Source organism: Algoriphagus sp. 4150, from assembly GCF_031457395.1.
GTDB lineage: Bacteria > Bacteroidota > Bacteroidia > Cytophagales > Cyclobacteriaceae > Algoriphagus.
Genome location: NZ_JAVDWS010000002.1, coordinates 1 through 230686, shown reverse-complemented (window position 1 = coordinate 230686; position 230686 = coordinate 1). Strand labels below are relative to the sequence as shown.

Annotated in this window: 192 protein-coding genes, 2 tRNA genes and 1 riboswitch (1 of these 195 cut by a window edge); of the genes, 99 read left to right on the top strand and 95 right to left on the bottom strand. The window is 42.5% G+C overall.

Annotated elements, in window-relative coordinates:
* From J2X69_RS04315 to J2X69_RS04305, 3 genes are all read right to left on the bottom strand, one after another.
* Positions 1–1185, bottom strand: the beginning of a protein-coding gene (locus J2X69_RS04315; RefSeq protein WP_310098979.1) for a TonB-dependent receptor. The gene continues 1965 nt to the left of window position 1, outside the view; the window shows 1185 of its 3150 coding nt (coding positions 1–1185); it begins with the start codon at positions 1183–1185; the stop codon falls past the left edge of the window.
* A gap of 82 nt (positions 1186–1267) precedes the next feature.
* Positions 1268–1699, bottom strand: coding sequence for an MFS transporter (locus J2X69_RS04310; RefSeq protein WP_310098976.1), 432 nt, complete (start codon positions 1697–1699; stop codon positions 1268–1270).
* Positions 1700–1891: 192 nt separating this feature from the next.
* Positions 1892–4648 carry a substrate-binding domain-containing protein gene (locus J2X69_RS04305; protein ID WP_310098973.1) on the bottom strand — a complete coding sequence of 919 codons (2757 nt, stop codon included), beginning with the start codon at positions 4646–4648 and terminating at the stop codon, positions 1892–1894.
* A 304-nt stretch (positions 4649–4952) separates the two neighbouring features.
* Here J2X69_RS04305 and J2X69_RS04300 point away from each other — a divergent pair, with 304 nt between their 5' ends.
* From J2X69_RS04300 to J2X69_RS04275, 6 genes are all read left to right on the top strand, one after another.
* Positions 4953–7484 (top strand): M14 family metallopeptidase, encoded by a 2532-nt coding sequence (locus J2X69_RS04300; RefSeq protein WP_310098970.1) that lies wholly within the window; start codon positions 4953–4955, stop codon positions 7482–7484.
* A 244-nt stretch (positions 7485–7728) separates the two neighbouring features.
* Positions 7729–9390: a carboxylesterase family protein gene (locus tag J2X69_RS04295; protein ID WP_310098967.1), complete on the top strand. Its 1662-nt coding sequence runs from the start codon at positions 7729–7731 to the stop codon at positions 9388–9390.
* Between the two features lie 136 nt (positions 9391–9526).
* Positions 9527–10717: an AAA family ATPase gene (locus J2X69_RS04290; RefSeq protein ID WP_310098964.1), complete on the top strand. Its 1191-nt coding sequence runs from the start codon at positions 9527–9529 to the stop codon at positions 10715–10717.
* A 110-nt stretch (positions 10718–10827) separates the two neighbouring features.
* The gene (glgP, locus tag J2X69_RS04285; RefSeq protein WP_310098961.1) at positions 10828–12486 is read left to right on the top strand and encodes an alpha-glucan family phosphorylase; all 1659 of its coding nucleotides are present in this window, start codon (positions 10828–10830) and stop codon (positions 12484–12486) included.
* 295 nt (positions 12487–12781) lie between these two features.
* Positions 12782–14581 (top strand): M14 family metallopeptidase, encoded by a 1800-nt coding sequence (locus tag J2X69_RS04280; protein ID WP_310098958.1) that lies wholly within the window; start codon positions 12782–12784, stop codon positions 14579–14581.
* Positions 14582–14591: 10 nt separating this feature from the next.
* Entirely contained in the window at positions 14592–14978 is a 387-nt protein-coding gene (locus J2X69_RS04275; protein ID WP_310098955.1) for a VOC family protein, read from the top strand.
* A 244-nt stretch (positions 14979–15222) separates the two neighbouring features.
* On the opposite strand, the gene J2X69_RS04270 is transcribed toward J2X69_RS04275, so the two are convergent.
* From J2X69_RS04270 to J2X69_RS04260, 3 genes are all read right to left on the bottom strand, one after another.
* On the bottom strand, positions 15223–15816 hold the full coding sequence (locus J2X69_RS04270; protein WP_310098952.1) for a hypothetical protein: 594 nt from the start codon (positions 15814–15816) through the stop codon (positions 15223–15225).
* A gap of 61 nt (positions 15817–15877) precedes the next feature.
* Entirely contained in the window at positions 15878–17140 is a 1263-nt protein-coding gene (locus J2X69_RS04265) for a hypothetical protein (protein WP_310098949.1), read from the bottom strand.
* 99 nt (positions 17141–17239) lie between these two features.
* The gene (locus J2X69_RS04260) at positions 17240–17818 is read right to left on the bottom strand and encodes a YceI family protein (RefSeq protein WP_310098945.1); all 579 of its coding nucleotides are present in this window, start codon (positions 17816–17818) and stop codon (positions 17240–17242) included.
* A 275-nt stretch (positions 17819–18093) separates the two neighbouring features.
* Between J2X69_RS04260 and J2X69_RS04255 the strand changes: the two genes are divergently transcribed.
* From J2X69_RS04255 to J2X69_RS04235, 5 genes are all read left to right on the top strand, one after another.
* The gene (locus J2X69_RS04255) at positions 18094–20253 is read left to right on the top strand and encodes a TonB-dependent receptor (protein ID WP_310098942.1); all 2160 of its coding nucleotides are present in this window, start codon (positions 18094–18096) and stop codon (positions 20251–20253) included.
* A gap of 11 nt (positions 20254–20264) precedes the next feature.
* A complete protein-coding gene (locus J2X69_RS04250; protein ID WP_310098940.1) occupies positions 20265–20909 on the top strand; it encodes a hypothetical protein in 645 nt (214 codons plus the stop codon).
* A 76-nt stretch (positions 20910–20985) separates the two neighbouring features.
* A complete protein-coding gene (locus J2X69_RS04245; protein WP_310098938.1) occupies positions 20986–22059 on the top strand; it encodes a histidine kinase in 1074 nt (357 codons plus the stop codon).
* Positions 22056–22808: a LytTR family DNA-binding domain-containing protein gene (locus tag J2X69_RS04240; protein WP_310098935.1), complete on the top strand. Its 753-nt coding sequence runs from the start codon at positions 22056–22058 to the stop codon at positions 22806–22808. Before J2X69_RS04245 ends, J2X69_RS04240 begins: the two co-directional genes overlap by 4 nt.
* A gap of 396 nt (positions 22809–23204) precedes the next feature.
* A complete protein-coding gene (locus J2X69_RS04235) occupies positions 23205–24236 on the top strand; it encodes a DUF4221 family protein (RefSeq protein WP_310098932.1) in 1032 nt (343 codons plus the stop codon).
* A 120-nt stretch (positions 24237–24356) separates the two neighbouring features.
* Here J2X69_RS04235 and J2X69_RS04230 read toward each other — a convergent pair whose 3' ends face one another.
* From J2X69_RS04230 to J2X69_RS04220, 3 genes are all read right to left on the bottom strand, one after another.
* Positions 24357–25928 carry an Rne/Rng family ribonuclease gene (locus tag J2X69_RS04230; protein WP_310098929.1) on the bottom strand — a complete coding sequence of 524 codons (1572 nt, stop codon included), beginning with the start codon at positions 25926–25928 and terminating at the stop codon, positions 24357–24359.
* 178 nt (positions 25929–26106) lie between these two features.
* Positions 26107–26934 (bottom strand): tetratricopeptide repeat protein, encoded by an 828-nt coding sequence (locus J2X69_RS04225; RefSeq protein WP_310098926.1) that lies wholly within the window; start codon positions 26932–26934, stop codon positions 26107–26109.
* An 18-nt stretch (positions 26935–26952) separates the two neighbouring features.
* Entirely contained in the window at positions 26953–27261 is a 309-nt protein-coding gene (locus J2X69_RS04220; RefSeq protein ID WP_310098922.1) for an HU family DNA-binding protein, read from the bottom strand.
* Between the two features lie 145 nt (positions 27262–27406).
* On the opposite strand from J2X69_RS04220, the gene mutY reads away from it, so the two are divergent.
* The 5 genes from mutY (at position 27407) to J2X69_RS04195 (ending at position 36768) form a co-directional block, all read left to right on the top strand.
* Positions 27407–28480, top strand: a complete 1074-nt coding sequence (mutY, locus tag J2X69_RS04215; protein ID WP_310098920.1) for an A/G-specific adenine glycosylase — start codon at positions 27407–27409, stop codon at positions 28478–28480.
* Positions 28481–28525: 45 nt separating this feature from the next.
* Entirely contained in the window at positions 28526–28987 is a 462-nt protein-coding gene (locus tag J2X69_RS04210; protein ID WP_310098917.1) for a single-stranded DNA-binding protein, read from the top strand.
* Between the two features lie 70 nt (positions 28988–29057).
* Positions 29058–30407, top strand: coding sequence for a gliding motility-associated protein GldE (gene gldE, locus J2X69_RS04205; protein ID WP_310098914.1), 1350 nt, complete (start codon positions 29058–29060; stop codon positions 30405–30407).
* A gap of 393 nt (positions 30408–30800) precedes the next feature.
* A complete protein-coding gene (gene gltB, locus J2X69_RS04200) occupies positions 30801–35291 on the top strand; it encodes a glutamate synthase large subunit (RefSeq protein WP_310098911.1) in 4491 nt (1496 codons plus the stop codon).
* Position 35292: 1 nt separating this feature from the next.
* Positions 35293–36768, top strand: coding sequence for a glutamate synthase subunit beta (locus J2X69_RS04195; RefSeq protein ID WP_310098908.1), 1476 nt, complete (start codon positions 35293–35295; stop codon positions 36766–36768).
* 56 nt (positions 36769–36824) lie between these two features.
* Here J2X69_RS04195 and J2X69_RS04190 read toward each other — a convergent pair whose 3' ends face one another.
* Positions 36825–37241, bottom strand: coding sequence for a DUF4890 domain-containing protein (locus J2X69_RS04190; protein ID WP_310098905.1), 417 nt, complete (start codon positions 37239–37241; stop codon positions 36825–36827).
* A gap of 90 nt (positions 37242–37331) precedes the next feature.
* Positions 37332–38663 (bottom strand): NAD(P)/FAD-dependent oxidoreductase, encoded by a 1332-nt coding sequence (locus J2X69_RS04185; RefSeq protein ID WP_310098902.1) that lies wholly within the window; start codon positions 38661–38663, stop codon positions 37332–37334.
* A gap of 146 nt (positions 38664–38809) precedes the next feature.
* Here J2X69_RS04185 and J2X69_RS04180 point away from each other — a divergent pair, with 146 nt between their 5' ends.
* Together J2X69_RS04180 and yjjX are read left to right on the top strand one after the other, a co-directional pair.
* Positions 38810–39517 carry a YebC/PmpR family DNA-binding transcriptional regulator gene (locus J2X69_RS04180; RefSeq protein ID WP_310098899.1) on the top strand — a complete coding sequence of 236 codons (708 nt, stop codon included), beginning with the start codon at positions 38810–38812 and terminating at the stop codon, positions 39515–39517.
* A gap of 25 nt (positions 39518–39542) precedes the next feature.
* A complete protein-coding gene (gene yjjX / locus J2X69_RS04175; RefSeq protein ID WP_310098896.1) occupies positions 39543–40109 on the top strand; it encodes an inosine/xanthosine triphosphatase in 567 nt (188 codons plus the stop codon).
* 201 nt (positions 40110–40310) lie between these two features.
* Here the strand turns inward: yjjX and J2X69_RS04170 are convergent, their stop codons facing one another.
* Complete coding sequence (locus tag J2X69_RS04170; RefSeq protein WP_310098894.1) at positions 40311–41291, bottom strand: NTPase; 981 nt, start codon at positions 41289–41291, stop codon at positions 40311–40313.
* A 69-nt stretch (positions 41292–41360) separates the two neighbouring features.
* Between J2X69_RS04170 and J2X69_RS04165 the strand changes: the two genes are divergently transcribed.
* The gene (locus J2X69_RS04165) at positions 41361–42290 is read left to right on the top strand and encodes a M28 family peptidase (RefSeq protein WP_310098891.1); all 930 of its coding nucleotides are present in this window, start codon (positions 41361–41363) and stop codon (positions 42288–42290) included.
* Positions 42291–42410: 120 nt separating this feature from the next.
* Positions 42411–44138, top strand: a complete 1728-nt coding sequence (locus tag J2X69_RS04160) for a chloride channel protein (protein WP_310098889.1) — start codon at positions 42411–42413, stop codon at positions 44136–44138.
* 439 nt (positions 44139–44577) lie between these two features.
* Here the strand turns inward: J2X69_RS04160 and mtgA are convergent, their stop codons facing one another.
* The 4 genes from mtgA to J2X69_RS04140 form a co-directional block, all read right to left on the bottom strand.
* Positions 44578–45273: a monofunctional biosynthetic peptidoglycan transglycosylase gene (gene mtgA / locus J2X69_RS04155; RefSeq protein WP_310098886.1), complete on the bottom strand. Its 696-nt coding sequence runs from the start codon at positions 45271–45273 to the stop codon at positions 44578–44580.
* A gap of 155 nt (positions 45274–45428) precedes the next feature.
* Complete coding sequence (locus J2X69_RS04150) at positions 45429–47348, bottom strand: DUF3857 domain-containing protein (RefSeq protein WP_310098883.1); 1920 nt, start codon at positions 47346–47348, stop codon at positions 45429–45431.
* Positions 47345–49273 (bottom strand): DUF3857 domain-containing protein, encoded by a 1929-nt coding sequence (locus tag J2X69_RS04145; protein ID WP_310098880.1) that lies wholly within the window; start codon positions 49271–49273, stop codon positions 47345–47347. Before J2X69_RS04145 ends, J2X69_RS04150 begins: the two co-directional genes overlap by 4 nt.
* A complete protein-coding gene (locus J2X69_RS04140; RefSeq protein ID WP_310098877.1) occupies positions 49266–51014 on the bottom strand; it encodes a DUF3857 domain-containing protein in 1749 nt (582 codons plus the stop codon). Before J2X69_RS04140 ends, J2X69_RS04145 begins: the two co-directional genes overlap by 8 nt.
* 300 nt (positions 51015–51314) lie before the next feature.
* Here J2X69_RS04140 and J2X69_RS04135 point away from each other — a divergent pair, with 300 nt between their 5' ends.
* Positions 51315–51779: a MaoC family dehydratase gene (locus J2X69_RS04135; RefSeq protein ID WP_310098874.1), complete on the top strand. Its 465-nt coding sequence runs from the start codon at positions 51315–51317 to the stop codon at positions 51777–51779.
* A gap of 48 nt (positions 51780–51827) precedes the next feature.
* Here J2X69_RS04135 and J2X69_RS04130 read toward each other — a convergent pair whose 3' ends face one another.
* The 4 genes from J2X69_RS04130 to J2X69_RS04115 all read right to left on the bottom strand — a co-directional run bounded on the left by J2X69_RS04130 (position 51828) and on the right by J2X69_RS04115 (position 56770).
* A complete protein-coding gene (locus J2X69_RS04130) occupies positions 51828–54260 on the bottom strand; it encodes an outer membrane beta-barrel protein (protein ID WP_310098871.1) in 2433 nt (810 codons plus the stop codon).
* Positions 54261–54467: 207 nt separating this feature from the next.
* The gene (locus J2X69_RS04125) at positions 54468–55079 is read right to left on the bottom strand and encodes a superoxide dismutase (protein WP_310098869.1); all 612 of its coding nucleotides are present in this window, start codon (positions 55077–55079) and stop codon (positions 54468–54470) included.
* Positions 55080–55184: 105 nt separating this feature from the next.
* Positions 55185–55628, bottom strand: a complete 444-nt coding sequence (locus tag J2X69_RS04120; RefSeq protein WP_310100080.1) for a nucleoside deaminase — start codon at positions 55626–55628, stop codon at positions 55185–55187.
* Between the two features lie 11 nt (positions 55629–55639).
* Positions 55640–56770: a hypothetical protein gene (locus tag J2X69_RS04115; RefSeq protein ID WP_310098866.1), complete on the bottom strand. Its 1131-nt coding sequence runs from the start codon at positions 56768–56770 to the stop codon at positions 55640–55642.
* 246 nt (positions 56771–57016) lie between these two features.
* On the opposite strand from J2X69_RS04115, the gene J2X69_RS04110 reads away from it, so the two are divergent.
* Complete coding sequence (locus J2X69_RS04110) at positions 57017–58126, top strand: Na/Pi symporter (protein ID WP_310098862.1); 1110 nt, start codon at positions 57017–57019, stop codon at positions 58124–58126.
* On the opposite strand, the gene deoC is transcribed toward J2X69_RS04110, so the two are convergent.
* Both deoC and J2X69_RS04100 read right to left on the bottom strand, forming a co-directional pair.
* Positions 58108–58782, bottom strand: coding sequence for a deoxyribose-phosphate aldolase (gene deoC, locus J2X69_RS04105; RefSeq protein WP_310098860.1), 675 nt, complete (start codon positions 58780–58782; stop codon positions 58108–58110). The genes J2X69_RS04110 and deoC overlap by 19 nt on opposite strands.
* Positions 58775–59983 (bottom strand): NAD(P)-dependent oxidoreductase, encoded by a 1209-nt coding sequence (locus tag J2X69_RS04100; protein WP_310098859.1) that lies wholly within the window; start codon positions 59981–59983, stop codon positions 58775–58777. The genes deoC and J2X69_RS04100 overlap by 8 nt, the downstream gene beginning before the upstream one ends.
* A gap of 36 nt (positions 59984–60019) precedes the next feature.
* Here J2X69_RS04100 and J2X69_RS04095 point away from each other — a divergent pair, with 36 nt between their 5' ends.
* Positions 60020–60598: an isoprenylcysteine carboxylmethyltransferase family protein gene (locus J2X69_RS04095; protein WP_310098856.1), complete on the top strand. Its 579-nt coding sequence runs from the start codon at positions 60020–60022 to the stop codon at positions 60596–60598.
* 28 nt (positions 60599–60626) lie between these two features.
* On the opposite strand, the gene J2X69_RS04090 is transcribed toward J2X69_RS04095, so the two are convergent.
* The 3 genes from J2X69_RS04090 to J2X69_RS04080 all read right to left on the bottom strand — a co-directional run bounded on the left by J2X69_RS04090 (position 60627) and on the right by J2X69_RS04080 (position 62843).
* Positions 60627–61229 (bottom strand): trimeric intracellular cation channel family protein, encoded by a 603-nt coding sequence (locus J2X69_RS04090; protein ID WP_310098854.1) that lies wholly within the window; start codon positions 61227–61229, stop codon positions 60627–60629.
* Positions 61230–61336: 107 nt separating this feature from the next.
* Positions 61337–61954, bottom strand: coding sequence for a class I SAM-dependent methyltransferase (locus J2X69_RS04085; protein WP_310098852.1), 618 nt, complete (start codon positions 61952–61954; stop codon positions 61337–61339).
* Positions 61932–62843 (bottom strand): patatin-like phospholipase family protein, encoded by a 912-nt coding sequence (locus J2X69_RS04080; RefSeq protein ID WP_310098849.1) that lies wholly within the window; start codon positions 62841–62843, stop codon positions 61932–61934. Before J2X69_RS04080 ends, J2X69_RS04085 begins: the two co-directional genes overlap by 23 nt.
* Before the next feature lie 61 nt (positions 62844–62904).
* On the opposite strand from J2X69_RS04080, the gene J2X69_RS04075 reads away from it, so the two are divergent.
* The 7 genes from J2X69_RS04075 (at position 62905) to J2X69_RS04045 (ending at position 68690) form a co-directional block, all read left to right on the top strand.
* Positions 62905–63327 carry a VOC family protein gene (locus J2X69_RS04075; protein ID WP_310098846.1) on the top strand — a complete coding sequence of 141 codons (423 nt, stop codon included), beginning with the start codon at positions 62905–62907 and terminating at the stop codon, positions 63325–63327.
* Between the two features lie 11 nt (positions 63328–63338).
* On the top strand, positions 63339–64394 hold the full coding sequence (locus J2X69_RS04070) for an aminotransferase class I/II-fold pyridoxal phosphate-dependent enzyme (RefSeq protein WP_310098843.1): 1056 nt from the start codon (positions 63339–63341) through the stop codon (positions 64392–64394).
* A 63-nt stretch (positions 64395–64457) separates the two neighbouring features.
* Positions 64458–65693: a serine hydrolase gene (locus J2X69_RS04065; protein ID WP_310098840.1), complete on the top strand. Its 1236-nt coding sequence runs from the start codon at positions 64458–64460 to the stop codon at positions 65691–65693.
* Between the two features lie 41 nt (positions 65694–65734).
* Complete coding sequence (locus J2X69_RS04060) at positions 65735–65980, top strand: hypothetical protein (RefSeq protein WP_310098837.1); 246 nt, start codon at positions 65735–65737, stop codon at positions 65978–65980.
* A 30-nt stretch (positions 65981–66010) separates the two neighbouring features.
* A complete protein-coding gene (locus J2X69_RS04055; RefSeq protein WP_310098834.1) occupies positions 66011–66277 on the top strand; it encodes a hypothetical protein in 267 nt (88 codons plus the stop codon).
* A gap of 59 nt (positions 66278–66336) precedes the next feature.
* Entirely contained in the window at positions 66337–67269 is a 933-nt protein-coding gene (locus tag J2X69_RS04050) for a polysaccharide deacetylase family protein (protein WP_310098831.1), read from the top strand.
* Positions 67270–67331: 62 nt separating this feature from the next.
* Positions 67332–68690: a hypothetical protein gene (locus J2X69_RS04045; protein WP_310098828.1), complete on the top strand. Its 1359-nt coding sequence runs from the start codon at positions 67332–67334 to the stop codon at positions 68688–68690.
* A gap of 4 nt (positions 68691–68694) precedes the next feature.
* Here the strand turns inward: J2X69_RS04045 and J2X69_RS04040 are convergent, their stop codons facing one another.
* From J2X69_RS04040 to J2X69_RS04030, 3 genes are all read right to left on the bottom strand, one after another.
* The gene (locus J2X69_RS04040) at positions 68695–69126 is read right to left on the bottom strand and encodes a secondary thiamine-phosphate synthase enzyme YjbQ (RefSeq protein WP_310098825.1); all 432 of its coding nucleotides are present in this window, start codon (positions 69124–69126) and stop codon (positions 68695–68697) included.
* 210 nt (positions 69127–69336) lie between these two features.
* A complete protein-coding gene (locus tag J2X69_RS04035) occupies positions 69337–69690 on the bottom strand; it encodes a TfoX/Sxy family protein (protein WP_310098822.1) in 354 nt (117 codons plus the stop codon).
* 12 nt (positions 69691–69702) lie between these two features.
* Positions 69703–70548 carry a fumarylacetoacetate hydrolase family protein gene (locus tag J2X69_RS04030; RefSeq protein ID WP_310098819.1) on the bottom strand — a complete coding sequence of 282 codons (846 nt, stop codon included), beginning with the start codon at positions 70546–70548 and terminating at the stop codon, positions 69703–69705.
* 150 nt (positions 70549–70698) lie between these two features.
* Positions 70699–70795, top strand: a riboswitch (TPP riboswitch).
* A gap of 136 nt (positions 70796–70931) precedes the next feature.
* Between J2X69_RS04030 and J2X69_RS04025 the strand changes: the two genes are divergently transcribed.
* Positions 70932–73319 carry a TonB-dependent receptor gene (locus J2X69_RS04025; RefSeq protein WP_310098816.1) on the top strand — a complete coding sequence of 796 codons (2388 nt, stop codon included), beginning with the start codon at positions 70932–70934 and terminating at the stop codon, positions 73317–73319.
* A gap of 243 nt (positions 73320–73562) precedes the next feature.
* On the opposite strand, the gene J2X69_RS04020 is transcribed toward J2X69_RS04025, so the two are convergent.
* The 6 genes from J2X69_RS04020 to J2X69_RS03995 form a co-directional block, all read right to left on the bottom strand.
* On the bottom strand, positions 73563–74048 hold the full coding sequence (locus tag J2X69_RS04020; RefSeq protein ID WP_310098813.1) for a hypothetical protein: 486 nt from the start codon (positions 74046–74048) through the stop codon (positions 73563–73565).
* Positions 74049–74092: 44 nt separating this feature from the next.
* Complete coding sequence (locus J2X69_RS04015) at positions 74093–74731, bottom strand: YceI family protein (RefSeq protein WP_310098811.1); 639 nt, start codon at positions 74729–74731, stop codon at positions 74093–74095.
* A complete protein-coding gene (locus tag J2X69_RS04010; RefSeq protein WP_310098807.1) occupies positions 74724–75359 on the bottom strand; it encodes an intradiol ring-cleavage dioxygenase in 636 nt (211 codons plus the stop codon). Before J2X69_RS04010 ends, J2X69_RS04015 begins: the two co-directional genes overlap by 8 nt.
* Positions 75360–75436: 77 nt before the next feature.
* Positions 75437–76258, bottom strand: a complete 822-nt coding sequence (locus tag J2X69_RS04005; protein ID WP_310098804.1) for a LytTR family DNA-binding domain-containing protein — start codon at positions 76256–76258, stop codon at positions 75437–75439.
* A gap of 387 nt (positions 76259–76645) precedes the next feature.
* On the bottom strand, positions 76646–77692 hold the full coding sequence (locus J2X69_RS04000) for an amidohydrolase family protein (RefSeq protein ID WP_310098802.1): 1047 nt from the start codon (positions 77690–77692) through the stop codon (positions 76646–76648).
* Positions 77693–77880: 188 nt separating this feature from the next.
* Entirely contained in the window at positions 77881–80436 is a 2556-nt protein-coding gene (locus tag J2X69_RS03995) for a M14 family zinc carboxypeptidase (protein WP_310098799.1), read from the bottom strand.
* 271 nt (positions 80437–80707) lie between these two features.
* Here J2X69_RS03995 and J2X69_RS03990 point away from each other — a divergent pair, with 271 nt between their 5' ends.
* The 3 genes from J2X69_RS03990 to J2X69_RS03980 all read left to right on the top strand — a co-directional run bounded on the left by J2X69_RS03990 (position 80708) and on the right by J2X69_RS03980 (position 81492).
* Positions 80708–80881: a PLDc N-terminal domain-containing protein gene (locus tag J2X69_RS03990; protein WP_310098795.1), complete on the top strand. Its 174-nt coding sequence runs from the start codon at positions 80708–80710 to the stop codon at positions 80879–80881.
* Positions 80882–80969: 88 nt separating this feature from the next.
* Positions 80970–81134 carry a hypothetical protein gene (locus tag J2X69_RS03985; protein ID WP_310098792.1) on the top strand — a complete coding sequence of 55 codons (165 nt, stop codon included), beginning with the start codon at positions 80970–80972 and terminating at the stop codon, positions 81132–81134.
* Positions 81121–81492, top strand: a complete 372-nt coding sequence (locus tag J2X69_RS03980) for a type II toxin-antitoxin system VapC family toxin (RefSeq protein WP_310098790.1) — start codon at positions 81121–81123, stop codon at positions 81490–81492. The genes J2X69_RS03985 and J2X69_RS03980 overlap by 14 nt, the downstream gene beginning before the upstream one ends.
* Before the next feature lie 207 nt (positions 81493–81699).
* Here J2X69_RS03980 and J2X69_RS03975 read toward each other — a convergent pair whose 3' ends face one another.
* Entirely contained in the window at positions 81700–82590 is an 891-nt protein-coding gene (locus J2X69_RS03975; protein ID WP_310098788.1) for a TIGR01777 family oxidoreductase, read from the bottom strand.
* 135 nt (positions 82591–82725) lie between these two features.
* Between J2X69_RS03975 and J2X69_RS03970 the strand changes: the two genes are divergently transcribed.
* The 3 genes from J2X69_RS03970 to J2X69_RS03960 all read left to right on the top strand — a co-directional run bounded on the left by J2X69_RS03970 (position 82726) and on the right by J2X69_RS03960 (position 86723).
* The gene (locus J2X69_RS03970) at positions 82726–83991 is read left to right on the top strand and encodes a voltage-gated chloride channel family protein (RefSeq protein WP_409014387.1); all 1266 of its coding nucleotides are present in this window, start codon (positions 82726–82728) and stop codon (positions 83989–83991) included.
* Between the two features lie 27 nt (positions 83992–84018).
* Positions 84019–85833 (top strand): potassium transporter TrkG, encoded by a 1815-nt coding sequence (locus J2X69_RS03965; RefSeq protein ID WP_310098786.1) that lies wholly within the window; start codon positions 84019–84021, stop codon positions 85831–85833.
* 200 nt (positions 85834–86033) lie between these two features.
* The gene (locus tag J2X69_RS03960) at positions 86034–86723 is read left to right on the top strand and encodes a TrkA family potassium uptake protein (protein WP_310098784.1); all 690 of its coding nucleotides are present in this window, start codon (positions 86034–86036) and stop codon (positions 86721–86723) included.
* Here the strand turns inward: J2X69_RS03960 and J2X69_RS03955 are convergent.
* The 4 genes from J2X69_RS03955 to J2X69_RS03940 all read right to left on the bottom strand — a co-directional run bounded on the left by J2X69_RS03955 (position 86720) and on the right by J2X69_RS03940 (position 91937).
* On the bottom strand, positions 86720–87529 hold the full coding sequence (locus J2X69_RS03955) for an ion transporter (RefSeq protein ID WP_310098782.1): 810 nt from the start codon (positions 87527–87529) through the stop codon (positions 86720–86722). The genes J2X69_RS03960 and J2X69_RS03955 overlap by 4 nt on opposite strands.
* A 36-nt stretch (positions 87530–87565) precedes the next feature.
* Positions 87566–90028, bottom strand: coding sequence for a bifunctional UDP-N-acetylmuramoyl-tripeptide:D-alanyl-D-alanine ligase/alanine racemase (locus tag J2X69_RS03950; RefSeq protein ID WP_310098780.1), 2463 nt, complete (start codon positions 90026–90028; stop codon positions 87566–87568).
* Positions 90012–91094, bottom strand: coding sequence for a lysylphosphatidylglycerol synthase transmembrane domain-containing protein (locus J2X69_RS03945; protein ID WP_310098777.1), 1083 nt, complete (start codon positions 91092–91094; stop codon positions 90012–90014). The genes J2X69_RS03950 and J2X69_RS03945 overlap by 17 nt, the downstream gene beginning before the upstream one ends.
* Positions 91095–91187: 93 nt before the next feature.
* The gene (locus J2X69_RS03940; RefSeq protein ID WP_310098775.1) at positions 91188–91937 is read right to left on the bottom strand and encodes a segregation/condensation protein A; all 750 of its coding nucleotides are present in this window, start codon (positions 91935–91937) and stop codon (positions 91188–91190) included.
* 178 nt (positions 91938–92115) lie between these two features.
* Between J2X69_RS03940 and dxs the strand changes: the two genes are divergently transcribed.
* Both dxs and J2X69_RS03930 read left to right on the top strand, forming a co-directional pair.
* Positions 92116–94032, top strand: a complete 1917-nt coding sequence (dxs, locus tag J2X69_RS03935; protein WP_310098772.1) for a 1-deoxy-D-xylulose-5-phosphate synthase — start codon at positions 92116–92118, stop codon at positions 94030–94032.
* A 3-nt stretch (positions 94033–94035) separates the two neighbouring features.
* Complete coding sequence (locus J2X69_RS03930) at positions 94036–94809, top strand: alpha/beta hydrolase (RefSeq protein WP_310098770.1); 774 nt, start codon at positions 94036–94038, stop codon at positions 94807–94809.
* A 380-nt stretch (positions 94810–95189) separates the two neighbouring features.
* Here the strand turns inward: J2X69_RS03930 and J2X69_RS03925 are convergent, their stop codons facing one another.
* From J2X69_RS03925 to J2X69_RS03910, 4 genes are all read right to left on the bottom strand, one after another.
* Positions 95190–95672 (bottom strand): GAF domain-containing protein, encoded by a 483-nt coding sequence (locus tag J2X69_RS03925; RefSeq protein ID WP_310098767.1) that lies wholly within the window; start codon positions 95670–95672, stop codon positions 95190–95192.
* On the bottom strand, positions 95665–96669 hold the full coding sequence (gene ribD, locus J2X69_RS03920) for a bifunctional diaminohydroxyphosphoribosylaminopyrimidine deaminase/5-amino-6-(5-phosphoribosylamino)uracil reductase RibD (protein ID WP_310098764.1): 1005 nt from the start codon (positions 96667–96669) through the stop codon (positions 95665–95667). Before ribD ends, J2X69_RS03925 begins: the two co-directional genes overlap by 8 nt.
* A 20-nt stretch (positions 96670–96689) precedes the next feature.
* Positions 96690–97487 (bottom strand): DUF4382 domain-containing protein, encoded by a 798-nt coding sequence (locus tag J2X69_RS03915; protein WP_310098761.1) that lies wholly within the window; start codon positions 97485–97487, stop codon positions 96690–96692.
* A 90-nt stretch (positions 97488–97577) separates the two neighbouring features.
* Positions 97578–98402, bottom strand: coding sequence for a DUF4382 domain-containing protein (locus J2X69_RS03910; RefSeq protein WP_310098758.1), 825 nt, complete (start codon positions 98400–98402; stop codon positions 97578–97580).
* A 104-nt stretch (positions 98403–98506) separates the two neighbouring features.
* Between J2X69_RS03910 and dgt the strand changes: the two genes are divergently transcribed.
* Entirely contained in the window at positions 98507–99853 is a 1347-nt protein-coding gene (dgt, locus tag J2X69_RS03905; RefSeq protein WP_310100075.1) for a dGTP triphosphohydrolase, read from the top strand.
* Here the strand turns inward: dgt and J2X69_RS03900 are convergent.
* Positions 99850–100233, bottom strand: a complete 384-nt coding sequence (locus J2X69_RS03900; protein WP_310098755.1) for a VOC family protein — start codon at positions 100231–100233, stop codon at positions 99850–99852. The genes dgt and J2X69_RS03900 overlap by 4 nt on opposite strands.
* 330 nt (positions 100234–100563) lie before the next feature.
* Here J2X69_RS03900 and J2X69_RS03895 point away from each other — a divergent pair, with 330 nt between their 5' ends.
* Positions 100564–103572: an AsmA-like C-terminal region-containing protein gene (locus J2X69_RS03895; RefSeq protein ID WP_310098753.1), complete on the top strand. Its 3009-nt coding sequence runs from the start codon at positions 100564–100566 to the stop codon at positions 103570–103572.
* Positions 103573–103652: 80 nt separating this feature from the next.
* On the opposite strand, the gene J2X69_RS03890 is transcribed toward J2X69_RS03895, so the two are convergent.
* Entirely contained in the window at positions 103653–106061 is a 2409-nt protein-coding gene (locus J2X69_RS03890; RefSeq protein ID WP_310098750.1) for a chlorophyllase/cutinase-like alpha/beta fold protein, read from the bottom strand.
* Between the two features lie 181 nt (positions 106062–106242).
* Here J2X69_RS03890 and J2X69_RS03885 point away from each other — a divergent pair, with 181 nt between their 5' ends.
* The gene (locus tag J2X69_RS03885) at positions 106243–106416 is read left to right on the top strand and encodes a hypothetical protein (RefSeq protein WP_310098747.1); all 174 of its coding nucleotides are present in this window, start codon (positions 106243–106245) and stop codon (positions 106414–106416) included.
* A 621-nt stretch (positions 106417–107037) separates the two neighbouring features.
* Here J2X69_RS03885 and J2X69_RS03880 read toward each other — a convergent pair.
* The 14 genes from J2X69_RS03880 to J2X69_RS03815 all read right to left on the bottom strand — a co-directional run bounded on the left by J2X69_RS03880 (position 107038) and on the right by J2X69_RS03815 (position 122881).
* Positions 107038–108831 carry an acyl-CoA dehydrogenase family protein gene (locus tag J2X69_RS03880; RefSeq protein WP_310098745.1) on the bottom strand — a complete coding sequence of 598 codons (1794 nt, stop codon included), beginning with the start codon at positions 108829–108831 and terminating at the stop codon, positions 107038–107040.
* A gap of 156 nt (positions 108832–108987) precedes the next feature.
* On the bottom strand, positions 108988–110163 hold the full coding sequence (locus J2X69_RS03875) for an acetyl-CoA C-acyltransferase (protein ID WP_310098743.1): 1176 nt from the start codon (positions 110161–110163) through the stop codon (positions 108988–108990).
* Between the two features lie 61 nt (positions 110164–110224).
* Positions 110225–110584, bottom strand: a complete 360-nt coding sequence (locus J2X69_RS03870; protein ID WP_310098741.1) for a four helix bundle protein — start codon at positions 110582–110584, stop codon at positions 110225–110227.
* Between the two features lie 72 nt (positions 110585–110656).
* Positions 110657–113062, bottom strand: coding sequence for a 3-hydroxyacyl-CoA dehydrogenase/enoyl-CoA hydratase family protein (locus J2X69_RS03865; RefSeq protein WP_310098739.1), 2406 nt, complete (start codon positions 113060–113062; stop codon positions 110657–110659).
* 35 nt (positions 113063–113097) lie between these two features.
* On the bottom strand, positions 113098–113568 hold the full coding sequence (locus J2X69_RS03860; RefSeq protein WP_310100069.1) for a MarR family winged helix-turn-helix transcriptional regulator: 471 nt from the start codon (positions 113566–113568) through the stop codon (positions 113098–113100).
* Positions 113569–113814: 246 nt separating this feature from the next.
* A complete protein-coding gene (locus tag J2X69_RS03855) occupies positions 113815–115563 on the bottom strand; it encodes a long-chain fatty acid--CoA ligase (RefSeq protein ID WP_310098737.1) in 1749 nt (582 codons plus the stop codon).
* Positions 115564–116026: 463 nt separating this feature from the next.
* On the bottom strand, positions 116027–117625 hold the full coding sequence (locus J2X69_RS03850; protein WP_310098735.1) for an Ig-like domain-containing domain: 1599 nt from the start codon (positions 117623–117625) through the stop codon (positions 116027–116029).
* Positions 117626–117696: 71 nt separating this feature from the next.
* Positions 117697–118608 (bottom strand): class I SAM-dependent methyltransferase, encoded by a 912-nt coding sequence (locus J2X69_RS03845; protein WP_310098733.1) that lies wholly within the window; start codon positions 118606–118608, stop codon positions 117697–117699.
* A complete protein-coding gene (mnmG, locus tag J2X69_RS03840) occupies positions 118598–120463 on the bottom strand; it encodes a tRNA uridine-5-carboxymethylaminomethyl(34) synthesis enzyme MnmG (RefSeq protein ID WP_310098731.1) in 1866 nt (621 codons plus the stop codon). The genes J2X69_RS03845 and mnmG overlap by 11 nt, the downstream gene beginning before the upstream one ends.
* Positions 120464–120543: 80 nt before the next feature.
* Positions 120544–120969, bottom strand: a complete 426-nt coding sequence (gene ybeY / locus J2X69_RS03835; RefSeq protein WP_310098729.1) for an rRNA maturation RNase YbeY — start codon at positions 120967–120969, stop codon at positions 120544–120546.
* A 3-nt stretch (positions 120970–120972) separates the two neighbouring features.
* A complete protein-coding gene (locus J2X69_RS03830; protein WP_310100068.1) occupies positions 120973–121374 on the bottom strand; it encodes an ATP-binding protein in 402 nt (133 codons plus the stop codon).
* A gap of 31 nt (positions 121375–121405) precedes the next feature.
* Complete coding sequence (locus J2X69_RS03825; protein WP_310098728.1) at positions 121406–122167, bottom strand: exodeoxyribonuclease III; 762 nt, start codon at positions 122165–122167, stop codon at positions 121406–121408.
* Between the two features lie 3 nt (positions 122168–122170).
* A complete protein-coding gene (locus J2X69_RS03820) occupies positions 122171–122533 on the bottom strand; it encodes a hypothetical protein (RefSeq protein ID WP_310098726.1) in 363 nt (120 codons plus the stop codon).
* A 6-nt stretch (positions 122534–122539) separates the two neighbouring features.
* Positions 122540–122881, bottom strand: a complete 342-nt coding sequence (locus J2X69_RS03815; protein WP_310098724.1) for a carboxymuconolactone decarboxylase family protein — start codon at positions 122879–122881, stop codon at positions 122540–122542.
* An 81-nt stretch (positions 122882–122962) separates the two neighbouring features.
* On the opposite strand from J2X69_RS03815, the gene J2X69_RS03810 reads away from it, so the two are divergent.
* The 5 genes from J2X69_RS03810 to J2X69_RS03790 all read left to right on the top strand — a co-directional run bounded on the left by J2X69_RS03810 (position 122963) and on the right by J2X69_RS03790 (position 126002).
* The gene (locus J2X69_RS03810) at positions 122963–123655 is read left to right on the top strand and encodes a ComF family protein (RefSeq protein ID WP_310098722.1); all 693 of its coding nucleotides are present in this window, start codon (positions 122963–122965) and stop codon (positions 123653–123655) included.
* 4 nt (positions 123656–123659) lie between these two features.
* The gene (locus tag J2X69_RS03805; RefSeq protein ID WP_310098720.1) at positions 123660–124193 is read left to right on the top strand and encodes a YfiT family bacillithiol transferase; all 534 of its coding nucleotides are present in this window, start codon (positions 123660–123662) and stop codon (positions 124191–124193) included.
* Between the two features lie 222 nt (positions 124194–124415).
* Complete coding sequence (locus J2X69_RS03800; protein WP_310098718.1) at positions 124416–125009, top strand: hypothetical protein; 594 nt, start codon at positions 124416–124418, stop codon at positions 125007–125009.
* A gap of 4 nt (positions 125010–125013) precedes the next feature.
* The gene (locus tag J2X69_RS03795; protein ID WP_310098715.1) at positions 125014–125469 is read left to right on the top strand and encodes a PaaI family thioesterase; all 456 of its coding nucleotides are present in this window, start codon (positions 125014–125016) and stop codon (positions 125467–125469) included.
* 119 nt (positions 125470–125588) lie between these two features.
* Positions 125589–126002: a hypothetical protein gene (locus J2X69_RS03790; RefSeq protein WP_310098713.1), complete on the top strand. Its 414-nt coding sequence runs from the start codon at positions 125589–125591 to the stop codon at positions 126000–126002.
* Here the strand turns inward: J2X69_RS03790 and J2X69_RS03785 are convergent.
* The gene (locus tag J2X69_RS03785) at positions 125999–126532 is read right to left on the bottom strand and encodes an RNA methyltransferase (protein WP_310098711.1); all 534 of its coding nucleotides are present in this window, start codon (positions 126530–126532) and stop codon (positions 125999–126001) included. The genes J2X69_RS03790 and J2X69_RS03785 overlap by 4 nt on opposite strands.
* Before the next feature lie 89 nt (positions 126533–126621).
* Between J2X69_RS03785 and mutS the strand changes: the two genes are divergently transcribed.
* The 4 genes from mutS to J2X69_RS03765 all read left to right on the top strand — a co-directional run bounded on the left by mutS (position 126622) and on the right by J2X69_RS03765 (position 130440).
* A complete protein-coding gene (mutS, locus tag J2X69_RS03780; RefSeq protein WP_310098707.1) occupies positions 126622–129228 on the top strand; it encodes a DNA mismatch repair protein MutS in 2607 nt (868 codons plus the stop codon).
* Between the two features lie 51 nt (positions 129229–129279).
* A complete protein-coding gene (locus tag J2X69_RS03775; RefSeq protein ID WP_310098705.1) occupies positions 129280–130080 on the top strand; it encodes a LuxR C-terminal-related transcriptional regulator in 801 nt (266 codons plus the stop codon).
* A gap of 136 nt (positions 130081–130216) precedes the next feature.
* A tRNA-Gly gene (locus tag J2X69_RS03770) sits at positions 130217–130289 on the top strand.
* A gap of 67 nt (positions 130290–130356) precedes the next feature.
* Positions 130357–130440 (top strand) — tRNA-Leu (locus tag J2X69_RS03765).
* 178 nt (positions 130441–130618) lie between these two features.
* Here the strand turns inward: J2X69_RS03765 and J2X69_RS03760 are convergent.
* Positions 130619–131851 carry a type II toxin-antitoxin system HipA family toxin gene (locus J2X69_RS03760; protein WP_310098703.1) on the bottom strand — a complete coding sequence of 411 codons (1233 nt, stop codon included), beginning with the start codon at positions 131849–131851 and terminating at the stop codon, positions 130619–130621.
* Positions 131848–132156 carry a helix-turn-helix transcriptional regulator gene (locus J2X69_RS03755; RefSeq protein WP_310098700.1) on the bottom strand — a complete coding sequence of 103 codons (309 nt, stop codon included), beginning with the start codon at positions 132154–132156 and terminating at the stop codon, positions 131848–131850. Before J2X69_RS03755 ends, J2X69_RS03760 begins: the two co-directional genes overlap by 4 nt.
* Before the next feature lie 39 nt (positions 132157–132195).
* On the opposite strand from J2X69_RS03755, the gene J2X69_RS03750 reads away from it, so the two are divergent.
* Positions 132196–132348, top strand: a complete 153-nt coding sequence (locus tag J2X69_RS03750; RefSeq protein WP_310098698.1) for a hypothetical protein — start codon at positions 132196–132198, stop codon at positions 132346–132348.
* Positions 132349–132422: 74 nt separating this feature from the next.
* Here the strand turns inward: J2X69_RS03750 and J2X69_RS03745 are convergent, their stop codons facing one another.
* Both J2X69_RS03745 and J2X69_RS03740 read right to left on the bottom strand, forming a co-directional pair.
* The gene (locus J2X69_RS03745) at positions 132423–132890 is read right to left on the bottom strand and encodes a nucleoside triphosphate pyrophosphohydrolase family protein (protein ID WP_310098696.1); all 468 of its coding nucleotides are present in this window, start codon (positions 132888–132890) and stop codon (positions 132423–132425) included.
* An 81-nt stretch (positions 132891–132971) separates the two neighbouring features.
* The gene (locus J2X69_RS03740) at positions 132972–133730 is read right to left on the bottom strand and encodes a superoxide dismutase (protein ID WP_310098694.1); all 759 of its coding nucleotides are present in this window, start codon (positions 133728–133730) and stop codon (positions 132972–132974) included.
* Positions 133731–133909: 179 nt separating this feature from the next.
* Here J2X69_RS03740 and dapF point away from each other — a divergent pair, with 179 nt between their 5' ends.
* The 5 genes from dapF to J2X69_RS03715 all read left to right on the top strand — a co-directional run bounded on the left by dapF (position 133910) and on the right by J2X69_RS03715 (position 140804).
* Complete coding sequence (gene dapF, locus J2X69_RS03735) at positions 133910–134683, top strand: diaminopimelate epimerase (RefSeq protein WP_310098692.1); 774 nt, start codon at positions 133910–133912, stop codon at positions 134681–134683.
* 100 nt (positions 134684–134783) lie between these two features.
* Entirely contained in the window at positions 134784–138164 is a 3381-nt protein-coding gene (gene secA / locus J2X69_RS03730; protein ID WP_310098691.1) for a preprotein translocase subunit SecA, read from the top strand.
* Positions 138165–138171: 7 nt separating this feature from the next.
* On the top strand, positions 138172–138717 hold the full coding sequence (locus J2X69_RS03725) for a hypothetical protein (protein ID WP_310098689.1): 546 nt from the start codon (positions 138172–138174) through the stop codon (positions 138715–138717).
* On the top strand, positions 138698–139888 hold the full coding sequence (locus J2X69_RS03720) for a M20 family metallopeptidase (protein ID WP_310098687.1): 1191 nt from the start codon (positions 138698–138700) through the stop codon (positions 139886–139888). The genes J2X69_RS03725 and J2X69_RS03720 overlap by 20 nt, the downstream gene beginning before the upstream one ends.
* Before the next feature lie 148 nt (positions 139889–140036).
* Positions 140037–140804, top strand: a complete 768-nt coding sequence (locus J2X69_RS03715; protein WP_310098685.1) for a S1/P1 nuclease — start codon at positions 140037–140039, stop codon at positions 140802–140804.
* A 320-nt stretch (positions 140805–141124) separates the two neighbouring features.
* Here J2X69_RS03715 and J2X69_RS03710 read toward each other — a convergent pair whose 3' ends face one another.
* A complete protein-coding gene (locus J2X69_RS03710) occupies positions 141125–141361 on the bottom strand; it encodes a hypothetical protein (protein ID WP_310098683.1) in 237 nt (78 codons plus the stop codon).
* Positions 141362–141436: 75 nt separating this feature from the next.
* Entirely contained in the window at positions 141437–142471 is a 1035-nt protein-coding gene (gene ruvB, locus J2X69_RS03705; RefSeq protein ID WP_310098681.1) for a Holliday junction branch migration DNA helicase RuvB, read from the bottom strand.
* A 121-nt stretch (positions 142472–142592) separates the two neighbouring features.
* Between ruvB and J2X69_RS03700 the strand changes: the two genes are divergently transcribed.
* The 5 genes from J2X69_RS03700 (at position 142593) to acs (ending at position 148605) form a co-directional block, all read left to right on the top strand.
* Positions 142593–143657: an FAD:protein FMN transferase gene (locus J2X69_RS03700; RefSeq protein WP_310098679.1), complete on the top strand. Its 1065-nt coding sequence runs from the start codon at positions 142593–142595 to the stop codon at positions 143655–143657.
* Between the two features lie 97 nt (positions 143658–143754).
* A complete protein-coding gene (locus J2X69_RS03695; protein WP_310098677.1) occupies positions 143755–144510 on the top strand; it encodes a zinc permease in 756 nt (251 codons plus the stop codon).
* Positions 144511–144695: 185 nt separating this feature from the next.
* The gene (locus J2X69_RS03690) at positions 144696–144959 is read left to right on the top strand and encodes a DUF4212 domain-containing protein (RefSeq protein ID WP_310098674.1); all 264 of its coding nucleotides are present in this window, start codon (positions 144696–144698) and stop codon (positions 144957–144959) included.
* A 19-nt stretch (positions 144960–144978) separates the two neighbouring features.
* Positions 144979–146664: a sodium:solute symporter family protein gene (locus tag J2X69_RS03685; RefSeq protein WP_310098672.1), complete on the top strand. Its 1686-nt coding sequence runs from the start codon at positions 144979–144981 to the stop codon at positions 146662–146664.
* 48 nt (positions 146665–146712) lie between these two features.
* On the top strand, positions 146713–148605 hold the full coding sequence (gene acs / locus J2X69_RS03680) for an acetate--CoA ligase (RefSeq protein ID WP_310098670.1): 1893 nt from the start codon (positions 146713–146715) through the stop codon (positions 148603–148605).
* A 59-nt stretch (positions 148606–148664) separates the two neighbouring features.
* On the opposite strand, the gene J2X69_RS03675 is transcribed toward acs, so the two are convergent.
* Positions 148665–148838 carry a hypothetical protein gene (locus J2X69_RS03675; protein ID WP_310098668.1) on the bottom strand — a complete coding sequence of 58 codons (174 nt, stop codon included), beginning with the start codon at positions 148836–148838 and terminating at the stop codon, positions 148665–148667.
* A 294-nt stretch (positions 148839–149132) separates the two neighbouring features.
* Between J2X69_RS03675 and J2X69_RS03670 the strand changes: the two genes are divergently transcribed.
* The 5 genes from J2X69_RS03670 to J2X69_RS03650 all read left to right on the top strand — a co-directional run bounded on the left by J2X69_RS03670 (position 149133) and on the right by J2X69_RS03650 (position 154162).
* Positions 149133–149657 (top strand): GNAT family N-acetyltransferase, encoded by a 525-nt coding sequence (locus J2X69_RS03670; RefSeq protein WP_310098666.1) that lies wholly within the window; start codon positions 149133–149135, stop codon positions 149655–149657.
* Positions 149658–149672: 15 nt separating this feature from the next.
* The gene (locus tag J2X69_RS03665; protein WP_310098664.1) at positions 149673–151619 is read left to right on the top strand and encodes a DUF294 nucleotidyltransferase-like domain-containing protein; all 1947 of its coding nucleotides are present in this window, start codon (positions 149673–149675) and stop codon (positions 151617–151619) included.
* A 29-nt stretch (positions 151620–151648) separates the two neighbouring features.
* Positions 151649–152287 (top strand): 3'-5' exonuclease, encoded by a 639-nt coding sequence (locus J2X69_RS03660; protein ID WP_310098662.1) that lies wholly within the window; start codon positions 151649–151651, stop codon positions 152285–152287.
* Between the two features lie 129 nt (positions 152288–152416).
* Positions 152417–153661, top strand: a complete 1245-nt coding sequence (locus J2X69_RS03655; protein WP_310098660.1) for a hypothetical protein — start codon at positions 152417–152419, stop codon at positions 153659–153661.
* Between the two features lie 12 nt (positions 153662–153673).
* Positions 153674–154162 (top strand): hypothetical protein, encoded by a 489-nt coding sequence (locus tag J2X69_RS03650; protein WP_310098658.1) that lies wholly within the window; start codon positions 153674–153676, stop codon positions 154160–154162.
* 208 nt (positions 154163–154370) lie between these two features.
* Here the strand turns inward: J2X69_RS03650 and J2X69_RS03645 are convergent, their stop codons facing one another.
* Entirely contained in the window at positions 154371–155774 is a 1404-nt protein-coding gene (locus tag J2X69_RS03645; protein WP_310098656.1) for a DUF4403 family protein, read from the bottom strand.
* A 71-nt stretch (positions 155775–155845) separates the two neighbouring features.
* On the opposite strand from J2X69_RS03645, the gene ytxJ reads away from it, so the two are divergent.
* From ytxJ to pheS, 4 genes are all read left to right on the top strand, one after another.
* Complete coding sequence (gene ytxJ, locus J2X69_RS03640) at positions 155846–156181, top strand: bacillithiol system redox-active protein YtxJ (protein ID WP_310098654.1); 336 nt, start codon at positions 155846–155848, stop codon at positions 156179–156181.
* A gap of 125 nt (positions 156182–156306) precedes the next feature.
* Positions 156307–159165, top strand: coding sequence for a TonB-dependent receptor (locus J2X69_RS03635; RefSeq protein WP_310098651.1), 2859 nt, complete (start codon positions 156307–156309; stop codon positions 159163–159165).
* 125 nt (positions 159166–159290) lie between these two features.
* A complete protein-coding gene (locus tag J2X69_RS03630) occupies positions 159291–159548 on the top strand; it encodes a hypothetical protein (protein WP_310098650.1) in 258 nt (85 codons plus the stop codon).
* A 195-nt stretch (positions 159549–159743) separates the two neighbouring features.
* Complete coding sequence (gene pheS / locus J2X69_RS03625) at positions 159744–160772, top strand: phenylalanine--tRNA ligase subunit alpha (protein ID WP_310098647.1); 1029 nt, start codon at positions 159744–159746, stop codon at positions 160770–160772.
* 285 nt (positions 160773–161057) lie between these two features.
* On the opposite strand, the gene J2X69_RS03620 is transcribed toward pheS, so the two are convergent.
* From J2X69_RS03620 to J2X69_RS03610, 3 genes are all read right to left on the bottom strand, one after another.
* Positions 161058–162410 (bottom strand): NAD(P)/FAD-dependent oxidoreductase, encoded by a 1353-nt coding sequence (locus J2X69_RS03620; protein WP_310098644.1) that lies wholly within the window; start codon positions 162408–162410, stop codon positions 161058–161060.
* A 25-nt stretch (positions 162411–162435) separates the two neighbouring features.
* Entirely contained in the window at positions 162436–163713 is a 1278-nt protein-coding gene (gene kynU / locus J2X69_RS03615) for a kynureninase (protein WP_310098641.1), read from the bottom strand.
* Positions 163714–163883: 170 nt separating this feature from the next.
* A complete protein-coding gene (locus tag J2X69_RS03610; protein ID WP_310098637.1) occupies positions 163884–164396 on the bottom strand; it encodes a 3-hydroxyanthranilate 3,4-dioxygenase in 513 nt (170 codons plus the stop codon).
* A gap of 207 nt (positions 164397–164603) precedes the next feature.
* Here J2X69_RS03610 and J2X69_RS03605 point away from each other — a divergent pair, with 207 nt between their 5' ends.
* Entirely contained in the window at positions 164604–165593 is a 990-nt protein-coding gene (locus J2X69_RS03605) for a membrane dipeptidase (protein WP_310098634.1), read from the top strand.
* Positions 165593–166207, top strand: a complete 615-nt coding sequence (locus J2X69_RS03600; RefSeq protein WP_310098631.1) for a thiamine pyrophosphokinase — start codon at positions 165593–165595, stop codon at positions 166205–166207. The genes J2X69_RS03605 and J2X69_RS03600 overlap by 1 nt, the downstream gene beginning before the upstream one ends.
* Before the next feature lie 336 nt (positions 166208–166543).
* On the opposite strand, the gene J2X69_RS03595 is transcribed toward J2X69_RS03600, so the two are convergent.
* Together J2X69_RS03595 and prmC are read right to left on the bottom strand one after the other, a co-directional pair.
* Entirely contained in the window at positions 166544–166828 is a 285-nt protein-coding gene (locus tag J2X69_RS03595; protein WP_310098629.1) for a hypothetical protein, read from the bottom strand.
* Between the two features lie 67 nt (positions 166829–166895).
* Positions 166896–167729, bottom strand: coding sequence for a peptide chain release factor N(5)-glutamine methyltransferase (gene prmC, locus J2X69_RS03590; RefSeq protein WP_310098627.1), 834 nt, complete (start codon positions 167727–167729; stop codon positions 166896–166898).
* 164 nt (positions 167730–167893) lie between these two features.
* On the opposite strand from prmC, the gene J2X69_RS03585 reads away from it, so the two are divergent.
* Together J2X69_RS03585 and guaB are read left to right on the top strand one after the other, a co-directional pair.
* A complete protein-coding gene (locus J2X69_RS03585; protein ID WP_310098623.1) occupies positions 167894–169081 on the top strand; it encodes a class I SAM-dependent methyltransferase in 1188 nt (395 codons plus the stop codon).
* 346 nt (positions 169082–169427) lie between these two features.
* Positions 169428–170906 (top strand): IMP dehydrogenase, encoded by a 1479-nt coding sequence (gene guaB, locus J2X69_RS03580; protein ID WP_310098620.1) that lies wholly within the window; start codon positions 169428–169430, stop codon positions 170904–170906.
* A gap of 91 nt (positions 170907–170997) precedes the next feature.
* On the opposite strand, the gene J2X69_RS03575 is transcribed toward guaB, so the two are convergent.
* The 3 genes from J2X69_RS03575 to J2X69_RS03565 form a co-directional block, all read right to left on the bottom strand.
* Positions 170998–171456 carry an RES family NAD+ phosphorylase gene (locus J2X69_RS03575; protein WP_310098617.1) on the bottom strand — a complete coding sequence of 153 codons (459 nt, stop codon included), beginning with the start codon at positions 171454–171456 and terminating at the stop codon, positions 170998–171000.
* Between the two features lie 3 nt (positions 171457–171459).
* A complete protein-coding gene (locus J2X69_RS03570) occupies positions 171460–171927 on the bottom strand; it encodes an antitoxin Xre/MbcA/ParS toxin-binding domain-containing protein (protein ID WP_310098614.1) in 468 nt (155 codons plus the stop codon).
* A gap of 86 nt (positions 171928–172013) precedes the next feature.
* Entirely contained in the window at positions 172014–172490 is a 477-nt protein-coding gene (locus J2X69_RS03565; protein WP_310098611.1) for a GNAT family N-acetyltransferase, read from the bottom strand.
* Positions 172491–172551: 61 nt separating this feature from the next.
* Between J2X69_RS03565 and J2X69_RS03560 the strand changes: the two genes are divergently transcribed.
* Positions 172552–173322: a type III pantothenate kinase gene (locus J2X69_RS03560; protein ID WP_310098608.1), complete on the top strand. Its 771-nt coding sequence runs from the start codon at positions 172552–172554 to the stop codon at positions 173320–173322.
* On the opposite strand, the gene J2X69_RS03555 is transcribed toward J2X69_RS03560, so the two are convergent.
* Positions 173319–173987, bottom strand: coding sequence for a peptidoglycan DD-metalloendopeptidase family protein (locus tag J2X69_RS03555; protein ID WP_310098605.1), 669 nt, complete (start codon positions 173985–173987; stop codon positions 173319–173321). The two genes, J2X69_RS03560 and J2X69_RS03555, sit on opposite strands and share 4 nt — an antisense overlap.
* 68 nt (positions 173988–174055) lie before the next feature.
* Between J2X69_RS03555 and J2X69_RS03550 the strand changes: the two genes are divergently transcribed.
* A complete protein-coding gene (locus J2X69_RS03550) occupies positions 174056–175006 on the top strand; it encodes a pyridoxal-phosphate dependent enzyme (RefSeq protein ID WP_310098602.1) in 951 nt (316 codons plus the stop codon).
* Between the two features lie 6 nt (positions 175007–175012).
* Here J2X69_RS03550 and J2X69_RS03545 read toward each other — a convergent pair whose 3' ends face one another.
* A complete protein-coding gene (locus tag J2X69_RS03545; RefSeq protein ID WP_310098600.1) occupies positions 175013–177973 on the bottom strand; it encodes a glycoside hydrolase family 3 N-terminal domain-containing protein in 2961 nt (986 codons plus the stop codon).
* Between the two features lie 481 nt (positions 177974–178454).
* Here J2X69_RS03545 and J2X69_RS03540 point away from each other — a divergent pair, with 481 nt between their 5' ends.
* From J2X69_RS03540 to J2X69_RS03525, 4 genes are read left to right on the top strand one after another with little or no spacing between them, the layout of a single operon-like run.
* Entirely contained in the window at positions 178455–178871 is a 417-nt protein-coding gene (locus J2X69_RS03540; RefSeq protein ID WP_310098597.1) for a hypothetical protein, read from the top strand.
* A complete protein-coding gene (mutL, locus tag J2X69_RS03535) occupies positions 178864–180711 on the top strand; it encodes a DNA mismatch repair endonuclease MutL (protein WP_310098594.1) in 1848 nt (615 codons plus the stop codon). Before J2X69_RS03540 ends, mutL begins: the two co-directional genes overlap by 8 nt.
* 1 nt (position 180712) lies before the next feature.
* The gene (locus tag J2X69_RS03530; RefSeq protein ID WP_310098591.1) at positions 180713–181516 is read left to right on the top strand and encodes a rhomboid family intramembrane serine protease; all 804 of its coding nucleotides are present in this window, start codon (positions 180713–180715) and stop codon (positions 181514–181516) included.
* A 2-nt stretch (positions 181517–181518) separates the two neighbouring features.
* Complete coding sequence (locus J2X69_RS03525; protein ID WP_310098585.1) at positions 181519–182457, top strand: rhomboid family intramembrane serine protease; 939 nt, start codon at positions 181519–181521, stop codon at positions 182455–182457.
* A 406-nt stretch (positions 182458–182863) separates the two neighbouring features.
* On the opposite strand, the gene J2X69_RS03520 is transcribed toward J2X69_RS03525, so the two are convergent.
* Together J2X69_RS03520 and rlmN are read right to left on the bottom strand one after the other, a co-directional pair.
* Positions 182864–183340: a hypothetical protein gene (locus J2X69_RS03520; RefSeq protein ID WP_310098582.1), complete on the bottom strand. Its 477-nt coding sequence runs from the start codon at positions 183338–183340 to the stop codon at positions 182864–182866.
* Between the two features lie 59 nt (positions 183341–183399).
* Positions 183400–184467 carry a 23S rRNA (adenine(2503)-C(2))-methyltransferase RlmN gene (rlmN, locus tag J2X69_RS03515; RefSeq protein WP_310098580.1) on the bottom strand — a complete coding sequence of 356 codons (1068 nt, stop codon included), beginning with the start codon at positions 184465–184467 and terminating at the stop codon, positions 183400–183402.
* 338 nt (positions 184468–184805) lie between these two features.
* Here rlmN and J2X69_RS03510 point away from each other — a divergent pair, with 338 nt between their 5' ends.
* The gene (locus J2X69_RS03510) at positions 184806–186722 is read left to right on the top strand and encodes an ABC-F family ATP-binding cassette domain-containing protein (RefSeq protein WP_310098577.1); all 1917 of its coding nucleotides are present in this window, start codon (positions 184806–184808) and stop codon (positions 186720–186722) included.
* Between the two features lie 719 nt (positions 186723–187441).
* On the opposite strand, the gene J2X69_RS03505 is transcribed toward J2X69_RS03510, so the two are convergent.
* Positions 187442–189685, bottom strand: coding sequence for a TonB-dependent receptor domain-containing protein (locus J2X69_RS03505; protein WP_310098573.1), 2244 nt, complete (start codon positions 189683–189685; stop codon positions 187442–187444).
* Between the two features lie 133 nt (positions 189686–189818).
* Here J2X69_RS03505 and J2X69_RS03500 point away from each other — a divergent pair, with 133 nt between their 5' ends.
* From J2X69_RS03500 to J2X69_RS03475, 6 genes are all read left to right on the top strand, one after another.
* On the top strand, positions 189819–191867 hold the full coding sequence (locus J2X69_RS03500) for an alpha-L-fucosidase (protein WP_310098570.1): 2049 nt from the start codon (positions 189819–189821) through the stop codon (positions 191865–191867).
* Between the two features lie 91 nt (positions 191868–191958).
* Complete coding sequence (locus tag J2X69_RS03495; protein ID WP_310098566.1) at positions 191959–192531, top strand: gluconate 2-dehydrogenase subunit 3 family protein; 573 nt, start codon at positions 191959–191961, stop codon at positions 192529–192531.
* Positions 192524–194239: a GMC family oxidoreductase gene (locus tag J2X69_RS03490; RefSeq protein ID WP_310098563.1), complete on the top strand. Its 1716-nt coding sequence runs from the start codon at positions 192524–192526 to the stop codon at positions 194237–194239. The genes J2X69_RS03495 and J2X69_RS03490 overlap by 8 nt, the downstream gene beginning before the upstream one ends.
* Positions 194240–194636: 397 nt before the next feature.
* Positions 194637–195773, top strand: coding sequence for an N-acetyl-alpha-D-glucosaminyl L-malate synthase BshA (bshA, locus tag J2X69_RS03485; RefSeq protein WP_310098560.1), 1137 nt, complete (start codon positions 194637–194639; stop codon positions 195771–195773).
* 116 nt (positions 195774–195889) lie between these two features.
* Positions 195890–196516: a sterol desaturase family protein gene (locus J2X69_RS03480; RefSeq protein WP_310098557.1), complete on the top strand. Its 627-nt coding sequence runs from the start codon at positions 195890–195892 to the stop codon at positions 196514–196516.
* Between the two features lie 178 nt (positions 196517–196694).
* Positions 196695–197513, top strand: coding sequence for an NAD-dependent epimerase/dehydratase family protein (locus J2X69_RS03475; RefSeq protein WP_310098554.1), 819 nt, complete (start codon positions 196695–196697; stop codon positions 197511–197513).
* 137 nt (positions 197514–197650) lie between these two features.
* On the opposite strand, the gene J2X69_RS03470 is transcribed toward J2X69_RS03475, so the two are convergent.
* Entirely contained in the window at positions 197651–197989 is a 339-nt protein-coding gene (locus J2X69_RS03470) for a tRNA-binding protein (protein WP_310098551.1), read from the bottom strand.
* A gap of 74 nt (positions 197990–198063) precedes the next feature.
* Between J2X69_RS03470 and J2X69_RS03465 the strand changes: the two genes are divergently transcribed.
* Positions 198064–198396, top strand: a complete 333-nt coding sequence (locus J2X69_RS03465; RefSeq protein ID WP_310098548.1) for a hypothetical protein — start codon at positions 198064–198066, stop codon at positions 198394–198396.
* On the opposite strand, the gene J2X69_RS03460 is transcribed toward J2X69_RS03465, so the two are convergent.
* The 9 genes from J2X69_RS03460 to J2X69_RS03420 form a co-directional block, all read right to left on the bottom strand.
* Positions 198397–199131: a 1-(5-phosphoribosyl)-5-[(5-phosphoribosylamino)methylideneamino] imidazole-4-carboxamide isomerase gene (locus tag J2X69_RS03460; protein WP_310098545.1), complete on the bottom strand. Its 735-nt coding sequence runs from the start codon at positions 199129–199131 to the stop codon at positions 198397–198399.
* A gap of 316 nt (positions 199132–199447) precedes the next feature.
* Entirely contained in the window at positions 199448–200482 is a 1035-nt protein-coding gene (locus J2X69_RS03455; protein WP_310098542.1) for a YCF48-related protein, read from the bottom strand.
* 13 nt (positions 200483–200495) lie between these two features.
* On the bottom strand, positions 200496–201407 hold the full coding sequence (locus tag J2X69_RS03450; RefSeq protein WP_310098538.1) for a TIM barrel protein: 912 nt from the start codon (positions 201405–201407) through the stop codon (positions 200496–200498).
* A gap of 2 nt (positions 201408–201409) precedes the next feature.
* Positions 201410–202720, bottom strand: a complete 1311-nt coding sequence (locus tag J2X69_RS03445; RefSeq protein WP_310098535.1) for a Gfo/Idh/MocA family oxidoreductase — start codon at positions 202718–202720, stop codon at positions 201410–201412.
* Between the two features lie 17 nt (positions 202721–202737).
* Entirely contained in the window at positions 202738–203703 is a 966-nt protein-coding gene (locus J2X69_RS03440) for a formylglycine-generating enzyme family protein (protein ID WP_409014385.1), read from the bottom strand.
* A gap of 51 nt (positions 203704–203754) precedes the next feature.
* Entirely contained in the window at positions 203755–207105 is a 3351-nt protein-coding gene (locus J2X69_RS03435; RefSeq protein ID WP_310098533.1) for a VCBS repeat-containing protein, read from the bottom strand.
* Between the two features lie 65 nt (positions 207106–207170).
* On the bottom strand, positions 207171–209039 hold the full coding sequence (locus J2X69_RS03430; RefSeq protein WP_310098530.1) for a RagB/SusD family nutrient uptake outer membrane protein: 1869 nt from the start codon (positions 209037–209039) through the stop codon (positions 207171–207173).
* Positions 209040–209052: 13 nt separating this feature from the next.
* The gene (locus J2X69_RS03425) at positions 209053–212241 is read right to left on the bottom strand and encodes a SusC/RagA family TonB-linked outer membrane protein (RefSeq protein WP_409014383.1); all 3189 of its coding nucleotides are present in this window, start codon (positions 212239–212241) and stop codon (positions 209053–209055) included.
* Positions 212242–212483: 242 nt separating this feature from the next.
* Positions 212484–213137 (bottom strand): DUF3365 domain-containing protein, encoded by a 654-nt coding sequence (locus tag J2X69_RS03420; RefSeq protein ID WP_310098527.1) that lies wholly within the window; start codon positions 213135–213137, stop codon positions 212484–212486.
* Positions 213138–213757: 620 nt separating this feature from the next.
* On the opposite strand from J2X69_RS03420, the gene J2X69_RS03415 reads away from it, so the two are divergent.
* Together J2X69_RS03415 and J2X69_RS03410 are read left to right on the top strand one after the other, a co-directional pair.
* Positions 213758–214222: a hypothetical protein gene (locus tag J2X69_RS03415; protein WP_310098524.1), complete on the top strand. Its 465-nt coding sequence runs from the start codon at positions 213758–213760 to the stop codon at positions 214220–214222.
* Between the two features lie 134 nt (positions 214223–214356).
* On the top strand, positions 214357–215277 hold the full coding sequence (locus J2X69_RS03410; RefSeq protein ID WP_310098521.1) for a mechanosensitive ion channel domain-containing protein: 921 nt from the start codon (positions 214357–214359) through the stop codon (positions 215275–215277).
* A 1-nt stretch (position 215278) separates the two neighbouring features.
* On the opposite strand, the gene J2X69_RS03405 is transcribed toward J2X69_RS03410, so the two are convergent.
* The 3 genes from J2X69_RS03405 to lysA all read right to left on the bottom strand — a co-directional run bounded on the left by J2X69_RS03405 (position 215279) and on the right by lysA (position 219379).
* Positions 215279–216247, bottom strand: a complete 969-nt coding sequence (locus J2X69_RS03405) for a PKD domain-containing protein (protein ID WP_310098518.1) — start codon at positions 216245–216247, stop codon at positions 215279–215281.
* A 632-nt stretch (positions 216248–216879) separates the two neighbouring features.
* The gene (locus J2X69_RS03400; protein WP_310098514.1) at positions 216880–217923 is read right to left on the bottom strand and encodes a type IX secretion system membrane protein PorP/SprF; all 1044 of its coding nucleotides are present in this window, start codon (positions 217921–217923) and stop codon (positions 216880–216882) included.
* Between the two features lie 223 nt (positions 217924–218146).
* The gene (gene lysA, locus J2X69_RS03395) at positions 218147–219379 is read right to left on the bottom strand and encodes a diaminopimelate decarboxylase (protein ID WP_310098511.1); all 1233 of its coding nucleotides are present in this window, start codon (positions 219377–219379) and stop codon (positions 218147–218149) included.
* Positions 219380–219592: 213 nt separating this feature from the next.
* On the opposite strand from lysA, the gene J2X69_RS03390 reads away from it, so the two are divergent.
* The 8 genes from J2X69_RS03390 (at position 219593) to J2X69_RS03355 (ending at position 228865) form a co-directional block, all read left to right on the top strand.
* Positions 219593–221317: a HAMP domain-containing sensor histidine kinase gene (locus tag J2X69_RS03390; protein ID WP_310098508.1), complete on the top strand. Its 1725-nt coding sequence runs from the start codon at positions 219593–219595 to the stop codon at positions 221315–221317.
* The gene (locus J2X69_RS03385; RefSeq protein WP_310098505.1) at positions 221314–222009 is read left to right on the top strand and encodes a response regulator transcription factor; all 696 of its coding nucleotides are present in this window, start codon (positions 221314–221316) and stop codon (positions 222007–222009) included. The genes J2X69_RS03390 and J2X69_RS03385 overlap by 4 nt, the downstream gene beginning before the upstream one ends.
* Before the next feature lie 366 nt (positions 222010–222375).
* Entirely contained in the window at positions 222376–224073 is a 1698-nt protein-coding gene (gene ggt, locus J2X69_RS03380) for a gamma-glutamyltransferase (RefSeq protein ID WP_310098502.1), read from the top strand.
* 191 nt (positions 224074–224264) lie between these two features.
* Positions 224265–225662 (top strand): ATP-binding protein, encoded by a 1398-nt coding sequence (locus J2X69_RS03375; protein ID WP_310098499.1) that lies wholly within the window; start codon positions 224265–224267, stop codon positions 225660–225662.
* Positions 225663–225740: 78 nt separating this feature from the next.
* On the top strand, positions 225741–226124 hold the full coding sequence (locus tag J2X69_RS03370; RefSeq protein ID WP_310098497.1) for a response regulator: 384 nt from the start codon (positions 225741–225743) through the stop codon (positions 226122–226124).
* A gap of 11 nt (positions 226125–226135) precedes the next feature.
* Positions 226136–227176 (top strand): adenylate/guanylate cyclase domain-containing protein, encoded by a 1041-nt coding sequence (locus tag J2X69_RS03365; protein ID WP_310098492.1) that lies wholly within the window; start codon positions 226136–226138, stop codon positions 227174–227176.
* Positions 227177–227221: 45 nt separating this feature from the next.
* Positions 227222–228226, top strand: a complete 1005-nt coding sequence (locus tag J2X69_RS03360; protein WP_310098487.1) for a radical SAM/SPASM domain-containing protein — start codon at positions 227222–227224, stop codon at positions 228224–228226.
* 225 nt (positions 228227–228451) lie between these two features.
* Complete coding sequence (locus J2X69_RS03355; RefSeq protein ID WP_192347326.1) at positions 228452–228865, top strand: OsmC family protein; 414 nt, start codon at positions 228452–228454, stop codon at positions 228863–228865.
* Between the two features lie 489 nt (positions 228866–229354).
* Here J2X69_RS03355 and rlmF read toward each other — a convergent pair whose 3' ends face one another.
* Positions 229355–230305, bottom strand: a complete 951-nt coding sequence (rlmF, locus tag J2X69_RS03350; protein WP_310098480.1) for a 23S rRNA (adenine(1618)-N(6))-methyltransferase RlmF — start codon at positions 230303–230305, stop codon at positions 229355–229357.
* Between the last annotated feature and the right edge of the window lie 381 nt (positions 230306–230686).

Genomic DNA, 230686 nt, shown 5'->3' with positions numbered 1-230686 from the left:
ATTAGTAGCCTGCATATTGATTCCGAATCTCAACTTATCATCAAACAGATAGGTGTTCGCATTGATCCTTGCACTGAACCTTTCAAAACCTGTGTGCTTCATGATACCTGTATTCTTCAAATGCCCCAGATTGATCATCAGCGATGATTTTTCAGTATTGGTAGATACGGTAACTTCATTATTGAACAAATACCCTAATTGATATATCTCATCTTGCCAATTCGTATCTCCTACAGGGACATTCGGATTACCTCCCACAAATGGTCTTTCTGATACTGCATTCAATACCGGGTTATCAAAATCGCCGTTCCAATCAAAATTGTAAATCTCTCCATAGCCGGTATTGGGATCTGCTCCATCATTCACCATCGCCCTCCAAAGTGCCTCGCCCCTTTGTCTTGAATTCAGCATTTTGTAGCGCTGTTGCTTTTCTGATTGAATGGAAAAATTGGAATTGACAGTCACGCTTAGGCTCTCTCCACCTGATGCTCTATTTTTGGTGGTCACCACAATCACTCCATTTGCTGCTCTAGATCCATATATCGACGATGCAGAAGCATCCTTCAACACCTGAATGGATTCGATGGCCTCTGGATTGAGACTTGCAAATACTTCCGGTCTTTTGGTAGGTACACCATCGATCACATACAGCGGATCATTGTTTCCCAGTGTAGAAACACCCCTGATCAGGACTCTAGAACTGGCCCCGGAAGGATCTCCTGATTTCTCCACCATCAAGCCCGCTACCCGTCCCTGCAATGCTTGCATGGCATTACCGGAACTCATACTTTGTCCTAAAACCGGTCCTAAATCAACCGATACGATTGACCCTGTCACATCAGCTTTTCTCTGACTGCCATAGCCCACTACAACCACCCCATCTAAATCAGAAATGTTCTCTTCAAGAGCCACATCGATAATACTTCTATTGCCTACTGTCTCCGTCACTGAAGTATATCCTACAAACGAAAACATCAAAGATTCTTCACCGGAAGCAGACAAGCTATATCTCCCATCAATATCCGTCACAACTCCTCTTGAAGTCCCTTTTACAGAAACCGTCACTCCCGGGATCGCGTCCCCAAAGGTTTTGTCAGTTACCGTTCCCGTCACCTCTCTTTGTTGAGCCAAAAGAGGTGAGGCAAACAGAAATGCCAGAAAGATTAGTAAAACTTGTTTTTTCATAGAATTAAGGGGTTTATTGTTGAATTAATCACTTTTAAAAGCAGACACGGGGATCCGCTTTAGATTTATAAATAGGTTGAGTTTAAGTCGCCATAAATTCTGTCTGAATGCATTCGAGTGGCCTGACTTTGGTCTCCGGCATGAGGAAAAGCACACACAGTAGTTGTAAAACCATGAAGGATAAAAAAATGGGAAAACCCTCCCAGCACCCTATAGAAGAGAAATGTGGGTAGGTAGCCATCGCCGTACAGACAGCTGAAACAAAGAATAATAAGGCAGTCCGGAAAAGAGTGTTCTTCCTGCCAAACTTATCACAGGAGATACTTCCCAATACAACTCCCAATAGTGTCCCCCAAAGGGCTACACTCATGATAAAAAAACCGTGAAACCAATCAGACGTTTTCCACAGTGCCTTTATAGGGAGATTTGCTCCAGAAATGACCACAGTATCAAATCCAAAGAGAAGCCCGCTCAGCGGCACTATTAAAGCATAATATATTGTTATTCTATTCATTGGGCGTATTGTTGCAACCAATGTAGAGTCATCACAAAATAAAACACTTTGAATGTGTGCCTATAACTTACAAATTTGATTCACTGTACTTTTTCACATCAAAAAATGGCCTGTAGACCTCATGCAATCGATTTCGGAGTCTCAAATCAAAATCCAAGGATTTCAAATTTGTTCCAAAATTTCAATTTTGTTTCATTTATGACCTTGGCTTTCCCTGAATTCACTCGGAGTATAGTCAAATGCATTCTTGAAAACGGTAGAAAAATAAGCTGAAGTTTTGAACCCTGTTTTAAATGCGACCTCAGCAATGCCGCAGGTGTCATTGATCAATAAATACTTTGCCTTCTTTAATCTGATTTTGACGATGTAATCATTGACACTATAGCCTAGGGTAGATTTCACTTTTCTGTATAGCTGCCCCCGTGACAAGCCCATTTCCTTGCCGATCTCGTTTACACCAAAATTGGGGTCACCAATATTCTGTTCTATCAACGAGGTAAAGACATTGACAAATTTTCTTTCTGACCTGTCCACTTGAGCCGTAGGATCAGACGCCGGCAATTCATGGAGATAATGTGCTTTGATTTTTGACCTATTTGAAAGTATGGTTTTGATGCGCTCTTTGACAAATGCCATGTTAAACGGCTTGGTAATATAATCGTCTATACCTGTCTTGACTCCTTTCAGTTGATCCTCATGGGAGGTTTTGGCAGAGATCACAATAATCGGTATCGGGGATGTCTTAGGGTCAGCTTTCAGCTTTTTTATTAAATCGAGCCCATCTTCATTTTTCAGCATTAGGTCACAGGTAATCAGATCCGGCACTACGTCCAGTGCAATCGAAAGTGCGGATCTACAATCCTCAGCCTCCAAAACCCTATATTCACCCGAAAGTCTTTTTTTGAGATAATTTCTGATCTCCGGATCATCCTCTACAATCAAGATTGTCTGCGCCAGATCGGGTTGTCTTTCCTCTTCCTGCAAATCATCGTATTCAGAGATATAGGATTCATGGTCCAGAACTTGGCCGAGAGGGGAACCTTCTGACAATTCGCCCGAATTGAAATGCCCATTTCCCATCTTCAACCTAATTTCAAAGACAGTATTTTCTCCCTTGAAGCTCTTGGCAACGATCTTACCGTGCTGTAGTTCTACCAACTCTTTGGCCAAGGCCAACCCCAAACCAGTCCCTACCTTCCTCACTCCCGAACTCCCCTGATAAAATCTGTCAAACACATGCAAAACTTCCTCATGGTTCATTCCTTCTCCATTGTCTACGACCTCTATGACGACTTCATACCTTGGCATATCCCGGGAAACCTTCACATAGACAAATCCCTTTCGCGGCGTAAACTTAAAAGAGTTTGACAGTAAATTAAAGATCACCTTATCCATCATCGCGGGGTCAAACCAAAGCTTGATATGAGGCTCCTCACACATCAATTTGAAGCGGATTTGGTTGTCCTTGGCAGTTTTGCCAAATACGGACATGATGTCTTCCAAAAAAGGAATCAGGGCTTGTTGGGAGGCGTTTATGGCCATTTTATCCCCATCTATTTTCCTGAAATCCATCAACTGATTCACCAATCTGAGCAATCTGTAGGTGTTTTTCCTAATCAAAAACAAGTCGCTTTTGAACATTGAGGCATCCTTATTCTGGAGCATTTCTTCTATAGGCCCTTGGATCAGGGTTAGCGGAGTCCTAAACTCGTGTGAAATATTGGTGAAAAATTCAAGCTTTTGCTGAGTAGCCTCCTCTGCCTGCTTAGAATAGTCCATGATTTTTTGTTGCTGCTCTAAGACTTCGTCATTTTTATTTTGAAGCTCTTTATTGATTTCCTGTTTGTCTTTGAGTGACTTGAAAACATAGGCCAAGGAGACTATGGCTATGAAAAGGGTGATCCCAAACACAATCAACAGTCCCTTTTGGCTTTGGTAAATTTCAATTTGATTGGCAATCATTTCACTTTGTCTGGAAATATTTGCCTGCTGATTGATAATTCTGTCAGTCTGTTGCTTCATGATCCTCACATTGGAAGAGTCCACCGCAGCTGTTTGTAATAGATTCTCTTTCTGAAAGCTTTCTCTTTGTAAGATCTTCCACGCTACTTCTATCGCTTTATCACCCCCCGTTGGGTAAAAAAACGTTGCATTAAGAACTCCGTCAGTTACGGCTTGCAAGCCCGCATATGGCCCCGGTAAGGCATCAATCCCGATTACTTTTTTACCCCTTATCCCAAGTTCATCACAAACTTCTCTGGCTGAAATCGCCATCACATCGTTGTGGGCAAATATCATGTCAAAGCCATGGTTTGTTTGGTCTGACAGGTAGGTACGCAGTCTCTCTTTTGCTATGCTCTTCTCCCACTCCCCTTCAAGCTGGTCCACTAGTACATACGCCGAACTACCTAAAGCATCTATCAGACCCTGATGCCTATCCCTGGCAGGAGAACTTCCCCTGAGACCCCATATTTCCAGTATTTTAACCTCTTTGTCAAAAATATTTCGGACATATTGTCCTACCGTGTAGCCAATCTCATAATTATTACCCCCGATGTAGGCTGAATATTGATTTGAATTAATCTTTCTATCCACCACGATAACGGGAATGCCTGATCTAAAAATCTCCTCTACTATAGGAGTGATCGGCTCAGATTCATTAGGAGACACTATCAACAGGTCAACCCCTTGTTTTTCAAATTCCCGGATTTGCGCTATCTGTAAATCACTGTTTCCGTTAGCATCCTTTATTTCCAAGCTGAGATTCGGATAGAAAGACAACTCCCTAAACATCTCCTCGTGCATAGCATCTCTCCATGCATCGTTGGCAACACATTGGGAAAACCCTATTACAAATTTCTCCTCCCTGTGCTCTTCACAAGAAAGAAACAGTAGAGCTATAGTAGAAAATACCAGTGCACTTAATGTCGAATAGAGCAAGCTCTTCATAAATAGTTTAAGACTTGTAAAGCAAGTAAAGATAAAAAAGAATAAAGTGGGAGCCTTTTAACTATTTCATATTTGAAGTGCCCCTAACAGTCTCAACCATTGTACTCATTAAAACAAGTTGTGGACACACAATTTTGCTTTTGCTCCAACGGAAGTAATGTATATCAATTGTGATAGTTGGTCTTCCAAGAGTATCGCCTTCATTAAGATTAAGATATTTCCATTTTAAGGCTTTTATCTGATCGGCTATTTCGCTTCTTCTTTTTTCAGCTAAATTGGAACACCCAAATAAAAATTATACTCAATGAAAAAACTCTTACTCCTTGCCTTTTTCTTTTGTACCATTATCTGGACCATCCAAGCCCAGACCAAAAGCCCTGAGCAGTTTTTGGGCTATAAGCCAGGTGACAGATTCACTCCACATCACCGCATGGTGGATTATTTTGAGCACGTAGCCGCCAATAATCCAAATGTACAAATCATCCATTACGGCCAAACAAACGAACAACGACCTTTATTTATCGCTGTACTATCCAGTACCGAAAACATGGCCCGGATCGAGCAAATCCGTGAGGACAATCTGAAAAGGGCCGGGATTTTGGATGGTGACCCTTCCACTTCCGTCCCGATCAACTGGATGTCTTTCAATGTACACGGAAATGAGTCCGTGGGAATGGAAGCTGCCATCGCATCATTTTATACACTGACAGATCCCACCAATGAGAAATCCCAAGAATGGCTGAAAAACCAGGTGATCATCATAGATCCATGCATCAATCCAGATGGCCGTGACCGCTACGCGATGTGGTACAATCAGAAAATGAACATCACCTTACAGCCAGACTTGCAATCTGTGGAGCACAGCGAACCTTGGCCAGGAGGACGTGCCAACCACTACCTATTTGATCTGAACCGGGATTGGGCTTGGCAGGTACAAGTAGAGTCTCAGGCCAGAATGAAACTTTACAATCAATGGTTGCCACAATTGCACCTTGACTTCCATGAGCAAGGCATCAACAACCCATTCTATATGGCTCCTGCCGCGGAGCCTTTGCATGAGCAACTTACGTCTTGGCAACATGAATTCCAGGATATATATGGTAGAAATACGGCGAAATACTTTGATGAAGCCGGGCGCTTCTACTTCACCAAAGAGCGTTTTGATCTGTTGTATCCTTCCTACGGAGATTCCTACCCCATGTTTAATGGAGCTATAGGCATGACTATAGAGCAAGGAGGAAGCGGTTTGGCAGGACTAGGGGGGTATAATGCTGTGGGTGACACCGTGACGTTAAGCTCCAGAATTGAAGGCCATTACACTGCAGCCATGTCGGCTGCGGAAGTTACCAGCCAGAATGCAGAAAAATTAATTACTGAGTTTACTAAGTTTTACAAAGACAACTCCACCAATCCAAAAGGAAAATATAAAGCATTTGTCATCAAAGGGCAGAGTAACCCGGCTCAAACAGCTAAATTATTGGAATTACTGGACAAAAACGGTATACGCTATGGGAAAGCAGGTTCAAAATCAGGACTAAAAGGCTTTTCCTATGGCACTGGCAAAAACGAATCGTTTTCAACTTCTGATCAGGACATTGTTATCAGTGCTTTCCAACCGAAGTCTGTATTGGCCCAGGTGCTTTTTGAACCAAATCCTGCCCTACATGACAGCATCACCTATGATATCACGAGCTGGGCTATGCCTTATGCTTATGGACTGGAAGCTTTCGCAGTAGAAACAAGACTTGATGCTTCTTCTGCCTATGAGAAAAAGCCATTTACCGCAAACCAGGTGGACAAAACACCGGTTGCATACCTTGCTGCCTGGCAAGGTACCCGAGATGCCGCTTTCTTATCTGCATTGCTTCAAGAAGGAATTCGGGTAAAATTCAATGAGTTTGATTTCGAAGTAGAAGGAAAAAGCTTCCCGGCAGGATCACTGATGATCACCAAAGGCGGAAATGAATATGTGCCAAATTTCGACCAAAAAGTCATCGATATTGCCAATAGATTTCAGGTGACATTAGCCACTACCATGAGCGGCTATGTGGACAAAGGAAAAGATTTTGGCTCACCAAACATCCGTGTGGTCAAGGCGCCAAAAGTAGCCCTAGTCGGTGGAGAAGGAACTAATTCCCTGAATTACGGAGCTATATGGCACTTCTTCGAAAAGGAACTGAATTATCCCCTCGTGAATCTGGAGCTGGATAAAATGGCTCGCTATGACCTGAGCAAATATACCTTACTTATCATGCCATCCATGCGTGGAGGAGGACTAAGTGAACAAGCCCATAAAAATTTGATGGAATGGGTTCGCGCCGGCGGAAAGCTGATCGCAATCGAAGGCGCGTTGAATTTATTTGCAAATCAAGAGGGATTTGGTTTGAAAACTTTTGATTCGGATGATGACAAAAATGCTGCAAAAAAAGTAGCAGACTCCTTGGCGAAGGCGGAACGGCTTGCTCCTTATCAAGAAGGCGAGCGTGTGGCGATTTCAGGAGGTGCCTCAGGAGCAATTTATGAAATCACCATGGACGAAACGCATCCCTTGGGCTATGGAACCAGCGGAAAATATTATACACTCAAAAATAATTCGAACAGATTTGCTTACCTCAGTAACGGTGCAAATGCAGGAATAATCGCAAACAACGATGCTTACCGAACCGGTTACATCGGTTTTAAAATCAAATCAACGATGGGCGAATCCATGGCAATAGGTGTAGAAAACGCAGGGCGCGGAGAAATCGTCTATTTCGTAGATGACCCGATTTTTAGAGGTTTCTGGGAATCAGGAAAACTGATTTTGAGCAATGCGATTTTTATGGTGGGACAATAAAGTAGAATCAAGAGATTAGATTCGAGAACCAAGAAAATAGATTTTAGTATCAAGATATGAGAATCAAGACCGGCTGCTGAAAAGTAGCCGGTTTTTTTGTACTCTAAATCTATTTTTTCATTTTGAAACAATATTTGTCCACTCAAATAATACTGTGCAGAGAATTACCTCCGGATTGCCATACTTAACGAATACTGAAGTATATTTTATTTACTATCAAACAATTAGCATTAAACCCAACACTATGAAAACAAATAGACGCGAATTCTTCAAGAAAGTCGGTGTAGGTACTGCGGGGCTCGGTCTAGCCGCTGCGGTTCCTTTTTCCTCCAAAGGAAATACCACAGCCAGACCAGATGCCGATCGAGGTCAATTCCTGCAAATCGGTGATGACATTGCCATTGCAAACACAGATTCCGGAAAAGTCAGAGGCTACATCCTCAATGATATTTATACATTTTTGGGTATTCCTTATGGAGCAGACACTTCGGGCAAAAACAGATTTATGCCTCCAAAAAAGCCAGCTCCCTGGACTGAAGTAAAGCCAACCATCTGGTGGGGAAATACTGCTCCCCAAATCATGGATAATCGCTATGCCAGTCCTGATTACTCTTTCGCTGATCACTGGAACTATGACGATCTAAGTGAAGATTGTCTCAAATTAAATGTCTGGACTCCGGCTTTGAACAGCAAGAAAAGACCTGTACTGGTCTGGTTGCATGGTGGGGGATTCACCAATGGAAACGGCATAGAACAAGACGGGTATCATGGCGAAAATCTCAGTAAAAAAGGAGATATGGTGTTTGTCTCCATCAATCATCGCCTTGGCCCAATTGGCTTTACGGATCTGTCAGGAGTCGGAGGATCCAAATATGCCGATTCCGGCAATGTAAGTCAGCTGGACATCATCGCTTCCCTGGAATGGGTACGGGACAATATCGCAAATTTCGGCGGTGATCCGGGAAATGTCACCATCATGGGTCAGTCTGGAGGAGGAGCCAAAGTCACAGCAACTATGGCGATGCCTGCGGCAAAAGGCTTGGTGCACAAAGGTGTAGCACTAAGTGGATCTATGCTTCAGGCATCAGATCAGGATTATTCACAGACCTTAGGAGAATATGTGATGAAGGAAGCCGGCTTGACTCCCGATACAGTGGACAAGTTGCAGGAACTTACTTGGCGTGAATACCTGGATGTAGCAAATACGGCTTTGGTAAAAATGCGAAAGGATCATCCGCTGCCCGGTTTTCGAGGCGGATTTAGCCCGGTAGCGGATGGGAAAAATATTCCGAAGGGAGAGTTTTTTTCCGAAGGAAGCGGATTGGCTTCAGATATTCCATTTCTGATTTGCACTACATTCCACGAGTGGAACCCTACACGGACTTCCCCGGAATTGGAGAAAATTGACTGGGCGGGAGTAGCAGAGAAATTGAATCCTAACTTTGGTGATGCCACTGAAGAAATCATAACAGCCTATCGCAAAGATTTCCCTGAGGCTTCTCCGGCTGATCTTTGGGCGATGATCTTGTCCAATAGAAAAGGGGCAATCAGCGCTGCCAATGCGAAATCGAAGCAAAAATCCCCCGTTTACTTAGCTTGGTTTGGCTGGGAGCCTGCCTTGTATTCTGGTAGAATGAAAGCATTTCACTGCATAGATATCTGTTTTTGGTTTGATAATACCGACCGCATGTACACACATACCGGAGGTGGAGATCGACCTAGAAAACTTTCGGAGAAAATGTCTGCTTCTCTCCTTGCTTTCATGAAAACAGGCGATCCAAATGTCGGAGTCCTTCCGGAGTGGCCGCCATATTCTCCCGAAAACGGGGAGACAATGATTTTAAATGATACGGCAGTTGTGAAAAGCAAACCGGATGCAAATGGGCTGGCAACTTTGCCGACTTAATTATCCGCTATTTGAATCAAAAGCGCAGAGTTGATAGAGTTCTGCACTTTATTTTGCACAAATAAATATGCTAATTTTACCGATAACGCATATTTATTTGTGCATTATTTATTATTTTTGCACAAATGATTGTGCAATGGAAGAATTACTGGATATTTCAAATTTACTGATTGACAGTACAAGAATTGATTTCAAGCGGTATCTGTATGAAAAAATAGATTGGGGGGAAAGACTCATAGGCATTAAAGGTGCGAGAGGAACGGGAAAGACGACCTTAGTATTTCAATACCTTAAAGAGAAAAAACTGGCAGGAGTTCAGGTTTCCTATTTCTCATTGGACGAGCTATTTTTTCTCTCCAATAGCCTACTTGACACGATCAAGAGATTTTACCAATCCGGAGGAAAAATCGTTGCATTGGATGAAGTCCACAAATACCCCACATGGTCTAGAGAAATCAAAAATCTTTACGATAGGTATCCCGACCTGCAGATCGTTTTTACAGGATCATCGATCGTGGATATAAGCAAAGAAGAAGGAGATTTAAGCAGAAGAGCCGTAATGTATGAACTGCACGGTTTATCTTATCGGGAATTTCTAAAGTTATACCACAATCAAGATTTGCCCATAATCACTCTAGACCAAATCCTTGATCCTGTCTTAAATATCAGGACATTGCTCCCTAAAGAATTCAAACCGCTCCGGTATTTTCCTGACTATCTCAAAACAGGCTACTATCCTTTCTCCAGCACAAATGAAGAGATGTATTTCAAAAAACTGCGACAACTCATCCGCACGATAGTAGAATATGACATGGCCGAGATACGCGGTTTTGATATCAGAAATGGCAAGAAATTACTCCAACTTCTCTATATCATAGCTCAGCAGGTTCCTTTCAAACCCAATATTTCGGCATTGGCAGAGAAAACACAAATCCACCGTAACTCTATGGGCAGCTACATGCTATATCTGGCAGAGGCACGGCTCATCGATTTGCAATATCCGGCAGGGATCAGCGTAGCTACGCTCCAAAAACCTGAAAAAGTATTCTTGAACAACACCAATTATCTCTATGCTCTGAGTGAAATCAAACCTGAAATCGGCACGGTAAGAGAAACCTTTTTCAATAGCATCATTAAAGTAGACCATAGAGTCAATTTCTCCAAAACAGTAGACTTTCTAGTTGATAATCAATTTAATTTCGAGATCGGAGGAAAAGGAAAATCGACTAAGCAAGCCACAGCAAATAGCACTTGGATCGTCAAAGATGATATAGAGTTCCCTACAGGGCAAAGTTTACCAATATGGATCTTTGGATTATTGTATTGACACCTTAGATTTTTTAATGAATTGATCGCCTATATTCTTTACAGTTCACCACCCTAATTTTGTGGCCAGTCTTTTGATTTCAACTAAATTGAAAAAATTAACCACACGCAATGACTGATTTCAGAAATTACAGTATCCCTTATGAGCTCTCCCCTGAGTTCTCCAAAAAGACGGCCTATTTTTCCATGGAATTTGCTGTACACCAGCCACTCAAAATCTATAGTGGCGGGCTGGGCTTTTTGTCCGGTTCGCATCTGCGCAGTGCCTACGAACTCAAACAAAACCTGATCGGAATAGGCATTCTCTGGAAATACGGATATTACGATCAGGGCAGGAATCAGGATCAGACCATGAAAGCGGAGTGGTATGAGAAAACTTATAGTTTTCTCGAAGACACCGGAATCAAATATCAAATCTCAATACACGGAAATCCGGTCTGGGTTAAGGCCTACTATTTAGCACCTGAAACATTCGAAAGCGCACCTTTATTTTTGTTGAGTACGGATTTGCCTGAGAACGATTACCTAAGTCAGACAATCACTCACCGATTATATGATTCTGATACTGCGGCAAAAATTGCCCAATTTATTATGTTGGGAATAGGTGGGGCGAGGTTACTGGACGAACTGAATTTCAATCCGGAAGTATATCACCTCAATGAAGCCCATGGTGTAAGCTCAGTTTTTCATCTGATGCGGAAATTCGGCTCCAAAGAAGAAGTGAAAAAACGCTTGGTTTTCACCACCCACACTCCCGAAGAAGCCGGAAACGAAAAACATGACATCTACCTATGCGAGCAAATGGGCTACTTCAACGGATATTCCCTGGATAAAGTCAGAGAATTAACCGGTATGGAGGGTGATCTGTTTAATCACAGTTTAGCGGCATTTCGATTTGCCAGAAAAGCCAACGGTGTCAGTAAACTTCACGGAGAAGTGAGTAGGGAAATGTGGAGCAAGTATCCGGATATTCCTGAAATTACATCTATCACAAATTCCCAAAACTATAGCTACTGGGCAGATAAGCAGCTTTACAACTACATGGATGAAAGTGATTCGAAGAAGTTTGATGAGCGAAAATATTTTCTAAAAAAGCAGGCGTTTGAGATCGTTGCTGATCAGACGGGGCAATTGCTTGATCCAAATGTATTGACGATTGTATGGGCTAGACGCTTTGCCGGCTACAAAAGAGCGGATTTAATCACTAGGGATCTTCAGCGATTTGAAGAACTCATCACTAACTCTGAACATCCGATCCAGATAATCTGGGCAGGAAAACCTTATCCATCCGATTATGGGTCAATTTCTATTTTCAACCAGCTGGTACATCTAAGCAAAAAACATTCGAATATAGCAATGTGCGTGGGTTATGAACTGACATTGAGTATGCAACTAAAGCAAGCGGCTGACATCTGGCTAAACAACCCCCGAGTTCCCCGTGAAGCCAGCGGAACTTCAGGTATGACTGCTGCGATGAACGGAGCAGTGAATTTCAGCACTTTTGACGGTTGGATATGTGAATTTGCAGAGCATGGCAAAAACAGTTTTATAGTGCCTACAGCTGATTACCAAAATTTGAGCATTCCAGATCAGGATAATTTTGATCTTCAAAACATTTATAATGTCCTGGAAAAGGAAATTATACCCGCTTACTATAGTGATAAAATTGCCTGGAACACCATTGTGCAACAAGGAATGAAAGATGTATTAGCCGGATTTGAAAGTAATCGTATGGCCACAGAATATTATGAAATCATGTATAAGGCTTAAAATCACATTTTAAAGTTTGTGATTATCCGCAATGATGCCAGTAGCCATATTTCCCTTGTTTTCCTGGACGGAAGACAGGTGACCGAAGTGGCCGCTCCGCTAGTGTTTGCCGGATATTAAGACTCCTTTCTTCCATTACTGGTAGAAAGCGGATAATCATATTAAAGTTTATCCAAAGCCCAGATTTGCCATCAAACTGGGCTTTTTTGCATTCAAATGATGTTTCAGCAGTTTAACCCAAAATTGCACACTGCTATCAAAGTACTTCCGATATTTAAGTAAACAATCCTTACTAATGAAATCAATCCTTTCACTCTACCTTGCTATGTTTTTCATGAGCTTGTCCTCTATGGCAATCGCTCAGGACATAATGCCTCCTCTACTTCCTTGGAATGGGCAAAGCAAAGAATTACTTGTGGATAATTCCGATAAGTGGGTTACCTCATTCGAACTTTCTGACGGACTGGAATCCCCAACCTATGCAGAAACGATGGCTTGGATGGAGAAATTGGCAGAAAATTCCAGCTACCTTCGGCTTGTTTCAATTGGACGCAGTGAGCAAGGTAGGCAGATAAATATGGTCATAGCTTCGAAAGATCAAGACTTTACCGCGGATGAGTTATCCACATCCGAAAAACCCTTAATCCTATTCCAAGCGGGAATTCATGCAGGGGAAATCGATGGGAAGGATGCGGGAATGATGCTGCTCAGAGATATAAGCCAAGGAAGCAAATTAGCCCTTTTAGATAATGCCAATCTACTCTTTATCCCAATCCTCAATGTAGATGGTCATGAAAGAAGAAGCGAATACGCCAGGGTAAACCAGCGGGGACCAAAGGAAATGGGCTGGAGAACGAATGCATTAAACCTGAATCTGAATCGCGATTACACCAAATTGGAGACTGCCGGCATCAATGCCATTGCCAAAGTTATCAACAGTTACGATCCTGATCTGTACATAGACATTCACGTGACAGACGGGGCAGATTATCAATACGACATCACGTATGGATTCGTAGCGACGGGAGGGTATTCTCCGGAAATATCTAAGTGGCTATCCGGCTATTTCCAACCGGAAGTAGATCAGGCTTTGAAAGATCAAGGCCATATTCCCGGTCCTTTGCTTTTTGCGGCGAACAACGAAGACTTTACTGAAGGAAATATTGCTTTTTCATTCAGCCCGCGTTTTTCCCATACTTATGGAGATATTCGCCACTTACCTTCAATTTTGGTGGAAAACCATTCTTTAAAACCATTTGAACAACGGGTGCTTGGGACATATGTATTTCTAGAGCAAGTAATCAAAACTATGGGAGCACACTATTCCGAGCTTCAAGCTGCGGTGGAATCAGACAAGAATCAGAAGAAAGAATCCGTGATCGTGAAATATCAGTTCCATGATACACCTGCAGATTCTGTGGAATTCTTAGGTATTGCCTCCAAAAAAATCACCTCTGAAATCACCGGGAAGGAATATGTAGTTTGGGAAGGAAAGGCTATCACACAGCGTATACCAAATATCCTGATGGATAAGCCCGCGGCTTCTGTTCCGGTACCTAAGGCTTATTGGATTCCTGCAGAATGGTCTGAGATCATCGATAAACTGACGGTCCATGGTTTTGAAATGGAAACTTTGGAAGATGCGAAGGCGGTGAATATGGAGCTATCAACACTATCGGAATACAAACTCAGCAATCAACCACTGGAAGGCAGGTTCCGGTTTCAGTCTTTTGAATTGGAAAAAGAAAATAGTACAGTAATGCTTAATCCCGGATCTGTACGTGTGAAAACGGATCAGCCTTTAGGGGAATTATTGGTTATTTTGATGGAGCCGGAATCGGTGGATAGTTTTTTCCAATGGGGATACTTCCACTCCATTCTTTCTCAAACAGAATACATGGAAACGTATATCATGGAGCCTTTGATCTCCAACATGCTATCTGAAGATGCAGATTTGAAAAAGAGGTTTGAAGAAGAAAAAACTATCAACCCTGATTTTGCCAAATCTCCCCGCGAAATCTACCGCTGGTTTTATGAGCAAACACCTTATTTTGACCAAAATTGGAAAGTAATTCCTATTGGTAGGGAGTGGTAAAAATAAACACATGAAAATAGAACATCTTGCCATTTGGGTTGATGACCTAGACAAAATGAAGGACTGGTATTGCCAATCCTTCGCTATGACATCAGGCGAAAAATATGAAAATCCTGCAAAGGGATTCAGTTCGTACTTTTTAAGTTTTGATTCAGGCAGTAGGATCGAACTCATGAGAAGAAGTGATGTACAAGACTCTCCACAACCCCGCGGGATGGTTTCGGGGTTGGCTCATTTTGCAATTTCTGTAGGATCAAAAGAGAAAGTCCTATTGAAGACGGAGGAATTTCGTAAACAGGGGTCTAAAATCATCGGTGAACCACGGACTACCGGAGATGGATATTTCGAAAGTGTGATTGAAGATCCGGAGGGCAATTGGATAGAAATCACGATTTAGCAACTAATCAAAGGGATTTAATACTTACAACCTGAGTTCGATTTAAAACCGTCACTGCGAGGCTTAGCCGGGGATTTGTGGGGAGGAAGCCGCGGCAGTCTTCGTATAGCAAGATTGCCGCGCCCTTTCCAACACACAATCTCCCTCTAAAGGGCTACCGATGACGTTATAACCACTTTCGATTGAATTGCATAAATCGAACTGAGGCATACAAGGTGGATCCAGTGTAAAAAACGACAATTCCTCACATCAGCTTTTCCAGTACCAATCCAAAACTAACTTCTATCGAATCCCTCACTTTAATCGTTCCCAATAGCTTTACGGGAGGATCTATTTCAAAATCTGTAAACGCCAACTTTCGTTCTCCTGTCAGTAATGCTTTTTCCCCATTTTTAGCTAGGAAAACGCAAGAAATCGGATAGATTTTAGAGACTCCGGCCAGGGTGATTTCTACTTCTCCCCTCAGATTTTCTTGATTTATGTTTTCTGATTCTTTGGTCATCTTCAGAAAGCGTACTCCAATAGTGGGATGTTTCTCCATCTGAAGTGTCTCTCTAAAATCTATGGTCATCAATGCATTGAAGCAATCAAAATTGACAGTTTTCAGGGTGATCTCACCACTCCATTCAGACATATCACGAGAAGGAAAATAAGTTTCCGTAAGAATATCCCCTCCTTGATACTCCTTTGATTCACATCGAAAACTCGAGATGTTAGTACTCCCCGAGATTTCTATGACACTACCGGAATCTATTTTCCAGGTCTTTACCTCGAAGGCTTCAGATGTAGTGCTCGGTGAAGACCAGTAGGTAATAATAAGTAGAAGTAAAATCTGCATGATTTTAAATGGAAAAGCCCAGTCAGATTATAAAAAGAATCCAACTGGGCAATGACAGTGTTTAAAAGCTGATAGCTGCTTCTAGATTAACCCCATTGAATTTTGCATCATTATAGATGGAGGTTGCTCCAAATCCGTTTTTATATTCTTGGTTCATATACTCCAATTTGACAATCACATTTTTTGTCATAAACCATCCTCCACCTACATTCAACCGGCTAATTTCAATTTCAGAGGGATCTGAATCATTGTTTTTACCCTTCACGGTATTGTATCTACCGCCAAGATAAAATTGCTCCGTACCTCCAAAACGGTATAGAAGCTCGCCTGACAGCTGGGTAAAATTACCGTTCCCTTGCTCCTCAGAATTACCTACAGACTCCACGATCCCGAAAAACTCTAATCCTTTATACTTTATAAATGGGTTTAGTTGGAATGCGGTCATTTGTCTGAAGCGAGGATTAAACCTTCCTTCAAAATCATTTGCCGCTCCTTCTAAAGGTTGTAAAATGCCATAATATCTCCCCCCTGCTCTGTCACCGCCATATAGCCAAGATCCGGTGGTAGTGCCGTTATTCATATACCATGAACCGGTAAGTCTGAATCTGAAATCATCATTAAGTTGCTTATCCACACCAAGTTTCCCATAAAATGACACCTTGTTATCCGTATTGTCATTCACAATTACATTTTGGTTGAGCTTGCCATTACTGAGACCAAGCACAGCGATCAGCCCATCTTTTTGCACAGTCACTTCACCAAAAGCTTCAGTTGAAAATGAATCCATGATATAGTTTCCTATAAACGGATTAAAGATTACCCGGGCATTGTCGGATCTCCTGAAATGCGCATCACCATAATTGAACTCATCCAAACCAAAGGTGACCGTGGTATAATCCATGATCCCGTCCAGGAAACCCTCTTTTATAAATCCCAATCGGTCAATTTGAACATAACCGCCTTTCACCCACGATTCATTATGATGCTTGGATGACAGGTAAGTTCTTAAGTGTAATCTCAGCCCGTCCGCGAGTTGCGTATTGATGTTTAGATTGGCGGTAGGCAAGTTGAAGTTTGATCCGAGTTGCACTAGATTATTCAGCGAATTGGAATGATCGATAGCTTGAAATTGCAAAGCAAAATCCCCTCCCACAAACACACGGACTTTATCAAAATCGCCCCCCTTTTCTTTAGGACTTTCAAAAACATTCAATCCCTCCTTACTGTTTTGGCGAAAATACTGAAGTTCCGTTTTTTCTTGAGCAAGGGAGACACCCGATAGCAGCATCGCACAGGTTCCCAAGGTTAATGTAGATAGTTTCATCTTCTTATAGTTTGCAGTTCAAAGGTTAGACCTCACTACCGTCAGGCTATGGAATCCCTGCCTGCGGCAGGCTCGATTTCCTGTTGGCTTAATTTTAAATTAATTTTTTGGTGAAAATCCGGCTTCAAATGCCAGCACCAGTTCATTCCCTGTCTTAATTGTCCCGAGTACTGCCGTAGGGGCATCTACCTCAAAATCACTAAATGAAATAGTATAAGTTCCCTTGAATTTGACAGCATTTCCCGAGAGAGAATACGTCACCTCAAGCGGAATAATTTGTGACTTTCCTGCAATTGTCAATTTGCCTTTGGCCTTGATCTTAGTTCCGGTAATACCCAAGAATTCAGTCATTTCAAATTTGATAAAAGGGTATTTTGCGGCATTAAGTGCTTCATAAGCATTTTTATCCATAGACCCTTTCCCGCTTTTTAGACTTTTCACAGGCATTTCTATTGTAAGAGAGGATACTTTAGAAAGTTTACCGTTTTCTAAACTAAGCTCGGAGGATCCCGTGCTCCCCTCCTTGGCCATCATCTCCCAGTCATGTATGGTAGAAGTTCCGGCTACAGTGAACCGCTGATCATCGGACATCTTGTAGGATTGCTGCGCAAAGCCCGGAAACCACGGCAGCAACATCATGGCCAGGATTATAGTCGGGGTAATAAGACGCCTTTTCATTTCGGAGTATTTAGTTGGTCTGTTATCACTGGTGCAAAAGTAGGTAGTACAGTAGATGGAGACAGTGAGAAAAAAGCTAAAAGAAGATGATTTAAATCATCGTTTACCCACTCATTGGTTCGTATCTTAAGTGCATTTAAATCGAAAAATTAATATGCCACCCAATACATCTGAGGGCTGTTTTTTACACTTCAGTGACTGAATACTACACTTCAGTCAGTTTTAATTTTTTGAGGTGGATATGACTGACACTTTTGATTCAAATCTGAATCGAAATGAATCCAAGACTTCTTCTTTTTTTCACTTGTATACTAGTGCAAACACACGCTTTTGCACAAGCAATCGTCCACGGAAAAGTGGTGGACGAAAAAGGCTTACCTCTACCCGGAGCAAACATACAGATCAAAGGAAGTTACGATGGGGCTACAAGCGATAAAGACGGGAATTACCGGTTCGAAACCTCAGCAACCGGTGCTCAAGTATTGGTTTTCAAGTTTCTGGGGTTCAAAAGCCAGGAACTTAATATAAACCCTACCTCAGGAGCTTACGAAATCCAACCGGTCAAAATGATCGAAGCAATCACCGAAATGAATGCTGTGACGATTTCCGCAGGAGCCATGGAGGCCTCTGATGAGAAGAAAGCTGTAGTGCTACGGCCATTGGATATTGTCACCACATCCGGAGCAATGGGTGATATAGTCGGAGCTTTACAAACTTTGCCCGGAACCGGCACGGTAGGAAATGACGGACGCCTATTTGTTCGCGGCGGTGACGCAAGTGAGGTGGGAATCTACATCGATGGACTTCGTGTAGGAAATGCTTATGGTAGCTCCACATCAAATGTACCTACCCGAACCCGCTTTAATCCGAATATTTTCAAAGGGACTTTTTTCAGCACAGGAGGATATTCAGCGGAATATGGGCAGGCACTTTCTTCGGCATTGTCACTGAATACCAAAGACCTCTCTATGAGGACTCAAGGTGATCTCTCCATTATGTCTGTGGGGGGAGGATATGCACAAACACTTGCAAATGAAACCCAAAGCATTTCTCTTACAACCAACTATTTTGACCTCAAGCCCTATCAGAAACTCATCAAACAGGATTTTGACTGGGAAAGAGCTCCTTACGGCTGGGATATAGAATTGTCTGCACAGCAAAAACTAAAAAATGGAGGCTTAGTGAAAGTACTCGCAAGAACAGAGGAAGGCGGAATGGAGCTTTGGCAAGCACAGCCTGGACTGGACGGTAGAGGAATCTTCGTCAACTTAAACAACAAGTACTCTTATGCACAGAGCAACTGGAGGAATTCCTACGAAAATGGTTGGTCCCTAGTAGGGGGAGTTTCAGTTTCTTCCAATAAAGATGACCTGCTCATTGATTCCAGTCCAATTGAAAGAAAAAACCTGCTTTCACATGCAAAATTCACAGCAATCAAAGATTTCTCAGATCGCATTTCCATGAAAACAGGGATAGAATATTTTATACATAATTACTCAGAGAAACTACGGATTGAAAACCGGAAACGAAATTTTGCAGAAAGAGAAAGTTATCTTTTCACCGAGTGGGACTGGTACCTAAGCAAAAAACTGGTGCTAAGAGGAGGTATTCGCGCAGGAAATAGCCGGCTGACTAGCCAGACTTGGCTGGATCCAAGATTTTCATTGGCCTATCAAGTTTCAGAACATGGCCAAGTCTCTATTGCCTCTGGCAGGTTTCATCAATTGCCCATCGAAAATCTCCGGGTAGTAGACCCTTCTATAAAAAACGCCGTGTCAAAGCATCTGATCCTAAACTATCAGTATCAAAAAGAAGGGGTTATGTTTAGGGCAGAGACTTTTTATAAAACTTATGATGACTTAGTCCGATTCGAAGGAAATTTCAATAACCCCAGTCAGCTTCGAAACGCAGGTGCAGGATATGCCCGAGGGATGGATTTCTTCCTGAGAGATCGCAAAAGCATCAAAAATACGGATTACTGGATTTCTTACAGTTTCGTAGACAGTAAGCGCTCTTATAATCAGTATGAGACGAAAGTTCAACCAGATTTTGCCCCAAAGCACAATTTCTCACTGGTCGTGAAGCACTTCATCGCAGCACTGAACTCCCAGCTCGGAACCTCCTTCTCTATCAACGATGGATACACTTATACCAATCCGAATGAGCCTGCAGAAATGAATTCCAAAACGAAAAGCTACCAAAACTTAAGCCTTTCATGGAGCTATCTGCCAAAACCAAATCTCATCATTCATGCTGCAGTCCAGAATGTACTCGGTAGAGAAAATGTGTTTGGCTACTCCTATACTGAAAATCCAAACGATCAGGGAGTATTCGACTCTCTCGCAATAGGTCAACCAGCACCGAGATTTCTATTCTTGGGAATTTTCCTGACGCTATCAAAAGACAAAACAGCAAATAATTTAAACAACCTATAATCGACTAAACTATGAAAAAGTCAATCTTGAGCTTCGCTTTCACTTTAATCATCATCGCATTTGCGCAAGCAAGTGACCCCACCTTTATTGCTGCTATGCAAAAACAACTGGCTGCAAAAAATACAATCGAAACCTATGAGCAATCGCAAACTATCACAAACGGCTTTTTGAGAATTGCAGATGCAACGGAATCCGAATGGCTTCCCTACTATTATGCCGCATTACTGAAAACCGAAGCGGCTTTTCGCTTCGAAATAGATAAGGACAAAAGTCTGGATGAAGCACTTGAGCTAGTGCAAAAGGCGGATAAAATGGCTCCCGGAAATTCTGAAATCACCGCGCTGCACGGCTACATCCTGATGGGAAAAATCAGCCTTGATCCCGCGGGGCGAGGACAGACGATGAGTCCACAGGCAATGCAGCTTTTCGGAAAAGCAATCAACCTCGATCGCGAAAACCCAAGAGCAGTTTCCCTGATGTCTCAAATGGAGCTGGGAATGTCCCAATTCTTCGGTACCGGACCTGAAAAAGCCTGTGGAATGGCAAGAATGAGCCTTGAACTATTTAAAAAAGAAGAAGCAAAAATCAGCGATGAGTATATTTTACCAACTTGGGGAAAGACTCAAGCTGATCAGGTCGCTTCGAAGTGTAAATGATATGTAACGCCCAATAGAAATTCCTTTCTTTCCATCGGGGAGAAAGGAATTGTTCCTTTTTACTTAATTTCCTGCTATGCCCGAAAAAAGAAATCCAGCCATTTGTAAAACAGAAAAAGGGATCTGGAACACACTCCCAAGTTTTCTGATTATCAACTTTGGGATAGTCATGGTACTTATGCTATACTTCTGCCCCACGTGCTTCATAAGCTGGGAAGGTGCTAAAAGTATGATTCCACATTTCATTTTTTCTTTTGCGATTACCGTAGCTATGAGCTTTGGTGGAAATGCCGTGGAAACATTTTACGACAAACGCATTTCGTGGATTCATCATCCAGTGAAACGTCTCTTACTGACTAGCATTACCTACTTGAGTTATGCTTTTATTGTATCTTATATCCTTGTTTTCCTTTATTCGTGGGCTAGAGGAAATATCGATTTGACCGATATCCCTTATAGCTCATTGTTTCAATACTCACTTATGCCGATGGGTATTGCATTAATTTTTATGGCATTGTTCACCACACGCTCCTGGTTGCTGGAATGGAGAAAGTCAGCCTTGGAGGCGGAAATACTTCGCAACGAAAAACTGGCAAGTCAATATCAGTCTTTAAAAGATCAGCTTAACCCTCATTTCCTATTCAACTCTTTAAATGTACTATCAGGATTAGTCTATGAAAGCGCCGATCGATCCGCCGCCTTTATTCAGAAGTTATCACGCATATACCGCTATGTTTTAGAAGCCCAAAAAGAAGAATTAATTGAGGTGGAAAAGGAGGCGGATTTCGCAGTAAATTTTCTGGCACTTCAAAAAATCAGATTCGAGGGCAGTTTGAAATTTCTAATGGAAATCGATGACAAAAAAGGGTTCATTCCACCGCTTTCCCTTCAACTCCTCCTTGAAAATGCCATTAAACACAATATAGTAAGTGAAGAAAAGCCTCTATTTATCCACATTTACAGAAAAGAAAATATGTTATGGATAAGCAACACTTTTCAGCCAAAATCAAGTCAAACCGAACCTTCAACCAGTGTAGGATTAAGCAATATTAAAATGAGATATCAACTGATTTCCAGCCAAACTATTGAAGTAATAAAGACTGAGAAAGAGTTTTTGGTCAAGCTGCCAATTTTAGAATTATACACATGAATATACTAATTATAGAAGATGAAAATCTTGCAGCCAATTTGCTCAAAACACAAATAAAGAAACATTTTCCGAATGCTGAAATATTCGGAAATTTGGATAGTATCTCAAATTCTATTTCTTGGTTTCAACGAAATCCACAGCCTGATTTGATATTTTGTGACATACAATTGGCAGATGGTATAAGTTTTGAGATTTTTGAAAAAGTACACTTATCCACACCGATTATCTTCACCACAGCTTTTGACCAATATGCGATAAAAGCGTTCAAAGTAAATGCAATCGACTATCTTTTGAAGCCTATTGATCCTGAAGATCTAGCAAGAGCTGTGGATAAGTATAAGACTAATCAGATTCGATCTACTATAGATTTAGCAGTGCTGAAATCTCTGTTAGCACCTACAAACTCCACCTTCAAATCAAGGTTTTTGGTGAAGTATGGAGACAAAATTCAGAGCATTCCTACAGTAGAAATCTCCTTTTTTAGCAGTGAGGAAAGAGTCACTTTTCTGCAAACCAAAGAAGGGAAAAAGTATGTGCTCGAAAGTACCTTGGAGCAAACCGAAGCCCAGGTAGATCCGGCGATTTTCTTTCGGCTCAACAGAAAATACCTCAGCAGTATGGAGGCAATAGATGGAATTTTTTCCTACTCAAACAGTCGGCTAAAAGTGACTTTAAAAAAATGCGCAGATCAGGATATTTTGATCAGCCGCGAAAAAGTAGGTGATTTCAAAAATTGGCTAGACCGGTGAGAAATTTAACCACAGTGGACACTGAGGTTTTCGCAGAGGTCGCAGTTTAGAAATAATTTTCTGTCTAGGCCCAAGTTTGTCGGACTGAGTAAGAAAAACTTAAGCGTTACAAAAGAGTAATGACTGGAAGATATTAAGGAACAAAGTTGGGGTCACCCTGACACAACGTTTGCACACTTAATAGCTTTATCTGTCACCTTTTTCATGCGGTATATGATAATCACTAACTTGACTGAATGCCAATCTTCAGATCACATGCTTATATCGGAATAAAATCCAGACACCTTTAAGAATCCATCTGTCATGCGAAATTTTACTTTATTGCTTTTTTTAACCGTAAGTATTTTAAGCATTTCTTGCACCCCAAAGTCAGAAAAGTCAATACCTATTTTCGACTTGAAAGATTTAATTGTGGATACCTTGTTTTTGGAAAAAGACACGCTTACCAAAAATCTCGGATTCAATTTCTACTATTACGAAACTGATTCTGGAGAAGTACTAGCTACATTTATAAACCATCAGTTCCTAGTTTATAGTTACCCCGATGGATCACTCCTAAGAAAGCAGCGGTATGAAAAAGAGGGGCCAAATGGTATAGGATCATTTATCACTGGTAATTTTATAGATGATAAAAGCATCTATTTCCTATCACAGCAGAAAGAATTAATCCAATGCGACTATTATGGAAAAGTGGTCGCTAGATGGGACTTGCCAGAAGTAGATAGCGGGAGGAAGTACGCAAATTACTCCAGCCATCTATACAATAACCTGTATAAGTCTGGAAGTGAGCTATATTTTGTAGATATCCCGTTTGTTTTCCAAGAAGGTTTTGAGAATTATGACAAATGGGGAATGATTTTCAATACAGAATCACATAGTTTTTCGAATTACCGCTTCCTCTATCCTGAAAATATACTGGATTATACTCAAGATGATCAATTAGGCCTCTTTAGTCATGCATATAATTCAAATACACAAGAACACCTAATAGGTTTTTCCATTTCTGACTCAATTGCTGTTGTAAAAAACGGTGAGCAAACCTGGAAATGGGCTGGTTCATCAGAATCCCTTAACTTTAAAAAGGGAACTACTGTCCCAAGCGGAGAATACACCGTCTTCCAACCAAATCATGAAAGTAGCAAGTACATCGGCCTTGATTTTGATACCCAGACTGAAAAAATCTTGAGATGGGTACGAATAAAAGGGCCAACACAAGATAATCCTGATCAGCAGAAGCATCGTCTTTTGGTTTTTGATAAGGAATTCCAGTCAGAAGCTGAATTTGATTTTAGCACAGACGAATTTGGCTTGTATGGATTTAATACACCGGCCGGTTATACCCTTAGTCTCCATACCCAAACAACCGATGATATAGTAGGATTCGCAGTGTTAGATTTCTCAAAAATCAATGGCCTTCAGGAAAAATAAAACTAGACGAGTTGCGGTGGTTATATGGTTAAAGACTAATCCAGCCTCGCTGCGTCCTCTACGAAAACCTTGTGACCTCTGAGGTTAAAACCTTTCATTAAGCCCATAAAAAAAGCGAGACTATTCAGTCTCGCTTTTTACTAGTAGTTCGATTTCCTCTCCAGATTCATCTAAGAATCTGTATTCCGTCACGGGTAGGGAAGAATCTTTGATCAGTTTTATCCACTTATTATACTTGAAAAACCACTTTACTCTTCGGCTGATTATGCCTGTAGTGAAGTATGCGTGCAGATAGGGATGCAACCCGATTTGTATTTTACTCACATTCTGGATAGTAGCAATATGATCTACGTCTTTCTCCAGCTTATCGGCTATCAATATTGAAGCCTGGATTTTGCCGGTTCCGTTGCATGCAGGGCAGGTTTCTTTGGTCACAATATTGACCTCTGGCCTTACCCGCTGTCTGGTGATCTGCATGAGCCCAAATTTGCTCAGCGGTAAAACAGTATGCTTGGACCTGTCAAACTTAAGCTCGTTGTTCATCGCTTCGTAGATGGCCTTCTTATTCTCGGCCTTCTTCATGTCGATAAAATCGACCACGATGATCCCTCCCATATCCCGGAGGCGGAGCTGTCTGCCAATTTCTTTAGCGGCGACCAGATTGGTTTTCAATGCCGTTGATTCCTGGTCACTTTCCTGGTTGGACTTATTGCCACTGTTCACATCAATGACGTGCAGGGCCTCTGTGTGCTCGATGATCACATACCCTCCTTGCGGAAGGCTGACCGTCTGTCCAAACAGGCTTTTGATCTGCTTTTCTATTCCAAAACTTTCAAATAGTTTGGCTTTACCGTTGTAAAGCTTGACAATTTTTTCTTTTTCAGGAGCTATATTCCTGATGTAGGATCTGATCTGATCGTAAGTAGATTCTTCTTCTACGGTGATTGCGTCGAATGATTCGTTGAGCAGGTCTCTCACAAGTGAGGAAGCCATGCTCATCTCTCCGATAATTTTGTCGCGACTCTTGGCTTTCATCAATTTAGCCATGCCTTCTTCCCAGTTATTGAGAAGATTGCGAAGGTCTTTGTCTAAGTCACTAACGGACTGACCTTCTGCCACAGTACGGATGATTACTCCGAAATTGGCCGGCTTGATAGAATTGATGAGTCTCAGGAGACGTCTTCTTTCCTCGTTGCTTCTGATCTTCTTGGATACGTTTACCGAATCCGAGAAAGGCACCAGTACAAGGTAGCGACCTGGCAGAGAGAGCTCACAGGATAGTCGGGGCCCCTTCGTAGAGATGGGTTCTTTGACGACCTGAACTAAAATCTGTTGATTTTTCGACAGTGGATTGGAGATTTTTCCAATCTTGTCGATTTCAGGTTCGTTTTCAAAACCCTTCAAATTGTAATTGCCGTAGTTGTTGTTGCGCACCATTTTGGTGAACTTGGTCAGGCTGTTGAAATTTGCCCCGAGGTCCTGGTAATGAAGAAAGGCGTCTTTCTCATACCCTACGTCTATGAAAGCTGCATTGAGCCCATTGACGATTTTGCGGACCGTACCGAGATAAATATCCCCAACTTTAAACTGATTGTCCATTCCTTCGGAATGCAACTCAACCAGACTCTTGTCTTGAAGGAGGGCAATTCGACTTCCGTTTTGAGCAGAATCGATTAACAATTCCGTACTCAAAATCTCGTCTTATTATGTAAATGAACGTGTACTCAAATGACAATAAGAAGAAGTGTATTACTTCTTCTTATGTCTGTTTTTTCTTAGTCTCTTCTTACGCTTGTGCGTAGCGATCTTATGTCTCTTTCTTTTCTTTCCGCAAGGCATAGTCTTTGGATTTAGTAGTGATATGAATAAATTATAGCTTGTCGAGATAGCTTTCGACGCTTCCAAGAATCATCTCATCCTTGGTCATCATCTTTACTTTCTCAAACTGAGCTTTCGCTTTGTTGTTTTGTTTGGCTTCAAAATAGCTCACGCCCAAGTAAAACTGCCCCTGAAGATTGTCCGGATGATATTGGATCAATTCTTCAAATCGCTCAGTAGCTCGCTTGTACTGGCCTGATTGCATAGATAGTACGCCCATGTTGAACAGCCCGTCCTCATTTTGCGGATCCTGCTCCAAGATTTCTCTTAGCATTGTGATCCCTTGCATTGGGTTGGACGAGGACACATAAGTCATCGCTATCTTGGTTTTCAAATCCAATCGGGTGGGATCATTATCCAACACCTGTGTTAAATACTTTCGGGTCTGTTCGGCAGTGTAAGTTACTTTCTCCGGATCCAGCGCAAAGCTGAATGCCTCATAGTAGGCAATGCCCGCTTTTTCGGCCAACTCCGTGTCTGACTGCTGGTCGGCCGCCAAACTTAAATAATATCCCGCACTATCGTACTTCCCAAGTTCCTGATAGATCGCAGCAATCTCTTCGCTAGAAGATTTCAGCTCTTCCGTAGAAGAGTTTTCTGCGATCTGAAGCTTCAGCGTATTTATCTGTAGCCTCTGATCAGTACTTAGCTCAGCCTCATGCATCGCTATGGGATCAGCAGACGAAGTAGAAGCGGATGGATTTTCCTGAGAAACTCCATCCGCCTTACTGTCATTGTCTACGACCACACTAGGAAGGACATACAATCCACCGATTGCGATGACTCCTATTGCGATAAGTATGAGTTGAGATCTTTTCATGTCAAAAACCCTTCAGACTTAGTCCTGATGAGCTAGTTCCTTGATTTTTTTGCTGTTTTTAATCTTCTCTACGAACACTTTAGATGGCTTGAAAGCCGGAATATAGTGCTCGTCGATAACGATCGCTGTGTTTTTGGAGATGTTTCGGGCGATTTTTTTAGCTCTCTTCTTATTGATGAAGCTACCAAATCCTCTCACGTAGATATTGTCTCCTTCAGCCATTGAATCCTTCACTACTTTGAAGAACGCCTCAATGGCTTGTGTAACATCATCCTTTTGGATACCTGTTTTGTCCGAGATCTTAGTGATTACTTCTGCTTTAGTCACTGTAATATTAATTTAGAAATTACGAAATAAGCTTAACAACCTATTAACCAAGTGTTTTTGGGACTGCAAATGTAAGAGAACCATTGCAATTAAAAAACATATTCGCAAAAATTAGCTTGATTTGTATGATAGATTATAATTGACTATGGGTTATAAAACCACTGAATATCAGGCTTTTTCGCATCAAATACTAACTTGGTACAGAGAAAATCCAAGAGATTTACCATGGAGAGGAACCATTGATCCATACAAAATTTGGCTCTCAGAAATCATTCTTCAGCAGACGCGGGTAGCTCAGGGGTTACCATATTATTACGCTTTTGTGGAGACTTACCCCACCGTGAAGGATTTGGCTTTGGCACCGGAAGAGGAGGTCCTCAGACTATGGCAGGGTCTGGGATATTATAGTAGAGCAAGGAATCTTCATGCTTGCGCAAAAAGTATCTGGCATGATATGAACGGTGTGTTTCCAAAAACATACGATGAACTGCTGAAATTAAAAGGAGTTGGAAGCTACACCGCATCGGCAATAGCAAGCTTCGCCTATAATGAGCCCAAAGCCGTAGTGGACGGCAATGTGTTCCGGGTACTGGCAAGATACTTCGGTATTGAAACCGATATAGCGAGTTCCAAAGCAAAGAAAGAATTCGAGACCTTGGCCAATCAGCTTATCCCTAAAGACAATCCGGGAGAATTCAATCAAGCGATGATGGATTTTGGTGCCAGACTGTGCACTCCCAAAAAACCCGACTGCTCCTCGTGTCCATTGAAAGACTCCTGTTTTGCTCTTCTATATAATATGGTGTCGGATCTGCCCGTGAAAATCAATAAAGTAAAAATCAAAGAGCGTCATTTCCATTATTATGTCATTAAGTGCGGTAAGAGGTGGGTATGGAAAAAGCGAACTTCAGGCGATATCTGGGAGGGTCTTTTCGACTTTCCTCAGATAGAATCAAGCAGTGAGCTACTGCCTTCTGTAATGGACATCCCCTTAACCTCTGAGGAGGAAACCCGGCGTTTTCCTAAAAAATACAGACACATTTTGTCACATCAACGATTAAATGCCGTTTTCTCTGAAGTGGAAATAAAAGAAGAAAATTCCGAAGTACTTGAAAATTGGTGTGAAAATGAAGGATTTATGCTGGTGGCAGAAGACAAGATCGAATACTTGGCAAAGCCAAAGTTAATTGTGAACTTTTTGAACGATCAAGGGATTTGACTAACTTCAAGTATTCGACTTTTTCAATCTTAAATTAAACTAGTTATGGCAGGAGTAAATAAAGTAATCCTAGTAGGAAATCTCGGCGCAGATCCGGAAGTAAAGTATCTGGAAGGCGACAATGCGGTGGCAAATGTAAGTTTGGCAACCACAGAGGCATACAAAAACCGAAACGGTGAAAGAGTAGAGCAAACTGAATGGCACGATCTGGAAATGTGGGGAGCACAGGCTAAAATAGCTGAGCAATACCTCAAAAAAGGTAGTCAGATTTACGTAGAAGGTAAAATCAAAACTGACAAATGGCAGGATGAGCAAGGGCAAAATCGCTATAGAACCAGAATCAGGGTGCTAAGCTTTACTATGCTTGGCAGCAAACCCGACGGCGCGGGAAGCTCAGCCCCTTCTCCGCAATCCACCCAACAAAGACCTGCATCGGTGGCGCCTACTTCAGCGCCTAAAACACAAGAAATGGTTTCAGATACAGAAGATGACGATCTCCCATTTTAATATTCTATTCCCCTGGAAGCTATTTTCGGGGGAATGTTTTAATTTTGCATTAACCACTGCGGTTTAATACATGGACGATCCCTATCCGAGTTACCATTTACTCGCTCAGATTAACGCACCTTCGGCAAGTTATCTGATTATAAATGGATTGCTTTTTATACTTCTATTAATAGGCTCTGCCCTAGTTTCCGGCTCAGAGGTAGCTTTTTTTTCCCTTACAAATGAAGATTTGGGAAATATCGAAGAAGAAAATAGCCCCCGCGGCAAAAAAGTCATCAATCTGGTAGAAGCTCCCAAAAACCTGCTCAGCACTATTCTCATTCTCAATAACCTCATCAATATTGGGATAGTGACACTAACAACCTTTGTGGCATGGTCCATTTTTGGAAAAACTGCTACGGGGATAATAATAATCTTAGTCCAAACGATCGGCGTGACATTCGCTATCGTGTTTTTTGGAGAGATCGTCCCAAAGGTCTATGCAAATAAAGCAAAGGTGGAATTCAGTCTTATCATGGCACCCAGTATTACCTTCTTTTCCACCATTCTAAGGCCCTTTTCCATGTTTTTGATGGCCTTCAGCAACCTGCTGGAAAAGCGGATCGAAAAGAGGGGCTATTCGCTTTCGGTCAATGAGCTGAACCAGGCGCTTGAATTGACTACAGAGGATGCCCCGAATGAGGAAAGAGAAATTCTTCGCGGGATAGTAAACTTCGGTACACTCACGGTGAAGCAAGTCATGCAAAGCCGTATGGATATTACTGCCGTTGATACCGACATTGATTTCCATGAGCTGATGGACAAAATCAACAAGAGCGGTTATTCCCGAATTCCTGTGTACGAAGAGACCATTGACAACATTAAGGGCATACTCTACATCAAAGACCTGCTTCCTTTTATAGAAAGGGATGAGGATTTCGCTTGGAATGAGCTGATCCGGAAGAGTTTCTTTGTGCCTGAAAACAAAAAAGTAGACACCTTATTAAAAGACTTCCAATTAAAAAGAGTCCACATGGCTATCGTGGTGGATGAATATGGGGGAACTTCAGGACTGGTCACTCTTGAAGACCTAATCGAGGAAATAATCGGTGAAATCAATGACGAATTTGACGACCATGACGACATCTTCTTCCAAGAGATTGACCCAGCTACTTTTATATTTGAAGGTAAAGTTTCCCTGAATGATTTCTGCAAAAAGCTGGACCTGGACAACCAGATATTTGAAGACGTGAAAGGAGAAAGTGAATCTCTTGGCGGCTTGCTTCTTGAGCTTAATTCTAAATTGCCTAAAAATGGCACCAAGATCAAATTTGGAGATTTCGTATTCACCATACTGGCAGTAGATGCCCGAAAAATCAAAAAAATAAAGGTTCATATCAATTCTCTGGACAAGGATGTCCTAGGCCCTCATACTGACTGAGCAACAGTCAACTACAATATTTTTAGTTTTTCCAATTATTCAGAATAATATTCTTTTCACTGTAACCTCCCCAGCGAATCGAAGAGTTGGCAACAAAAATTTCGAAAAATAATTTTATTTTTTTTAGCTCTATTTTTTCGAATCCTAAAAATAGAATTTTCACATATTTTTTTCTGGTTTTGGGCAAAAAAACACCCTATTTCTCTCAATTTTGCCATAAATTTTATTGGGTCGTTCTGTTTTATACACCAAAAAGTTAATTGCCAAAAAATCAAAAAAGTCAAAATCCATAAAAAATAAGGCACTAAAGCAGCCGTTTTGTTGCCGTAATTTTAATAGGACAAATTTTTTCTGTAATTTTTGGAAATTTTGAACCTAATAAATTCTATAAAAATGCAAGAAGGTTTGTATCGATCGGAGTTTGAGCATGACTCCTGCGGTATAGGTGCGGTTGTTGATCTGAGCGCAGTTCCCTCACATGAGACGATTAGCGATGCCTTATATATGCTAAGCAACATGGAGCACCGTGGCGGTCGTGGATCTGATCCTAAGACCGGCGATGGTGCCGGCATATTAATACAGGTACCGCATCAGTTTCTAAAGGATATTACTGCGCGTACAGAGGTCTCGCTTCCCGAAGCCGGATCTTATGGGGTGGGCATGACCTTTTTCCCAAAGAATAAGCAGTTATTTCACCGGTCAAAAGAACTCCTTAATCAATTGATCGAGGAGTTGGATTTTGAATTGATCGGTTATAGATCTGTGCCTGTGGATGAAACAGTACCCGGATCCGGAGCACTGGAAGTAATGCCTAATATTGAGCAACTTTTTGTCAGGCACAAAAAGGGGCTTACCGGAATTGAACTGGAGCGTAAGCTATATGTACTTAGAAACTATTCTACTTCAGAGATAAACACCAAAATTCCAGGTGTTAATCAGTCCTTCTATTTTGCGAGTTTGAGTAGTCAGACACTTATATATAAGGGACAGCTACGAACTGATCAGGTTTTGGCTTTTTACAAAGACCTTCAGAACTCCAAAATCGAATCTGCTTTTGCCATAGTTCACTCGCGATTCTCCACCAACACCTTTCCTAACTGGAGACTGGCTCAGCCATTCCGTTTCCTTTCCCACAATGGTGAGATCAATACGATCAAAGGGAATCTGAACAAGATGAAATCTAAGGAGAACCTCATGAAATCTAAGTATTTCACTGATGAGGAGCTTTCCAGATTGATGCCTATTACTGACAAGCAAAAGTCAGATTCCGCAAATCTCGATGCAATGGTGGAACTGCTGACTCTGAGTGGCAGATCACTCCCTCATGCCATGATGATGCTGGTACCGGAGGCATGGCAGGATAATGAGGTCATGGATCGGGACAGAAAATCCTTCTACAAATTCCACGCATCTCTTGTTGAGCCTTGGGATGGCCCTGCAGCTTTGCTGTTTACCGATGGAAAATCCGTAGGAGCTACGCTAGACAGAAATGGCTTACGCCCATTAAGATATTTCATCACAAAAGATAAGCGCCTTATCCTTTCGTCAGAAGCCGGAGCTTTACCTATTCGTGAGGCTACCATTATCGAAAAAGGACGGATTAGCCCAGGGAGAATGATTTGGGCGGATTTGGAAAAAGGCCGCGTAGTATTTGACGAGGAAGTAAAAGGAGAAGTGTGCAGCAAGCAGCCCTATGAGAAATGGGTAGCTGATCAGCGTATCAAACTTCGTTTGGAAGATGCTCCTGGCACATTGACTCATCCTTATTCCACCGAGAATATCAAGAAACACCAAACTATATTTGGATATACTTCTGAGGAACTCAAAGTAGTGCTGAGCCCTATGGGAGATACTGCCTATGAAGCAATCGGCTCCATGGGAGCTGATACTCCTCTGGCTGTGCTATCCAAAGAGAGTCAGCATATTTCGAATTACTTTAAGCAGCTGTTTGCCCAAGTAAGTAATCCGCCGATTGACCCTATCCGTGAGCGTTTGGTCATGTCGCTTTTCACCCGACTGGGTGTGGGACAGAATATTTTGGAAGAAAGCCCAAAACATACCCGTCAAATCCACATCTCCCAGCCGGTGCTTTTAAATGAGGATCTGGAAAAGATTCAAAAGATGGAAGGACAGGGTTATAGATGTGCTACTCTTTCGAGTCATTTCCTTGCAGATCATAAACCCGGAAGACTACTGGAAGCTCTCAACAAGCTATGTGATGAAGCAGAAAAAGCGATCAGCGAAGGGAAAAATATCATTATCATCTCTGACCGTAACAGCACCGAAGAATGTGCACCGATCCCGTCACTATTGGCGATCGGAGCTGTACATCACCACTTAGTGAAGAAGAAGATCAGAACCAGTGCAGGATTGGTCTTAGAATCAGGAGATATACGGGAAACACATCATTTCGCCACTGCCATAGGCTACGGAGCTTCTGCCATCAATCCATACATGGCACTGGAATCACTTCTGGACATGTTTGAAAAAGGCGAACTGCCAAATGCCAAAAGCCAGAAGAAACTGTTCTCAAACTATCAGGCTGCGATAGGAAAAGGGCTCTTGAAAGTTCTTTCCAAAATGGGAATCAGTACCCTTCAATCGTACCAAAGCGCACAGATATTCGAAGCAATAGGACTGGGACCCGAAGTGATCGACAGATGTTTTAAAGGAACGATATCGAGAATCTCCGGTATTTCCTTTGATGAGTTGGCAGAGGAAGTCCTAATCCGCCACAGAGCGGCTTACGAAACAGAATCTCCAATTCTAGAACAGGGGGGTGTATACCAGTGGAAGAGAAGAGGTGAAAAACACTTGTTCAATCCTGAAACAATCCACCTCCTTCAAAAATCAACTCGCTTAAATGACTTTGGTCTGTACAAGAAATTTGCAGCCAAAATCAATGAGCAAAGCAAAGATGCCTTGACCTTGAGAGGCCTGTTTGAGTTCAAAAAACGAATCACTGTTCCGATAGACGAAGTAGAACCGGCATCTTCCATCATGAGAAGGTTTGCTACAGGTGCTATGTCCTTTGGTTCGATTTCTCACGAAGCCCATTCTACACTGGCTATAGCTATGAATAGAATTGGTGCCAAGAGCAACTCCGGAGAAGGAGGAGAAGATGAGATCCGTTTTGCCAAAAAAGAGAATGGAGACTGGGAGCGCTCTGCAATCAAGCAGGTAGCATCAGGTAGATTCGGCGTTACGAGTAATTACCTCACCAATGCCGCTGAGCTTCAAATCAAAATGGCACAGGGAGCCAAGCCGGGAGAAGGCGGTCAGCTTCCCGGACATAAAGTAGATGACTGGATAGGTAGAGTAAGACACTCCACTCCGGGAGTAGGATTGATCTCTCCTCCACCTCACCACGATATTTACTCCATTGAGGATCTGGCCCAGCTGATCTTCGATCTGAAAAATGCAAATAGAAAAGCAAGAATCAACGTTAAGCTAGTTTCTCAAGCCGGTGTAGGTACTGTAGCGGCAGGTGTGGCAAAAGCCATGGCTGATGTGATCCTAATCTCAGGTGCGGACGGGGGAACCGGAGCTTCTCCGTTGAGTTCGATCCGACATGCAGGATTGCCTTGGGAACTTGGACTTTCGGAAGCTCACCAAACTTTGGTAAAAAACAACTTACGTAGCCGCGTAGTGCTTCAAACCGATGGTCAACTCAGAACCGGTCGTGATCTTGCTATTGCGACACTTTTGGGAGCTGAAGAATGGGGAATCTCTACCGCAGCACTTGTAGTAGAGGGATGTATTATGATGAGAAAATGCCATCTGAACACCTGTCCTGTAGGTATTGCAACCCAAAATCCGGATTTGAGAAAACTTTTCACAGGTGATCCCGATCACGTAGTGAATTACTTCCAATTCCTAGTACAGGATCTTAGAGAGATCATGGCATCCTTAGGATTCCGTACAATAGATGAAATGGTGGGGCAAAGTAATGTCCTTCAATCTACCGGACATCTCAATCACTGGAAGTGGGACAAAGTTGACCTGAGCCCTATTTTCCATAAAGTGGAAGTTCCGGATCATGTAGGTATACACAAGCAAATTGATCAGGAATTCGAACTGAAAAGAGTGCTCGACCGTCAGTTGATTAAAGCCGCCCATCCTTCTCTTGAGCAGGCGATGGCTTCATCCGGCAGCTTCCAGATCAAGAATATTGACAGATCTGTAGGAGCGATGCTTTCCAATGAGATTTCCAAAATATACGGAAGTCCGGGATTGCCGGAGGACACGATCAATTTCAAATTTACCGGTTCTGCAGGCCAGACTTTCGGAGGATTCCTTACCAAAGGAGTCAATTTCGAACTGGAAGGAGAGGCCAATGATTACTTTGGCAAAGGCCTTTCCGGTGGTAAATTGATCGTCTACCCAAGTAGAAATGCCAAATTCACTCCAGAGGAAAATATCATCATCGGTAACGTAGCGTTCTATGGCGCTACTTCCGGAGAAGCATATATCAATGGAAAAGGGGGAGAGCGATTCTGTGTAAGAAACTCCGGCGTACAAACTGTAGTGGAAGGAATAGGCGATCATGGATGCGAATACATGACTGGAGGATTAGTGGTAAACCTTGGAGAAATCGGAAGGAACTTTGCTGCAGGAATGAGCGGTGGAATCGCTTATATTCTCAAAGAATACATCACGGAGATCAATCCTGAATTGGTAGATATAGATATTCTGGAAGAGGAGGATTTCACCACGATCAAGACATTCCTCAAAAGACACGTGAAACTGACCAAGTCAGGCCTAGGCACTAAATTTCTTGAAGATTGGGACAAATCCAAAGAGAAATTCATCAAGGTAATTCCTAGAGATTACAAGGCAGTTTTAGAGAAAAGAGCATTAGAACAATCAAAATCGTTGGCGTAATATGGGAGCGAAAGAAGGATTTATTCAATTCAAAAGAGAAACCCCTGTTAGTCGTGACGCGAAAGCGAGATTAAGTGACTACAAGGAAATATATGAGCCTTTCTCGGGCGAAAAGTTAAATAATCAGGCAGCGCGATGCATGGATTGTGGTGTACCGTTTTGTCACAGTGGCTGCCCACTCGGAAATGTCATTCCGGATTTCAATGATGCGGTTTACAAAAACGAGTGGGAGCAAGCGATCAAAATACTAAGGAGCACAAACAATTTTCCCGAATTCACCGGGAGAATCTGTCCTGCTCCATGTGAAGCTAGCTGTGTATTGGGAATCAATAAAGATCCGGTAGCAATCGAATTGATAGAGAAGAACATTGCAGAGAAAGCCTATGAGCTAGGCCTAATCAAAGCAAATCCTCCGAAAACAAGAACAGGAAAAACTGTCGCTGTAATCGGCTCCGGACCTGCAGGATTAGCCGCAGCAGATCAGCTGAATCAGGCTGGACATGAAGTGACGCTTTTCGAAAAAGATTCCAAACCGGGAGGTTTACTTCGATTTGGTATCCCGGATTTCAAGTTGGAAAAATGGGTAATTGATCGCCGTATCGAATTTATGAAGCAGGAAGGAGTAATATTCTCCTGCGACACCGAGATAGGTTTCAATATCAAAGCAGATAATATTCTTAAAAATTTCGATGCTGTAGTGCTTTCTACAGGTGCAGGACAGCCTCGAGGTCTGAACATTAAAGGTGCGCAAGCCAAAGGTGTCCATTTTGCAATGGAATTTCTAGGTCAGCAAAACAAGGTAGTCTCCGGCGAGATCAGTGAAAATCCTATTTCGGCAAAAGGCAAACATGTGATCGTAATCGGTGGCGGGGATACAGGAAGTGACTGTATAGGCACTTCGAATAGACATGGAGCTGCATCGATTATGCAGCTTGAGTTGCTGCCTAAACCTCCTCAGCAGAGAAACACCCTTAATCCATGGCCGGAATGGCCTATGACCTTGAGAACTTCCAGCTCCCATGAAGAAGGGGCTGAGCGGGTGTTCTCCATTCTCACTAAAGAGTTTGTAGTGAATGGGGAAGGTCAAGTAACAGGCTTGAGTCTGGTCGATCTGGAATGGGTGCACAAAGATGGCAGGATGGTATTTGAAGAAATCGCAGGAACTGAAAGAACTGTTCCATGTGACTTGGCATTCTTGGCTATTGGCTATACAGGTCCTGCCCAGAATGGATTGCTGGAAGCATTCGGAGTAGAATCCATGGAGAATACGCTTCCAAAATCTAAAAATTACCAAAGCACAAATTCTAAAGTCTTCTTGGCCGGTGATATGCGTAGAGGCCAATCCTTGGTCGTCTGGGCAATATCCGAAGGCAGAGAGGCTGCTGTGAAAGTGGATGAATACCTCATGGGAGAATCTGCCCTTCCTCAGAAAGACGAATCTTTCTTTCAGGTCGAAGCCGAAATCGGTATAAACTAAGATCATTTACCTTAGAAAACAGAAAGCCATCCACTTAATTGGGATGGCTTTTTGTATTAATTGCCGCCTGATTTCTTTCGCGGATCCCTATCTATTTGTGCATTTGGTCTGCCTCGCCTGCGATCATTCATTTTCTCAGCTTTAATTTCAGTCCACTTCGCTTTTTGTTCCTCTGTCAGTACGGATTGAATTTTAGCATCTTGCTCTTTCAACTCTGCTCTTTTCGCTTCCATCTCTACCTTACGGGCTTCCGTTTCAACTTTTCTTTCAGCCTCATTCTTTTTGGCAAATTCCAAATTGATAGCCAAGATTTGTTCCTGTTGAGCATCTGTCAGGGAGAGTGACTCCGCCATACGTTCCGTGCTTTTTTTAGCTCTATCTTCTGCACTGGGTCTTTCTTCACTTTTTCTCTGCGCCATTGTGCTAAGGCTGATCATTACCATCAGTCCTGTAGCGAAAATCCATTTGTTCATGTGTCCGTTGTTTAGTTACATGAGTTAGACCGAGCCGGGCTTTATCAGTTTAATCTGACCCTAAAGAGTTTTTGTTAACAAATCTTAAACCTACCTCTCCTCAGTCATTGCCTTCTCCTCACTAGGCCGCACCGCCTTTGGTTTTATCAGTAGCCTGAGGCTTGGATCAAAGCTCAGATAGTTCCAGGACCAATCGAGGAATATGAACAGCTTATTTTTAACACCGAGAATAGCCATTAGATGGACAAATAACCAGGTAAACCAAGCTAATATTCCCTGAAACTTGATAAAAGGAAGATCAACCACTGCCAACTTTCTTCCTACTGTTGCCATGGATCCCAGGTCTTTATACTTAAAAACCTTCTTCTCCTTCCCTTCCTCTATTTTGTGTAGATTATGGGCCAAACAGACTGCCTGCTGAATTGCTACCTGCGCGACCTGCGGATGCCCTTTGGGATAAGTTTCCTGAGTCATTAAGCTGATATCCCCCAACGCATACACCCCCGGACATCCCTTTACTTCTGAGAAATCATCTACGAAAATTCTTCCATTCGGGGCATAATTATCTTCTTCCAGGCCCCCTATTCTGTTAGGCTTTATTCCTGCAGCCCAAAGCAATGTCTGAGTTTGGATAGCCTCTTTATCAGCAAGTTTTACTTCCTTGCCATCATAATCCTTCACCATGGTGTTCAGCATCACCTCTACCCCCAGATGCCGGAGGTACTTTAAAGCACTTTCCTTGGACTCTTTGGACATGGGCCCCAGCAATTCGGGACCGGCTTCTATGAGCACAATTTTCATGTTGCGGAAGTTCAACTCAGGGTAATCCTTTGGCAGCACACTATTCCTCAGATCTGCCATAGCACCGGCAAGTTCCACCCCTGTAGGCCCTCCACCTACGATCACCACGTTCATAAGGGACTTACGGTCTTCCTCTTTCTCAATATTAATAGCCCGCTCGTAATTGGAAATTATCTTGTTTCGAATGTAAAGTGCCTCAGACACAGTTTTCATGGGAGAGGAAGTTTCCTCTATACTTTTGGATCCAAAATAGTTTGTATCTGCACCCATAGCCATCACCAGATAGGAATAATCCAAGTAACCCATATCCGTATAGAGCCGCTTGATTTTTGGGTCAAAATGATCAGCCTGCGCCATGCGGAATGTCACATTCTTGGATCCATGAAAAACCTTGCGAAGCGGAAATGAAATAGCGCTGGGCTCCAGTCCCGCAGTGGCAACCTGATAGAACAATGGCTGAAACTGATGATAATTATGTTTGTCCAATAAAATCACCTGAAATTGCTTATTCATCAACTTCATGGCTAGCTTTAGCCCACCAAAACCGGCTCCTATGATTACTACTTTTGGAAGATCCGATTTGGGAATATTTGGAAGAGGGTGGGATAGAAAATCCGACATATTAAAAGTGTTTTTTAGTACTTACGGTTTACGGTCTATTTTGGGCAGATTTCTTGGGGGAAATTACCAAAACTTTACTTGGAACCTTTCATTTTTCACCCTAAACGAAAAGATTTACTAATTTTACTACCCAAATAATACTAACCATGGGAAGAGCATTTGAATTCAGAAAAGAGAGGAAATTCAAGCGTTGGGACAAAATGTCCAAAGTTTTTACGCGTCTGGGAAAAGAAATTGTAATGGCGGTGAAATCGGGAGGACCCGAACCCGCTTCAAACCCCAGGCTTCGTACAATAATCCAAAATGCCAAGGGAGCTCAAATGCCCAAGGACAGAATAGAGGCAGCGATCAAGCGTGCTTCTAACAAGGACGAGAAAGACTACGAAGAAGTAGTTTACGAAGGATACGGTCCTTTTGGAATTGCGGTAGTGGTGGAAACGTCTACAGACAACATCAATAGAACTGTAGCGAACATAAGAAGCTACTTCTCCAAAGCAGGTGGCTCCTTGGGAACCTCTGGCTCCGTGGTATTTATGTTTGACAGAAAAGCTGTATTCCGCTTTACTAAAGGAGAATTCGACTTAGAAGAACTGGAATTTGAGCTAATTGATTTCGGACTGGTTGATATCGATGAAAATGAAGGGGAAATCTTCGTTTACACCGAGTTTGAGGATTTCGGAACCATGCAGAAAGCACTTGAAGAAAAAAATATAGAAGTGATCAGCGCAGATTTCCAGCGCTTCCCATCTACACTTACCGAGCTCGATGAAGAGCAGGAAGAGATTATCAATAAGATGATTGAAAAGATGGAAGAAGATGACGATGTAAACCAAATTTTCACAAACATGGCCTAGGCATCCGCCTAGGTTTTTTTATTCTATGAATTTCCCAAAAAGAGAAAACTTTCAAGCTTCAGAAAAGCCTTTAGTAATAGTAGGAAGCAAAAATATAGTGAAGGTAGCCTGCACCGAATCGGCTTTTACCGAAGCATTTTCCGCAGGGTTCACTGTGAATGGAATCAATGCCGCCTCGCAGGTATCTGATCAACCCGTAGGCAATGAAGAGACATACCTAGGTGCCAGAAATCGCGTGATCAATTCCAAAAAAGCTTTCCCAGAGGCTGATTATTGGGTAGGAATAGAAGGAGGCATAGAAAGCGACGAGCGGGGTATGTTCGCCTTTGCCTGGATTTATATCGAACACAAATCCGGTCTTCACGGCAAAGCAAAAACAGGGACATTTTATCTCCCTGAAGCAATCGCCAACTTAATTCACTCAGGACTGGAACTTGGCGAAGCCGATGATCAATTCTTCGCTCAGGAAAATTCCAAGCAAAACGGTGGAGCCGTCGGAATTCTTACTCGCGGGGCGATAACCAGACAAACCTATTATACTCAGGCTATTGTGCTGGCTTTAATTCCATTTCTAAATAAAGAGCTATTTTAAAGAAGCTGATTTTTATAATTTTTTTGTCTAAGTTCCATTTATTCGGAAAATTTTTGACTATTATTGAATTATTGAAATTTAAAACTTTGATTTATCCAAAAGGTACGGAATATTACAAACGTGCCTTGATAATCAACGGAAGTAAAAGTTGCTTAAATCACCCCTAACATTAAGTAGCTATAGACCTCTCTTATGAGAGGTCTATTTTTTTAAGTTTACCAGAAAATTTTTCAAAGCAACTCTCCAATCCGGATCAGCATCCCATTCAGGGCCTATATAGAGCTCATTTCGGACTAATAGTTTGATGTAATACTTAACTACAATCCGGGAAGCATCTGATGTGGGAACAAGCCCCATACTTCTCATCAAATCCGCCTCTCTGCCTTCTACTTTGACCAATAGAAATTGTATTTTTTCGCGAATTAACTCCTGCTCGGATTTCGCTTCTGTCAGCCACTCTACCTGATACGGATATTCCTGCTTCAGTACCTGCTCAATCCCCGATTTCTGAGCTGCCTGAGCTGCCAAAATCGCTTCTTGCGACTTTCCGTACATATCATACCTGAAATAACTCAGCAGGCCCGTCTCCGCAGAGGATCCTTCTATAATAATTCCCAGCTTGAAGACATCCAGATTAAGGGGGTTCTTGGCTAAAAATTTCTGACTAGATGAAGCTTCAGAAGTACTGATTGCCAAGTATTCAGGTACATCCAATACCAGAAGATTATGTGAGGACTGATTTTCTCCTACCTTACCAAACTGGGCCGTAGCAATTCCAATATTCTCACCGGTCACACCAAATAGGGTCGTTGAGGGTATTATTTGTCCGTTTCCGGTAAATGGCGCAACATGAATACTCATTTGATTTTTCTGTCGCGTGACCAGAACAATATTTTTCACAAGGCGCTGCTGAAAAGACTTAGCATAATCAAGCTGAACAGCTTCCGAGAGGGCAATTTTCTCCAACTCAAAATAGGCCACAGGATCCCCCCCTGCTTGTACCAATGAATTGTGAACACTATCAGCCACTTCTTTCCATGTCATCAGCGGCCTGCTGCCGGGATCAGTGGAGACCAAAACCACAGATTTTCCATCAAAAAAGGACTTCGGAAGACCTCCTTGAGCTGAGACAAACCGGAGATTCGCCAAAAGAATAAAAATAAGTAAGGCATTATATTTCATGAATTCAGAGGCGTGATCCACTAAGCTTATTAATTTTACCAATATACATAACGCAAAATACTTTCCCTGATGCATCCCACAATCAAAAACGCCCTAAATTGTTTACTCTTTCTGGTATTTCTCCAAGCAAACGGGCAAAGTATCGACGATAAAAGCCTGATCGAAACTATTAAATTTTTGTCAACAGATGAATTGAAAGGTCGAAAAACAGGTAGTGAAGGCAACGCCGAGGCTCGTGATTTTATCCTTGGACAATTCAAAAATATCGGGCTTGAAACTCACTACCCTGATTATCAGCAGCGGTTTTCTTTTGATAATAGACGAGAAAACACGACTTATGAAAATGCGGTAAACGTCGTGGGATTTGTTGCCGGCAGTTCTTCCAAAAAACTAATTGTAATCACTGCGCATTACGATCACATAGGCATTGGCAAACCTGATGCAGCAGGTGATTCTATCTATAACGGAGCGGATGACAATGCTTCGGGAACCGCCGCTTTGATTGAATTAGCAAAATATTTCAATAAAAATCGTCCTGAGCACTCCATGATTTTTGCCGCATTGGACGGTGAAGAAATGGGGCTACAGGGAGCAAAGGCTTTAGTAAAAGACTTCCCTTTTCCAATGGATCAAATCGTTCTGAATATCAATATGGATATGATCTCAAGAAATGAAAAAGGGGAACTATATGCTTCAGGTACGTATTACAATCCAAGTTTAAAAACAATACTCGAAAGTATCGCTGCAGAATCTACTCCTAAATTACTTTTTGGTCACGATGAGCCCAACACCGGGCCTGATAATTGGACACAATCTTCAGATCATGGCCCCTTTTTCAATGCCAATGTTCCGCACATTTATTTTGGTGTAGAAGATCATGACGATTATCATCAGCCAAGTGATTCATTCGAAAATATTGATCAGCGATTTTACATCAATGCAGTCAATCTTATATTGAAGTGTACCTTAGCACTTGATGCAGCACTGCCCAAAGAGTAGTTCCTCCTCTTTTTATTGATAGGTATCTTACTTAAATTAGATTTTAAAGCACGCTACTAACGCGAAATTTTGGCCAAAACAGACTTTATCACCAAGCTTTTGATATGGAGGCTCAGGCATATGAGCAATCAAACTTTTATCCTGATTCTCAGCGGGATAATCGGTGTTCTTTCCGGCCTTGCTGCAGTTATTCTAAAACAGGGCGTGCACTCTATCCAGCATTTTCTTACCGAGGGATTTTATAAGGAGTATGCTAATTTCCTCTACATTATATATCCGCTTGTAGGCATTTCGGCAGCATATCTGCTTGGTAAGTTCATATTCAAAGATACCGGCGGTCACGGGATTCCGGATATACTGTTTACTATTTCAAAGAAACAAAGCATCATTGCCAGAGTAAAGACCTATAGCCGTGTTTTTACTTCAGCGATAACGGTAGGTTTTGGTGGATCGGTTGGTCTTGAAGCCCCCATGCTCGTCACAGGTTCTGCCATAGGCTCCAATGTGGGCACTCTGGTTCACCTGAACGCAAAAAAACGTACGCTATTGATCGGCTGTGGTGCTGCCGCAGCGATTTCTTCCATATTCGGAGCACCTATTGGCGGAGTAATTTTCGCTATTGAGGTGATTTTGATGGAAATCAGCACTACAAGCTTTATTCCCCTACTGATTGCCTCGGTCACGGGTTCTCTTACATCCATGGTTCTCATTGGAAAAGATTCTGTATTCAATTTCAAATTGACAGAAAATTTCCAAGCTTCCCATATGCCCTATTACCTGCTTTTGGGGATTGCATGTGGGCTGGTTTCCCTGTATTTCAGCCAAGCAGTGAGGAAAACAGAATCCCTTATGGAGGGACTGGACAACCAAGCATTACGGATATTGTATGGAGGGGCCATTTTAGGAATAATGGTTTTTTTCCTACCACCCATTTATGGTGAAGGGTATGATACACTTAACACGCTGATAGACGGAAATTCGAAGCAATTACTCGAAAAAAGTCCTTTTTTCTCTATCATCGAGAATCCTTACCTGATCATTATTTTCCTTGGATTTATTATTCTGGTGAAGCCTGTTGCCGCAGCGGTAACTCTTGGCGCAGGTGGCAGTGGGGGTATTTTTGCACCATCTCTTTATGTAGGAGGCATACTGGGCTTCCTCTTCGCTTACTCAAGTAATCTTTTTTATTTTACGATTCCTCTTCCGCTGGCTCATTTTACCCTCGTGGCTATGTGCGGCGTGATGGCAGGGACTCAGCATGCCCCTCTATCAGCCATATTCCTAATAGCTGAAATCACCGGAGGATATGAACTGTTCGTTCCTTTGATGTTTGTTTCCGCAATCTCCTATGTGACTAAAACAGCCTATCAGAAAGACAGTATCTACATGAAGCAGCTGAAGGAAAAAGGAAGACATCTACCTGAGTCCAAAGATCAGGAATTATTGGAACTCATTACTATCACCCATGTGATCGAGCGGGACTTGCTACCAATCCATCCTGATGCAAAATTGAAAGATCTGATCAGCTTGGTAAAAATCTCTAAGAGAAATATTTTCCCGGTAGTAGACGAACACAAAGCTTTGAGAGGCATAGTTACTCTGGATGATATCCGGGATATTATGTTTGACAGGGAAAAGCAGGAGGAGACTCTGATACGGGAGCTAATGCATAGTCCTCCGGAAATCCTATTGGTTACTGAGAATATGCAAAAAGCAATGGAAAAATTTGAACTTTCCGGCGCTTGGAATCTCCCTGTAATCGAGGATGGTAAATACTTGGGCTTTGTTTCTAAATCCAGAATCTTCAATGCATATCGAAAACGTCTGATTAAGCAAAAGCAGGATTAATCAATTTTAGAATAATATTTGGAAGAGGTATTTATCCACTTTTTCGCACAGTCATTTTTACGCTATTTTCAAAGTTAGGCTTCTTTATCCACAAAATTACCTTTAAAAAAAGCCATGTAAATCACTTATTATCTGAGCATTAGATATTAAATGTTTATAAGTGTGGATAAATTATCGAAAATGTGGATAAAAAACACTTGCATATTTTAAACCGTGAATAGAGCCCGTGAACTAGGATTTGCAAGTTTTCGTTCGAAATAATCGGCTAAAATAAACACGATTTTAAATTGCCCGAAATCGGCCAACTCTAAAAGAAAATTCTGCAATTCCACTTTCTTTGTACTAAAGTATTAAAAGCACTAAATCGGAAAGGTCTTCACATATGCCATTTTATGCTGTAACACAAAAAAATCCAATTTTCACAGTGTAAATACAAGCCTTATATTCCCATTCCAATTGGAGGAAGATTATTCATCTGCCTTAGAATCCAGCCTTGACGGCCGATGATATAGGAAGAGGGTTTCGCAGGAGACCAGCGCCGAGGATTGGGAAGAACTGCTGCGATCAGAGCCGCTTGATCCCGACTAAGCTTCGAGGCGGGTTTACCAAAATATACTTGGGAAGCGGCTTCAATTCCATAGATCCCATCCCCCATTTCTATCACATTCAGATACACTTCCATGATCCGCTCCTTGGACCAGATTAATTCAACCAAAACAGTGAAATAGGCCTCAAGCCCCTTTCTTAAATAGCTCCTAGATGGCCACAAAAAAACATTCTTGACTGTCTGTTGGGTAATAGTGCTCGCCCCTTTCACACGCCTTCCCTTCTTATTGTTTTCCCAGGCCTTTTCCATAGCTTCAAAATCAAATCCACGGTGTTCAAGAAATTTCTGATCTTCTGAGGCATAAACAGCCTGTGGAGCATTCTTCGAAATCGAACTGAATGACACCCAATCCTTCTGCAGCCGAACTTCTTTGTCCGCATCAAATGCCTGCTCAAAGACTCTAATCACCATCAGCGGAGTGATAGGTACCGGCACAAAACGATAGATCACCGTCAAACCCACGGAGACAATCAAAAACCACAGGGTAGTCTTCCAAATCAATCGCCATAGCCTCTTTACAATCTTCATAAGATTCATTTATACTGTAGCACTTACCTGTACAAAATGATAAAAAAGAACGGCATTCAGATCATCTGGAATAAACCCGTGTAAGTATGCTGTCATCTGACTTTGTTTTCAAACCTAACAAAGATACCAAAGGATTCTACCGGTAATATAGAAGATCAATCCGCTTTTTTCAGAACTATAGGTGAATTCAAGAGCTCAGAAACTTCCAAAGCAAAACTCCGGAGATCATTATATCTCGATACAGGTATGTCTGCTTGATTGATTAAGATATTGCTTTGAAAATTGAAACCACTGTCCGATTTAGTTACTGTAAATGTGAACTCCAATTCATTTCTGTTCATCGAAATAGATTTTGACTCTGGATATTCATCCAATTCATAACCTTCGGGGACGATTAATTGAAAGTTGATTCGTTCGAAAAAACCATATTCAAACTCTACAGGGTATTTTCTTTCTTCTAGTGTAAAGAGGTTCTCATAGAAAATGGACTGCTCAAATGGAGTCAAAAACAGTAGCTTTCCTTTAGATGAATGAATAGGCAATTTATACTTTGAGCGTACAAATCCTTCTTGAAGGTAATTATCTTCAAAAGTCAGGTCGAAGGCTTCTGACTGCTCGCTATCTGAAGGATCCTGATTTAATTGGGCATCTTTTAGACTTTGGAAACTCAGTCCAAGTACTTTTGCGGTATGCTGGTAAACTAGATTATTTAATGAATCTCTATCTAACTCAACGGTAAAATCAAATCCAGAATGATGCGCCAGACTTATCGGGATCAAACCGGAATTAGCCCCATTGATCAGAAATCCCTCAGGCATAAGCTTTTTAGGAGAGATCAATCCAAAAGGGATATCCTTGGCTGTTCCATCTAACCAATATAATTGCCCATCTATTATAACTCTCACTAAAGAGGAGGAAAATTGATCCAAATAGGGACTGGGTATTAACTTAGTCCGATTTTCACCTTTTTGATTGATCAGGATCAGATTTGCTTCTAGCCCATAATTTTGAAGCACCGTCAGTAAAAATAAATTTATATCTAGGTGATTTCCTCTTTTGGACTTGATAAGGGAATTAAAATCCTGGGTAGGAAGCGGATAAACAGTAGGGATTACTTCATTTTGTGTCGTGACAAAAGAATAAATATTCTTAGCTGTTTCAAGCGGATCAGAGCCTTCCAGATCGTCAATAAGACCTAGCTTTTTAACTGCTTTTTTCTTGAAAAAGGATTCAAATTCCTTCATAGACTGGATTTGCAATCCAAGCTCCTTCCAGGTAGAGTAGACAATGGGATTTAACCGGGTAAGGTCATTGGATAAAAAACCCTCTACACGATCCAAATAGTCTAAAGGATTAATCATATAGGGTTCTAGCTGAAAAGAACGGACACTATCCAACTCCCAAACAAAAGTATCCCTCTCCTTTGAAACCTGCATCTCCTTATGCACTTGCCCACCTTGCACCACCAGTTGATATTTGAGGAAATCCGGAACTTGAAGTGAAAATGTTGTCTTCATTTTTGGTATTGTGCCTTGAAAAGCCCAGCCCTCAAGGGAATAGTAGACCCTGTCCACTTTAAAGTATGTCCATTCCAAGATAGAACCCTTAGTTATATTAGGGAATATCAACCTATACTCTGATGTACCCTCATCCAGCTGTACTAACTTGATATCATCCTCTGATAACTTTTTTACTTCTCTTCTGCCGTTTTCAACATAACTGACTTGAGCTTTCAAATCCATGATTTGCTCGATCTTTAAATCTCCGGCAAGTAGAAATGGGATTCTTATATCTCCAAAGTTCATCACATTGTCCTGGAGTATTTTGTATCGGTAATGATACTGGGTAACCACTCCAAAAACATCTAATCTTCCTGCCCTATTATCTACTATAGGGCTGCAAACTCCCGATTCAAACAGCGATACAATTTTGGCCTCCGGCTCAAAGGGAACAGATTCAAGAGCCAATTCTTCCTCGGAGTATGTACCAAAAACTACCTGTGCATAGGAAAAACACGGAAGAATTAAGCTGAAGATGGCGAGAAAAAACAGTTTCTCGAACGCACACCTTCTCACGGGGTAGGCTTCTTTTTTAAGATCACCGGTTCGGAAAGCTTAGATGCCACACTTTCCATAAAATACTTGAGATTTTCATATTCACTTGCCGGAATAAGTGGAGTGTTCACCATGAGTTTAGCTGAGATTTTAAGGTCGTCGTTGATTAGTGTAGGCGAGTATACAAAAACAACATATTCTCCATTTATGGTATAACCCGCTTCCAGGGGATAGTCATCTATTTCATACCCTTCCGGCACAGTCACTACAGTATTATATGTTTCTGTAAACGCATACCCAAAATCCACAGGAAACATCCGATATTCTTGGGTAAAAGGATTTTTGGAAAAAGACGAAAATTTAAGTGGGCTAAAAAGAATCATCTCCTGGTCAATAATGTCAGAAAACTTCATTTCAAAATTTAATGTGACAAAGTTCTTTTCCATAAGCAAATCATCAACCTTGAAATTTCCGAAATTTACACCCTCCTCTTTTTCAAACAATTTATCCAAGGTTTCATTTCTCTTTTGTATTCCCTCTATCCGCTGAGCCATCCCCAGGCCTCTATAGTGGTAGTTTCTGTGAGAATTCTCCATTATCAATTCTCCCGATTCGTTCATTTTGATCTGTCCAAAATAAACAGAGCTGGAATTATGCTTAATATCAATAGGCACTAGCTTGCTTTTGTCCTTCTTCAGGCTTAGACCTGCTACCACATGCTTGTCAAGGTCCAAGTAGCCAAATGGCGCATTTGATTGGGACAAGTCCAGAAATCGAGACTCGCCATCCAATTCCGCGAGTAATAATATTTCATCAAATTGATTAAGAAATGGAAAGGGGACCAAGTCGCTGCGTCCATAACCTTTGCTACCGATCAAGACAGGTTCACAAGTGATACCTACGGACTTTAATACTCCCATAAGCGCCAGCATAAGCTCAGCCGGGCTGCCAACCCTAGACTTAAGCAACTGGTTAAGATTTTGCTTGGGGTAAATCCAATCCTCCCCTTCAATCCTAAAGTTATCTCTCAAATAGTAATACGCTTTTTGGGCGGTCTCCAATTGTGTTTGCCCTTTCAAATCAACATCCAGAAATTCTCTCCCGATCTGGTTACTTCTGTAATATCCCTTTTGAGTGTAAATGGAGATCACATCATTGCCGAGTACTTCCCATGTATTCAATACGTCCTTCCACACCGCCCCAAAATCTGTTGATGCGTGATATCGTGCCAATTGAAATTCAATACGATCAATGTAATCGCGATAATTTTTCATGTAGGGCTCTTCTTTAAGTGACCGCAGATCCCGCAGCGTCCAACTATAATTATTATTATAGTCATTGGTCTTTTCCACTTTGGTAGCATAATTCACCCCTTGACCTATTGTATTATATTCAAAAGACGGACTCATATTGATTTCATACTTGCTAAAAAGTGTAGGCAAGTAGTTTTGGAATGTCCAACCATCGATAAACGTTCGGTTTTTATCCGTTTTTTTGTACTGGTATTCGATGATGGATCCTACTTGTACATTTGGAAAAGAAATCCTCATCTCCTTGTAGCCGTTATTAATATCCACGTCAAAAATCCCCTCTTTTGACACCTTGGTGGTTTCGGCTTTTCCATTGATGAAATTTGTTGTTTGTGCCTTAATTCCATTTATATTTTCAATGTTGTCATCTCCTTTATAATAACGAACTCGAACATCAGCAAACTCCTTCCCTGCTTCGGAGAGGATCTTCAAGCGGACAAAATAGGTGGTCTCCAGTAATCCTGATAAGAACCTGGAATTTCCCTGGGATACTAATATCACAGCAGGAGCATCCGGCTCATAGGGCACTTCTGACATGGAAATTTCATTTTCCTCAAACTGCCCCAGTTTATTGGATTGGGAAAAAACAAACGGGGTAAAGAGCAGAAAAGTAAAGGTTAGTATAGCTTTAGTCATGTCTCAGTGCTGAAGTGTTTTTGATAAAATAGAAGTTAGAAGCGCCTAGGGCGTTAATTCGTTTCAATAGTTCTGTCTTGGCATCCTCAGTAATATCCTCGCTCAGCGAAAGATTTATTTCCCTATTCACACGTAGGGTTTTCCCCTCCAAGGACGCTTTCAAAGACATTCTCACTCCCTCTTCCTCCAGTGTCGTAATTTCTGATAAATTCTCTGCATCCATCACCTCCGGAAGTTCTATCAGATATTCATCAATCTGATTGAGCGTGTTATTGACTAGCATTTCATCAGTTACCTTTCCAAGGAATGACTTTAGAATCATTCGCTTGGCAGTGTTTTGCACAAACTTCTGAATAAACCCATCGTAGGTAAGATCTGCCAATAAGAGAGAATCTTTACGGTCTACGTTCAACTCGTATTGGTTGATAATCAAGCCTCCCACAGGAGAATTGCGGTTGAAATAATCCCGCTGCTGTCTGGTATCAAGGTCTTGTTTTACCATCAACATGCTTTCGACAAAATTGCCGTCAACTTTGATCCTCGTTGCAATCGTGGCATTTCCCGCCTCGTCTATTTTAACCTCATTTTTACTATGAATTACATTCCAATCAAAAGAATTATAAGATGGAGTTTTGGTTAAGTATCCTCCTTGGCCATCAATTACCAGCACATGCCGATTCTTCGTGAAGTCTCCGAGAAAACCCGCAGGAAGGGAAGGGGAAGTACATTCTAGCCAAACCGGACTTTTACCATCCTTCATGGGTACCTGCAAGATCACATGATTGAATTGGATGGAAGGAAGGTCGGTTTCTATATCATCTGCATCCTTACCCGCATAGACTAGCGTATAATTGGAGTCGACTCCCACGGTCTTCAGCATGGACTGCATCAAATTTGTCAATCCCTTACAATCCCCATAAGCATATTTCACCACATCCATAGCCTGCATGGATTGCCATCCGCCAATTCCCAACTGAATGCTGACGTATCGGTAATTCTTCTGTAGATATTCATACAGGATTTGAATCTTCTCATAGTCACTCCCTGCATTATCCACCATCCCCTTAATTTTCGTCTCAAAATCCGGCGAAAGGCTTTTTCTCCCCTCATTAAGCTTGTATTGCCATGCAGCAAGTCCGGACCAATCTTCCATCTTACCTACATAATTTCCTACTGCAAAATTTACAGGGGCCAATATTAATTTGTGATCATCTTCCTTTTTCAATTCAGGTGTCTGGACTGGCAGATCAGTTTCTACCCAAGTGATTTCGATGCTGCTTCCCGTAGTCTTTTCAGATTTCTCCCCCAGCAGATTCAAGGCTTTGTAGCGCAAACCGATATTCTCCGGATAAACTACCGTAAGTGTGGACTTCGCTACTTTCTGATTATAACGGTGCACCGGAATCCAGCTGCTTAATTGAAAATTAGTGGAAGACTTAGTCTCAATTTTGACATTGACTTGAACGGGGAATTTGCTGCTTTTTACTTCAAAATATTTATGTCTATTGTCATCAAAGATGCTGCTGCGGGAATAGATTGCCGCATCAGTCATATCTTTTGTCTTGGCTTTCTGAAGAGTTTTGCCACTGACAGGATCCGTAATCTCTATTTCCACAGTTTTAATTTCATTCAGCTTGTTGTAGAAGACAGAGGTATGGGCATGTGCCAATCCCTCGGGAGAAAGGATCGTAAATTGGCGCTCTATCTTGTGGACTACTTCGTATGAATCAGAAATTTCCATTCGCTGATTTTCCGAAAGAAGAGAATAAATAGGGACTGGTTCTTTCTTAAAAATGGAGTCAATTGGAGTTTGAAATCCAACAAAGAAGAGGGAAGCTAAAAGAAATATAAACATATAGAAATCAAGTATAAATGCTACAAAATAGACGGTTTTTTTCGCTAAAACTATCTTTTCTTTAAAAAAATACGGCTTGTTAACAATAAAAAAACACTTAAATCGTCACACTTCTTCCCCAACTATTTCCCTTGTAATTTCCGCCAAAACTTCTCTAATTTGGCCTTTTATAAAATAAAATAGCCCATGTCTCCAGTAATCATTGGTAGTTTTGAAGAGTTTGAGCAACACAACGGACAGTGTTTAGGTATGTCTGAATATTTCCGTATCACTCAGGAGCAAATTAATATTTTCGCAAAAGCAACCCACGACCACCAGTGGATTCACACAGATCCTGAGCGGGCAAAGGCCGAGGGAGCATTTGGAAACACAATTGCACATGGGTATCTCACACTGAGCATTGTGCCACATCTTTGGGAGCAGATCGTGGATGTGAGAAATCTGAAAATGATGATCAATTACGGGATCGAATCCCTGAGATTTGCCAATCCTGTTCTGGTAGACAGCGAGGTACGCTTAGTGGCAACCCTAAAAAATGTAGCTAACCTCAGAGGAACTGTTAAAGCTGAGGTGGAAGTAAAACTTGAAATCAAGGATCAAAAGAAACCGGCCTTTACCGGTGTCTTGATCTTCTTATATCACTTTCAGTAAACCAAATAGAAAAATGCCTTCTCCAAAGTTTGGAGAAGGCATTTTTGTTTAATCCAATCTATTTCGCTCTTCTGAGCTTCCCGAGTTGCTTTTCACACGGAAGCTTTCTCCTTTGGAGAAGTTATACTTCAATGTAAACCTGACTCCTTGGTTGCTGCGATACTGACGGAAACTTGTATCAATATCGGCAAAGTCAATACGTGCCTTGATGACCTGGGTACGGAATAGATCAGTTCCATTTACCGATAAGGTGATTTTATCCTTCATGATTGACTTGGTGACTCCGGCATCTACCCAGCCAAATCCTTTGATCTCTCCTTGTCCCCATATCTGTGGCCCAAGATAAATCCCCATAACTTCTGCTTTAAAGCCCAACGGTAGAGTTAAGTTATGTTGCGAACGTACCATAAAGGAGGTGTTGGAGTTGTCAAGAAAATCATCGCCGATCTGGGATTTATTTCTGTTATAGTTCACCTGTGCCATATTGGAAACAGCCCACCACTCTTTGATATCTACAGGAATGATTGCTCTGAAGTTTGCATTGTGGGTTTTATCAAAGTTGTCCGTGAAAGTGGTAGTCGTACGTTCCTCCTCATTCTGCAGAAATACCTGCATAAATGCATCTTCAGTCTCACTATAGCCCATAGTGAATTGATAAACTCCTTTCACCACATGGTTCATCTCGAAGTTGTTTGAATACTGAGGCTTCAGACCCGGATTGCCCGTTTCTGTAGTCAGTGGATCAATGTAATACACAAATGGATTCAGCAATCTATAATTTGGCCTGGTGATTCTGCGGTTTACATTATACACAACCTGGTAGCTGTCACTGACTTTATGCTGTAGGAAAGCACTTGGAAACAAGTTGAAATAACTCTGTTTGTTCACTTGGTTCAGGGTGACAGAATTTCCTGTAATATCTGAATGCTCACCTCTCAACCCTACTTGATAACTTAGCTTCTCTGAGAACTTCCCCTTGTATGACATGTATGCAGCCAGCACGTTCTCATTGTAGATAAAACTGTTACTGCTCGGATCCGGTACAAAAGGCCCATCCTCTTCTGATCTGCTCAGGTAAAGGTTGTTGTCCGATTTTACCCAGCTTCCCTTCAGCCCAACTTCGATGGTATTGCCTTTGCCCACAGGTTTTACGAAATCAGTTTTGGCCGTAAATATGTTGTAGTACATATCGTTAAGTGTCAGAATATTATAATCAAAGGTATTATTCATCTCTTCGCCGGTCCACTGCATATTGGTAAGCATAGACTCACTGTCCGAATTCATCCTTGTAAAATCCACATCAGCGCTGATCTTGGTACCTAGGGTATCTAATTTTGCATCGTAGTGAAGGTTGGCGAAAATTCTCTCACCATTCCCATCAGAATTATTCCTTGAGTCCAAATAGCTGAGATCTGTGACTCCCGGAGTTTTGATTGTAGTCATGGAATTACTTTTATTGCTATCATTTGAACCGGAAACCTGCACATTCAGCGCAAGATTTTGATTTTCATTGATTTCGTAATTCGTCGCACCGTTGAAGAACAAGTTCTTGTTTCTACTTGTTATTCTCGAATCTTGGAAGAAATTCGATACTCCTTCAGGCAAGGTGAAATTTCGGTTTATCTCCAAGTCATTGAAATTTCCCCAGTGGTTATAATTCAAATTGGCATTGGTACTCCACTTTCCTTTCTTCACGTTCAATGAAACTCCGGTAGTCGGTAGCCATTGACCATTGTACAATGAGCCCACCTGAATGTTCCCAAACATCCCATCTACGGTGTTTTTCTTCAGCTTTATATTGATTACACCTGCAGAACCTTCCGCATCAAATCGTGCAGATGGATTATTGATCACCTCTATGCTCTTGATATTTTCGGCAGGCATAGCACGAAGGAAGTTTGCCAGATCATTGGCACTCATGTAAGTCAATCGATCATTGATCATGACTGTGGCACCTGTCCGTCCATTCAGGTTGATGATCCCATCCTGATCTACGTAGATACCCGGAGATCTACCGATCACGTCCAAGGCATTCGATCCTTCAGCCATTACAGTTCCTTCCACGTTGATGGTGGTTTTATCAGGTTCTATGATGATTTCGGGACGCGATGATTTCACTGTGACCTCGTCCAATCCTGTCATTTCATCCTGTATAGCTACTGCGGCAAAATCTTTAATCAATCCCGGCGCGAGTTGAAAAACCTCTGATTCAAATTGAGAGAAACCAATGGACGAAACCACAAGCTTCACCTTCGCGGTCTTGGTCGATTCTATCAGAAAGTCTCCATTTTCATCAGAGACAGCTCCATCCACAAGATTTCCGCTGTTGGTGTCAATCAATGCCACATTGGCATAAGGCACCGGTTGTTCATTTTGATCGGTGATTTTACCGAAAATTCGGCTGACATCTTTGGCTGCAAGGGTACTTACTCCCAGTAGATAGATCAAAAATGTCAAAAAAAGCAAGTTGGTAGTTTTCATTTCAATAGTACTTTGTGTGTCGTTCTGTGCCACCTATTGAAAAACAAATGCCAAGGCTGGAAATCCTCCCAAATTAGCCCTACGGGTCGCTTTTGACTAGCCAACAAAAAAAGACTGTATCGAAACCGTACAGTTGAATTTCAGCTTTGGACATAAAAAAATCCCCGAACACACTGTCCGGGGATCTAATTAATATTCTTACGAAGCTTATTTTTTCAATGCTTCGGCATAGTTTGCATTTGCCTGATCCCAATTGATCACATTCCAAAACGCTGCAATGTAACTAGGACGCAAATTCTGATAATTCAAATAATATGCATGCTCCCATACATCAAGTCCGATGATTGGAGTTCCTTTCACCTCAACTACGTCCATCAGTGGATTATCCTGATTTGCAGTGGATACTACCTCAAGTGTACCTGCCGCAGTCAAAATCAGCCAAGCCCAGCCAGAACCGAATCTGGTAGCTGCTGCCTTATCAAAAACTTCTTTGAATGCTTCGAAACTGCCAAACTTATCATTGATGGCATTTGCCAAATCGCCCGTGGGTGCTCCGCCACCGTTCGGTGACATGATTTTCCAGAATAGGCTGTGGTTATAGTGGCCGCCGCCATTGTTTCTTACTGCTGTATTAGATCCTGCCAGTTGAAGCAATTCTCCAAGAGATTTGCTTTCCAGATCAGTTCCTGCGATTGCATTGTTCAGGTTTGTTACATATCCATTGTGGTGCTTGCCATGGTGGATTTCCATTGTTTTTGCATCAATGTGAGGTTCCAAAGCCGTAGTGGCGTAAGGTAAAGATGGAAGTTCGAAAGCCATTGTGTTTAAATTTTAAGGTTAAAAGATTGATTATAAAGTCATACAAATAATCTGCCTTAGCAACCAAGACTACCTGAAAAAGGTTCTCATGAAATCAATTTCCTTCTATTTTCTCAGTTTTTGGAAAAATTCCAATAAAAGCTTTTCTGATTCTAAGCCAAGACTCCCAGAAAAGACTTTTGTCTTAGGGTGTAATATCCCCGGATTGCTTTGCAAATACCCTCTTTTAGGATCAGATGCTCCATAATGAATTTCGCCGATCTGGGACCAAAAAAGTGCTCCTCCGCACATCACACAGGGCTCCAAGGTCACATATAGTCTGCAATCATTCAGGTACTTTGCTCCCATATAATTAGCTGCTGAAGTAATCGCAAGCATTTCGGCATGAGCGGTTACGTCATTGAGCTTCTCTGTCTGGTTATAGGCTTTGGCAATAATCCTATTCTTGGACACGATCACTGCGCCTACAGGAATCTCTCCTTCTTCGAAAGCTTGCTTAGCCTGCTTCATGGCTTCATTCATGAAGTACTCGTGACTGTATAGTTCTATTTCCAAAATATCTAGAAAAAATTCATGATCTCGTTTCTCACCCCATCATTGATGATAAAGGCAAGAATCAAAGATACCACCAAACCTATAAATGCTTTGGATACATCCTTTCTTGCCAGCCTGAAGGCTCTGAAGAGCCATGCATTTCTTTTCTCGGTTTTGGCATGCTTTCCAAGCGCAATGGCTATTTCCCTCCCTCCAAGCAAACCTATAAACACCCAAGTAGTACTCATAGGTACATTACTGTACATCTTGAAGTAGAACAGTATGATTGCATAGACAAAATCAACGATAGTGGCAGCACGTACATCTGTTACGCTTGTTTTCTCATTGACAATCCCCTGGATCTTATCCCCCTTCATGTAGAAAAGGAATCCCAATCCTATAAATACAAATCCTGTATAGACGGAGAATTCCAACACACTCAATTGTCTGGGAAGGAATACCGCAATATTGGCCGCATCCTGCATAATCCACACTGCCCACAGGGTTCCTGAGGTAATCCATTGTAAATAAATCCAGTAAGGTGCAGGTTTTCCTTTAAGGTAATTTTTGACAAATCGCTCCAGTACAAACCAAACTCCCATAGCAATGGAAAAAGCCAATAGGTACCCCACAAAGCTCTTAAACATGACATCTACTATGGTTCCAGCTTTATAGGTGAAGACGTTCAATAAAAGAAAAGTAGTCGAGACCGGCATCCGCAGTCTTGTCATAATAAGCAACACAATCGGAGCTGCAAGCTGTAAGAAGACAAAGCTTGTTGGCGCCCTGTCCAGTCCCGGTACGCTCAAGCGCTGATAACTCACATCACCATTGAAAGTGACCCAACTGAAGGTAACGGTCCCCACAAAAATCAACCCCATAAAGAGCCATAACCAGTACCACTTCTTGCTATAGTTAGAAGCGATAAATGTCCCGATTGTCTGGATACTGTCATTTGCAATGGCAGAATAAGCGGCCAGCGCAAATCCAAACCACATGGCAGCATAGGTGTAGGGAGTTAGTAATCCTGCGATAGAAATCAGGACACAGATGACTACCAGGAAAGACTTCTCTTTTTTGGTAAAATCAAAGAGCGAATATGCTCCTTTGGAGAGCTTATCCTGATTAATGTTTTGGTCTATTTTTTTCTTGGCCATGATTTGGCTTTTGTTCGGTCGCGCAAAATTAAAGAAGATAAACTTCTATCCATGTTATCAAATTGTTAAGTAAGTACAATTCCTCTTCTAAAAGATAGTTTTACCTTGTTTTTCGCAAAAAAATTTCAACTTTTGCCCAATATTTTATTAAAAATTTGGAGTCTCGGATTAAACCCATTACCAATTGTAAACCATAAATCCTGAGATAAACCATTCTTATTGCAGGAAAAATTCTAAATCTGTTAGATGGAGAGCTTGGAGCAGGAAAAAGACACAGTAAATAAAACGAAAAGCTATCTGATGATGCTCTTAGCGCTTCTGCTATTCATCTTCGCGATAGATCTGCTTACTGTAGCGATGAGCAATCTGAACAATGAGGTAGCGGAAAACATCCTTTTGGCCACTCGAAATCCCTTTGTCAGCCTTTTCATCGGACTGCTGATGACAGCGCTGATCCAAAGTAGCTCCACCGTGACGGCAAGTATAGTCGCTGTAGTGGCATCCGGCCATCTTACACTGGAACAAGCGGCACCCATGGTGATGGGCGCCAATATCGGCACTACGCTGACTTCTACTCTGGTCTCTCTCTCATATATCATGGACAAGAGAGAGTTCAAGAGAGCACTGTCCGCCGGGATGCTTCATGATATTTTTAATATTTCCACTGTTATTATTTTGTTGCCATTGGAAGTTTATTTTGGTTTTCTGTCAAAGATATCCATCAAAATCGCTCATTTTTTTGCACCGGACGAATCCTACTCCGCACCAATAATTTATAATAAAGTCTTTACCAGACCCATCTCAGAATGGATAGCAGCAACTATAGATATTCCGTTCCTAACGATGATTCTTTCGGTTTTCTTGGTGTTTGCCGCCATTAAGATCCTGTCCACTTCGGTCTATAAAGCATTTGTAATCAATAGTTTTCAGAATATCAGCAAGCTGATTTTCAAAAATCCCTACATGGCGTTCATCTATGGAACCTTCTTTACAGCTGCCGTCCAATCGAGCACTGTCACTACTTCTTTGGTGGTGCCGCTGGTAGCCAATAAAAAAGTGTCGGTAAAAAAGGCATTCCCTTTTATCATCGGAGCCAATATAGGAACCACAATTACAGCGGCGATTGCAGCTATTTACAAATCTGAGGCGGCCATAGCACTGGCCATTGTTCACTTCCTCTTCAATTTTATAGGTGCTCTGATCTTCCTGCCATTTCCTACATTGAGAAATATCCCCGTGCTATTGGCCATGTATATGGGTAAAAAATCAGTTAAAAGCAGATTTTTAGGCTTTGTCTATATTCTATTGACCTTCTTTATCATTCCTTTTTTGCTGATCTACTTCAGTAACGATTGAGAATTCCTCCAGGAATCCATCAATGCTTTGGCAGAACTGGTTCCTATTCTATCTGCCCCTGCTCTAATCAACTCAAGGGCGAAATCAAGTGTTTTTATCCCTCCACTTGCCTTGATACCCACCGAAGAGGACAACGTCTCCCGCATCAATAAAATGTCATCTACTTTCGCACCAACCGAGGCATACCCCGTGGATGTTTTCACAAAATCCACGCCTGCATCCTGACAGATCTGGCAAGCTTCTACGAGTTGCTCTTCATCCAGATTGGCAGTTTCAATTATAACTTTCAGGATTCTCTCTTCTTCATGACAAATCTTTGCGATTTGGGCGATTTCGACCTTTGGCCAGTTCATCCCCGAATGGTAAGCCGTCTGAGACCAAACCAAATCCAGTTCATCCGCACCTTGCCGAATAGCTTCCCTAGTTTCGAAAACCTTAGTAGCCGTGTCAGAATAGCCAAATGGAAATCCGATTACCGTAACCAATTGAACATTCTCTTCGCCTATGTCCCTTCTCACTTTTTTCAACCAAAACGGAGGCACGCATACTCCTACAAATTGCTCCTCAATGGCCTCACGGACTAAAATATCCACATCCTCACCCGTCATGGTTGCCTTCAACAGTGTGGATTCCAGAAATCGATTTAGGTTATTCATATTGATTTACAAAGTCTGACAGGTACATAAATTCAATAGTCAGATCTCCGTCACGGGCGATGGTTGCCCGTTCGAGAATACCCGAATTCTCTTCCAAAAGAGCCGGAATTACCCATTTCATAAGCTGAATTCCAAACTCCCGGCTTGCCTCCCGTGGAAGTTCACAGGGCAAATTATCGATTGCCATCACCGAAATACTCGTTTGGCTCCCAAAAGCCTGAATTTTCTCACCTGTTTGCCGGTCTACATCATACACAGGGTCAGCTATCGTGGTGGTGGTAATTGTGGTGGGAATAGGTCCACCTACATCACAGCTTACGTCTGCGATGACCGAAAGCTGGAAGTCTTCCCCTCCAATATCCTTCAATTCAAATAACCGGGGAGCTCCCCATTCCCAAAAAGCCCCCGAAATAAGCAACTCCCCTGCTTCTGCGTACTTCTGAAAGTGGCTTTCATAGCGTTCGGGGAAAGTATAGAATTCCTGTTTATCAAACCCTCCATCCAACTTCCTCCTATTGTAATCTGCAGATCCTAATTTCACATACACAGGCTCGTCAAAATACAGATGTAAGAAGTCATGTGCCGAAACCTCACGAATCTTGAGGGAGTTCAAAACCTCCATTGCCCCTTTTCCTACACGGCCTGTACCCGTAAGGATTATTTTGACCGGTGGTAGCTGCACCTTGGCCAGTTCACTGTGAAGTTCTTGAAGGTCTTCGCATTCATAGGCACGCTTAAGATCAAAAAGGGCCGTTTTCTTCCCATACGTCCAAAAAGCATTGTATGCTCCGACGATTCCTGCCCATCGCCCAAAGGCAACAACCCTCCTTCCCTCCTCATCTTTTAGCGCCTCATAATCAATGAGTTTAATCCTTTTTTCCAAGATTGTCCGTAGGAGCTTTCTATTAGTGGGTTGTTTTTTGATCGTATGGGAAAAGAATAAGTACGTCTTACCCTCCACCAACTGGCCAATAGGCACTTCTTTCACTCCGAATAACACGTCGCAATCAGAAATATCTTCCACCACTTCAATTCCTGCATCGAGATATTCCTGATCGGAAAATGAACGTAATGGGCTGGATTGGACCTGAAACTTAAGCTTACCTGCATGCTCATGCTGAATAACTTTCAGCTGATCAGGGGTGAAAGGAACTCGTTTGTCAGGAGGGTTTTTTCCTTCGCGGATTATTCCGATTTTCATAAAAATTTTAGTTACTCTGGAAATTACTATACGCAAATGAATTATGTGCTGCTAGGGCTGAGTTGGGCCGTATTCTATTCACTTCATTCTTTTCTGGCTGCAACCAAGTTAAAAAGAATTCTGCAGGGAAAATTGGGAAATGCCTATAAATGGTATAGGCTGGTTTACACCTTGATATCTATTTTCTTAATCTTAGGCATCACAATCCAAGCGCTGGTAATTCCCAAAACCGTTCTACTATCCAAAAATGTCTTTACCGATTATCTGGGCTACATGCTGGCAGGATTTGGTACTATCATCGCCACAAAATCCGGTAAGAATTATTCATTGAAGCGATTTCTGGGTCTTGCTCCTTCGGAAATACATGAGGAAACCTTAATCACCACCGGTCTTTATTCCAAAATCCGCCATCCACTATATGCCGGACTGATCCTGATTTTTCTGGGCTATTTTCTGTTTGCAGGCACGTTAAGCTCAGCCATTCACCTAGGCTGCTTACTCCTCTATTTGCCGGTTGGGATATATTTTGAGGAAAAAAATCTTATTGCGCAATTTGGCGAAGCCTATCAAAAATACAAGTCTGCCGTTCCTCCAATCATTCCAAGATTCGGGTGAAGCACATCTGACTTACAGAGATCATTTTCTAATCAAGCCTTGGAAGGCTCAGCTTATATTTCATAGAAAGCAACCTGATCGCAATAATCACTGCAATAGAAACCAACAAGTTGACGTCCCTCGAAACCTCAAAAGAATTCAGAACCAGGTAGAATATTGCTCCCGCGAGACATGCCGAAGCATAAATTTCCTTTCTGAACAAAATAGGTATTTCGTTGGTCAGGGTGTCGCGTATTACGCCGCCCATGACTGCAGAAAACATACCCATGATCGCAGCAATCTCAGGTCTTACACCTAGGCTCAAAGCCTTTTCTACTCCCAAGACAGTAAAAAAAGCTATCCCAAGTGTATCAAAAAGAAAGAATGTCTTACGGAGCTTACTAAGGAAATTCGGAAAAATAAATGCCGTCAAGATTCCCACCAAAATCGCATAGAGAAAATTCACGTCACCAATCCAAACGAGCGGATAACTGTCAAGCAAAATATCCCGGAGTGTTCCACCGCCTATAGCGGTGATAAAGCCTGTGAATCCAGCCCCAAACATATCGTGCTCACGCTCTCTGATTGCCAAAACACCGGAGATCGCAAATACAAAAGTCCCAATCAGCTCAAGTCTGTATTGTAAATCCATTCAAGAATTTATGTTTTCAATTTCTATAAACATCATATAGCCGATGTTTTTGTCTCACAAACATCCAAATTTATTTCGGTTCGCGCGACACGAACCGAGGCGAGAGTTCAAACTCTCTTTTCCATCACAAAAACTCCCATGGCACGCTGACCATGTACCAAAACAGATTTTGGATGCTCCAAAAATTTCATGCCCAATTCTTCCAATTTATCCAAATGATGCTGAGTCAGCAAAAACCTTTCGGATCTATCGGGAAGCAGGTATTTTCCTCCCCCGACTGATTGGCTTTGTTCCAAAATACCGCCAAAAGCAGTGGTCATCCGAAGCCATAAAAAACCGCCCGGCTTTAGCACACGCAGCATTTCACCGATCATCTGCCATAAATTGGCTCCATCTTCTGCGAAATGAAGCACTGCAGAGCAAATTACCGCATCAAAGGCCTCCCGATGAAAAGGGATTTCTTCCAATCCACCCACTTGAAACCGATGGGCATCATAGTTCTTGTCCAGACTCTTTGCCATATACCTACAGTACTGAATAGCCGTTTCGCTCCTATCAATTCCAAATATCTGATATCCTCCATTGATGAAATATACCGCATTTCTACCTTCTCCACAGCCTGCGTCAAGGATCTTCATGTCTGTCGAAAATCTCCCTTTCAGAATCTGATCCAGCAGGTAGATATCGATATTTCCAAGTAATTTATTCAGTTCGGAGATTTTCATTTTCCCAGTTGTCTAAGGCTTGAATAGCTTTTTCCCGACCGATTTCTATCAGCTCCTCCGCGCGGTAAAACTCCAACGTTCCCGCTTGGTTTCTTGCCACCTGCACAGTAACATCTACCTGATATTTCTCAATCAATAAAGCAGAAAACCGATCCTGAAGTAGATCAAATGAGCGCGTCATAAGACCAATCGAACTGAGTGAAGTAGGTTTTTCTATTTTCTCTTGCTCAGGAAAGTATTGCCGCATTTTATTTCTGTACTCAATCATCCAAGTTGGCATAGAAATGTATTTCTTGCCTGTGGAGTCTTTCTTAGGAGGAGTTACCAATTCCGAATCACCCCCGTTTAGCCCCACCACTACAATCATATTTTCCTCAGCCTGCTGCAAAAGTGAAAGCGGTACCGGATTCAATACTCCTCCATCTACCAATTCATAACGATGATACCGAGCCGGTTGGAAAACGGTAGGAATACTTCCGGAAGCCCGGATAGCGGCATACAAACTCCCTTCCCTAAAAACCACTTCTTTCCCGCTTATATAGTCAACAGCATTGCAGTAAAATGGAGTGCTAAGATCTTCAATTTGACAGTCTTCAATCACTTTTTTCAAGGCATTGTACACCTTATCGCCTTTGATGAATCCACGGGTAGAAAATGTGAAATCCATCAAAGAAAAGACATCCAGCCTATCCAAATGGCAAATCCAATCCTTAAATTCATCCATTTTGCCTGCCGCATACATGCCTCCGACGAGGGCTCCTGCTGAGCAGCCGGCGATTTCAGCAATATGATATCCTCTCTTCTCCAGCTCCTCGATCACTCCTACGTGCGCTAATCCCCGCGCTCCGCCGCTGCTCAAAACCAATGATACCGATTTGCCTTTCTCCATAATAGTTAGGGAATAAACAACTAAATTGAAGCCGAAAAACCCTCAACGAAAGTACACATTTATGAGCCAATTTAAACCCTTTCATCTGGCTTTCCCGATCAGGGATATTGCAGAAACCAAAGCGTTCTATGGGGAACTTCTTGGTTGTGAGATCGGAAGAAGTACCGACAAATGGATAGATTTCAACTTCTTTGGGCATCAACTTTCGGCACATGTCAAACCTGAGGAATTGACATTGGCCCACAGCAATACCGTGGATGGTAAATATGTCCCTGTTCGTCATTTTGGTGCAATATTAGCCTGGGAAGAATGGCACGAACTTGCTGATAAATTAAAAAATCATGGAATTGAGTTTGTGATTGAGCCATACATACGTTTTCAGGGCGAAGTTGGGGAGCAGGCTACTATGTTTTTCCTAGACCCCTGCGGCAATGCCTTGGAATTCAAATCCTTTCAGGATGAGACTCAGATTTTCGCCAACTAAATTAAGTCACTTTGAATACTCACTACCTAGATTCAGGAATCGGTCGAATGATCGAAATAGATGGCAAAGAATACCTCTACTTTAGCGGCACCTCTTACTTGGGCATCGCCCAGAATATGGATTTTCTGGATATTCTGGCTAATAATATATTTGAATTTGGAGCCAATCACGGCCAGAGCAGGATCAATAATATTCGGCTAAACGTGTATGATGATTTTGAGGATTCATTCGCTCTATCGGCCGGAGCATCCGCAGCCGCAGTTCTGAGTTCGGGGTATTTGGCAGGAATTGCAGCGTGGAAATCTTTGTATTCCTCTGCAGCTCAGATTTGGATCGCTCCAGATGCCCATTCAGCGATTGTCCCGGATCAGCACACTCCTTCTGTTCAATTTAATTTTATGCAATGGAAAGACTGGTGTGTAGAACAATCTGAAACGCTTTCCCCTCAGCAAATCTTGATTATAGGAAATGCTGTGGATCCATTCCTCTGTGATATCCATGATTATACCTGGGTAAAGGAGCTGGGTAAAAAACATGAAGTAAGCCTTCTAATAGATGACAGCCACGCCTTTGGTACTTTCGGAAACAGCATCTATGGTACCTATCAATCTTGGGCTGATTCTTCTATCAATTTACTTGTGACAGGCTCTCTTGGAAAAGGCTTGGGACTGCCGGCAGGAATAATTTTGGGAGAAGAATCTCAAATCGACAAAATTAAATCAACCTCTCTTTTTGGAGGTGCATCTCCCGGTTCACCTGCCCATTTACAAACTTTTTTGGAGATGGAAGATTTATATTTTAACAGAAAAAGCTGGCTGGAAGATGCCTGTGGGATTTTCGCACAAGAGACTGCCACCATTTCTCAGATCCGCGGAAGTAAATCGTTTCCCGCATTTGCCTATTCAGACCCGAGTTGGTCAAGGGAATTTGAGAAGGCCGGAATCATCACTTCTTCCTTCCCTTATCCTACGGAAGATAGCCCTGCTGTAAACAGGATTGTGATTTCAGCCTATCATGAACTGGGGGATCTAATGTATATCAACGAAATAATCCGTGGGTTGGTGTGATGAAATCGAACTTGCTTCGGGAGAGGGACGATTATAATCACATGAAAAGAAAAATATAAACAGATGACAAGGTATTTTCTCCCCATGCTATTACTGGCGGCACATCTAATATCTTGCTCCCCCGCAGATAAAGTGCCTTTTGAAGATGGGGTGGATGGCTACCCCACACTCAGGAAAGTACTCGAAGACGTAGATAAGTACCAGGTTCAGATAATCTATACCCAGATCGACCGAAACGAACACGGCAATGCCATGTTCACTGATTATACAGTAAATCTAGATGATAAGCGATATTTCTATCCCGCTTCGACTGTCAAATTACCGGTGGCAATACTAGCCTTAGAATGGCTGGAGGAGCAAAATATTGATGCTTTTACTGCGGAAACGAGCATGCTTGTTGATTCAGTACGCCCTTTTCAAGTTCGGGCTTTGGAAGACTTCTCTTCCAAAGACTCTCTTCCAAGCATAGCACACTATATCAAAAAAATCCTGTTGGTATCGGACAATGATGCCTATAACCGCTTGTACGAACTATTGGGGCAAGACTACATCACTCAAAAACTCAGGGAAAAAGGACTGGAACATACTATAATTAATCACAGGCTCAGCTTTGCGGCCAGCCCCGGGGAAAACAGAATCTCCAACCCAATCCGGTTTGTGGATTCATCCGGAAATACTATTCTGACCCTTCCCGAGCGGATTACTGAATCGATCTATTCTAATGTGGACAAGCCAATAATCGGAAAGGCATTTTATGACGGAGATTCTTTAGTGCAGCAGGGATTGGATTTCACCTTCAAGAATAAACTGGCTCTCTCCGACCTCCATGGTATAGTGGAAAGAATAATTTTCCCTATGTCATTTGTGGAGTCTTCACGCTTTGCCATCACAGAAGATCATAGGGAATTTATTTTGAAATACATGAGTATGCTTCCTGCTGAGAGTGATTTTCCTGCATATTCTAAGACCTCGTATTGGGACAAGTACTCCAAATTCTATTTAAATGGAAGTGACAAAAGTAATTTCCCTCCAAGTATTCGTATTTTCAATAAAACAGGAGAAGCTTACGGGCACTTACTCGATGCCAGCTACTATGTGGATTTTGATAAAGGAATCGAGTTTTTTGTCTCAGCTGTGATCTATGTGAATGAAAACGAAACACTCAATGATGACCGGTATGAATATGAAGAAATTGGCCTTCCTTTCTTCTCCGAATTGGGAGACTATCTCTACCAATTAGAGTCTGAGCGCAAAAAGACAGTTCCCGCAGATTTTAACAAATTTAAATTCAAGTATTAGGAAAAAATCGAACTGATTTATCCTAAGAAAGCAATCGGCTTATGAAACAGAACAACACGCCATTCTTATACCGCTCATTTTTCAATTTTTGGCTGGTCTTAATCCTTCCAGCTGGAATTATTACTGCGCTCGTGACTCATCTAATTGCTCAAGGCTCACTTAGCTCCAATTTTTTTAAGTTGCCTTCTACTTATGCGAAATTTGTACTATTTCAAGTGATATTCGGCACTTGGATGTACTATAGAGATTACAAACCGAAGTCAAAGAAATTCAGAGAAAACGCCTGATCCATTTCAGACGGTATATTCAGAACCAAAATGAAAAAACACCAATCCAAGCGTCCCGCTATTCTTAAGAAAACTCCATTTATTTATCGATCATTTATAAATTTCTGGCTGGTCGTTGTCCTCCCGGCGACATTAGCAGCCTTGACTGTTTCCAAGCTTTATTACAATAACACCATAAATTTCGAACCTCTGGCGCAACCCGCCACTTGGCTTTATCTTGCCATTCTTCAAGTATTTACCACGTTTTTTAGTTACATCTGGGTGTATAGAATTAAGTCTAAAAACTATCGGAATTAAAATTTCTACAACGTTGGAAAAATCAGAAATCCATATCTTGGGGTAAACAACAACCCAAGATGAAGAACCTCAGCTATTTTCTATTCCTTTTGGCATTCTTGCCTACAGTCACCTTTTCTCAAAACCTAGCCGAAAAGCTTGGCTACCCCGCAGACACAAAACTTCTAATTATACACGGAGATGACGTGGGTGTGTCGCATTCTCAGACCAAAGCAACTTTTGATGCGATGAAAAAAGGGCTGGTAAACTCCACCAGTATGATGGTGCCTACCGGCTGGTCTGCCGAAGTGGGGGAAATAGCAAAAGAAATGCCTGAGGCCGACATCGGAATTCATATTACTTTGACCAATGAATGGTTGAATTTCAACTGGGGACCTGAAGCAGGTAAAACTGCCGTACCGGGCTTGGCAAATGAGAAAGGACACATGTATCCTGACTGCGCCCAAGTCATTGCAAATGCCAGCCCTGAGGAGGTGGAGACAGAAATCCGTGCACAGATCAAAGCGGCAAACCAGATGGGAATCACGCCCACACACTTGGATTCTCATATGGGCTGCATCTTTTTCGGTCGCCCCGAATACTTGGCTTCCTATCTTAAGATCGCCCAAGAATTGAAAATCCCTGTCCTGATCAATCAACAAATGATAGATGGAATAGTGAAAAGCAATCCAGTGCTTTTTTCAGGAATTGATGTGGAAAAGTTCCCTGTAGTAGACAAGGTAATTATGGCTGAGTCAAAAGACTATAGTGCAGGAATGGAAGCTTTTTACACAGATGCGCTAAACAATATCCAACCGGGACTGAATGTGATTTTGATCCATTTGGCATTTGATGACGAAGAAATGAACGCAGTGACGAAGGGACACGACTCCTTCCATGCTCCCTGGAGACAGGCAGACTATGATTTCTTTACGGGTGACAAAGCCAAAGAATTAGTAGAAAAGAACAAGGTGAAGCTGGTGACTTGGAGAGAAGTAGGCAAAACGATGTAGTTTCAACACAAAATCAGTACGTCATGTCCCGCTATCCTTTAGTCTTTCTTACTCTTTTTCTAATGAATTCTGCATGTAGAGCTCCGCAATCCGAGGAGACTTTGCTTTTCGAAAGCTTGGAGAAATTGCCTTCTGTTGAGATTAAGGATGCATCCGAATTCTCCTTGGGAAATAAGAAAATCTTAATCAGCGGAAAGCAACACGCTATTACTTTGAAAACCATACAACTATTGAGTGGTTTCTCCGCTGCTGTCAAAACAGAAACTGAATTAATCTGCTTAGATTCTCCGGATAGCTTCATTGAATATCCTTTTGCTGCGAAAACACATTTTCGACTTGATGAAGAGAATTTGGAAACACACCAACTCCAAATTCTCAGCCAAAATAAACTAGGAGCCACGTTGCTTTATTACATTAAGAATGTGGGCAATTCTCCAAAAAACATCCAGTTCCAATTTCAAGCCAATACAGATCTCAAACCTAGCATATTGATGGATAGCACCTTCGGAAACAATTCAGCTGACCGGATTATTTTCGACGAAATGACTGGAATTTTCACCGCTAAAGATGATGAAAATGATTGGTTTGCAGTCTGGGGAAGTAGTGCGGACACGAGTCTGTCTCCAATTAATTCTGAGTGTACCACCCAAGTATCAGAATTGGGAGCCAGCACAGGATTTGAAGTTTTCTTGTCATTGGCCCCGCAGGAAGAGCAGGTAATACCTATTTTCATATCTGGTTCAGATCACAGTGAAATCGCTGCCATTGAGGTTTTGGCCGATCTTCGCAACGAGTTATATGCCGATTGGAATGAAAATTTTGCACTGATCGATTCTCTGACTAAAACTGCCAAGATTACAATTCCTGATCAAGAAATTCAGGATGCTTACAACTGGGGAAAGTATAAGGCTGGTTTATACCAATTTACCAACACCGGAGAACCAACAAGCACTGTAACTAACCCAGACGACCTTCATCTACTCCTCAATAAGCTGAGTAAGGGTTTTATTTTCCAAATCGACACACAGCTATTTTCGTTTGATGAAGACAAACCCAGACATATCAGTCCATCTTGGGAGTTAATACAACCTATGACCTTGCTATTGATGGGAATCCATGGGGACTCAGAAAATAGAGTGACTTACATACGCCCAAATTTTCCGGAGAATTGGAAGGAAGTTTCTGTAGATAATCTATGGATAGAGGATAATAAGCTTAGCATCACTACTAGTTCCGATAAGAGTCAACTTATCGTAGAAGTTACCCAAAGCCAAAAGAAAGCAGGTTTAAGTATTGAGTTTCCCGAAGAATTTTCAAAGGTGAAAGTACTGGGCAAAGAAGTAAGCTCAGACACCAAAGACGGCTTTCGCAGGATCTTGATGACAGGAGCCCATGTGAAGATTGAGGCTAAAAAAGAATAGAACTCTACTTAGTTTCACCAAAAACCGTGAGCATCAAGCTTCTACTCCCTCCATTTCTACGAAATTCACACAGGTAAATTCCCTGCCAAATTCCCATGGCAAGTTTTCCACCGGAAATGGGGATTTGCAGGCTTGTGTCGAAAAAACTGGCTTTAATGTGTGCCGGCATATCATCAGGACCTTCGTAAGTGTGGATAAACCGTGGATAAGATTCTGGAATTAATTCATTTACGAACGTCTGAAAGTCCTTTCTCACAGTGGGATCAGCATTTTCATTGATGGTCAATGCGGCCGAAGTATGCTGGATAAATACCTGCAAAAAGCCCGTTTTAATTTTGGCTATCTCGGGGATTGCATTTTCCACTTCATCGGTAATCAGATGATAGCCTGCGGGAAATGACGGTAAGCGAAGTTTATGTTGGAAAAATTGAGTCATCCACAAAAATACGCTTCCTTGATACATAGACAAAGCTCTCTTCCATTCATTATTGCTTGTCATGATACAGTCGCTGCCACAGTAAGGACGCCGGCAAATGACCAATGAGTTCTACTATTTAGGGCATGCTGAAAAACTCCGGTAATAGATCAAAAGCTATCATATTGAATGATTAACCCATTTTTCATACGAACGGTTTTTCAGCAAGCCCTATTTACTTCTTTTCGCCAATGGATTGTATTCCAGCGCCTTTTCCACCCAAAACTCCCAATCTTCCTCCAAATCAAACCCCTCAGGATCTACATAAACGAATCCCTTCAAGGGTTTGCCGGAGAATTCCATCGGTCGGCAGCCTGTTCGCTTCATACACAGATCTTCAGCAAATTCTCCGATACGCACCATCATTCGGTCTTTGGAAGTAAGCTTATTCCGATCCAGACCCATGCACATTTTTTCATCAACCATGAAAATCATTCCGCCCATCATGCTTTTGGTGCTGAAAGCAACTCCTCTACGCTGAAAACTTGACGCTAATCTCTCAATTAAATATTCATCATAGACCATGGTTCAATTGTCTTAGATCTTGGCAATGCTATTCTCCAGCACACCGATTTCATCAATTCCAATTCTCACCCGGTCTCCCACCTCCAGTGTAAAATCATCCGGAACAATTCCGGTTCCTGTCATCAGAAAACAACCAATTGGAAAAGTATTCGCACGGAAAAGCCAATCTGCCAATTCCTGAGGCTTACGCTTCAGCTGGGTCAGTGCAGTTTCGCCCGAAAATGCCAAAATATCATCTCTGAAAATCTCCAATCGGATAGTGGCAGTGTCTTCCAGAGCATTATCCGTAATATAAAGGCAAGGTCCGATCGCGGCACATCCTGCATAAACCTTCGCCTGAGGCAAATAGAGAGGGTTTTCTCCTTCAATGCTTCTGCTGCTCATATCATTGCCGCAGGTGTATCCCTGAATTTTTCCCGAGGGAGAAACCACCAAAGTCAATTCAGGTTCCGGCACGTCCCAAGTAGAATCCTTTCGGATATTTACGGAACTTCCCGGTGCGGAAACCCGACTTGCAGTTGCTTTGAAAAACAATTCAGGCCGGTCAGCATTGTAAACTTTATCATAGAAATCCGCTCCACCTGCATCTTGGGATTCTTCCATTCGGGCAGTCCGGCTACGAAAATAAGTCACTCCCGCGGCCCAAATTTCCTGATTTCCCATCGGTGTCAAAATTCCCTTCGCAATCAATTCATCTCCTTCTTCCGGAGAAATGGTCTTCCACGTTTTCGATTCTGTTTTCAGGTAATCTTTTAGATTTTCTTGGGCCAGCATGATATCCCAATTTATCTCAGGACCAAAAAAAGCTTGATTTTCATTCAGCAAAAGTGTGCCCGAAGGCAATTTGTAGATTTTCATAGGTTAATAGGGTTTGATTAGAAATTTAGGAAAAAGAATCGAGAGAAATATAAACACAGGAAAGACTTCTTACCAACAAATTGAAATTTGTCAAAACCACTTTTCTAATCGCCGGATTTGCGAAGCAACTTTTCCCCACTACCTTTGCTTGTAGATCATAGGGGGTGCCTTAACAAAACGGGCTGAGATCATACCCATACGACCTGATCCGGGTAATGCCGGCGAAGGGAAATGAACAAGCGTAGCAACAAACAAAATCAAATAATCGAAGCGCGACTCTTCCGGATTTTGAATTTTGTCAATGCGACAGGGTAAACAAAAACGGCAAGCTTCCCTAGAGCTTTCCCATGTTTCACTCAATCTCCCTCAAGGGAAAATTACAGATGAACAAAGTATTTCTTGGTCTGGCTTTATGCTTAGCCTCAATTTCAGCTTGGGCACAGCAAAGCCTCAGCGGTAAAGTGCTGGATGCATCATCCGGCGAAGTATTAGTGGGAGCCTCAGTATGGGCAGAAAATCAGGGAAAAGGTGGCGTCACTGACGAAAATGGTCTTTTCACCATAAATAAATTGCAGACAGGGAGGCTAGAGCTTCGAGTTTCTTATATAGGTTACAGTACCGTCAAGCAGACGTTGGAGGTGCCATTTTCCGGCGAACTTACCATACGATTGAATCCAACAGACCTGATGACGGAGGAGTTTATCGTATCCGCAACCCGGGCTTCACAGAGCACTCCCACCACTTTTCAGGAGATCAGTAAGGAATATTTGGCCAAGCGAAACTTGGGTCAGGACATGCCTCAACTCTTGAACTTCACACCATCGGTGGTGACTTTTTCCGATGCGGGGGCGGGAATCGGCTATACAGGAATGAGAATCAGGGGTTCAGATCAAAGCAGAATCAATGTGACTGTAAACGGTATTCCTATGAATGACGCCGAGTCCCATGGTGTATTCTGGGTGAATATGCCTGATTTTGCTTCCTCAGTGGATAATCTCCAAATTCAGCGCGGGGTGGGAACCTCCACAAATGGTGCGGCGACGTTTGGAGCCAGTCTTAATTTCCAGACCGATACCAGAAATGACGACGCTTATGCACAAGTGGATAATTCCGTCGGATCATTTAATTCATTCAAACATACAGTCAAAGTCGGATCGGGATTGCTGAACAACCGGTTTGCTGTAGATACAAGACTATCCAAAATCACCTCGGATGGCTATGTGGATCGGGCCAGCTCAGATTTGAGTTCGTATTTCGTCTCAGCAGGATACTTTGGAGAAAACCATGTGTTGAAACTGAATGTCTTTTCGGGTAAGGAGAAAACCTACCAAAGCTGGTATGGACTACCTGAGTCAAAACTCAAAGATGACAGAACCTTCAACTACTACACCTACGAAAACGAAACGGATAATTATCAGCAAGATCATTATCAATTGATTTATGCAGGTAAATTCGGCAGCAATTGGAAAGTAAACGGTGCACTACACTACACTTACGGACGTGGTTATTATGAGCAATACCGGGATGATGATGCTTTTGCCAACTACAACCTGCCCGATGTCATCATCGGAGATTCGACGATCAGCAGCACGGATATTATCCGTAGGCGATGGCTGGATAATGACTTCTATGGTGCCGTCGCGTCCATTAACTATATCTCCGACAATGGAAAATGGGATGTAGTTCTAGGTGGTGGAGCCAACCGCTACGATGGGGATCACTTTGGAGAAATAATATGGGCCAGAATCGCCGGAGATACCGACATCCGGGACCGCTACTACGATAACAATGCGGTCAAAGATGACCAAAATATCTATCTCAAAGCTACTCATGAAGTTTCTGCCGGTTTGAATCTCTTTGGAGACCTACAGGTAAGAGGGATAGATTATTCATTTATAGGTGTAAATGACGATGGAAGAATCGTGGATGGAGAAGAGAAGTACACCTTTTTCAATCCTAAGTTCGGGCTGAGCTATGAGAAAAATGGCAAAATCTGGTATGCAAGCTATGCTGTAGCAAACCGTGAACCCACACGATCAGATTTCACTGATAATCCGATCACAGAAGTACCCAGACCCGAACAGCTCAAAAATGTAGAAGCAGGTATACGCTCACAAACCGGCAGGTTCAATTACAATGCAAATTTCTATTACATGGACTATAAGGATCAGCTGATCCTTACCGGGCAGATCAACAATGTAGGTGCCTATATCCGGGAAAATGTACCTAATTCTTACCGTGCAGGAATAGAATTGGATGGTGCTTATAGACTTTCAAAGAGGTGGACTATTGGTGCTAATTTGGCTTTAAGCCAAAATAAGATCAAGGAGTTTACTGAGTACATAGATGATTACAGCGCGGATGAGTTCACCCAGGAAGAGATTTCTTATTTGGACACAGACATCGCCTTTTCCCCAAATGTGGTTTCCTCGGCAATGATCGAATTTAAACCGGTGAAAAATTTATCCTTGAACTGGATGAGCAAGTATGTAGGCAGGCAGTTTCTGGACAATACAGGAAATGACACCCGAGCATTAGATGCTTTCTTGACGAACGACATCCGCATCAGCTATTCTGTGCAGCCACGGTTCTTCAAAAGCATGGAGTTAAATCTTCTGGTAAACAATATCTTCAATGAAATGTACGAGCCAAACGGCTATACATTCAGCTATTTCGTACCCGGTGAAAGTCAAAAGGAATTGGTGACAGAGAATTACTACTACCCAATGGCCGGCACCAACTTTATGTTGGGTTTGAGCCTGAAGTTCTAGAAGTAAACAACCAAAAAGAAGTACGGACTCACTCAGAATCGTTCTGAGGAGATCTGTGCTTTATTTTTTATTTAGGTCAATACACTGTTAAGGCTCGGATCTATTGAATAGATCCGAGAAGAGGCAAGTTTCAATTCATTTTGATATAAAATCCCAGCAAATCTGCGGCATTTTTCTGCAAAAATCTGCGGGAAAACAAACCCCTACTGAACCAAAATAATTCTATCACAGAAATTCCAATTTTCAAATCCCAAACCCCATCTTTATTTTCTCCAAAGCTATAACGGCATCTTTCTCTTTGCTATAATCCAGCACTAAAAACTTTTTGTTATTTACGAGCAAAACAACTTTGTAACGGGTGATTATACCATTGAGTGTAGGAGTAATTCCATTTGGAATATATGAACTGCGAAAGCTATGGTGAATCAATTCCACATGCCCTACTTGCGGTAGTACTTTCCATTCACCAAAACTGAACCACAGGATATTTTTGTATTCTTTGAATTGATTGTTTCGAAAATCAATGAGAGTTCCTGACTTGATAGAGGCAAAAATAAACCCAATGAACAATGCTCCCCCTGCTACTAAAGCAATCTTCAGAGGATCAGTATCTAACTCAACAAAAAATGCCACAAGAATCACTAACAGGCCAGAAGCTAAAAATATCTGACCAAGTATTCTGGGCCCCTTAGTCTCATCATTTTGATTCTTATGATTGAAGTACTTCAATTGAATTCTGAATTAGATATCTGCCCAATAACGCAAACTATCCTTTATTTACATAATATTTCTGCCCTTAGCACTATCTCTCTATCCACCAGCGTGCGATCTGCCCAGCTTCCGCTATAGGCGATATCCCAATCAAAGCGATCAAATTCGAGGTTTGTTGTGAAATGGTTCATGCCTAATTTTTTCACCTCAAAAGAGATAGAATTCGTAATCCCTTTGATAGTGAGAGAACCTGTCAATAGAATTTTATTGCCCGGATCCAACTGAACACTCCGAATACTAAGGTGAGACAGCGGATAGTTTTCCACATCAAAAAAGTCTGGGCCTTTAAGATGATTTGTCAGGTTTTTAATGGGAATGGGATCACTTTCCGGGATATCTGTGACACTTATTCTGTGCATGTTTACATCGATTTCTCCTCCAAGAATTCTATTATTCTCAATTAGTAAAAACCCACCCAGAATTTCAATTTCCCCTTCATGTTTACCCAGTCCCCTCATTTTAGTCCCTTTCCAGAAAATTTTTGAACGGGTAAGGTCAATTTCTAAAGTATCTTCTGCATTGAACCAGGTTGGTTCAAGAATCTCCTCTGCGTCAATTGGGAAATTTTGAATTCTTCGGTCTGGATATCCCAAATAGATGAAAATCAACAATGCCAAATAATATCCCATCTTATTACTCATAGTCCGGGATGTTTTGACCTAGGATAATATCCCTACGAATCGTGAGCATATCATGGGTCTGGCTTGGTTTCATTATTCCCGAACCACCCCTGTCTTCTAGGTTTTCTCTCTTCTCTTTGGTTAGAAGCGGATCATCTTCAAACATAAAATCGTCAAGATAATACGCAGTTTTTCCCGGTTCTTTAATTGTGATATGGATATGCTCAGGCTCATCTCTACTTGGATATGCTGCCGGTCTGAACGTATAAAAAGTGTACGTTCCTCCAGCATCCGTTTTCACCCAACCTCGAATAACACCATGACGCTTTGCCCAACCTTTTTCATTTCCGTAGGTTTGATATTCTCCTTCCCTGTTGGTGTGATAGATATAGATAATCACATTCGCAGCAGGCGTTTTTCCGTCTTTATGAAATACGCTGCCACTAATTTCCAATTTCGGCTTATTCTCAAAAAAATGAGGAAGGGTATCTACATGACTAAGCTTCTTATCTCCAAACTCAAAAATAGCTTCGCATCCTTCACAGCCTCCGCCGACGAATCGGTCACTTTTAGAAGAATTTGTCTGGCTTTGACAAGCAAAGCTAACTTGCAGGAATACCATTAGAATGGCAGTAGTAAGATTTTTCATATTTTTACTTTTTCCAAAAGTTTAGAAAAAGTCGCCTCCCTAAAAAATCTAATCATCCAAGCAGAGGAGAAATTACCTCAAGACGATTGATGTGAAGTAAATCTTTGCCTGAAGTTTTCGACATAATTTCTGCTCAACCGAAGCTCCTGCTCGTTGGATAGCCGAATATCATAGTCACCGTTTAGTCGTGATTTATAGGAAACGACTTTATTGAGATTAATGATTGTGGATTTGTGAACCCTTACAAATTTCTCCGGTGGCAGCTGCTCTAAAATTGACTTAAGAGTAGTGGTCTGCAAATACTTCTTTTCTGAAGTATGAATGGCAACATAGGGTACTTCTGCCCTGATATAATAAATCTCTTCGGTTTTGATAACATTTTTACTCCTTCCTGAGTCCACGATTAGCTGATCCAGATAGTTGATTTTAGCCCTTTCTTCAGCTTTAAAATTCTCCTTACGCAACAGCACCAATGCAAGCACCGAATAGATCAACAGGTATTTGTATAAATCCTGTGCAATCGTATAATTAAGATTTGCCAAAAAACTAAAGGTATGGCCATAGAATAAAGCAGAAACCACATGCACCATTCCGGCAAAAAGCAGGATGTGTAAAAAGGAAGCAAGAAGGATGAAAATAATCCTTTTCGCCCACAACACATGAATTCGGGCCAGCATAGCATTCTTTGCAAATGCTCTATGGAAGATGAGAGCCACCGGTAAGATCAGAATCCAAAACATATTAAAAAGAATAGATTCCGAGGCATAAAAGGAATACGCATTGTACCGTGAATGCAAATAATCCTGAAAGATCGTCACCAGCAATACCAGAATCAGGACGACTAAGTATTTTAGTGTCGCTTTCATTCTTAGCTTCTTCTGCTGAAATATCGGGCTCATAGATCTGCCGGTTTGTTTCGTCTATAATTTAAGTTAAAGTTTCCGCAGACTGTATGTACACAGAATCCATTAACTCATACGCTAGGGCTGACTGAAAGTAAGGCAAATAACTTCCCATTTACATAGTTATTCCCTGTTCCTAGCTTCTCCTTTCGCAGCACGCCATCTTCTATGTAAAGATTTTTCGATTTTCTTTACATATGAGTAGTGCTATGTAAAGCGGCTTTACATTTGGTATGAAAAAGTCTAGGTATTTAATTTAGCGCAAATCCAAGACGCTTCCGCTACATTAAGAGAAAAGATTACGAATTGGCACAGATGATAATTGTGAAAATCAGCGGTTATCTGCGTTTTCAATCAGCGGTTATCTGCGGGAAAACACCCCCATCAATCCGGAAAAACATTCTTATTCATTCCCGGCACGATCCTCAGCGCATTTTTGTAATACAACTTCTTCAGTACCTCATCAGATAACCCCAGACCATACATCGCCCAAAATGCATGATACTTTTTGTAGTAAGGAAAATACTCATCTTCTGTCTCAAGGACACGGAAATAAGTATAAAACTCCTCCTTATTATAAGCATCCTTGCCGAACAGTACCCGATCTTGGTATTTCTCAAAGAACTCCTTGGCACGTCTCGGTTGGCGGCCAAACTCCGCGATCACGGCTCCGATGCCAAAGTTTACATTCGGATATTTCTCCAGATGGGCAGAAGCGGCATCCAGATCATTGGCCATCCAGCCCATGTGCGCATTGATAAAAGTCGTCTCAGGATGCTTCGCAAACACATCATGCTGCTCAACCATAATCTGCTCAAATGGTGCCGGATTATCCTCTCCACGTTGGCGGTTTGGATGAGTTTTCAGCTCCAGCCAGCGCTCATTGTCACCATCCATAGGCTGCCAGAATTGGGCAGGATCTGCCGAGTGGATGATCACAGGAATTCCCAATTCTCCGGCTTTGGCCCATACTGCATCCAAGTCCGGATGATTTACAGGCACCCTTCTTCCCTCAATATCAGTGACGTTCAAACCCAAGCTTTTATAAATTTTCAGTCCACTTGCACCTGCAGCTACATCCTCCTCCAATTCCTTAACTGCTATCCTTGTCCAATTCTCATCCCCAAACCCTGCAAAATTTAAATTGGTAAATACCATAAACCGTCCCGGAGCATAGGCATTGAACTCTTTCAACATGCCCTTTATGTATTCTTGCTGCGCATTGCTGTCTCCCCGACCAAAACCCCGACCGCTCAAGTTCACCAAAACCCCCATATTAAGTTCATCCATTTCTGAAATCAACTCACCAATTCTCACTTCATTGATGCCTCCCTGATGGGAATGAATATCCACAAATGGAAATTTCGCTTTGGTCACGGGATGCTCTGGGACTTTGAGTGTGGAAGGAGGATTATATTCTTCAAAACTCATGTCTTGAGCTATTGTAGAAGAACATACCATTGAAAAAAAAGAAACAATCAAAAATCGGGTGGAAATCTGCATACATTGTTTTTTAGAGTAGAATATGGATGCTTACGCAAAATTTTAAGAAAGAGTTAGCACAACTTAAAGCAAAAAATCCCGAGCCAAGGCCCGGGATTTAATTTATTGCTGTTTACTTATCTCGTTGTACCACTTTGGATCACTTGCCCAAAGAAGATTGCATTCATATAGAGCTTGTTTGTGCCAAACCAGAATGCTCTAAAATTCATATTATCCGCAAAAGCGACAACACGCCCTCTGCCTACTCCCGAAACCTGAATCACAGATCCGTTCTGGATTCCCGGCAGATTGGAAGGATGAAGGTATCCCGAAGCCAAGGGCTTATCTGTATAAACCATCGGGTTCGCATACGGATTTTCCGAAGGCTCCAAAAATAGGTTGTCATTCCTGAATGTGTGGATATCTGAATTGAGATATCCATAGCCGATCGGATGGGTCAGGTCTAGTTTCGCATTGAAAATCGCCCCTCCCGTCACTTTTGCCCCTCTTGCATTATCATAGTCTGCATAGCTTTTCTGTAATCCGGCTTCCGGAGCAGCCGCTTCCCTAAACTTGAAATCCCCAACTTCATTCTCAGCCAGAAATTGAATTGCGCCTCCTTTTGCCAATAGTGTTCCTCCACGGGAAACCCAAGACTTGAGCGTGGCCGCACCTGACTTTCCTAAACTGCCGTATCTTCCATCGGGCATTAAAACGACGTTGTACCTATCCAGCGTATTACCTCCTATTTTATCCATAGACAATAAAGTAATCGGCATTTCGTAGCGCTGATCCAGCAAATGCCAGATTTCTCCCGCCTCATAGCTGTCCACCCCGCCTTCTACGAGTAAAGCAATCTCCGGTTTATTTAAAGGTACTATATTCGGCGAACCTATATTCAAGCCACCGGTATAGCCAGTGGCCAAGCCATAGATATCCACAGTTGATTCTCTGGCTATTTCGGACAGCTTATCGAAAAAAGCCTGATCATCCAATCCGCTATCTCCTTTACTAATCACTAGGGTGCCTCTCCCGTAGATTTTACCATCTTCATTTGTGAATTCCCCTGTAGCAACTCTAACCTGAAAACCTGCATTCATCAATTTGTAAGCGGCTTTTGGAGCATAATAGTCCGTCCATTCCATAGCGTATTGATATGCGCCCACTTCACCGATAAGCTCTCCTGGAGCTAAAGCAATAGAACTTTTCGTGACTTCATTTACACTGGCCAGATTCAGAATCTGACTGTTCAGTGCCATGTAATCCACGTTGAAAGCCATGGGATAAGTCCATGCAGAAATATCATAAAACAAGCTATCGGTGAATGTGTTTCTTGTTTCAAATATTGCCTTGATCAGTCTGTATTGAGGCTGGTTTGCCGGAACGATAAAAGAAGTTTCTTTCTTAAAATCTTCACCATTCACTGTAATATTATCATTGAGGCTAAAGACTTTGATATCATGCTGTAGAATCAAATCAGCCAAATGATAGCTTCGGGCATCGTCCCCCATACTTCCAAAAATGTAGGCTTTATTTGGGTCTGCTTCCACTTCCTGCTGAATATCCCTATAGAAATCCTTCATAAATTGGTTTAATTCCTGACGCATTTCCTTAGCCGCCTGAAAAGATGAAAGATTTGCCGTGAATTGGTTTCTGATGGTAAAAGGAAAACTCAACATGCCGTTCACACTTTCTTGCAAATGTCCTCTGGAGCTGGCTTGCTCAAACAAAATCCCAATCGACCCCTGGACATCGGGATAAGTGGATCCCTTTCCGTAATAATAATCATCATAACTCTCCTGATTGAAATAAAGAGAGCCTATCTCATCAAAAGCTTTCGCATGATAGGCACCGATTTTCTTGGTCAACTCAAAGTTTTTCTCCGGGGTAAGAGGGTGCATTCTTGAAGGCACTCCCGGCTGAAAAAAGAATGTGCTGTTGGTACCCATTTCATGGAAATCCAAGTGAATATTCGGAAGCCATTCCTGAAAAACACGTACTCTGTTTCTAGACTCCGGATGCTGAACAGGCAGCCAATCTCTGTTTAAATCAAACCAGTAATGGTTTGTCCGCCCTCTTGGCCATGCTTCGCTAAATTCCAAATTATTTGGATCGCCATTCATATTATATGATTTATGCGTATTGACCCAAGAGGCGAAGCGGTTCAGTCCATCAGGATTGAGCGCCGGATCGAGGAGCAAAACCATGCTTTCCAAATCTCCTGCTATTTCCTGTGCGGCGGCAAAGTGATAGGCCGCAAGAAGAGCGGCATTTGCACCGCTTGGCTCATTTCCATGCACAGAATAGCCCATAAACATCACAATAGGCATATTTGCTATATCCACCGAGGCATTAGCATCCCTGAGCTTCATTCTTTCCCCTTTGATCTGGTCGATCTTTGCGAGATTAGCGGGAGAAGAAATCGTCAAGAGCACTTGTGGCCTTCTCTCGTACGTTCTTCCAAATTCTTCGAAAGTCACCCGGTCTGAAGCTTCCGCCACAGCTTTCATATACATCACAAGCTGGTCATGGCTTACATGCCATTCTCCCACATCATATCCCAGAACTTCCTTGGGAGTCGGAATCGATTCATCATAAGTATATCCCTTGGGCAGATAATAACTCATATCCACTTGAGCATAGCTCAGAAGTGCAAAAACGGATAAAAGCAGCGAAAGCAGGCTTTTTTTCATAGAGATCGGGGGGTTAACTTTTGGCTAAATTCCTATTTTACTTAAGTAAAAAAAGCTATTTTGGTTCAATGGTTAAAATAATTGAAGAACACACATCGATTTAATAGCTCTTGGAAACGGGTAAATGCTCTGGCAAATTCCATTCCTTTAATGCCCAATCCTTGTAGGATTTTGGGTTAATGCGCTTTTCGATGTTTTAACTTCAGTATTTAGAGCGGCACAAAGCACCTGATTTTGGGAAAAAATACAAAAACCACATACACCTCATAATATGTTCGGACTTGGAATTATAGGCTTGGCTATTTATGCCTTTACGATTTACGACGTGATCAGCAGCAACTTTGCCAATCAAAACGATAAGCTAATTTGGGTACTTATTGTAGTGTTGGTTCCACTTCTCGGAACTGTACTTTGGTTTTTGATCGGTAGAGGGAAGAGGATTTAACGCAATAACTAAATTGTGATTCATTTTAAATATCAATTGAAATCAAATTGGTAAACTATCCGTTCAATTGAAATAAAAAGCAAAAACTATGATAACGGTTATCAAAAAGGGGTCAGATAAAAAAGAGGTGGAAAAAGCACTATCAAAAGCTAAAAGCAAGAAAAACTTTGATGCTAATAAATATTGTGGAACCCTAACATTAAAGAAAGACCCATTAATCATTCAAAAGAAGATGAGAAATGAATGGGAATAGTCTACTTCTTGACACCAATATTATTCTTTACTTATTATCAGGAGATCGAACTATAGCCAATTTTTTGAACCATAAAACTGTCTTTGTTTCGTTTGTTACTGAACTAGAATTACTAGGATATGAAGGGCTAGAACCGGAGGGAAAGTTGATCGTTGAAAATTTATTGGAAGATTCTACTATCATTGACATCAATTCAGAGATAAAGAAAGTTGTGATTGAATTGCGAAAAGCGCACAAAATAAAGTTACCCGATGCAATAATTGCCGCCACAGCTTTTTACCTAAATATTCCATTGATGACTTCCGATAAAAGACTTTCAAAGCTAAAGGAATTGAACATCCTCCTCTTTGAAAAATAAGACAATTGTTTTTTCTTAATCATTCACGAAACAGTTGACAAGCATCTTTTCAAATGTTCTGATGTGAAATTAGTTAATGTCCAACCCGCTTATATCCATAAATTAATAGAAGGTATTTCGAAGGACAGTTTAGGACTCCATATCGTGATCAAGGAAGAAATTCATAAACTGCTACTCGGCAAAACACCCACTTACTTATTATCTAAATCACTTATGGTAAATATGCTTCAAAGCAGGTACCAAATCAGGACACTCAAAGTCAAAACCGGCTTTTTGGATTTTTTGCGAAGATACACGATTGCCACCAAGTACCATTGCGGCCATTTCCCCCAGCACCAGCCTCAATACAAAGCCCGGCACTCCTATTCCCATGTAAGGTTTTCCCTTGGCTTTGGCTGCAGCTTGTGTTAGTTGTTGGTTAGTTGCCGGATTTGGGCCCACGGCATTGAAAACACCTTGTAGGGTAGTCTTTTCCAAGGCGAATACAAACATCCTTGCCAGATCCTCTATGGCAATCCAGCTCATCCACTGATCACCCTTACCAAGCGGTGCAACAATGGGCGGTTTCATCATTTCTCCAAGGGCTCCACCTTCAGCATCCAGCACTATTCCTATCCGGAGCATCACTGTGCGAAGATGTAGACCTTCCATTCTTTTCACTTCGCTTTCCCAAGCGGAAACAACTTGGGCTAAAAAATCCGACCCGGATTCATGGGTTTCGTCCATCAGCGAAGTCCCTGTATCCAAACCGTAGTAACCTACCGCAGAGGCAGAGATAAAGGCATTTGGCTTTGCAGTAGCTTTCTCCACTGCATTGTATAACAATTCTGTACTCTGAATTCGGGAATCAAGAATAAGTTTCTTTCGTTCATCGGTCCATCGTTTTTCAGCAACTCCGGCACCTGCCAGATGGATAATAGCATCTGCCCACTCCACTGCTTCCGGATCTATGGTTTGTTTATCTACATCCCATAGAAAAGATTTATGCTTCTGCTGAGATCTGCTAAGCCAAGCCACAGAATATCCCTTCAATTCCAGCAGTTGGGTGATTTTGTGGCCAATAAGACCTGAACCTCCGGAAATAAGAATATTTTTCATAGTTGGATGATTTATATTAACATAACCCTAGAATTTCCAAATAAGTTGGCCGTCTACGACAGATATAAGGTTATACATAGCTTATTAAATTCAATATCTATTCCTAATTTGGGCCAACTTATTGAATAATCCGGTTTGAACGTCACTTCTATTTTTCGATACATCATCCTCTGGATCGTTTTAGGCCTTATGGTTGGACTGCTCTCCGGAGCTGCATCTGCCATATTTCTTATTGTATTGAATTGGGCTACCGCTTATCGAGAATCCAACCTTTGGATTATAGCATTACTGCCGGCAGCAGGCCTGGCGATAGGCTGGAGCTACTACCGCTATGGCGAAAATTCGGTGAAAGGAAATAATCTTTTGCTTGATGAGCTATACAAAACAGAAAAGCCAATTCCGCTCAGAATGACCCCTCTGGTGCTATTTGGGACGATTATGACCCACTTATTTGGAGGGTCTGCAGGAAGAGAGGGTACCGCTGTGCAGATGGGAGGCTCATTGGCTGATCAACTTACCAAGCATTTTCACCTTGATTCCGAGAACCGTAGAATTATTTTGATCGCAGGAGTTGCCGGAGGATTTGCATCGGTATTTGGGACACCTCTCGCGGGAGCAATATTTGCATTAGAATGGATGCATCACAGGAAAATCCGTTGGAAATCCTTCTTTCCGGCCTTTTGGACGGCATTTGTAGCAAATTGGGTTTGTGGATTGCTTTTCGGTGTAGGGCATACCCATTATTTAGTGGATTTTATTCCCCCACATACATTGGTCAACTTACTTTGGATCATTCCTGCGGGAATAGCCTTTGGATTGGCTGCGAGATTATTTGCCCAAGCTACTCATTTTTTTTCTCATCAATTTTCCAATTACATCTCCTACCCACCGCTTCGTCCGGTCATTGGCGGACTGTTGATTGCAGGGTTTGTATATATTTCGGACAATACCACCTACATAGGTTTAGGTATTCCGAGGATAGTAGAGGCATTTGAAACACCCCTTCCATGGTACGACTGGCTGGCGAAAACAGGTCTGACAAGTTTTACTTTGGGAGCAGGATTCAAGGGTGGTGAGGTTACTCCTCTATTCTTCACGGGAGCCACGCTGGGCAATGCATTATCCACTTGGATTCCTCTTCCGCTGGCTCTTCTTGCAGGAATGGGTTTTGTAGGGGTTTTTTCGGGGGCTACCAATACCCCGATGGCATGTACCATAATGGGAATGGAGCTGTTTGGCTACGAAAGCGGAATATTTCTAGGTATTGCCTGCCTGATCGCTTACCTTTTCAGCGGAAAATCAAGTATCTATTCTTCTCAAAATTTGGATAAGAAACCCCATTTTTACCCTGAAGAAGGGATGTTTACCTCCTTGCGAAATAAGTTTCCCAAGCATGATTGATGTTTCTTCAAAGCCTTTTGCTCACGTATGAACTTCAAGCTGAAAATCTTTTCCAACCCTGATCGAAATATCATCTTTTTGAAAAAGGTGGTTAAAATTCAAGAGAAAGTAGTTCAGATTAGCAGTTTTCTCGCTTTTGGAATATTACTTTTTCATTTGGGCTATTCTATAGATCCCCAAGACCAAGTTGCTACTTCTATGCTCTTTAATACTTTCCTGATGTTAATTGGGATGGGTTATTTCATGAGAGTATTGTTAATGGAGAAATCCTTTATTCCTGCGCGGGTAATCCTTGAATTGCTTCTCTCGGCGGTATTGATCTGCACGGCATTAATTCGGTGGAATGTGTTGGGAGATGAACCGACTCAGCTGATTTTAGAGTTTACGGGCAATTACCATCTTGTCAATGGCTTGGTGATCATTCTCTTTTTTATAGAACTCAGCAAGTTCAGCCTTACCGTAAATGAGCTCAAACTCAGTCCTTCTCTGGTATTTATCCTTTCTTTTATTCTGCTAATCCTAGTTGGGGCAGGACTTCTTAGTTTGCCTGAGGCCAGTACTGCCCACATTAGCTTCATAGATGCCCTATTTACTTCCACTTCTGCAGTGTGCGTTACAGGCCTGATCGTCTTGGATACAGCCAAGGATTTTACCTTTTTTGGCCAAGTAGTCATTATGATTCTGTTCCAAATCGGTGGGCTCGGAATTATGGTTTTCACGAGTTTCTTTGGCTTTTTCTTTAAAGGTATCTATTCCATAGAAAACAGGCTTTTTATCCGGGATTACATCAACGAAAACAATGTAAATGAGATCTACACCACACTATTTAAGATCATCTCATTTACGGTTCTGGTGGAAGGAGTTTGTGCATTTATGGTTTACCACTTTACCGATGCGGCACAATTTGCCGGTAGAGGGGATCACTTCTTCTTTTCTCTTTTCCATGCAATTTCAGCTTTTTGCAACGCAGGTTTTTCTACGCTGAGCAGCGGCTTATACGAAGAAGGGTTTCGGGAAGCTTACCATATGCATCTAGCTATTGCATTTGCTATTGTGCTGGGTGGAATCGGCTTTCCTGTGGTTCTAAATTATTATTCCTACCTGAAGCATGTGATCGTCGGAAGTGGAAAACGCATGCTAGGCATAGAAAAATACCGGCACAGCCCGAGAGTCTCCAGTGTCAACACCCGGCTGGTAGTCTATACCACAGGAATTCTACTTATAATCGGAATGGTCGTGTATGCGATCGCTGAGCAAGACGCTACGCTAAAAGGGCTTAGTCCCTACGGCAAGTTTGTCACCACTGTTTTCGGTGCGGTGACACCCAGAACTGCAGGATTCAACACGGTGGATATGCGGGAATTAGCCGTTCCTACCATCTTGGTTTACCTTTTTCTGATGTGGATAGGAGCATCTCCGGGATCTACGGGAGGCGGACTGAAGACCAGTACTTTTGCGGTGGCCATGCTCAACACATTTAGCATTGCTTCGGGCAAAACCAGAGTAGAGGTATTCAGAAGGCAACTAACGAATGAAACGCTTAAAAAAGCATTTGCAGTAATTTCCCTTTCTGTACTGGTGATTGGAATTGGGGTTTTTCTGCTAATGATTTTTAACCCTGAGCTTGCTTTGATGGACGTGGCTTTTGAAGTGTTCAGTGCATTTTCCACCGTTGGTCTTTCATTGGGAATCACTTCCCAATTAAGTATGGGGAGCAAAATAGTATTGATGGCAATAATGCTGATAGGAAGAGTGGGAACTTTAACTATGCTGGTGGCAATCGTCCGGAAAATCGGTGAGCAGCGGTATAAATATCCCGAAGAAACCGTATTTATAACTTAATCCAACTACCCAGTACTAGTGCATTCTTGATAAATTCAATCAAGGATAACTTTCATAAGGGTATCAAAATTTAGTGATACACATATGAAATCGAGCATGTCGAAGACGACACACACTGGAATGATTATAAGCCATGCGAGATTCTCCCGAATCAAGTTCGGGACAGGCTATCTGACCACTGAAAATCAAATTATAAACAGATGAAATATATAATTGTAGGTATAGGCAACTTTGGAGGCTATCTGGCAAAGCGGCTGACGAATCTTGGACACGAAGTAATCGGCGTGGATTCCAACAATAGCAGAATAGAAATGATCAAAGAAAGCATCACTCATTCTATCGTAATGGATGCTACAGATCAGGCAGCGGTAAAAAATTTACCGCTGAAGGATACCGACATTGTTATTATAGCCATAGGAGAGGATATTGGAGCTTCCATCATGAGCACCGCTATTTTCAAGCAACTGAAATGCAAACGTATAATTGCCCGTGCTATCAATGATCTTCACGAAACCGTCATTCAGGCAATCGGGGTAGACGAAATTATACATCCCGAGGAAGAAACTGCAGATCGCCTATCGAAGCGATTGGAAATGAAAGGGGTCCTGGATTCTCTGGAGATTTCGGATGAATACAATATAGTGGAAGTGAAAGTACCACCCAGATATGTAGGAATATCTGTCGCAGAAGCCGATATCCGAAAAGAATTTTACCTCAATATTCTCACAGTAATCAAGATAGAACAAAAGAAGAATCTTCTCGGAATAAATACTCCTCACAAAAATGTGATCGGAGTGGTGACCCCTGAATTTAAGTTCGAAGCGGAAGATATTTTACTTCTTTTTGGGAAAATAAAAAACATACAACAGTTCTTGGCGCTTGGGGATTAGTTTAGCTTTTCCCCGCAAAACTTACAATACTCGTCCCATTTATCCAGACCGGAATGTTTGCAGGCTGGACAGCTGACTTGATTTCTTTTCTCCATCCTTCTTTTCTCTGCAGCCATCTCTGAGGAAACTATCCCGGTAGGCACGGCTATGATGGCGTAGCCAAGCAGCATGATAAGGGAGGCTACGAATTGGCCAATCGTAGTCTGGGGAGTAATATCACCAAAACCTACGGTAGTCAAAGTCACAATAGCCCAATACATTCCCATAGGAATACTATCAAAACCATGCTCCGGTCCTTCTATGATAAACATCAACGTGCCCATGATGAGTACTATGGTCAGGACAAAGCCTATGAAGATCATTATTTTATGAGAGCTCGCCTTTAGGGATTTGGTCAGAGATTCTGCCTCTGCGACATACCTCCCAAGTTTTAAAATCCGAATCACCCGCAACAATCTCAAAGCTCTGATCACCGTAAGCAACTGGGAATTTACAATGAGAATACTCAAAAAGGCGGGTAAAATAGCCAATAGATCCACCATCCCAAAGAAGCTGAATATATATCCTCTTGGGTTGCGGGAGAGCCATATCCTTAAGCCATATTCTATCGTGAACAGGATAGTAAACAGCCATTCCAGCAAAAGAAATAATCTACCGTGCTGCAAGTGAAGACTAGCCACAGAATCCAAAATAGCCACCAGAATACTGCCAAAAATCAGGAACAGCAGCACGATGTCGAATGTCTTGGAAGCCCAATCGTCTGACTCAAAAACTATATGAGCTAATCGCTTTTTAGTGATTTTCATAGAGGAATTTAGAAAAATTTAACAGCCAAAACCAAGCTAATCCAAGTAATAAATCCGCTTCACACGGGTGCTTATATTCGTCAATAATTCATAAGGGATGGTCCCTATCTGATCCGCCAGTTCTTTCAAAGATATTTTTTCTCCATAGATAATGGCATCATCCCCAACTTTTACATCCATCCCGGTGACATCTACCATGCACATATCCATACAGACATTTCCGATGATGGCCGCTTTCCGGTCATTGATCAGCACGTAGCCTTTACCATTGCTGAATCTCCGGTCGTAACCATCTGCATACCCGATGGCAAGTGTGGCGATTTTGCCGCCGGAAGGCAGAACGCCTTTCCGTGAATAGCCAATGGTCTCTCCCGGAGTAAGTTCTTTGATCTGAGAAATAGTAGTTTTGAGGGTACTGATAGCCCGAAGAGCCGACTCATGCTTGCCGGTCACCTCTATTCCATATAGCCCAATACCCAATCTTATCATGTCAAACTGAAATTCAGGAAAGGCAACTATTCCTGCTGAATTGAGCGCATGGATCAGGGGTTTATATGAAAGAACATCGAGCACTTCATTTTTCATTTCTTCGAAATCCGCCAATTGGGTCAAAGAGAAATTTCTGTGAATTTCCTCATCTGCACCGACTAGATGTGTATAAATGGAAGCAATTTCCAACTGTGGACTGGACTCAATCAAATTTGCTAAGGTGCTTAGCTGTTTCTTCTCAAAACCCAATCTGTGCATTCCGGTGTCCAGATCGAGATGTATTTTCATCGTCTTATTGTGCACACTGCACCAAGAAGCAAGGCTTTCGAAAAACTCAGGGCTGAAAACCACCGGCTCCAAATCAAACTTACTGCAAAGCCCAAAGGATTCCTGCATCGTATTGAGCACCATAATTGGGAGTTTGATCCCCTGCTTACGCAATGCAACTCCTTCATCAGAAAAAGCAACACCGAGATAATTTGCCCCCATCGTCTGGATTTGATTGGCGATCTCTACCGCACCTCCACCATAAGCAAAAGCCTTCACCATTACCATTACTTTCGTAGATGGAGAAATAAGCTTTTTGTAGAAGTTGTAATTATGTGTGAGTGCATTTAGGTTGATTTCCAGCGTAGTGCCATGAATTCTCTGCTGGAGCTTATTTACAACTCCTTCGAAGCCAAAAACCCTCGCCCCCGTCACTAGGATCAGGTCATTCTGAAAAGTCTCAGGATCAAGACTAGTCATAAGCTCCGCTGTCGAACTGAATCCTCTGAAAGTTTCCGGAAACACTTTTTCCAAAAAGAAAATCTCACTGCCTACACCATACAGCTGATCAAACTCATATTTCCGGATCAACTCAGCCACTTCGCCATATATTTTCTCCGGGGAGCCCTGCTGTAGCAAATCAGACAAAATGAGAATTTTTCTCCGCTTAGGACGCTGCTGCTGCATAAAGTCCAGCGCTACCTTCAATCCCGCCAAATCATTATTGTAGGTATCGTCTATCAGCAGCGAATCATTTACCCCAGGCTTCAGTGTCAACCGCATATCCACGGATTTCAGATGTGAAACCCCTTCCTGAATAGCTTCTGCACTTTGCCCCAATGTCATCGCCGTGACGATCACGTGCGTAATATTTTCCAGAGAAGCCACATCTGTAAATGGCACCTGAAATGTATGGGTACTCAGATCCGATTTCATCAAGATCAAGCGTGCCCCATATGATTTCACTTTCACGGATCTGGTAAATTCGGATCCCGCACTATCCGACCAGCCTATTAGTTTCTCAGCAGGAAACATAGCTTCAATTTGCCCAGAAACTTCTTGCTGATCCCGGCAGTATACCAAGTAATCCGAATCCAAAAAAAGGGAAAGCTTCTCTCGGAGCTTGGCTTCCGGACTTTCAAATCCTTCTTGATGTGCTGTCCCAAGATTTGTGAAGATCCCAAGATTCGGCTTGATCATTTCTTCCAACACTGCCATTTCTCCTGCTTTGGAGATTCCTGCTTCGAGAATGGCCACCTGATGATAGGGCTCCATTCCAAATATCGAAAGAGGGACACCCACCTGAGAATTATAACTTTTCGGGCTTTTGGCCACGGCATATTTCTGTCCCAAAATCTGCCCCAGCCATTCCTTCACAATCGTTTTTCCATTGCTTCCCGCAATGCTTACAACAGGGTTGGAAAATAATGCCCGCTGATACTGGGCCAGCAGCTGCAACGCTCTCCGTGTATCTGAAACTTTGATAAAACAACCCTCAGAAAACTCCAACTCATCAAAATCAATATGGACCAAGAAGGTCCGAACTCCCAATTCTATCAGCTGGGGAATAAAATCCTGACCATCAGCTTTTGCCCCTTTTAGGGCGACAAATAGTGTTCTCTCCGGATGAAGAACCTGTCTGGAATCAATGGCAATTTGAGAAATAAGCAACTCGTCATTTCCATTGCTAATGGTTCCCTGAGTGATTTGCGCGATTTGGGTTTGACTAATTTCCTGAAACATCCTCCTTTGGTTTTTTTGTCTTTTTCTTAAAAAACACCTGCTTCACCCATCGAGGCAAGAAAAACGCTCCCAAAATCAAATACGGATAGTAGGATAAAAGTCTCCATACAATACTGGTAACGAACGTATAGTTTGTTAAGAATTGAGTGAAAAACTGTGCGAAGAAAAACTCGGCCGTCCCGCTACTTCCCGGTGTAGGTGAGATCATCATCACGATCCACATGATCACCTGTCTGGCAAAAATGATGATATGCTCGTTGATATTCAATGGGACAAATGCCGATATCAAAGCATTCAGCATAAGGTATCTGGAACTCCAAATAAAGATTGTTGCCACAATAATCGGCAACCAATAATTCCATCTTTTGCCGGAAAGCTCCCTAGATGCTTCAATGATCTGGTTACCATATTCCTGCGCTTCGTGTTTCCACTTTCGGAGCCACTTGATCGAAAAAATCTTGATCAAAACCCACTTAAAAACCCTTGGCCTATAGAATAACGCAGCAGCCATCACTATGCTGTAAACTGCGTACAGGGAATATGAAATCCAGAAAATGGCTTCCATACTATTCTGAAGTTGCATCTCCAGCATTTTACTTTGCGGAAAAATATTCCCCTGGGCAAAAAAGAGGATAATCGGCGCACCTATCACGAAGAACAGGTTGTCCAGAATCGCTGTCACCATCACATATGCTATAGCTCTCCCAAGTTTGATCCCTTCTTTGTTCAATATGAAAATAGCAACTGGTGTGCCTCCCACTACTGAGGGTGTGACAGCAGACGCAAACTCCCATAGGATAATGACATAGATCGATCTCTTCCAGGTAAGTGTCCGTTGGGAGATTTCCCTGATTCGGTAGACATACCCTACATCTCTAAAGAATATCACCATAATGGCAACAATTATCCAAGGTATAGAAGCATCGAAAACCCCTTTTAGCGTATTTGCATTAACAGAAGGGTCGAAATAAAACATACCGAAAACAATGGCCAAGCCAATGATTACTGGAACCCAGATTTTATTCGGATTGAGAGTCTGAAAAATCTTCTTATTGTCCAATTTCATGTGTTACAATTGATTTTTTATGGCCACATGGAATCTCGCAAGATCGATCATCATCACACTATATACCGCCTTAGACATGCTCGATTTCATACGCTATGTAGCAACTATCGGCTCAGTCTTTTCCACCCAGAAGTTATTGAAACCATCACCTATGACGATCGTAACCAAGGAAAGTTGAAGTAATTCTAAAATTGCCAGAAAGGTATAAATCACAAAGATTTTATCGGGTTTGTAGCTGATGAATTCAGCGAATGGTACTTTTTTCTTGAAACTGATTTTCTCTAAGACGAAATCTTTTTGTTGGGCGATAGTATATGGATACTGAATTACGGTATGTTTTGTTTCATCCACCCGTGAGGCCATTTTGGCCATAGTCCGCTGGAAGACTTTCAGCAATTTGTACAAATCCATATCCTGCATTTCTGCATCCACATCATCCACTTTGCTCAGCATCTTTAATTCTGCCGCTATATTTCCACGCTTTTGCTTGGATAGCTCTCCCTCCTCCATGGAAGCCAGCTCCTCGATGACGGATTTGTACTTTTTGTATTCCAGTAGATTTCTGATCAATTCCTCGCGGGGATCTATTTCTTCACCTGCTTCATTCAGCTCAGGTCTGGGCAATAGCATCCGTGACTTGATCTTCATGAGCGTGGCCGCAAAGAGGATAAAATCACTTGCTACTTCCATTTCCATTTGCTCCATCTGATGGACATAATCCAGAAAGTCATTGGTAATCTTGGAAATAGGAATGTCATAAATATCCAGTTCATCGCGCTCGATGAAAAAGAGCATCAGGTCAAAAGGACCTTCGAAGAGTGGTAATTTGATTTCGAAACTCAAAGGATATTTAAATTATTGGTTAATTTTGCCACCTTGTAGCCAAAGATATTCAATTAAGCTAAATTAATTGAAAACGGCCGGAGAAAGAGGCAATCGCCTTTTATCCAAATTTACTTGATTGGAAAAACAAAGAAGCATAATTGTTGTTATTCTAATTTGAACATATTACCGCTGTGAAATGCTGATTGAACCAGGAGAATTATTAGCTCAAATAAATAACCCCGCAGACCTTAAGAAGTTTCCGAAGGAAAAGCTGGTTCAAATCTGTGATGAACTTCGTCAGTACATTATCGATAATGTATCTGTCTATGGCGGTCATTTCAGTGCTAACCTTGGGGTAATCGAACTTACTGTAGCACTTCACTATGTCCTCAATACCCCCGAAGATCAATTAGTGTGGGATGTAGGACATCAGGCTTACGGCCATAAAATTCTTACCGAAAGAAGAGCGCATTTTCATACCAACCGTCTTTACGGTGGAATTTCCGGTTTCCCAAAACGAAAAGAAAGCGAATACGATACATTCGGAGTGGGTCACTCCAGCACATCAATTTCTGCAGCTTTGGGAATGGCTGTAGCTTCGCAATACAGAGGCCTTACTAAAAAACAGCACGTCGCCGTGATCGGTGATGGCTCCATGACAGGCGGGATGGCTTTTGAAGCCATGAACCATGCGGGGGTAAGTGATACCAACTTGCTGATCATTCTGAATGACAACTGTATGGCTATCGACCCAAATGTCGGTGCGCTTAAAGATTATCTCACAGATATTACTACTTCCAAAACCTACAATAAGGCTAAGGATGAGATATGGAAAATTTTAGGGAAGCTGAGCAAATTCGGAACAAGCGCTCAGGATGTGATCTCCAAAGTAGAGGGGGGAATTAAATCCGCCTTGTTGAATCAAAGCAACCTTTTCGAATCATTAAATCTCCGATACTTCGGCCCGGTGGACGGGCATGATGTCAACCATTTGGCAGAAGTACTGAAAGACCTAAAAGATATCCCGGGTCCCAAAATCCTCCATTGCATCACAATGAAAGGAAAAGGATACGGTCCTGCAGAAAAAGGAAATCAAACGACTTGGCATGCACCGGGGACATTTGATAAGGTAACCGGAGAAATATATAAAACGACCCCAAGCACTCCTCAGGCTCCCAAGTATCAGGATGTCTTCGGACATACGTTGGTGGAATTGGCCGAGCTAGACAATAGAATCATGGGTGTGACTCCGGCCATGCCGTCCGGTTCTTCTCTGAATATCATGATGAAAGCGATGCCAACCCGGGCATTTGACGTGGGAATCGCAGAGCAGCATGCAGTGACTTTCTCTGCAGGTCTAGCCACGCAAGGACTCGTCCCTTTCTGTAATATCTACTCTACCTTTATGCAGCGTGCTTACGATCAGGTATTGCACGATGTCTGTCTCCAAAATCTACCCGTAGTCTTCTGCTTGGATAGAGCAGGGTTTGCAGGGGCGGATGGTCCTACGCACCACGGGGCGTATGATATTGCTTTCTTCCGATGTATTCCAAATCTGGTTGTCTCGGCACCTATGAACGAGGAAGAACTTCGTAATATGATGTACTCAGCCTCTATTCACAATGGACCGTATTCTATTCGCTACCCTAGGGGAAAAGGCGTGATGCCGGAGTGGAAAACACCTTTTGAGCAAATTCCGGTAGGCCAGGGCCGAATCATAAAAGAAGGCGAAGAAATCGCGATTTTGACGATTGGACACATTGGCAACTATGCAGTAGAAGCCTGCGAAAAACTTGAAAAAGAGGGGCTGAGTCCTGCACAATACGATATGAGATTCGTAAAGCCGCTTGATGGAGAATTGCTTCATGAGATTTTTGGCAAATTCAAAAAGGTAATCACCGTAGAAGACGGCTGCCTGATGGGCGGATTTGGCTCGGCAGTGATCGAGTGGATGATGGATCATGGGTATCAGGCTCAAGTGAAGCGTCTGGGTATTCCCGATGATATCATTGAACACGGTGAGCAGCACGAACTTCACCGCGAATGTGGCTTTGATCCGGATGGGATAGCTGAAGCCGTTAGATCTATGGCCAAGGTTTCCAAAACAGTTTAACACATGTCTGCTATTCATTTTTTTGAAAAGGGCGAAGGTCAGCCTGTAATTTTGATCCATGGATTCTGCGAAATCGGTGAGATGTGGCGTGATTTTGCAGAAGCTCTTTCCTCTGATTTTAGAGTGATTTGCCCCGATCTGCCGGGATGCGGCAATTCTCCGATCCACTCCGATTCCATTACACTGGAAGAAGTCGCAGTCCTTTTACAAGAATGGATGGAAGAAAACGCTATTCATGATCCAATAGTTATTGGCCATTCTCTCGGCGGATATGTGACCCTGGCACTGCTGGAACTAATGGGTTCACAGCTAAAAGGAATCGGGCTTTTTCATTCTACTGCTTTTGCCGATGATGAAGAAAAAAAGGGAATGCGGGACAGAACAGTCATTTTTCTCAATAAACATGGAGTAGAAACCTTTGTAACTTCATTTGTACCTCCCCTTATACCGGAGCATAAGAGAGATGCCTTTCAAGAAGAGATCACAACTGCTATCGATCAGGCCAAGCAGTCTACACTAAAAGGTTTAATTGCCTATACCCTCGCTATGCGGGATAGAAAAGACCGATTTGAAGTATTAGAGAATTATTCGGGTCAAAAACTGATGATAGCCGGCACCTTGGATGGAGCTGTAAAAATCGATGCCAGTCGGGCCCATAAACCGGCAATCACTGACTATTACGAGCTGGAAGGTGTGGGTCATTTGGGAATGATCGAGCAAAAAAATCAGTGTGTTGAGATTTTGAGGGAGTTTTGTAGCAAGGTCGCTGATTCTTAAAGCTTACCCGAATGCAAATTGGGAATCTGGAATCGTTCCAGTAGCCAAATTATATTTTGCCCACACCTCGACAAGCTCGGTGCCCGAAGCTTTTTGTTTTAAGAGGAGGGGAGGAATATGCGGCTGTGCCGCATATTCCTCCCCTCCTGATATAATCCTGAATCCGGTGACCGAGCTTGTCGAGGTCATTTTGTCTTATATATCTTGTGGCAAGAAAGCGGATATGCACATTGGGAAAATAGGGCAGCAATATCCAATTACTTGGAAAACCTCTGTAGAGATAAGTCTGGCTATTTTGTGATTTCAAATTGGGAAGAGATCTGTTGAAAAGGTAAAAAATCAATTACAATTTCAATTTTCTCCATGTGGAGTTTATAAAATTACAATCGCTTAGCCAACACCCCCATCAGCTTCTCCAAATACTCCTGATCCACTGCGTCAAAATCATCCAATTGATCGGAATCCACATCGAGTACCATAGCCACCAATCCACCTTTGAACACCGGAACAACTATCTCGGATTTGGAAGCCGAGCTGCAGGCAATGTGCCCCGGAAAGGCATCAACGTCAGGAACCAAGACCGTTTCCCCTTTCTGCCAAGCGGTACCGCATACTCCTTTGCCCATAGAAATCCTGGTACAGGCGATCGGCCCCTGAAACGGACCCAATACCAATTGATTCTCTTTAGTCAAATAAAAACCAACCCAAAAGAAATCAAAGGCTTCTTTTAACGCAGCAGAGATATTGGCAAGGTTCGCATAAAGATCCGGTTCACCGGAGATCAAAGCTTCGATCTGTGGCAAGATGGCTTCGTATTTTTCAGCTTTTGTCGCCGATTCAGGAATGTAAAGACTTTCAGACATGATGGTAAATTCTTAAGGTATCTTCCAAAATTTCGATGGTCTCGGAAATTGGGGCAGGGGTAACAGGTGCTACTATCCCATTGCCAAACTTAGTACTGCTAGTAAACACCCGTGCTTCGTCCCAAAGTTCGGATACCAAAAATTTATTCAACAAATAGCTTCCTCCTTCTACAATCACACTTTGAATATTCCTGCTGAAAAGATCCTCCAGGATATCCTTGACCTGAAATTCAGGATTCAATTTGACAAACTCCAAAGTCCCTCTGGTTTCAGCTTTCAGGGTATTGTAACAAACAGTTGGCACTGCCTCGTCGAATAATTTGAGTGTATTCGGAAGTTCCAGCTTGCTGTCAACTACCAGTCTGAGCGGATTTTTCCCTACCCAATCCCTTACATTCAACGCCGGATCATCATATTTGGCGGTATTTTTCCCCACCAAAACCGCATCTTCCTCCGCTCTCCATTTATGCACGAGTTGTCTACTGGAAGAATTGGTAATCCATTTGGAAGAGTAATCCCCTCTCGCTATAAAGCCATCCAGTGTCTGTGCCCACTTCAAAATCACATACGGTCGATTCTTCTCTATCTGAGTAAAAAATCGCTTGTTTTGACTTCTTGCCTCTCTTTCCAAAAACCCAGTTACAACTTCGATCCCAGCATCTTTTAAAATCTGAATACCTTTTCCCCCTACCAGAGGATTGGAATCAAATGCGGCAATCACCACTTTCTTCACTTTTTTCTCCACCAAGAGATGGGCACAGGGAGGAGTTTTGCCAAAGTGGGCACAGGGTTCCAATGTCACATATACAGTAGATTCAGCTAACAATTCCTGATTTACTACTGAATTGACGGCATTGACTTCTGCATGTGCTTTGCCATATTCCTGATGGTAGCCTTCTCCTATAATCTTATCTTGATGAACGATCACACAACCAACCATCGGGTTCGGACTTACTTTGCCGCGACCAAACTCCGCCAGCTCAAGAGCTCGTTGCATGTATAGTTCGGGAGAAATCATCAAGGAGCTCTCTTAAGTGTAATTTCATTGAGAACAGAGTCCTTTCTTCTTATGATGTCCATTGAGAAAGCTGTGTCCAGGTAGAGCCCGTCTTTTGCGCTAATCTGCACATTATAAAATCCCTCCGGAACACGAAAAACGTACTTCCCAGAAGCATCTGTATGAGTTGAAAATGTGCCCTTTTCGCCGGTTATAGTTAGGGCAGGATAAAGCGTTAAAGGCTTTAGTACCCCACTCAGCTTCCCTGATCCCACACCTTCAATCAAGGTGAAATATGGATCCAATCCGTAGGTAAGGGGAGATTCGGACACTTGTATGATCGACTTCTCAAGATCCAAATCAAGGATGAGATCGTAGGATATGCCTTGCTCCATAGTGATTGATGTGGGCAACGAAATTTCATTTTCGGATGGATCAGAAAGTTTCAATTCAAACCTTTTATCCTTCAAAAACATAGAATGATTTTCTCCTAAGATGATTTTGGCATTTGTAATCTGTCCGGCAGGCAATTCACTCCTGCCTATCAGTAGCTGATTGCCTCCCACCAGTTCACTCACTTTTATCCGTTTGTTTCCTGATTTATATTCTAAGAAAAAAGTGCGAATTTGGGCTTCCCTCCCTCCTACCAAAATATCTATATCCACTCCTTCAATCTCCACAAATACAGAATCCCATTTGGCAGGAGCGTCTACCAAAATAACATTTAAAAGCGCTTTCGGACTAGAATCCGGATCCTCGCACGATGCGAAGAATAGCACTGAGACAATTGGGATGAAATAAAAGTACAGTTTTTTCACAGGGTAAATTTAGCCCAAAACTTTTCAAAACGGAGATCTGCGTAAGCCTAGTTCAAAAAAAAGGCCAGCCTAAGCTGACCTTTTCCCATGTTATTTTTCGCTCAGTATTACCGGATCTATCGTAGTAATCTTTCCATCCTCCACTACAATTCCTTCCAACACTATGCCTGTATAAGATTCATTTGGCATAAATGTCACTGAATATATACCATCATCCAGTCCTGTGATTTTATAGTTGCCGTCTGCATTGACGAAAGTATTGATAGTTTCATTTCCATCGAAGACAGTAACCTGCACCGGTTGGGCTTCCAACGGTAGTACTTGCCCCATAATACCTGCAGAAACTTCATCCAAATATGCTCTCAAAACAGGCTTCAATAGAATTTGCCCTGAATTTCCAGCCTCTACGATTGATCTCGCCGCGTCAAAGTCAATGATCAAATCATAAGACACTCCTCCCCGGATATCCTCATCGACTTTTATTTTCAACCCGCTTTGTTGTGCACTCGGCGTTTTCATTTCGTGACGTACACCATTTTTGACCACATAATTATTCTCTCCCAAGATCAATCTAAGCTGTTCGATTTCCCCTGCCGAAAAATCCCCTGAACCCAACAATTCACTGTTGCCTCCTGTCAATTCCAGAAGATTTATTGGCTGGCTTTTGTCGTACGTGATTTCTATCCAAGATGACTCATCGTCGTCTTCATGCCTATCATCGTTGATTCCATCTTCATCCACCTTGACTCGAAGAGCGAGTACTTCAATCCAGACTTCATCATAAGAAGCAGGAGCATCTACCAGATAAAAATTTACACGGGCAGAACCCTGGCTTGGATTGTCGTTATCAGAGGAGCAAGCCATTGCTATTAATGCCAGCCCCGTGATCATGAGATAAGTAATTATACTTTTCATAAAATATGTTTGATTTTCTTCACTATACAAAACCAACGACCATGCCAAGTCAAAAAACACAAATAATCAAGTAATGTCTAAAGAGCTTCTTATTTTTGGGGATGATGAAATGGGAGCGCCTCTTATCCAGAGGCAGATTTGGTGACAATCCGGGATTTATACCCACACAAGTGGTCCGAAGTGAGTTTGAAATTGATTACGATCGAATTATTTTTTCGGCACCGTTTCGTAACCTACAAGATAAAACTCAGGTTTTCCCCTTGCCCGAGCAGGCATTCGTGCACACTCGGCTTACCCACAGCCTAGAAGTATCCAGCGTGGGAAGATCTCTGGGAAAAGCAGCAGGAGAAATACTTCTCGAAAAGTACCCCCAACTGACCGGTACAGGCATTACTCCCTTTGAAATCGGGGCTATTGTAGCCGCGGCCGCTCTGACCCATGATATAGGAAATCCACCTTTTGGACATGCGGGAGAAGAAGCTATTTCAGATTTCTTCAAATTCCATCCTTCCGGAAAATGCTGGGAGTCTCATGTCCGAACAGAGCAATTGGCAGACCTTTGCAACTTTGAAGGGAACGCCCAGGGCTTTAGAATGCTTGTTTCTAAGCAATTTGGACTGAAACTAACCTATGCTACCCTCGCGGCATTTAGCAAATATCCGAGACCAAGCATGATTGCGCAGCGTGATATTGCCAGAAGAAGTCAAAAGAAATATGGATTTTTCATAAATCAACTCGCAGATTTTGAGCAGATGGGAGTGGTCTTGGGAATGGAAAAATCCAGTCCGGAATGCTGGTATAGACATCCTTTGGCTTTCTTGGTGGAAGCTGCCGACGATATCTGTTATAGTATTATTGATTTGGAAGACGGATGTACGCTTGGCTTGGTGAGTTTCGAAGAAACAGTGGCTCTTCTCGCCCCTATTTTGAAAGATAAGTTTGATCCCCAAAAACTAAAAGAGCCTAGGACTGCAGCTCAAAATTTAGGTGCACTTCGCGCACTGGCAATAGGACAACTCATCAACGAATGTGTGGAAGAATTCGCCAAATATGAGGAAAGTATGTGCAAAGGGAATTTTGACAAAGCTCTGACAGACATTATTCCTTCGGCCAAAGCCCTACAGAAAATCACGGAAGTTTCTGTGCAAAAAATCTACAGATCCCAGATAGTTTTGGAGAAAGAAGCTGCGGGATTTCAGGTGCTGGAGGGGTTGATGGAGGTCTTTTCCAGAGCACTGTACCATCAGTTTTATAATCCTGAGAAGTTCTCCGGACAAGACAAAAGTATCCTTCGCCTATTGCCGGAAGACTTTCCGATGAAAGGCTGGGGAGCTGAAGTTAATCCTTATCCACTGCTGCGTTGTTTGGTAGATTTTATCTCAGGAATGACAGACAAATATGCGCTGAATCTCTATAGAAGGGTGAAAGGAATCTCATTCCCCGGATCTTAATGTACAGAAGTAATCCACCAAGTATTCCCAAATGGATCTTTAACCCCTCCACTTCGGCCATAGGGTTTGTCTGAAACTTCTAAAACCATCTCGGCTCCCAGCTTCAGTGCAAGCTCAAAAGCGGCATCTGCATCTTTGACATATACAAAAAGACATGCATTCTGGGGTTTGTAATCGGCAGTAGATTCTGCTACCATCACTGTGCTTTCACCGATTTTGATTTCTGCATGCATGATTTTGTGTTCGTCACGCATCTCCTTCATGGCTACCTTGCCATCAAAAACCTGCTCTGCAAACTTGATAAAAGAGGCAGCATCTCTAAGGATCAAATAGGGCATCACAGCCTGATGATTTTCCGGAACTCGGAGGTCTTTGTCCATGGCTTTTATATTTAATGAATTTATTAGAAACTACATTTCTTTGATAATTTGATCAAAGAATATTCCATTCACCACTTGGAAAAGATTATAAGACGGCTTAAATCTTGTTCTTACCTAGCCAAAAAGGCTAAATTATACGTAATTACTGTCTGAAATGAATATTTCCGGTCAAACAAACTCCTGTTATGAAATCGAGCCTGCCTACCGGACAGACAGGCATGATCCCGTAGGTACGGGGATCACACACTGGGATGATTATCCTATATGCGAGATTCTCCCGAATCAAGTTCGGGACAGGCTATCTGACCTCTTAAAACAAAATATAAACAGATGAAAAAGGCACTGATCATCATTTTAAGTGTATTTCTATTTTTGATAGCCGCGGCAGTAGCTGTCCCATTCCTTTTCAAAGACAAAATCGCCGCCCGGATTGACTGGGAAATTGCACAATCTGTGAATGCCAAAGTAATTTATGACATAAATAATGTCAGCTTGAGCCTTTTCAGAAGATTCCCGAATGTTTCCGCAAGAATCAGGGATTTAGATATTGTAGGAAATGCTCCGTTTGAAAAAGACACGCTGGTCTCTCTCCGGGAAATCTCCATAGATTTTAATCTTAAATCTGTCATTTTTGATGAGTACCCCACTTTAACCGGCGTGCATTTGAACGGCGGAAATGTTTACATCAAGGTACTGGAAGATGGCACTGCAAATTACGACATCACCTTCCCATCGGAAGAAGTAGTAGAGGAATCGACAGAGAGCAATTTCCAGATAGGAGTGGAGCAGATAGAAATCAGTAATCTAAACGTCGTTTACGACGATAGACAGCTCAATTATTTCATGGCTTTGGGAGGTATTAATGCAAAAGGATCCGGTGACTTTACTGCCGATGTCTATGATCTTCCAATCGAGCTGGATGCACTGATCGCAGACATTAGCTATGAAGATGTAAGCTACCTTTCCAATAAAACATTCAAAGGGAAAACACTACTGAATATCGATTTGGAAAACATGAAATTTACGCTGGGAGAAGGCGATTTTCAGCTGAATGACTTCCTGTTTGGATTGAATGGCTATCTGGCAATGCCCAGTGATGACATGGAAATGGATATTTCCATTGAAGGGAAAGACAATGAATTCAAAAGTATCCTGTCTTTGGTTCCGGGGATTTACTCAGATAGTTTTTCGAGTTTGAAAACCTCCGGAACGATGGATTTTACAGGAAAAATCAAGGGAATCTATAATGAAGAAAAAGTTCCGTCCTTTGATATTGCCTTGAAAATAGCTGATGGCATGTTCCAATATCCTGACTTGCCAAGGCCTGTGAAAAATGTAAATCTTGACCTTCAGGTCAAAAACGAGACAGACAACATCGCCAATACCTCCGTATCCATTCCTACCTTCAATCTGGACTTCGGCAGCAATCCTATTTCCGGTAAGTTGCATCTTTCAGATTTGGTGAGTTACACTATAGATGCGGCTTTGAAAGGTAAACTCAATCTGGAAGAGCTGACTTCCATTTTTCCGATTGAAGGCATTGCTTTGAAGGGCAATCTGGATGTAGATGCTACCGCAAAGGGTCGCTATGATTCTGCCGCAGGCATTATTCCTGCGATCAACGCAAAGCTGCTGTTGGCTAATGGCTATGCTAAAAGTGCCGATTATCCCGCTCCAATAGAGAAACTTACTGTCAATGCTTCTATTCAAAATCCAAGTGGAAGTATGACGGATTTTCTTGTCGACCTGAGCAGATTCGGATTTGAACTCGAAGGAGAGGCTATCAATGGAACTATGAAAATCCGTGATTTCGACAAGTTAATTTGGGATGGAGAGATCAAAGGCGGGGTAGATCTCAAAAAGATTTTGGCGATTTTCCCTATGAATGACATGAATATGGAAGGCAGAATTCTGGCCGATATCAATACAAAGGGGTCCTATGCAGCTGTACAGGCAGAAAAATACAATCAGCTGGAAACCCGTGGTACGATGGATATCAGCAATTTCAAGTATTCATCCTCAGATGTACCTCAAGGAATTCAGATTGCCAAAGCAAAAGCTGAGTTCACACCGGAACGGATTAATCTCACCGAATTCGATTCCCATATCGGTGAAAGCCCACTGCAAGCTACAGGCTCACTGTCAAATTACATGAACTATTTCTTGGGAGAGAATGGTACGCTCAAGGGACAACTTACCATGAAGAGTAGTAGGTTCAATGTGAACGAATGGATGACAGAGGGCACATCCTCAGATACTACGAGTGCCGGGCTTTCGGTCATAGAGCTTCCCAACAACATAGATTTTGCTATGTCAGTGGCTGCAAATGAAGTTATATATGACAACATGAACCTCAAGGATGTAAAGGGAAATATGTCTTTAAAAGACGGTATTCTTAGCTTTTCCGATGCTTCCATGAAAACGATGGGGGGTACTATCGGATTGGATGGAAAGTATGATCCCCGTGATCTTACTTCTCCGGCTTTCAATTTCAAATTGAAAATAGCTGATCTAAGCATTGCCGAGGCATTCAACTCTTTCAACACCATCAAGGCTTTTGCACCGATAGCTCAAAACTTGACCGGTAAATTCAATTCCAATCTTAGTTTCTCAGGGAAACTAGGACAGGATATGATGCCTTTACTTTCAAGCCTTGATGGGGAAGGTTTGCTAAAAGTCGCCGAAACAGCCCTAAAGGACAGTAAAATCTTAGAAGGAATCACCAGTCTAACCAAACTGAAAGATGGCAATTCTCTTCAGATGAAAAATATTGCTATTCCTATCAGTATTGAGAATGGCGTAATGGACGTAAAGCCCTTTGATGTGAAGCTTTGGGACTATCAGGCCAAAGTGCAGGGAACTGCAGGCTTTGACGGCTCAATAAATTATTTGGTAGATATGCAGATACCCGCTGGCAAATTTGGCTCGCAGGCAAATGCCCTGCTCGCCACAATCTCAGGCAGTTCGATGGATGAAAACACCACCATCCCACTGGCATTGAATCTTTCCGGCACATACAATTCTCCCAAAATTTCCTTGGCCGGTGGCAACAGCATTGAGTCTTTACTGGCCAATGCATTGAAAGCTAGAGTAAGTGGGGAAGCCAATGCTCTTCAAAGTAAGGCTACGGAGCAGTTCAATGCAACTCAGGATAGCGTGAAGCAAGCTCTTAAGGCAAAATCCGAAGTAGCTCAGGACAGTGCCAAAAAAGAGCTTGAGAAGCAGGTAGATGTTGCCAAGGATAAAGCCGTGGACGAGGCAAAGAAATTACTAAAGGGCTTTTTCCCTAAAAGTACTCCTGCAACCAAACCTGATACTTCGGCTGTGAAGAAGGATTAATAAATGTCAGTTCGGGCGAAGTCGAGAACACTAATATTTTTGGCTCGACTCCGCTCAAACTGACAAACGTCTCTTCCTTTCTAAAAATCACGACTAAACCCAATATTGTCAACAACCACCACGCCTGAGGTATTTTGGTCAAAGACAAACTTTATGATTTTGGTCTGAGTAAGGTTAAAACTTGTATTTAATTCAGCAAATTTCCCCAGGTTAAAAGCGAAGGTCTGGAAGACCTTTTCAGAATCATTATGTCCTTTAATGAAATCCGATTTCATAATTACAACGGGTATTTCACGCTGCAAAGGAGAAAATTCGCTTAGCAAAAACGAAATAGATTGTCCTGCTGAATCAATCAGGTGGATAGTAAAGTCCAAAGGTTTCTTTGCTTTCTTTTTCTCAGACTCATTCTTAGTCTTCGCTACATTATTTTCTGGTTCTTCAGTAGAATTTTCCTCCCCGTCTTCGCTTTCCTCTTTGTTAATTTCGTTTGTGCCATTAACCCATTTTCCCGAAGATTTAGGATTGGAGTCTTCGGTTGATTCTGCCATCGAAAACATCAGCACACTCGCTGAATCAAGTAGGAATGCAGAAGGATTCAGGTTTAGACTGTAATTGGCAATCAGAGAATCCGGAACAAAATCTTTTGCTCTATCATCTTTCAAACTATCCGCAACTTCATAATCCCAACCAAGAAAAGCAGCCCGTGAGCCTTTCTTCGCCCATTTCAATTGAATTTCAGATTCTCTCCACACGCTTAAATTTTTGGATAGTATACTTCCCGAATCAGCAGATAGGGTGCTCACATCAAAATCTTCTTCAAAATTTGCGAGTGTTTTCAGATTTGAATCCTCAAACTGGTTTAAGTAAATAGTCTCCGGTAGCCAATTCTTTCCCCTTCTGGCATCCAGAAAAAGTGGCAAATATTCCATTTCCCCCTGTAAGGTAGTTTCCAAAAATGCTGCAATGTAGACTTTGGCAATCTCTCGCTGACTATCCTCATTAAGCTGTTGCTTGAGATTTAAAAGTCCCAAGAATGGATTTCCGGTATCGTTATTCCCCCAAGAAGTATTGAATTGTCCATGATTCGCTCCGTAGACATAGAGTCCGGCTTTGAAGTGATAAGCAGAATCCTGAAAAGTAATCCGCTCATATTGCATGGATCCCATGTATGAAGACACATCAGCATCCTGAGATCCATGGATCACAAAATAATCAATGTTTTTCAGCTTCGTTCTAGTATCACCTGGTTCGTATTGTCCATCCACCGGAGCTATAGCTACGATGGACTTAATATTGAAATTATAATTTAGTCTGACAGTCGCATCATCAGGATAATAGTCCAATTCATTGAGCATGGCCGCATGGACTACAGCTTCCCCACCTCTAGAATGACCGATAAGCGCAATCTTATCTATGTCTATTTTATTAAAGAAAGGATGGTCAGCTTGAGTATTCCAATTGTGCCAAACTTTGAGATGCTCCAAAAGCAGCCAGCCTCTAGCATCGTTCTCCTTTTCCAATCCTCCCTTGATATCTGTCCAGGAACTATTAATGAAATTCTCGTCAACTGACACTAAAATCATTCCTCTGGAAGCAAGCAACTCACCCAAATAATCGTATCCCGGGTCAGAATAATCCTGCATGCTGTGATTGCCATGGACTACAAGTACAAGAGGAAAAGGCCCTTGTCCTTCAGGATACCAAACACGACCGTTTATGGGCAAAGACTTATCATCAAAGCCCCAGTACTTCTCCCTCCACCAGCCAGAAAAACCCTTCCAATTGTCCAAAAAAGCTACTCCGTTTACTGAATCTGTTATAAAATTATCGATTACCTTATCTGCAAATTCCGGTCTGTGCTTATCTTTTCCACTTCCATACGTAATCGTATTAACCCTATATTCTCCAGCTTCTGCAGGGGATTTTCCAAGAATTGGAGGTATTTTATCACTTGATAGCAATGCTGCATTTTCTATAGGATCCACTTCCAAACCCGTGAGTAAATAGTAATAACCTGATATTCCCAATCCGGCAAGTCCAATAAGTAAACCCAATACAGCTACTACTTTTTTGGGGACCCTCAGGACTGAAAAATGTGATTTTCTGAAAGTATAAAATGCTGCTCCCAGTAAAGACGAGATTAGTACAAGTCCAGTTACGAGTACGATTTGTTGGTAAACAATCAAAAACAACAAGGGCACTGACATAATGAATGCTACCCTATAGATTTTTGGAATCAGCGAAATAATCCTAATCAACCATGATCCCAACAATCCCAGCAAAAAGGCTAAAAGAAGAGTGATTAAGCCGAAAAGCAAATACCAGGGATCTCCTATTTCAAAAGCAAATAAAATAGAATTGATAAGAATCAAACAAACAATAAGAACGATCAAACCAATTGCGGCTCCCTTGATGGCCGTATTACCCGGAGCTACAAGCAGAAGTTTTGACCTAATCCAAAGTCCGGCTCTCTTAATCCATTTCTTCATTTTCAAAGAAGTATAGTGATTCGTTCTTATTCCTAAGCTACCTTTTTCCTACTAGAAAAAGGAACCATTTATACTCTTTTCTGCATAGTTTGTACGGAGGTGGGGTTTCTGTTGAACGAAAACTCTTAATTTCTTTGTCTTACAATTGACTTTGGCGGCGATCAAGTACCGGTTGCCCCCAATGAGCTCCTGTTTATTTGTCAGTGTTCATGATGGTGATGCTATCTGGGATGCCATCAATAACGGGATAGAGTGGCAAGTGGCGCTGCTGCCCCTGTATAATATAGCCCTATTTACCTCTAAGGATGATTTTCAGATCCAGATCCTTCTTGTCAAAAGGCTGGTCTTCGGCTGACGGAAAACTACGACTTCCCCCCGGATTGAATATGGAGTATGAAAAAAAACAGGAGCTTTTGGCTCCTGTTAGTAATTTAATCGTTTTTCTTACTTTCTTTCTTTGCGGCTTTTGCCGCCCGCTTTTCCTTTAACGTTTTTGTAGCCTGAGATTTATCATTCTTAGGTTTACCTTCCGGTTGCTTAGCCATAGTTTCATTGATCAAATGATGTAACTGATTCCTGTTAAGTTAACGGGAATTCTCAACGGCTCAATCTAAATGTGCCTAATTATTTTATGGATGAAGAATAGTAATCGGTATTCAGTCACAGCGATCACTGTGCAACTAAGACTGAATACTGTGACTGTCTACTTAGGGCATGCTGAAAAACGCCAGTAATAGGTCAAAATCTATCATATTGAATGATTACCCTATTTTTCATGCGAACGGTTTTTCAGCAAGTGCAAGCTTATTGACCACAATAGGTCTTTATCCATGTATCAGAAAATCCCAAAATCGGGAGTTGCAAGCTAGCCTCAGCCATACCATCTTCTACGTTGGCCTCATTCGAGGTATAAGCATACATCTTCACTCGGCCGCCTTGAATCTGGCATAACTGAGACTTTTTCAGCAATCCCTACTTAAAAGGGATATTTTCCCTGATCGATCATATAATCAGCAATCTGCCTTCTCAGTTCTTTCGTATTGTAAAGCTCTGATTTGGTAAATCTCTTCAAGCCCATCAGCATCACTTTCTGCTCATCTCCTTTGGTGAAGCTCCCTATGGCTTCCTTCGCAGCAGTAGCAATTTTATCAACTGCCTCGGAGAGATAAATCTGCGTCATAGCTATTTGGTTCTTGCAAGCCTCTTCACCTTTCAATGAGACAAGCTTCTCTGTCCGAAGGATAGCTGACTCGCTCGCGTAGATTTCGATCATCACATCAGCAAGATTCATCATGATCTCCTGCTCATCTTCGATCTTGTCCTGAAGTGTCATGGCAGCTTTTCCACCCACCATCAGGAATACTTTCTTCAGTTTTTTCAGCACTTCCTTCTCAGCTGCAAAAAGCTCGGAGGTGTCAATTGTCTCAAAAGACGGCACAGAAGTAAGCTCTTTGGAAACGGCCATTGCAGGATCGAAAATATTGATCTCTCCTTTCATCGCCCGCTTCAATAGCATTCCTACCATCAAAATACGATTGATTTCGTTCGTGCCTTCGTAGATCCTGGAGATCCTGGCATCACGGTAGGCCCGCTCCATAGGTGCGTCTGCCGAATATCCCATACCTCCATAGATCTGAACTCCCTGATCCACTACATAATCCAAGGCTTCAGAGCATTGTACTTTTGCGATCGCACATTCAATGGCAAATGCTTCCACTCCCTTCAATTTTGCCTGACTTGCTTCCATCCCCTCTGCTTCCAAGGCATTGATTTTATTTTCAATATCCTGACCTGCGCGGTAGCAAAGTGCTTCTGAGACATAGGATTTGGTCGCCATCTCAGCCAGTTTGGATTTGATCGCCCCGAAAGAATTGATGCTTACGCCGAATTGCTTACGCTCGGTGGAATACTTGATCGCATTGGTAGTTACTGTCCTCACTCCTCCCAATACGCCGGCACCGAGTTTTACTCTACCGATGTTCAGAATATTCACGGCGATTTTGAATCCATTCTGACGATCAGAAAGCATATTTTCCACAGGAACAGGACAATCGTTGAAAAACACCTGACGGGTGGAAGAGCCTTTGATCCCCATCTTTTTCTCTTCCTCATTCATCGTGATCCCTCCGAAGGACTTCTCTACAATGAATGCTGTCAGATTTTTGTCGTCTTCGATTTTGGCAAAAACAATGAATAAATCCGCAAAACCTGCATTTGAAATCCACATTTTCTGGCCATTGAGAAGGTACGTTTTACCATCTTCAGAAAGCGTGGCTTTGGTTTTACCACTGTTTGCATCCGAACCTGCATCCGGTTCTGTCAGACAATAGCAAGCTGCCCATTCGCCTACGGCAAGTTTTGGCAGATATTTTTTCTTCTGCTCCTCAGTGCCGTAGTACAGGATCGGAAGTGTACCGATCCCTGTATGTGCGCCATAGGTAGTGGAAAATGAGCCTGCTGAGCCAATAATATCTGCGATCAGCATGGAAGTATTAAAACTCATCCCCATTCCTCCATATTCCTCGGGAACTGTAATTCCCAAAAGACCGAGATCTCCGGCTTTTTTGAAAATTCTCGGTATAAGGTCAGGGTCTTTCATACTATCAATCTCCTGCACGTGGGGAGTGATCTCTGTATCAATAAAATCCTGACAGGCTTGAGCCATCATTCGTTGCTCTTCTGTAAATTCTGCGGGGATAAAGATGTCTTGCGCATCTGTCTCCTTGATGAGAAATTCTCCTCCTTGGGTTGATTTTGTTATTGTGGCCATTGTTATTTAGACTTAAGATTATAGACGTAAGACATAAGATTCGACTCGGTTTAGTACTGAGTCCATTTCGTTATTCGAAATTCATCATTCGGAATTCTACTTTTTCAATATCGAATGATGAATGAGAAATAATGAATGTTGAAGTCTCGAAATCGGCTATTTGAGTAGCTCATAGACCCCCGCAACCCCCTGACCACCACCTACGCATGCCGTGACCAGTCCGTACTTCTTGTTCCGACGTCGAAGTTCATTGAAGATCTGAACAGAAAGTTTTGCACCGGTACATCCCAGCGGATGACCTAGGGCAACTGCTCCACCATTTACATTGACAATATCGGGATTGAGGTCCAGCGCTTTGATTACTGATAATCCCTGTGCGGCAAATGCCTCGTTTAGTTCGATCAAATCAATGTCATTCAAACTTAATCCTGCCTGCTTCAGTGCTTTTGGAATCGCCAATTTTGGGCCTATTCCCATAATTCTGGGATTGACTCCGGCAGTACTATAAGACATCATTCTGGCAACCGGCTCAATATTCAATTCCTTCACCATCCGCTCCGACATCACGACTACGAAAGCTGCTCCGTCAGAAGTTTGGGATGAATTTCCGGCCGTGACCTGCCCACCATTTTTGAAAGCCGGTTTCAATCCTGACAGCACTTCCATCGTAGTTCCCTGACGAGGTCCTTCGTCCGTATCCACTACATATTTTCGGGTTTTCTTCTTGCCTTTTTCATCGAGGTAAGTCTCTTCTACTTCCACCGGTACGATCTCCTCTTTGAATTTCCCGGCTGCTATGGCCGCTATGGCTTTCTCATGGGATCTCACCGAAAAAGCATCAGATTCTTCCCGGGTGATACTGTATTCTTTTGCCAACTCTTCAGCCGTCAATCCCATACTGATATAATAGGAAGGATTCTCTTTCGCAATTTTATAATTCAATACAGTCTTATATCCCATCATCGGCACCAGAGACATGGATTCTGTCCCTCCCGCAATGATGCAATCCGCCATTCCGGCCTTTACTTTTCCTACTGCCAATGCAATGGCTTCGATTCCAGAACCGCAATAGCGATTTACGATAAATCCGGGATTTTCAACTCCCAAGGCAAGAAGAGATATCATTCTGCCCATCTGCATTCCCTGTTCCGCCTCCGGAACGGCATTACCCACGATCAGGTCATCCACCATTTTGGTTTCCAATCCTGGCGTATTGGCTACCAGATGCTTGATCACATCCGCCGCCAGATCATCCGGGCGATAAAATCTAAATCCGCCTTTTTTGGCTTTTCCCACCGCCGATCTATATCCATTTACTATATATGCTTCCATGTTATTTTCGAGTTATTTGAGTGTTTGGGTTAATGAAGTATCAAGTATTTAGTACTTAGTATCAAGACTTCGCTTCAATCGAAGTTTTAAGACCCACGATCATACGCTGGACCTCAATAAGATCCTTTTCCATCTCTCGAGCTGATTCGGAATCAAGAATACCAACCCTTTCAGAAATGATCATTTGAGTTTCAAGCTCAAAACTTTCTCCTAAACTGATTTCCAAAGAGTTTACGAATGACTTACTGGATGTCTTGGCACAACCCTCTGCTATATTTGATGGTATAGAGACCCCTGCTCTTCTCATTTGAGAAATCAAACCAAACTTCTCTTCATTTGGGAATGACTTCGTCACTGAATATATTTTTACAGCAAAATCAACCGCCTTCTGCCATACTTTGAGTTCCTTGAAGTTGTGCATAGTTTAAAAGTTAAATCTTAATACTTACTACTGTCTATATTTTACTTGATACTTATGTCTTGATACTTAATACTAATTTCTCAACGGTTTTCCCTTAAATAGAATACTGTGGATTCTCTCCAGTGTTTTCTTCTCTCCCGTCAAACTGAGGAAGGCTTCCCGCTCCAAGTCAAGAAGGTATCGTTCGGAAACTTCTGTAGGTGATGACAGATCACCTCCCGACATTACCCAAGCCAATTTTCTGGCAATTTTCGCATCATGCTCAGAGATATATGCGCCGTACTGCATTCCCGTCACTCCGGCATCAAACAATGCAAGCGACTCTTTACCCAGAACTTTAATATTTGTCTGCTCAATAGGCTGAGTATATCCTGCTTCATGCATCGATAGCACCTTGCTTTTTGCCTCTGCCAATTGCCGCTTACGGTTTAGTGTTATTCCATCTGATTTTCTCAAATAACCCAGATTTCTGGCTTCTTCGGCTGAAGTGGAAACTTTCGCCATGGCAATGTTCATGAAGTATTCCTGCAACTGGTTCAGTTCCACATCCCCTGAAATCAAACTATTGGAAAATCTCAACGTCATCTCCTTGGTACCACCACCGGCAGGAATCAAACCTACCCCAACTTCCACTAGTCCCATGTACAATTCTGCATGAGCCTGTACGTGATCTGAGTGTAGAGAAAGCTCGCATCCACCGCCCAGAGCCATATTATGTGGAGCAACTACTACAGGAACTGAAGAAAAACGTGCCCGCATCATCGTATTCTGAAACTGCGCAATCATTAGGTTGATCTCGTCGAAATCCTGATCTCCTGCAAACATAAACAGCATGGCCAAATTGGCTCCGGCAGAGAAATTTGCTCCTTCATTGCCGATTACCAGACCTTTGTGAGACTTCTCAGCCATACCGATAGCCGTATTGATCCCTTCGATGACTTCAGCTCCCATCGAATTCATCTTGGTATGAAACTCCAGGCCGATCACATCATCGCCCATATCATAGACAGATGCTCCCGGATTGTTCCATAGTTTTTTACCGGCCGATTTCAGTGTGTCCAAAATGATGAACTCCTCCAGACCAGGAATTTCCAGATAGGATTTACTAGGAATGTCATAATAATGCTTTTTACCGTTTTCTACTTTGTAAAAAGACTCATTTCCCGCATCCAGCATCTCATAGACCCAAGCGGCAGGTTTCTCACCGGCTGCTTCCATTTTGTCCACGGTCTCTTTGACACCCAGAACATCCCATGTCTCGAATGGTCCGAGTTCCCAGCCAAAGCCGGCAGATACTGCCTGATCTATTCTATACAGTTCATCAGAAATCTCAGGAATACGATTGGAGCAATATCTAAACAAATCGTAATAAGTCGCACGGTAAAACTCGCCGGCACGATCATCGAAATTCACCAGATATTTGATCCGCTTTCTTAGGTCTTCAAATTCCTTTGCAGCTTCCAAAGCTTTGAATTTTGGCTTTTCTACATCCTTATATTCGAACGTCTCAAAGTCTATTTCCTTCAACTCCTTGGTGCCATCCTTGTGACGGATCATTTTGAAGTAACCCTGCCCTGTCTTATCCCCAAACCACTTATTGGTATGTAAAACCTCTACTATCTTGGGAAGCTTGAATTTATCTCTGGATTCATCATCCGGAAGGGCTTTGTAAAGATTATTGGCTACGTTCACGGTAGTATCCAAACCGACCACATCCATAGTCCGGAAGGTCGCGGATTTAGCCCGACCAATCAGCGTTCCGGTCAATTTATCCACTTCAGATACTCCAAGCCCCATTTTCTCAATGGTGTGCATGGCTGAAATAATTGCATAAACACCAATTCTATTTGCGATAAATGCCGGTGTATCCTTACAGAGCACTGTTTCCTTCCCTAGAAATTTATCACCGTAGTCCATCATAAAATCCACAATTTCCGGCTTTGTTTTAGGACCTGGAATAATCTCCAACAGTCTCAGATACCGGGGCGGATTGAAAAAGTGTGTTCCTACAAAATTCTCCTGAAAGTCTTCCGATCTTCCTTCACACATCATATGCATAGGAATTCCAGAAGTATTGGAGGTGATCACTGTGCCCTGTTTTCTATATTTTTCTACTTTTTCAAAAAGACCCTGCTTAATATCCAATCTTTCAACAATTACTTCGATGACCCAATCATAGTCCTTTATCTTGGGAAGGTCATCATCAAAATTTCCTGTGGTGATCCTGGATGCAAAAGCTTTATCATAGATAGCTGAAGGATTTGACTTCAATGTGCTTTGCAAAGCTTCGTTTACTATCCGGTTTCTGACAATAAGGTCATCCTTGGTGAGTCCTTTTTTCTGTTCCTGCTCTGAGAGTTCAAAAGGTACAATGTCCAATAAAAGTACCTGAACGCCAATATTGGCGAAATGACAGGCAATTCTGGATCCCATAACTCCCGAACCTAAAACGGCAACTTTTTTAATGGTTCTGTTCATAATTTTGGGCTTTTAACCTAGTGGCGGTTATTGGTTTATAATTCAAATATTGGTTTGTTGATATCTACTCCCTTATCAATATGCACCTGATCGATGACGAGCTGAATCTTTTCAAATACACTAAAAAAGCTACTGAGATCTTCTTCGCTGATCACCTCACGCACCTGCTCATTGAATTCCCGAATGGTATTTACCGAGATTTCTTTTTTCCTTTTTCCTTCTTCCGTAAGGTAAATCCGCACCGATCTCTTGTCAACCAAATCAGGTTTCTTGAAAATAAGTCCTTTTTCTTCCATCGTCTTCAGCATACGGGTTAGGCTTCTGGTCTCCAAGCCTATTTGCGGTGCAATTTTGGTAGCCGGTGTTCCTTCCTTCGAATTGATGTTGATCAGTACAAAGCCGATGGCAGTAGTGAAACCTTCCGCAGCGGCCTGCTGATTGTACATTCTGGAGATGGCGTGCCAGGCGCTTTTTATATGATAATCAACTGTTTCTTCTCTCTTCATCTCTCCTGATTGCTTCAATTTTAACGATTTCTAATGTACAAAAAATAATGTATGCATGCATACTATATTGGAAAAAAGTTATGCATGCATCACAAATTGACATTTGAGGAAAATTTAATAAAAAGCCAGCCTTGATGATGGAAATGAAAAATAATCCTGTAGAACCAGAATATTTGCAAAAAATGCCTCCTTTGACAATAGGATTTACTAATGTTAAAAAATTGTAAAGTCATCTAAATCAGGTCGTCATTCCTGATAGATAAGCTCAATTTCAGCTTGGTATTTCTGCAAGATCACTTTTCTCTTTAATTTCATAGTGGGAGTCAATTCTCCCGATTCAATCCCCCAAGGCGCTGTCAATAAGCTAAAACGTTTCACTTGTTCCCATTTCGCAAAGTATTTATTCAGCTGCTCCAGCTCACGGTCATACTTTTCGATGATTTCAGGCTTCTCGATCATCTCCTTATCAGAGGTGTAGGGGATTCCTTTATGCTTACAATAGTCTTTTAACCCTTCAAAAGCTGGGACAATAAGTGCCGCCGGAAAATTTCTGTTTTCGCCCACTACCATCAGCTGATCAATCAGTGTAGATTCCTTGAATTTATTCTCCATCAGCTGTGGTGCGATGTACTTCCCTCCGGAGGTTTTGAACATCTCTTTTTTACGATCTGTGATCTTTAAGAATTCTCCGTCAAGCTCTCCAATGTCCCCTGTATGAAACCAGCCGTTTTTAAGTGCCTCTGCGGTCATTTCAGGCTGTCGGTAGTATCCTTGCATGACATTGGGTCCTTGGACGAGAATTTCGCCGTCTTCAGCTATTTTCACTTTCACATCCTTTACTATTTTTCCCACCCATCCGATTCTCATCTCTTCCCGTGTGCAAATAGAGGCAGACACCACCGGTGAAGTCTCCGTCAGGCCATATCCCTCACATACTTTTATCCCGGCAGCCCAAAAAACCCTGGCCAATCTAGGCTGCAGGGCTGAAGCGCCTGAATTAATCTGGAGAACCTCTCCGCCCAAAGCTTCTCTCCATTTACTAAAGATTAATTTATTGGCGATTTTCAGCTGAAAATCATACCAACCTCCCATTTCCTTGGCAGGATCATACTCCAAGCCCAGCTTCAGTGCCCAAAAGAAAAGTCCTTTCTTAATGCCGGTAAGCTCGTATCCTTTAGCTACTATTTTATCATAAATTTTCTCCAAAAGACGGGGAACAGTATTGAATGCATGTGGTTTGATTTCCTTCATGTTTTCAGCCAGCGTCTCCAAACTCTCGGCATAATAAATAGAAAAACCCAAGTACATAAAGCAAAAAGAACCGGTACGCTCATAAATATGACAAAGAGGAAGAAAACTCAGTACCCTTGATGAACCGGTAGCAGGTGTCATAATGGATGCAATCGATACTACATTTGAAAGAACATTGGTATGGGAAAGCATCACGCCCTTTGGTCGTCCGGTAGTGCCTGAGGTATAAATAATGGTAAACAAATCATACGGCTTAACATCCACTTTCAAAAGCTCAAGCTCTGCAATACTCTCATTTACTCCTTTTGCCAAGAAATCCTCCCAGAAAACAGCTCCATCCAGATGCGAAAAGCTATAGATCGTGCGCTGCCCACAGACCTCTTTTGCTTTATCATAAATGGTCTGGTCACCGACGAAAATCATCTTGACATCAGCATGGTCAAATATGTATTCAAAGTCAGATGAAGTAATGGTGGGGTAAACAGGAACTGAGATGGCACCGATCTGCTGAAGGGCCAAATCGATAAAATTCCATTCAGGACAGTTTTCAGAGATTATCGCAACTTTCTCTCCCTTTTCCAATCCTTCTTTCAAAAACGCCAAACTCAGATTATCGACTATTTCCTTGAGATCTCTTGATGAATAGGCCTTCCACTTCCCGTTCTTTTTTTTGGACAAAGCTATTTCCTTGTCATACGTTGCAATTTGGTACGGAATTAAATCAAAAAGTCTGCTCGGCTTCATAGTTCATCATTTTGGGTGTCTTATAATATTACCAAAATATGAGGCCATTACAAAGAGTTATCCACGCTCTCTTTTTATAATAATTGTAAAATAGATTTTTAAAAAAATTCTTTACTAAGGTTATTAGGACTGTGGATTTGTGGAAAAGAAGGGGGATTAATCTTCTCCACGTTATTCATTGGACTTTACTTGGGTTTCCCACGGGTTATCCCCGTTTTGTCCACATGTAAGTTGTTGTAGATGATTGAAGTAATTCATTTGACTGATTTATGTGGATTCTTGACTACTTATTCACTGTTGGGAAATCAGCTGTGGATAGATTGATTTTGGGGAGTGGATAACTGTTGGCTTTTCCCCAAATAACTTACCGGGAGAAATAGCCGGGTAAAGCTCGGTGTATAAGTAGCGGGTTATCCTTGCCTACCCAGTTTTTATCCACACTTGAATTGGTACTTATCCACGCCTATTCCTGAATGGTTTTTAAGCCGGTTTTTGGAGTAGCTTTTATCTGAAGATCCTCCAAGGTCCAGCCACCTCTGATGGTAATATTTTTACTTGATGTTTCGGGATCGATGTAATGGAACACACGTTCTGCATACCGTCTTTCTCCATAGTTGGCGGGATCCCAGCGATGGTTTCTGTTTGCATCCTCTATTATTCTGATTTGGTAGTTTCCTGCTTCTATTAATCTGAAGGAAAATTTGTTTCCTGTCTCTACGTAGGATTCTCTTTTTATGTCGCCTTTGCTATCGAGCAGCTGGATAATGAAAGGCCCTTCTGCGCCCTGGATTGTTCCGGTAATGGCATCTGCCAGTGTTTCTCTTTTTAGTCTTTTGTAATTGGCTGTGAGTAGACCTTCATTGTACAACCCTTCGATATCCCTAAAGGTAGAATCAGAAGCTTTGAGCGTGAAAGCATCGTAAGGTATGGAGTCCGGTACAGTTAGGGTAATATCGATAATATCTCTTCTTAGTGAGTCTTTGAAGCTTAGCATCTCGGGGGAAATCCTAATCATTGAGGCGGTATCGTAAGCAATATAAAGTGAATCGTAATTGATACTTTTCACAGGTTTGTTGAAGGTTAATTCTATAGGGAGCGTTTGGTAGAAGTTCTTCCCGGAGTTAGGAGTAATGGTCAGTTTTTCCGGTTTTCTGTCGGATTCTTCAAATTTTGCCCAGACTAGGGAATCAATTTGGTATCCCACCGAATCTTTTAAATTGATCTTAAAAGATAGGCTATCAGAAACAGGTGACTCTGAAAATAGAGTGATTCTTTTGTCTCCCATTGTATAGAAAATTTTATTTCCGAGTTTCTCGTTTTCCAGAGAGATGTCAACGGGCATTTTATTTAGGACAATTGTATACTTTGATCCTAATGGTGAAGAACGGAGTAATTTGATGGGATTTTGATCGCCTTTTGATAGGTTGAATTGTATCCCTTCGATGTTTTCGTCGATACTGATGGTGTCTTTGATAAAGTCAAAAGCTTCTGACTTGTATTCTGCTTTAAGGCTATTATTGTCATCCTGCCAAGCATAAGCCAGATATTTGCCTGCTTTAATATTTGAAATGTTGAATCTACCGGCTGAATCCACCTGAGTAAGGTAATATGGTGGCGCTAGGAAGACGTTTGTGGTATCATTCATCGGGTATAAACCGACTATCGCATCTTCCAGTTTGTCCTTTCTTTCAGGGAAGTATAAGTTCACTGAGCCGGAAAATGTGAGACTGTCTATACTTTGGCCTGTTGAAAATACTAGCCTTAGATTTTCCACCGGATTTCCCTCGGACAGATCTTGGATTGACTTTTGGAAGTTGAACACATAGGTTGTACTATCTTCCAATTCCTGGTTTAGCTTGATTACGAGCGTATTCTTCAGAGCAGTGAATAGTACCTCGTCCTTATTTATTCTGGGCGTAATAAGGATATTTTTGTTGGCATTATCCAGCTTGATATATTCGTTGAAAGTGATGGTGATCTCCTCAGGCTTTGTATTCAGACTTTGATCCTTAGGATTCATTTCTGTAACAATCGGGGGATCTTCATCTCTTGGCCCTCCCATTGGTGCGCTTTGCTTGGCACATGAGAAAGCGAATACGCTTATAACTAAAAGGACTATTAGGTTATTTTGTTTCACTTCTTTTTGAAAACGAATAGATTACTAGAATAATTTCCTGCGGCCTTGGCTGCTTCTTTGTTAGATTTTTTTCCTGAAAGAATAGCCTTCCAATATTTCTTTACTATGGATTGTTTTGGATTTGCATATCCTTCGGATAAGAGAGAGACGTAATAGCTGTCAAAAGTCATCGGCAATATTTCCTTTAGCTGTAAATCGAAGATTTCTGCGAAATTTTCAATGGCTTGGAGATTGAAGTGGTAGAGATGTCTTGGTACATCCCAACCTGCCCAATGTTCACCATATTTTATAGCATCGTGACTTTCGGGATTTGGCACAGCAATTAATATGTAACCACTTGATTTTAAGTGTTTTATAAGTTTTTTTACTGTTTTTCTGAGCAAATGAACATGCTCTAATACATGATAGAGTGTTATAATGTCAAAAGAGCTTCCTTTAGGTAGCTCATTGATGGATTCGTATACCTTTCCACTTATTTTTGAGTTAGCTAGCTTTCTGGCTTTTTCATTTGGTTCTATACCTGTTACTTTCCATCCACGGGTATGAGCATGCGCCAATAACTCAGCAGTTCCGCATCCGAAATCCAAATAATTTCCTTTGCGAGGTTTGAGACTGGTTAAATACTTTAGTTTTTGGGATATATTGTATTTTCTTACTTTTTGATAGGCAAGTTGGGTCAGGTTTTTAGCCTTATCATCGTGGGAGAAATATTCGGGGAAATCGTAGTATGGGGCTATTGTATCTTGCTTGGGTCTTGGATTCGTAAATTTTAACCCACAGTTGGTACAGTTGCATAGTATGAAAGACTTCTGGCTTACTGCAAAATCTTTTATTTCTTGATAGTTAAGAAAAAGTCCACTCTTGCAGAGTGGACATTTAGTAAGTCTTTCTAACATTTTATCTTCCAAGGTAGACGGTAATTATAGATAAGTCTGCGGGAGTCACTCCACTGATTCTAGAAGCTTGCCCCATTGTTTCGGGTCTTATCTTATTAAGTTTTTGTTTTCCTTCGGCAGAAAGTGCAGGAATGGATATGTAGTCAAATTTTAACGGAATTTTGAAGTTTTCCATATTACTGAGTTTCTCTACCATTTGCTGTTCTTTCTCTATGTAGCTGTCATACTTGATTTGTATCTCAGCCTGTTCAAGCACATCATTTGAATACTTGGATAGATACTCCCCTATTTCTGTATTGAAACTCTTCAAATGCTCAAGACCTATTTGTGGTCTTTTCAGTAACTTTTCAACTGATATTTTTTCTTTGATTAATGCTGAACCGGATTCTTCGAGGCCTTGATTGACACTTTCGGGACTTACTTTCTTTTGTTTTAGCTCATTGATCAGTTTAGCGGTCTGTTCCTTCTTGATATTCATTTTCTCCAACCGCTCGTCGGAAGCCAAACCGATATCATGTCCTTTCTTGGTCAACCGAAGATCTGCATTATCCTGACGGAGTAGAAGCCTAAACTCAGCCCTGGAAGTGAACATTCTATAGGGCTCTTCAGTACCTTTATTGATCAGGTCGTCTATGAGCACGCCTATATAGGCATCTGATCTTTTTAGTAAGAAAGGATCTTTTTCTTGAACTTTTAGGCTGGCATTGATTCCAGCTACCAATCCTTGTGAAGCTGCTTCCTCATATCCTGTAGTTCCGTTAATTTGGCCTGCGAAATATAAATTCTCCATCAATTGAGTCTCTAATGTGAGTTTCAGCTGAGTTGGTGGAAAGAAATCATATTCTATTGCATAACCGGGGCGAAACATTCTTGCATTCTCAAATCCTGCAATTTTCCTTAATGCTTTATATTGTACATCCTCAGGTAGCGAAGTAGAGAAGCCGTTGATGTACATTTCCACGGTATTCCACCCTTCGGGTTCCACAAATATTTGATGTCTGTCTCTCTCCGCAAACCGATTGATTTTATCTTCAATAGAGGGGCAGTATCTTGGTCCAAGTCCTTGTATCCTTCCATTGAACATGGGTGATCTATCGAATCCTTCTTCCAGACTGGAGTGAACGTCTTTATTTGTATAGGTAATCCAGCAAGTTCTTTGCTCTTTTAGTGTTGAAGTGGCATCAGAATAGCTGAATTTTTCCGGTTTTTCATCGCCATATTGAACTTCCATTTTCGAATAATCCAGACTTCTTCCGTCCACTCTTGGAGGAGTTCCGGTTTTCATTCGACCGGATTCGAAGCCTAATTGTACCAATTGCTCCGTAATTCCTCTGGCTGCAGCCTCTCCGGTTCTTCCTCCTCCAAATTGTTTCTCACCAATATGGATCAGCCCATTTAGAAATGTTCCATTGGTTAATACAACACTTTTAGCTTGTATTTCTAGGCCAATGCTGGTTCTGACACCCTTTAATTCTCCGTTTTTCACCAATAAACCTGTGATCATTTCCTGCCAGAAATCCACATTTGGCGTTTGTTCTAGAGCTAATCGCCACTCTTCTGCGAACTTCATGCGGTCATTTTGGGACCTTGGTGACCACATAGCAGGACCTTTCGACCTGTTAAGCATCCTGAACTGTATCATGGATTTATCAGAGATAATCCCTGACATTCCCCCCAGCGCATCTATTTCTCTTACAATTTGCCCTTTTGCCACCCCTCCCATTGCAGGATTGCATGACATTTGGGCAATGGTGTTCATGTTCATAGTACAAAGCAGTACTTTGGAACCCATCTGTGCCGCAGCATGTGCTGCTTCACAGCCCGCGTGCCCGGCCCCTACTACTATGACATCATATATTGGAAACATTGTTTATTTCTAGTTTACTGTTTCACGTGAAACGTTTGCAAAATTGCCTTTATTGATAAGAACTGTTTCACGTGGAACGTTTAAATCTCATCAAATAAATTTATAGCAAAATCCTCTTTACTTCTCATTAAACTGGCCTCTGTTTTCGACTTGTCTTTGTAGCCAAGCAAGTGAAAAAGGCCATGGCTGATTACTCTGCTAAGTTCTTTTTCCAGCTGTATTTTTAATGTTTCTGCGTTTTCTTTTACCCGCTCTATACTTATGAATACGTCTCCTTCTATGGTGCCTTCTTCATCGGAATTATCGAAAGTGATAATGTCGGTATAAGTGTTGTGGTCCAGATATTCTACGTTGATATTGTGCAGATATTCGTCAGAGCAAAAAACATAATTTAAATCTGCGATTTTATTATCCTCTGCCTGGGCTAGCTGCTTGAGCCAAGCTTTCCTTTTTCTCTTTTCTTTGAGCGAAAATGAAATGTCCTCAGTAAAGAAATTAACAGGCATGGCTTAATTCATGTAGAATGATAAAATCGTCTTTGTGCCGTTTTCTTCAAATTTCACATCATCGGAAAGATGCTTTATCAAGAAAATCCCCCTACCGCCTGTTTTTTCAATATTCTCAGGAGATGTAGGATCCTTAAGCTCATTGTGGTCGAATCCTGCCCCCTCATCTTTAATAGTAAATAAAAGCAGATCTTCTTCAAGTGCTAATTCCAAGTGAACAAGCTTATTTTTGTTGCCTTGATTTCCATGTATGATTGCATTACTGATGCATTCAGTTACTGAAATCATAATGTTACCGTAGATGTCATCATTGATTTCAAATTTTTCACGAGCATTGTCGATAAAACTTTCAATTATTTTTATGTTCTCAAGAAGAGAAGGAATAGAAATTTTTATGCTTTTCATCATAATTTTATGCAATGAGTAATATTTGCTTTTATTCTACTTCTATTAATATCGGACAATGATCGGAATGCATGGCGTCTGTTAATATCACCGAATTTTTTAGACGCTCTTCCATAGAAGTGGTTGCCATGTGATAATCAATTCTCCATCCTAAATTTTTTGCCCGAGAGTTTGCTCTATAACTCCACCAGGTATAATTATCAGGCTGGTCGTTGAATTTTCTGAAACTATCCACAAATCCGGATTCTGTAAATTTATCCATCCAAGCCCGCTCTTCCGGCAAGAATCCTGAAGTGTTCTTATTTGATTTTGGATTATGAATATCTATAGCTTTATGACAAATATTATAATCTCCACTCAATATGAAATTGGGGGTCGTTTGCTTTAGATCTTGTATATAACCAAAGATATCGTCTAAGAATTCGTATTTGAATGTTTGACGAATATCGCCGGTGGTACCTGAAGGGAAATAAGCTGTAAGAAATGAGAAATCTTCAAAATCAACCTGAAGAAGCCTGCCTTCATCATCGTATTTTGAATAATCCATTCCTAGTTTTACCGATTTCGGTTTTATTTTAGTCAAAATCGCTACTCCACTGTACCCCTTTTTAAACGCCGGATACCAATATATTTCGTAGCCTAAATCTTGGAAAATAGTAGCATCTATCTGATCTAAATTGGCTTTAACTTCTTGTAAACCAATTACATCTGGATTTACCTGCTTGAGCCAATCTACAAATCCTTTGTTCATTGCAGCACGGATGCCATTCATGTTATACGATACTATTTTCACGGGTTATTCAATTACTATTTCGTATTCCTTTTCAAAATATTCCAATACCTGAATTTTTAGAAGCTTCTCTTGGTCAAGCAGATCAAAATGCGGAAGTTCCTTTGTCAATTTCCAATGTGGCCAACCATCCTGATCCACATAGTCAAGTTCATAAAATCCATCGTAACTCAAAACTTTGCAAACAGCGATGTGCATCAAGTCTTGCTTTTGCTCTTTGCTGAATATCTTATTTCCTTGGCCAAGTTCTTGAACACCTATAAGAAAGAGTACGCCATTTAAGTCCGCAGGTTTTTTACCTATGGTTTCTTTAAGGCCTTCTAGCAGCTTCGACCAGCGTTTTTCTAATTGAAGATCACGTTTAAACATTGTAATCTACTGATTTTCAAGTATTTCCCAGTATTCTGTAGCTCTTCTCAAATGTGGGATTACTATTGTCCCTCCTATCAAAGTCGCGATCGAGAATACTTCAAATATTTGTTCTTTCGTCAAGCCTGCTTCATGGCATTTTCCTAAGTGATACTTTATACAGTCGTCACACCGTAATACCATAGAACAAGCGAGCCCAATCATTTCCTTAGACTTTATATCTATAGATCCTTCAGCGTATGCATTGGTATCGAGATTAAATATACGCTTGATTACTTTATTGTCTTCAGCCAAAATCTTATCATTCATCTGGCTGCGGTACTCGTTGAATTCCTCTATGAGATTCATTATCTTAACTGTTTAGTAAAGAATTAAGTAGCAAATATACCACTATTTGCCCTTGACAGATAGGAACAAGCCTTTTTCACAATGCGTTTATTTTTTGTAAAAGATTTTTTGGATTTGGTCTTTCCACGCAATTGTCTTTTGTGCGGGACGTCTCTTCACGACCATGAGAAAAATCTATGTGTAATTTGTAAGGGCACTCTCCCTGTTACTAGCTATCATTTAAGGCCAATAGACAATGATTTATGCGAAAAGATAAAAGGACTAAGTACTGTAGGTATGGTGATGGCCTATCTGAAATTTACCAAAGGTGGGCACAGCCAAAAACTTTTACATCAGCTTAAGTACAGAAATAAGCCGCAATTGGCTCAAGAACTGGGGTACTTGTATGGTAAAATTCTAAGTGAACATGGATTTGAAAAATGCTGGGACATCATCGTTCCTGTACCGCTACATTCGCTGAAACAAAGTCGTAGAGGATATAATCAGAGCGAGCAATTCGGAATTGGGCTCAGTGAGGGACTTTCGATGAAATTGGAAAATGGATTAGTCCGTAGGAAATTTACTGAAACACAAACTCAAAAATCCCGATTGGAACGAATGAATAATATGGATGATGTATTTGAAGTTTCTCCTTCCACTTCCCTTGCCAATAAGTCAATAGTGCTTGTAGATGATGTGATGACAACTGGAGCTACCTTGTGTGCTTGTGCCAATGTGCTTTTGGCAAATGGAGCAAAAAATGTAGATTTGGTCACCATCGCAGCAGGAGGATAAAATTATGATTGATATAGAATTATTGAAGTACCCGATAGGTAAATTTCTAAAGCCTGGAAATATTTCGGACCAACATCTGAAAGAAGCTATCGATTACCTCCGTTTATTTCCTAAGTATTTGGAAGATACGGTTGATAAGTTCACAGAGAAGCAGTGGAGCACGCACTATCGCCCAGGAGGCTGGACTGTAAGACAGGTAGTCCATCACCTATCCGACAGTCATATGAATGCTTTGATACGCTTCAAACTGGCTCTAACAGAGCAAAATCCCACCGTCAAGCCTTATGATGAAGCGTCGTGGGCGAGAATGCCTGATTATTCAGTGCCAACTGATACTGCTCTGGCTTTAATAGAAGGAATCCATCTAAAGTGGGTAACTATACTGGAAAGCATGACCTCATCAGATTTTCAGCGAACCTATTTCCATCCGGAACATCAAAGCTCTGTCCCCTTATCCGAGGTAACACTGATGTATCATTGGCATTCCATGCATCATTTGGCACAAATTCAGCATTTGATAATTCGGGAAAAGTGGTAGGTGAATTTAAACCTTCTTTCAGAAAGCCTCATGATTTACTGAATATGGAGAGGATTTTGCCCTGAATGGTATTGTATTAAATGAGCTGACGAAGTCTGAAGATATTGCTCCTATTGTCACCCTGCTTTTTTCTGGCTTAGCTGATTGTGCTACAGGCACTAGTACTGATATTAATGCGGGTCGTATGTACACTGAGAAACGTTTAACATTTTAGGAAATCCCATGCCCCAAAGGCAAAGAACCAACGATAGTCTTTCACCGGAATTAATCAAACTATTGAAGATTTTTGGCTTGATATCTATTGGTTTGGTATTGCTTCTCTCCTTTTTCAATACTAAGCGGGCAAATAATTCAGGCGAAGATCTTAGTTTTCGGATGACTTCTTCGAGCCGTATGTATTTTCTGAATGTACGTGTCATCAACTATGACAGGGAGACCAGATCTGATGCCGGGATGCTTCTTTTTCGTCATGGGAAAAGAGAAGTTTCCAAGAGTAATCCCACACTGGATTTGGTGATCATCCTCAATAATTCTAAAGATGAGGCTTATTTGTATCTAGAGCCTGTAAATGTGGAATGGCCACTGGAAATCAGAGCTTCTTCCGGCGGCACACAGGAGGAATTTCAACTTCAAAACGGTAATAATTCGGAGTTTTTAAGGTATGTGAGACAACTTGAGCCTTGGATAACTAATGAAGCCAAATTTGAAATAAAGCAAAATGCAACCTGGGTTGATCTTTGGAGCAATCCAAAGGAAAAAGAAGCCTTAAAAACTATATTGGAAGATTATTTTAGATTGATAAATAAACAAGGATAATTCTATGGAGAACTTGAGTCCACACTTAGAGTATTTCAGAAAATTGATTGGCCAAAAATTGGATAAAACACCTTCCAAAGCAGGGAACTGGCTGTCAGGAACACTTTTGGAAATTGATAAAGGCTTGATAAAAGTATCTTATACTGTTTTGCCGGCAATGTGCAACCCTGCTAGAATTCTGCATGGTGGGGTAATGTCACTGATGATAGATGATGTGATCGGGATGGGTAATTTTGTGGCAGGATCGGAGTATTTGATGACAAGCGTCAACTTGAATGTTGACTTTTTATCTGCTGCGCAGATCGGCGAGACATTGGAAGTTTCCGCCAAATTAGTCCGCTCGGGTTCTAACCTAAACCATTGGGATGCCGTAATCACTAAGGATTCAGGCAAGCTTGTGGCAAAAGCAAGTTCCAATATGATCAAAACCCATATTAAGCTAAGTGAGCTCAACTTTTAAACATTTATACAATCTAATTTTACACAAATGAAATCGAGCATAATCCAAGAGTCACACACTGGAATTATTATAATGTATGCGAGATTCCATGTGGCCATTGAAAAACAAATTATAATCACATGAAAAAAATCCTTTTAATCGCTTGCTTTAGTATATTTTCTTTAGCTGCTTTTTCGCAAACTACGATTACATTTCACCAAAGTAATCTGCCATTTTTGGGCGTAAATTATCAATTTGGAGAACGGTTTATACCGGAATTCAGAGTGGGAACAGATGCTTTTTTAAGTGATTTGAGCGTAGAATTGGTTGCCAATTACAAGTTCAAAACAACAGATAGATTTGAGTTTTACGGAGGGATAGGGCCGAGAATCGGAGACTTTGATGGGATAGTAGTTCCGGTTGGCTTAAATATCTATCCGTTCGATCAAAAAGATTTCGGATTTCATATAGAAGGAGCGCCGATTATAGGGTTCAGTGACAGTTCTATTTTTCGGGGGTCCTTTGGTCTAAGATACCGATTCAACAAAGACTAGAACTGCTTCAGTTTTACCATCAAATCCCAAACTGCTATCCCCAGCGATACAGAAATATTCAAGGAGTGCTTGGTGCCTAACTGTGGAATTTCCAATACCGCATCGCAGGCATTAAGCACTTCTTCTTCTACTCCAAAAACTTCATTTCCGAATACCAGTGCATATTTTTTTCCTGACTCGGGAATGAAATCATTGAGTTTCACAGAGCGGTCCACCTGCTCCAAAGCGCAGATCTGATAACCTTCCGCTTTGAGTTTTTCTATGGCTATCATGGTATTCAGGCAATATTTCCAGGCTACGGATTCTGTTGCTCCCAACGCAGTTTTCTGAATATCCCGATGGGGAGGAGTGCCTGTAATACCGCAGAGATAAATTTTTTCTATACCGAAAGCATCTCCTGTCCGAAAGGAAGAACCCACATTATTTAAGCTTCGAACATTGTCCAGAACGAGCACAATCGGCGATTTATCCATTTCTTTATACTCTTCCACAGATACTCTTTCGAGCTCTTCCATGCTTAATTTTTTCATCCTTTTTTGTTCTGCTTTATGAATGGCTTATTTTCGACTTTATTCTCCCAGTGAATTTTCGAAATTAAGTATAAAAGTAAGCATACCCCATGAGTAAGTCTAAAGACGGCAAAGAAACGCCCTTAATGAAGCAATACAATGCCATCAAAGCCAAGCATCCCGGTGCGTTATTGCTTTTTCGGGTTGGGGATTTCTATGAAACCTTCGGTGAAGATGCCGTGCGGGCAAGTAAAATTCTGGATATAGTGTTGACCAAACGGGCAAATGGCTCCGCATCACATATTGAGCTAGCAGGATTTCCTCATCATTCATTGGATACGTATTTGCCAAAATTGGTGCGTGCCGGAAATAGAGTGGCTATCTGTGATCAGTTAGAAGATCCCAAGTCCGTAAAAGGCATTGTAAAGCGTGGAGTTACTGAATTGGTGACCCCGGGGCTTTCTTTCAATGATCAAGTGCTCGATACCAAGAAAAACAATTATTTGGCATCTATTTCTTTTGGGAAGGATAAGCATGGAATCGCTTTTCTGGATCTTTCAACAGGGGAATTTATGTGTGCGGAAGGAACTGCATCCTATTTGGAGAAGTTGATTCAAAGCTTTGCTCCTGCAGAAATTATTTTCTCAAAAGCTGCTAAAAAGGCTGCGGTCGATCTGCTCAAGAATGATTTCATCACCTTTCACTGTGAAGATTGGGTCTATCAGTATGATTTCACCTACGAAAAGCTTAAAACACATTTTGGTACAGCAAATCTTAAAGGGTTTGGTGTAGAAGAAATTGAAGCTGGAATTATAGCTGCAGGAGCGATTTTATATTATTTGGAAGAAACGGAGCACAAAGAAATACAGCATATTTCTTCGATTTCGCGGATAGCGGAGGAGAAATATGTGTGGCTGGACAAATTCACCATACGTAACCTAGAACTGGTATTTCCCCAGCATGAAGGCGGTGTGCCCTTAATCAGTATTTTGGATCAGACGGTGACACCGATGGGTTCAAGAATGATGAAAAAGTGGATGGTGCTTCCACTAAAAGAGAAGTCAACCATAAATGAGCGGCTGAATGTCGTGGACTTTTTCTACCAGAATTCAGCGTTGATCGATGAGATGGTTGACCCGCTCAAGCATATCGGTGATTTGGAGCGATTGATTTCCAAAGTAGTGGTAGGGCGGGCAAATCCACGTGAGATCAACCAAATCAAGCGTGCATTGAAGAACACACAGCCGATTAAAGAACTTCTCAAAAACCAGAAGAATCCTACATTACAACGTCTATCGGACCAGCTATATCCATGTGAATTTCTACTTGAGAAGATTGGTAAGGAGCTTAAAGAAGATGCGCCTATGCTTACGCATCAGGGCGGCATTATCAACGATGGGGTGGATGCGGAATTGGATGAATACCGTGGGTTGGCAAATACGGGAAAGGATTTCTTGGTCCAAATCCAGCAGCGGGAAGTTCAAAAAACGGGTATTTCTTCACTTAAAATAGCCTTTAATAAGGTTTTCGGGTATTATCTTGAGGTCACTCATTCGCATAAAGACAAGGTGCCGGCGGAGTGGATCCGTAAGCAAACACTTGTAAATGCTGAGCGATACATCACTCCGGAGCTGAAGGAATATGAGGATAAAATCCTGAACGCGGAAGATAAAATGATTGCAATCGAGCAGCGTTTTTTTCTGGCTTTAGTCCAGGAGGCCGCTCAGTTTGTGACCCAAATCCAGCAAAACGCCAGAGTTCTCGGCACGCTGGATGTATTGCTTTCCTTTGCTCAAGTGGCACTTTCCAATGGCTACTGCAGACCAAAAATCTCGGACACAGAGACGCTGGAAATCAAAGACGGAAGACACCCGGTGATTGAGAAGCAGCTGCCTCCCGGGGAGAATTATGTACCCAATGATATCTACCTGGACCACGATTCACAACAGATCATGATCATCACAGGGCCAAATATGGCCGGTAAATCGGCGCTGCTACGCCAAACGGCTCTGACGGTGCTGATGGCCCAGATGGGAAGCTTCGTGCCCGCATCCTTTGCCAGAATCGGTATTATAGACAAAGTTTTTACCCGTGTGGGCGCTTCGGACAACTTGTCCAAGGGAGAATCCACATTCATGGTGGAGATGACAGAAACTGCAAGTATTCTGAACAATCTCTCAGACCGAAGCTTGGTCTTGATGGATGAAATCGGCCGGGGCACATCTACGTATGATGGGATCTCCATTGCGTGGTCCATCGTGGAGTATTTGCACAACCACCCTACCTACCGGGCAAAAACACTTTTCGCAACCCATTATCATGAGTTGAACCAACTGGCATCTGATTTCCCGAAAATCAAGAATTTCAATGTGTCTGTAAAAGAAGTGGGAAACAAGGTGATTTTCATGCGGAAGCTAAAGCCGGGGGGCAGTGAGCACAGTTTTGGTATTCACGTGGCCCAAATGGCAGGCATGCCTAATCCCATCGTGTTGAGAGCGGCTGAGATTATGTCTCATTTGGAGAAGGACAAGGCTGTAGCGGAACAAAGAGAAAATGTAAAATCTATTCCAAAGAATAATTACCAGCTAAGTATGTTCGAAATGGATCCCAAATTCCAAGAGGCAAAGGACTTAATAGAAGGAATTGATATCAATTCAATCTCGCCAATAGAAGCACTTTTGAAATTGCATGAAATCAAAAAGAAAATCGAAACATAAGAATTTCGGTTTCGTGTATTAAATTAAGTTTTTAGATAAATAGATTTTTTTATGGATAAGGTATTGCTGAAAGATCTTCGGAAGCAAAATAAGTTCACTAAATTATTTCAAGAGTGGAAAGAGCAGGAGTTTCATGAGCATCCTGAGGAGCAAAAGAAAATGGATGAACTGGAGCAATTGAGCCAGAGCATTGGCATGCGGGAAGGGATGACTATTGCTTGCTTTGACTATAGAAATCTGAGTTTGGCCTTTTTTACCGGAAACGTAGAAGAGTTGACAGGATATCCGGAGTCAATTTTTCGGGCCAAGGGAATGGAAGCATCGTTTACGATGATTCATCCTGAAGACAGGCCTGAGCTTTTTCGCTTTCAAAAAATAGTTTTCGACAGTTTTCATCAACTTACGCTGGAAGAGAAGCATACGTTCGAATTTTCATATACCACCCGCTGGGTGCATCGTAAAACCCGGGTAATCTCTTGGATGCTCGGGAAAGTACGGCCTTACTTGATTGATTCGGCAGGTAATTTTGCCATGGATATGCATATCATTGTCCAGCTTCATACACCTCCCAAATCCACTGGGTATGATTGGAATTACTCTTACCAAAAAGAGGACGGGACCCGGATATTTGTGAGCAAAAATTCCCCTAGTAGCCGGGTAATTTCTTTGACTCGGAAGCAAAAGGAGATTGTAAAGCTGATTTTGGAAGGAAAGGAATCCAAGGAAATCGCAGCAGATTTGAATATTTCAGTGAATACAGTGGCGACACATAGGAAAAACATCTTAAAGAAGCTCCAAGCTAGGAATGTAGGAGAAATGGTGAAAATATTATCAATGTATCCGTTTTCATAGTTCACTGAAAATCAATGATAAGGGTAGTAAATCAAGAAAATCAAGAAAAAAATAACGAAGGAATGCTTGTGATTTTATTTCTGGCGCTTACCTTTGCATCCACAATTCAACTGGATCACGTTCCGGTTAACACAACGCGAGAGTAGCTCAGCTGGTAGAGCACGACCTTGCCAAGGTCGGGGTCGCGAGTTCGAATCTCGTCTCCCGCTCAAAAAGCCCTTGATTCAAGGGCTTTCTTGTTTCAGGTAATTAGTAGTTCCGACACGTCGGAATGAAGCCGGGATGGTGGAATAGGTAGACACGCAAGACTTAAAATCTTGTGGCCGTAAGGCCGTGCGGGTTCGATTCCCGCTCCTGGTACATAAGCTTCGTAGAAATACGGGGCTTTTTGTGTTTTATTTCGGATACTTTTTCAGGAGAACGGATGTTGTTTACTCAAAAAACTGACGAAATAACTTTCAAATGCAAAGGCTACGCATGAATCATCTTATAGCCAAGAAGAGAAGATTGTAATCAGCGGACAAACCGCAAATAAAACTCAAGCTTTCCCATTGATCGAACGCGAGATCAGGGAGATATTTCCTTTGCTTACTCCGTATTTTTCAGCTAAGGGGTTCCATTGTTTCAATGCAGTTCTTATTTGGTCAATAATGCCTTCTATCGTTTTTTTTGGCAGCTTGGCTTCTAACCCGAGTTTTGTCAAATGGGCGATGGTTGGATTTTTGCCCTCACCCATCACCATAGTGCTTTGCTCTCCTGCAGGACCATTTGAAAAAGTAAGATCATAGGCAGGTGCAAGTTTCCATTCCCCAGATGCATCCATTATAAAGCTAAAATTCTTCGCATGGTCATCTCTATTGTGGGCCAATACATTAAAAACTGCCAAACGGTACATTTTCTCGACCTCACGGATATCTTTGGTGAGTATTCCTGTTAAATTGATCAAGTCTTCATAATCAAGTGAAGGAGCCCTAAAATCACTATGCAGCAAACCGCTTGCCGTGTGCATATGAAGCCTCTGGCCCTTATCTCTGTCAAACCGCCTAACGGCAAAATAACCCGCTCTTTTTTGTGACGGAAACAAATGCACTATAGGCATTGAAATACCCGCTTCCTTAGCCATGAGTGCATACACATATTCAACGGCACCCGCATCTTGGCCATCTTGCGAATTTGGAAATTTTACCAGCCATGGCTCAAATCCCTTTTCAAGCCGCTTTGCTCCATATGAAATATGTGTACGGTCGGCATCCACACCAATGAGTGCTTTTGGTCGGGCGCCTGCGGAAGATCCGTTCAGGGCTAGTAATTCTTTGATCACTTCTTCAGAATCACCTTGCAGCACGCCCTCTGTTTGTGCGGCCAAATGATCCAGGTCAATTAATTCGTGTCCATCGGAGGGACTATGATCAGGCTCGTAAACTAAAGCACCCATACCGTGCAAACCCACATATGCCAGGCGGTCTAACGCTGAAAGATTGGCAGGAAGCATCCCTTGAGTTCTCACCATACGGTCAAAAAGTAATCGTCCCCACCCATCGGGTAGACTATCGCTAAAAACTCCCGACAATCCCTCAAAAGGGCGTGGAGGGAATTCGATGACACCTCTTTGTAGTGGTAGGCGAAAAGGTGAGATTTCGATGCCCTTTTGCAGGAATTCATTATCGTACTCAAAATAGATGATACGCTCACGTAAAGCGAGGCGCCCTACCGGCTGGATCCCTGAGCCGAAATCCAGCCCGGCCTTAATTTCTGTGACAAGCTTAGTCATTTCTTACGGCCTCTTTTTCGCTCCATACTGTCATCGTCTTTTAACACTTCTGAGATTGATGTGAAATTCGGCTTTGGAGGCTGTAGAGAATGAATAACTTCTTCCAACCCACCGACAATCCACAACAGCTTTAAAAAGGATTCCAAGGAAATCAGCCCCTTTTGCTCAAACTTTCGTAAGGTCGCAAGAGCAACCCCTGACCGCTCGGCTAACCCTTCTTGGGTTAGCCCTATCTTAAGACGTCTTTTTCGGACGCTTTCAGCAATTTTCAGTTGGGCTTTATAAGGGGATATAAGCGATACCATAGGAGTACTTAATAGGTAAAAATGTGTAATACTAATACTATGATAGTAGAAATATTCCAAATATCCAATCCAAATGAAGACGCTTTTGGCATCACGCATGAAGTATTTCAACATATGAGCTACCAAGCCCGCGATGAAAAGCAATGCGATTTTGAGCGAGGAGCTGAGGGTACTGAAAAAGGCCGGCTTTAATATGCCGGCCTAATTGGTAGGGTTGAAGAATTGATTATCAGGGAAAGTACCTGAAAACTTCCACTTTGGATCCGTTATGATTTGATGATTCCCTCAAGATCTGCCGGCGAATAGGCTACGGATTTCAATGTTTTTCTATCCCCTTCTCTAAAAACCAAATACAAATCACCTTCTTTCTCATAAAAGCATTCTGTGCCTTTGGCATTGTAATGAGCTATGGTAGCTTTTGCCTCATCTTCTGTTTTGCAGGCTTTGCTCATATTGGAGCGCTGTACTTCGTCGAACAGGCTTTTGAATTTTTCTCCCAATCCAAACTCCAAGATCGCCCCTGATAATACGTACTGCAAATCGCACAAGGCATCTGCCACTTCCACCAAATCATTGTTTGCGATAGCTTCTTCCAACTCTTTCAGTTCTTCAGCCAAAAGCGAGACGCGCAAATCACACCTTACTTTGTCCGGAATAATGGGAGAAGGTAAAACGGGATGCTTGAAAGTTTCGTGGAATAAAGCGACAGAAGTAAGTGACTTAGGATCTTGCATTTTTTTAAGTTGTTGAAAGGCTGAAATAACTAAAAAAGACCGGAATTTCCGGTCTTTTTTGAATGGTTTTGTTAATTTGAATTACATGGAAGCTGCGGTATATCGCTCAGCTACTGTCTTCCAATTCAATACATTCCAGAACGCAGAGACGTAATCAGGACGTTTATTTTGATAATTTAAATAATACGCATGTTCCCATACATCAAGTCCCATCAGTGGTGTTCCTTTGAAATCAGAAACGTCCATCAACGGATTGTCCTGATTTGGTGAAGAGCCCACCGCAAGTTTTTTATCTTCTCCTACTACCAACCAAGCCCAGCCTGATCCAAATCTGGTTTTGGCAGCATTCTCAAATTCTGTTACAAAAGCATCATAGCTACCGAAGGAAGAATCAATCGCAGCAGCAAGTTCACCTTCCGGTTTTCCCCCTCCGTCCGGGGACATTACTTTCCAGAATAATTCGTGGTTATAATGTCCGCCTCCGTTATTTCTCATTGCTGTGGAGTACTTGGAGATATTTTTCAGCACATCTTCCAGCGGCTTATTGGTATCTACTTTTTCCTCTTCGAGTGCAGCTTTCAGGTTTGAAGCATAAGAAGCAGCATGCTTTGTATAATGAATTTCCATTGTTTTGGCATCAATATTTGGCTCCAAGGCGGAATAGTCATAAGCTAAAGGAGTTTGGGAATAGTCGGTGGCTAAAATGGCTTTTCCATCTCCTTTGACATCATTGGCGCAGGCAGAAAGAATGCCTGTGCCTACGAATCCCATAGCAAGACTGGCTTTGGTCGTGTTTGACATAAAAGCCCTTCTGGATAGAAATTTTTCAAGGTGTTGCATAAGTAAGGTTTGGTTTAGTTGTCCTTGTTTTGATCAAGAGAGTATGAAACTAAGCATTTTTCGGCGGTTTTTAAATTGAGAATCAGACAATAAGTCTGATTTTGTGACAAGATGTTTAAGTTTGTATTTCAACGTTCGCTTGGATGGGTTTTTGTCCCGATGTACCACAACAATTTTCCATGGAAATTTCATTCTACAAATATCAAGGAACCGGCAATGACTTCGTCATGATCGATGATCGTGCCCGTAAGTTTGATGATTCGGATTTAGAACTAGTCAGTAAGCTGTGCGACAGAAAATTTGGTGTTGGCGCTGATGGATTGATTCTCATTAGAAATCATCCGTCGTATGATTTTGAGATGATCTATTTCAATGCCGACGGAAGCCAGAGCATGTGTGGCAACGGAGCAAGATGTGCAGTGGCCTTTTCGGCATTTCTGGGAATTGTGGCTGAAAAAACAAGTTTTCTGGCTATTGACGGAGCGCATGAGGCCATTCTGAAGGAGGGGCTGGTGCATCTGCTGATGGGTGATGTGGCCGGAATAGAAGAGAAAGGGGCTGATTCCTTTGTCAATACAGGTTCTCCGCATCACATTCGCTTTGTTCAGGACATAGCGCAATATCCTGTTTTCGAAGAGGGGGCAAAAGTGAGATATGATCAGATGTATGCTCCTGCCGGCACAAATGTCAATTTTGTGGAAAAGATAAGCGGGGACGAAATCTTTGTCCGTACGTATGAAAGAGGTGTGGAAGATGAGACACTTTCCTGCGGGACCGGGGTCACAGCCGCTGCGATTGCAGTGGGCAAAGATCTGCCTGCAGCTACTGTCAAGATCAAAACCCTTGGTGGTCAGCTATCTGTGAAATTTAAAGCTTCCGAAAAAGGCAGCTTCAAAGAAATATGGCTGATAGGTCCTGCTGAGTCTGTTTTTGCCGGGAAAATAAGCGTTTGACCGGTTGTTGAAGTTCTTCTTCTAGGAACCTGTTTTATTATCAATTATAACAAAAAGGGCTTAATTTTGAAGCCCTAATAGAGAATCACAATAAGCTAGCATGTTAGATATTATAGCAAAAGGACTTGCAAAAGTATTTGGAACCAAGTCCGACAGAGATATCAAGGAACTTCTTCCGATTGTAACACAGATCAATGAAGTTTTTTCCGGGTTAAAGAGCCTCAGCGATGATCAATTGCGAGCTAAAACTGAAGAAATCAAGGCTGAAATCAATGCCCATCTGAAGGAATATGATGACAAGATCAGCACGATCAGATCAAAGGTAGATGAGTTGCCGGCAAAGGCTATTCACGAAAAAGATCAGCTTTTCAATCAGATAGATCAGATCGAGAAGGACCGAAACGAAGCATTGGAAGTAGTTTTGGAGAAGGTTTTACCAAAGGCTTTTGCAGTAGTAAAAGAAACGGCGAGGCGCTTCAAAGAAAATGGAAAGCTGGTGGTGAAGGCAACTGACCGCGACCGCGAACTCTCTGCCGGCAAGCAGAATGTGGAGATCCAAGGAGATGATGCGATCTGGCACAACAAGTGGATGGCCGCAGGCACTGAAGTAGTGTGGGATATGGTTCACTACGATGTACAGCTGATCGGCGGGATGGTGCTTCACAAGGGGAAAATTGCCGAAATGGCGACAGGTGAAGGTAAAACATTGGTTTCTACCCTACCGGCTTACCTTAATGCACTTGCGGGACGTGGAGTACACATCGTTACGGTGAATGATTACCTGGCCAAGCGTGATTCCGAATGGAATGCGCCACTTTTTGAATTCCACGGATTAAGCGTGGATTGTATAGATAAGTATACTCCCAACTCAGCCGGACGCAAGAAAGCCTACAGATCGGATATCGTATATGGTACCAACAACGAATTTGGCTTTGACTACCTAAGGGACAATATGGCCCGTGAAGCGGGTGACTTAGTTCAGGGCAAGCATCATTATGCGATGATAGATGAGGTCGATTCTGTATTGATAGATGATGCGAGAACGCCATTGATTATCTCGGGACCTGTACCAAAAGGTGACGTGCATGAGTTTGATGACATGAAGCCGAGAGTTTCTACTCTCGTAGAGGAGCAGCGTAAGTTGGTTCAGGGTTTCTTGAGCTCTGCCAAGAAAATGATTGCTGACGGCAATGATAAAGAAGGCGGCTTGGCACTTTTCCGTGCATTTAGGGGAATGCCTAAGTACAAGCCATTGATCAAATACCTTTCTGAGCCCGGGATAAGAGTAATTCTTCAGAAAACAGAGAACTATTACTTGCAGGACAATAAGCGGCAGATGCCTGAAGCAGATGAACCGCTATTGTTTACCATAGATGAAAAAACAAACGTAGTCGACCTGACCGATCGTGGTATAGAGACGATGACTACCAAGAATGAAAATACAGAATTCTTTATTCTTCCTGATATAGGGATAGTGATTGCCGATTTGGAGAAGGAAGAAGGAATTACGGATACTGAAAAGCTTGTCCGTAAAGAAGAAGCAATCAAAGACTATAGCGTAAAAGCACAACGGATTCACACCGTAAACCAATTGCTCAAGGCATATTGTATGTTTGAGCGGGACACTGAATATATTCTGGTGGACGGTAAAGTGAAGATTGTGGATGAGCAGACCGGTCGTGTGATGGAAGGTCGCCGATACTCAGACGGATTGCACCAGGCAATAGAGGCGAAGGAAAATGTGAAGGTGGAAGATGCTACCCAAACATACGCCACCATTACCCTGCAGAACTACTTTAGAATGTATCACAAGCTGGCGGGGATGACCGGTACGGCCGAGACTGAAGCGGGGGAATTCTGGGAAATCTACAAATTGGACGTGGTGGTCATTCCTACCAACAAACCAATAATCAGAGCTGACCGTGATGATAAAGTTTATAAAACTGTCCGTGAGAAATTCAATGCTGTAGGTGATGAGATCAACGAATTGGTCGCTGCAGGAAGACCTGTGTTGGTGGGTACTACCTCGGTAGAAATATCTGAAGTACTCAGCAGAATGCTGACTTTGAAGAAAATCCCCCATCAGGTATTGAATGCGAAGCAGCATGCTAAGGAAGCGGATGTAGTGGCTATTGCCGGGCAAGCAGGTACGGTCACAATTGCAACGAACATGGCCGGTCGGGGTACAGATATCAAACTGACTCCTGAGGCAAGAAAAGCCGGAGGATTGGCAATTATCGGTACGGAGCGTCACGAATCCCGTCGTGTGGATAGACAGTTGCGTGGTAGGTCCGGACGTCAGGGGGATGTGGGTTCTTCTCAGTTCTTTGTTTCCTTGGAAGATAGCTTAATGCGTCTCTTCGGTTCTGACCGTATCGCTAAGCTGATGGATAGAATGGGGCTTGAGGAAGGCGAGGTTATCCAGCATAGCATGATATCCAAGTCTATCGAGCGTGCCCAGCGCAAGGTGGAGGAAAATAACTTTGGCACTAGAAAGAGACTGCTCGAATACGATGATGTGATGAACTCCCAGCGTGAAGTAGTCTATAAAAGGAGAAGAAACGCACTGAAGGGAGAAAGGCTGGAGCTGGATATCTTGAATATTCTCTATGATGTCTGCGAAGGCTTGGTAGATATGGGTAAATCCAATGCTGATTCTGAGGACTTCAGAATGAATGTGTTTACTACGCTCGGTGTGGATTACAACGTAACCGAAAATGATCTGAAATCTAAGGATGCGGGTCAATTGACCCAAGAGCTATATACGGTCGCTTTTGAAACGTATCAAAAGAAAAGTGAAGCAATGATGAATACTGCGCTTCCGATTTTCAAGCGTGTTCAGGATGAAAGAGGTGCTACTGTAAAGGATATCATGGTGCCTATTTCCGATGGTATCAAGCAAATCGGCGTGGTTGTGAATCTTGAGGATACAGTTAATTCCGAAGGAAGGGAATTAGTGAGGGCTATAGAAAAAAATGTTTCGCTGGCGATCATTGACCAGAACTGGAAAGAGCACCTTAGAGATATGGATGACTTGAAGCAGTCTGTTCAGAATGCCGTTTATGAGCAAAAAGATCCACTCTTGATCTATAAGTTCGAAGCTTTTGAAATGTTTAAGCGCTTTATCGGCAAACTTAACGAAGACATGACTTCTTTCTTGTCCCGTGCTGATTTACCTAAACAAGACCCTAATCAGGTACATGCCGCTGCTCCCCAGAGGGCTTCGGAGCCACAGGTTCAAGCATCAAAAGCTGATGTGGGAAGTACACTCAATCCCGGCGCCAACCGGGCAGCAGTAGCCGCTTCCAACGCCGGAAGACCTGCTCCACAAGTAGTAGCTCCTAGGAAATCGGATAAGGCTTACGGAAGAAATGACAAAGTTTCTGTTCAATATACAAACGGAACCACGAAAAATGATGTGAAGTACAAAAGTGTGGAACAGGATGTGCAGGAAGGAAAATGTGTAATCATTGATAACTAAACAAAGCATGAGATTTTTCTGGATTTTAGGATTGGTAATACTACTGGCGGGATGTAAGATTACCCGGAAAGCCTCCGGTCCTGCGTCAAGCTATGCGAACTATCAGGAGAATCTGAATCCTACACTTCCTGTCTATCCGGATTATCGGGCGCAGATGAATGCGAAATCATCTATAGGATCTTCTGAATCTACCGAGGCGATTGACGCACAATTGGATCAAGTACAGGAAAGCCTAATCAGTAAGAATAAGTCTGAGCCTTATTTTAGCGGGTATTCAGTCTTGGTTTATTCGGGAGTTGACCGCAATAAGGCATTCAAAACCAGAGATGATATAACTACGAATTTTCCTGACCTCATACCTGAGATGCAGTACCAGCAGCCGAGATATCTGGTGAAAATTGGAAAGTTTGTGCATAAAATAGAAGCTCAAAAAAGCTTTGCAGAAGTAAAAACCCAATTCCCTACAGCGCGGATAATCCAAGATCGCTTTCAACGAGAAGAATTCAAGACACAACAAGAACTCAACCAAGAAGATGCTGAAGGACAAAATTAAATCTCTGGCCAGAGAATATAAGGAAGAAGTAATTGCAAATCGTCGCCATCTTCATGCTAACCCTGAACTTTCTTTCCAAGAGTACAACACAGCCACGTTTGTAAAGGAAAAACTGCAAGAAATAGGGATAACCAACATTGAATCTAAGGCGGATACAGGATGGTCAGCTTTGATCGAAGGGAAAAATCCGGGTAAGAGAGTGGTTGCACTTCGTGCAGATATGGATGCATTGCCTATCATTGAGGCTAATGATGTCTCTTACAAATCGCAAAACCCGGGTGTAATGCATGCATGTGGGCATGACGCACATACGGCATCATTATTAGGTGCGGCAAAAATTCTAAATGAAGTCAAAAGCGATTTTGAGGGAACTATCAAATTGATTTTTCAGCCCGGAGAGGAAGTGGCTCCAGGCGGGGCTTCCTTGATGATTGCCGATAAAGTGCTTGAAAATCCCCGGCCAAACGGAATTATCGGTCAGCACGTGATGCCCTTTATAGAAGTTGGAAAAGTAGGCTTCCGTCCCGGAATCTACATGGCCAGTGCTGATGAGCTCTACGTAACAGTAAAAGGTAAAGGCGGCCATGCAGCCATGCCAGAGACCTTGATTGATCCTGTTTTGATTGCTTCTCATATGATTGTTGCTTTGCAGCAAGTAGTGAGCAGGGCAGCTAGTCCAAAGATTCCTTCGGTTCTTTCTTTCGGGAGAGTGGAAGCACTTGGTGCTACAAACGTCATCCCAAATGAAGTGAAGATACAAGGCACTTTCCGTACACTGAATGAAGTGTGGAGAGCCGAAGCTCACAAAAAAATGCTCTCTATTGCCAAAGGAATAGTAGAAGGAATGGGGGGAGAGGTGGATTTTGAGATCAAAAAAGGGTATCCGTTTTTGAAAAACGACCCAGAGCTGACCCAAAGATCCCATCAGGCGGCAATAGCATACCTAGGTGAGGAAAATGTCCTTGATTTGGATATTTGGATGGCAGCAGAAGATTTTGCTTTCTATTCTCAGGAAGTCGCAGGCTGTTTCTATAGATTGGGAACAAGAAATGAGGCCAAAGGAATTACCTCCGGAGTTCATACGCCTACTTTTGATATAGATGAAGACGCGCTGGAAGTTGGTGCCGGGCTGATGGCATTCTTGGCGGTGTCCGAACTCGAAAAAGCATAAACTTGACTTAACTTCCAATGAGTTCTTTTCGAGTAACTTTCTGCTTTATTAGACATTTTCTTCTTGTTTTAACCTTAGAATACAGGCAGGGATTCCATAGCCTGCCCCGACTATTCGGGGTGGCCATTGAAAAACAAATTATAATCACATGAAAAAACTCCTTACCACTTCAGTTTTTGTTTTTCTACTAGTTACTCAGACATTCGCTTGGGGTCAACTGGGGCACTATTTGATAGGCTATATGGCCGAGAAGCAGATGAAAAAGTCTGTGCGAAAGAAGGTAGAGAGAGTGCTTTACCCCATGTCTATAGCCAGAAGCGGAACTTGGATGGATGATATTAAATCTGATCATGCGTATGACTATGCCTATTCTTGGCACTTTATGACCAGCAAAACCGGAGAATATGATGAGTCCATTCAAGAAAAAGGTGGAAATGTGTATGCTGAAATCAGCCGTATAAAGAAGGAACTGAAAGCAGGTAAATTGGACGCCAAAAAGGAAGCAGAATTACTAAAAATGCTGATCCATATGGTGGAGGATATCCACCAGCCTCTTCACGTGGGAAAGGGTGATGATAAGGGGGGCAATGATGTAAAGCTCGAGTATTTTGGCAGGGCTACCAATCTCCACGCGGTATGGGATAGTGGAATGCTTGATGGTAAAGGAATGAGCTATACTGAAATTGGGGATGAGCTTTCGAGAAGGATAACTAGAGACATGATTGCAAAATACCGCGCAGGGACTATGCAAGATTGGGTAGCAGAGGCTGTTGCGGCAAGGCCATCTATCTATAAACTTCCCGAAAACAAGAAAATTTCCTATGGGTATGGCTATGATAATATGCCACTGGTAGAAGAAAGGCTGATAGCTGCCAGTGTTCGACTGGCACAGATACTTGAGGAGATTTACGGTTAAGTGAAGTAAATAATGTGATTATCCGCAATGATGCCAGTAGCATTATTTTCTTTGGTTTGCTTGTTGGAAGACCGATACTTCAACTTCGCTCAGTACAAGTGACGGGTGTCAGAAGTACCTCAATGCTAGAGTTTAGCAAATCCTATATTGCTTTTGTTTCTTTACTGGCAGAAAAGCGGATATACATAATTTGATAAATGCCGTAGGGATATTGAGCATTTCAGTCTTCCCCTGAAGAATTAGAAATCTTTGTCAAAGCCTCAATTTAGAAGGGTTTTGTCTAGAATTCCATACTTTTAAAAAAATTATAGATTCCACATCTATTTTCCTAGCCATTCACGAAGCATTTTATCAGCATCCTCTGATGAATAAACTCTTCCTTCCTCCACATCTTTTAATTCTTTTTCAATCGCTGTTCTTTGTTCGGGAGAAAGCTCATACACAGTATCCGACTTAGATTCCAAATCCACTAGCTTATTGATTTCCTTCAATATTTCTCTATCCGAAATGGAAGTAATCTTACTGATTATCTGAATTATAAGATCTGATTCCGACATTGATCTATTCATAATAGACTTGAGTCCGCGTAAAATTGTTGTTTATCCAAAACGAAGAAAAAACCACTTAAGTTTTCACATCCCCTCAAACAGCCCTCCCATTCCCTGAGCAGGCTTTATTTTCAAATGGGTATACGCCAGTTCTGTTGCCATACGGCCACGAGCGGTTCTTTTCAAATAGCCTTCTTGTATCAAAAAGGGTTCATATACTTCTTCTATAGTCTCGGCTTCTTCCCCGCAGGCAGTAGCGATCGTACTCAGACCTACCGGTCCTCCTTTGAATTTTTCAATAATGGTCAGTAGGATTCGATTATCCATTTCATCCAGACCATTTACATCTACATCAAGCGCATCCAATGCGATTTTTGAGATCTCCAATGTGATGGTTCCGTCACCTTTTACTTCTGCAAAATCACGCGTCCGGCGAAGCAACATATTTGCAATTCTCGGTGTCCCTCTACTTCTTCTCGCTATTTCGTAAGCAGCGATTTCGTCGATAGGAGTCTGCAAAATCCCTGCGGATCGGATGACGATATCGGTCAGTAATTTCGCATCATAGTACTCCAGTCTGGAATTGATGCCAAATCTTGCCCGCAATGGAGAGGTCAATAATCCTGAGCGGGTGGTCGCCCCGATTAGCGTAAAAGGACTCAGAGAAATCTGCACCGAGCGTGCATTTGGTCCGGAATCCAGCATAATATCAATTCTGAAATCCTCCATCGCCGAATACAAGTATTCTTCTACGATAGGATTGAGTCTGTGAATCTCATCTATGAAGAGTACATCCCCTTCATCCAGATTGGTCAGCAGACCGGCCAGATCAGAAGGTTTGTCCAGCACAGGTCCGGAGGTGATTTTGATGCCAGCCTGCAGCTCATTTGCGATAATGTGGCTGAGTGTGGTTTTTCCCAGTCCTGGAGGTCCATGCAGAAGCACGTGATCCAAGGGCTCATTTCTGTTTTTTGCGGCCAGCACAAATACACGCAAGTTCTCCACAATTTTGAATTGCCCCGTAAAATCCTCAAAGCTTAAAGGCCGTAAAGCTTTCTCAAAATCCTTGTCCTTCGGGCTTAGATTTTCATCTTCCCCGCTTAAATAATCTTCTCTCATAGTTTATCCGTACGCTCACAAATATAGAAAAATACGAATGGCTTCTTCCGCATTTTTGAATCCTTGGCTTTCCTGCAAAACCGGAAAATAAGCTTTAAATTTGCCCCAAATCCACAAGCTCATGCGTCCAAACGCCCGAAAAAACATTATCTATTCTATTGTACTACTTGTTGCTATCATGCTGGTATACTCCTGGCGAAATCGTGACAAGACAGAGAGCACCGTGACTGAAGATGCGGTAGTTGTGGCAGATAAAATGACTTTTTCCGGAAAAACCATGGGCACGACTTACAACGTCACCTATCTGGATGAAGAAAATCGCGGTCTTCAAAAATCCATCGATTCTCTTTTGGTGGTTTTTAATCAAAGCCTTTCTACTTATATCCCCGATTCTGAACTAAGCCGATTCAATCTCCATGATACATTGGTGTTTGACTTGCCATATCTGCTGCCTATACTGGAAGCTTCCAAAACGATCTATGAAAATACGAATGGAGCTTTTGATCCCACAGTAGGTCCTTTGGTAAATATTTGGGGCTTTGGTCCAAGTGGCCCTGAACTTAAGGACAGCGTGGATATCAGAAAGCTTCTGGCAACAGTAGGTTTTTCCAAAATCGAGTTTGATCAGAATCAACTTCGCAAAAAGGAACCGGGAATTTATCTGGACTTCTCTGCTATCGCCAAAGGCTATGGTTCTGATGTGATAGCTGACTTTTTGAAAAATAGAGGGATCGAAAATTATTTGGTGGAAATCGGCGGAGAGCTTGTCGCCAATGGAGTGAATGAAAAAGGGGAGCTATGGAAAGTTGGCGTGAACCGCCCCGAAGAATCTGCAAATGCCGCTGACCTGATGGGCATTATTGCATTGCAGGATAGAGCGATGGCAACATCAGGAAATTACCGCAATTTTTACATGCTTGACTCAGTAAGAATTTCCCATACAATCAATCCTGCCACAGGATATCCTGTAAATCATACGTTGCTCAGTGCTACTGTATTGGCGGATAATTGTATGACGGCAGATGCCTACGCCACCGCCATGATGGTGATGGGAATAGATGAGGCAATCAACCTGGATGAAAAACTAGATAAAATCGAGGTATTCCTGATCTATGATGATGGAATGGGAGGGTTTAAGACGTATGCAAGTGAAAGTCTGAAGCCATTTTTGTCTTTTCCGCAGTAGGTTAATTTTAAAATGCAACATTATTGAATTTTATTACCTTTGCCTGAGTTATAACTTTCTCCTTTTCAGAAGAAAAAAAAGGACGTAACCCAAACCGATGGAATTCAAATTTTTGCTTCTTTTTCTCACAGCCATGATCGGTGGATTATTGGTTTTTTTCGCACCCAATTTCAGAGAGAGATACTTTCGGTTGGTACTGGTATTTGCGGGATCTTATCTCTTTTCGATTACCATTCTCCATATTTTGCCAGAGTTGTTTGCCAGCGGATTTGAAACTAAAAGAATGGGATTGTATATCCTGATCGGGTTTCTGCTTCAGCAATTGCTTGAGTTCTGGTCTAGTGGTATAGAGCATGGTCATATTCATACGCATGAGCATCAGGGGAGCAAAGCAATGTCTACTATCATGATTGGATTGTTCATTCATGCATTTCTTGAAGGCACACTCCTATCACATGGAGATTTGATGGATCAAGGCGAGCATGCGCTAGGCCATGTGCATAGTAGTAAAACTGTTTTGTTAGGAATTATTTTGCATAAAGGGCCGGCTGCTTTTGCCCTAGTTGCAGTATTATCGAGTTCTTTAAGCAAGAAAACCACGCTTATATTATTGACTCTTTTTGCTTTAGCTTCTCCGCTTGGGATGATGTCCAGTTCATTTCTGTTTGAAAGAGGAATTCTGGAAAAGCAAGGTGTTGGGATTTTATATGGTTTGGTAGCCGGAGGATTTCTGCATATTTCTACCACCATATTTTTTGAAAGTAGTCCACACCACAAATTCCAATTCAATAAGCTGTTGATAAGCTTTTTCGCTGCCGGTCTGGCAATTCTTTCCGAGTTTTTCATGAGTTAAAAGACTGGGGAAGGCTGAACCGGATTGAGGCTTACTTTGAAGGAAAGCCTATTCCAAATAATCTTGGGCATTTTTGAGGGTTGATGCTAAAAAATTGAATATTTAACATCAAACAGCTTGCATTCCTATGGATGCAATCGCTAGCTTCAAGGCTTGTTTTATTTTCTAAGCCTAAACCCCAACCTATGCCAACCCAAAATGAAAACATGAAACTTTACTGGAGGAAAAACCTCCAAACCCTTTTTGTATTATTATTAGTCTGGTTTATAGTCTCTTTCGGCTGTGGGATTCTTTTCGTAGATGAGCTTAATGAAGTTCGACTGGGTGGTTATAAGCTGGGTTTTTGGTTTGCTCAGCAAGGATCCATTTTCTCTTTTGTAATTCTGATTTTTGTCTATGTGGTCAGAATGAACCGACTGGACAGGGAGTTTGATGTGGACGAAGAATAACTTTTTAAGCTAAAAAACTATGGAAATCTTAACTTGGACTTACCTGCTGGTAGGTATTTCATTTGCGATATATATCGGTATTGCCATTTGGTCCCGTGCGGGATCTACTCAGGAATTTTACGTAGCAGGTGGAGGGGTTTCTCCCTTGGCCAATGGCATGGCGACCGCTGCAGACTGGATGTCGGCAGCCTCCTTTATCTCGATGGCAGGAATTATTTCATTTGCGGGATATGACGGATCTGTTTATTTGATGGGTTGGACGGGAGGCTATGTGTTGCTGGCTCTTTTACTGGCTCCTTATCTTCGCAAATTCGGCAAATTCACCGTTCCGGATTTCGTAGGTGATCGATATTATTCCAATACGGCTAAAGTCGTCGCCGTGATCTGTGCGTTATTCATCTCCTTTACTTATGTGGCAGGGCAAATGCGCGGCGTGGGAATCGTATTTTCCCGATACTTGGAGGTACCTATCGAATGGGGTGTGGTGATCGGAATGTGCATCGTGTTTTTCTATGCCGTGCTCGGCGGAATGAAAGGGATTACCTATACCCAAGTGGCCCAGTACTGCGTACTGATCTTTGCCTATATGGTTCCTGCGATTTTTATTTCCATGCAGCTGACGGGAAATCCTATTCCTCAGCTTGGGTTGGGAGGGGCCGTCGCTGATGGGACACCTCTTCTGGATAAATTGGATGGAGTTCTCACGGAGCTCGGCTTTGAAGCCTATACTTCCGGAAGAAAAAGTATTACAGACATGTTTATGATCACACTGGCTCTCATGGTAGGCACGGCAGGCTTGCCGCATGTGATTGTGAGATTTTTCACGGTCCCACGGGTGAAAGATGCTCGACTTTCGGCTGGATACGCACTGGTGTTTATCGCTATTCTATACAGCACCGCTCCGGCTATTGCGGCTTTTGGGATGTACAATGCTATAGAAAGCACCTCTGAGAAGAATATTTCTGATCTTCCGGAATGGATAAGCACCTGGCAAAAGACCAATCTGATCACAGTGGATGATAAGAACGGTGATGGCAAAGTGCAGTATGTCGCTGATCCTGTCGCCAATGAACTGACCATAGACAGGGATATTATGGTGCTGGCAAGTCCCGAGATCGCCCAATTACCCAATTGGGTAGTCGGCTTGGTCGCTGCGGGAGCTATGGCGGCGGCGCTTTCTACTGCTGCCGGATTGCTTCTGGTTATTTCTACCTCGGTGTCTAGAGATTTGTTTAAGACATTCAAGCCTGATATTTCGGAAAAGAAAGAACTGAGAATTGCCCGAATTGCAGCTGCCGGAGCAGTACTTCTGGCGGGCTATTTCGGAGTGAACCCTCCGGGATTTGTGGCACAAGTGGTGGCTTTTGCCTTTGGATTGGCTGCGGCATCCTTCTTCCCGGTGATTATTATGGGCATTTTCTCCTCAAGAATTAATAAAGAAGGGGCTATATCCGGGATGATTACCGGCTTAGTCTTTACCATTGGGTACATTGTTTATTTCAAGTTTATCAGCCCGGAAACCAATACAGCGGAATATTGGTGGTTTGGTGTTTCACCGGAAGGAATAGGGTCTATCGGAATGATTCTTAATTTTATAGTATGTGTGACAGTTTCCAAATTTACCCCTGCTCCGCCCCAAGCCGTACAGGATATGGTACAGGAAATAAGAATCCCACGTGGTGCAGGTAAAGCACAGGATCATTAAATTAGAGCGTATTTTACCCAGAACTGATTAACATAAACCAAGATTACCATGAGTGACAGAATACATACCCTCAGTGGGTACCTCTACGAATACCAAAAAAGCGTAACACAACCGGAAGAGTTTTGGGCCAGAATCGCGGATTCATTTCACTGGAGAAAACGCTGGTCAAAAGTATTGAAATGGAATTTTGAGGAGGCGGATGTAAAGTGGTTTTTAGATGGCAAACTGAACATCACAGAGAATATTTTTGAGCGTCATCTTTTTACCATCGGAGATCGACCGGCGATTATTTGGGAGGCAAATGATCCCGACGAAGAAGGAAGAACATTGACCTATCGAGAGCTTTTTTATGAAGTGAATCGCTTCTCAAATGCCTTGAAAAATAAAGGAATAGGAAAGGGAGATAAGGTAATCATCTATATGCCGATGGTTCCGGAAGCAGCAATAGCCATGCTTGCCTGCGCTAGAATCGGAGCAATTCACTCGGTTGTTTTTGCGGGCTTTTCCAGCTCTGCATTGGCAGATAGGGTCATAGATTGTGGAGCAAAGGCAATTTTGACTTCGGATGGAAATTTCCGGGGAAGTAAAAAAATAGCTGTAAAAGCTGTTGTGGATGAAGCATTGGAGAAAAGCTCAGTGGAGACAGTAATCGTCTATGAGCGCACCAAGCAGGAAGTGACTATGAAAGAAGGTCGGGATTTCTGGTGGCATGAGGTAATCGCCGGGGAATCTGAGCAATGCGTAGCTGAAGAAATGGACAGTGAGGATATGCTGTTTATTCTTTACACATCCGGCTCTACCGGAAAGCCAAAGGGCGTAGTGCATACCACGGGAGGATATATGGTGTATTCGCAGTACTCATTTGACAATGTCTTTCAATATTCGGAAGGGGATGTATATTGGTGTACAGCCGATGTAGGATGGATCACGGGACATTCCTATATAGTTTACGGCCCTCTGCTTGCCGGAGCGACTACGCTGATGTTTGAGGGAGTTCCTACATTTCCTGACGCAGGGAGATTTTGGGCTGTAGTGGAAAAACACAAAGTAAATATATTCTATACCGCACCTACTGCTATTCGGGCGTTGCAAGCATATGGCACAGACCCAATTAACAATTACGATCTGAGCTCCCTTAAAGTATTGGGATCGGTAGGCGAACCTATCAATGAAGAAGCATGGCATTGGTACCACACACACATAGGAAAGAACAAATGCCCTATAGTGGATACCTGGTGGCAGACAGAAACCGGAGGGATTATGGTTTCTCCGATTGCGGGCATCACTCCTACCAAACCTGCCTATGCTACATTACCGCTTCCGGGGGTACAGCTTTGCATTGTGGATCCTGAAGGAAATGAGCTGACAGGAAACTCAGTAGAAGGAAATCTGTGCATCAAGTTTCCTTGGCCCGGAATGATCCGGACTACTTATGGAGATCATGAACGCTGCAAGCAGACCTATTTTTCCACTTATAAAGGAATGTATTTCACCGGTGATGGAGTAAAGCGCGATCACGATGGATACTATAGGATCCTCGGTCGTGTAGATGATGTGATCAACGTCTCAGGGCACAGAATGGGCACAGCCGAAGTAGAAAACGCAATCAATGAGCATCCGAAAGTTATCGAGTCAGCTGTAGTGGGCTATCCACATGAAGTGAAAGGACAAGGAATCTACGCTTATGTGATAGCTGATCTGACTAACCGTACGGAGGATAACCTGATCAATGAGATTAAGGAAATGGTTACCAAAATAATCGGGCCTATAGCGAAACCCGATAAAATTCAACTTGTACCCGGACTACCGAAAACTAGGTCAGGAAAGATCATGCGCCGTATTCTGCGTAAAGTAGCCGAGGGATCTCTTGATAATATGGGTGACACGAGTACTTTGCTTGATCCGGATGTAGTGACCAAAATTATTGAAGGGAAAAAGTAGGTTAAGTTGAAGAGCCAAGATTCTTAAACCAAGAGTTTGGGAATCTTGGCTCTTTGATGTTAATCTTTTGGAGAGGAATCCTCCTCCTCTTCATCCAGCTGAATGGAAGACACTATAGAATCTGGAGAGTCCATTTCCTGTTTATAAAAATTGTGAACCCCCACCATAAAGGCCACTATCAGTGCCCACATCAGGCGTCTGCAATAGCGTAGAAATTGATAAGGGTAGTTCATGTCCAATTGATTATTGATAGATCTGTCCAAAAATCATTCCCACACTGAAGATAGTCAGTAATTTACAGATAAAACCAACTGGTTAGCGGTAATTTTCCTAACGACCTTTGAAAGGCAGACTTTGATAAAAAGTAATATGTATATCCGCTTTTCTTCCAGTAAAGAGACTAAAGCATTATAGGATTTGGAAAACACTAGCGTAAAGGCCACTTCTGTCATCGGTCTTCCTGCCGTTATACCAAAGAAAATGAGGCTACTGGCATCATTGCGGATAATCACAAAAAGTAACTTAAAATGAATATAAGAAAAGCAGACGAACAAAAAGATTACGACAAAGTTTGGGACATTTTTACAAATGTTATTTCGACAGGCGACACTTATGTATTTGACCCAAAAACGCCAAAAGAGGCATTGCATAAAAATTGGTTTGCAGACTATATGGACACTTTTGTTGCAGTTGACGATAATGGAGAAATATTAGGAACTTATATTATCAAACCTAATCAAATTGACTTGGGTAACCACATTGCAAATTGTAGCTATATGGTAAACCCAAAATATCACGGACGTGGGACAGGAAAATTGCTTTGTGAACACTCACTAAAATTTGCCAGGGACAAAGGATTTTTAGGAATACAATTTAATATTGTGGTTAGTACAAATGAAAATGCCGTAAAGTTGTGGCAGAGATTTGGGTTTAATATAATTGGAACAACACCCAAGGCTTTTAGGCACAAAACACTGGGACTTGTTGATACTTACATAATGTATAAAGACCTGACTACGAATGAACAAAACCATAACTCCATGATAATCTGACAACCCTTCCGCTAAATGGCCAATGTAATAGTCAATAGAGTAGCAGAGTTTTTAAAGCGATTTCCGCCTTTTTCGTTTTTGTCCAAGGAGGAATTGGAAAAAATTTCAAGTGCTGTAGAAATTCAATTTTTAGAAAAAGGGGAAACACTTTTCAAGCAAGGTGATGCTCCCCAGTCCCATTTTTTTATCTTAAAAGAAGGTGAAATCCATCTTACAGAAAGCAAGCAATCCGGGGAGGAAATAAAAGAATACTTAGACGAAGGAGATGTATTTGGCGTGCTGGCACTTTTGGGCAAAAGAGCCTATGTCCTAAATGCCCGAATCAGTCAAAGTAGTCTGATTTATGCTATTCCGGTACAGGTTTTTGAAGAAATTCTTGCCACCAACAATCGGGTAGCACTTTACTTTGCAGCCGGGTTTGCTTCCGGAAAGGTCGTCGTCAGGCAGGATTTATCCCAAGGTCAGAAAGCTCGGGGAGCACTAAAGAATGAATTAAGAGATAATTCTCTGCTTATTTTCTCGGATCAGTCCGAGGTGAAAATTTCTGATAAAGTGCTCACCTGCGACTCTTCCAATACAGTCCATGAAGCGGCTAAGCTAATGGTGGAAGCAGATGTCAGCAGCATCGTAATCGTGGATGATAGTTTCAGACCCATCGGCATAATCACTGACAAGGACCTGCGCTCCAAAATTCTGGCAAAAGCGCTTTCGCTTTCCACTTCAGTTAGTGACGTAATGACTTCACCGGTGATAACCAGACCTAAGGATGCGGGCTTTTCGGATCTTTATCTTACGATGATCAAAAATCGACTTCACCACCTCATACTTACGGAGGATGGTTCAGACCAGTCGAAGGTCTGTGGTATAATATCAGATCATGACGTGCTGGTTTCCATGGGAAATAGCCCTGCGGTGCTCATACATGGATTGCTGAATACTCAGGACATAAAAGAAATCAGGTCCATCAGAGACCGTGCAAGTAAGATGCTGGCTTATTATCTGGAAAATGAGGTGGCCATGGATTTTGTGGCTTCTGTCATGACCGAAATCAATGACGTGATCATCCAGCAGGCAATTAAAATCGCAGAAAAATCTCTAACCGAAGAGTATTCGGAAATGCAGAGCGTGCGCTATTGTTTTTTGACTTTGGGAAGTGAGGGACGTGAAGAGCAATTGCTCCGGACGGATCAGGACAATGCTTTGGTTTATGAAAATGTGACTGAGGACTTAAAGTCAACAGCTGCTGAGTATTTTCTGAAGTTGGGAACTGCGGTGGTCGAGATCCTTATAGCCTGTGGATTTGCACCATGTCCGGGAGATATCATGGCCAGCAATCCCAAATGGGTTCAGCCTGTAGCACAATGGGAAAATTATTTTGCCAATTGGATTTTGACACCTACTCAGGAAGCGTTGATTTCTGCCTCGATCTTTTTTGATTTTAGGGCAATCGGCGGAAGCAAAAGCCTATCGGAAGAGCTGAGTTTGTTTATCTATGATTCTCTAAAGAAAAAGCCTGTTTTCCTCAATTTTCTGGCACAGAATACCTTAGCAACACCTCCCCCACTTGGGTTTTTCAGGAATTTTGTAGTAGAAAAATCAGGTGAGCATAGGGATCAATTCGACATCAAAGCCAGAGCAATCCGGCCTCTGGTTGATTTGGCGAGGCTGCTTACCTTAAGCCATGCAGTAATTGGCATCAACAATACGTTTAGGCGGTTTGAACACTTGGCTGAATTGGAACCTAATTACAAAGAACTATTCAGTCAAGCGGCTAAAGCATTTGAGATACTTATTAGAATGAGAGCGATAGAAGGGATGAAAAATGGGAATGATGGAAGATTTATCAATCCTGAATCCCTCGGGAAGCTTCAGAGACAATTGCTGAAGAACACTTTTGTGCCTATCGATGAGCTTCAGGATATAGTAAAGGTACGTTTTCAGCTAGACCATTTTGGACGATGAGTTGGTGGCCATTTTCAAAATCAAAAAGAGTGCTTCCAGATTTTGTGAAAGGATATCTGGCAAAAAACGAATTGAATATCCCTCCTATTCGTGCTCTAAATCAGCTTGATTTTGTAGTGCTGGACACAGAAACCACCGGGCTTGACACGAATAATGATTCAATAGTGTCCTTTGGTGCAGTGAAGATTTCCAATGAGAGAATTCTAGTCAGTTCTGCAGTAGAATGGTATCCGGAGTCCAACCAAAGCCTCAAACAATCGCCTTTGATCCATGGTCTCGTAGAGAGACAGAATCAGCTTACCAAGACTCTGTTTATAAAACAGGTGCTGGAATACATTTCCAACGCAATTCTGGTTGGGCACCACCTCGGTTTTGATTTGGACATGCTTTTTCAAATCGCAAAAGACTATGGGTTGACCCAATTCCAAAACCCAATTATCGACACCATGAATTTTGCTATCCGTCTAGACCATGGACCACAGACTAATCTTAGCCATATTCAGGTGAAAAACTACAGCTTGGATGCTTTGTGTGAGCGTTTTAATATCCCACTCGACGATCGTCATACGGCGGCAGGAGATGCACACCTTACCGCTTTACTTTTTCTGAAATTAGTAAAAATTGCTGAGGCAAAAGGCATAAAGAGTTATGGCCAACTCCTTCGCTAATAGTTCCTGCCGGATTATTTTTAGCAATAATTGAATTTTGCCAAAGTAAAAATCGTAATAACCTTTTTTACAGAGAGTTAAAGGTAAATTTGAGTGATATTTTTATTCTCACATTAAACTTTTAATTCGATGGCAAAACTAACGATTGACCCAAAACTCGTTCTAAAGAAGGAGATGAATTTGGAATTGCTGAAAGAGCTCAATGTTTTCCCCGCCCACCCGATTACGCAAAAATATTGGGCGCTGGGAGGAGCTAGCGGTTGGCTCGGTACCAATACCACACCGATCAACACCTGTCCGGATGGAATAGGCCGGTATCAACACTACGTGAATGGTTCTATCTATTACCATCCCTCGATAGGTGCGCATGAAGTTCATGGCCTTATTCGGGCAAGGTGGCAATCCATGGGCTGGGAAAGAAGCTTGCTGGGCTACCCACTCACAGACGAATCCAAATGTCCGGATGGTATTGGGCGCTACAATCACTTTCAGGGAGGCAGCATTTATTGGAGCCCGTCTTCGGGAGCTTGGGAAGTACACGGAGCAATAAGGGCAAAGTATTCCAGCTTGGGTTGGGAGAAAAGTTTTCTTCGGTATCCCCTTACCAATGAAAACACTTGCCCGGACGGAGTAGGTCGCTATAATCATTTCCAAGGAGGTAGCATCTACTGGACACCGAGTACAGGTGCACATGAAGTTCATGGAGCTATCCGTTCACATTGGGCTTCTATGGGCTGGGAAAAGAGTGTTTTGGGATATCCTACATCGGATGAGCTGGTGGTGTTTGGAGGAGCGGCACGGATTTCCCATTTCCAGCGGGGAAGTATCTACTGGTCACCTACAGCAGGTGTGCGGGTGCTGAGGGAACGCATTAGGGTGCATGTGAAGATTTTGGAAACACCTACTTCCTTCACCATCAATGAGCAATTTGCCGCGATGCAGGAAGTATATGCCGTTGCGGGTGTGAGAGTAGACTGTGCGTCCACCGAAAACCTTAACTTACCGACACTTAGGGATGTGGATGTAGGAGGATGTACTATGGGGTCAGTTTCTGCTGAGCAAGTGAGTTTATTTGGCAATAGGAATTTTGTAGGTACGAATGACGTAGTTGTATATTACGTAAGAAGTACTGTGCCTGGATATAATGGCTGTGCGGCCCATCCGTCGGGAAGGCCAGGCTGTGTGGTGGTCCGTTCGGCCAGCCGATGGACTTTGGGCCATGAATTCGGACACGTATTGGGCATTCATCACGTGAATGACAACAATCGTCTCATGACTGGCAACGGCACATTCAACATCACAAATCCTCCACCGGACCTTATTTCCAGTGAGTCTACCAAAATGCGTAACTCTAATCTAACCATTCCACTCTAAACTGAAAAAATCATGGCAAAGTCAAACAGTAATACCGCCGCGCAGGATTATGATGCGCAAGAACTCCTTGCTTTTCTCAGACAAGATGAGTTGGACTACCCGGCAGGAGCAAAGAAATTCGGAAAAGCTGCTCTCCCATTTCTTGCAGAACTGGTGCAGGGATCTGATGAGAACCTATCCATCAAAGCAGCATATCTGGTAGGGTATATTGATGATGAAGCGGGAAATGCTATTCTTCAAATGGCTGCTGAAAAAGGCAGTGCTCCGGTAAGGATAGCCGCAGCTTTTGGTGCGCAAAAGAGAGGCGCTAAAGCAGCTGAATCAATCCTGAGCAAGTCATTTGATGATACTGATCCCTCGGTAGTGAAATATGCCTTGAGATCAGCATCTGCGATGAAAATGGAAAAAACCTTCAGAACAAAAATTGATAAGATTTCGAAGTCGTTCTTGGATGAAGGAATCAAAACAGAAGCGCTGAATGTGATGAAAAGGATAAAATAATATGATTATCCGCGATGATGTCAGGCTCCTTAGTGCCTTGGCTTATTTGGCAGGAAGACGGGAGATCGAAGACAGAATTCACCTGAAATGATAGAGTTTACCAAATCTTAGGATGCTTTAGCCTCTTTAGTGGTAGCAAAGCGGATATATGTATAAAATAATTTCCAAAGGAATAAGTCTTGGAGGCCGCTGAAATATGCGGCCTTTTTTATTTCCATTTTACGTCGACTTTTCCACGGGCTTTCATATGGATTACCAATTCTTTTGTCATAGGATAAAACCCTGAGGGCTCTATCGTGAGGTCAGCAACGTTCAAATCCATGATCGGTGTACTTAATCCCAGTCTATCTGAAATGCTTCCCAAGCTTTCTTCTAAGACATCAGCTATTGGGAAAATAGCTCTACTTTCTATTCTACGTATAATTTTGCGCTTTTTCAGGCCCACCCCCGTTTGTGCTCCAAAGCTCCCGCTTTCCATTTTGAAATTAATATCCTTAAAATACAAGCTTTGGGAACTTGCATCATATTCCGGCATTCCGACCACAAACAATGTTCCGCTCAAGGTTTTCCCATCTGTCTGTTCAGCAGTGAAGTTCATGGCAATAGCCAGTAAATCTCCAAAAGCCTGAGTTTTGATATTAGACGGGATCATCGTGGTTTTCTTATCCACGCGGAATGCCTTCCCGTCCAAATTCTGTCGTAGAAGCTCGTCAAGCTTGACGTAGCTTATCGTGAGTGGAATGAGCATCTCTACTTTGTTAGCCGGATTTTCATTCTGGCTGAGCCCAGTCAATGGAAATGCCCGTGAAGGTGCAGCATTGGCAGGATGGGAGTTCACCTTCCCATCCATTCCTAGCCAGAGATTGTAATTCTGATCAGCGTCAAAATATTCGTTGAGGTTTATTTGTTGAGGTTGGATGGAAAAAGCAGTATTTCCGCCAAGCCACTCAATAGAAAAAGGCTTGCCCACTTGAGCCCAGGCAAGATCTACTATGGTTTTTAAACTGGCTATTTTTTTTCCGCCTGTTAGGTGTTCATTTCCCCACTTCCGTATCTCTTTGCTTAACAAGCCACTCAAATCCACCTGCATTCCCAAAATCTCAACAGCTAGATTTCCACCCAAATCCACCAGTTCGAAACTTTGTGACCCTAAGCTCCAATCAGGATTGATTGTTGGATCTATCACAAATACCGGGGAGAAATTCTCATTCAGCGGCAGCTTAGACTGAAATAAATTTCCCAGCCCTTTTGGCTTGAGGCCTACTTCTCCGACTACATTAATGGGAACAGTCAATTGGATTCGCTGACTATCCAGTGCTGTCCAGGTGATAGTACCATTTCTTCTCAACTGCAAATCACCTGTAACCCCACTTCCCATATCCAGTCCTTTTTCCTGAAGCAGCAGGGAGGGAATCTGACTGTTCAATAGTTTACCCAAGGTTTCTTTTGGGATTTTTAATGGTACGTTCATCCCTGCAGTAGCAGGGGGTGGCGGAGTGCTGGGACTTGGATTGACGGCAGGGTTTATACTTTTGCAGGAAAATAATACAAGACCTATTAGCACGATAGGTGTCTGAAAGTTTATAAATCGGCGGCGGAACTGTATTTTCATAAATGAAGTTTAATTTTCAATGGCTGGTCTTTCTTCTACAACTATTGCCCCAAAAATAAAAAATCACCGAAATGAATTGGAATAAACTCACTGATGCTCATCAAATAGAGGAAATCAAGACACTTAGCAAAGAAAAACCCTTCTTGATTTTCAAGCATAGCACCCGCTGTTCGATCAGCAATATGTCTTTGGACCGCTTGCTTAGGAAATGGAAGGATGCAGATACTGAAAAGGTGACTCCATATTTTTTGGATTTGATAGCACACCGGGATTTATCGGATCTAGTCGCTAAAAAATTCGGAGTTCCCCATGAATCCCCTCAAGTATTGCTGATAAAAGACGGGCTAGTGATTTATGATAATAGCCACTATGGGATTTCCTACGAAGATCTGATGGGGAAAATTTAGTTTTTCGGAATTTAAACGGTTTTTATACCATTTATCCTCCTCAATATCCATTCTTGTTTTTCTTAAAATGCTGAATAAACCTTTGACATTACTATTAGGTCAAAGAAGTAGAAATTAGCATCCGCATGAAGAAAAACTACGCTTTTATTATTCTGATTTTTAGCCTATTAATTGGTACATCAGCTTTTGGACAACGGCCTACGGGGCAAGATCGTGCCGAAAGAAAATTCACAGGTACCGTCATGGATGGAGTGGCGAAGACACCGATGGCAGGAGCAAATGTGCTGATCAAAACCGTGGCCGATTCACTTTTAGCCGGTACTGTGACGGATGCGAAAGGACAGTTTGAGATTGCAAGACCCGATATACCTTCTGTAAAAATCGAAATCAAGTTTATAGGCTACGAAACGATAACCAAGACACATACGGGAAGAGAACCTGTTGAGCTTGGCGTACTGACACTTCTGGAAGATGCTCAGGTGCTCGGAGAGGTGGTGATACAAGGACAAAGTCCCTTAGGCGAAATGAGAGGAGATACCACCTCCTTCAATGCAAGCGCATTCAAAACCCGGGAAAATGGAATGGCCGAAGACCTTGTGGGGAAGCTGCCCGGGGTAACTATCCAAAACGGACAAGTTCAGGCTCAGGGCGAGGCTGTACAAAAGATTCTGGTAGATGGCCGGGAGTTTTTTGGCTCTGACCCAAACATTGCATTGAGGAATCTCCCTGCGGACGCAATTGATAGAATAGAAATATTGGATCAGAGGACTGATCAAAGCCGATTGACGGGCTTTGATGATGGAACCTATACCAAGACTATTAATATTATTCTGAGAGAGGATCGAAAAAATGGTCAATTTGGTAGAGTATACGGCGGTTATGGTACAGACGAGAGGTACAATGCCGGTGGAAGTGTAAACCTTTTTGCCGGGGATAGAAGAGTTTCTATACTGGGGCTCTTCAATAATATTAACCAGCAGAATTTCTCCAGCGATGATCTCGCCGGTGTGAATGCCAATGCTTCCGGCGGAGGCGGTGGTGGCAGACGCGGTGGTTTTGGGGGAGGTAATAGTAATTTTTACGGAGGAAATGATATTGGTACCATTACTACCAATGCAATGGGGCTTAACTACAGTGACAAATGGGGTTCAAAAGTCAATTTTACCGGAAGTTATTTCTTCAATAATACACAAAACACTTTAAGACAGATCACCAACCGTCAGACGGTAATAAACGAAAGTACAACGCAGAATTACCAAGAGAACTTGATCAATTCAGTGCAAAATTCCAATCACAGAGCTGATGCCCGTATCGAAGCAGATCTGAATGACAAGAATTCATTGATTCTTACACCAACTATTTCTTTCCGGACAAGCACTAATTTCAACGATAGGGATGCTTTGACTTTGGCAAACGACACGGACTCCCTTTCCGCACTTCGGACGATTACCAATGCAGAGACGAATTCCTATAGTATTGGGAACAATCTGACATACCGGTATAAATTTGATAAGAAAGGGAGGACGCTTTCAGCGGATATCAATACTTCCTGGAGTACCAATGACGAAGATTCTGAGCTTTCCGGAGCTAGTAGAGACTATGTGAGAAACCTACTGGATACTACGTTGCAGGACACAGAGTTACTTTCTAAAGGCTTCAATTATAGAGTGAATGCAACCTTGACAGAGCCCCTAAGCGAAAAATCCATTGCAACTATCGGCTATCAAATCAGCAATAACAAAACGGATTCGGATCAAAAGACCAGAGTGTTGAATGATGAGAATATCGCTGTTTTGGATACTGCACTGAGCAATGAGTTTAATAATAAATTTATCACACAGCGGTTGAGAACGGGCTATGCCTACACGAACAATGGCTGGAATTTGAATGCTAATTTAGATTACCAGTATGCCAAATTGGATAACGAGGCTTTCTTCCCGGTGGAAGGTGTTTTCAAACGTGATTTTAACAATATCTTACCCAGTGCGAATGTCAGCTATAGAAATAGAGAAAGCGGGCTGAATTTCCGATTAAGGTATAGAACAGGTACGGATGAACCTTCGGTGAGACAGTTGCAAAATGTGGTGAATAATCAGAATCCACTTAGTCTAAGTGTAGGTAACCCCAATCTGGCCCAGAGTTTTCAAAACAGCATATTCGCCAATATCGGCAAATTCAATATGGAGAAAAATCGCACTTTCTTCGTTTTTGCCAATATTTCCACCACCAAGAATTACATAGGCAGCAGCACTTACATAGTAGCGCAGGATTCATTGATCAATGGAGAAATCCTCTTACGCCCGGGAGGACAGATCTCCCAGCCGGTCAATTTGGATGGGAATTTTAACAGTCGCATGTTTATGAACTATGGGGCCCCTCTCAAGGGAATCAAAACGAATATTAACTTAAACACACGAGTTGGATTTAATAGAACCCCAGGCCTGATCAACGGGGAGAAAAACGTCAATGAAAATATTGATTTGGGGCAAGGGATTACATTTACTTCCAACATCAGCAAGGATTTTGATTTCACACTAAGCACCACGGGGACATACACGATAGTAAATTCCAGTCTGCAGGAGAATCTAGACAACAACTATTATATCCAAGAATCCAATCTGCGCTTGTATTATTCCCCCAATGGAGGGAAGCTTTTCATGGGAAACACGGTCAACAACAGCCTGTACCGTGGACTTTCGGAAGGGTTTGACCAGTCTGTGTGGTTATGGAATATAGAAGCAGGCTACAGATTTGCAAAAAACAACAAGGCCGAACTCAAAGTAGTCATCTTCGATCTACTCAATCAAAACACCAGCATCTCCCGTACCATCTCAGATGTGTCCGTTTCCGATGTATACACCAATGTACTGACCCGATACGGCTTACTTACTTTTACCTATATCATCGGGAATTTCAAACAGCCTGAGCAATCGGAACAACCTTGGCAGCGTGGTGGACCGCCTAGGGGAGGAAGAACTTGGTGAGGGGTGAATTACTATTTTTGATTTAAGATTTATGAAGCTTATAGAAGTGGTGGGCCGACTGGAGTAATTCAGTCGGCTTTTTTAAATTAGTAGTTTAATATTGATATACACTTTGACTGTTGGATATGAACAGATACATTCTAGTCCTATTACTTTTTGCACTATACGCGGGACATGGCCAGTTGGATTTCAATGAAACGGGAATCATGGCTGAGCAGATTTGGGTTTTTGACCACAAAGGGAAGCCACTTTATAACTTAAAGCTGGATCGATCCATCATCCAAATTTTAGTTAACGAACAAACAAGTGAAATCTACGGACTCACCACAGATGAAGACCCCGGGATCGCAGTATTTCCGATCCCAGAGGAGCTTTTAAGATAACAGGGCAAAAATTCTCAAGCGACAAATAAAGTACTAGTGATCTTTGCGCTTCCTTTGTGGGCTTTGTGGTTAAACCAGAAAAGCCGACTCCATCAAAAGCCTGCTTTACACGAAGTAGTTTATGCATTCACCCGGTCTTTTATACCCAAAAAACATCAAAAGCATTAGCTTTGTGGCTTGATTAACCAGTAAGTGATGTACCAGGAGAAAATCGAAGCTATTAAAGCCGCTATTGCAGCAGCAGACGCCAACAGTCCGGAGGAGTTAGAAGCCTACAGAATGGAGTATATCTCCAAAAAATCTGTGGTGGGAGAACTCTTTGCAGGAATGGGAAAAATCCCCAATGAGGAGAAAAAATCCTATGGGCAGTTGGTAAATGGAGTAAAACAACTCGCAGAGACGAAATTTCAGGAGCTGATCGAAAAGGTTAATCAGACAAACAAAAAGTCTAAATCCGCTGATATTGATTTGACACTTCCTCCTTCCAATCAAAACTTGGGAGGAATTCATCCGTTGACGGCTACCCGGCAGCGCATCATTGAAATCTTCGAGCGGATCGGGTTCAATCTTTCTGAAGGACCTGAGATTGAAGACGACTGGCATAACTTCACCGCACTGAATTTCCCTGAAAATCATCCTGCCCGTGAGATGCAGGATACCTTTTTTATTGAGAAAAATCCTGATATAGCCTTGCGGACGCATACTTCTTCTGTGCAGGTGCGGGTAATGGAAAATCAGAAACCTCCGATTCGTACCCTATCTCCGGGGAGAGTCTATAGAAATGAAGCAATTTCGGCCCGTGCACACTGTATTTTTCATCAAGTGGAGGGACTGTATGTGGATGAAAATGTAGGCTTTGCTGATTTGAAAAACACACTTTATCACTTTGCCAAAGAGATGTTTGGCAAGGAGACCAAAGTTCGGTTCAGACCGTCATATTTTCCGTTTACCGAGCCAAGTGCAGAGATCGATATATCTTGTCTGATCTGTGGAGGCAAGGGATGCAATGTCTGCAAAGGCAGCGGTTGGGTAGAGATTGGCGGTTCTGGAATGGTAGATCCCAACGTGTTGGAAAACTGTGGGATAGATTCTAAAAAGTACACGGGCTTTGCCTTCGGTATGGGAATCGAGCGTATCGCGATGCTGAAATACCAGATCAAGGACCTTCGTCTATTCACTGAGAATGATGTGAGGTTTCTGAGGCAGTTTAGGCCTCTCTTATAAAAAATGAAGGCGTTGAGTAATCAGCGCCTTTTTTATTAATTCTTTTTTAACCACCGAGAACGCGGAGGATTACGCTGAGGTCACAAATTAGTGTTCTCCTGCTTCTACAGAAGCTGAATATTCTCATCCATTCATGAGCTCAAAGATTCAGATGGACTAGTTGGATTTAATAGCACTGTATAGTTGTTCGCTCATAAGGCACGAATAGCGGTAAGTGTACCCAATGGAGGTCAGCTTAAAAGGTGCCTTCTATGCGAAACCTTAGCGTCCTCGCGGTTAAGAAAGCTACACGGCTTTTGCCGTTTCCATTTTATAGATAATGTCCCCGTAGTCGAGTTTATTCCAATTCTCTGTGATCAGCGGATCAGCCATTACACGATCCATTATTGCTTCCTGCAATTTGCCCTGCGCATAAGCTTCCGAATACCTCATATCCGTAAAAGTCACCATGGAATACAGTGGAATCCAATCGTTGGGGTACAATTCGTAGAGTTTAGCTTCAATTTTCTTGCGAAGGATAAACTTCGGATCCGCCACAGACTCTTTCATTTCTTCAAAATTCTCCATGGCCAATTGGCAGATGGCATCGGTATCTATTTTGCGCTTTTTCTGAAACTTCTCAAAAACCAAATCCCAGGAATTAGTCCCGTATTTATCGATTAAACTATTGAGAATCGAGCAATCTTCAAAACCACAGTTCATACCCTGACCATAGAAGGGAACCATTGCATGGCTCGCATCCCCCATCAGTAAGCTAGTGCCTTGTACCCAGGGAAAACACTCCACATTGATCAAAGCTGATGTGGGATTGGCAAAATACTCAGTATTGAGATCGGGCATTAATTGAAAGGCATCATCAAAGTAGTTGGAGAACAAGATCTCAAGATCTTTCTCATCATTGATTTTGTCAAAACATACTTTGGAACCGCTATGCGGTAAAAACAGGGTGCAGGTAAAGGTTTTATCAGGATTGGGAAGTGCGATAAGCATAAACTTGCCTCTTGGCCAGATATGCAATGCATTCGGATCCATAGCAAATTCGCCGTCGGCAGTGGCGGGAATTGTCAGTTCCTTATACTCGTGTGTGATGTATTCCTGCTTGTAATTGAAGCGGATTTGCTTTTGCATGGCCAGCCTAAGCGATGAATATGCTCCATCTGATCCAAAAAGAACCGGAGCAAGAACTTTCTTTTCACCTTCCGGGGTCTTGAAATCAATCTCCTGATTGCGGAAATCCACATCAGTGCATTTGTGTTCGAAATTGAATCGAACGCCCAATCGCTCTCCTTCTTCTACAAGCAGTTGATTGAATTTGCCTCTCGAAAGGGAATATATAGCCTGATTTTCTTTTCCGTAGGAAATAAACGTAGTACCGCCATGCTCATCATGAATCTTACGGCCATACATCGGGATGGCCAAAGGCATTACCTTTTCCTTTAGCCCTACTTCCTCCAGACTCTTCCATCCGCGATGGCTAAGTGCCATATTGATGGACCTTTTGCCTTCATCAAAATTTGATTTGCGCTTGTCGGGTCTTTTGTCATAGACTTCCACTTCTAAGCCCTGGCGCTTTAGATATATAGCCATTAGGGAACCAATAAGTCCGGCTCCCAATACGGTAACTTGATTCTTTTTCATTTGGATTGTTTTATCCACGCTTCCTTTAAGCGAATTTCTTCAGAGATTGTTCCAAAATCTGTGCAAATCGGAACACGTCTAGGAAGCTGTTATAGAGCGGCGTGGGTGCAAGACGGATCACATTCGGATTGCGCCAATCTCCCACTACTCCCTGTTTATACCATTCATCGAATACAGCTTTGCCTCCACGATGAATGTGCAAAGATAACTGACAACCTCTTTCCACAGGATTTTTAGGAGTAATAATTTCCAAAACCCCTGATTTTCCGCTGATTTCTTCTATTAAATAGGCTAAATATGCTGTCAACCGCTCAGATTTATACCTCAAATTTTCCATTCCGGCCTCTTGGAAAATATCCAAAGAAGCCTGATGAACTGCCAGTCCGAGAATATCAGAATTGGAAAGCTGCCAGCCATCCGCACCATGCATAGGGACAAATCCCTTCTCCATTTTAAAGCGCTGCTCCTGATCATGCCCCCACCAGCCCGCAAAACGATTCATATCAGCCCGCTCAGCAAAGCGCTCATGGACAAACACTCCTGACACATTTCCGGGGCCTGAATTCATATATTTATAACTGCACCACGTCGCAAAATCCACATCCCAATCATGCAAGCTCAGGAGAACATTGCCGGCCGCGTGTGCCAAATCAAACCCGGCATAAGCTCCTACTTTATGGGCTGCAGCTGTAATGGCTTTCATATCGAAAACCTGCCCTGTGTAATATTGCAGACCGGCCATATTGACCAAGGCAAGTGAATCTCCCAGACTATGTATTTCAGCTAAAATGTCTTCCGTACGAAGGGTGTGCTCACCTGCTCTTGGCTTAAGTTCCACAATAACTTCCTCGGGATCCAAGCCATGAAACTTTACCTGAGTTTCCAGCATGTATTGGTCTGAGGGAAATGCCCCGCCTTCCACGATTATTTTATATCTATCCTTGGTAGGTCGGTAAAATGAAACCATCAGGAGATGTAGATTTACAGACAAGTTGTTCATCGCCACCACCTCATGCTCTTGGGCTCCGAGGATTTCGGCAAGTGCAGGTTTTGACTTTTGCTTTGCAAAAAACCAGGCGTCTTCTCCATGAAAATGTCCATCTACCCCCATTTCCGCCCAATTTGACAATTCCTTTGCGATGTAATCTTTTGCGGACTTAGGCTGTAATCCCAAAGAATTTCCGCAGAGATAAATTGCTTCTCTTCCGTTCACTTTTGGGAAAAGGAAACGGTCCCGAAAGCGGGAAAGAGAATCCTTCTCATCCATACCTTGGGCGAATTGGGCTGTATACTGATACTTCATTTTGAACTATTTGGGTTATTTATTTCCTGTGGACAATGGACAAAACCATCCTAGAGTTTGATTAAACCTGCGTTTGGGGTACATCGGACTTCGGTCAGCCGGCATCCTTCTTTCACTCAAAGAAAAAATGTCCTTTCATTGTTAAGAATAATCCGGAGCATCTCACATCTCTATTTCTCCATCACCGTTCCGCAATTCTTGCAGACAGTATGCTGAGGATTACCCCAAAATCTGGCCATAATAGGAGGCAGTTGATTTACGATATCAGTCACTTCAGCATATTCTTCGTAGAGTTTCTCCCCGCAATTTTCACAATGCCAAATAAATCCATCAACCTCCCCGTCCCTTCTGTACCGTTCGATCACCAGCCCGATTGTGTTGGCAGGGCGGCGTGGAGAATGGGGCATTTTAGCCGGTAGAAGAAATATTTCCCCCTCCCGGATAGGAATATCCTTTGGCTTGCCATCTTCTATTACCTTCAGCGTGATATCTCCTTCCACCTGATAGAAAAATTCCTCCCCTTCGTTATAGTGATAGTCTTTTCGGGAATTCGGGCCGCCGACTACCATCACGATAAAATCGTCATTTCCCTTGTACACCTGCTGATTACCAATGGGGGGCTTCAGTAGAGGTCTATTTTCGTCTATCCATTTTTTGAAGTTGAAGGGTTGGGCTAAGGCCATATCGCTTGTTGTTCTGGTGAAATTGAAATCTATCCTGAAACTACTTACTGTAATCCTCCCTAAAAGTATTAAAAAACGTACGTTTTTTTGGCTTACTTTGTCCTAACCCCAATAAAACGATGAAATCGAGCACACCGGAAGCGACACTGGGATGATTATTCACCGTGCGAGATTCCATGTGGCCATTGAAAAACAAATTATAAACACATGAAATTTCCTATAATCGATATGCACTGTGATTTATTGTCCTATCTGGCAAGAATCCCGGGGGCAACCCCATATGAAAAAGGTGAAATCGCCTGTGCAATTCCCTGGCTGCAAGCCGGAAATGTACGCATGCAGATTTTGGCTATTTATACCGATGTAAAGTCGGAGAGTATGGACATGGCCATGAGACAAGCACAGATTTTCTCTGACTTATTGGCCAAGCATGATAGCGATATTGCATTTACCGATGCGGATTTTCTGCTGAATTGGGAGAAGCAGAACCGAATAGGAGTTATGGCTGCTATAGAAAATGCCGCCGGATTGGGAAATGAGGAAGCAAGTTGGGAAGAGATCTATAGCCAGTTTGATGGAATTCTGGCAAAAGTGAATAAACTAGCCTACATAGGTTTGACACACCATACCGAAAACCGTTTTGGTGGAGGAAATTATACTGAGGGAATAGGGTTGAAGGATGATGGCAAAAAGTTGCTTGATTACATCTCAGGCAAAAACATACCGATAGACTTTTCACATACCTCAGATTTGCTTGCCGAAGGGATTCTCGACCATATTGATAGACAGAATCTTAAAATACCGGTGATTGCAAGCCATTCAAATTTTCGGGAGATTTATACTCATCCCCGCAATCTCACAGATGAATTTGCCAAAGAAATTATACACCGTGGTGGGATTATTGGGGTGAATTTCCTTAGAGCTTTTCTAGACCCTGAAGTGCCCGAGCGATTATTTGATCATATTTTCCATGGTTTTCAGATCGGGGGAGCAGAGTCTATCTGCTTTGGTGCTGACTATTTTTACACCAAGGACTTCGAAGATGCGTCCCGTCATCCATTTTATTTTCCCTTAGTAGAGAATGCGGGAAAATACCCCTCATTGATCGAAAGCCTTGAAGACAAATTAAGTGAAGATCAGTTGATAAATCTATCCTATAGAAATTCGCTTGAGTTCTATCGCAAAATCCAAAACTAATGTCATCTCATCACTTTGTAAAAGAACAGCAGGAGCCGGCAGTACTTATCTTAGAAGTAGATCAGGTAAGATTTGATCAAGTCTCTCCCCTTTTAGAATGGGTTCCGACAGTTTTAGTCAGTGAAAAGGCGCTTGAACTAGTATTGAGTTGGGGAATAAAGATTGATGTTATTCTAGCTTCAGAGTCTTTTCAATCAGAAAACCAACACCTACTGGAAGAGCAATATCCGGTGAGGTTTATCAGTGCTTCAGCCGATGATTATTTGCAAACGGGGCTGGATTACCTTATCTCCAGCGATCACAGTGCAGTGCATTTGGTGGGATTAGCTCATCTGAAAGCACTTGATCTTCGGGAAAAACTTGATCTGCTGAATCTTACCATTTTGGATGGTGACTGGAAGTATTATCCTGTAACATCGGGGGAATTCAAAAAGTGGTTTGCTGAAAGCACCATCCATATCCATGGAGAGGAAGGGATGCCTGTCCAAATCCAAAATGAAAATGGGGAGTTGATTTTGCCCATTACCTATGCGACAATGCTGGAAGTACCGGATGGCATCACAGAGATTAAAGCGCCGGGTGCTTTTTGGATTGGAGAACAGGTTTATTCATAAACTTATAAAATACCATAGTACCTAGTGCATAACAAAGTACATCCAGAATATCGGCAGTATAAGTTGATGAGACTAGTGGCAAGACTGCTTCAAATACGACTGAAAAATAAATTAACCCTACCAGCACTTGGGTTCTTGTGAATGTAAGTCCTGAACCTGCGGGGTGCCACCACCTCATTACTTGCAAACAAATCCCGAAAACTACAGGCATAGCCATCAAATCATCGCCATAGGCATGGTAAACAGGAACAAATATCCCAAGCGATTTTTCTAGATATTGATTCACCCAAAAAGCGACAGAGGCGAAAATAAAAACTGGATTTTTGAATACACTGATCATCCCGGCAAAGCAGCTATCAACCACATAATAAAAGTCATGATGGCCATAAATACAGTATAGAATAGGTTTCCGGATTTTTTGAAAAACTTCACGATTCCACTGTCCTCAGGATTTATATAAAACATCCAGTCCTTTTCTTGCCGGTCTTGTTCCTGTTTGAGTTTTTCCTTCCGTTCTAGTTCCGAGGGAGACAGAAGCTCGCCGCAGTGCTCACAGCGATCCTCCACATTATTAGTCCAAATTGACCATTTTCCGCAGTTTGGGCATTTTTTCTGACTCATAGGCTTATGCAATTTCTTTGTTTGATCACCTTTATCATTCGACAATCTAATTACTTGATACTTAAATCTAACGTCTAGCGACTACAATTCTATCCTTACCATTCAAATCCTTCAGCACTTTCACTTCCGAAAAGCCCAAGTCCTCTACTAGTCCGACAACTTCTTTTCCGTATTTCTCATTGATCTCAAAGTACAGTTTCCCTCCCCGCTTCAGCAGTTGTTTTCCTTTCCCGGCAATGATTCGATAAAAAATCAAAGGATCGCCATCGCTCACAAACAAGGCTAGCCCCGGCTCAAAATCCAGCACATTTTTATGCATTTCACTTTTTTCCTGCTCAGGAATGTATGGAGGATTGCTTACCAAAATATCCAATTCTCCGACTTCAGGTAGCTCGGACAGAATATCACATTTGGAAAAGATCACCTCAGCTCCCAGTGCATCCCCATTTTTACGGGCGATGGCTAATGCTTCTTCAGAAATATCCACTGCGTACACTTCAGGATCATTCATTTCCAGTGCCAAAGAAATAGGAATACATCCTGTCCCGGTGCCGATGTCCAATAGCTTTAAGCCTGCTTTGGGATTTTCTTTGATGATCAGGTGGACCAATTCCTCGGTTTCATTTCTGGGAATCAACGTAGCCGGGCTGACGAAAAAGTCTCTTCCATAGAATGGTCCTTTCCCGATAATATACTGAATAGGTTCTCCTGTCTTCAAGCGTCCTAGGTCTTCAAGGATTTTTGGCGGAAAGGAGGCTTCGTCAGCATCATTTAACAGATCACTTTTTCTCCATCCCAGGTGATGCTCAAAAAGCCAGCTTACTATAGATTCAGCTTCTTGCTTGTCATAATCGGTAAGTTTTTCAGCCCAAGAAGACAATAGCTCTTGAAAAGTTGACATAGTTCTGTGGATTTTGGAAGATTTAAAATGCAAAGGTATCAAAACCAAAATTTCTATTTTTCAAAGGTGTCTTTGATTCTCAAATCGCAGTTTTTCAGCCCTTTTAAAATCTCATTCTGACAGACTCAGAAAGAAAAACTACCTTTGTGGAGAATTTATTTCCCATGAAGCTACACAACAATACCATCCGCGGAGTTCATACCGCACTTGCCGCAATTTTTGAAGAAGGTCAATACGCTGATAAAGTAATAGAGCGCACACTAAAATCCAACCCAAAATGGGGTTCCCGTGACCGTTCTTTCATTGCTGAGACTACTTATGAAATGGTTCGTTGGTGGAGACTGATCAACTATTTGAGTCCAAGCAAGGAGCCCTATGATTTATTTGGAACCTACTGGCTGATGCAGGGTCATAGCCTGCCACCGTGGGAGGAGTTTGCCAAAATCAATCCTGAAAAGATAAAAGAGAAGTACGAAAAGTTGGAAGATCCTGCCAAACTGGAGTCCGTGCCCGATTGGCTATTTGACCTTGGGAAAAAGGAGTTGGGAGATAAATGGGAAGCAGAGATCCATAGTTTGAATCAGGAAGCTCAGGTAGTTTTGCGTGTCAATACGCTTAAAATTACACGCGAACGTCTCAAAAACAGATTGGCGGAGGATAATATCCATACCCATATAATAAAGGGCTATCCGGATGCGCTGATCTTGGATGAGCGTACAAATGTCTTCCGTAATGCAGCCTTTAAAGAAGGACTTTTTGAAGTTCAGGATGCTTCTTCCCAGCTCGTAGCGGCAGCACTTGCTGTAGAGCCGGGGATGAGGGTAATTGATGCCTGTGCCGGAGCAGGAGGCAAGTCACTTCACATCGCTGCCTTGATGCAAAACAAAGGGAAAGTACTTTCCATGGATGTAGAAGAATGGAAACTGCAGCAAACTAAGCTTAGAGCTCGTAGAGATGGAGTTTCTATTATTGAGCGCAAGGTGATCGAAGGGTCTAAGACTATCAAACGGATGAAAGAAACTGCTGACAGGTTGTTGTTGGATGTTCCTTGTTCCGGTCTGGGAGTTCTTCGTAGAAATCCGGACACGAAGTGGAAATTAAGCGAAGAATCTATCGAGAAAGTACGGCAGACACAACAGGAAATCCTCCAAAGCTACCCATCTATGGTAAAACCCGGCGGGCAAATGGTGTATGCTACTTGCAGTATTTTACCTTCTGAAAACCAAGATCAAATCGCCAAATTCTTGGCAAGTGAAGCCGGAAAGGATTTTGAATTAATCGAGGATCAAAAGGTTCTGGCACAGGAAAGTGGCTTTGACGGATTCTATATTGCCAGACTTCAGAAGAAGTAGGATTTTCGATGCATTTTATGAGATGCTTTCCGAAAAGGAAGTTCATATAATTACTGTAGATATATCTGTTTTCTGTCAGTTGAAGTAAAAAACAATAAAGGGTTTGGTAAACTCTATCATTTAGGCCACTTCGGACTGCCTACCGGCAAAGGAAGGTCATCCCTGCCTCGCTGTGGAGGGTCTTCAAGCCACCTAAGCGAAGAAAATAATATCACTGGCATCATTGCGGATAATCATAAAATTTTATGTCCCCTTCAAAATTTATTTTGGAGGGGACTAGTTTGGCATTGAATTTTGTGTGTAACTTTGACGGGCAAATAGGGTTACCTCCACACCAATATTTGCCATGAACAGAAATTCTGATAAGTTCCTCTACGAAGCACTCACCTACGACGACGTGCTTCTTGTTCCAGGTTATTCTGAAGTCCTTCCACGAGACACGAATACCTCTACCCAACTCACCAAAAAAATCAGGCTAAACATTCCGTTGGTGTCCGCTGCTATGGATACCGTCACCGAAGCCGAACTGGCTATTGCTATTGCGCTTGAAGGTGGTCTTGGATTTGTTCATAAGAACATGTCTATAGAGCAGCAGGCAGCGCAAGTACGCAAAGTAAAGCGCTCTCAGGCGGGAATGATCCTAGATCCCATCACACTTCACATAGATGCGAAAGTACGCGATGCGGAGCAGATCATGCGTGAATACCATATTGGTGGGATTCCTGTGGTGGATGAAAATAAGATCTTAAAAGGAATCATCACCAATCGTGACCTCCGCTTCATCAAGGATCAGAATCGGCCTATTCGTGAGATCATGACCGTCGAAAATCTTATCACTGCCAAATCCGGAATTTCATTGGAACAGGCAGAGGAAATTCTTCAGGAATATAAAATCGAAAAACTTCCCATAGTGGATGATGAGTACAGGCTTTCAGGCTTGATCACATACAAGGATATTTTAAAGAGACGTGACAAACCAAATGCCTGTAAGGATGAATTCGGAAGACTTCGTGTAGGTGCGGCAGTAGGGGTGACTGCTGATATAGTGGAGCGGGTAGAAGCATTGAAAAATGCAGGTGTCGATGTGGTTTCTATCGATACTGCTCACGGACATTCTAAAGGTGTAATTGAGACCTGTAGAAAAATCAAAGATGCGTTTCCGGATCTGGAAGTGATCGTGGGAAATATTGCTACTCCCGAAGCAGCTATTGCATTGGCAGATGCAGGAGCAGATGCTGTGAAAGTAGGTGTAGGCCCAGGCTCTATTTGTACTACAAGAATAATTGCCGGCGTGGGAGTACCACAGCTGTCTGCTGTTTTTGAATGTGCCGAAGCACTGAAAGGCAGAGATGTACCGGTAATCGCAGATGGAGGAATTAGATATTCGGGTGACTTGGTGAAAGCAATTGCTGCCGGCGGAAGTTCTATTATGATAGGATCCCTTTTGGCAGGAACTGAGGAAGCCCCCGGAGAGATGATTATTTTTGAAGGAAGAAAGTTTAAATCCTATAGAGGTATGGGTTCACTGGAGGCAATGGAATCCGGTTCCAAAGACCGGTATTTCCAAGATGCGGAGGATAATATCAAAAAGCTGGTTCCTGAAGGGATCGTCGGCCGGGTTCCTTTCAAAGGCTTGGTATCGGAGGTCCTCTATCAGCTAGTCGGTGGACTTCAGGCAGGAATGGGATACTGCGGTACTCAGACTATCGAAGATCTTCAGAACAATGGGAAATTTGTAAAAATCACTGCTGCAGGTGTGAAAGAATCTCATCCGCACGATGTAAGCGTAACCAGAGAAGCTCCAAACTATAGTTTGAAGGGATAATCAATTTATTTTGAATCTTGCAATATTGGAAAGGCCGAGAGAATTCTCGGTCTTTTTGCGTTAGCCAAGAAGTATTTTTTAATAGTTAATTTCAAGAATTCACCTCAAAACTCACATCCCATTCTTCAATTGGTTTTACAGAATTTCGGAAATCAGGATGTAGTGGATTGATCAACAAATTATGTTCACTTGGATAGCTTAGTAGAGGAATCCGGCAAGATGGTATTTTGAGAACCGGCGAAATCATTCCTTTAGCCCATGCTGTGCCAAAGTCCTGTGTCGATCTTGGATGGGGTCTGTTTTTCCAATCAGAAGGCAACAGTGTAGCGTCTAATTCCGGTATTTGTCCGGTAATTTCAAGCAAGACCAGTTTCCACTTACTTTTGGTGACTACCGCCCCCTTTATACTAAGAAGCTCCAGAAAATTTAGCGAGGAAATGCTGCATGCGTAGATTATCGGAGTTCCGTACTGATTCCACCTACCTGCACCCAGTCCATAGCCAAGGGAACTCCTACCCGCAAGATTCTCAATTAGCCTAAAATACCTCACAGCCTACAGAATAGAACCCCATGACATAGCTTCCATCGCTTCATCCACGCGATCAGTGCCATAAGGATTCTTTATTAGAGTAACCGGCTTTTGATTGTCCAAGGACGTATTCTCAGTGTGAAGCCATTGTGAAAGCAACTCCTCCGAACCAAAAATCCGGATCCCTTTTGCAATAACCTGATCTATCTCCAGAATACTCTTTGTAAGGATCTTTGTAAGCTTTCTGTCTTCCTTGCGCCAGCGTGATAATGTGCTGGGGTCTACTTCCAACATCTCTGAAACATCCTGCTGGGTAAAATCCAAAAAATCGAAAAGCTCACCTGTATCGTGAAACGAGACAGCCACTCCATAAGCTTCCGATGGCTCACTTACCATAGAAATAGCTTCTTGGAAAAAATAATAGGAGTCATTGCCTGTACGAATGATCTCAGACTCCTTCTCTCCTAATGATATCTTCCAAGTGTGTGTCATGGCTATTCATTTAACGCTCACTAATTTACAAAAATTTATTGCAAATACAATCATATAATATTGTATTTGCAATAAATTTATTCACACTAATCAAGGAGCTGCTTTATTTCATAGTCTTGTAAGTGTGCGTTTAGCCATCCTGCTTCTAAGGTTGCGCCATACTTTCTATAGAAATTGATCGCAGGCTCATTCCAATCAAGCACTTGCCACATCATTCCCGTACAATTTTCCTCCAAGCATTTCTTCATGATACGGTCAAAAAGCAGTTTTCCTGCACCATTGCCACGCTCGGATTGAGTGACCACCAGATCTTCCAGATAAATTCTTCTACCTTTCCAGGTACTGTAGCGATAATAGTAAATCGCAATACCGACAATCTCCGAAGTCTCGTCCTTCACACATACAAACATTCCGAAAACAGGATTATCACCAAATCCATCAGCTTCCATCATTGCAAGTGTATTGGACACTTGCTCCGGTGCCTTTTCATAAAGCGCCAACTCATTTATCAATTCCAATACCCGAGGAAGATCCTCGATTTTTCCTTCTCTTAGCGTGTACATGTTCAAAGTTTATAAAACCGTTTAATTTTGGGAAGGCTAATTTAATCAAATCCGAGAAACAATGTTTTTAGCAATAGATGCGGGAAATTCCAATGTGGTTTTTGCGCTGTATGATGAAGAAAATAAAAGCTGGAAGAACCATTTTAGGATCGAAACCCATTCTTCCAAATTCGCGGCCCAACTTCACAAAAAGGTACCTCTGTATTTTTTAGAACATGGGATCAAGCCCGGCGATATAAGACAAATCGGTTTTAGCTCAGTAGTCCCTGAGATAAATGAGCAGATTCTTCAGTTTTGCGAAAATTACTTCGGTACGCAGCCATACCTTATTTCACCGGCAAGTTTTGAAAAACTAACAATCAAAAGTCTGCGTCCAAATGAAATCGGTACCGATCTCATGTGCAATGTGATGGCGGCTTATTCGCAGTATATCAAGCCCCTAATCATAGTTGACTTTGGGACGGCACTTACATTTACTGTGGTAGATGCTTCCGGTGAGATAATAGGAGTGAATATTGTTCCTGGATTAAAGACAGCCATCAAATCTCTTTTCACAAACACCTCCAAACTACCGGATGTAGCATTGAAGCTTCCGGAATCTGCTCTAGGCAAAAATACCATCCATGCAATCCAAGCAGGAGTTCTTTATGGATATACAAGTTTGGTCAAAGGGATGATAGAGACCATCTCACTGGAAACTAAAATGGAATTTACTGTAATTGCGACCGGTGGACTAGCTGAGATTTTAACTCCTTTGGAAAAAACCTTCAATGAGATCGACAAAAATCTGACACTGGAAGGATTGCGGCTAATCACAAGAGCCAATGATTAAATCACGTTGCTTCGCAAAATCAGATTAGGGTCTGGACAGTTAGCAATATATTTATCCACTTCACTTTTAGAGCAGACACCCGGAAAGTCGCCTACATTTCCCATCAAATCCCACATCAACTGAAAATGCAAGTGTGGAGGCCAATCACCATTTTCCGGAAATGGCCCGACATGAGCCAGTAAATCGCCGGCATTTACTTCTTGACCTACTTCGAGATCCTTAAGATCTGATAGGAAAAGATGACCATAGAGAGAAAACAGCTTCCTTCCAAAGAGTTCATGCTCCAAGATAACGGTAGCGCCGTAGTTTCCGAAACCGGCATTGTCCTGAACACTGTGAATTCGTCCGGCAAGTGGGGCAAAAATAGGTGCTCCGGCTTTAGTCCAAATATCTATTCCTAAATGTATATTTCTGAAATCAGCCTCTGCTGTTCCAAAAACAGCACTCCTGCGGTAAATAGCTCTGTTCTCCAGATAACCTCCTATTCCATAGTTAGATCCGGATTTTTCAATCTGTAGATTCACATACGCATCAAATGCGGCAGTATCAGACAAATCCAAACGCTCCAAATCGGGATTGGCGGAGCTAAAATCTAAGGGGACAGTATTTTCACTGTTTAATGGTCCGCCCATGACGGGGAAAAAATCAATCTCATTCCAATTCATGCCGGGAAGTTAGAAATATCATCTTACAATCTAGCTTTCCAAAAGCCAATTTTAGCTAATTTCGGCCCATGAAAATTCCCTTCCCTTCCCTCTCTGATATTCAAGCAGCACATGAACGCATCCAGCCGTTTATTCACCGTACGCCTATTATGACTTCATCGGCAATTAGTGAAATTGCAGGATGTGAAATTTTTTTCAAGTGTGAAAACTTTCAGAAAGTCGGGGCATTTAAAGCGCGGGGAGCGTCCAACGCAGTAGTGAAACTTGCTGAATTTCAAAAGTCTAAAGGGGTAGCGACGCACAGTAGCGGAAATCATGCCGCAGCGTTGGCAAGAGCGGCCACTGTGGCAGGAATCCCCTCCTACATTGTGATGCCTTCCAACGCTCCTGAAATCAAAAAGAAAGCCGTGAAGGGATATGGCGGAATTATTATAGAATGCGAGCCTACTTTAGAAGCGAGAGAAACTGCTCTGGAAGAAACCGTGAAAAAGACCGGAGCCACGTTTATCCCTCCTTATGACAATATGGATGTAATAGAGGGTCAGGCTACCTGTGCATTGGAGCTGATCGAGGATCAAGAAGATTTAGATGTTGTTCTAGCTCCTGTGGGTGGAGGCGGTTTACTTGGCGGGACTTCTTTAGCAGCACATTATCTAAATCCCAACATAGAGGTCATCGGTACAGAGCCACAAGGTGCTGACGATGCTTTTCAATCCTTCCATGCAAACAAGTTAATTCCTCAAACTGCTCCAAATACCATCGCCGATGGGTTACGAACCTCATTGGGAGCTTGGAATTTCAAATTGATTCAAGCCTATGTATCTGACATACTTTTAGCCTCGGATTCGCAAATCATAGATGCCATGCATCTGATCTATGAGCGGATGAAAATCGTCGTGGAGCCTTCCTGCGCTGTGCCTTTGGCAGCATTATTGGCAGATCAAGATAGGTTCAGAGGCAAGAAAGTAGGAATTATCCTCTCGGGAGGGAATGTGGATTTGGGAAAATTGCCTTTTTAGCGAATCCTATCTCTTACCCATTGCCTCATAGATGATATCGTGGATTTCTGTACGGATTCCTTCTTTGAGCAATTTGGTGTTCGTCGCATCAGGATAGACACGGTTCGAAAGAAATATATAGATCAGATCATTGTCAGGATCTGCCCATACACATGTACCGGTGAACCCGGTGTGTCCAAAGGTGGATTTTGGAGCCAGATCTCCTGCCGATCCTCCCTTTCCTACTTTCGTGTCGGGCTTGTCCCAGCCCCAACCCCTGCGGCTTTGGCTGGATTGATTTTTGGTGAATTTCTTTACCGTCTCCGGTTGGATCAGGTTTACTTCACCATAGCTGCCTTTGTTGAGCATCATCTGCATCATCACTGCGAGATCATTTGCCTTACCAAAGAGCCCCGCATGACCTGCCACACCACCAAACATGGCCGCTCCAGGATCATGTACATATCCCTGAACTTGTCTTTTTCGGAAGGTTATATCATTTTCAGTTGGGGCGATGTTGTCTATAGGCATCTTAAATGCCGGATTGAAAGTCATCGTGCTCAGCCCCAGAGGAGCATAGAAGTTTTGATCTAAAAATGTCTCCATAGGCTGATTTACCACCCGTTCTACCACAGCTTGCATTAAGTACATTGTAAGATCCGAATACACATAACTATGCTTTCTTGCACCTCTGGGGATGGGGGTTACATTTGATTCCACAGTCCAATGCCATATGCTATCACGCAGTGCATCCAATCCATACATGTCGTTGGAGACAGCTCTGGTAAAACCCAGAGAAGACATTGGCTTGTAAAAATCTCCCCGCCATTGACCTGCTTCCACTGTCCGTGCATAATAGGGGATAAATGCCACCAACCCTGCTTCATGCGCCATTACATCACTCAGTACCATCTTTCCTTTATTGGTGCCTTTCAGTTCGGGTAAATAATCTTCCAATGAATTCCCCATATCCAACTCACCACGGCTTTCTAGGAACATCACCGCCTGGGTTGTTGCCAATACTTTGGTGATTGAAGCCAAATCATAGACTGTCTCAGAATTCACAGCAGGACTGGCTTTGTATTCCAATTTCCCATAAGATCTCTCAAAAACCACCTTTCCATCTTTTACCACCAAGACATTTGCCCCCGGCGTAGCTTGGATTTTGATTGCCCGATTGGCCACTGCATCTATTTTCTCCAGAGTCTTGCTGTCCAAGCCCACACTTTCCGGGGTACCATAAGACAGTCGATTGATAGACTTCATATATCCGCCGACTCCGTGAGAAAACTCACCATTGACTGTCACCGGTAATATTCCCGTTGCATCCCTGGCGCCGAAAAGTATCTGGGGAGCCAACTCCTGAGTCATGGGGTTGTTTTCATAGGCGAATACGAGATTTCCGATTCCACTCAATTGCTGTGCGGCATACGCATTGCCAAAAAGTACTGTCACTACCTTCTGACGCTTTGCTAGATCCTTTATGAACTTCACATCACTATCAGACACGCCAAATTTTCTTTTCGGACTATTCGTTACCCCCATCAGTCCTACCACTACCACATCATAGTCTTCAAGCTGCTTCAAAGTATTGTAATGAATGGTCTCGTTGGCTGCCTTCCCTATACTGAAATGCTCGAATTTCGCATATTTGGATAAGTATTTCTGAAAGTCCTTTCCCTCATCACCTATGACCAGACTCGCAAATTTGGTCAAGTCCAGATTTTTGAAAGGAAGGAGTTCTCCTTTGTTCACAGCCACGGTGATGGCTTCGGCATAAAGCTGCTCAATGATAGTCTGCGTCTCGGGCGTATCCAGTCTCTCCGCCAGCTTGAAGGTGTTGATGGGTCTGTACTCATTCAGCCCCGCCCAGTATTTGGCACGCAAAATCTTCTTTACCCTGCGATCAATTTCCTTTTCAGAAATCCTTCCGTCCTCTACTGCAGCTTTGATGAGCTTTTTGGCTTTTAACACATCCTGAGAATAGAGAAGGACATCATTTCCTGCCAATAATGCCTTCAAATCCACCTCTCCGGGAGCATTGGCTATCGCAACGCCCTTCATATTAAGTGCATCAGTAAAGATCAGACCCTGAAAATTCATTCGATTTTGAAGTAGATCAGTCACCACTTTTTTGGATAGACTGGTAGCCATATTTCTGGTATCGTCCAAGCTTGGCACATTTAGATGGGCTACCATTACAGACATCAAATTTTCTTTGAATAACTCCTGATAAGGATACAAATCCACATCCCAGATCCGCTGCTCGGGATTTTTGATCACCGGCAAAGAATAATGGCTGTCTGCTTCGGTATCCCCATGTCCCGGAAAATGCTTTGCGTTTGCAATCACTCCATTGTCCTGTAGCCCTTTCATATACGAAATAGCATGTCTGGTCACCACTTCCCTATCACCACTAAAAGCCCTGTACCCAATCACCGGGTTATCAGGATTGGAATTCACATCCACCACAGGAGCGAAATTGATGTGCATACCCAACTCCTTAAACTGTCGCGCCATTTCTTTGCCCATGGCATAGACCAGATCAGGGTTTTGCACCGCCCCGAGAGTCATTGCTTTTGGAAAATCGGGAACAGAATCCAATCGCATGCTGATTCCCCATTCTGCATCCATGGCTATGAATAGCGGAGTTTTTGATTGGGCTTGATAATAATTGGTCAGTCTGGCCTGTCGATCAGGTCCTCCCTGAAAAAAAATTAAACCTCCAAGATTTTCATTTTTTATGAGATTGCTGATTTCATCCACATGCTTTTGATCCTTGTTAGAGTAGGCAGCAACCATAAATAATTGTCCCAAACGCTCATCAAACGTCATGCTGTTAAACACAGAATCCACCCAATTGAGTTGATCCATTGAATCAGTAGCAGAAAGGGGGTCAGCCACTTTTAATGATTCATCGAGTTTCCCTGAGGAAAAAGTAAGAGCTATAATACCAACTGCGAAAACTCTCCAAAGCTTATTGCTCATTCTTGAGTAAATTTTTAATCCTTAACTTTCTAAATAAATTTGTACACCGACTGGTTTTATTTTCCTTTGGTTTTTAGCAAACCTGTCCAGTGCTGTGGCTACTCCATTTAACGGAGTTTGGAACATACCCAGTTGAAGATACTGAAAGATAAGATAACATTCAGTCCTAAATCAGGTTAAAAAGATCATAAATTTGATATCTGGTCAATATACCGGAACTTATTCCCTCAATGTGCCTTTACTTAACGTGAAGCCCACTTTAAAAATTACAACGCCATGAAATCGAGCATGTCAAAAACGACACACACTGGGATGATTATCCCATATGCGAGATTCCATAGCCTGCCCCGACTATTCGGGGTGGCCTTAAAAAAATAAATTATAAACACATGAAATCGAGCACGACGAGAACGTTACATACTGGAATGATTTTCAGCCATGCGAGATTCCATATGGCCACTGAAAAGAAAATAATAAACATATGAAATTCCCATCCGTATTTCGTACAGCCGCTCCCATGAGATTTGATATCAAACCAAGATATTATGATCCTGTGCGGGAGGAGATCGAGCATAGAACCTCCCAAATCAAAAAGGACTTGGAAGCTCAGGGACTTCTGGAAAAAAGTGATGGAACCCCCCCACGGGATTTTGGTTCTTACGGTGCCGGTATTCGTGGTTCATTTGCCCAGCATAGAGGAATAAAGGAGCGCGATGGGGCTAATATCTTTGCTTCTACGGCGATGATCCGGACATTCATCTTTTTATTACTTCTGGGATCTATTTTCGGATACGTGTATTTAGGCCCCGTGATTTTCGAATACATGGCATACATAGCCGCTCTTGGAGCAGCGATCTATTTTTTCTTCAGGCTAAAACCCAAGAAAAAACATGAGTGATGTCATCCAACTCCTTCCCGATGCGATAGCCAATCAAATCGCAGCAGGAGAAGTAGTTCAAAGGCCCGCTTCTGCACTCAAAGAACTTCTCGAAAATGCGGTGGATGCCGGAGCTACCCAAGTGCAAGTGGTGGTAAAAGAATCCGGAAAGCAGCTTATCCAAGTAATTGATAACGGGAAAGGTATGTCTGCTACTGATGCCCGTATGAGTTTTGAGCGTCATGCCACTTCTAAAATCAGAAGTTCGGCGGATCTTTTTTCCATTAGGACTTTCGGCTTTCGTGGAGAAGCATTGGCTTCTATAGCTGCAGTAGCCCAAGTAGAATTAAAGACCCGTCAGGCTGAATCAGAACTCGGCACTTTAATCCAAATCGAAGGCTCAGAAGTGAAAAAACAAGAGCCATTTGCAGGGAATGTAGGAACCTCCGTTTCTATGAAAAACCTGTTTTACAATGTACCCGCCCGAAGGAATTTCCTCAAATCAAATCCTGTGGAAATGCGTCATATCGTGGATGAATTTCAGCGGGTGGCACTTTCGTATTCTGAAATCGGATTTTCCCTTTTTCAGCAAGATTTGGAGGTTTTCAGCCTCACACCGGGCAAGCTAAGCCATAGAATTGTGGGGCTTTTTGGCAAAAACTACCAGGGACAACTTGTTCCCTGCGAGGAACTGACCCCGCATGTGAACGTGAAAGGTTATATAGGAAAGCCTGAAAATGCCAAAAAAACCCGGGGGGAGCAGTTCTTCTTTGTCAACAATCGCTACATCAAAAGCAGCTACCTGAATCATGCGGTAAGCTCGGCTTTCGAAGGATTGCTACAGCAGGATCAGCATCCGTTTTATGTACTTTTTCTGGAAATCGACCCTTCTCATATCGATATCAATGTTCATCCCACCAAAACTGAGATCAAGTTTGACGACGAACGGACAATCTATGCGGTGATTCGGTCTGCGGTAAAACAGGCTTTGGGAGCACATCATGTCGTTCCTTCACTTGATTTTAGCCTTGACGTGAATTTCAACGAAAAGTGGGATAAGGATCCTGAGAAAAAGGCGCAGGTAGATCGTGAATACAGCTACAAATCATTCAATACACCGGAATTTAAGCAGGCAAGCGCATCAGGTTGGGAAAAATTGTTTGAAGGTACCCAGCAAACAACAAGAGAGATTAATCGATCTGCCCAACCTGAGGAAACAGAAGTTTTAACGTTTGAAAGTAGGGCAAAGCCGGATGAAGCCAGTGAATTCATCCCTAGACGCGCTGAATCGGAATCTACAGGAACTACGTTTCAGGTTGAGCTTAGCTATGTGGTCGCCCAGATGTCCACCGGGTTTTTGATTATTGATCAGCAGACTGCGCACGAGCGGATATTATACGAGCGCTATTTGCGCCAGCTGAAGCTTGCCCAAGGCACGTCACAGCAGTGTCTTTTCCCTCCTACCATCAATCTCGGCCCATCTGATTATGCATTGGTGATGGATATTATGCCAGAACTACACAGTTTGGGCTTTATGGTTTCAGAGTTTGGAAAGGACACGGTATTAATTCAGGGCGTGCCCGCAGATATACCCGTCAAAAATGAAAAGGAGCTTTTCGAAGGGCTTTTGGAGCAGTATAAGCATTTCAAAAGTGAGCTTTCACTTGACACCAGAGAGAATCTAGCCCGCTCTTTGGCCCGGAAATCGTCCTTGAAAAAGGGACAAAAACTGAATTCACAAGAAATGGAAATCCTCGTAGGACATCTATTTGCCTGCCAAAACCCAAATTATGGATTGGGAGGGAACAAAACCTTCGTGAAATTAGATTTAAGCAGTATTCATTCATTCTTCGGCAAATAGCATGTTTAGAAATATAACCCCTGTAGTTCAAAATCTACTGATCATCAACATTGGGCTACTTATTGTGTCCCAATTTATCTTTCCGCAGTTGAATCAGTGGTTTGCGCTTTACTACATTCACAGCCCATATTTCAAGCCGTTTCAGTTTCTGACGTATATGTTTATGCATGCTGATTTCTGGCATTTGTTCGGCAATATGTTCGGATTGCTGATTTTTGGTCCTTTGCTGGAGCAGTTTCTGGGGCCAAAGAAATTACTGATCCTTTGGATGGTGTGTGGCATAGGGTCTGGTGTCCTTTATTCTGGATATGTGGCCTATGAAATAAATAGTTTGAATAAAGAGGTAATAGCTTTTCAGGAAAAGCCTTCTCCAGATTCATTTAATAGACTAATACTGAAAAATCCTGGAAACCTGCCCTACAGCTACAGTGAAGCAATAGAGTTAGTAGATAAGTATAGCAGAGATGAAACTAATCAAACTTACATAGATCACGCTAACAAAAGTTTGGAGTTTATCCTGGCCAAGAAAACATACACTACACGAATGGTCGGGGCTTCAGGGGCTCTTTTCGGGGTTTTGATCGCGTTTGCGATGCTTTTCCCCAATACCCAATTATTCCTGCTTTTCCCGCCGATTCCCATCAAGGCAAAATATATGGTGCTTTTCTATAGCCTTTATACCATATATAACGTATTTGTGAATAACCCGCTGGACAACGTGGCACACTTCGCCCACCTCAGCGGATTGGTGATTGGCGGAGTTTTGGTTTACTTCTGGAAAAAAGACAGAAAAAGCTTTTATTAACTATGTACGGTAACTTTTGGGAAAATCTTCGGAACGCTTTTAAGCACAGCGACAATAGCCTTTATAAGCTGATTGCCATAAATCTTTTGGTGTTTTTCGTCGTGCTGGTCTTCCGGGTGTTTATGACTATTGGCGGATTGGGGGATTTATATTCGACGGCCCTTTCCTACCTTATGATGCCTGCTGCTTTGCCGAGACTCGGTACACAGCCATGGACAATATTTACCTACATGTTTCTGCATGAGGGAATATTTCATATTCTCTTCAATATGCTTTTCCTCTTCTGGTTTGGACAGTTGATTCATCAGTTTCTGGGAAGCCGAAAGCTAGCCAATCTCTATATTCTTGGTGGTTTGGCTGGGGCAGTTTTTTATGTGTTGATATACAATTTGGCTCCTTATTTCAGTCAGTCTGTCAATAGTTCTCTGATGCTGGGAGCGAGTGCGGGAGTATTTGCTATTGTGGTGGGAGCGGCTACACTCAGCCCAAATACTACATTCTTCCTATTACTTCTAGGCCCGGTGAAGATCAAATACATCGCGATTTTCTATGTTGTTCTATCATTTGCCAACTCAGCAGGGGCTAATGCAGGTGGGGAATTGGCTCATTTGGGAGGAGCATTGCTTGGCTACCTCTACGTCGTTCAGCTGCGCAGAGGAATTGACTGGGGAGTACCTGTGCAGAAAGTCGGGATTTTCTTTGAGAATCTTTTCTCCGGGAGAAAAAGCAATGTAAAAGTCTCCTACCGCAAAGCGAAAACCGCCAGTGGAGGTGGATTTTCCTCTTTCAAGAAGTCTTCTAAATCTACTCCTACGCCCGTTAATTCCGGTGAGGCAACCCAAGAGGAAATTGATAAGATACTGGACAAAATTGCTGATCGTGGCTACGAAGCACTGAATAAGGAAGAGAAGCGGAAGTTGTTTGAGTTTTCGAAAAAGTAGGTTTTTAACCGCAAGAGCACTAAGAAAACGCAAAGGTCACAGCCAAGTTCTAATCATTGAGTAGGACGAACCGTGAAAGTGGCTTACTATCTTACCGCATAGCCACATAGAAAAACATAGAGTTAATCTGGCTAGGGGTGTAAGCCGTTTCTGCCTCAAAGCTTCCTACACTTTGTGACTTTTTAGTGAAAATAGATTTAACACAACATCATAAAGAAGGCAAAGATTAACGGTCTGTCTTGAGCGAATATCTTTATGCGCAGAACACACAGAATCTATGTGGTTAAAATAGCTTCACCACATAGCCGATAAAGCGTCTAAGAATTCTTTGCGTTGTTACCATCTATCGATTCTAGGCTCTAGATTCTAAAATCTAATGTCTTACATCTTGATACTTGCTACTCGCTTATAATGGAATCGCTAATCCAACTCTAAATCCGACTTCTCTTGGAAAAGGGCTTTGGAAGCGAAACTCAGTACTTAAGCCAATAAACTCCGTCACGCGTACATACGCTCCCACGCCCATATTAGCTCCTTTTTGGTTTCTTCCCGTGCCTGCTCCATCCGGCTGGGTATCTACCCAAGTCTGACTATATCCTGCCATAAAATAAAGCTGAGAAGGCCCTTCGGAAACATAATACCGTAAATCGGCACTGAGGTTACTTTCCTTTCCCACCTGCGGAAAGACAAACGTATAACTGGGCATCAGGGCAAAATTGTCCATAAAGAAATATTCTATCCCTGCCCCTGCACCAAAATTATGGTATCGCAACCCATATGTGCCATAGGCATGAAAACGTGCATTGCCTTGGTCTTGTGTTTGAGCCAAAGCGATAAAAGAGAACATAAAAACTGTGCAAAAAATCAGTAAAGCCTTTTTCATAAATTGGAACGGTTAATATTCGACAAGAAATTAGTTGGCTTTGGCCAAGAAAGCAAATCTCAGGCGGTATTCAGTTCAGCCACTTCGTTTTTATTGGCCAATTGCCCACAGGCTGCATCGATATCCTGGCCACGGGATTTTCTTACTTTGGCTATGATTCCCTGTGACTCCAATACCCGTACATACATGTCTACGGCTTCTTGCTTAGCCTGCCGGAATTCTCCCTCGTCTATTGGATTATATTGGATCAGATTGACCTTGGAAGGGATGATTTTGCAGAATTTTGCCAGCGCGCGTGCATGCCTCTCGTCGTCGTTGATCCCATCCCAAATCACATATTCGTACGTGACTTTCCGTTTGGTCTTTTCGTACCAGTATTTCAGAGATTCCCCCAGTTCTTCCACGGGATTGCTGTCGTTGATAGGCATCAAGCGTGAGCGGGTTTCATTGATGGCTGAGTGAAGCGATACCGCCAAGTTGAAGCGAACTTCATCATCTGCGAGTTTACGGATCATTTTTGTCACGCCCACGGTGGACACAGTAATTCTTCGCGGAGCCATTCCCAGTCCTTCGGGGGATGTGATCTTATCTATTGCTTCCAGCACATTGGCATAGTTCAGGAGCGGTTCACCCATTCCCATAAACACAATATTGGTCAATGGACGCTGGAAGTACGTTTCCGCTTCATCTTTGATCGCCACCACCTGATCGTAGATCTCGTCTGGGTTCAGGTTACGCATACGCTTCAATCGTGCCGTGGCACAGAAATTACAGTCTAGACTGCAGCCCACCTGAGAGGAAACGCAGGCAGTAATCCGCTTGGTCGTGGGTATCAGGACTGATTCCACGATCTTGTTATCATAGAGCTTCACTGCATTCTTGATCGTCCCATCAGAGGAATGCTGCATCAGATCCACACGGATATGGTTGATCTCAAAATGCGCTTTGAGCATTTCCCGAGTACTCAGCGAGATATTGCTCATCTCATCAAAGTTTTTCAGAGACTTATTCCACAGCCATTCATACACCTGCTTGGCACGGAATTTCTTTTCCCCATGAGCCAAAAAGAATTCTTCCAACTGCTCCAGAGATAGCTTACGGATGTCTTTTTTCTGAATTGCTTCCATAGCACAAAGGTAAGACTTTTCAGAGTAGCAAGTAGCTAGAGAAAAGTATCAAGATACGAGAGCCAAAATTTTATAATCAAGAGTTAAGCTGCCTTTGTCTAAAAACGGAAATTTGTCAGAAGAAGGAAATGGTTTTAGCACTTGGGTAATTGATTAAGAATAAGGCTCAAAAAAGGGTGAAATCCCACTAAATACGGCTCAATTATATTGATATTTAAGCCGTATTTTCATTCAAATTGAGCTGGATTATTATAAAGACCGAAAATAATTACTAGGGCTCGGGCGAAGCTCATTTGGAATAAAGCATTTGTTGTTTGCCTTTTCCTTACTTTTGCGGCATGAATTACCTTTCGGTCGAAAATCTCAGTAAAGCGTTCGGTGAGCGCAAGCTTTTTTCCAATATATCTTTTGGCATTTCCCAAGGCCAGAAAATCGCTCTAGTCGGCATCAATGGCGCAGGCAAGTCCACCCTGATGAAGATCATCATGGGCTTGGAGATTCCTGATACGGGTCAGGTGGGCACTAACCAGCAGATAAAAGTGGCTTATGTACACCAAAACCCCGTCTTTGAAGGAACAATGAGTATTTACCAGACCATTTTCGATCAAAGTAATTCTGAAGTGCTCAAGGTGATTGAAGATTATCATAAAGCCATGCTGGAAGCGGAACGAGGCATTGATAATTCTGATAAAATGTCGGTGCTCTTTGAGAAAATGGATGCGTTTCAGGCTTGGGATTTTGAATATCAGGTGAAGGAGGTTCTTGGAAAACTAGGCCTTCATGATACCGATCTTCCAGTAGGCACTCTTTCCGGTGGTCAGCGCAAGCGGGTTGCTTTGGCGAAAGCCATCTTGGAAAAACCCGATCTGCTGCTGCTTGATGAGCCTACCAACCACTTGGATCTAGATACCATCGAATGGCTGGAAGATTATCTGGCTAAAGCCAATCTTGCACTTTTCATGGTGACTCACGATAGGTATTTCTTGGAGAAAGTAACCAATGAAATCTTGGAGCTCGATCAGGGGAAAGTACATCGCTACTTAGGTAACTATGGCTACTTCCTCGACAAGAAAGAAGAGCGGATGGAAATCGAGGATATAGAACTCGAAAAAGCCAAGAGCCTCTACAAAAAGGAACTGGATTGGATCAGGCGCCAACCAAAAGCGAGAAGCACCAAAGCAAAGTACCGTGTGGATGCTTTCGAAGATACCAAAGAAAAAGCCTCTCAGAAACGTGAGGAGCGCGATATTCAGTTGACCGTGACGACCCAGCGGCTTGGAAACAAGATCATTGAAATCGAAAAAATGAACAAAGCATTTGGCGACAAAACAGTTGTCAATGATTTTTCATACACGTTCAAAAAGAAAGATAGAGTAGGGATAATAGGCCCAAATGGCGCAGGAAAGACTACTTTCCTCAATATGATCACGGGTCAGCTTGCCCCTGATTCCGGAACCGTTGCTATCGGGCAGACCACAGCTTTTGGTTACTACAAGCAGGAAGAAGGGAGTTTTGACGAGGAAAAGAGGTTATTAGATATAGTGAAGGAAGTGGCAGAAGTGGTGACTATCGCCGGTGGAGCTACGATTACAGTATCACAGTTTTTGACACAATTTGGATTTCCTCCAAAGCAACAACATACCCCAATCGCCAAACTAAGCGGAGGGGAGCGAAGAAGATTACAACTATTGATGGTTCTGATCAAGAATCCGAACTTCCTGATTCTGGATGAGCCTACGAATGATCTGGATCTGATGACGCTGAACACGCTGGAAGAGTTTTTGGATACTTTTCCGGGCTGCCTGATTATTGTCTCTCACGATAGGTATTTTATGGATCGCTTGGTAGAACACTTATTTGTTTTCGAAGGAGAAGGCGAGATCAGTGATTTTCCGGGAAATTATTCTGAGTTCCGCGAAGTAGAAAAGGAGAATAAGAACTTGGAACCAAAAGGAAAGAATCAAGAAGAAAAGACACAAGTAACAAGTAGCAAGAATCAAGAAACTGAAGCAAAAGTTTCGGCTCCTACAAAGGTAAAAGCCAGTTTTAAGCAAAAGCAACAATTCAAGGAAGTGAATGCTTCCATTGCCAAACTGGAAAAGGAAAAATCTGTTATTACCGAAAAAATCTCTGGGGGAATAGATGATCATGAGGAATTGATCAAGCAATCCCATCGTATAGGGGAAATCGATGCTGAGTTGGAAGAATTGGAATTGACTTGGCTGGAATTAAGTGAGCTGGACGGGATTGAATAGTTCAAACGTTCAGCGTCATTGCGAACGACGAAGGAGTGAAGCAATCTCTTTTCAATTAACGTTTAGTTCAAGTCTTCAGACTTGGACTTATGGTGATGCAGTCTTCAGACTGCAATAGCTTAAGCAAACACCCATAATGCAGTCTGAGGACTGCAATCAGGTTTGGCACAAGCCTGCCTGCTGCCTTTAGGTTTGTGCCTTATTCAATGCAGCCTTCAGACTGCTATGTTATGAAATAGAAGTCGGGAGACTTCATTACTGAAGGTCCAAGTCATGAGACTCGAACCAGTGCAGTCCGTCGGAAGCGTCATTGCGAGGAACGAAGCAATCCTTTTAGAAAGACTTTTGGTTTCCGTCATTGCGAGGAGCAGCCTGCCCCGATGAGTCTGAATTGATCAAAATGAGGTATACCGAACCTAGGAATCTGGTTGCAGAGAGATTGCTTCACTTCTTCGGCGTTCGCAATGACGTATAATTAACCCTTATCTCAGCTCCCATCACTAATGTCTTGCGTCTTGCTACTAACTACTTTTCTAAAAATCCCCCTTGCCCCCTTTGATTGATTTCTCGATTCCAAACTGATTAAGAAATCTAAGGGGGAGTTATGCACAGCTAGGCTCTTTGTTCTTGTCTCGCCAAATTTATTCTACGAGCAGCGCCAATCTAGATTCCCGGCTCTATAATCTAATGTCTTGATACTGGCGACGAGCTACCGGATACTAATACAAAAAAGCCACTTTCACTCCTCCATACCAATTCCTAGTCGGAGCGGGCTGATAATATCTTCCGCCAAAGGCATTGAGATCGTTGCCCAGTGAGTAGCTCTCATTCAGCAAATTGTCTGCCCCTGCAAATACTTCCAATTCCCACTTTCCCGCAAAGCTTCTCGCCCAGCCAAATCGCATATTCATCAGATTGTAAGCATCCTGATATACTGTATTGGCATCGTTGAGCGGAATTTCATCTACATACTGATGGGTGAAATTCAAATAAAGACCAAGTTTGGTGCGTAGATCCAATCGGGTGACCAAGGTGTTCGGTGCTACTCCCGTCAGATCATTTCCGGAGAAGTCATTATCTGTTTTCTTATAATCTTTGAACGTGAAATAATTACCTGTAAAAGCTGTTCCGATCTTCAGATCACGGATAAAGGCGGTTTCATTTCTAATCAGGGCATAATCAATTGCGGCTTCTATTCCTTTTTGATCGGTGGAACCTGCATTCCTGAATAGAACTACTCCTTGGGGATTGGTATAGGTCGTAATCGTTTGATCGAGCTTGAAGTAAAAAGCGGTCAGCTCCAGATTCAACTTTCCCTTTCCCCTTCTATATCCTACTTCGTAATTCACTCCTTTTTCTGCTTCCAAGTCAAGGTTTAGGCTCCCCTCATTTGTCCGGACTTCGTCTATGGTCGGAGGAGAGAAACCGCTGCTGATACTTCCATAGACTCCGGAATAGGGATTGAACTGATAATTCAGTGCAAAACGGGGCACGACTATCGGATCAAATTTTCTCTTCTGAAGGCCGGTTGCTGCTCCGGAAGCATCGATTTGTCTGTCAATTTCCAAGCTGCTGAAATTCTCACTGAGTGCAAAAGTCACCATAAAATTCTCCAGCAGGTCCCACTCAGCCTGCTGAAACAAAAATCCCTGGGTAGCCCGAAGTTTGTCTGCAAATCGTACTGTATCTGCTACTCCATTAATATTCCCAAAATTCTGTGCATCTGTCAGGCTGGTCTGATATTCACCCCCGGCAATTATTCTCAGATCTTTTCCTGCCAATTTCCCGTCAAACGTAAACTTGGTTCTGCCTCCAAAGCCGTACCCCAACTCTTTCTTATAATCCAGAATAAAAGGGTTTTCAAAATCATTGGTATTTAGATAGAGCGTAGTGGAATTCTTGAGCTTCGAAGAAAATCTATACAAATGTCCAATAGAAGCGAAGACAGATTGCTGGGAAATTGAGCTGTTTTGGCTTGCCGAACCCGGTCTTGCCTGTCTGGGATCCTCGGCCAATTGCTCAGAATTTAATGGGCCCGGAATCTGGTATTTCAGATCAGAAATCAATAGTTGAGTTCGGATTTCCTGCTTGTCTGAGACAGAGAAAAATCCTCCCAATTGGAAGACCTGTCTATCCATCGCCGAATGCTCACGATAGCCGTCCGCTTTTTGGCTTACATAAGAAGCCTCAAATCCACCGTTCCCCACTTGCTGGGCAATGCCCAATTTGTAGCGTGTCATTCCAAAGTCTCCCACCATAAAATCCGCTGAAATTCTTCCACCGGAAGGATTGGCCGGACTGTACAGATTTACTACACCGCCATTACCCGCGCCATAGATACTTCCCGAAGGACCTTTGATCACTTCGGCATTTCGGATATTGGAGAGGTCAAGAAGATTCAATGCGGTGGTTCCATCCGGTGAAGTGAATGGAACTTCATTCCAGTACACTTTCACATTTCGCACACCAAACGGGGCACGGAGTGAGCTGCCCCGGATAGAAATTCTATAACTGGCAGGTGCGCGCTCTTCGATGCGGACTCCCGGCTTGGTGTTGAATGAATTAACAAGAGATGTTTCATTGAAGCGACTGAAGTCCTGTTCGGAGACCACGGCAATTGAAGCGGATTGTTCAAGCAGAGGCCGTTCAGATTCAAAAGCAGAAACAGTGATTTCCGAGAGATTTATGATTGCTTTGGTAAGTGTGATTAGTGCTAATTCTCCGGGGGAGACTTCCTTGGTTTCCCGCTCATAGCCTTCAAGTTCGAATTCGATAGGTAGTTTCTCGGACGAATCTATTGTTATCTCACCTTCCACATTACTCGAAGCCAAGTACCTGCCATTTGTACTTGCCCTTACATTTTCTATAGGCAGACGGGTGGTTGCGTCCAGTACTTTGATATGGATCTGAGCCTGACACAAAGTCGAGATCAGTAATAATACAAATGCAAAAATTTTAATCATGATCACAAATTAACTGCTTTCTCCTGAAGTATCTGATTCAAAGTTATCAAAGGTTATTTTCAATACTTCAAAAGTACATTTTGCTTTCGATTTCCATCCAAAAGAGCTAATATTCCAGCTTAATTCACCTATAATGAAAAATACACTTTGGCTGGTACTGCTATTAGCCCTTTCTTTCTGTGCTGAAAAAGCAGCTCCACCAACCCCTGTTTTACCTGTTCCCGAGCCGCGTCAAATTGCCTGGCAGGAACTGGAATATTATGGTTTTTTGCACTTTAATATGAATACATTCTCAGATAGAGAATGGGGATTTGGTGATGAAAAACCGGAAATGTTTGACCCCTCTGATCTTCAGCCCAGACAATGGGCAAAAGTAGCTTCTGAAGCGGGAATGAAAGGATTGATCATCACGGCAAAACATCATGATGGATTTGTGCTGTGGCCGTCTGCTTATACCGAGCATTCTATCAAAAACAGCCCCTGGAAAGATGGTCAGGGTGATTTGATCAAGGAACTTGCTGAGGCATGCAAAGAATACGGGTTGAAATTTGGCATTTACTATTCGCCTTGGGACAGAAATCATCCAGACTATGGCAAGCCGGAATACATCACTTACATGAGAAATCAACTGACTGAGTTGCTATCCAATTATGGAGAGATTTTTGAAGTTTGGTTTGATGGTGCCAATGGTGGTGATGGCTATTATGGCGGTGCAAATGAAACCAGGAAAGTAGATAAATTGACCTATTATCAATGGCCGGAGGTTTACCAACTTGTTCGGGAATTGCAGCCGAATGCTGTGATGTTCAGTGATGGCGGCCCGGATGTACGATGGGTCGGAAACGAGCACGGTGAGGCTTTTGAAACAAATTGGGCCAACCTGATGCGCGACTCTGTCTATGCAGGAATGCCTGATTACCCCGAAAAATATGCCTCCGGGCAAGAATTCGGTACGCACTGGGTGCCGGCCGAAACGAATGTTTCTATACGTCCGGGATGGTATTATCATACCTATGAAGATCACAAAGTCCGAAGCCTTCCGAACTTGGTAGACATTTATTACAACAGCATAGGAAGAAATACCTCTTTGCTGATCAACTTCCCCGTGGACACCAGAGGTCTAATTCATGAAAATGATGTGAATGCGATTATGAAACTTGCAGCTAAAGTGGAAGAGGATTTTGCTGTAAATCTGGCATCGAAAGCTACGGCAAGGGCAAATGATGAGCGCGGAAAAGGCTATGAGGTTAAAAACGTATTGGACGAAGATTATGAGACGTATTGGACCACTTCTGATGGAACAGAAGAAGCAGAGATTAAACTGGAATTTGGAGAAGAATTAAGCTTCAATCGCCTTATGCTCCAAGAATATACCCCACTTGGACAGCGGGTAAAATCCTTTGTTTTGGAAAAAGAGGTAAACGGAAGCTGGGAGAAAATTGCCGAGGGGACTACAGTGGGTTACAAAAGAATCTTAAGATTTCCTGATGTGACAGCAAGTACTGTCCGTGTTCGGTTTACGGATGGCAAGGATATTCCGTTAATCTCCAAAGTAGGGATTTATGATGCTCCAAAATTGATCATTCCGCCTACATATTCCAGAACTAAGTCAGGAGAAATCACACTTTCCAGCCCTGACGAGGGACTGAATATATATTACACACTTGATGATTCTGAACCCAATGCAGAAAGTCCTCAGTACACTACTCCCTTTAAGGTTGATCAAGCAACAACTCTGAAGGCCATTTCAGTAGACCCTGTTTCGAGTAAGAAAAGTGAAGCGGTGGGAATAGATGTGGATATTGCCAAATCCCGCTGGAAAGTCAGTCAGGCAAAAGGTGAACTGGCTATAGATGAAAATCCGGAGAGCTATTTTGAAAGTGGTGATAATAACCTGACTATCGATCTGGGAGAAGAACTCACTATAAAGGGCTTCACCTATATGCCTATGCAAGGAAGATATCCTAAAGGATTCATCACCAATTTCATCTTTGAGGTAAGTACAAACGGCAATTCATGGAAGCAGGCTGCTTCGGGAGAATTCTCCAATATTGTGAATAGTCCAATTGAACAAACCATCCATTTCGATGAGATAAAAGCAAAGTTCATTCGCCTGAAAGCAAGTAAAACTGCGGATGGAAATGCGGCGACTTTCGCAGAAATGGGCATATTGACCAAATGAATCTTATTGCTCCTCCTATAGTATACTATGGCAAATAAGAAGCAATTTGGCTAACTTAAGCCCTAGATTTATCACCCTACAATCTAAACCTATGAACAGACGAATTGCGCTCAAACACTTGGCGCTGATTTCCGGAGGGCTTGCCTTGATTCCTTCCTGCGATTTCAGTTCGGAAGATATCTTGGCAGCCTACGATAATCTAAAGGTAACTGCTTCGCAAAAGCAACTTTTGGGAGAAATATCGGATGCAATTATTCCTGCGGGAGAATTAAAGGGAGCACTGGACTTAGAAGTGCCCGACTTTATTTTAGTCATGGTGAATGATTGCTTAAGCGTAGAAAACCAGGCTCTTTTTACCAGTGGGCTTGCCGCATTCTCCGATTTTGCCAAGAATCAAGAAGGGAAAAAGTTTGACCAACTCAGCACTAAGGAAAAAGAAAACCTGATTCAGGCGGGCATAGACCTTCAGCCTGCTGAAAATCCGGAAGGAGAAAAGGATAGTGCTGTCTCCTATTTCCTAAATACCACAAAGAGACTTACCATGCAGGGATACATGGCTTCTGAGTACATTCAGACGGAGATAATTCCTTTTTCACTTATTCCGGGTCCGTACAATGGTTCCGCTTTAATCTCAGAAACCCAAAAATCCAGAATCAATGGCTAATTTGAATATCCAAAATAAACAAGAACGAACATATCAGGCTATTGTAGTGGGCTCAGGTGCCAGTGGAGGATGGGCAGCGAAGGAATTTGGTGATTTGGGTGTGAAAACTCTTTTGCTGGAGCGGGGAAGAAACGTAGAGCATATCAAGGACTATCCTACTACCAATATGCTTCCATACGAATTTAAGCATAGAGGAAAGCTTCCGCAGAAAGTGCTCGATGAGAACCCGATTGTAGCCAAGTGTTATGCATTTGGGGAGGATTCGGAACATTTTTTCGTCAAAGACGCTGATCAGCCCTATGTACGGGAAAAACCCTTTGACTGGATCAGAGGCTATCAGGTAGGAGGGAAATCCCTACTTTGGGCAAGACAGGTGCAACGCTGGTCAGACTATGATTTTGAAGGGCCGGCGAGAGATGGATTTGCTGTGGACTGGCCTATTCGATACAAGGACATTGCTCCATGGTATAGCCATGTAGAGAAGTTTGCAGGTGTGTCGGGTAATCTGGATGGCCTTGATGTGCTGCCCGACGGAGAATTCTTGCCGGGCTACGACCTGAATATTGTTGAGAAGCATTTTGCCCAGAAGATGAAAGAAGTCTATGGTGACCGACATATGATTTCTGCGCGCTGCGCTCACATTCATGAGCCCAGGCCGGAATTTACGGCACAAGGAAGAGCATCTTGCCAAAACAGAAACCTTTGTCAGCGTGGCTGCCCTTTTGGTGGATATTTCAGCAGTAATTCATCCACTATTCCATGGGCGTTGAAAAGCGGAAATGTTACGTTGCGACCGGATTCGGTAGTCCATTCGGTAATTTATGATGAGGAAAAAGGCAAGGCCACTGGGGTGAGAGTAATAGATGCCCACACCAAAGAAATGGAAGAATTCTATGCGGATGTAATCTTCATCAATGCTGCTGCGATCAATTCAAATGCTATTCTGATGAATTCCACTTCAGCAAGGTTTCCAAATGGGCTGGGAAATGACAGCGGAGTTTTGGGGAAATATTTTGCTTTCCACAATTACCGGGCTGGAGTAAGCGGTGCGTACGAAGGTTATATGGAATATACCACCTCCGGAGGGAGGCCTACAAGTGGCTATATTCCTAGATTTAGAAATGTGAAAAAGCAGGAAACTGATTTTCTTCGCGGCTACGCAGGCGGATTCAGCGCATATCGAGGTGGAGGCTATGTGGCGGATGCAAGAGTCGGGATGGAGTTGAAAAACAGCATGCTGAACCCTACTCCTCCTGATGGCCCGTGGAGAGTAGGCTCCCATATGATGGGAGAGACGATTCCAAAAGAATCCAATTACATTGCTCTGGACACAGAGAAACTTGATCCTTATGGACTTCCCACATTGAAATTCAATGTGGAGTATGATGACAATGACGAGAAAATGATCATTGATTATCAGGAGCAAATCTCAGAAATGTTTGAAAAGGCAGGTTTCACGGACATTTCTGTACGTGACGACCATCGTGTGCCCGGATTGGATATCCACGAAATGGGTGGTGTGAGAATGGGCAGAGATCCTAAAACCTCCATGCTTAACGCAAACCATCAGCTTCATGCCGTGCCTAATGTGTATGTCACTGACGGGGCATGCATGACTTCCACTGCTACCCAGAACCCCACGTTGACTTACATGGCCTTTGCCGCCAGAGCTGCACATCATGCAGTAAAAGAAAGTAAAAAAGGATAAGTAATATGATTACCCGCAATGATGCCGGTAGCCATATTTTCCTTGCTTTATTGGCTGGAAGACCCGCCACGGCGAGGCAGGCCGATGACGGATGACCGAAGTAGCCTCATCGCTAAAGTTTGCCAAATCTTATGTCGTTTTTGCTTCCTTACTGGTAGAAAAGCGGGTATACATTAATGATAACTTAACTGACTAATAAAAACCCTTGGGAATAGATTTTCTCAAGGGTTTTTTTCTGAAAACCTGTTTGAACCTGAATAATTATTTTGTTAGAAGCATTGATATTCAGTAAAATATGGCCATTATTTTATAATAAACCGATAATTAACTTCGAAATTGAACAAAACAGGAGTTAATGCGTGTTAAAAATCAGGTTAATAAACCAGCCCAGAGCATTATGAAGATAGGCATTGTTTGCTACCCGACTTTCGGAGGTAGTGGAGTAGTCGCGACAGAACTAGGTAAAGGTCTTGCGAAGATCGGCCATGAAGTTCATTTCATTACCTATAAGCAGCCATCCCGGTTAGACTTTTTTAGCGAAAATCTATACTATCATGAGGTGGACATAAAAAGTTACCCTCTTTTCGAACATGCCCCTTACGAACTGGCGCTTGCAAGCAAAATGGTGAGTGTGGTGAAATATGAGAATCTTGATTTGCTTCATGTTCACTATGCGATCCCTCACGCCTCGGCAGCCTATATGGCTAAGCAAATTCTGAAAACCCAAGGCATTCAAATCCCGGTAGTCACCACACTTCATGGTACCGACATTACCTTGGTGGGCAAGGATCCCAGTTACGAACCGGTGGTTACATTCAGCATTAACCAATCCGATGGAGTGACGGCTGTATCCGAGGATTTGAGAAAAGAAACCTATGCGTTCTTTGATATTCAGCGGGAAATCGAAGTCATTCCGAACTTCATTGACTTGGATCGTTTCAAAAGACAGAAAAAGGAACATTTCAAATTGGCTATTTGTCCCAACGGAGAAAAACTACTAGTCCATACCTCTAATTTCAGAAAAGTAAAACGGGTGGAGGATGTAATTAAGGTGTTCTATGAAGTTCGAAAAGAAATTCCGGCAAAATTATTATTAGTAGGTGATGGTCCTGAACGGGACAAAATGGAGCGTCTTTGCCGTGAATTGGGAGTTAGCGATGATGTTCGTTTCCTGGGGAAATTGGATGCAGTGGAAGAAGTGCTTTCAGTGGCGGATCTATTTTTGATGCCGTCTGAGAAAGAAAGCTTCGGTCTGGCAGCTCTTGAGGCGATGGCCTGTGAAGTGCCTATCCTTACTTCCAATGCGGGAGGAATCCCGGAATTGAACATTGATGGGGTCACGGGATTTGTCTCTGCTATCGGTGATATCCAATACATGAAGGAAAAAGCACTTTATATTTTGGACGAAGCCAATCTGCCCACCTTCAAGAAAAATGCACTTGCGAGGGCTAAAGAGTTTGATATTTCAATGATTTTGCCACACTATGTGGCTTATTATCAGAAGACAATCGAATCAACTATGGCGGAAATTTGATCAGTACCTGATTATTGTCAGTTAAATCACAGGGACAAAACACAGTTTTAAATTATCTTTGCAAAATATACCCCGATTGAGTGTTGGGGATTAGCTACAGTTTTATTTAGTAACGTATGAAAAAGATTGGAAGATTGGATAAACCGGATAATTTCGGAACAGCCCGGATGTTCTCCAACCCTATTCTTGAAAGAATAACACGTACACCTATTTGGATGCCTATCACGATGTTTATCATTTTGGGAGCCGTTTCCATATATTTCGGAATTGAAAGAACCTCCGTGGGTGTAGGAACAGCCGTCCTGTTGTTTGTGGTGGGTTACATTGGATTTACTCTTGTGGAGTACATGATGCACAAGTATTTTTTCCACATGGAGCCTAATACGCCGATCAAGGATAAGTTACAATATACGGTGCATGGTGTACACCATGATTATCCCAAGGATAAAGACAGATTGGCCATGCCTCCATTTGTGAGCGCTGCGTATGCAGCTATCCTCTATTTGATATTCAAATTAACCATGGGGGATCTGGCATTCTATTTCTTACCCGGCTTTTTGTTGGGATATGCGCTTTACTTGGGGATTCACTATTTGGTACATGCGATTCCACCCCCAAAGAATTTTATGAAAGTACTTTGGGTGCATCATGCGATTCACCATTACAAGGATCCCGATGTGGCATTTGGAGTAAGTACACCACTGTGGGATTATATTCTGGGCACGATTCCAAAGAAGGATTAATTGTTACAAACCTCCCTCAGTAAAAGGGAGGTTTTTTTCTGAAAGTCTTTTCCATGAAGGACACAAAGGGTTGTAGAGGGCACAGTATTAGTGATAATAATCGCCCACAAGTAGGTATGGTCTGTCTTCCGTAGGAAGCAAGCCCATCCATCTTCATAAATGTTTTTCTTAAACATCAATGACAAAAATTTCTATAATAGGTCTCGGCTGGATAGGATTGCCTCTAGCTCAACTTCTGATCAAGCAAGGCTATGACGTAGTAGGGAGCACCACCTCGTCTGAAAAGCAAACCACCCTTAAAGCCAGTGGTGTAAATGCGATTCAATTTTCACTGGTTCCTTTTCCCCAAGGAAAAGGGTTTCAGGAACTTTTTACGAGCGAAGTATTGGTCATCAATATTCCTCCAAGATCCCGCACCACAGACGGAAAATTTTATTTGGAGCAATTGAAGTTTCTGAGAAGCATGGTAGATCAATCCGGCATCGGGAAAATCATCTACGTATCCAGCACAGGTGTATACCCTGACGAGAATCGGCAGGATGCCTATACAGAAGAAGAGGAAATTACAGAGGCTACCACCGGAAATCTCACCCAACTGAAAGGAGAATCGACATTTCAAGGGATTAGAGAGTTAACCATAGTGAGGTTTGGAGGATTGCTGGGCGATGATAGAATTCCTGGCAAGTATGTCGCTGGACGTGATAATGTAGCGGGACATACCCGTGTAAATTTTATCTACCGAAATGATGCTGCACGAATGCTAGCCTGGATCATCGAAAAGGAGCTCTGGAATACTACCTTGAATGGTGTAGCGCCTGTACATTCCCTGCGGAAAGATGTCTATGAACGTAACGTGCTTGATCTTGGACTGGAAGCTCCAAAAAGCTACCAAAACTCTTCTACAGAAAATGACAGAATTGTTTCAGGAGATAAAATCCTAAGCACAGGGTTTGACTTTGACTATCCGGATCCCTTGGACTTTCCCTATTCTCTGTAGAGATTGAACGTTTATGAAGGAAATTTCCCCGTAAGGGAGAATAGTGATTTAAGGCTGGAATAAGAAATCTGCGGATATCTGCGCCTTTTTCTGTGCCGATCTGCGGGAACGCTTAGGTATTTAAAAAAACGCCCTGTTTAGTGCAATTTGGCCCCATTTGGCACCTCCCGTTCTACGGTAGTCAGGACTATTCCGCCTTCTTCAGATTCAAATCCGGTAATCAAAATCTCAGACATAAAATCGGCAATTTGTTTGGGAACAAAATTACAAACGCATACGACTTGCTTGCCAATTAGGTCTTCAGGAGTGTAGTGGGTAGTCACTTGTGCGGAGGATTTTTTCACTCCAAGCTCCTCGCCCAGATCAACCCAAATTTTATAAGCCGGTTTGCGGGCTTTCTCAAATGGTTCGGCTCTTACAATTGTCCCTACACGCAATTCTATTTTGTCGAAATCTTTGTAGTCAATCATTTGCATAGTCAATTTTTTTTCTAATTTTAGGAACCTTTTGCAAAACTCTCAGTAAAATAGAAAGGCAACCTAATCCTCCTATGATCATAAAAGCCAACTTCGCCCTCAGAAAATTAATCATTTTCAGCATTGCTGTCCTGGGATTAAGCTTTTGGACAGGGAATTCTATGGCGCAAAGTGAGCATGATAAGCCAGAAATGGAGCATGACAAGCCTGAAGGAGATAATCCAAATGGGCAAGGGGACATTCAGGCGCAGGAAATTCAAGCTCCTGCAATCATAACGACCACTAAGACGCCTCCTCCAAAAAAGGAAAATCATGTAGGCGGAGAAGGGAAAAAGACTGAAACAGCGCCCTCTACGCTTTCTTTCAATATTTTCCTCTATATAGTAGATAAATTCAAGGCAGATTAATTAGCCCTCTGTCAGGAATTTCTCCAAGTCTTGTAGACTTATCATCCCTTCATAATAAGCTCTTCCAAAAACCGCGGCTGATACACCCATGTCTCGAAGTCTCTTAAAATCATCAACACCCCTTACCCCGCCACTTGCGGCAAGGTGAATTTCAGGGAACTTATCTCTGATACTCTGGAAAAGAGCGAAATTAGGACCTTCCATCACACCATCTCTAGAAATATCAGAACATTTCAGGTATTTCAAACCCCGCTCATAGAAGAAGTCAATATGATCGAACAGGTCAATTTCGGTTTTCTTTAGCCAGCCCCTGATTTTGATTTTATTATCGACTGGGTTGATATCGGCTGCCAGATTTATTTTTTCGCGGCCATAAGAAAGGATAAATTGAGCAAAACGCTCCGGATAATTAGCTGCCACCGAACTCGCCGTGATGGTAGAGGCTCCAAACTCAAAAGACTTGATCACGTCTCCATCCGTCATAATCCCACCGGTATAATCAACTTTCAACTCAGTATATCCTGCAATAGCTTCTAGGATATGGTAATTTTTAGGTTCTCCTCTGCGTGCCCCGTCTAGATCTACCAGATGGATTCTCTTAATTCCTATAGATTCAAAAGCTTGGGCAATTTCCAGTGGATTATTTGATATCACCTGCTCAGTGGAAAAATCGCCCCTTTTAAGTCTGACACATTTTCCTTTGATTAGCCATATGGACGGTACAATTTCAAACATCTTTATAATATTCAGGTTTATTAGCAGTAATTGGGGTTAAGAGCTTGTTTAAATTTTGTTTTTGAAGACGAGATTGATGCATTTTTCGTTCTATCGAGGCTCATTTTCTGGGTAGTAGCACAGCTACATCCCAGAAAATAGCCGAAGAGTGGGCGAAAGAGGCGCAATCGCAGGCCAAAGGATAAAGTTTAAACAAGCTCTAAGCTTAAAGATACAAAATGGTAAAACTTTAAAACTTAACCAAGATGCAAATCTTTTATTAGTATAAAAGATAAAGTTCACTTTTAGGAAAACCGGTTGTTCCTGCTTCGAGATTTCAATAGCTTAATTTAGCTATTTTCCCTTTAGCACCCGAAGCCCATATGGAGCCGTCTTCATGACTCATTTTCACTGCATGAAAGCCTTCATCTGATATCGGCTGCCAGTTAAGTCCTCTATCAGTGGAATAATCTGAGCCGGATGGCCCCACTGCGATTAGACATTTTTGTTTCGGAAAATAAACTACTCCTGACCGGTACCCGCCCGGTCCCTGCTGTGGAATGATCCATTCTTTTGTGGCTGTGACAAATATTCCTGCGGTACCTTCCTGCATTTCTTCGTTCAGATAGTCTCCGCCCACTCCCACGATTTCACCATCCCCCATACCGGCAAGGGAGAAAATACCTTGGGATGATTCTCCCTGGACAAAAGGAGTACTGTACTTTTCCCAGCTTACCCCCTGATCCTTTGAAAAATGGAGATTGGACTCCGTTCCGCCGGAGCCAAGCCAAAGCTGATTTCCTTTGGCAAAAAGAGAGGTGGAGCTGGCCGCGAAGGCAGCTTCTCCTTCTACTGCTTCCGGCAATGAGTCTATGTGGTACCACGTATTTCCCTGATTGGCTGTTTGGATAATTGTCCATTTCCCATGAGCAGGATCTCCCACTACAAATCCCCGGCTCGATGAGGCAAAACTGATACCATCCAGAAAGGCGAATTCGTTTTCCTGATGCTTCAGATCCCATGATTCCCCGCCATCTTTGGTTTTGTAAATCACAGCCGGCTGTCCTGCAGAGACGACGATGGCAGTCATGGCATCAAAGGCATGAATCGATCTGAAATCTACTGTGTCCAAGCCTGCTACCACACCATGGTCCCAGGACTTTCCTCCATCTATAGTCCTTAACCATACACCATTGCTTCCACTTGCCCATGCTATTTCACCCGTGAGTGGAGAAAGACCTCTAAGGGAAGATTCTACAGGTGTTTCAAGCATATCCCATCCACTGGGATTAGCAGGCGTGTTTTCTTCGGATTTTTTGCAGGAAAAAAGCGCTACCAATAATGATAGCGCCAGTATTTTTCTTTTGATCATTTCTATTCTAAAATCAGACTATGTCAACTTTTCTATAGGCTTGGATTAATGCTTTTTCTCCTTCTACTCCAGGAGATGCATTTCCATGCTCCATACCCATCACACCGGTGAAACCTTTTTCATGGATGAATTTGAATACATTGCTATAATTGATTTCTCCCGTTCCGGGTTCCTTTCTGCCCGGATTATCTCCTATTTGTATGTATACTATTTCATCCCAGGTCTTTTGCATCGTAGCAATCAGGTTTCCTTCATTACGCTGCATATGATAGATATCATACAGAATCTTGCATGCAGGACTATCCACAGCTTTGCAAATCATATAGGATTGGTCCGCATGACGTAAAAAAAGATCGGGATTGTCACTCAAAGGTTCCATCACCATCACCAAGCCTTCTTTCTCCAAAATCTCTGCACCTCGCTTGTAGGCTTCAATAACATTCCCCGTCTGCACGCCCATCGGTAGATTTCTTTCGAAATAGCCGGGAACTACAGTCATCCACTTTGCACCCACCCGCTTGGCTACTTCCACAGATTTCTTGCATGTTTCTACAAACAAATCCTCGTGTTCTTTTTTACCCGTGGTAAGGGAAGTCTTCCAGTTCTCGCCCCCGTCTATTACAAATACCCCCATTCTCATTCCCAGAGATTCAAGTGTTTTGCCGATAAGCGTTTGCTCTTCCAGAGACCGTCCCAGCATCCCGTTGTCTTCGAGCGATCTGAAGCCTTGGTCAGCCATAAATTTCAGCTCATCCACAATTCCTCCCGGAGCGGAATTCTTAAACATCCCGAAATGCGGCGCAAAATCCATGTTGAATGTAGGCTCAGCTTTGCCTGTGGCAAAGGAAGGCATGCTCATAGCCCCGGAAACCCCCAAAAGGGTACTTCCCAAACCGACTTTCTTTATAAATCCTCTTCTTTCCATGATTAAATTACTTTGGTTTTTCCGGGAATTGCATGTGGATAATAGCCGTCTGGTCCTGGCAATACTTTAGGCATTGCATCCCAAGCCAACGTCTCCGGCATTAGGTCAATCGTCCCATTCAGCGCTTCTTCGAAAGTCAGTGGCTTACCCGAATAAGTAGCATATCTACCCATAATAGCAGTCATGGTACTGTTGGCAGCATTCTCAGCGTCAGCAAACTTATATTCCCCATTAAACAATGCATCCCAAAGCAGGTCATGTTCTACCTGATATGGATTTGGCTGATCTTTTCGGTCATGATCATAGAGCACATTTCCTTTCCAGTCTTTGAGCACGCCGTGATTTCCTGCGCTTAGAAACGCAGTTCCTTTTGTTCCTTGGAAGCTTTCATCCACACGGTTTTGAGCTCCGGGGAAGTGACGGCACTCACTGTGGATCACAGTTCCGTCAGCATAGGTATAAGTCAACACATGGTGGTCATAGATTTCTCCATTTTCCTTGCCCGTGCGGACAAGACGACCGCCTGTACCTTCAGCCTTCACTGGAGGACCCTGCTTCACCCAGTTGGCGATATCGATGTTGTGTACATGTTGCTCATTGATATGATCACCACAGAGCCAGTTGAAATAGTACCAGTTTCTCATCTGGTATTCCATCTCTGTCTGTCCCGGCTGCCGCTCTCTTACCCAGACTCCTCCATCGTTCCAGTATACCTGTCCATTGATGATATCTCCTATATCCCCATTGTGAATGCGCTTGATTGTCTCGATGTAGTTTGCCTGATAGTGTCTTTGCAAACCTACTACTACGTTTAGTTTTTTAGCCTTTGCTTCTTCGGCTGCTTTGAGGACTTTTCTGATACCTGCAGCGTCCACGGCTACCGGCTTTTCCATAAATACGTGCTTGCCCTGCTTCACTGCTTCTTCGAAGTGCATGGGGCGAAATCCCGGAGGTGTTGCCAAGATTATTACATCGGCCTGAGCGATAGCGTCCTTGTACCCTTCAAAACCAACAAATTTCATCTCTTCAGAAACAGCGATTTTATCTCCGTATTTTTCCGAGACTGCTTTAAATGCATTATCCAATCGGTCTCTGAAGGCATCCGCCATAGCGACCAGTTTAATATTATGTCCTGTGGCTAGGGCTTGGAAAGCAGCACCGGTGCCACGGCCTCCACAGCCGATCAGTGCTAATTTCAATTCATTGACAGGCGCGGCATATGCTCCTGACAGTACAAAGGGAGCAGTCATCAAGCCGCCCGTAACCAGTGCGGAGGTTTTGATAAAATCCCTTCGGGAGTTTTCTGATTTCATAGTATAGGTATTAAGGGTTAGTAATCGGTAATCGGGGCGGCTTGATAGTACCCCATAATTTCTTCGGGACTAGGCGGCATAAGCGGCCTTACTAGTCTCAAACCCAAGAATGGGGCTTCCGGAAACCACCATTGACTTTTGGGTATTTGTGGATCTATTCGTTTCCAATCTGCCGAACTCACATAGCGTTTGGTAGAACTTATTTCTGAGGCTTCAGTATCGTAGCTTCCTCCCCGTACCACTCTTGGGTAAAGTGTTGTTGACGGATTGAGTGGATTGGACGCAGGCGAGGATGCATAGAATTCAGGATCATAATGATCTGAAGTCCATTCCAGCACATTGCCATAAATATCATAAAGTCCCCAAGGATTCGGCTTCTTTTCACCGGTAGGGTGTGTAGTCTCCGCAGAATTTTCTTTGGTCCAGGCATATTCACCCAGCTGGGAAGGATCATCTCCAAAGAAAAACCTTGTTTGCGACCCGGCTTTGGCGGCATATTCCCACTCTGCTTCGGTGGGAAGTCTATAGAAAATTCCTGTTTTCAGGTATAGCCAATGGCAAAACTGGATAGCTCCATATTGTGTCATACCTATAGCAGGCTTGCCTTCCTTGCCCATGCCAAAAGTCATGTCCAAATAGGGCATACTTGGTCTGCTCAATCCATCCACAAGGTCACCAATAGGGCCTTCGGAAATAGCAAGCTCATAGTTTTTGTCCAAGAAAAGCTCAAAAGCATCCCAAGTCACCTCATGTGTTCCCATCCAAAAAGCATCAATCTTCACTTCATGGGCAGGTTTTTCATCTGCATCAGAGGAACTCTCAGAACCCATTATGAAGGTTCCTTCAGGAATAGGCGTCATTTGGAATGTCACTTCCGTCCCGGGGATTTTCTGGGTGTAGGATTCAAAATTGGCTTTATTCACATCAAAACTCATCAGTATCAATGCGCCTGCCACTAGGTATTTTGGGGTTGTCTTTAGCATGTTTAAAGAAAAAATCTTTAGCACTAAATATAGCAAGAGGGGGGTTGAAATTTAATCCGTTTTTGATGGATGGAGCGAATAGATGCTCACCGTAGATTCATCCGAATAGATAAGCAGTTGTCCGCTGCCTGAACTGATTTTCCTTACATTCCCGATAAGATTCAATCCGCTTTGGGATTTGTTGACATTCGTAAATTTTCCTTTTCCATCTCCAAGCAATACAACGCCATGGTTTGCATCGTATTTTCCGAAATATAGTTTGCTGTAGCCAATATTTCCTCCAAGAACCATGTCTAAATTTCCATCGCCATTTACATCCACCGCTTTTGATGCAAAGACAGGGGAGAATTGAGCTTGAATGGGTAGCGATTTAGGTTCAAATTTTCCTGAAGAATTCTGGACAAAATAAGTCGTCTCAAGACGGTTTATGAATATGGAATTTGCGCCCTCTCGCTCTTGAGGCGTAAACAGTTCATCCATCTTCACGGTGGAAAAAGATTTGAAATCCAAGTATCTCTTTTTGAGGAAGAGGACCTGTCCCAAAATCTCGTCTCTGCCGGCAGCAGGATATTTTTCTCCCTGAATGTAATAACCCAAAAAGGCGTCAACAGAACCATTGCCATCAAAATCCTTATAGAGGATTTCTGCAGGTTCAGAGCCAGAGGCTTTGATTTGGGAGTTGGTGCCAAGATTTCCTGCCAAAATCTCAACCTGTCCATCTCCGTCCCAATCCGCCAGTGTCAGGTCATTCCAAAAGCCAAATTCATGCTTTTCGAAATAATTTAAAGTTGTTTCTTGCCATTGGTTATCGAGGAAAGAGAATATCTGAATGGGCATAGCCTCACCCAATACAATCAATTCCGGGATACCATTCTGATTCAGATCTGCCATGCTTGAGTTGGTGAGCATGCCTAGATTGACAAATACCGGAGCAAGCAGCTTTGTCTGATCGGTGAATTTCCCTTTCCCATCATTGATCCAGATCCTTCCTCCAAGAGAAGTGGGAAACTGACCCGGATTGATGCGGGCCCCCACAAATAAGTCGGGAATACCATCAAAATTAAAATCACCCACCTGTATAGTGCCCGTAGGAAATGCCTCTGCCGGAAGAGCATCAGAAGCCGGTGTGAAATTGCCTTTTCCATCGTTGAGATATAGCCGATCCTGAAGAGTTTCATCGCCTATATTGAAGTCATAGACTCCCCCACTGGCTACATACAAATCCAGATGTCCATCCCCATTTGCATCGAAGGCAACGGCATCCGTGTCTGCTGATCTGGCCGCTGGTGCGAACACACCGGTATTCTGTTTGACAAATGATCCACCGGAGTTTTGCATATAGATGGAAGCAATGGCATCTGCGCCTGCTCCCACAAATAAATCTTCACGCCCATCTCCGTTAAAATCGGCAAAAACCATTGCCTTGCCATTTCCTGAAACAGGGTTGATCAGCAAAGGCTGTCTTTTGTAATCATTGAAATCTCTTCCTGGTGCATTTTTTAGGACTGACTTTTCGGTAAGGAGCACATTAGAAGGAATGGCTTTGATGTCAGAGGAATTTACTGCTTCACTTTCACTTAATTCCAGCAGTTGATTTGAGGTAACTTGATATGTTTTGGAGATCTTTCCTCCTGGCCATGAGACCACCAGAGAGTCTATTTCGGAGAAATCCCCCAATCCAAAATGTAGAATGGTTGACACGGAAGACTGATAGCCACGATAGGGATTCTGCTCTAGGATCTGCATAGTCCCGCCGGTATAGAGCTCTATTTTAGCTCCAAGTGCAGAAGAATTGGCTTTTGATCCCGAAAGCTTCACTTTTAGGTAATTCCCACCTTTTAGATCAGCAGTTTTGTTCTCATAGATAGCAGCAGGAGCGTTGATATTATTTACGATCAGGTCAAGGTCACCGTCATTGTCAAGATCACTGTAGACGGCACCGCTGCTATTTAGCACCTGGCTGATTCCCCATTCCTTGGTTTGGTTTTGAAAAGTAAGGTCTCTGTTATTTTGGAAAATGTAATTGGTCAAATTCGAAGAGGGCATGTTTTTTACCATATTCAGCAGATCCTCCCGCTTAAGCTTTCCTCCTGAGGTCTGGACATAATTATCCATGTATTTCAGAAAGTCCTGATTGTTATAATCCCTCAAGTAACCGTTGGTGACGAATAGATCTTTCCAGCCGTCATTGTCGAAATCCGCAAAAAGAGAGGCCCAGCTCCAATCCGTATTGGAGATACCTGCCAACTGCCCTATTTCCTGAAAAGTACCGTCTCCGGAATTTAAGTGAAGCATATTCCGCATGTACTGATGATGGAATCCCCTGTTGACATTCAATTCAAAAAGCTCAAAATTATCCGGAGAAAGAAGCAATTTTTGTCTTTCATTGCCTTCAGGAAGCATATCGAGGGTGAAAATATCCAGTAACCCATCGTTGTTGAAATCAGCGATATCATTTCCCATGGAGAAATGGGAGGTATGGCCCATACGTGCCAAAATTTCATCCTTGAATGTGCCGTCTTTCTGATTGATGTACAGATAATCCGGCATGGAGTAGTCATTGCCGATGTATATATCCGGCCAGCCATCTTGATTGATGTCTGCCACTGCGACTCCCAGGCCATAGGAAAGACTGGAACTGGAGATTCCTGCCTGCTGAGTAATCTCCACAAATTTCCCGTTTCGATTTTCGAATAACTGTGAGCCTGCTTCGTGCTTCTCCTGAAGCATTTTTTTAGTCAAACTCACATCCTGATTCTGGATGGATTGAGTGTTGTGGTTTAGGAGGAAAAGGTCCAAATCTCCATCAAGATCAAAATCAAAAAAGGTAGCTGAGGTACTGGGAGCATTGGATGCTATTCCATATTCCTCTGCCATTTCCTTGAAAATAGGAATTCCATTTTCGTCATTTCCTTGATTTACAAAAAGTTGATTGGTTCGTTTCTCAGTAGGTAAGTTCCCTGAGTAACATTGATAAATATCCAATTTATTGTCACCGTTGATATCGACAAATACTACTCCGGTCTTCCAAGGTCCCGGCCTTCCGGTTGCCCCAGAAGCTTGGGCTGTTTCTATAAATTTTAGATCACCCTGATTCAGGTAAAGCTGATTTCCGCTTACGTTGGCAGAAAAATAAATATCTTCCAATCCATCCCCGTTCAGATCACCTACAGCTACTCCTCCACCATTGTAGAGGTATTCATACATCAGAACATTGAGGTTGAGGTTTTCTTCGATTTTATTTGAAAAAGTAATTCCGGTTTGTTCGGGGGTCAAAAGATTAAAGAGCGGAGTAGGGGAAGCCGCGGACGAGTTGTCCGTTTGACTTGACTTGTCGGATTGTGCGCAAGATATCATCAAGATACTGAGTCCAAATGCAGCAATGAGGGTTCTTTTTGTCATGATTTAAAATAATCTAAGCCACCCCAAATGGAGTGGCTTAGATTAAAAATTAAGAATAAGTCTGATTAATCAAATCCCGGATTCTGTATCAGGGTTGCATTTCTGTTCATCTCATCTCTATGAATAGGAATGAAATACATTTTATCCAGCCATAATCTATTTTCTTTTCCCGGATCGATCGGTGCCACTTGATACACATAGTTATAAATCGTCGGATCATATCTATAGGTGGAAAGTGTTTGCCCGGGCTTGAGTGCGCCTGTGATGCTAATTATATCTGCCTGACGACCCAAAGTTTCCCTTGCTATCATCCAACGGCGTGTATCATGGAATCTTTGCTCTTCAAAAGCCATCTCAATGCGTCTCTCATTTCTATAGCGCTCTACCAATGCATCGCCTGTATCGGTGATAGCAGGTTGACCAACTCTAAATCTGATTTGATTGAGCCAGTTTCGCGCTTCCTCTTCCTGTCCCAATTCCAAAGATGCTTCCACATAATTAAGTACTACCTCTGTGTATCTGATGATCGGCCAAGGAACTTCCTGCCAGGTGTTTTGATCAACGATAGCTGGATCAGCATCGATGAACTTCCGCACATAGTACCCGGTATAGCTACCGTTCCAATCTTCTATAGAGCTATTTCGAGTGTCCAATCCGAAGTGGGGTACTTTAGCGCCGGAAGGGCCGGTTACTTCATAAGTACCGGTCTGGATTTGCCCCAAAGGATCCTTAGGTTGGTTGGCAGTAGATCTAGGTTTCCATTGTGCACCGTCATACAGGATAGAAGCATAGAAGCGGGCATCTCTGTTTTCGTAAGGTGCGGAAGCATGAGCAGAATTGGACCAGTTAAACTCAGTGCCGTCCATCATTTCATAGTCATCTACCAGTAATTGCACAGGGGTATTTCCAGCCCAGTTATTATAACCATTTGGACCATTATACAAACCCTGACGTCCTCCATTTTCCTGCTTCATATTGATGAAGTATCTTCCCAAAACAATTTCATTTTGGCCACCATTTCTAGCCATTGAGTTATTGATATAATTTTGGATACCTTCTTCATGAGGCACTGGAGATGAAAGACCAAATAGATTCCCGGATCCTTTCTGAATAGCTTCCAGAGCAGCAGCTTGGGCTTTTTGCCATCTCTCAGTTCTATTGCCTGAGGTATACGCCAATAATTCAATGCCGTTAAAACCGGCTAGGGTAGTTGCCTTGCTCTGAGCGGTAGGTGCATCATGAAGATCGCTGGCTGCATATAGAAGAACTCTTGACTTCAGTGCCAATGCGGCCAGTTCACTTGTACGACCATCGACCATACTCTTTCCGGCCAACAAAGCAGCAGCATCGTCTAAGTCAGATACAATAAAATTAATTGTTTCTTCCCAAGTTGCTCTTGACTCTTCGTAAGTTTCTTCTCCCAACTCATAAGCACGGGTTATCAAAGGTACACCGCCAAAATATCTTGCCAGATCATGGTAGTAGTAGGCTCTCATAAACTTCGCCTCACCCATTAATCTATCAACAATTCCACCGGCGTTTTCAAACTGGGGATCAGAAAGATTTTCGATCGCAATATTCGTCCTGCGGATAAAGCTATACAATCTTTGCCAGTTATAAGTTCTGTTCGTTGCGTTGCCCCAACCTATGTCGGCTGAATTTATTCTTGCTTCAGTGACTGTATTGAGACCCCGTCCCGGGTGCGTGAATATCGCCTCATCGGTTAAGGATGCAAGCATTTCTTCATTAAATCCCCCGTTCCCGAAGCCTTCATAAATGCCGGTGACAAAAGCTTCTGCAAGTGCGGGATCAGCCCATACTACTGATGCAGGTACTTCCGTACGAGGTTCAGTATTTTGGAAATCGCCATTACAACTTGCAAGAGTAAAGCAAGCTGACAGCATTATTACTATGTATTTTATATTTCTTTTCATTAGTTCGGGTTAATTAAAATGAAACAGAAAGACCTGTGTTGATTACCCTTGCCTGAGGGTAATATTGTCCTGTTGAGTTATCTGATTCAGGATCATAAACTTTCAGTTTATCCCATGTGATAAGATTTAATCCGTTCACGTAGATTCTGGCATTTTTAACACCTACTTTCTCACTTAGGTGAGCAGGAATATTATATCCAATCTCAATGTTCTTCAATCTTAGGTAGTCAGTTTTTCTAAACCAATAGGTGTTTCCATTCGAAAAATATTGGTCAGATCTATTTGCAATCCTTGGATGCGTACTGCTTGGATTGTCTATAGTCCATCTGTTCTCATAAATGTCAGATAGGTAGTTACCAATATTTCCGGATTCACCTGCGCTTACATATTGTCTCGCACCCAGCGCTCCCTGAAAGAGGATAGCCAAATCAAACCCTTTCCAATTTGCATTGATATTCACCCCGCCTTGGAATGTAGGGATATCGTTTTGATCCATACGGACTCTGTCGTCAGGTGTGATTTTGCCATCCCCATCATAATCCCTATACTTCATGTCGCCGGGACGTAAGTTATTGGTGATAGCAGAATAGTCCAGTGTCTCAGCGTCTATTTCCTGCTGATCCCGGAATACCCCATCGTATTGGTACACAAGATGTGTGTTCATGGGTTTACCGGTTGACCGTTGCCATTCAGGGGCTCCAGGGGACTCATCCCAGAATAAGATTTTATTTTTGGCAAATCCTCCGTTGGCACTGATAGAATACTGAAATTCACCTTTGCCACCACGTATACCCAGATTCAGATCAAATCCTTTGTTCTCTACTTCTCCAATATTCTCTGCAGGAAGAGTAAGTCCTGTGGACTCAGGAACAGAAGCATTTTTTCTCCAAAGGATATTGGTTCGTTTGTTGTAGAACAAATCAAATTCGAAGAAAATCTTGCCCTGAAGGAATTGACCTTCAAAACCTAAATTAGAGTTGTTGGCGATCTCCCATGTGATTGCAGGGTTTGGAACCCTTGTTTCAAATAAGGTTTTCGTCTCCACACCATTTATGATATAGGAGTTAAATCCGTAAGTAGAGAGGAATTGATATTCTTGCAGGGTTTGTTCATTGTCACCATTGCTATCAAAGTAAATTTGGTCATTACCCAACTGTCCCCAAGAACCTCTGATTTTGAAGAAGTCAAACGTTTTGCCTAGTGAGTTTTTCCAGAAACCTTCTTCAGAAACTACCCAACCCAGCATAATTCCGGGGAAGAAGCCGTTTCGGTTATTTTCAGGGAAGATATAAGAACCGTCATATCTCCATAGAAATTCTGCCAGATACTTCTCTTTGTAATTATAGGCAACTCTACCGAAGTAGTTCAGACGGGCTCTTTCAAAGGCATCTCCTCCATTATTTCTTTCCAAATCCCCACCGGCAAACATCTCGTCAATTGCTGTAGAAATATAGTATCTTCTGAACGCATTGAAATTATTACCTTCTACCGTTTCACGATTCACACCAGCCACCACATTCAGCGTATGAATATCATTGAACTTCTTGTCGTAATTGAATACACCGCCTAGAAGAACATTTAACTGATTAATATTCTCTTCTCTTAATCTTGGCTCTGCCGGACCTCTTTGACTTGGAACCAATACTGGAGTGACTCCGTCAGCTTCAAAGCCTGTTCCCAGTTCATACAGGGTCCAAGGTGTTTCCCACCTTTTAATAAATCTCATAGATTTATCTATGGCTGCAGTACCTGTAAATTTCAGCCCTTCTACTCCCGGAATTTTTATTTCCAAGTTACCGGTAGTTTGCACGTAATCTCTTTTGTCACGGTCGTATCCGGTTGCATTAGTAGTGATCACTACCGGATTTTCTCCATTTTCGATATCCGGACCCGGCAATCCATTAGGCCAGAAAGCAGGTTGATTTGGCTTTCCTCTCATCTGCATACGGAAGATTGCGCCTGCACCTCTCGTGGGATAGAATCTGTATTCCTCTCTTGCCACGATACCCAATCCTACTTTCACATACTGATTAATGGTTGCGTCCAGATTGATTCTGAAATCATACTGTTTGAAGCCGGTAGCCGAGTTTTTATAATATGCATCCTGATTCTGGTATCCCAAAGAAGTCAGGTATTTCACATTGTCACTACCGCCGACAAGCTGTAAGTTATATCTACTCTGAGGAGACCAATTTCGTAAAGTAGCATCATACCAATCTGTATTGGGATAAAGCCATGGGTCTGACCCATTTCTATATAGCTCTAATTCTGAAGGATTATAAGGAGCAGATCTTACCTGTCCATTAGGCCTGGTGTATTGTCCCGTTTCTTTATAAGCCTGATTAGCTGCTACCCACTCGGAGGTAGGAAGTGCATAGATATCCAAATCATTTAGCATACCTGCATACTGGGCCGCATTTGCCAACTCTGGAACTACTGTAGGCTGCGCAAAACCTTGATTCATCTGAAATGTAAGCTCTGGAGCCCCTGTGGCACCTCTTTTGGTAGTTACGAGAATTACACCATTTGCGGCTCTTGATCCATAAATGGCAGCTGAAGCATCTTTCAATACGGAGATGCTCTCGATATCATTCGGATTCAAACGCTCAAGTCCACCTGCTCTGTCCGGGATTCCATCAATTACCACCAAGGCACTATTGTTTCCAAGCGTGTTTGACCCTCTAATTCGGATATTGGACCCGTCATTACCGGGTTCTCCACTTCTGTTTACGGCCACAACCCCTGACATACGACCGGCAATAGAGTTGGATAGATTCATTGCGGGTGACTTGTTCAGATCCCTACCTTTTACTGTCGCTACAGAACCTGTAATCGTCTCTTTCTTCTGCTCACCATATCCTACCACAATGACCTCTTCCAGAGATTTCGTGTCAGGCAATAAGGTTAAGTCAAACGTAGAATTATTGCCAACCGGCACTTCCATAGGAGCAAAACCTATAAATGATACCACCAGTATGTCGTCAGGACCTGAAACAGTAAGTATAAACTTACCGTCAATATCAGTGACGGTGCCATTTGTAGTGCCTTTTACAAGGACCGAAGCACCGGGAAGAGGAAGATTATCCTCTCCTGAAATAAGCACACCAGACACCTCCCGGGTCTGCGCGAATGCTGAACTAATCAGTCCTAGACAAAAAATTATTGTCATGCTGAATAGCCTTAAATGAGTAAAGATTCTCATTGGCAAAGGGGTTTATTATTAATTAATATAATTTAACAATCTAATGTCCCCCAATGTATTTGCAAAACCAAACTGTTTTTTGCTGAAAAATGACTGAATTTTGATAAAAATGAACTATAACTACGTAATTAACAGTCAAAAACAGGATTATTGTATGAATAAATGGATAATTTAAAGATTCTTGAAATAATACTTTGCCAAAAAAACTGAAAAAATGCCTAAAATTAAATTTCAATCGATTGTTATAATCGATTTACAACGGCTTTTTTAGGAATTTTCACCGACCATATTCCTCTCAAATCTCCTGCTTTAAAATTCCTCGCTAGATCTTCCGAATAAAGAGAATCTATCCTTCCCAAAACAGCTGCCTCTATGTCATTTGTTGGATCGCCGTGGCATGACAAACACAATTCTGAAGAAATAACAATGGCCTTGGTATAAAGCAAAACATCCCCACCCGGAAGGGTTTGGATATTTGATTCATTTTTGATCCCATTTTCTGAGTTGTATTCATACGCCTCCAGAATTGGCAATTCTTCAGGGGTGGGCAAATTCTCCTGGTTTCTGGCACGAAAGGAAGTCCGTCGAATCGAAACCCCGTGTTTCTTACTCAGCTCTTCTGTAATAGACAGAGCATTTACATTGCAAAATTCCAATGCCCCCGTAAAACCTCCTTCCCCTACTGCCTTGTGGAGGTTTTCCATTAGGAGCTGCTGTGCTTCCAGGCTAATAGAATCTCCCCAAGACATTGCTTCTTGGGTAATTTGGGCATCGGATAGCTTCTTAGCTTCCATAGCCTTATTTACCTCATCAAAAACACTTTTGGAAACACGTTCCCGAGGTCCGCAGGCAATCAATACTAAGGCGGCGAGGGCAAAATAGAAGAGGTGTTTCATCTGTTTATATTTTGATTTTTAATGGTCAGATAGCCTGTCCCGATTCTCGGGAGAATCTCGCACGGCGAATAATCATCCCTCTCCCGAAGCAAGTTCGGGACAAGTTGTGTGTCGTCTTCGACATGCTCGATTTCATAACATTGAAGAGTTAAGGAAGTCTAAAAATACAAATCATTGCTTGGATTCACTCTAAGTTTAAATCTAGTTTCCAATGCTACTGAAACATTCCATCACTTTGGGAAGATCCGAAATAGCTTATTTTTGTTTTATTCAATTATGCTTATGCGAAAAGGCATTGGTCTGTTTATTCTCAGAAAGGCGTAAACGGGGCTATGGAAAGAAGAATCCGCTGTGTCTCCTCAGGACGCGGTGAATTTCCAATGAGATATTTCCGATGAGGGAGCTATAATCCTGCAAGAAAGATGCTCTGCTGCTGGAGGCAATAAATAGGCTGGAATTGTTTACCTTACTCAAGTCCACCGTACTTGGCGGTCTTTTTGTTCTTAATATATTAACCAATAGAAATACAGCTATGAAATGCCCATGTGAAAGGTTTCTCACACAGAGGAATGATTATTTCGGGCATTCCATATGACCATTGAAATGAAAATTATAATCATATGAAATCATTGTTTTCTCTATTTTTACTTGCTATAGCCATAGCCGCCTGTAAAGGGCCGAAAGAGGATTCCCCACTAGATGCAGCTTTTTCCCCGTCAGAAGAGCATGTGGAAAAAATCAATACAGCGTGTTTTCTGTATTTTGGAGAAAAAGATACCGTTCGCCTGAAGACGCTGATTGATGGCACTACTGTAACGGGAACGTTAGATTATGCATTTTTCGAAAAGGATAAAAACAGCGGTACCATAGAGGGGGAAATCAGAGGAGACATGTTGATTGCAGAGTATACTTTTCTCTCTGAGGGTGTTACTTCCAAGCGTCAGGTAGTTTTCAAGAATACAGCAGAAGGGTGGAAAGAGGGGTATGGAGAAATGAAATCGGTGGGCGATATTCCTGTGCAGGCAAATATTGATTCTCTGGACTATAGCCACCCTATGGTCTTATCCCCCTCCCCATGTGATTAATATCTATTGGATATCATTTTGGGATTCTCCGCTCAATTGCTTAAATTTTAATCTTTCCTACCCAAAATCATCTTTTTTCGTGGCTGATAATGATAATATCAGTCCATACTGTTCACCCTGTTTAAACGTAGTTTATGAAATATTATAGTAGGTTGGTAATCCCGCTTTTGGTTACAATCACACTTGCCTTTTCAAAATTCTATTTCAAGACAGTTTCTCAAGATTGGGAAGGAGTATGGTCTTATCTTACCCATATTAATACCGTCCTGATTATTTTCGGGTTTACTTGGTGTTTATTGGTATTGATGCAGATTTTAAAGCGAATCTTTATCAAGCAATACGACATTTCCCAAGAGGATAATCTACGTGCCAGGAAAGTCCTTACACAGATTAATATCTTGGTGAAAGTTGCCAATTTCGTAATCATACTTTTGGGAATAGGATTGATACTTATCTCCTTTGATTCGGTTCGGAAAGTTGGTGTGGGCTTTTTTGCTTCCGCGGGAGTAGCTGGAATTATTATTGGTTTTTCTGCCCAAAAAGCCATCGGAACGCTGATTGCAGGGATCCAGATTGCGTTTACCCAGCCATTTCGGTTGGAAGATGCAGTATTGGTAGAAGGGGAATGGGGATGGATCGAAGAAATCAACCTGAATTACATTGTAGTGAGAATCTGGGATCTTCGCAGGCTGGTGCTGCCTACTACCTACTTTCTGGAAAAACCTTTCCAAAACTGGACTAGAACTTCAGCAGCTTTATTGGGCTCTGTTTTTCTATACACGGATTATACCGTTCCTTTTGACGAGCTGCGTAAAGAACTGGACAGAATTTTGGAAACTACGCCACTTTGGGACAAAAGGGTCAAAGTCCTGCAAGTTTCCGATGCGAAGGAATTCACTGTGGAAACAAGGATTTTGGTCAGTGCAAAGAATTCTCCCACAGCTTGGGATTTACGTGTTTTTGTACGGGAAAAAATGATAGAATTTATTCAGAAGAATTATCCGGAAAGCCTTCCGAAAACTAGGATTGAGATGACCCAAAAGAATAATCCATGATCTACTTAATCAGAAGAAATAAACCTGATTTTTCAATTCTCCGGCCAGAACTTGTATAGAAAATGGCTTTATAAACATAGCTCCCATTTGGTGACTCTTTTCCCAGCCATGAACCATCCCAGCCCTGAGTTTCCAGTGAATTGTCTTCAAAAATCAACTCCCCCCAAGTGTTGAATACATAGAATTCGATGGAAGAGAAACCTATATAATAAGGTCTAAAATAGCGGTTCTTTGCTTTGGAAGGAGTAAATGCATTGGGGAAGATAATCCTGTAATCATCCCTTACTACCACCGTTCGCTCATAGGAGTATATACAACCAATGCTATTTGTGACACTAAAGACTACCGTATAATTCCCTTTTTTAGCATAAGTATGTTGCGGGTTCTTAAGATTGCTTATACTCCCATCTCCGAAATCCCAATGCCACGCTATGCCATCCCACTCGGACATATCTATGAAATTAATCTGCTGAAAAACCTGAATGGTGTCATTTACAAGCATGTCACCACCATTCCCCAGATCCATTTCATAATTAAAGCTAGTTTCCAATATCTCCTCCGCAATCGTTACATCAATGCCTTTAATCTCGGACCAGCAATTGAAATCCTTGTAACTACTTTTAACCAAGTATACACCGCTTTCAGTTTGATAATAGATCTCGTCGATAAGTATAGGTCTTCCTAGGGGATCCAAAACCTGATAGTCAAAAGTCTCCGTGTCAAAACCAACTATGGAATTACTCAAATCCACAGAGCCGTTAGGATCGCAAAGTGCTGACGGCCTCGTAGTACTTAGTTCCGGCACATCAAAAACTCTGACTTTGATGTGTTTTAATGAAGCTGGTGTATCCGGATCCGATATTCCCACATAATAGTTATATGTAGAGGCTTGAAGATAGGTATTTGCCGTAGCTTCATAGACTAACCCAATAATTGTAAGTGCTCCATCACTTTCAATTTGAAATTCCACCCCATCTACAATTTCCGAGACAATTTCTTCTGTGCCCGCCGGATCATGATACCAAGTATATAAGGCTCCCGTCTGATTTTGTTTGGGTCTAATAGAGACAGGCTCACCTTCGCAGATTTCTATAAAATCAGGGTCGTTCGTTTGTCCATATGAAACAGTTGCCGAAAGTAAGATTAAAAAAAAAAAGAAGAGTTTTAATAAGCGGAAGATTTTTTGTTAACAATACTCATTCAAAACAGTAGGAAGGTAATGATAGAATCAACAATTACTATTTTTACTATGAAACTGGCCGAAGAGTGATCTGTAAAATATTCTGCATTTGTGTAAATTTCATAATTTATATTTTACTATGCAAAACAAAACCAACTAATATTCTAACCATATGCATTATTTAAAAATCAGACGATTATATTTTGACATTAGGTGTCCAAGTGCAGGAAAAACTCTCAGGAGCACCACCCTTAAAATCCCATGAGCGAATCCTTCAAGGCTTAGTCTTTAATAAAATAGACACACCTATTTCGTTGATTTATTGCCTAACTATTGACGACCCTTTGAACGTTTTAGAGCAAAAGCAATTTCTCCCTGATCTACATGATCGCACCCTGAAACCTACAAATCTTGATACTAACTTAGTATTTGAAACAAGGGATAACCTTGGACTTTTGGTTTCTATTCTTCTCATCACCCCACAAGAATGAGTAAGTGAGCGAAATCTCATGCGCACCTCCGCTGTTTTTTAAGCCTAATTTTGAAATGGTCACATCATAAGAATAGCCAATGTCAAGGCCACTTGGCAATGACACGCCTACCACTCCTATGATGGCTTCGTTGTTAGGCAGATTGTTTTTGGTAGGAAGTCCCCTATACCATACGCCCAATGCCAAAGGATCTACAAATAACTGGGCCCCCACATCAAGTTGATTGAATGGGTCTTGCTGCTTGTAATTGAAAGCAAAGGAAAGAGAACGCTCGGCATAAGCATGTGTAAAATAATCCCTACGACCAGGTGGCAGGTCAAATTTTATACCGCCCTGAGCAGAAAATTTCATCGGGAGTTTAGAGATTTGGCCTTCTACGAACGAAGTGTTCGGCTCAGACAGGTGATGAACTGATGCTCCCAGCCAGATTTTATTGGAGTAGAACATCCCTCCTGCACTGTAATCAATAAAACTGTAGCGACTGTCTATCGGAACTCCATCGAGTTCGTCAGTAATGCCTCCTATATTACCATTGATGATATCAATCTGAGTTCCAAATACCAGATCTGAAAAGAATGCATCGCGTTGCATATAGCTGGCCATACCCCCAATCCTAAAAAACATATTTTCGCCCAATTTCAATCTGTAGGCATAAGAAAGTCCTATTTCATTGGTGGAAAGGTTTGCCAGACTTTCTTTGCTGCCGTTGAAAATCAATCCAATGCCGCTGTTGTAATCAAAGATATAATGATCGATATAAGCTGAATAGGAATTGAAGCTGTGGTCTAAGCCCGGCCATTGATTTCGATAGTTGACACCTACACGGGTAAGTTCACTCGCACCCGTCAATGCAGGGTTCAGATACAGGGGGGCTGCGTAGAATTGAGAGTACTGGGTATCCTGAGCTATTACATTGGAAAAAATGCAACAAATAGCCCCTAAAGTAATGAATACACCAATTATCCTCCTAAACATAGATAGCTAAACCATCATCATGCACAAATCTATGCATTAGTAAAATGGCAAAGGTTAAATAATTATGATTTAACGATTTGAAACTACTAGGGCGTATGATTGGAGGCTTACAATCAATTGAATTTCAAATCAACTTGAGGAATGCTTCCGTAAACACTCCTCAAGTTGAAATCAATTCGGTCAATAATTATACCAAAGGGCTTGATGTGTGGAATATGCGAAATTAAATATCTAAAACAATCTGGTGTCTTAGTAAATCCTCAAATACTTCCTGTTTTCTAATGAGTTGTGCTTTTCCTTGCCACACCAAAACCTCCGCGGGACGAAGCCTGGAATTGTAATTGGAAGACATACTGAAGCCATATGCTCCTGCATTTTTGAACACAAGAAGATCGCCCTGGGAGACTGATGCGAGCATCCGGTCTTTGGCAAGTGTATCCGTTTCGCAGATATAGCCTACTACATTATAAGGTTTTAAGTCTCCTTCAGGATTGCTTAAGTTGTATACATCATGGAACGCCTCGTACATCATAGGTCTGATGAGGTGATTCAGACCTGAGTCCACTCCCACAAACGTGATTTGGGGAGTCTTTTTTACCACGTTGGATTCCACAATCAAATATCCTGACTCACTTACTAGAAATTTACCCGGCTCCAGCCACAGCTCCAATTTACGTCCGTATTGCTCACAGAATTCATTAAAAGCCGCAGACACCTTCGTGCCGACTTCTTCGATATCCGTAGATGGATCACCTGATTTGTAGGCAACTTTAAATCCTCCACCGAAATCTAGAAAGGCAAGATCAGGGAAGTTCATTGCAGCTTCAAACAGCACATTTCCACCCCTTAAGAATACCTCGGCATCTAGGATGTCAGATCCTGTATGAATATGAAGCCCCTCGATCTTAATATTGAATTTATTCACTACTTCCAGTATTTCGGGAAGTTGCTGAATAGAAATCCCAAATTTGCTTTGAATATGGCCAACAGAAATTTTAGCATTTCCCCCCGCCATAATGTGTGGATTGATCCGAATGCATGCAGGTTTGGTATTGCCATAAGTTGCTCCAAACTCCTCCATCAGCGGGATGCTGTCCAGATTAATTATGACTCCCAACTCGACGGCTTGTTTTACCTCCCGGAAATTCACTCCGCTAGGCGTATACATGATTTCTGATGCTGCAAAGCCTGCTTGCATGCAAATCATCACTTCTTCGATAGAGACAGCATCTACTCCTTCCCCTGCTTTTTTTACCAGCTTCAGTATATTGATGTTGGAAAGTGCTTTTGTCGCATACTTAATTCGCAGAGGAACCGTAGCAAAGGCGGATTGAAGTGATTTGATTTGACTCACTATCTTATCTCCGTCATATACATATACCGGTGTGCCGAATTCTTGGGCGATGGATTCTAAACTTACTCCCTGAAGTTGAGTAGGGTGCTGAGATGCTGACATTATCTGGAATTTGCGGCCAAAGATAGCCAAATAACAAAAAAAGGAGGCATCTGCCCCCTATTTTCATTAAGTTATAGTGTAATTAAGAAAACGCTGTTTTCGAACATAAATATAAAACAAGGAGTTGAAATTAATCATCTATCCACTCTCGCTGTGGCGGTTAAATATTGTTAAGCTCCCTTAGCAGGCTGATTTTAGGATTAAATTTGTGCAATGTCGAAAAGCAACATCATTTTCATCGTGGTATTGATGTCCCTGGCCAGCTTTGGTCTGATGGGATTTCAATTGTATTGGGTGAGCAATGCTATTCGAATAAATAGAGAGCGCTTCGAGCAAAACGTCTATCAGGCGCTTTCCGGTACTGTCGAACAGTTGGAAAAAGGGGAAACTTCAGCAGCGTTCTACGGCTATCTGATGCAGGACTCAATCTTCAGCAGGTCCCTCTTCGAAAAAATAGATCCAATTGATTTTGACCTTACGGTAAGTTCCAGAAGAATCTCCAGAACCAGACCCTCACTGGTGGACTCATTCTTTCAAGAGCCCGCCCCGAGAGTGAGCCAGACCTTCAGGCGAATACTTGAATCAAGGGGTGTGGATATGAATCAAATGGAGGAACTGGAGGCTTTTTTCGCCTATATGACTCCGGATTTGGCATCCAAGATGTTTACCCCGGATGAAATGGAGGTTTTGCTCCAGGAAAAGGAACGCCAACTTCAGTATCTGAGTAGACGTGAAAATTCTCCCCAGAAGCAAATAGCCACAGTAAATGAATCCATTGTGGAGGTACGGCCACAGTTCAACATCAGCGACGATGCCTTGGAAAAGGTTTATAGGACAAACATTAAAATTGAGTTTATAAACAAGGCGTTGGAAGAGATCACCGCAGGACAAAAGGCAATATTGGACAGACTGGACACTGCTAAAGTAAAGAGGCTGCTGAAAGGATACTTGCTGGAAAGAAATATATCCGAGGACTTCGAATTGGGACTGATCAGGGATGATGGTTTATTGCTTCCTATAGGACCGGTGAAGCAGCAATTTGTTCTGTTCCAGAAGGGCATTCAGGCAAGACTTTTTCCCAATGATATTTTTGGCAAAAAAAACTACCTGACCGTGTATTTTCCGCAGAAAAACACACACGTAATCCGTGAAGTCTGGCTTCCCATATCAAGTTCTATACTTTTCATAGCAGTGATTATTTCTTGTTTCATCTATGCGATCAAGGTAATTATCCGTCAAAAAGCACTTTCGGACACGAAAAATGATTTCATCAATAATATGACTCATGAATTCAAGACTCCTCTGGCTACGGTCAGTCTCGCTGTAGAGGCCCTGCAAGATCCCGAATTGTCCAGTCAGGACAAATTTCGCTCTAGGTACTTGGGTATTATCAAGGATGAGAATAAGCGATTGGTATCACAGGTAGAAAACGTTCTTCAGGCTGCTGCGTTGGATAAGAAGGATTTTAATCTCAAGATTGAGACGCTGAATCTTACGGAGATTTTGGAAAGCACTGTGGATCATTTTGGGCTTCAGGTGGAGAAAAAAGGAGGGCAGATCTCCCTTATCAATGATCTGACAAATCCTATAATTGAGGGAGATTATTTTCATCTCACCCATATTTTCAACAACCTGCTGGACAATGCAAATAAGTATTCCCCGGAACATCCAATGATCAGTATTGAGGCTAAAGACGATGCACTGCAGGTCTTCATCACGATAAAGGATGAAGGAATTGGGATGAATAAAGACGCACAACGGAAAATTTTTGATAAATTCTACCGGGTTCCTACCGGGAATTTACATGATGTCAAAGGCTTTGGCCTGGGATTGTCTTATGTGAAAACCATGCTGGAAGCCCATAAAGGGGGTATTCAAGTAAGCAGCGAACTTGGAAAAGGAAGCTCATTCACCATTAACTTACCAAAGAAACAATGAGTAAAGCAAAATTATTAGTGGTCGAAGACGATCCAAACCTGGGAGATATCCTTCAGGAATATTTGGAAATGAAAGGTTATGAACCTACGCTTTGCCGTGATGGTGAAGAAGGATGGAACAAGTTCAAGAAAGGAAAATTTGATCTTTGCCTACTCGACATTATGATGCCGAAAAAGGATGGGTTTACCCTGGCAAAGGAAATCAAGAAAGTGGAGGAAAACCTTCCTATACTTTTCCTTACTGCAAAAAACCAAAAGGATGACATCATAGAGGGGCTCAAGATTGGCGCTGATGATTACCTGACAAAACCGTTCAGCATGGAGGAATTGCTTCTTCGCGTCAATGCTATTCTTAGGCGAACGCATAAAAATGAAGAGATAAATCCACTAAAGGTATATTCATTTGGTGGCTTTGTGCTGCACTACGATGAGCAATTCTTGGATGGCCCAAAAGGGCGTCACAAGTTGACTTCCAAAGAAAATGAGCTTATCCGCCTGCTGGCTTCTGAAATCAACAATCTGGTAAACAGAAGCCATGCGCTAAAGCAGATCTGGGGAGATGATAGCTACTTCAATGCGCGAAGTATGGACGTATACTTAAGCAAAATCCGTAAGCTGCTGAAGGATGATCCAAAAGTGCAAATCATAACCGTTCATGGCGAAGGGTTTAAGCTGATCGTAAGCGAAAGTTAAGTTAATCAAGGCAGTGTTCTCACTGCCTTTTTTGTGGAGTCTATTGTAACCGTTGAGGCACAGAATACCTCTATTCTGTGCTCTTTACTCTCTTGGGTAGCAAGCTGTTTTTTTATGGAATCCGCAGCGTGAAATGCGCGTTCAAATCGTTTTGAAAAAATCATGAGTTTGGACGCCTAGTTCAGACACTTACCTTCTGTATGACACAGACCTCGGCGATAGGTGCATCGACAGGAGATCGTCTCCCCGAAGACAGCTGAGGCGAATCGAAATTTCCCGCTGATCACAACTTCATAATAGTGTTTGGGATTTTCTCTTATTTTTACTCAAACCACCAGCCTGACCTTTGAAAGAAAAAATAAACACATGAAAAATAACTTAGTAAGAAACGCAGCATTAGGATGCTCCATCCTCCTTCTGGTTATATTCGGTTCGGCAAGAGCGCAGACCTTCGCCGAAAATGGAATGGTTGTCTCAGACCATGTAATCGCCTCAGAAGTAGGGGTTGATATTCTCAAAAAAGGTGGGAATGCCATAGATGCTGCTGTAGCCACAGCATTTGCACTGGAAGTGACGCATCCTGAAGCGGGGAATATCGGGGGAGGAGGCTTTATCGTATTTATGAAATCAAATGGGGAAGTAACAACTTTTGATTTTCGCGAAAAAGCTCCTTTGACTGCAAGCCCAACCATGTTTCTGGATGAAAATGGAGGGATAAAGGATAATTCAAATCATAAGGGACTTCTCGCCGTAGGCGTACCGGGAACCGTCGCAGGATTGTATCAGGCACATCAGAAGTATGGAAAACTTCCTTGGGCGGAATTGGTGAAGCCATCAGTGGAACTGGCCAAGAAGGGTTTCACGATGTCTTATGGCCTGTACAATGTGGCTATCAGAGTGACAGACCGGGATCCTTCCGAGGATATAATGAAGAATTACTTCAGGGGTAAAAATGGAGAAATCGTAAAGCCAGGGGAGACCTGGCAACAACCTGCGCTGGCGAAAACCCTTAAGGAAATCCAAAAGAAGGGAAGAGATGGATTCTACAAAGGCTGGGTGGCGCAGGAAATAGAAGATTACATGGCGGCAAATGGCGGTATCATTACACGCAGAGATCTGGAAAAGTATGAAGCTGTAGAACGAGAGCCTCTGAAAGGCACTTTCAATGGATATGACATTTATTCCATGCCTCCTCCCAGTTCGGGTGGAGTTGCCTTGATTGAGATGATGAATCTCATGGAGGAAGCCAACATTTCTGAGATTGAGTTCAACTCTACTGCCTATGTCCATCTGGTGGCAGAGGCAATGAGAAGAGCTTTTGCTGATCGGGCAGAGTACTTAGGAGATCCTGATTTCAATCTTGATATGCCTTTGGATAGATTACTGTCCAAGGAGTTTGCGAAAAAACGATTTGAAAACCTTGATATGGCCAACGCATCTGTCAGCGATCCGGCTAAGTTCGGCCATCCATATGGAGGTGACAATACCACCCATTTTTCAGTAGTGGACAAAGAGGGGAATGCCATCTCAATGACCTATACTCTGGAGAACTCCTATGGTGTCAAAATGGGATCAGAGAAACTGGGCTTTATTTTCAACAATGAAATGGGAGATTTCAATCCTGTTCCGGGAAAAACCACAACTACGGGCCAAATCGGAACGGATCCTAACTTGGTTGCACCTGAGAAGCGTATGCTATCCAGCATGACACCGACTATCGTGGCAAAAGACGGGAAACCCTATTTGGTAATCGGAAGCCCGGGAGGAAGAACTATTATCAATACGGTCTTCCAGACGGTATTGAATGTCTTGGCTTACGATATGCGGGTGGACAGGGCGATAGAAGCCATGAAAATCCATCATCAATGGTTGCCTGACCGTATTCTGTATGAGCGTAATCTGCTGTCACCGGATACTAGAGAGGCACTGGAAAAAATGGGTCATACACTCGCTCCGACCACAAATATCGGCGTGTTGATGGGTATTACTTACGATGCTTCCAAAAAACTCTACACCGGTGCTTCGGATTCTTCCAGTGAAGATGGAGGTGCCAGAGGCTATTAGTAAGTTAGAATTACGGGATTTCTTTTTTCCAACACCAAATAATTTTACTGTTCAAGGTTAGCGAAAAGACTAATTAGGGATTCAGGAAAGCAAGAAGATTGAGAGACTGATTATTCGGAAGTTTTCAGTACTGAATTTATTGTTATTTTGCCTTTTGCTTAGTCTCTGTTTCCCGTACAACCCCAGTCTACATGAATTATTTACTACTTATTATTGCTTTTAGGTACCTGCAGACCCACGAACAGACGAAGCTGGTCTATCCCGAGTGGCGGAGTACATTTTTTAAATGCTTAATCGCAGGATGTGTTCTACTGGTGCTTCAGATAACGGCCCATTCATTGGATTATTTATTGACTTGGGTATCTCATGCGGCATCATTATATGTCGTATATGCGGCATATACCCAAAAGGAATTTTCTCCGCTGAGAAATTTTGTTTATTCCTTTATCCCTTTGGTGATAATCTATATTCTTCAGGATTTTACAAAACTGGTCGCACCTATTTTTTATGACAGCTATGAGGCGTGGTATGAGACAGCAGAGCTATTTGCCTGGATATGGTTGGTGGCACAATTTGTAATCAACCGTAAGCAGCGGAAAGCTTTGGAGATAGAGCGAATAAAAGCAGCTCAGCAAGAACTCCAATTCAAGCAATCGCAGAAATTAAAGGATGCCTTGGAAATACAAGTGGCAGAGCGAACTGCGGAAATTACCGCTCAAAAAGAAGCGTTGGAAAAGACACTTGATGAGCTTAAGGCTACCCAATCCCAACTGATACAATCCGAGAAAATGGCTTCTCTGGGCGAGCTCACCGCGGGAATCGCCCATGAAATCCAAAATCCATTGAATTTTGTGACCAATTTTTCTGAGCTGAACAAGGAGCTTCTGGAAGAGTTGAAAGGCGAATTGGAAAAAGGTGACCTTGAAGAAATAAGGCTTATCGTAAGTGATATAGAAGGCAATGAAGATAAGATTATCCATCACGGAAAGCGGGCTGACGCTATCGTGAAAGGTATGCTTCAGCATAGCCGAAGTAGCACCGGAGCGAAAGAGCCTACAAATATCAATGAACTGGCTGACGAATACCTTCGTCTATCCTACCACGGGCTCAGAGCTAAAGACAAGTCATTCAACGCAAGCATGGAAACGGACTTTGACCAGACAGTGGGCAAAGTAAATGTGGTTTCCCAAGAGATCGGAAGAGTGATTTTGAATCTTGTCAATAATGCCTTCTATGCAGTTTCCGAAAAGAAAAGGCAGTTGACTGATATGGGGGATTCCGAACTTGCCGACAGCTATAAGCCCACGGTATGGATAAGTACCAAGCGAACTGCCAAGGGGGTTGAAATTAAGGTAAAAGATAACGGAACAGGAATGCCGGAGGAGGTAAAGGACAAAATCTTCCAACCTTTTTTTACTACCAAGCCTACTGGGTTGGGGACGGGATTGGGGCTTTCGCTGAGCTATGACATCGTGAAAGTACATGGTGGAAAACTGACCGTCACGAGTCAAAATGGAGGTGTGGAGAGTGGAGAAAATTCCTGGACAGAATTCCTGATTTTCATTCCTGAAAAAAATCAAAACGCATAAAGAAACTATATCAATTTTACCCAAAGAAGGAGAGTTTTCCAGATTTGAAATTACATTGCCAATCATATTATCAACACCATGACAAAAATATTAATCGTCGATGACGAGCGGGATGTAGAGCTGCTTTTTCGTCAGAAATTCAGGAAAGAAGTCAGAAGTGGGCTTTTGGATCTTGCGTTTGCATTTTCGGGCGACGAGGCACTTAAGTTACTTGCCAGCGAACATCCACCGGAAGTGGTATATGTCTTTTCGGATATTAATATGCCGGGCATGACGGGGTTAGAATTGCTAAACAGGATAAAGAACCGATTTCCGGCTATCAGCGTGAGTATGATCTCGGCTTATGGAGATACTGAGAATTACAAGAAAGCGATGGAATCCGGAGCCAGGGAATTTTTCACCAAACCGATAGATTTTGATTCGCTCAAAAAAGAAATAGGGAGAATAATCAATCAAAACTAGATCAGTAAGCTATGGCTAAAATACTCGTAGTGGACGATGAGGCAGATCTGGAGATTCTAATTACTCAGAAATTCCGGCGAAAGATTCGGACTGGAGAATATGATTTTGTTTTTGCACTGAATGGTCGCGAAGCATTGGAAACATTGCTGGCACATCCTGATATCGACATGATCCTGAGTGATATCAATATGCCGGAAATGGATGGGCTCACGCTGCTGACCAAGGTCAAAGAGCAGAATCCGCTACTCAAAGCCGTGATTATTTCTGCCTACGGCGACTTGGAAAATATTCGTACTGCGATGAATAGGGGAGCATTTGATTTCATTACCAAGCCTGTGGATTTTCAGGATTTGGAGATCACGATAGAGAAGACTCTTCAGCACATCAATCAGATCAAATCCACCCTCACTGCATTGAAAGAAAATAACATCCTGAAAATGTACGTGGATGAAACGGTCCTCAATTTCATGGTAGGAAAGGAATCCGAAACATCCCTAATGGAAAACGAAACTGTGGAAGCAACAGTGGTTTTTGTGGATTTGTCCGGATTTACCCGAATTTCTGAAAATGAGGAACCGAATGTGGTGGTCTCCCTACTCAATGAGTATTTTGACCTAATGGTACGGGAAATTATCGATCAAAAAGGTTCTGTGGACAAATTCATAGGTGATGCGGTAATGGCTGTATTCAAAGGTTCAGATCAGGTAGAAAGAGCATTGAGAGCTTGTATAGCCATCAGAGATAAAATGAACTCAATGCCCATGTATTCCGAAAAATCAAATTTCAGTCCCAAGGTATCTATAGGGTTGAATTCAGGGGAAATGGTATCGGGAAATATCGGTTCACGATCACTGAAAAGACTGGACTATACCGTGATCGGGGATGCCGTAAATGTTGCTTCGCGACTTCAAAATGCCGCTGCCCCGGGCCAGATTTTGATTTTGGAGAAATGCACGCGTGGAATCTCTGACTTATTTACTTTTCAACAACTGGGAGAGATCAGCCTGAAAAATAAGGCCAAGCCGGTGTCGGTCTTGGAGGTGGTGAACTAACCTTTAGCAATTGTTTCTGACTTTTTCTATGCCTTACTTGGCTTTGTGAAAAATAAGCTGATCACAGCAATGGCATTCTTTCGTCTTCTGACATTTCAGAAAACAGTGAACTATGCTCTGCTGGCATGCTCATTTCAGATTTCCAGACTTGCAGGCAGACCTATTCTTTGGGGTAAGCCTACCACACTTTCCATAGAACCTACGACAGGCTGCAACTTACGCTGTCCGGAATGCCCCTCTGGATTACGGGATTTTTCCAGACCTACAGGCATGCTTCAGGAAGCTCTTTTCCAAAAAACAATTGATCAAGCACACAGGCATCTCACTTGGCTGCATCTATATTTTCAGGGAGAGCCATTTTTGAATCCGGGATTTTTGAAGATGGTCACATATGCTGATTCCAAGGGTATTTTCACCTCTACCTCTACCAACGCACATTACTTACAACAAAACCAAGTAAAAGCAGTCTTGCAGAGTGGGCTGAAGCAATTGATCGTATCCATGGATGGGATCACCCAAGAAATCTATGAAAAATACCGCGTAGGTGGACGACTGGAGAAAGTGCAGAGCGGAATCAAGCTACTCTTGGCAGAGCGAAAGAAATCCGGACAGCACTTTCCGCGTGTGGTGTTGCAGTTTCTGGTCACGGGACAAAACGAACATCAACTTCCCGAACTAAAACACTGGGCCGAAGAAGTGCAAGTCGATGAGCTGCAGCTGAAAACCACGCAGATCTACGACTTCGAGAATGGTTCCGACTTGATCCCGTCTGATTTGGGATATTCCAGATATGTACCGGCGGAAAATGGTAAGTGGAGGTTAAAGAAAAAGCATGAGGATAAGTGCTGGCGGATGTGGCAGGGGGCTGTGTCTACCTGGGATGGAAAAGTAGTCCCATGCTGTTTTGACAAAGACGCCAAGTACGTCATGGGTGAATTGGAATCACAATCCCTCGCTGCCATTTGGTCCTCACTGCCCTATCAAAACTTTCGAAAACAACTGCTCAGAGATAGAACACAGATAGAGATTTGCAGAAATTGTACAGAGTAAGTCCCGGTCTCCGGTAGTAGAAAGATCATCAACGTATAGGTGTGAAACAGAGTAATAGTTAGAGGTATTTATGGAGCTGTTGGGCACAAAAGCACTTTTTAACCCGCCCGAAAAACCTAAGCTCGAATAGATGGGACACTTAGAATAATCTGTTTTTGGATGAATTTTTAGGTTTATTTTCTACCTTCATGGATAGAACTTTTAACCCTGAAAATCTTTTAAACCATGATTAGAAAAGCAACCGCCGTATGGCAAGGAACAGGTAAGGACGGCAAAGGTACCTTGACCACACCCAGCACTGTTTTAGACAAAACACAATACTCATTCAAGTCCCGTTTCGAAAGCGGAGTGGGTACAAATCCTGAAGAATTAATCGCAGCAGCCCACGCAGGATGCTTTGCGATGAAATTGAGTTTCAACTTGCAGGAAGCCGAATACACCGCAACGGAATTGGATGTGACTGCAAATATTACATTCGAAGACGGTACACTTAAAAAGTCCCATCTGGTTCTAAAAGCCAAAGTGGATGGAATTTCCCAGGAAAAATTTGATGAGTTGGTAAAAGATGCTGAGGAAAACTGTCCAATTTCAAAAGTACTGGACTTGGAGATCTCTGTAGAAAGCACGTTGAATGCTTGAGTGTTAGAGCCAAGAAAAAAGATTCAAGGTTCTTGAAAGCCGTTCGTGGTGACACGAACGGTGGCTTCAGAGCCAAGAAGTTGGATTTTAGTATCAAGTATCTAGACATAAGAGCGGCGGTTTGAGTTAATTCAAGCGCCGTTTTTTTTATTATGTATATCCGCTTTTTTGCCGTTAAAGAGATAATAGCATTCTAGTGTTGAGTGCTAACCAAAACCTGTCAGGTTTCCACCATCGATTTTTGATAAATAAGCGGGTTCTTACGGTTCTAATAGCAAAACCTGACAGGTTTATTCGGTACTTTTTACACTTAACATAACACTAGGATTTGGTGAACTTAAGTATTTGGCTCACTTCCGCCTGCCTACCGGCAAAGGCAGGTTACCCCCGCCTGACGTCGGACAGAGGCCTTCCATCCATTACCCAAGCTATTGACATCATTGCGAATAATCACATATCTCCCAATTTCAAACTCTCAAATTTTAAATTCTACGTCCACCTTCTTTTTCTCCAATTCTCCTGCTGTTCCGGATTCAGAAAAGTCCAAGCGATAAATCTGCTTTTCTTATTTCCCTGAGTCATCTCGACAATCTTCCGATCAGCGACTCTGGCTTTTTTCAATGCTAAAATCAGTTCCCTGAGATGCTCTTCCTTCGATACTATGGCCGTGTACCAAAAGCAATTGAATTTAAAAGTTTTGCTTTCTGAGATCATCTTTTGAATGAAAGCGAGTTCTCCACCCTCACACCAGAGTTCGTTGTTCTTTCCACCAAAATTCAAAGTAACCTTCTTGCCTACTTTACCTTTGAGGTTTTTTACCTTTCTCGTACTTCCTGCCTCAGCGGCGGCCAGAGATTCATGGAATGGAGGGTTGCATATCGCTAGATCAAAGACATCATCTGACTTGATGATTCCTACCAGAATTTCCTTGGGGTTTTCCTGAAGCCGCAGTGAGACTTTTCCACGGAATTTGGGGTTTGCATACAGGTTTTCCTGGGCGGAACCCAATGCTTCCTCGTCTAGTTCTGATCCTACAAAGGACCAGTGGTAAATCGAATTTCCCAGTATAGGGTAAATGCAGTTTGCCCCCGTTCCTACATCCAAAACCTTGATTTCCTCACCATTCGGCATCTTTCCCCCATTGCTTTCCTCAAGCAAATCAGCCAGATAATGGAGGTAATCTGCTCTTCCCGGAATCGGCGGGCAGAGATATCCGGCAGGAATGTCCCATTGATCAATCTGATAGAAAAATTTTAGTAAAGCTCTGTTGAGAGCCTTGACAGCTTTCGGATCGGCAAAATCAATGCTGAGGTCGCCATACGCATTTTCAGAAACAAACTGACCCAGTTCAGGCAGAGAACTGATCAAGCTCGGGAAATCATAGCGCTCACGATGGGCATTTCTGGGATGAAGTGCAGTTTTGATGGCCTTTTCGCTCATTCTACAAATTTAGTGAAATCAGCGTGTAAATATGTGGGGCTTCTGAAAGGATAGGAGTTTGAATCATCTTTTGATGCTGGTAATCAATGGTTTAGTTTGCTTTTAGTTTTATCAATGATTTTTATTCTAAAAAGGATGTAGTTTCAGAAAAATTTAGCCGTATGAAATCGAGCATGATCCCGTACGTACGGGATCACACACTGGTATGCCCCGATAGCTATCAGGGATAATGTATGCGAGATTCTCCCGAATCAAGTTCGGGACAGGCTATCTGACCATTAAAAATCAAAATATAAACAGATGAAATATCCATGACGGGAGCGCGACACACAGGGGCATGATTATAAATCCCGGCATCCACCATTTTCGTAGAAATCAACC

What these genes read in the sequence shown, in the direction of transcription:
- mtgA (WP_310098886.1), bottom strand. Translation starts at nt 45,273, where the DNA reads ATGAAGATTGTAAAGAGGCTATGGCGATTGATTTGGAAGACTACCCTG.
- J2X69_RS03565 (WP_310098611.1), bottom strand. Translation starts at nt 172,490, where the DNA reads ATGTACACGCTAAGAGAAGGAAAAATCGAGGATCTTCCTCGGGTATTG.
- J2X69_RS03595 (WP_310098629.1), bottom strand. Translation starts at nt 166,828, where the DNA reads ATGAGTCAGAAAAAATGCCCAAACTGCGGAAAATGGTCAATTTGGACT.
- J2X69_RS04250 (WP_310098940.1), top strand. Translation starts at nt 20,265, where the DNA reads ATGAAAAAGTCAATCTTGAGCTTCGCTTTCACTTTAATCATCATCGCA.
- J2X69_RS03995 (WP_310098799.1), bottom strand. Translation starts at nt 80,436, where the DNA reads ATGAAAAAAAGCCTGCTTTCGCTGCTTTTATCCGTTTTTGCACTTCTG.
- J2X69_RS03775 (WP_310098705.1), top strand. Translation starts at nt 129,280, where the DNA reads ATGGATAAGGTATTGCTGAAAGATCTTCGGAAGCAAAATAAGTTCACT.
- J2X69_RS04145 (WP_310098880.1), bottom strand. Translation starts at nt 49,273, where the DNA reads ATGACTAAAGCTATACTAACCTTTACTTTTCTGCTCTTTACCCCGTTT.
- pheS (WP_310098647.1), top strand. Translation starts at nt 159,744, where the DNA reads ATGTACCAGGAGAAAATCGAAGCTATTAAAGCCGCTATTGCAGCAGCA.
- J2X69_RS03860 (WP_310100069.1), bottom strand. Translation starts at nt 113,568, where the DNA reads ATGAAGAGAGAAGAAACAGTTGATTATCATATAAAAAGCGCCTGGCAC.
- J2X69_RS03390 (WP_310098508.1), top strand. Translation starts at nt 219,593, where the DNA reads ATGTCGAAAAGCAACATCATTTTCATCGTGGTATTGATGTCCCTGGCC.
- J2X69_RS03830 (WP_310100068.1), bottom strand. Translation starts at nt 121,374, where the DNA reads ATGAAAAGCATAAAAATTTCTATTCCTTCTCTTCTTGAGAACATAAAA.
- J2X69_RS03880 (WP_310098745.1), bottom strand. Translation starts at nt 108,831, where the DNA reads ATGGCCACAATAACAAAATCAACCCAAGGAGGAGAATTTCTCATCAAG.
- J2X69_RS04190 (WP_310098905.1), bottom strand. Translation starts at nt 37,241, where the DNA reads ATGAACAAATGGATTTTCGCTACAGGACTGATGGTAATGATCAGCCTT.
- J2X69_RS03890 (WP_310098750.1), bottom strand. Translation starts at nt 106,061, where the DNA reads ATGAAGAAATGGATTAAGAGAGCCGGACTTTGGATTAGGTCAAAACTT.
- J2X69_RS03635 (WP_310098651.1), top strand. Translation starts at nt 156,307, where the DNA reads ATGAAGAAAAACTACGCTTTTATTATTCTGATTTTTAGCCTATTAATT.
- J2X69_RS04245 (WP_310098938.1), top strand. Translation starts at nt 20,986, where the DNA reads ATGCCCGAAAAAAGAAATCCAGCCATTTGTAAAACAGAAAAAGGGATC.
- J2X69_RS03410 (WP_310098521.1), top strand. Translation starts at nt 214,357, where the DNA reads ATGAAATATTATAGTAGGTTGGTAATCCCGCTTTTGGTTACAATCACA.
- J2X69_RS03755 (WP_310098700.1), bottom strand. Translation starts at nt 132,156, where the DNA reads ATGGTATCGCTTATATCCCCTTATAAAGCCCAACTGAAAATTGCTGAA.
- J2X69_RS03910 (WP_310098758.1), bottom strand. Translation starts at nt 98,402, where the DNA reads ATGAAAAGTATAATTACTTATCTCATGATCACGGGGCTGGCATTAATA.
- J2X69_RS03700 (WP_310098679.1), top strand. Translation starts at nt 142,593, where the DNA reads ATGCGTCCAAACGCCCGAAAAAACATTATCTATTCTATTGTACTACTT.
- J2X69_RS04270 (WP_310098952.1), bottom strand. Translation starts at nt 15,816, where the DNA reads ATGCAGATTTTACTTCTACTTATTATTACCTACTGGTCTTCACCGAGC.
- J2X69_RS03710 (WP_310098683.1), bottom strand. Translation starts at nt 141,361, where the DNA reads ATGTCGGAATCAGATCTTATAATTCAGATAATCAGTAAGATTACTTCC.
- J2X69_RS03695 (WP_310098677.1), top strand. Translation starts at nt 143,755, where the DNA reads ATGGAATTCAAATTTTTGCTTCTTTTTCTCACAGCCATGATCGGTGGA.
- J2X69_RS03885 (WP_310098747.1), top strand. Translation starts at nt 106,243, where the DNA reads ATGAGCTCCTGTTTATTTGTCAGTGTTCATGATGGTGATGCTATCTGG.
- J2X69_RS03455 (WP_310098542.1), bottom strand. Translation starts at nt 200,482, where the DNA reads ATGATCAAAAGAAAAATACTGGCGCTATCATTATTGGTAGCGCTTTTT.
- J2X69_RS03445 (WP_310098535.1), bottom strand. Translation starts at nt 202,720, where the DNA reads ATGAAATCAGAAAACTCCCGAAGGGATTTTATCAAAACCTCCGCACTG.
- J2X69_RS03525 (WP_310098585.1), top strand. Translation starts at nt 181,519, where the DNA reads ATGTACGGTAACTTTTGGGAAAATCTTCGGAACGCTTTTAAGCACAGC.
- J2X69_RS03805 (WP_310098720.1), top strand. Translation starts at nt 123,660, where the DNA reads ATGATTGATATAGAATTATTGAAGTACCCGATAGGTAAATTTCTAAAG.
- J2X69_RS03855 (WP_310098737.1), bottom strand. Translation starts at nt 115,563, where the DNA reads ATGAAGCCGAGCAGACTTTTTGATTTAATTCCGTACCAAATTGCAACG.
- J2X69_RS03685 (WP_310098672.1), top strand. Translation starts at nt 144,979, where the DNA reads ATGGAAATCTTAACTTGGACTTACCTGCTGGTAGGTATTTCATTTGCG.
- J2X69_RS03450 (WP_310098538.1), bottom strand. Translation starts at nt 201,407, where the DNA reads ATGGAAAGAAGAGGATTTATAAAGAAAGTCGGTTTGGGAAGTACCCTT.
- J2X69_RS04100 (WP_310098859.1), bottom strand. Translation starts at nt 59,983, where the DNA reads ATGAAAATCGGAATAATCCGCGAAGGAAAAAACCCTCCTGACAAACGA.
- J2X69_RS03465 (WP_310098548.1), top strand. Translation starts at nt 198,064, where the DNA reads ATGATCATAAAAGCCAACTTCGCCCTCAGAAAATTAATCATTTTCAGC.
- J2X69_RS04110 (WP_310098862.1), top strand. Translation starts at nt 57,017, where the DNA reads ATGGAGAGCTTGGAGCAGGAAAAAGACACAGTAAATAAAACGAAAAGC.
- J2X69_RS04280 (WP_310098958.1), top strand. Translation starts at nt 12,782, where the DNA reads ATGAAATCAATCCTTTCACTCTACCTTGCTATGTTTTTCATGAGCTTG.
- J2X69_RS04130 (WP_310098871.1), bottom strand. Translation starts at nt 54,260, where the DNA reads ATGAAAACTACCAACTTGCTTTTTTTGACATTTTTGATCTATCTACTG.
- J2X69_RS04015 (WP_310098811.1), bottom strand. Translation starts at nt 74,731, where the DNA reads ATGAGTAATAAGATGGGATATTATTTGGCATTGTTGATTTTCATCTAT.
- ytxJ (WP_310098654.1), top strand. Translation starts at nt 155,846, where the DNA reads ATGAATTGGAATAAACTCACTGATGCTCATCAAATAGAGGAAATCAAG.
- J2X69_RS04030 (WP_310098819.1), bottom strand. Translation starts at nt 70,548, where the DNA reads ATGAAAATCTACAAATTGCCTTCGGGCACACTTTTGCTGAATGAAAAT.
- J2X69_RS03585 (WP_310098623.1), top strand. Translation starts at nt 167,894, where the DNA reads ATGAAGCTACACAACAATACCATCCGCGGAGTTCATACCGCACTTGCC.
- dapF (WP_310098692.1), top strand. Translation starts at nt 133,910, where the DNA reads ATGGAAATTTCATTCTACAAATATCAAGGAACCGGCAATGACTTCGTC.
- J2X69_RS04290 (WP_310098964.1), top strand. Translation starts at nt 9,527, where the DNA reads ATGGAAGAATTACTGGATATTTCAAATTTACTGATTGACAGTACAAGA.
- J2X69_RS03520 (WP_310098582.1), bottom strand. Translation starts at nt 183,340, where the DNA reads ATGAAAAAGGCTTTACTGATTTTTTGCACAGTTTTTATGTTCTCTTTT.
- J2X69_RS03745 (WP_310098696.1), bottom strand. Translation starts at nt 132,890, where the DNA reads ATGCAAGATCCTAAGTCACTTACTTCTGTCGCTTTATTCCACGAAACT.
- J2X69_RS03965 (WP_310098786.1), top strand. Translation starts at nt 84,019, where the DNA reads ATGAACTTCAAGCTGAAAATCTTTTCCAACCCTGATCGAAATATCATC.
- J2X69_RS04005 (WP_310098804.1), bottom strand. Translation starts at nt 76,258, where the DNA reads ATGAGCCCGATATTTCAGCAGAAGAAGCTAAGAATGAAAGCGACACTA.
- J2X69_RS03490 (WP_310098563.1), top strand. Translation starts at nt 192,524, where the DNA reads ATGGCTAATTTGAATATCCAAAATAAACAAGAACGAACATATCAGGCT.
- dxs (WP_310098772.1), top strand. Translation starts at nt 92,116, where the DNA reads ATGCTGATTGAACCAGGAGAATTATTAGCTCAAATAAATAACCCCGCA.
- J2X69_RS04050 (WP_310098831.1), top strand. Translation starts at nt 66,337, where the DNA reads ATGAAGAACCTCAGCTATTTTCTATTCCTTTTGGCATTCTTGCCTACA.
- J2X69_RS04095 (WP_310098856.1), top strand. Translation starts at nt 60,020, where the DNA reads ATGAATTATGTGCTGCTAGGGCTGAGTTGGGCCGTATTCTATTCACTT.
- J2X69_RS03795 (WP_310098715.1), top strand. Translation starts at nt 125,014, where the DNA reads ATGGAGAACTTGAGTCCACACTTAGAGTATTTCAGAAAATTGATTGGC.
- J2X69_RS03930 (WP_310098770.1), top strand. Translation starts at nt 94,036, where the DNA reads ATGTCTGCTATTCATTTTTTTGAAAAGGGCGAAGGTCAGCCTGTAATT.
- J2X69_RS03495 (WP_310098566.1), top strand. Translation starts at nt 191,959, where the DNA reads ATGAACAGACGAATTGCGCTCAAACACTTGGCGCTGATTTCCGGAGGG.
- rlmF (WP_310098480.1), bottom strand. Translation starts at nt 230,305, where the DNA reads ATGAGCGAAAAGGCCATCAAAACTGCACTTCATCCCAGAAATGCCCAT.
- J2X69_RS03610 (WP_310098637.1), bottom strand. Translation starts at nt 164,396, where the DNA reads ATGGCCTTAGCCCAACCCTTCAACTTCAAAAAATGGATAGACGAAAAT.
- lysA (WP_310098511.1), bottom strand. Translation starts at nt 219,379, where the DNA reads ATGTCAGCATCTCAGCACCCTACTCAACTTCAGGGAGTAAGTTTAGAA.
- J2X69_RS03945 (WP_310098777.1), bottom strand. Translation starts at nt 91,094, where the DNA reads ATGAAATTGGACAATAAGAAGATTTTTCAGACTCTCAATCCGAATAAA.
- J2X69_RS04075 (WP_310098846.1), top strand. Translation starts at nt 62,905, where the DNA reads ATGAGCCAATTTAAACCCTTTCATCTGGCTTTCCCGATCAGGGATATT.
- mutY (WP_310098920.1), top strand. Translation starts at nt 27,407, where the DNA reads ATGGGTTATAAAACCACTGAATATCAGGCTTTTTCGCATCAAATACTA.
- J2X69_RS04260 (WP_310098945.1), bottom strand. Translation starts at nt 17,818, where the DNA reads ATGAAAAGGCGTCTTATTACCCCGACTATAATCCTGGCCATGATGTTG.
- J2X69_RS04125 (WP_310098869.1), bottom strand. Translation starts at nt 55,079, where the DNA reads ATGGCTTTCGAACTTCCATCTTTACCTTACGCCACTACGGCTTTGGAA.
- J2X69_RS03975 (WP_310098788.1), bottom strand. Translation starts at nt 82,590, where the DNA reads ATGAAAAATATTCTTATTTCCGGAGGTTCAGGTCTTATTGGCCACAAA.
- J2X69_RS03675 (WP_310098668.1), bottom strand. Translation starts at nt 148,838, where the DNA reads ATGAACTACCCTTATCAATTTCTACGCTATTGCAGACGCCTGATGTGG.
- J2X69_RS03375 (WP_310098499.1), top strand. Translation starts at nt 224,265, where the DNA reads ATGAATTATTTACTACTTATTATTGCTTTTAGGTACCTGCAGACCCAC.
- J2X69_RS03985 (WP_310098792.1), top strand. Translation starts at nt 80,970, where the DNA reads ATGATAACGGTTATCAAAAAGGGGTCAGATAAAAAAGAGGTGGAAAAA.
- J2X69_RS04295 (WP_310098967.1), top strand. Translation starts at nt 7,729, where the DNA reads ATGAAAACAAATAGACGCGAATTCTTCAAGAAAGTCGGTGTAGGTACT.
- J2X69_RS03950 (WP_310098780.1), bottom strand. Translation starts at nt 90,028, where the DNA reads ATGTTTCAGGAAATTAGTCAAACCCAAATCGCGCAAATCACTCAGGGA.
- J2X69_RS04080 (WP_310098849.1), bottom strand. Translation starts at nt 62,843, where the DNA reads ATGGAGAAAGGCAAATCGGTATCATTGGTTTTGAGCAGCGGCGGAGCG.
- J2X69_RS03400 (WP_310098514.1), bottom strand. Translation starts at nt 217,923, where the DNA reads ATGTTTAGGAGGATAATTGGTGTATTCATTACTTTAGGGGCTATTTGT.
- J2X69_RS04165 (WP_310098891.1), top strand. Translation starts at nt 41,361, where the DNA reads ATGCATCCCACAATCAAAAACGCCCTAAATTGTTTACTCTTTCTGGTA.
- J2X69_RS04255 (WP_310098942.1), top strand. Translation starts at nt 18,094, where the DNA reads ATGAATCCAAGACTTCTTCTTTTTTTCACTTGTATACTAGTGCAAACA.
- J2X69_RS03865 (WP_310098739.1), bottom strand. Translation starts at nt 113,062, where the DNA reads ATGAACAGAACCATTAAAAAAGTTGCCGTTTTAGGTTCGGGAGTTATG.
- ruvB (WP_310098681.1), bottom strand. Translation starts at nt 142,471, where the DNA reads ATGAGAGAAGATTATTTAAGCGGGGAAGATGAAAATCTAAGCCCGAAG.
- J2X69_RS04055 (WP_310098834.1), top strand. Translation starts at nt 66,011, where the DNA reads ATGAAAAAACACCAATCCAAGCGTCCCGCTATTCTTAAGAAAACTCCA.
- J2X69_RS04275 (WP_310098955.1), top strand. Translation starts at nt 14,592, where the DNA reads ATGAAAATAGAACATCTTGCCATTTGGGTTGATGACCTAGACAAAATG.
- J2X69_RS03670 (WP_310098666.1), top strand. Translation starts at nt 149,133, where the DNA reads ATGAATATAAGAAAAGCAGACGAACAAAAAGATTACGACAAAGTTTGG.
- J2X69_RS03430 (WP_310098530.1), bottom strand. Translation starts at nt 209,039, where the DNA reads ATGAAAAGAAATATAAAATACATAGTAATAATGCTGTCAGCTTGCTTT.
- J2X69_RS03415 (WP_310098524.1), top strand. Translation starts at nt 213,758, where the DNA reads ATGAAATCATTGTTTTCTCTATTTTTACTTGCTATAGCCATAGCCGCC.
- J2X69_RS03925 (WP_310098767.1), bottom strand. Translation starts at nt 95,672, where the DNA reads ATGTCTGAAAGTCTTTACATTCCTGAATCGGCGACAAAAGCTGAAAAA.
- J2X69_RS03355 (WP_192347326.1), top strand. Translation starts at nt 228,452, where the DNA reads ATGATTAGAAAAGCAACCGCCGTATGGCAAGGAACAGGTAAGGACGGC.
- J2X69_RS03370 (WP_310098497.1), top strand. Translation starts at nt 225,741, where the DNA reads ATGACAAAAATATTAATCGTCGATGACGAGCGGGATGTAGAGCTGCTT.
- J2X69_RS03425 (WP_409014383.1), bottom strand. Translation starts at nt 212,241, where the DNA reads ATGAGAATCTTTACTCATTTAAGGCTATTCAGCATGACAATAATTTTT.
- J2X69_RS03510 (WP_310098577.1), top strand. Translation starts at nt 184,806, where the DNA reads ATGAATTACCTTTCGGTCGAAAATCTCAGTAAAGCGTTCGGTGAGCGC.
- J2X69_RS04135 (WP_310098874.1), top strand. Translation starts at nt 51,315, where the DNA reads ATGTCTCCAGTAATCATTGGTAGTTTTGAAGAGTTTGAGCAACACAAC.
- J2X69_RS04000 (WP_310098802.1), bottom strand. Translation starts at nt 77,692, where the DNA reads ATGAGTTTTGAAGAATATAATCCTCCTTCCACACTCAAAGTCCCAGAG.
- J2X69_RS03555 (WP_310098605.1), bottom strand. Translation starts at nt 173,987, where the DNA reads ATGAATTGGAATGAGATTGATTTTTTCCCCGTCATGGGCGGACCATTA.
- J2X69_RS03850 (WP_310098735.1), bottom strand. Translation starts at nt 117,625, where the DNA reads ATGGGAGGGCCAAGAGATGAAGATCCCCCGATTGTTACAGAAATGAAT.
- J2X69_RS03665 (WP_310098664.1), top strand. Translation starts at nt 149,673, where the DNA reads ATGGCCAATGTAATAGTCAATAGAGTAGCAGAGTTTTTAAAGCGATTT.
- J2X69_RS03960 (WP_310098784.1), top strand. Translation starts at nt 86,034, where the DNA reads ATGAAATATATAATTGTAGGTATAGGCAACTTTGGAGGCTATCTGGCA.
- J2X69_RS03420 (WP_310098527.1), bottom strand. Translation starts at nt 213,137, where the DNA reads ATGAAACACCTCTTCTATTTTGCCCTCGCCGCCTTAGTATTGATTGCC.
- J2X69_RS03440 (WP_409014385.1), bottom strand. Translation starts at nt 203,703, where the DNA reads ATGCTAAAGACAACCCCAAAATACCTAGTGGCAGGCGCATTGATACTG.
- J2X69_RS03990 (WP_310098795.1), top strand. Translation starts at nt 80,708, where the DNA reads ATGTTCGGACTTGGAATTATAGGCTTGGCTATTTATGCCTTTACGATT.
- J2X69_RS03785 (WP_310098711.1), bottom strand. Translation starts at nt 126,532, where the DNA reads ATGAAAAAATTAAGCATGGAAGAGCTCGAAAGAGTATCTGTGGAAGAG.
- J2X69_RS04035 (WP_310098822.1), bottom strand. Translation starts at nt 69,690, where the DNA reads ATGGTCTATGATGAATATTTAATTGAGAGATTAGCGTCAAGTTTTCAG.
- J2X69_RS03815 (WP_310098724.1), bottom strand. Translation starts at nt 122,881, where the DNA reads ATGAATCTCATAGAGGAATTCAACGAGTACCGCAGCCAGATGAATGAT.
- J2X69_RS03870 (WP_310098741.1), bottom strand. Translation starts at nt 110,584, where the DNA reads ATGCACAACTTCAAGGAACTCAAAGTATGGCAGAAGGCGGTTGATTTT.
- J2X69_RS04115 (WP_310098866.1), bottom strand. Translation starts at nt 56,770, where the DNA reads ATGGCCAAGAAAAAAATAGACCAAAACATTAATCAGGATAAGCTCTCC.
- J2X69_RS03800 (WP_310098718.1), top strand. Translation starts at nt 124,416, where the DNA reads ATGCCCCAAAGGCAAAGAACCAACGATAGTCTTTCACCGGAATTAATC.
- J2X69_RS03620 (WP_310098644.1), bottom strand. Translation starts at nt 162,410, where the DNA reads ATGAAAAAGAATCAAGTTACCGTATTGGGAGCCGGACTTATTGGTTCC.
- J2X69_RS03895 (WP_310098753.1), top strand. Translation starts at nt 100,564, where the DNA reads ATGAAAAAGGCACTGATCATCATTTTAAGTGTATTTCTATTTTTGATA.
- ggt (WP_310098502.1), top strand. Translation starts at nt 222,376, where the DNA reads ATGAAAAATAACTTAGTAAGAAACGCAGCATTAGGATGCTCCATCCTC.
- J2X69_RS04045 (WP_310098828.1), top strand. Translation starts at nt 67,332, where the DNA reads ATGAATTCTGCATGTAGAGCTCCGCAATCCGAGGAGACTTTGCTTTTC.
- J2X69_RS03475 (WP_310098554.1), top strand. Translation starts at nt 196,695, where the DNA reads ATGACAAAAATTTCTATAATAGGTCTCGGCTGGATAGGATTGCCTCTA.
- J2X69_RS03435 (WP_310098533.1), bottom strand. Translation starts at nt 207,105, where the DNA reads ATGACAAAAAGAACCCTCATTGCTGCATTTGGACTCAGTATCTTGATG.
- J2X69_RS04185 (WP_310098902.1), bottom strand. Translation starts at nt 38,663, where the DNA reads ATGTCGGATTTTCTATCCCACCCTCTTCCAAATATTCCCAAATCGGAT.
- J2X69_RS03365 (WP_310098492.1), top strand. Translation starts at nt 226,136, where the DNA reads ATGGCTAAAATACTCGTAGTGGACGATGAGGCAGATCTGGAGATTCTA.
- J2X69_RS03690 (WP_310098674.1), top strand. Translation starts at nt 144,696, where the DNA reads ATGCCAACCCAAAATGAAAACATGAAACTTTACTGGAGGAAAAACCTC.
- J2X69_RS03540 (WP_310098597.1), top strand. Translation starts at nt 178,455, where the DNA reads ATGAAATTCCCATCCGTATTTCGTACAGCCGCTCCCATGAGATTTGAT.
- J2X69_RS04040 (WP_310098825.1), bottom strand. Translation starts at nt 69,126, where the DNA reads ATGACTCAATTTTTCCAACATAAACTTCGCTTACCGTCATTTCCCGCA.
- J2X69_RS03560 (WP_310098608.1), top strand. Translation starts at nt 172,552, where the DNA reads ATGTTTTTAGCAATAGATGCGGGAAATTCCAATGTGGTTTTTGCGCTG.
- bshA (WP_310098560.1), top strand. Translation starts at nt 194,637, where the DNA reads ATGAAGATAGGCATTGTTTGCTACCCGACTTTCGGAGGTAGTGGAGTA.
- J2X69_RS04085 (WP_310098852.1), bottom strand. Translation starts at nt 61,954, where the DNA reads ATGAAAATCTCCGAACTGAATAAATTACTTGGAAATATCGATATCTAC.
- mnmG (WP_310098731.1), bottom strand. Translation starts at nt 120,463, where the DNA reads ATGTTTCCAATATATGATGTCATAGTAGTAGGGGCCGGGCACGCGGGC.
- J2X69_RS03740 (WP_310098694.1), bottom strand. Translation starts at nt 133,730, where the DNA reads ATGCAACACCTTGAAAAATTTCTATCCAGAAGGGCTTTTATGTCAAAC.
- J2X69_RS03720 (WP_310098687.1), top strand. Translation starts at nt 138,698, where the DNA reads ATGCTGAAGGACAAAATTAAATCTCTGGCCAGAGAATATAAGGAAGAA.
- acs (WP_310098670.1), top strand. Translation starts at nt 146,713, where the DNA reads ATGAGTGACAGAATACATACCCTCAGTGGGTACCTCTACGAATACCAA.
- J2X69_RS04170 (WP_310098894.1), bottom strand. Translation starts at nt 41,291, where the DNA reads ATGAAATATAATGCCTTACTTATTTTTATTCTTTTGGCGAATCTCCGG.
- J2X69_RS03875 (WP_310098743.1), bottom strand. Translation starts at nt 110,163, where the DNA reads ATGGAAGCATATATAGTAAATGGATATAGATCGGCGGTGGGAAAAGCC.
- J2X69_RS03500 (WP_310098570.1), top strand. Translation starts at nt 189,819, where the DNA reads ATGAAAAATACACTTTGGCTGGTACTGCTATTAGCCCTTTCTTTCTGT.
- J2X69_RS03530 (WP_310098591.1), top strand. Translation starts at nt 180,713, where the DNA reads ATGTTTAGAAATATAACCCCTGTAGTTCAAAATCTACTGATCATCAAC.
- J2X69_RS03645 (WP_310098656.1), bottom strand. Translation starts at nt 155,774, where the DNA reads ATGAAAATACAGTTCCGCCGCCGATTTATAAACTTTCAGACACCTATC.
- yjjX (WP_310098896.1), top strand. Translation starts at nt 39,543, where the DNA reads ATGAATTTCCCAAAAAGAGAAAACTTTCAAGCTTCAGAAAAGCCTTTA.
- J2X69_RS03980 (WP_310098790.1), top strand. Translation starts at nt 81,121, where the DNA reads ATGAATGGGAATAGTCTACTTCTTGACACCAATATTATTCTTTACTTA.
- J2X69_RS04065 (WP_310098840.1), top strand. Translation starts at nt 64,458, where the DNA reads ATGACAAGGTATTTTCTCCCCATGCTATTACTGGCGGCACATCTAATA.
- J2X69_RS03605 (WP_310098634.1), top strand. Translation starts at nt 164,604, where the DNA reads ATGAAATTTCCTATAATCGATATGCACTGTGATTTATTGTCCTATCTG.
- J2X69_RS04140 (WP_310098877.1), bottom strand. Translation starts at nt 51,014, where the DNA reads ATGGAAATTTCTGATTCATACGAAGTAGTCCACAAGATAGAGCGCCAA.
- J2X69_RS04225 (WP_310098926.1), bottom strand. Translation starts at nt 26,934, where the DNA reads ATGAAAAGATCTCAACTCATACTTATCGCAATAGGAGTCATCGCAATC.
- J2X69_RS04060 (WP_310098837.1), top strand. Translation starts at nt 65,735, where the DNA reads ATGAAACAGAACAACACGCCATTCTTATACCGCTCATTTTTCAATTTT.
- J2X69_RS03790 (WP_310098713.1), top strand. Translation starts at nt 125,589, where the DNA reads ATGAAAAAAATCCTTTTAATCGCTTGCTTTAGTATATTTTCTTTAGCT.
- J2X69_RS04300 (WP_310098970.1), top strand. Translation starts at nt 4,953, where the DNA reads ATGAAAAAACTCTTACTCCTTGCCTTTTTCTTTTGTACCATTATCTGG.
- gltB (WP_310098911.1), top strand. Translation starts at nt 30,801, where the DNA reads ATGCAAGAAGGTTTGTATCGATCGGAGTTTGAGCATGACTCCTGCGGT.
- J2X69_RS04090 (WP_310098854.1), bottom strand. Translation starts at nt 61,229, where the DNA reads ATGGATTTACAATACAGACTTGAGCTGATTGGGACTTTTGTATTTGCG.
- J2X69_RS04180 (WP_310098899.1), top strand. Translation starts at nt 38,810, where the DNA reads ATGGGAAGAGCATTTGAATTCAGAAAAGAGAGGAAATTCAAGCGTTGG.
- J2X69_RS03630 (WP_310098650.1), top strand. Translation starts at nt 159,291, where the DNA reads ATGAACAGATACATTCTAGTCCTATTACTTTTTGCACTATACGCGGGA.
- dgt (WP_310100075.1), top strand. Translation starts at nt 98,507, where the DNA reads ATGAAATGGGAGCGCCTCTTATCCAGAGGCAGATTTGGTGACAATCCG.
- mutS (WP_310098707.1), top strand. Translation starts at nt 126,622, where the DNA reads ATGAGTAAGTCTAAAGACGGCAAAGAAACGCCCTTAATGAAGCAATAC.
- J2X69_RS04010 (WP_310098807.1), bottom strand. Translation starts at nt 75,359, where the DNA reads ATGAAAAATCTTACTACTGCCATTCTAATGGTATTCCTGCAAGTTAGC.
- J2X69_RS03550 (WP_310098602.1), top strand. Translation starts at nt 174,056, where the DNA reads ATGAAAATTCCCTTCCCTTCCCTCTCTGATATTCAAGCAGCACATGAA.
- J2X69_RS03760 (WP_310098703.1), bottom strand. Translation starts at nt 131,851, where the DNA reads ATGACTAAGCTTGTCACAGAAATTAAGGCCGGGCTGGATTTCGGCTCA.
- J2X69_RS03900 (WP_310098755.1), bottom strand. Translation starts at nt 100,233, where the DNA reads ATGGACAAAGACCTCCGAGTTCCGGAAAATCATCAGGCTGTGATGCCC.
- J2X69_RS03715 (WP_310098685.1), top strand. Translation starts at nt 140,037, where the DNA reads ATGAAAAAACTCCTTACCACTTCAGTTTTTGTTTTTCTACTAGTTACT.
- J2X69_RS04240 (WP_310098935.1), top strand. Translation starts at nt 22,056, where the DNA reads ATGAATATACTAATTATAGAAGATGAAAATCTTGCAGCCAATTTGCTC.
- J2X69_RS04305 (WP_310098973.1), bottom strand. Translation starts at nt 4,648, where the DNA reads ATGAAGAGCTTGCTCTATTCGACATTAAGTGCACTGGTATTTTCTACT.
- kynU (WP_310098641.1), bottom strand. Translation starts at nt 163,713, where the DNA reads ATGAAGTATCAGTATACAGCCCAATTCGCCCAAGGTATGGATGAGAAG.
- J2X69_RS03570 (WP_310098614.1), bottom strand. Translation starts at nt 171,927, where the DNA reads ATGACACACACTTGGAAGATATCATTAGGAGAGAAGGAGTCTGAGATC.
- J2X69_RS04210 (WP_310098917.1), top strand. Translation starts at nt 28,526, where the DNA reads ATGGCAGGAGTAAATAAAGTAATCCTAGTAGGAAATCTCGGCGCAGAT.
- J2X69_RS03470 (WP_310098551.1), bottom strand. Translation starts at nt 197,989, where the DNA reads ATGCAAATGATTGACTACAAAGATTTCGACAAAATAGAATTGCGTGTA.
- J2X69_RS03725 (WP_310098689.1), top strand. Translation starts at nt 138,172, where the DNA reads ATGAGATTTTTCTGGATTTTAGGATTGGTAATACTACTGGCGGGATGT.
- J2X69_RS04310 (WP_310098976.1), bottom strand. Translation starts at nt 1,699, where the DNA reads ATGAATAGAATAACAATATATTATGCTTTAATAGTGCCGCTGAGCGGG.
- deoC (WP_310098860.1), bottom strand. Translation starts at nt 58,782, where the DNA reads ATGAATAACCTAAATCGATTTCTGGAATCCACACTGTTGAAGGCAACC.
- J2X69_RS03545 (WP_310098600.1), bottom strand. Translation starts at nt 177,973, where the DNA reads ATGAGCAATAAGCTTTGGAGAGTTTTCGCAGTTGGTATTATAGCTCTT.
- J2X69_RS03480 (WP_310098557.1), top strand. Translation starts at nt 195,890, where the DNA reads ATGAAAAAGATTGGAAGATTGGATAAACCGGATAATTTCGGAACAGCC.
- rlmN (WP_310098580.1), bottom strand. Translation starts at nt 184,467, where the DNA reads ATGGAAGCAATTCAGAAAAAAGACATCCGTAAGCTATCTCTGGAGCAG.
- J2X69_RS03955 (WP_310098782.1), bottom strand. Translation starts at nt 87,529, where the DNA reads ATGAAAATCACTAAAAAGCGATTAGCTCATATAGTTTTTGAGTCAGAC.
- secA (WP_310098691.1), top strand. Translation starts at nt 134,784, where the DNA reads ATGTTAGATATTATAGCAAAAGGACTTGCAAAAGTATTTGGAACCAAG.
- J2X69_RS03505 (WP_310098573.1), bottom strand. Translation starts at nt 189,685, where the DNA reads ATGATTAAAATTTTTGCATTTGTATTATTACTGATCTCGACTTTGTGT.
- mutL (WP_310098594.1), top strand. Translation starts at nt 178,864, where the DNA reads ATGAGTGATGTCATCCAACTCCTTCCCGATGCGATAGCCAATCAAATC.
- J2X69_RS03810 (WP_310098722.1), top strand. Translation starts at nt 122,963, where the DNA reads ATGCGTTTATTTTTTGTAAAAGATTTTTTGGATTTGGTCTTTCCACGC.
- J2X69_RS03600 (WP_310098631.1), top strand. Translation starts at nt 165,593, where the DNA reads ATGTCATCTCATCACTTTGTAAAAGAACAGCAGGAGCCGGCAGTACTT.
- J2X69_RS04265 (WP_310098949.1), bottom strand. Translation starts at nt 17,140, where the DNA reads ATGAAACTATCTACATTAACCTTGGGAACCTGTGCGATGCTGCTATCG.
- J2X69_RS03460 (WP_310098545.1), bottom strand. Translation starts at nt 199,131, where the DNA reads ATGTTTGAAATTGTACCGTCCATATGGCTAATCAAAGGAAAATGTGTC.
- J2X69_RS03655 (WP_310098660.1), top strand. Translation starts at nt 152,417, where the DNA reads ATGGCAAAACTAACGATTGACCCAAAACTCGTTCTAAAGAAGGAGATG.
- ribD (WP_310098764.1), bottom strand. Translation starts at nt 96,669, where the DNA reads ATGCAACGAGCTCTTGAGCTGGCGGAGTTTGGTCGCGGCAAAGTAAGT.
- J2X69_RS03820 (WP_310098726.1), bottom strand. Translation starts at nt 122,533, where the DNA reads ATGTTTAAACGTGATCTTCAATTAGAAAAACGCTGGTCGAAGCTGCTA.
- guaB (WP_310098620.1), top strand. Translation starts at nt 169,428, where the DNA reads ATGAACAGAAATTCTGATAAGTTCCTCTACGAAGCACTCACCTACGAC.
- gldE (WP_310098914.1), top strand. Translation starts at nt 29,058, where the DNA reads ATGGACGATCCCTATCCGAGTTACCATTTACTCGCTCAGATTAACGCA.
- J2X69_RS03385 (WP_310098505.1), top strand. Translation starts at nt 221,314, where the DNA reads ATGAGTAAAGCAAAATTATTAGTGGTCGAAGACGATCCAAACCTGGGA.
- J2X69_RS03650 (WP_310098658.1), top strand. Translation starts at nt 153,674, where the DNA reads ATGGCAAAGTCAAACAGTAATACCGCCGCGCAGGATTATGATGCGCAA.
- prmC (WP_310098627.1), bottom strand. Translation starts at nt 167,729, where the DNA reads ATGTCAACTTTTCAAGAGCTATTGTCTTCTTGGGCTGAAAAACTTACC.
- ybeY (WP_310098729.1), bottom strand. Translation starts at nt 120,969, where the DNA reads ATGCCTGTTAATTTCTTTACTGAGGACATTTCATTTTCGCTCAAAGAA.
- J2X69_RS04160 (WP_310098889.1), top strand. Translation starts at nt 42,411, where the DNA reads ATGAGCAATCAAACTTTTATCCTGATTCTCAGCGGGATAATCGGTGTT.
- J2X69_RS03750 (WP_310098698.1), top strand. Translation starts at nt 132,196, where the DNA reads ATGATAGTAGAAATATTCCAAATATCCAATCCAAATGAAGACGCTTTT.
- J2X69_RS04025 (WP_310098816.1), top strand. Translation starts at nt 70,932, where the DNA reads ATGAACAAAGTATTTCTTGGTCTGGCTTTATGCTTAGCCTCAATTTCA.
- glgP (WP_310098961.1), top strand. Translation starts at nt 10,828, where the DNA reads ATGACTGATTTCAGAAATTACAGTATCCCTTATGAGCTCTCCCCTGAG.
- J2X69_RS04195 (WP_310098908.1), top strand. Translation starts at nt 35,293, where the DNA reads ATGGGAGCGAAAGAAGGATTTATTCAATTCAAAAGAGAAACCCCTGTT.